General features: G+C 64.4%; 194 protein-coding genes, 11 tRNA genes and 1 riboswitch (2 of these 206 cut by a window edge). Of the genes, 109 read left to right on the top strand and 96 right to left on the bottom strand.

Annotated elements, in window-relative coordinates; translation table 11 throughout:
• Positions 1–51: the 3' end of a PepSY domain-containing protein gene (locus tag AC1AXT_RS00315; RefSeq protein WP_476539663.1), read on the top strand. It extends 411 nt beyond the left edge of the window; the window shows 51 of its 462 coding nt (coding positions 412–462); its start codon lies beyond the left edge, outside the window; the stop codon is at positions 49–51.
• 157 nt (positions 52–208) lie between these two features.
• Positions 209–1,051 carry a DUF4037 domain-containing protein gene (locus tag AC1AXT_RS00320; protein WP_476539665.1) on the top strand — a complete coding sequence of 281 codons (843 nt, stop codon included), beginning with the start codon at positions 209–211 and terminating at the stop codon, positions 1,049–1,051.
• A gap of 248 nt (positions 1,052–1,299) precedes the next feature.
• On the opposite strand, the gene AC1AXT_RS00325 is transcribed toward AC1AXT_RS00320, so the two are convergent.
• The gene (locus AC1AXT_RS00325) at positions 1,300–2,034 is read right to left on the bottom strand and encodes a nucleoside triphosphate pyrophosphohydrolase (RefSeq protein ID WP_476539667.1); all 735 of its coding nucleotides are present in this window, start codon (positions 2,032–2,034) and stop codon (positions 1,300–1,302) included.
• Between the two features lie 30 nt (positions 2,035–2,064).
• Entirely contained in the window at positions 2,065–2,658 is a 594-nt protein-coding gene (locus AC1AXT_RS00330) for a uracil-DNA glycosylase family protein (protein WP_476539668.1), read from the bottom strand.
• A gap of 165 nt (positions 2,659–2,823) precedes the next feature.
• On the opposite strand from AC1AXT_RS00330, the gene AC1AXT_RS00335 reads away from it, so the two are divergent.
• Positions 2,824–5,082 carry an RNA ligase gene (locus AC1AXT_RS00335; RefSeq protein ID WP_476539670.1) on the top strand — a complete coding sequence of 753 codons (2,259 nt, stop codon included), beginning with the start codon at positions 2,824–2,826 and terminating at the stop codon, positions 5,080–5,082.
• 123 nt (positions 5,083–5,205) lie between these two features.
• Here AC1AXT_RS00335 and AC1AXT_RS00340 read toward each other — a convergent pair whose 3' ends face one another.
• A complete protein-coding gene (locus tag AC1AXT_RS00340) occupies positions 5,206–6,177 on the bottom strand; it encodes a 3-hydroxyacyl-CoA dehydrogenase family protein (protein WP_476562522.1) in 972 nt (323 codons plus the stop codon).
• Between the two features lie 305 nt (positions 6,178–6,482).
• Between AC1AXT_RS00340 and AC1AXT_RS00345 the strand changes: the two genes are divergently transcribed.
• From AC1AXT_RS00345 to AC1AXT_RS00370, 6 genes are all read left to right on the top strand, one after another.
• Positions 6,483–7,121: an isochorismatase family protein gene (locus AC1AXT_RS00345; protein WP_476562523.1), complete on the top strand. Its 639-nt coding sequence runs from the start codon at positions 6,483–6,485 to the stop codon at positions 7,119–7,121.
• 88 nt (positions 7,122–7,209) lie between these two features.
• On the top strand, positions 7,210–8,343 hold the full coding sequence (gene hemW / locus AC1AXT_RS00350) for a radical SAM family heme chaperone HemW (protein WP_476562559.1): 1,134 nt from the start codon (positions 7,210–7,212) through the stop codon (positions 8,341–8,343).
• Between the two features lie 67 nt (positions 8,344–8,410).
• Complete coding sequence (locus tag AC1AXT_RS00355; protein WP_476539676.1) at positions 8,411–11,764, top strand: ABC transporter permease; 3,354 nt, start codon at positions 8,411–8,413, stop codon at positions 11,762–11,764.
• Positions 11,765–12,049: 285 nt separating this feature from the next.
• Entirely contained in the window at positions 12,050–16,618 is a 4,569-nt protein-coding gene (gltB, locus tag AC1AXT_RS00360; protein ID WP_476539678.1) for a glutamate synthase large subunit, read from the top strand.
• Position 16,619: 1 nt separating this feature from the next.
• Positions 16,620–18,155, top strand: coding sequence for a glutamate synthase subunit beta (locus AC1AXT_RS00365; protein ID WP_476539680.1), 1,536 nt, complete (start codon positions 16,620–16,622; stop codon positions 18,153–18,155).
• Positions 18,156–18,316: 161 nt separating this feature from the next.
• Positions 18,317–18,781: a tripartite tricarboxylate transporter TctB family protein gene (locus AC1AXT_RS00370; protein ID WP_476539682.1), complete on the top strand. Its 465-nt coding sequence runs from the start codon at positions 18,317–18,319 to the stop codon at positions 18,779–18,781.
• A 212-nt stretch (positions 18,782–18,993) separates the two neighbouring features.
• On the opposite strand, the gene AC1AXT_RS00375 is transcribed toward AC1AXT_RS00370, so the two are convergent.
• Positions 18,994–19,518: a peroxiredoxin gene (locus AC1AXT_RS00375; RefSeq protein WP_476539684.1), complete on the bottom strand. Its 525-nt coding sequence runs from the start codon at positions 19,516–19,518 to the stop codon at positions 18,994–18,996.
• A 170-nt stretch (positions 19,519–19,688) separates the two neighbouring features.
• Between AC1AXT_RS00375 and glgA the strand changes: the two genes are divergently transcribed.
• The 8 genes from glgA to AC1AXT_RS00415 all read left to right on the top strand — a co-directional run bounded on the left by glgA (position 19,689) and on the right by AC1AXT_RS00415 (position 31,196).
• Positions 19,689–20,969: a glycogen synthase gene (glgA, locus tag AC1AXT_RS00380; RefSeq protein WP_476540487.1), complete on the top strand. Its 1,281-nt coding sequence runs from the start codon at positions 19,689–19,691 to the stop codon at positions 20,967–20,969.
• On the top strand, positions 20,956–21,801 hold the full coding sequence (locus tag AC1AXT_RS00385) for an ABC transporter ATP-binding protein (RefSeq protein WP_476539686.1): 846 nt from the start codon (positions 20,956–20,958) through the stop codon (positions 21,799–21,801). Before glgA ends, AC1AXT_RS00385 begins: the two co-directional genes overlap by 14 nt.
• Before the next feature lie 89 nt (positions 21,802–21,890).
• On the top strand, positions 21,891–22,976 hold the full coding sequence (locus AC1AXT_RS00390) for a tRNA (adenine-N1)-methyltransferase (protein WP_476539688.1): 1,086 nt from the start codon (positions 21,891–21,893) through the stop codon (positions 22,974–22,976).
• A gap of 181 nt (positions 22,977–23,157) precedes the next feature.
• Positions 23,158–23,706: a SixA phosphatase family protein gene (locus AC1AXT_RS00395; RefSeq protein ID WP_476539690.1), complete on the top strand. Its 549-nt coding sequence runs from the start codon at positions 23,158–23,160 to the stop codon at positions 23,704–23,706.
• Between the two features lie 130 nt (positions 23,707–23,836).
• Positions 23,837–26,146, top strand: coding sequence for a 5-methyltetrahydropteroyltriglutamate--homocysteine S-methyltransferase (gene metE / locus AC1AXT_RS00400; RefSeq protein WP_476539692.1), 2,310 nt, complete (start codon positions 23,837–23,839; stop codon positions 26,144–26,146).
• A 205-nt stretch (positions 26,147–26,351) separates the two neighbouring features.
• Positions 26,352–27,194 carry a methylenetetrahydrofolate reductase [NAD(P)H] gene (gene metF, locus AC1AXT_RS00405; protein WP_476539694.1) on the top strand — a complete coding sequence of 281 codons (843 nt, stop codon included), beginning with the start codon at positions 26,352–26,354 and terminating at the stop codon, positions 27,192–27,194.
• Between the two features lie 83 nt (positions 27,195–27,277).
• Positions 27,278–30,415: a bifunctional [glutamine synthetase] adenylyltransferase/[glutamine synthetase]-adenylyl-L-tyrosine phosphorylase gene (locus AC1AXT_RS00410; protein WP_476539696.1), complete on the top strand. Its 3,138-nt coding sequence runs from the start codon at positions 27,278–27,280 to the stop codon at positions 30,413–30,415.
• A gap of 94 nt (positions 30,416–30,509) precedes the next feature.
• Positions 30,510–31,196, top strand: a complete 687-nt coding sequence (locus tag AC1AXT_RS00415) for a hypothetical protein (protein WP_476539697.1) — start codon at positions 30,510–30,512, stop codon at positions 31,194–31,196.
• Between the two features lie 54 nt (positions 31,197–31,250).
• Here the strand turns inward: AC1AXT_RS00415 and AC1AXT_RS00420 are convergent, their stop codons facing one another.
• The gene (locus AC1AXT_RS00420) at positions 31,251–31,472 is read right to left on the bottom strand and encodes a hypothetical protein (RefSeq protein ID WP_476539698.1); all 222 of its coding nucleotides are present in this window, start codon (positions 31,470–31,472) and stop codon (positions 31,251–31,253) included.
• A 145-nt stretch (positions 31,473–31,617) separates the two neighbouring features.
• Here AC1AXT_RS00420 and AC1AXT_RS00425 point away from each other — a divergent pair, with 145 nt between their 5' ends.
• From AC1AXT_RS00425 to pyrE, 12 genes are all read left to right on the top strand, one after another.
• Positions 31,618–32,595, top strand: a complete 978-nt coding sequence (locus AC1AXT_RS00425; RefSeq protein WP_476539700.1) for a hypothetical protein — start codon at positions 31,618–31,620, stop codon at positions 32,593–32,595.
• Between the two features lie 48 nt (positions 32,596–32,643).
• Positions 32,644–33,948: an AAA family ATPase gene (locus AC1AXT_RS00430; protein ID WP_476539702.1), complete on the top strand. Its 1,305-nt coding sequence runs from the start codon at positions 32,644–32,646 to the stop codon at positions 33,946–33,948.
• 142 nt (positions 33,949–34,090) lie between these two features.
• Positions 34,091–35,461, top strand: coding sequence for a DUF2201 family putative metallopeptidase (locus AC1AXT_RS00435; protein ID WP_476562525.1), 1,371 nt, complete (start codon positions 34,091–34,093; stop codon positions 35,459–35,461).
• A 70-nt stretch (positions 35,462–35,531) separates the two neighbouring features.
• Complete coding sequence (locus AC1AXT_RS00440) at positions 35,532–36,923, top strand: DUF2201 family putative metallopeptidase (RefSeq protein ID WP_476539706.1); 1,392 nt, start codon at positions 35,532–35,534, stop codon at positions 36,921–36,923.
• A 55-nt stretch (positions 36,924–36,978) separates the two neighbouring features.
• Positions 36,979–37,812, top strand: coding sequence for a hypothetical protein (locus AC1AXT_RS00445; protein ID WP_476562526.1), 834 nt, complete (start codon positions 36,979–36,981; stop codon positions 37,810–37,812).
• 296 nt (positions 37,813–38,108) lie between these two features.
• Positions 38,109–39,086 carry an aspartate carbamoyltransferase gene (gene pyrB / locus AC1AXT_RS00450; protein WP_476540489.1) on the top strand — a complete coding sequence of 326 codons (978 nt, stop codon included), beginning with the start codon at positions 38,109–38,111 and terminating at the stop codon, positions 39,084–39,086.
• Positions 39,086–39,505 carry an aspartate carbamoyltransferase regulatory subunit gene (locus AC1AXT_RS00455; RefSeq protein ID WP_476539709.1) on the top strand — a complete coding sequence of 140 codons (420 nt, stop codon included), beginning with the start codon at positions 39,086–39,088 and terminating at the stop codon, positions 39,503–39,505. The genes pyrB and AC1AXT_RS00455 overlap by 1 nt, the downstream gene beginning before the upstream one ends.
• Complete coding sequence (locus AC1AXT_RS00460; protein ID WP_476562528.1) at positions 39,505–40,932, top strand: dihydroorotase; 1,428 nt, start codon at positions 39,505–39,507, stop codon at positions 40,930–40,932. The genes AC1AXT_RS00455 and AC1AXT_RS00460 overlap by 1 nt, the downstream gene beginning before the upstream one ends.
• 49 nt (positions 40,933–40,981) lie before the next feature.
• On the top strand, positions 40,982–41,959 hold the full coding sequence (pyrF, locus tag AC1AXT_RS00465) for an orotidine-5'-phosphate decarboxylase (RefSeq protein ID WP_476539712.1): 978 nt from the start codon (positions 40,982–40,984) through the stop codon (positions 41,957–41,959).
• Between the two features lie 70 nt (positions 41,960–42,029).
• Positions 42,030–42,839, top strand: coding sequence for a dihydroorotate dehydrogenase electron transfer subunit (locus AC1AXT_RS00470; RefSeq protein WP_476539713.1), 810 nt, complete (start codon positions 42,030–42,032; stop codon positions 42,837–42,839).
• Positions 42,840–42,870: 31 nt separating this feature from the next.
• Positions 42,871–43,860 carry a dihydroorotate dehydrogenase gene (locus tag AC1AXT_RS00475; protein WP_476539715.1) on the top strand — a complete coding sequence of 330 codons (990 nt, stop codon included), beginning with the start codon at positions 42,871–42,873 and terminating at the stop codon, positions 43,858–43,860.
• Between the two features lie 93 nt (positions 43,861–43,953).
• Complete coding sequence (pyrE, locus tag AC1AXT_RS00480; protein WP_476539716.1) at positions 43,954–44,652, top strand: orotate phosphoribosyltransferase; 699 nt, start codon at positions 43,954–43,956, stop codon at positions 44,650–44,652.
• An 89-nt stretch (positions 44,653–44,741) separates the two neighbouring features.
• Here the strand turns inward: pyrE and AC1AXT_RS00485 are convergent, their stop codons facing one another.
• Together AC1AXT_RS00485 and AC1AXT_RS00490 are read right to left on the bottom strand one after the other, a co-directional pair.
• Entirely contained in the window at positions 44,742–45,665 is a 924-nt protein-coding gene (locus tag AC1AXT_RS00485) for a LysR family transcriptional regulator (protein ID WP_476539718.1), read from the bottom strand.
• A 118-nt stretch (positions 45,666–45,783) separates the two neighbouring features.
• Positions 45,784–46,416, bottom strand: a complete 633-nt coding sequence (locus tag AC1AXT_RS00490) for an HAD family hydrolase (RefSeq protein ID WP_476539720.1) — start codon at positions 46,414–46,416, stop codon at positions 45,784–45,786.
• 466 nt (positions 46,417–46,882) lie between these two features.
• Here AC1AXT_RS00490 and AC1AXT_RS00495 point away from each other — a divergent pair, with 466 nt between their 5' ends.
• Positions 46,883–47,407 (top strand): GNAT family N-acetyltransferase, encoded by a 525-nt coding sequence (locus tag AC1AXT_RS00495; RefSeq protein WP_476539722.1) that lies wholly within the window; start codon positions 46,883–46,885, stop codon positions 47,405–47,407.
• 185 nt (positions 47,408–47,592) lie between these two features.
• Here the strand turns inward: AC1AXT_RS00495 and AC1AXT_RS00500 are convergent, their stop codons facing one another.
• The 3 genes from AC1AXT_RS00500 to AC1AXT_RS00510 form a co-directional block, all read right to left on the bottom strand.
• Entirely contained in the window at positions 47,593–49,371 is a 1,779-nt protein-coding gene (locus AC1AXT_RS00500; RefSeq protein ID WP_476562529.1) for an FAD-dependent oxidoreductase, read from the bottom strand.
• 20 nt (positions 49,372–49,391) lie between these two features.
• A complete protein-coding gene (locus AC1AXT_RS00505) occupies positions 49,392–49,955 on the bottom strand; it encodes a redoxin domain-containing protein (RefSeq protein ID WP_476539724.1) in 564 nt (187 codons plus the stop codon).
• A gap of 134 nt (positions 49,956–50,089) precedes the next feature.
• Positions 50,090–52,318, bottom strand: coding sequence for a DUF2207 family protein (locus AC1AXT_RS00510; RefSeq protein ID WP_476539726.1), 2,229 nt, complete (start codon positions 52,316–52,318; stop codon positions 50,090–50,092).
• Positions 52,319–52,585: 267 nt separating this feature from the next.
• Here AC1AXT_RS00510 and AC1AXT_RS00515 point away from each other — a divergent pair, with 267 nt between their 5' ends.
• From AC1AXT_RS00515 to AC1AXT_RS00540, 6 genes are all read left to right on the top strand, one after another.
• Positions 52,586–54,385: a hypothetical protein gene (locus tag AC1AXT_RS00515; RefSeq protein ID WP_476539728.1), complete on the top strand. Its 1,800-nt coding sequence runs from the start codon at positions 52,586–52,588 to the stop codon at positions 54,383–54,385.
• Positions 54,378–55,883, top strand: coding sequence for an ATP-binding protein (locus tag AC1AXT_RS00520; protein WP_476539730.1), 1,506 nt, complete (start codon positions 54,378–54,380; stop codon positions 55,881–55,883). Before AC1AXT_RS00515 ends, AC1AXT_RS00520 begins: the two co-directional genes overlap by 8 nt.
• Positions 55,871–56,491, top strand: coding sequence for a response regulator transcription factor (locus AC1AXT_RS00525; protein WP_476539732.1), 621 nt, complete (start codon positions 55,871–55,873; stop codon positions 56,489–56,491). The genes AC1AXT_RS00520 and AC1AXT_RS00525 overlap by 13 nt, the downstream gene beginning before the upstream one ends.
• A gap of 202 nt (positions 56,492–56,693) precedes the next feature.
• Positions 56,694–57,131, top strand: a complete 438-nt coding sequence (locus AC1AXT_RS00530) for a hypothetical protein (protein ID WP_476539734.1) — start codon at positions 56,694–56,696, stop codon at positions 57,129–57,131.
• Positions 57,132–57,166: 35 nt separating this feature from the next.
• Positions 57,167–58,468: a TFIIB-type zinc ribbon-containing protein gene (locus AC1AXT_RS00535; RefSeq protein WP_476539735.1), complete on the top strand. Its 1,302-nt coding sequence runs from the start codon at positions 57,167–57,169 to the stop codon at positions 58,466–58,468.
• A 40-nt stretch (positions 58,469–58,508) separates the two neighbouring features.
• On the top strand, positions 58,509–59,861 hold the full coding sequence (locus tag AC1AXT_RS00540; protein ID WP_476539737.1) for an SPFH domain-containing protein: 1,353 nt from the start codon (positions 58,509–58,511) through the stop codon (positions 59,859–59,861).
• A 70-nt stretch (positions 59,862–59,931) separates the two neighbouring features.
• Here AC1AXT_RS00540 and AC1AXT_RS00545 read toward each other — a convergent pair whose 3' ends face one another.
• Entirely contained in the window at positions 59,932–60,849 is a 918-nt protein-coding gene (locus AC1AXT_RS00545; protein WP_476562916.1) for a chitosanase, read from the bottom strand.
• Positions 60,850–60,995: 146 nt separating this feature from the next.
• On the opposite strand from AC1AXT_RS00545, the gene AC1AXT_RS00550 reads away from it, so the two are divergent.
• Positions 60,996–61,631, top strand: coding sequence for a hypothetical protein (locus AC1AXT_RS00550; RefSeq protein WP_476539741.1), 636 nt, complete (start codon positions 60,996–60,998; stop codon positions 61,629–61,631).
• 17 nt (positions 61,632–61,648) lie between these two features.
• On the opposite strand, the gene AC1AXT_RS00555 is transcribed toward AC1AXT_RS00550, so the two are convergent.
• Positions 61,649–63,499 (bottom strand): bifunctional ADP-dependent NAD(P)H-hydrate dehydratase/NAD(P)H-hydrate epimerase, encoded by a 1,851-nt coding sequence (locus AC1AXT_RS00555; RefSeq protein ID WP_476539742.1) that lies wholly within the window; start codon positions 63,497–63,499, stop codon positions 61,649–61,651.
• Between the two features lie 212 nt (positions 63,500–63,711).
• On the opposite strand from AC1AXT_RS00555, the gene bsh reads away from it, so the two are divergent.
• Together bsh and AC1AXT_RS00565 are read left to right on the top strand one after the other, a co-directional pair.
• Positions 63,712–64,656: a choloylglycine hydrolase gene (bsh, locus tag AC1AXT_RS00560; RefSeq protein WP_476539744.1), complete on the top strand. Its 945-nt coding sequence runs from the start codon at positions 63,712–63,714 to the stop codon at positions 64,654–64,656.
• 64 nt (positions 64,657–64,720) lie between these two features.
• Positions 64,721–65,488, top strand: coding sequence for a carboxymuconolactone decarboxylase family protein (locus AC1AXT_RS00565; protein ID WP_476539746.1), 768 nt, complete (start codon positions 64,721–64,723; stop codon positions 65,486–65,488).
• Positions 65,489–65,524: 36 nt separating this feature from the next.
• On the opposite strand, the gene AC1AXT_RS00570 is transcribed toward AC1AXT_RS00565, so the two are convergent.
• Together AC1AXT_RS00570 and AC1AXT_RS00575 are read right to left on the bottom strand one after the other, a co-directional pair.
• Complete coding sequence (locus AC1AXT_RS00570; RefSeq protein ID WP_476539748.1) at positions 65,525–67,126, bottom strand: ABC-F family ATP-binding cassette domain-containing protein; 1,602 nt, start codon at positions 67,124–67,126, stop codon at positions 65,525–65,527.
• Between the two features lie 62 nt (positions 67,127–67,188).
• A complete protein-coding gene (locus AC1AXT_RS00575) occupies positions 67,189–68,166 on the bottom strand; it encodes a hypothetical protein (protein ID WP_476539750.1) in 978 nt (325 codons plus the stop codon).
• A gap of 329 nt (positions 68,167–68,495) precedes the next feature.
• Between AC1AXT_RS00575 and uvrA the strand changes: the two genes are divergently transcribed.
• From uvrA to AC1AXT_RS00645, 14 genes are all read left to right on the top strand, one after another.
• Positions 68,496–71,438: an excinuclease ABC subunit UvrA gene (uvrA, locus tag AC1AXT_RS00580; RefSeq protein WP_476540490.1), complete on the top strand. Its 2,943-nt coding sequence runs from the start codon at positions 68,496–68,498 to the stop codon at positions 71,436–71,438.
• Positions 71,439–71,440: 2 nt separating this feature from the next.
• Positions 71,441–73,807 carry an excinuclease ABC subunit UvrC gene (uvrC, locus tag AC1AXT_RS00585; protein WP_476539752.1) on the top strand — a complete coding sequence of 789 codons (2,367 nt, stop codon included), beginning with the start codon at positions 71,441–71,443 and terminating at the stop codon, positions 73,805–73,807.
• Positions 73,804–74,694, top strand: coding sequence for a shikimate dehydrogenase family protein (locus tag AC1AXT_RS00590; protein WP_476539754.1), 891 nt, complete (start codon positions 73,804–73,806; stop codon positions 74,692–74,694). The genes uvrC and AC1AXT_RS00590 overlap by 4 nt, the downstream gene beginning before the upstream one ends.
• A 47-nt stretch (positions 74,695–74,741) precedes the next feature.
• Entirely contained in the window at positions 74,742–75,668 is a 927-nt protein-coding gene (gene rapZ / locus AC1AXT_RS00595; RefSeq protein WP_476540492.1) for an RNase adapter RapZ, read from the top strand.
• 163 nt (positions 75,669–75,831) lie between these two features.
• A complete protein-coding gene (gene whiA / locus AC1AXT_RS00600; protein ID WP_476539756.1) occupies positions 75,832–76,800 on the top strand; it encodes a DNA-binding protein WhiA in 969 nt (322 codons plus the stop codon).
• A gap of 124 nt (positions 76,801–76,924) precedes the next feature.
• Entirely contained in the window at positions 76,925–78,130 is a 1,206-nt protein-coding gene (locus AC1AXT_RS00605; protein WP_476539758.1) for a phosphoglycerate kinase, read from the top strand.
• A gap of 121 nt (positions 78,131–78,251) precedes the next feature.
• A complete protein-coding gene (tpiA, locus tag AC1AXT_RS00610) occupies positions 78,252–79,076 on the top strand; it encodes a triose-phosphate isomerase (protein ID WP_476539760.1) in 825 nt (274 codons plus the stop codon).
• Positions 79,077–79,146: 70 nt separating this feature from the next.
• Positions 79,147–79,395: a preprotein translocase subunit SecG gene (gene secG / locus AC1AXT_RS00615; RefSeq protein ID WP_476540494.1), complete on the top strand. Its 249-nt coding sequence runs from the start codon at positions 79,147–79,149 to the stop codon at positions 79,393–79,395.
• A gap of 288 nt (positions 79,396–79,683) precedes the next feature.
• Positions 79,684–80,745: a helix-turn-helix transcriptional regulator gene (locus AC1AXT_RS00620; RefSeq protein WP_476539762.1), complete on the top strand. Its 1,062-nt coding sequence runs from the start codon at positions 79,684–79,686 to the stop codon at positions 80,743–80,745.
• Between the two features lie 197 nt (positions 80,746–80,942).
• Positions 80,943–82,190, top strand: a complete 1,248-nt coding sequence (locus AC1AXT_RS00625) for an ATP-binding protein (RefSeq protein ID WP_476539764.1) — start codon at positions 80,943–80,945, stop codon at positions 82,188–82,190.
• 147 nt (positions 82,191–82,337) lie between these two features.
• Positions 82,338–82,790, top strand: a complete 453-nt coding sequence (locus tag AC1AXT_RS00630) for a GNAT family N-acetyltransferase (RefSeq protein WP_476539766.1) — start codon at positions 82,338–82,340, stop codon at positions 82,788–82,790.
• A 93-nt stretch (positions 82,791–82,883) separates the two neighbouring features.
• A complete protein-coding gene (locus AC1AXT_RS00635) occupies positions 82,884–83,126 on the top strand; it encodes a hypothetical protein (protein ID WP_476539768.1) in 243 nt (80 codons plus the stop codon).
• 230 nt (positions 83,127–83,356) lie between these two features.
• On the top strand, positions 83,357–84,211 hold the full coding sequence (locus AC1AXT_RS00640) for an HAD family hydrolase (protein ID WP_476539770.1): 855 nt from the start codon (positions 83,357–83,359) through the stop codon (positions 84,209–84,211).
• Positions 84,212–84,379: 168 nt separating this feature from the next.
• Positions 84,380–86,041 carry an aminotransferase class I/II-fold pyridoxal phosphate-dependent enzyme gene (locus AC1AXT_RS00645; RefSeq protein ID WP_476539773.1) on the top strand — a complete coding sequence of 554 codons (1,662 nt, stop codon included), beginning with the start codon at positions 84,380–84,382 and terminating at the stop codon, positions 86,039–86,041.
• Between the two features lie 184 nt (positions 86,042–86,225).
• Here the strand turns inward: AC1AXT_RS00645 and tal are convergent, their stop codons facing one another.
• Both tal and tkt read right to left on the bottom strand, forming a co-directional pair.
• Complete coding sequence (gene tal, locus AC1AXT_RS00650; RefSeq protein WP_476539775.1) at positions 86,226–87,332, bottom strand: transaldolase; 1,107 nt, start codon at positions 87,330–87,332, stop codon at positions 86,226–86,228.
• A 126-nt stretch (positions 87,333–87,458) separates the two neighbouring features.
• Entirely contained in the window at positions 87,459–89,555 is a 2,097-nt protein-coding gene (tkt, locus tag AC1AXT_RS00655; RefSeq protein WP_476539777.1) for a transketolase, read from the bottom strand.
• Positions 89,556–89,800: 245 nt separating this feature from the next.
• Here tkt and hrcA point away from each other — a divergent pair, with 245 nt between their 5' ends.
• Positions 89,801–90,898 carry a heat-inducible transcriptional repressor HrcA gene (hrcA, locus tag AC1AXT_RS00660; protein ID WP_476539779.1) on the top strand — a complete coding sequence of 366 codons (1,098 nt, stop codon included), beginning with the start codon at positions 89,801–89,803 and terminating at the stop codon, positions 90,896–90,898.
• Positions 90,895–92,034 carry a molecular chaperone DnaJ gene (gene dnaJ / locus AC1AXT_RS00665; RefSeq protein WP_476539781.1) on the top strand — a complete coding sequence of 380 codons (1,140 nt, stop codon included), beginning with the start codon at positions 90,895–90,897 and terminating at the stop codon, positions 92,032–92,034. The genes hrcA and dnaJ overlap by 4 nt, the downstream gene beginning before the upstream one ends.
• 24 nt (positions 92,035–92,058) lie before the next feature.
• On the opposite strand, the gene AC1AXT_RS00670 is transcribed toward dnaJ, so the two are convergent.
• Positions 92,059–92,850 carry a fructosamine kinase family protein gene (locus AC1AXT_RS00670; protein WP_476539783.1) on the bottom strand — a complete coding sequence of 264 codons (792 nt, stop codon included), beginning with the start codon at positions 92,848–92,850 and terminating at the stop codon, positions 92,059–92,061.
• Positions 92,851–92,978: 128 nt separating this feature from the next.
• Between AC1AXT_RS00670 and AC1AXT_RS00675 the strand changes: the two genes are divergently transcribed.
• Positions 92,979–93,866 (top strand): undecaprenyl-diphosphate phosphatase, encoded by an 888-nt coding sequence (locus tag AC1AXT_RS00675; RefSeq protein WP_476539785.1) that lies wholly within the window; start codon positions 92,979–92,981, stop codon positions 93,864–93,866.
• Positions 93,867–93,960: 94 nt separating this feature from the next.
• Here AC1AXT_RS00675 and AC1AXT_RS00680 read toward each other — a convergent pair whose 3' ends face one another.
• Positions 93,961–94,800: a PAC2 family protein gene (locus tag AC1AXT_RS00680; protein ID WP_476539787.1), complete on the bottom strand. Its 840-nt coding sequence runs from the start codon at positions 94,798–94,800 to the stop codon at positions 93,961–93,963.
• A gap of 299 nt (positions 94,801–95,099) precedes the next feature.
• Here AC1AXT_RS00680 and AC1AXT_RS00685 point away from each other — a divergent pair.
• The 20 genes from AC1AXT_RS00685 to AC1AXT_RS00780 all read left to right on the top strand — a co-directional run bounded on the left by AC1AXT_RS00685 (position 95,100) and on the right by AC1AXT_RS00780 (position 110,746).
• A tRNA-Gly gene (locus tag AC1AXT_RS00685) sits at positions 95,100–95,172 on the top strand.
• A 29-nt stretch (positions 95,173–95,201) separates the two neighbouring features.
• A tRNA-Cys gene (locus tag AC1AXT_RS00690) sits at positions 95,202–95,272 on the top strand.
• A 32-nt stretch (positions 95,273–95,304) separates the two neighbouring features.
• Positions 95,305–95,376: transfer RNA gene (locus tag AC1AXT_RS00695), tRNA-Val, on the top strand.
• A gap of 25 nt (positions 95,377–95,401) precedes the next feature.
• A tRNA-Val gene (locus AC1AXT_RS00700) sits at positions 95,402–95,474 on the top strand.
• 15 nt (positions 95,475–95,489) lie between these two features.
• Positions 95,490–95,562, top strand: a tRNA-Gly gene (locus AC1AXT_RS00705).
• Between the two features lie 145 nt (positions 95,563–95,707).
• Positions 95,708–97,741, top strand: a complete 2,034-nt coding sequence (gene thrS, locus AC1AXT_RS00710) for a threonine--tRNA ligase (protein WP_476539789.1) — start codon at positions 95,708–95,710, stop codon at positions 97,739–97,741.
• A 52-nt stretch (positions 97,742–97,793) separates the two neighbouring features.
• A complete protein-coding gene (pgsA, locus tag AC1AXT_RS00715; RefSeq protein WP_476539791.1) occupies positions 97,794–98,531 on the top strand; it encodes a phosphatidylinositol phosphate synthase in 738 nt (245 codons plus the stop codon).
• A 6-nt stretch (positions 98,532–98,537) separates the two neighbouring features.
• The gene (locus tag AC1AXT_RS00720) at positions 98,538–99,548 is read left to right on the top strand and encodes a phosphatidylinositol mannoside acyltransferase (RefSeq protein WP_476539793.1); all 1,011 of its coding nucleotides are present in this window, start codon (positions 98,538–98,540) and stop codon (positions 99,546–99,548) included.
• 23 nt (positions 99,549–99,571) lie between these two features.
• Complete coding sequence (locus AC1AXT_RS00725; protein WP_476539795.1) at positions 99,572–100,777, top strand: glycosyltransferase family 4 protein; 1,206 nt, start codon at positions 99,572–99,574, stop codon at positions 100,775–100,777.
• Between the two features lie 57 nt (positions 100,778–100,834).
• On the top strand, positions 100,835–101,590 hold the full coding sequence (locus AC1AXT_RS00730; protein ID WP_476539797.1) for a YebC/PmpR family DNA-binding transcriptional regulator: 756 nt from the start codon (positions 100,835–100,837) through the stop codon (positions 101,588–101,590).
• An 8-nt stretch (positions 101,591–101,598) separates the two neighbouring features.
• The gene (gene ruvC / locus AC1AXT_RS00735) at positions 101,599–102,180 is read left to right on the top strand and encodes a crossover junction endodeoxyribonuclease RuvC (protein WP_476539799.1); all 582 of its coding nucleotides are present in this window, start codon (positions 101,599–101,601) and stop codon (positions 102,178–102,180) included.
• 42 nt (positions 102,181–102,222) lie between these two features.
• Positions 102,223–102,849: a Holliday junction branch migration protein RuvA gene (ruvA, locus tag AC1AXT_RS00740; protein ID WP_476539801.1), complete on the top strand. Its 627-nt coding sequence runs from the start codon at positions 102,223–102,225 to the stop codon at positions 102,847–102,849.
• 89 nt (positions 102,850–102,938) lie between these two features.
• Positions 102,939–103,955: a Holliday junction branch migration DNA helicase RuvB gene (ruvB, locus tag AC1AXT_RS00745; protein WP_476540495.1), complete on the top strand. Its 1,017-nt coding sequence runs from the start codon at positions 102,939–102,941 to the stop codon at positions 103,953–103,955.
• Between the two features lie 98 nt (positions 103,956–104,053).
• Complete coding sequence (locus AC1AXT_RS00750; RefSeq protein WP_476540497.1) at positions 104,054–104,506, top strand: preprotein translocase subunit YajC; 453 nt, start codon at positions 104,054–104,056, stop codon at positions 104,504–104,506.
• A 96-nt stretch (positions 104,507–104,602) separates the two neighbouring features.
• Positions 104,603–105,184, top strand: a complete 582-nt coding sequence (locus tag AC1AXT_RS00755; RefSeq protein ID WP_476539803.1) for an adenine phosphoribosyltransferase — start codon at positions 104,603–104,605, stop codon at positions 105,182–105,184.
• A gap of 61 nt (positions 105,185–105,245) precedes the next feature.
• On the top strand, positions 105,246–106,445 hold the full coding sequence (gene sucC / locus AC1AXT_RS00760) for an ADP-forming succinate--CoA ligase subunit beta (RefSeq protein ID WP_476539805.1): 1,200 nt from the start codon (positions 105,246–105,248) through the stop codon (positions 106,443–106,445).
• Positions 106,442–107,350, top strand: coding sequence for a succinate--CoA ligase subunit alpha (gene sucD / locus AC1AXT_RS00765; RefSeq protein WP_476539807.1), 909 nt, complete (start codon positions 106,442–106,444; stop codon positions 107,348–107,350). Before sucC ends, sucD begins: the two co-directional genes overlap by 4 nt.
• Before the next feature lie 5 nt (positions 107,351–107,355).
• Positions 107,356–108,855 (top strand): cell division protein PerM, encoded by a 1,500-nt coding sequence (locus tag AC1AXT_RS00770; RefSeq protein ID WP_476539809.1) that lies wholly within the window; start codon positions 107,356–107,358, stop codon positions 108,853–108,855.
• Positions 108,794–110,404 (top strand): bifunctional phosphoribosylaminoimidazolecarboxamide formyltransferase/IMP cyclohydrolase, encoded by a 1,611-nt coding sequence (purH, locus tag AC1AXT_RS00775; protein ID WP_476539811.1) that lies wholly within the window; start codon positions 108,794–108,796, stop codon positions 110,402–110,404. Before AC1AXT_RS00770 ends, purH begins: the two co-directional genes overlap by 62 nt.
• A gap of 48 nt (positions 110,405–110,452) precedes the next feature.
• A complete protein-coding gene (locus AC1AXT_RS00780) occupies positions 110,453–110,746 on the top strand; it encodes a DUF3017 domain-containing protein (protein WP_476539813.1) in 294 nt (97 codons plus the stop codon).
• On the opposite strand, the gene AC1AXT_RS00785 is transcribed toward AC1AXT_RS00780, so the two are convergent.
• Complete coding sequence (locus tag AC1AXT_RS00785) at positions 110,705–111,697, bottom strand: MIP/aquaporin family protein (RefSeq protein WP_476539815.1); 993 nt, start codon at positions 111,695–111,697, stop codon at positions 110,705–110,707. The genes AC1AXT_RS00780 and AC1AXT_RS00785 overlap by 42 nt on opposite strands.
• A 186-nt stretch (positions 111,698–111,883) precedes the next feature.
• Between AC1AXT_RS00785 and AC1AXT_RS00790 the strand changes: the two genes are divergently transcribed.
• From AC1AXT_RS00790 to AC1AXT_RS00800, 3 genes are all read left to right on the top strand, one after another.
• Positions 111,884–112,657 carry a pseudouridine synthase gene (locus tag AC1AXT_RS00790; protein ID WP_476539817.1) on the top strand — a complete coding sequence of 258 codons (774 nt, stop codon included), beginning with the start codon at positions 111,884–111,886 and terminating at the stop codon, positions 112,655–112,657.
• Positions 112,654–114,786: a bifunctional cytidylate kinase/GTPase Der gene (gene der, locus AC1AXT_RS00795; RefSeq protein ID WP_476539819.1), complete on the top strand. Its 2,133-nt coding sequence runs from the start codon at positions 112,654–112,656 to the stop codon at positions 114,784–114,786. Before AC1AXT_RS00790 ends, der begins: the two co-directional genes overlap by 4 nt.
• Before the next feature lie 123 nt (positions 114,787–114,909).
• Positions 114,910–114,986, top strand: a tRNA-Pro gene (locus tag AC1AXT_RS00800).
• Positions 114,987–115,076: 90 nt separating this feature from the next.
• Here AC1AXT_RS00800 and AC1AXT_RS00805 read toward each other — a convergent pair.
• Positions 115,077–115,970 (bottom strand): hypothetical protein, encoded by an 894-nt coding sequence (locus AC1AXT_RS00805; protein ID WP_476539820.1) that lies wholly within the window; start codon positions 115,968–115,970, stop codon positions 115,077–115,079.
• 237 nt (positions 115,971–116,207) lie between these two features.
• Here AC1AXT_RS00805 and AC1AXT_RS00810 point away from each other — a divergent pair, with 237 nt between their 5' ends.
• From AC1AXT_RS00810 to AC1AXT_RS00840, 7 genes are all read left to right on the top strand, one after another.
• Positions 116,208–116,384: a hypothetical protein gene (locus AC1AXT_RS00810; protein ID WP_476539822.1), complete on the top strand. Its 177-nt coding sequence runs from the start codon at positions 116,208–116,210 to the stop codon at positions 116,382–116,384.
• A gap of 305 nt (positions 116,385–116,689) precedes the next feature.
• Positions 116,690–118,138, top strand: a complete 1,449-nt coding sequence (locus AC1AXT_RS00815; RefSeq protein WP_476539823.1) for a UTP--glucose-1-phosphate uridylyltransferase — start codon at positions 116,690–116,692, stop codon at positions 118,136–118,138.
• 122 nt (positions 118,139–118,260) lie between these two features.
• Positions 118,261–120,186: a helix-turn-helix transcriptional regulator gene (locus AC1AXT_RS00820; protein WP_476539825.1), complete on the top strand. Its 1,926-nt coding sequence runs from the start codon at positions 118,261–118,263 to the stop codon at positions 120,184–120,186.
• A 17-nt stretch (positions 120,187–120,203) separates the two neighbouring features.
• On the top strand, positions 120,204–120,521 hold the full coding sequence (locus tag AC1AXT_RS00825; RefSeq protein WP_476539826.1) for a hypothetical protein: 318 nt from the start codon (positions 120,204–120,206) through the stop codon (positions 120,519–120,521).
• A gap of 18 nt (positions 120,522–120,539) precedes the next feature.
• Complete coding sequence (locus AC1AXT_RS00830) at positions 120,540–123,137, top strand: DEAD/DEAH box helicase (RefSeq protein ID WP_476539828.1); 2,598 nt, start codon at positions 120,540–120,542, stop codon at positions 123,135–123,137.
• Positions 123,138–123,240: 103 nt separating this feature from the next.
• Positions 123,241–123,588 carry an RNA polymerase-binding protein RbpA gene (locus tag AC1AXT_RS00835; protein WP_476539830.1) on the top strand — a complete coding sequence of 116 codons (348 nt, stop codon included), beginning with the start codon at positions 123,241–123,243 and terminating at the stop codon, positions 123,586–123,588.
• A gap of 12 nt (positions 123,589–123,600) precedes the next feature.
• Positions 123,601–124,326, top strand: a complete 726-nt coding sequence (locus AC1AXT_RS00840; RefSeq protein WP_476539832.1) for an HAD hydrolase-like protein — start codon at positions 123,601–123,603, stop codon at positions 124,324–124,326.
• 188 nt (positions 124,327–124,514) lie between these two features.
• On the opposite strand, the gene AC1AXT_RS00845 is transcribed toward AC1AXT_RS00840, so the two are convergent.
• The 14 genes from AC1AXT_RS00845 to AC1AXT_RS00910 form a co-directional block, all read right to left on the bottom strand.
• Complete coding sequence (locus AC1AXT_RS00845) at positions 124,515–124,892, bottom strand: hypothetical protein (protein WP_476539834.1); 378 nt, start codon at positions 124,890–124,892, stop codon at positions 124,515–124,517.
• A 73-nt stretch (positions 124,893–124,965) separates the two neighbouring features.
• Positions 124,966–125,625: a MerR family transcriptional regulator gene (locus AC1AXT_RS00850; protein WP_476539836.1), complete on the bottom strand. Its 660-nt coding sequence runs from the start codon at positions 125,623–125,625 to the stop codon at positions 124,966–124,968.
• A 39-nt stretch (positions 125,626–125,664) separates the two neighbouring features.
• Positions 125,665–126,102 carry an FHA domain-containing protein gene (locus AC1AXT_RS00855; RefSeq protein ID WP_476539838.1) on the bottom strand — a complete coding sequence of 146 codons (438 nt, stop codon included), beginning with the start codon at positions 126,100–126,102 and terminating at the stop codon, positions 125,665–125,667.
• A 5-nt stretch (positions 126,103–126,107) separates the two neighbouring features.
• Positions 126,108–126,965, bottom strand: a complete 858-nt coding sequence (locus tag AC1AXT_RS00860; protein ID WP_476539840.1) for a DUF881 domain-containing protein — start codon at positions 126,963–126,965, stop codon at positions 126,108–126,110.
• A 6-nt stretch (positions 126,966–126,971) separates the two neighbouring features.
• The gene (locus AC1AXT_RS00865) at positions 126,972–127,304 is read right to left on the bottom strand and encodes a small basic family protein (protein WP_476540499.1); all 333 of its coding nucleotides are present in this window, start codon (positions 127,302–127,304) and stop codon (positions 126,972–126,974) included.
• Positions 127,304–128,242: a DUF881 domain-containing protein gene (locus AC1AXT_RS00870; RefSeq protein ID WP_476539842.1), complete on the bottom strand. Its 939-nt coding sequence runs from the start codon at positions 128,240–128,242 to the stop codon at positions 127,304–127,306. Before AC1AXT_RS00870 ends, AC1AXT_RS00865 begins: the two co-directional genes overlap by 1 nt.
• 4 nt (positions 128,243–128,246) lie before the next feature.
• Entirely contained in the window at positions 128,247–128,852 is a 606-nt protein-coding gene (locus tag AC1AXT_RS00875) for a CDP-alcohol phosphatidyltransferase family protein (RefSeq protein ID WP_476539844.1), read from the bottom strand.
• 5 nt (positions 128,853–128,857) lie between these two features.
• A complete protein-coding gene (gene hisG / locus AC1AXT_RS00880) occupies positions 128,858–129,709 on the bottom strand; it encodes an ATP phosphoribosyltransferase (protein ID WP_476539846.1) in 852 nt (283 codons plus the stop codon).
• 61 nt (positions 129,710–129,770) lie between these two features.
• Positions 129,771–130,034, bottom strand: a complete 264-nt coding sequence (locus tag AC1AXT_RS00885) for a phosphoribosyl-ATP diphosphatase (RefSeq protein WP_476539848.1) — start codon at positions 130,032–130,034, stop codon at positions 129,771–129,773.
• An 89-nt stretch (positions 130,035–130,123) separates the two neighbouring features.
• Positions 130,124–130,789, bottom strand: a complete 666-nt coding sequence (gene rpe / locus AC1AXT_RS00890; protein ID WP_476539850.1) for a ribulose-phosphate 3-epimerase — start codon at positions 130,787–130,789, stop codon at positions 130,124–130,126.
• Between the two features lie 64 nt (positions 130,790–130,853).
• Positions 130,854–131,783 carry a prolipoprotein diacylglyceryl transferase gene (lgt, locus tag AC1AXT_RS00895; RefSeq protein ID WP_476539852.1) on the bottom strand — a complete coding sequence of 310 codons (930 nt, stop codon included), beginning with the start codon at positions 131,781–131,783 and terminating at the stop codon, positions 130,854–130,856.
• A 47-nt stretch (positions 131,784–131,830) separates the two neighbouring features.
• Positions 131,831–133,186, bottom strand: a complete 1,356-nt coding sequence (locus AC1AXT_RS00900) for an ABC transporter substrate-binding protein (RefSeq protein WP_476539854.1) — start codon at positions 133,184–133,186, stop codon at positions 131,831–131,833.
• A 333-nt stretch (positions 133,187–133,519) separates the two neighbouring features.
• Positions 133,520–134,395 carry a tryptophan synthase subunit alpha gene (gene trpA, locus AC1AXT_RS00905; RefSeq protein ID WP_476539855.1) on the bottom strand — a complete coding sequence of 292 codons (876 nt, stop codon included), beginning with the start codon at positions 134,393–134,395 and terminating at the stop codon, positions 133,520–133,522.
• 106 nt (positions 134,396–134,501) lie between these two features.
• Positions 134,502–136,589 carry a bifunctional indole-3-glycerol phosphate synthase/tryptophan synthase subunit beta gene (locus tag AC1AXT_RS00910; protein WP_476539857.1) on the bottom strand — a complete coding sequence of 696 codons (2,088 nt, stop codon included), beginning with the start codon at positions 136,587–136,589 and terminating at the stop codon, positions 134,502–134,504.
• A gap of 285 nt (positions 136,590–136,874) precedes the next feature.
• On the opposite strand from AC1AXT_RS00910, the gene AC1AXT_RS00915 reads away from it, so the two are divergent.
• Together AC1AXT_RS00915 and AC1AXT_RS00920 are read left to right on the top strand one after the other, a co-directional pair.
• On the top strand, positions 136,875–137,180 hold the full coding sequence (locus AC1AXT_RS00915) for a hypothetical protein (protein ID WP_476539859.1): 306 nt from the start codon (positions 136,875–136,877) through the stop codon (positions 137,178–137,180).
• Positions 137,181–137,297: 117 nt separating this feature from the next.
• Positions 137,298–138,323, top strand: coding sequence for an adenosine deaminase (locus AC1AXT_RS00920; RefSeq protein WP_476539861.1), 1,026 nt, complete (start codon positions 137,298–137,300; stop codon positions 138,321–138,323).
• Positions 138,324–138,433: 110 nt separating this feature from the next.
• Here the strand turns inward: AC1AXT_RS00920 and trpE are convergent, their stop codons facing one another.
• The 13 genes from trpE to AC1AXT_RS00985 form a co-directional block, all read right to left on the bottom strand.
• Positions 138,434–140,005 carry an anthranilate synthase component I gene (gene trpE / locus AC1AXT_RS00925; protein WP_476539863.1) on the bottom strand — a complete coding sequence of 524 codons (1,572 nt, stop codon included), beginning with the start codon at positions 140,003–140,005 and terminating at the stop codon, positions 138,434–138,436.
• The gene (hisI, locus tag AC1AXT_RS00930; RefSeq protein WP_476539865.1) at positions 140,002–140,475 is read right to left on the bottom strand and encodes a phosphoribosyl-AMP cyclohydrolase; all 474 of its coding nucleotides are present in this window, start codon (positions 140,473–140,475) and stop codon (positions 140,002–140,004) included. Before hisI ends, trpE begins: the two co-directional genes overlap by 4 nt.
• Before the next feature lie 4 nt (positions 140,476–140,479).
• Positions 140,480–141,250: an imidazole glycerol phosphate synthase subunit HisF gene (gene hisF / locus AC1AXT_RS00935; RefSeq protein WP_476539866.1), complete on the bottom strand. Its 771-nt coding sequence runs from the start codon at positions 141,248–141,250 to the stop codon at positions 140,480–140,482.
• 116 nt (positions 141,251–141,366) lie between these two features.
• Positions 141,367–142,542, bottom strand: a complete 1,176-nt coding sequence (gene rlmN, locus AC1AXT_RS00940; protein ID WP_476539868.1) for a dual-specificity RNA methyltransferase RlmN — start codon at positions 142,540–142,542, stop codon at positions 141,367–141,369.
• A 22-nt stretch (positions 142,543–142,564) separates the two neighbouring features.
• A complete protein-coding gene (locus AC1AXT_RS00945) occupies positions 142,565–143,530 on the bottom strand; it encodes a phosphatidate cytidylyltransferase (RefSeq protein ID WP_476539870.1) in 966 nt (321 codons plus the stop codon).
• A gap of 95 nt (positions 143,531–143,625) precedes the next feature.
• Positions 143,626–144,180: a ribosome recycling factor gene (gene frr, locus AC1AXT_RS00950; RefSeq protein WP_476539871.1), complete on the bottom strand. Its 555-nt coding sequence runs from the start codon at positions 144,178–144,180 to the stop codon at positions 143,626–143,628.
• A gap of 50 nt (positions 144,181–144,230) precedes the next feature.
• Positions 144,231–144,977 carry a UMP kinase gene (pyrH, locus tag AC1AXT_RS00955; protein ID WP_476539873.1) on the bottom strand — a complete coding sequence of 249 codons (747 nt, stop codon included), beginning with the start codon at positions 144,975–144,977 and terminating at the stop codon, positions 144,231–144,233.
• Between the two features lie 180 nt (positions 144,978–145,157).
• Positions 145,158–146,009, bottom strand: a complete 852-nt coding sequence (gene tsf / locus AC1AXT_RS00960; RefSeq protein WP_476539875.1) for a translation elongation factor Ts — start codon at positions 146,007–146,009, stop codon at positions 145,158–145,160.
• Between the two features lie 75 nt (positions 146,010–146,084).
• Positions 146,085–146,924, bottom strand: a complete 840-nt coding sequence (gene rpsB, locus AC1AXT_RS00965; RefSeq protein ID WP_476539877.1) for a 30S ribosomal protein S2 — start codon at positions 146,922–146,924, stop codon at positions 146,085–146,087.
• A 215-nt stretch (positions 146,925–147,139) separates the two neighbouring features.
• Positions 147,140–147,625, bottom strand: a complete 486-nt coding sequence (def, locus tag AC1AXT_RS00970) for a peptide deformylase (protein ID WP_476539879.1) — start codon at positions 147,623–147,625, stop codon at positions 147,140–147,142.
• 5 nt (positions 147,626–147,630) lie between these two features.
• Entirely contained in the window at positions 147,631–149,634 is a 2,004-nt protein-coding gene (locus AC1AXT_RS00975) for an AMP-dependent synthetase/ligase (protein ID WP_476539881.1), read from the bottom strand.
• A gap of 34 nt (positions 149,635–149,668) precedes the next feature.
• Positions 149,669–150,007 (bottom strand): Rv3235 family protein, encoded by a 339-nt coding sequence (locus AC1AXT_RS00980; protein WP_476552809.1) that lies wholly within the window; start codon positions 150,005–150,007, stop codon positions 149,669–149,671.
• A gap of 328 nt (positions 150,008–150,335) precedes the next feature.
• Positions 150,336–151,460 carry a GuaB3 family IMP dehydrogenase-related protein gene (locus AC1AXT_RS00985; RefSeq protein ID WP_476539884.1) on the bottom strand — a complete coding sequence of 375 codons (1,125 nt, stop codon included), beginning with the start codon at positions 151,458–151,460 and terminating at the stop codon, positions 150,336–150,338.
• Positions 151,461–151,614: 154 nt separating this feature from the next.
• Between AC1AXT_RS00985 and AC1AXT_RS00990 the strand changes: the two genes are divergently transcribed.
• Together AC1AXT_RS00990 and AC1AXT_RS00995 are read left to right on the top strand one after the other, a co-directional pair.
• A complete protein-coding gene (locus AC1AXT_RS00990; protein ID WP_476539886.1) occupies positions 151,615–152,838 on the top strand; it encodes an NADP-dependent isocitrate dehydrogenase in 1,224 nt (407 codons plus the stop codon).
• A 166-nt stretch (positions 152,839–153,004) separates the two neighbouring features.
• Positions 153,005–154,468, top strand: a complete 1,464-nt coding sequence (locus tag AC1AXT_RS00995) for a hypothetical protein (protein WP_476540544.1) — start codon at positions 153,005–153,007, stop codon at positions 154,466–154,468.
• A 6-nt stretch (positions 154,469–154,474) separates the two neighbouring features.
• Here AC1AXT_RS00995 and AC1AXT_RS01000 read toward each other — a convergent pair whose 3' ends face one another.
• From AC1AXT_RS01000 to AC1AXT_RS01045, 10 genes are all read right to left on the bottom strand, one after another.
• Positions 154,475–155,068 carry a M23 family metallopeptidase gene (locus AC1AXT_RS01000; RefSeq protein WP_476539887.1) on the bottom strand — a complete coding sequence of 198 codons (594 nt, stop codon included), beginning with the start codon at positions 155,066–155,068 and terminating at the stop codon, positions 154,475–154,477.
• A gap of 117 nt (positions 155,069–155,185) precedes the next feature.
• Positions 155,186–155,569 carry a transcriptional regulator gene (locus AC1AXT_RS01005; RefSeq protein WP_476540500.1) on the bottom strand — a complete coding sequence of 128 codons (384 nt, stop codon included), beginning with the start codon at positions 155,567–155,569 and terminating at the stop codon, positions 155,186–155,188.
• Positions 155,562–155,930 (bottom strand): helix-turn-helix domain-containing protein, encoded by a 369-nt coding sequence (locus AC1AXT_RS01010; protein ID WP_476539889.1) that lies wholly within the window; start codon positions 155,928–155,930, stop codon positions 155,562–155,564. The genes AC1AXT_RS01005 and AC1AXT_RS01010 overlap by 8 nt, the downstream gene beginning before the upstream one ends.
• A 203-nt stretch (positions 155,931–156,133) precedes the next feature.
• Positions 156,134–156,206: transfer RNA gene (locus AC1AXT_RS01015), tRNA-Asn, on the bottom strand.
• Between the two features lie 54 nt (positions 156,207–156,260).
• Positions 156,261–156,333, bottom strand: a tRNA-Asn gene (locus AC1AXT_RS01020).
• Positions 156,334–156,421: 88 nt separating this feature from the next.
• Complete coding sequence (tsaD, locus tag AC1AXT_RS01025; RefSeq protein WP_476539891.1) at positions 156,422–157,465, bottom strand: tRNA (adenosine(37)-N6)-threonylcarbamoyltransferase complex transferase subunit TsaD; 1,044 nt, start codon at positions 157,463–157,465, stop codon at positions 156,422–156,424.
• A 34-nt stretch (positions 157,466–157,499) separates the two neighbouring features.
• On the bottom strand, positions 157,500–157,958 hold the full coding sequence (rimI, locus tag AC1AXT_RS01030; protein WP_476540502.1) for a ribosomal protein S18-alanine N-acetyltransferase: 459 nt from the start codon (positions 157,956–157,958) through the stop codon (positions 157,500–157,502).
• Between the two features lie 50 nt (positions 157,959–158,008).
• Positions 158,009–158,827, bottom strand: coding sequence for a tRNA (adenosine(37)-N6)-threonylcarbamoyltransferase complex dimerization subunit type 1 TsaB (gene tsaB / locus AC1AXT_RS01035; protein WP_476539893.1), 819 nt, complete (start codon positions 158,825–158,827; stop codon positions 158,009–158,011).
• 100 nt (positions 158,828–158,927) lie between these two features.
• Positions 158,928–159,569, bottom strand: a complete 642-nt coding sequence (locus AC1AXT_RS01040; protein ID WP_476539895.1) for a putative ABC transporter permease — start codon at positions 159,567–159,569, stop codon at positions 158,928–158,930.
• Between the two features lie 236 nt (positions 159,570–159,805).
• Entirely contained in the window at positions 159,806–162,286 is a 2,481-nt protein-coding gene (locus AC1AXT_RS01045; protein WP_476539897.1) for a phosphoketolase, read from the bottom strand.
• A gap of 517 nt (positions 162,287–162,803) precedes the next feature.
• Here AC1AXT_RS01045 and guaA point away from each other — a divergent pair.
• Positions 162,804–164,363 (top strand): glutamine-hydrolyzing GMP synthase, encoded by a 1,560-nt coding sequence (guaA, locus tag AC1AXT_RS01050; RefSeq protein ID WP_476539899.1) that lies wholly within the window; start codon positions 162,804–162,806, stop codon positions 164,361–164,363.
• A gap of 116 nt (positions 164,364–164,479) precedes the next feature.
• On the opposite strand, the gene AC1AXT_RS01055 is transcribed toward guaA, so the two are convergent.
• Positions 164,480–165,907, bottom strand: a complete 1,428-nt coding sequence (locus tag AC1AXT_RS01055; protein ID WP_476539901.1) for a cellulase family glycosylhydrolase — start codon at positions 165,905–165,907, stop codon at positions 164,480–164,482.
• Between the two features lie 669 nt (positions 165,908–166,576).
• Between AC1AXT_RS01055 and frc the strand changes: the two genes are divergently transcribed.
• On the top strand, positions 166,577–167,908 hold the full coding sequence (frc, locus tag AC1AXT_RS01060) for a formyl-CoA transferase (protein WP_476539903.1): 1,332 nt from the start codon (positions 166,577–166,579) through the stop codon (positions 167,906–167,908).
• 190 nt (positions 167,909–168,098) lie between these two features.
• Here the strand turns inward: frc and AC1AXT_RS01065 are convergent, their stop codons facing one another.
• The 3 genes from AC1AXT_RS01065 to AC1AXT_RS01075 form a co-directional block, all read right to left on the bottom strand.
• Complete coding sequence (locus AC1AXT_RS01065) at positions 168,099–169,211, bottom strand: AEC family transporter (RefSeq protein ID WP_476539905.1); 1,113 nt, start codon at positions 169,209–169,211, stop codon at positions 168,099–168,101.
• 31 nt (positions 169,212–169,242) lie between these two features.
• The gene (gene oxc, locus AC1AXT_RS01070) at positions 169,243–171,030 is read right to left on the bottom strand and encodes an oxalyl-CoA decarboxylase (RefSeq protein ID WP_476539907.1); all 1,788 of its coding nucleotides are present in this window, start codon (positions 171,028–171,030) and stop codon (positions 169,243–169,245) included.
• Positions 171,031–171,123: 93 nt separating this feature from the next.
• On the bottom strand, positions 171,124–172,644 hold the full coding sequence (locus AC1AXT_RS01075; protein WP_476539909.1) for a chloride channel protein: 1,521 nt from the start codon (positions 172,642–172,644) through the stop codon (positions 171,124–171,126).
• Positions 172,645–173,004: 360 nt separating this feature from the next.
• Between AC1AXT_RS01075 and pta the strand changes: the two genes are divergently transcribed.
• Entirely contained in the window at positions 173,005–174,678 is a 1,674-nt protein-coding gene (gene pta, locus AC1AXT_RS01080) for a phosphate acetyltransferase (protein ID WP_476539911.1), read from the top strand.
• Between the two features lie 139 nt (positions 174,679–174,817).
• Complete coding sequence (locus AC1AXT_RS01085; protein ID WP_476539913.1) at positions 174,818–176,047, top strand: acetate/propionate family kinase; 1,230 nt, start codon at positions 174,818–174,820, stop codon at positions 176,045–176,047.
• Positions 176,048–176,345: 298 nt separating this feature from the next.
• Here the strand turns inward: AC1AXT_RS01085 and aroA are convergent, their stop codons facing one another.
• The 4 genes from aroA to AC1AXT_RS01105 form a co-directional block, all read right to left on the bottom strand.
• Positions 176,346–177,755 carry a 3-phosphoshikimate 1-carboxyvinyltransferase gene (gene aroA, locus AC1AXT_RS01090; protein ID WP_476539915.1) on the bottom strand — a complete coding sequence of 470 codons (1,410 nt, stop codon included), beginning with the start codon at positions 177,753–177,755 and terminating at the stop codon, positions 176,346–176,348.
• Positions 177,756–177,811: 56 nt separating this feature from the next.
• Entirely contained in the window at positions 177,812–178,294 is a 483-nt protein-coding gene (locus AC1AXT_RS01095) for an ASCH domain-containing protein (protein WP_476539916.1), read from the bottom strand.
• Positions 178,295–178,338: 44 nt separating this feature from the next.
• Positions 178,339–178,707 carry a DUF488 domain-containing protein gene (locus AC1AXT_RS01100; RefSeq protein ID WP_476539918.1) on the bottom strand — a complete coding sequence of 123 codons (369 nt, stop codon included), beginning with the start codon at positions 178,705–178,707 and terminating at the stop codon, positions 178,339–178,341.
• A gap of 143 nt (positions 178,708–178,850) precedes the next feature.
• Positions 178,851–178,927: transfer RNA gene (locus tag AC1AXT_RS01105), tRNA-Pro, on the bottom strand.
• 118 nt (positions 178,928–179,045) lie between these two features.
• Between AC1AXT_RS01105 and AC1AXT_RS01110 the strand changes: the two genes are divergently transcribed.
• Entirely contained in the window at positions 179,046–180,278 is a 1,233-nt protein-coding gene (locus AC1AXT_RS01110; RefSeq protein ID WP_476539920.1) for an ABC transporter permease, read from the top strand.
• Positions 180,279–180,363: 85 nt separating this feature from the next.
• On the opposite strand, the gene glgX is transcribed toward AC1AXT_RS01110, so the two are convergent.
• The 16 genes from glgX to AC1AXT_RS01190 all read right to left on the bottom strand — a co-directional run bounded on the left by glgX (position 180,364) and on the right by AC1AXT_RS01190 (position 199,810).
• The gene (glgX, locus tag AC1AXT_RS01115) at positions 180,364–182,505 is read right to left on the bottom strand and encodes a glycogen debranching protein GlgX (protein ID WP_476539922.1); all 2,142 of its coding nucleotides are present in this window, start codon (positions 182,503–182,505) and stop codon (positions 180,364–180,366) included.
• Between the two features lie 49 nt (positions 182,506–182,554).
• Positions 182,555–183,445, bottom strand: coding sequence for a Nif3-like dinuclear metal center hexameric protein (locus AC1AXT_RS01120; protein ID WP_476539923.1), 891 nt, complete (start codon positions 183,443–183,445; stop codon positions 182,555–182,557).
• A 42-nt stretch (positions 183,446–183,487) separates the two neighbouring features.
• Positions 183,488–186,307, bottom strand: a complete 2,820-nt coding sequence (gene polA, locus AC1AXT_RS01125; RefSeq protein ID WP_476539924.1) for a DNA polymerase I — start codon at positions 186,305–186,307, stop codon at positions 183,488–183,490.
• Positions 186,308–186,358: 51 nt separating this feature from the next.
• Positions 186,359–187,108 (bottom strand): ANTAR domain-containing response regulator, encoded by a 750-nt coding sequence (locus AC1AXT_RS01130; RefSeq protein WP_476539926.1) that lies wholly within the window; start codon positions 187,106–187,108, stop codon positions 186,359–186,361.
• A gap of 163 nt (positions 187,109–187,271) precedes the next feature.
• Positions 187,272–187,886, bottom strand: coding sequence for an NUDIX domain-containing protein (locus AC1AXT_RS01135; protein ID WP_476539928.1), 615 nt, complete (start codon positions 187,884–187,886; stop codon positions 187,272–187,274).
• 90 nt (positions 187,887–187,976) lie between these two features.
• A tRNA-Leu gene (locus AC1AXT_RS01140) sits at positions 187,977–188,050 on the bottom strand.
• A 65-nt stretch (positions 188,051–188,115) separates the two neighbouring features.
• The gene (gene pyk, locus AC1AXT_RS01145) at positions 188,116–189,558 is read right to left on the bottom strand and encodes a pyruvate kinase (RefSeq protein WP_476539930.1); all 1,443 of its coding nucleotides are present in this window, start codon (positions 189,556–189,558) and stop codon (positions 188,116–188,118) included.
• 159 nt (positions 189,559–189,717) lie between these two features.
• Entirely contained in the window at positions 189,718–190,704 is a 987-nt protein-coding gene (locus AC1AXT_RS01150; protein ID WP_476539932.1) for a TerC family protein, read from the bottom strand.
• Positions 190,705–190,749: 45 nt separating this feature from the next.
• A complete protein-coding gene (gene uvrB, locus AC1AXT_RS01155) occupies positions 190,750–192,861 on the bottom strand; it encodes an excinuclease ABC subunit UvrB (protein WP_476539934.1) in 2,112 nt (703 codons plus the stop codon).
• Positions 192,861–193,535 (bottom strand): dephospho-CoA kinase, encoded by a 675-nt coding sequence (gene coaE / locus AC1AXT_RS01160; RefSeq protein WP_476539936.1) that lies wholly within the window; start codon positions 193,533–193,535, stop codon positions 192,861–192,863. Before coaE ends, uvrB begins: the two co-directional genes overlap by 1 nt.
• 116 nt (positions 193,536–193,651) lie before the next feature.
• Complete coding sequence (locus AC1AXT_RS01165; RefSeq protein ID WP_476539938.1) at positions 193,652–194,488, bottom strand: hypothetical protein; 837 nt, start codon at positions 194,486–194,488, stop codon at positions 193,652–193,654.
• A 44-nt stretch (positions 194,489–194,532) separates the two neighbouring features.
• Positions 194,533–195,231, bottom strand: a complete 699-nt coding sequence (locus AC1AXT_RS01170; protein ID WP_476539940.1) for a hypothetical protein — start codon at positions 195,229–195,231, stop codon at positions 194,533–194,535.
• A 56-nt stretch (positions 195,232–195,287) separates the two neighbouring features.
• Positions 195,288–196,070 (bottom strand): hypothetical protein, encoded by a 783-nt coding sequence (locus AC1AXT_RS01175; RefSeq protein WP_476539942.1) that lies wholly within the window; start codon positions 196,068–196,070, stop codon positions 195,288–195,290.
• A gap of 30 nt (positions 196,071–196,100) precedes the next feature.
• Positions 196,101–196,934, bottom strand: a complete 834-nt coding sequence (locus tag AC1AXT_RS01180; RefSeq protein ID WP_476539944.1) for a GIY-YIG nuclease family protein — start codon at positions 196,932–196,934, stop codon at positions 196,101–196,103.
• 375 nt (positions 196,935–197,309) lie between these two features.
• Positions 197,310–198,791: a 30S ribosomal protein S1 gene (gene rpsA, locus AC1AXT_RS01185; RefSeq protein WP_476539946.1), complete on the bottom strand. Its 1,482-nt coding sequence runs from the start codon at positions 198,789–198,791 to the stop codon at positions 197,310–197,312.
• Positions 198,792–198,931: 140 nt separating this feature from the next.
• Positions 198,932–199,810: a bifunctional methylenetetrahydrofolate dehydrogenase/methenyltetrahydrofolate cyclohydrolase gene (locus AC1AXT_RS01190; protein ID WP_476539948.1), complete on the bottom strand. Its 879-nt coding sequence runs from the start codon at positions 199,808–199,810 to the stop codon at positions 198,932–198,934.
• 145 nt (positions 199,811–199,955) lie between these two features.
• On the opposite strand from AC1AXT_RS01190, the gene AC1AXT_RS01195 reads away from it, so the two are divergent.
• The 3 genes from AC1AXT_RS01195 to AC1AXT_RS01205 all read left to right on the top strand — a co-directional run bounded on the left by AC1AXT_RS01195 (position 199,956) and on the right by AC1AXT_RS01205 (position 202,772).
• On the top strand, positions 199,956–200,963 hold the full coding sequence (locus AC1AXT_RS01195; protein ID WP_476539950.1) for a metal ABC transporter solute-binding protein, Zn/Mn family: 1,008 nt from the start codon (positions 199,956–199,958) through the stop codon (positions 200,961–200,963).
• A gap of 84 nt (positions 200,964–201,047) precedes the next feature.
• Positions 201,048–201,935, top strand: coding sequence for an ABC transporter ATP-binding protein (locus AC1AXT_RS01200; protein WP_476539952.1), 888 nt, complete (start codon positions 201,048–201,050; stop codon positions 201,933–201,935).
• A gap of 3 nt (positions 201,936–201,938) precedes the next feature.
• On the top strand, positions 201,939–202,772 hold the full coding sequence (locus tag AC1AXT_RS01205; RefSeq protein ID WP_476539954.1) for a metal ABC transporter permease: 834 nt from the start codon (positions 201,939–201,941) through the stop codon (positions 202,770–202,772).
• 53 nt (positions 202,773–202,825) lie between these two features.
• On the opposite strand, the gene ispF is transcribed toward AC1AXT_RS01205, so the two are convergent.
• Both ispF and AC1AXT_RS01215 read right to left on the bottom strand, forming a co-directional pair.
• Positions 202,826–203,365: a 2-C-methyl-D-erythritol 2,4-cyclodiphosphate synthase gene (gene ispF / locus AC1AXT_RS01210; RefSeq protein ID WP_476539956.1), complete on the bottom strand. Its 540-nt coding sequence runs from the start codon at positions 203,363–203,365 to the stop codon at positions 202,826–202,828.
• Complete coding sequence (locus AC1AXT_RS01215) at positions 203,362–203,964, bottom strand: CarD family transcriptional regulator (protein WP_476539958.1); 603 nt, start codon at positions 203,962–203,964, stop codon at positions 203,362–203,364. Before AC1AXT_RS01215 ends, ispF begins: the two co-directional genes overlap by 4 nt.
• 146 nt (positions 203,965–204,110) lie before the next feature.
• Between AC1AXT_RS01215 and glgB the strand changes: the two genes are divergently transcribed.
• Genes glgB through AC1AXT_RS01230 form a run of 3 tightly spaced genes read left to right on the top strand, consistent with a single transcriptional unit; the run spans position 204,111 to position 208,211 of the window.
• On the top strand, positions 204,111–206,381 hold the full coding sequence (gene glgB, locus AC1AXT_RS01220; RefSeq protein ID WP_476539959.1) for a 1,4-alpha-glucan branching protein GlgB: 2,271 nt from the start codon (positions 204,111–204,113) through the stop codon (positions 206,379–206,381).
• A 20-nt stretch (positions 206,382–206,401) separates the two neighbouring features.
• A complete protein-coding gene (locus tag AC1AXT_RS01225; protein ID WP_476539961.1) occupies positions 206,402–207,121 on the top strand; it encodes a response regulator transcription factor in 720 nt (239 codons plus the stop codon).
• Positions 207,122–207,131: 10 nt separating this feature from the next.
• A complete protein-coding gene (locus AC1AXT_RS01230; protein ID WP_476539962.1) occupies positions 207,132–208,211 on the top strand; it encodes a sensor histidine kinase in 1,080 nt (359 codons plus the stop codon).
• Positions 208,212–208,215: 4 nt separating this feature from the next.
• On the opposite strand, the gene AC1AXT_RS01235 is transcribed toward AC1AXT_RS01230, so the two are convergent.
• Entirely contained in the window at positions 208,216–208,974 is a 759-nt protein-coding gene (locus AC1AXT_RS01235) for a ComF family protein (RefSeq protein ID WP_476539964.1), read from the bottom strand.
• Between the two features lie 24 nt (positions 208,975–208,998).
• Positions 208,999–209,823, bottom strand: coding sequence for an HAD-IIB family hydrolase (locus tag AC1AXT_RS01240; protein WP_476539966.1), 825 nt, complete (start codon positions 209,821–209,823; stop codon positions 208,999–209,001).
• Between the two features lie 97 nt (positions 209,824–209,920).
• On the opposite strand from AC1AXT_RS01240, the gene AC1AXT_RS01245 reads away from it, so the two are divergent.
• Positions 209,921–210,349 carry a metallopeptidase family protein gene (locus tag AC1AXT_RS01245; protein ID WP_476539969.1) on the top strand — a complete coding sequence of 143 codons (429 nt, stop codon included), beginning with the start codon at positions 209,921–209,923 and terminating at the stop codon, positions 210,347–210,349.
• Positions 210,350–210,362: 13 nt separating this feature from the next.
• Here AC1AXT_RS01245 and AC1AXT_RS01250 read toward each other — a convergent pair whose 3' ends face one another.
• Together AC1AXT_RS01250 and AC1AXT_RS01255 are read right to left on the bottom strand one after the other, a co-directional pair.
• Positions 210,363–211,907 (bottom strand): DUF5719 family protein, encoded by a 1,545-nt coding sequence (locus AC1AXT_RS01250; protein ID WP_476539971.1) that lies wholly within the window; start codon positions 211,905–211,907, stop codon positions 210,363–210,365.
• Positions 211,904–214,969, bottom strand: a complete 3,066-nt coding sequence (locus tag AC1AXT_RS01255; RefSeq protein WP_476539973.1) for a glycosyltransferase family 2 protein — start codon at positions 214,967–214,969, stop codon at positions 211,904–211,906. The genes AC1AXT_RS01250 and AC1AXT_RS01255 overlap by 4 nt, the downstream gene beginning before the upstream one ends.
• A 201-nt stretch (positions 214,970–215,170) precedes the next feature.
• On the opposite strand from AC1AXT_RS01255, the gene AC1AXT_RS01260 reads away from it, so the two are divergent.
• The 4 genes from AC1AXT_RS01260 (at position 215,171) to AC1AXT_RS01275 (ending at position 220,181) form a co-directional block, all read left to right on the top strand.
• Positions 215,171–216,598 (top strand): LCP family protein, encoded by a 1,428-nt coding sequence (locus AC1AXT_RS01260; RefSeq protein ID WP_476539975.1) that lies wholly within the window; start codon positions 215,171–215,173, stop codon positions 216,596–216,598.
• A 72-nt stretch (positions 216,599–216,670) separates the two neighbouring features.
• Positions 216,671–217,966 carry an LCP family protein gene (locus AC1AXT_RS01265; RefSeq protein WP_476539977.1) on the top strand — a complete coding sequence of 432 codons (1,296 nt, stop codon included), beginning with the start codon at positions 216,671–216,673 and terminating at the stop codon, positions 217,964–217,966.
• An 81-nt stretch (positions 217,967–218,047) separates the two neighbouring features.
• On the top strand, positions 218,048–219,778 hold the full coding sequence (locus AC1AXT_RS01270; RefSeq protein ID WP_476539979.1) for an FtsK/SpoIIIE domain-containing protein: 1,731 nt from the start codon (positions 218,048–218,050) through the stop codon (positions 219,776–219,778).
• Between the two features lie 124 nt (positions 219,779–219,902).
• Entirely contained in the window at positions 219,903–220,181 is a 279-nt protein-coding gene (locus tag AC1AXT_RS01275; protein ID WP_476539981.1) for a WhiB family transcriptional regulator, read from the top strand.
• 144 nt (positions 220,182–220,325) lie between these two features.
• Here the strand turns inward: AC1AXT_RS01275 and AC1AXT_RS01280 are convergent, their stop codons facing one another.
• Positions 220,326–221,807, bottom strand: a complete 1,482-nt coding sequence (locus AC1AXT_RS01280; protein WP_476539983.1) for a sensor histidine kinase — start codon at positions 221,805–221,807, stop codon at positions 220,326–220,328.
• Between the two features lie 260 nt (positions 221,808–222,067).
• Here AC1AXT_RS01280 and trhA point away from each other — a divergent pair, with 260 nt between their 5' ends.
• Positions 222,068–222,988 (top strand): PAQR family membrane homeostasis protein TrhA, encoded by a 921-nt coding sequence (gene trhA / locus AC1AXT_RS01285; RefSeq protein WP_476539985.1) that lies wholly within the window; start codon positions 222,068–222,070, stop codon positions 222,986–222,988.
• Positions 222,989–223,210: 222 nt separating this feature from the next.
• Here trhA and AC1AXT_RS01290 read toward each other — a convergent pair whose 3' ends face one another.
• From AC1AXT_RS01290 to eno, 8 genes are all read right to left on the bottom strand, one after another.
• Positions 223,211–223,693, bottom strand: a complete 483-nt coding sequence (locus tag AC1AXT_RS01290; protein WP_476539987.1) for a GreA/GreB family elongation factor — start codon at positions 223,691–223,693, stop codon at positions 223,211–223,213.
• An 83-nt stretch (positions 223,694–223,776) separates the two neighbouring features.
• Positions 223,777–224,184, bottom strand: coding sequence for an FKBP-type peptidyl-prolyl cis-trans isomerase (locus tag AC1AXT_RS01295; RefSeq protein ID WP_476539989.1), 408 nt, complete (start codon positions 224,182–224,184; stop codon positions 223,777–223,779).
• A gap of 101 nt (positions 224,185–224,285) precedes the next feature.
• Entirely contained in the window at positions 224,286–224,855 is a 570-nt protein-coding gene (locus tag AC1AXT_RS01300; RefSeq protein ID WP_476539990.1) for a cadmium transporter, read from the bottom strand.
• Positions 224,856–224,952: 97 nt separating this feature from the next.
• Positions 224,953–225,031: transfer RNA gene (locus AC1AXT_RS01305), tRNA-Leu, on the bottom strand.
• Between the two features lie 47 nt (positions 225,032–225,078).
• Positions 225,079–226,086 (bottom strand): Ppx/GppA phosphatase family protein, encoded by a 1,008-nt coding sequence (locus tag AC1AXT_RS01310; protein WP_476539992.1) that lies wholly within the window; start codon positions 226,084–226,086, stop codon positions 225,079–225,081.
• An 11-nt stretch (positions 226,087–226,097) separates the two neighbouring features.
• On the bottom strand, positions 226,098–226,610 hold the full coding sequence (locus AC1AXT_RS01315; RefSeq protein WP_476540504.1) for a DUF501 domain-containing protein: 513 nt from the start codon (positions 226,608–226,610) through the stop codon (positions 226,098–226,100).
• Positions 226,611–226,712: 102 nt separating this feature from the next.
• Positions 226,713–227,249 (bottom strand): FtsB family cell division protein, encoded by a 537-nt coding sequence (locus AC1AXT_RS01320; RefSeq protein WP_476539994.1) that lies wholly within the window; start codon positions 227,247–227,249, stop codon positions 226,713–226,715.
• 100 nt (positions 227,250–227,349) lie between these two features.
• Positions 227,350–228,642 (bottom strand): phosphopyruvate hydratase, encoded by a 1,293-nt coding sequence (eno, locus tag AC1AXT_RS01325; protein WP_476539996.1) that lies wholly within the window; start codon positions 228,640–228,642, stop codon positions 227,350–227,352.
• Positions 228,643–228,813: 171 nt separating this feature from the next.
• A riboswitch (TPP riboswitch) is annotated at positions 228,814–228,961 on the top strand.
• Here eno and AC1AXT_RS01330 point away from each other — a divergent pair.
• Both AC1AXT_RS01330 and AC1AXT_RS01335 read left to right on the top strand, forming a co-directional pair.
• Positions 228,949–229,782, top strand: coding sequence for an ABC transporter permease (locus AC1AXT_RS01330; protein ID WP_476539998.1), 834 nt, complete (start codon positions 228,949–228,951; stop codon positions 229,780–229,782). It overlaps the preceding riboswitch by 13 nt.
• A gap of 108 nt (positions 229,783–229,890) precedes the next feature.
• Positions 229,891–230,686, top strand: the 5' portion of a protein-coding gene (locus tag AC1AXT_RS01335; protein ID WP_476540000.1) for an ABC transporter substrate-binding protein. 200 nt of this gene lie beyond the right edge of the window; the window shows 796 of its 996 coding nt (coding positions 1–796); the start codon lies at positions 229,891–229,893; its stop codon lies beyond the right edge, outside the window.

Here is a 230,686-nt window from a genome sequence, read left to right on the forward strand (position 1 = left end):
CAGATCAACGCCACCACCGGCGCAATCCTGGAGTTCGAAGCCGACCGGTAACCGGAGTTCGGCGCTGCCGTTGCGGGCTCGCATGGTATGTGCTAGCGTTTGTCCTTATGGAGAATGGCGCGGCCTGCGCCTGTCGATGACGATGGGCGCAGGCCGCGCGTCAAAAACCAAGAAAACGCGAAGACCCTCAGTCCGGAGGATGGACCCTATGACGAACCGTACTGCCGAACCCGTGGACGTCGATGAGCTGTTTGAACGCATCGCCCAGTGGCCCGAAGTGGAGGCCATCGCGCTGGGCGGTTCGCGGGCCAGCGGCAACGACGACGCGAAATCGGATTACGACGTGTACCTGTATACCACCGCGCCAATTGATGAAGCGCGCCGGAGCGGACTGCTCGGCGAGTACTGCGCGGTCATGGAAATCGGCAACCACTACTGGGAGATGGAAGACAACTGCACGCTCAACGACGGCATCGACATCGACATCCTCTATCGCGACCTCGATTCGTTCATGGAGGAGGTCGCCGACGTCGTTGAACGCCATCAGCCGTCAAACGGCTATACGACATGCATGTGGCACAACGTAGTCACCAGCCGCATCGTGTTCGACCGCAACGGACGGCTAGCGGAAACGCAGGAACGTTTCCGCGTGGATTATCCGGAGGAGCTGCGCCGCAATATCGTCGAGCGCAACATGAACCTGCTGTCGGGGACGCTGCCGGCGTACGACCATCAGATCGCAAAGGCCGCAGGCCGCCGCGATACCGTCAACGTCATCAACCGCGTGGCCGCGTTCCTGGACTCGTATTTCGACGTGGTCTTCGCGCTCAACCGCGTCACCCATCCGGGAGAGAAGCGCATGCGTCAGCTGGCGCTGCGCGACTGCAGCGCATTGCCGGCGGATTTCGAAAAGAACCTGGACGCGCTGCCGCAAGCCATCACGCAGGATGCCGCCACGCTCAACGCCCTCATCCACGCCATGGTGACCGCGCTCCAGCAGCTGGCAGCGCAGGAGCACCTTCCAGCATTTTCTTCAGAAGCTGAAATCTAGGACATGGACATCTCGGCAGAATCGGCGGTACCGTGCGGTTTTCTGCCCCGACGGATTGTCCTACATTCCGTGTTGCTGAAAAATTGTTGGACGCTCCGGACCGGGGGCGTCCAACAATTTTTTCGGCTCGCAAATCCTAGGACAAGCTCATCGGCCAGAATCGGCGAAATGGCAAGGTTCCTCCCGCTCGAGCGCGGTTGACATTTCACGGTCGCGAAAAAATGTGAACCTGAGGTAGTGAGACGAACTCATTCGGACTGCTCGAGCTGCTGAATGCCAGTCTCGACCTGGCGCAGGCGGTTGCGCAGGGCGGTTTCCAGGTCGACTCCAGCGGCGTCGGCCTGGCGTACCGCTTGCAGTACCATGTCGGCATAGCGTTCGGCATTCGAAGCCGGCGTCGGCAATGAGAACGCAGGCTGCAGCTTCTGCGCATCCGCCGACTTGCGCACGCGCGACGCCACCTTTGAGGCGCGAGGGAGCGCGCCCTGCGCGTTCGAAATGCCGTCGAGCACGCTGTCGCGCCGCTTTTCCTTCTGCTTCATCGTTTCCCACAGCGCCAGCGTGTCCTCGCTGTTGAGCGCGGAGTCACTGGCGTTCTCGGCAAAAATATGCGGATGCCGCGTAATGAGCTTGTCGACCAGCCGGTTGCACACTTCGTCCAGCGTGAACGGATCGTCGGGATCCTCGGAACACACCTGCGCCTGGAAAACGGACTGCAGCAGCATGTCGCCGAGCTCTTCGCGCATGTTCTCCCGGTCGCCGGTTTCCAGCGCGTCAATGTATTCGTAGGTTTCCTCCAGCAGCGGCTTGATGAGGGACCGGTTCGTCTGCTCGCCATCCCACGGGCAACCGCCCGGCTCATGCAGGATCCTGACTATTTCCCGCACGCGTTCCAGCGCCGTGGGAGCGTCTTCCACCGCTTGAAGCTTGGGGGAATGGAACCCCTCGGGCAGTTCGTAATCGTCATGTGCAGCTTGCGTCATGCTGCCGATTCTTCCACCGCAGCCTGACCGTTATCGCCCGCGGACGGCGCGCAGGTCTTCCGGAGCGATGCGGGAGCGGAACATCTCGGTGATTTCCTCCAGCGTCTTCGCGGCGTAGGCGGGGCTCGTGGACGGCAGCGGCGTCGCCGGCACGTCGCCAAGGCCCTCTTCCTCAAGTTTCGGCAAGCAATAACGCTGGAAAAGCTGCGCCGACTTCGCGCCAGTCGGATAGATATGCCGGATGCGCGAGCCTTTGATCATCGGGCCGAGATCGGCTGGGACGACGTTGCGTATGCTCGCGTCCGAAGCGCCGAGGATGTCGCAGGATTCCACCGTATCCCACAGCGCGATGCCATGCCGCAGCGCGAACCGCCGCCGCTCGTCCCGGGTGGTTCCGACGCGGTCGGAAGGGTCGTCGGGATCGGCGAACAGCGCTTCCATGACCGGCCAGAAACGGTTGCGCGGATGCATGTAGAAGAATCCGGCTTCCCGCGACTTCGGACTTGCCATCGTGCCGAGGAACAGCACGCGGGAATCTTCGTTCCACAGCGGTCCGAAGCCGTGCTCTACGTGCTGCCATTGCTGTTGCGACGCCTGCTGCCGCGCCGATCGTTTCGCTGCCATGGTGCCTATCGTAGGAAGCGTCGCCGCTGCCGGCAAGGAAGATTCGCCGCAGCCTGCGCGAATTTGGCCGTTCCGCGACGTTCCGTCTATATTGGGAACGGTTTTCGATGACGAAACCGGCGCAATGATCCAAGATTCAGGATCGAGGGGAGAGGAGAGGAAACAGTGAAGTACTTTACCAGCGACCTGCATTTTCATCATCCGTTCGTAGCGGCGTTGCGCGGGTATGCGCGGCCCGGATTTGAGACAGTGGGAGCCGAAGCGCTGCGCGAGCTGCGCCGCGCCGGCGTCTATTCGTGGGAAGAGATGGTGGATTGGCAGCGCCATGACGACGATATCGTCGCCGGCATCAACGCCACCGTCGGCGAAGGCGACGACCTGTACGTGCTGGGCGACATCGGCCCCGGCGGAACCCGTGCCCTCAATGTCGCGCTGGAACGTTTGAGGACGGTAAACGTGCCGCGCGAACGGCTGCATCTGGTGCTGGGCAACCATGAGCAGCTGGAACCGGGCGACGACTATATGAACCTGCTGCTCACCGTTTTCAACGACGTTGCCGTTCGTGGCCGCACGACGATTGACGGATTGGGGGAGGTGGAGCTGTCCCATTTCCAGTTCGCCGCGCATTTCAACGATGGCGAGACAGAGGGAATGAGCCAGAACGCGAAGCAGGCGAAGTACCGTCAGTACGCGTTCGAGGACGACGGGAGCACATACCTGCTGCACGGCCATACGCACGCGCGCACGCCATATGAATTCGACAACCCGCGCGAACTCAACATCGGCGTGGATGCGTGGGGCATGAAGCCGGTAGCCGAAACGCGCATCGTCGAAGCGTTCCATGACTTCCATGGAGCCGTGCCGAAGGAAGCGGCGGACGACGGGCACCCGACGCTGACGATTCTGCGCGGGTTCCCGGCCAGCGGCAAGAGCACGTGGGCTCGGCAGCAAGCCGGACCGGCCACCGTCATCGTCAACCTCGACTCGATGAGGGAAATGATGATGGCCCACCGCTCCACCTGGCATAAGCACGCCACCGACGCGCAGCGCGAGCTGCTGATGGACTCGTCGCGCCATCTGATGCGCGAAGCGCTGGGCCGCGGCCTGAACGTCATCAGCGATGCCATGCACGTCAACCCCGCATACGTGAGCGAGGAAATCGAACTGGCGCGGCAATGCGGCGCGCATGTTCAGTTCCGCGACTTCCTCGACGTGCCGCTGGACGAGCTGCTGCGGCGCAACGCCGAACGCGACCGCGAGGAACGCGTCCCTCCCGATTTCCTCAAGCGTACGTATAAGAAGGGCATGAAGATGCGTGGGAACGTCGCGTCATCCGCGAGCAGCGGCAGCGCACAAGCTGCGGTAGCAGGCGGCGGAGCGCATGCCGGCGATGCGACGGTAGCCGGAAACGATATCGATGTCACGGCGGTGCCCGACGACGGCAACCTGCTGCACCAGATGGAACGCAACGAATACGTACGGGTCAAGCCGGTAGCCGGCGACGACGGCGTGTACGCATGCAACTTTACGCGGGACGCCTTCTTCAACCATGTCTGGAACCAATACACGAGTACGGCACGCGGGCTGTTCCTCGACGAAGACGGCAACGTCGTCATGCGCGGTTTCGAGAAGTTCTTCAATCTTGAAGAAAACAGGGAAACATCGCTGCCTAAAGTGCTGGAGTCCATCGAATATCCGGTGCGGGTGGAGCGCAAGGAGAACGGCTTTCTCGGGCTCGTCGGGCTCAACGCTTCCGGCGACGGGCTGCGCTTCTATTCGAAGAGCGGAGTGACGGATTATTCCGCGCTCATTGCGCAGCAGGTCATGGCCGCGCTCGGACGTGTCGAAGGATCATACGAGCGTCTGCTCGCAATCCTGCGCGCCCATGGCGTCACGCTGGCGTTCGAAATCATCGACAACGAATCGGACCGCCATATCATCCGCTACGAGCATTCGCAGGCCGTGTTCCTGCATGCCATCCGCAACGAGAAGACGTTCAGCATCGACTACGGGGCGGAACGCGACGTCGACGCACTCGGCGTTTTTGCGCGCCCGGAAACGGTAGCCATCGCGCAGAACGAGTACGCACTGCTCGAGCAGATCGACGAGGCGCGCCACAGCGACCGCGAAGGCGTGGTGCTGTACGGGGCGAACGGCTACATGGTCAAGATCAAGAGCGACCTGTACTTGAAGTCGAAGAGCGTACGGCGCATTCTCGAACAGGTGCTGCTGAGCGGCAAGCCGCGCCGTACGGACCGTTCGGAGCGCACGCGGCTGGCCAACGAGATTCTGGACAATCTCAGCCGTGAGCAACTGGTCTACACCAGCGCGCTGAAAGGGGAGGAGAAGATCGACATGATTCCCGTTACCGCCTACCTGACGGAACATGGCACGGAGGGCGAGGATTCCGGTTCCGAGAGTTGACGGGCGGCTGGTTTATGGAAAATTGACGAGCGCCTGCCACGGGTATGGAACGGGACATTCGGAAACATTCCGTACCCATGGCCGGCGCTTTGGACAGGTCCTGACGATACTTGCGTACCGCTATCACTCGTCGGGTGAGCGATGGGCGTCCTGTTCGGCTTTCATCGCCTCCATCAGCTTGCGGTCGCGGCGTGCGATTTTCTCGCGTCCTTCGTCGCCGGTCCAGTCATAGAAGCCGTGGCCGGTTTTCTGGCCGAGATTGCCTTCGGCAACGAGTTTCGCCAGCATCGGGTCCTCGCCTGTATTCGACGAGATGTCGGCGTTCAGGTATTTCGACACGTTGAAGAAGGTGTCCAGTCCGCCCAGATCGGCGCTGGCAAGCGGCCCGAGAATGCTCCAGCGCAGGCCGAGGCTGTTTTCCATGACCGTATCGACCGTCTGGGCGTCCGCGATGCCTTCGTTGACGATGTTCGTCGCTTCGCGCAGCAATGCGCACTGCAAGCGGTTGCCGACGAACCCGAACGCTTCGCGGCTTAGTTTCGCCGGTTTCTTGCCGATGCGCGCCATCAGCTGCGCCGTGGTTTCGGCGACCTCCGGGGAGGTCTGCACTCCGGGCACCACCTCGACGAGAGGCATCAGCTGCGCGGGATTCCAGAAATGCGCGACGACAAGCCGTTCTGGATGCTCCAACGCTTCCTGCAACGCCGTTGGCGACAGTCCCGACGTGTTCGTGGCGAAGATGGCGTCGGCCGGCGCGCTGCGTTCGATCTCGCTCCATACCTGCTTCTTGACATCGAGATTCTCGACGATCGATTCGATGATGAAGTCGGCATCGGCAACGCCTTCGGCGATGTCGGTTATGGTGGAGATCCGCTCCATCACGGCGTCGACGTCGCCGCCGGGCAGCATGCCATTGTCGGCCAGTTCCTGCGCTTCGGCGCGGATTTTCGCCAGTACGGCATCGAGGTCGAGGTTGCCGGCCTCGACGATCGTGACCGGGTAGCCGTGCATCGCGAACTGCAGGGCGGTGGCATGCCCCATCGTTCCGGCGCCGATGTTGGCGATGGCCTTGATATCTTCGAGTTGCTTCGCCATGGTCTTGCTCCTTTGCAATCGGTAAGCGAACAATACCAGCATTCTACGCCGCCGTTCCCATGCCGCCAGCCATCATCGGCGCATCGCTCTGCATCAAATGGCATTTTCAGGCATTAAACCGCATTTTTTAGCATTCAATGGCATTCTTTGGTATACACAGCATTTTCAGACATCAAATGTCTGTCTGCCATCGATGGCGGTGCGTGGAGCATTGCAAAAACTAGCCAAATTGCGGAAAGCCATTGGCTGGCTGCGCTATGGCCCGCTAACGTGGTTGGCAACCAACGCCGTTGAAGGGACACCATATGACACGCGCACTTATCATCGTCGACGTCCAGCCTACGTTCTGCGAAGGCGGCGAACTGGCCGTGGACGGCGGCAACGCCGTCGCGCAGGCCATCGCGGGGTTCGTCGATGAACACGCCACCGACTACGGCTATGTGGCCACCACGCAGGACTGGCACGTCGAACCCGGTTCGCACTGGTCCGCCACCCCGGATTTCGTCGACACATGGCCGGTGCATGGCGCCGCCGGCACGCCGAACGCGGCCATTCATGCCGCCGTCGCAGCAGCGCTCGACGCGGCCGGCATCGCCGTTCACCACTTCAAGAAAGGCCAGTATTCCGCCGCCTACTCCGGATTCGAAGGCGTCGAAGACAACCGCGAGGATGCGGTTCCGACGCGCGAGGAAGTGGCCGCGGCACAGGCAGCCGGGCTGACGCTGGAGCAGGACCTGCGGGCAGCCGGCGTGACGTCGGTGGATGTCGTGGGGCTCGCGCAGTCGCATTGCGTCAAGGATACGGCGCTGGACGCGGCGCGGCTTGGCTTCCCGACGCGCGTATTGAGCGACCTCACCGCGCCGGTCAGCCCCGAACTGGGGGAAATCGCCAGCCGCCAGCTGGCCGAAGCCGGCGTAGCGGAAATCCCCTCAGCGCAAATCTAGAGTCCTTCCGCGCCGGGAGGCGAACGCCGCGGGCGTGCATTACAGTGGGGGCGTGGCTTTCGAAGTGTACGTTCACGTGCCGTTCTGCATGAGGCGGTGCGGCTATTGCGATTTCAATACCTACACGGCGCGCGACCTCGGTTCGGGGGCGTCGCGCGAGAACTACGCGCAGCTGGCGATCCGCGAAATGCAGCTCGTGCGCCGCTGGCAGCTCGGCCGCGGCATCGTCGAGCCGCCGGTTTCCAGCGTGTTCTTCGGCGGCGGGACGCCGACGATCCTGCCGGCGGAAGACCTCGTGCTGATGCTGGACGCCATCTGCGACATCTGGGGAGTGGAGCCGGATGCGGAGATCACCGCCGAAGCCAACCCCGACACCGTCGACGAACGCTACATTGCCACGCTGGCCGAAGGCGGCTTCAACCGCATTTCGTTCGGCATGCAGTCCGCGGTGCCGTGCGTGCTGGAAACGCTGGACCGCACCCATACGCCGGCGAACGTCGAAGCCGGCGTCGAAGCGGCGCGCAAGGCCGGCATCCGTTCCAGCGTCGACCTGATCTACGGCACGCCGGGGGAGAGCGTCGCCGACTGGGAGACGTCGGTGCGCGTGGCCATCGACCTGGGCGTCGACCACGTCTCCGCATACGCGCTCACCGTCGAGCCGACGACGAAAATGGGGCGCCGCATCGCCGCCGGGACGTTGCCGAAGCCGGACGACGACGACGAAGCCGCGAAATACGAGATTGCCGACCGGCTGCTGTCCGAAGCCGGCTTGCAGTGGTACGAAGTGAGCAACTGGGCGCGCCCCGGCTTCGAAAGCCGGCACAATCTCGGGTACTGGCGCAACGTCGACTGGAGCGGCATCGGCCCCGGCGCGCACAGCCACTATGCGCTCGGTGCCGGCGGTTGTGAAGACGCCGTCGGCCTGCGCGCCTGGGATACCGCGCATCCGCGGCTGTGGGCGCGCCAGATTGCCGCCGAAGACGTGCCGTGGAGCGGTTCCGAGCGCATTTCGGCGCGGGAAAACGCCGAGGAAGAACTGATGCTGGGCCTGCGCATCCGCGAAGGATTCGAGATTTCCTTGCTGCCGCAGATCCCTTCCAGCGCATGGCGGCGCTTCGCCGACGACGGCTTGCTGACGCTTGCCGGCGGCCGCGCCGTGCCGACGTTGCGCGGGCGGCTGCTCAACGACCAGATCATCACGTCGCTGATGCAATACCTGTAGCCGATTCGTATAATCGTGAGGAAGGGATGCAGCCAACGGGGCGGCCGCGCACGCAAAGGAGCGGGAGATGGGACGCAACGCCAGGCATGGAACGGACGCCGCACGCGGCTCGCCGCGCCGTCGCGGCCGTCGGTCGGCGCTGCGCCGCGACCGCACGGCCACGCTGAAGGGATCCAAGGGGCGATTCGCGTCAATCGCCGCGCTCATGGCGCTGGGATCGTTCGCATTGGTTGGCCTGTTCGTCACGGCGCCCGACATGCAGGCCACCGGCTCGTCCTATTACGGCAGCCATAACCTCGCCGACGCCACGGTCGTCAGCGAATACGGCCTGACCGAAGACGACCAGGAGGCCGTCCGGAAGACGGAAGGAGTGGCGCAGGCGGAATTCAGCTGGTTCAAGGACGTGACGATCGCCAACAGCTCGCATGCGGTGCGCATCTTCTCGATGCCGCAGTCGATCTCCACCGTCGAAATCATCGAGGGGCGGCTTCCAGACGACCCTGCGGAAATCGCGTTGAGTTCCAGCGAACGCGGCATCTACGCGGTCGGCAGCACGTTCCGCATCGACGAGCCGGCCGACATCGCCGGCGATACCGTGCTGGCATCCGACAGCTTCCGCGTCGTCGGCTTCGTCAACGCCAGCGACATCGTGTCGCACGCCGGCATGGGGTCGTCCACTGCCGGCACCGGCGACCTGGCCGGCTATGGATTCGTCGCCGACAGCGCCTTCGATTCGCCGGTCGCCATGCTGGGCCGCGTTACGTTCACGTCGACGCAGGGGCTGGAATACTGGGAAGACGGCTATGCCGAGGCCGTGCAGGAGGGCATCGCGGCGCTGGATGGAGCGCTGGCCGGCCAGCCCGCGTTGCGCGAGGAGAGCCTCAAGGAAGAACGCCGCGCGCAGATCGCCGAAGCGCGCAAGCAGCTCGACGAATCCAGGCAGCAGCTTCAGGATGCGCAAACGCAGCTGGACGACGCCAAATCGCAGATCGACGCCGCCAAGGACGCCATCGCGCAAGGCAAGGCGGATGCGGTGCAGGAAGGGGCGGACCTGGCATCGCAGCTTGCGCAGGCCGGGGGAACGCTTACGGCAGCCGACTCCAAGATTGCCGGCGCGCAGGCGCAGCTGGCGTCGGCGGACCGGCAGATCGCCTCCGGCGAAGCGCAGCTGGCGAACGGATGGACATCGCTGACGCAGGCGCAGGCGGCGCTGGAGGACGCCGAATCCCGGATCCAGTCCGCCGGAACGCAGCTGGACGCCATCGGGGGCGCGCTGAACGTATGGCGGCTGACCGGCGTCACCGGCAGCGTCTACGAGCGGCTCGTCTCCACGTACAACCAGGCCGTGGCATCCTATGAGTCATCGGTAGGCCAGTACAATGCGGCGCTGGATGGCTACGATTCCTCGCTGGGCGCATGGCGCGACGCTGCGGGGACGCTGGAGGAAGGCAGCGCGGACTACCAGGCCAACGCCGGAGCCCTCGCGCAGGCCGCGCAGGAAGCCGCCTCGGGCAAGCAGCGCCTGTCGGCAAGCGTCGCGTCGATCGCCCAGCAGGCCGCCGACGATGCCGGCGAGCTCATCACGGGGCAGCGTGCGCTGGAGCAGGCCGAGGAAGAATACGAGGCGAAGCTGGCGGAATTCAACGAAGCCAAGCCGCAGGCCGAAGCCGACATCGCCGAGGCCCAGGCGCGCATCGACGCGGCCGCGCAGAAGGTCGACGGGCTGTCGGTTCCCGCGTATACGGTGGCGAGCCGCAGCGAGGGGCTGACGGGCAAGGGCTATGCGGTCTACGAAACGATTTCGCGGATCGTGACGAAGCTGGCGGCCATCTTCCCTCCGTTCCTCTATATGGTGGCGGCGCTCGTGACGTTTTCGACGATGGGACGCATGGTGGACGAGGAGCGGGGCAATGCCGGCACGCTCAAGGCGCTGGGCTATTCCAATGCGTCGGTGATGGCGAAATACACGCTCTACGGGTTCGCCGCCTCGACCATCGGCACCGCCGTGGGCGTCGCGCTCGGCCATACGCTGCTGCCGCTGATCGTCTATTCGGCGTACGGCAAGCATTTCATCCTGCCGCGCATCGAACTGCATTGGTATCCCGCTATCGCGGCACTGGCGTTCGTGTTCGGCTGGCTGGCCGCCATCGCGCCGACATGGCTCGTCGCCCTGCGCGATGCACGGGAACAGCCGGCGTCGCTGCTGCGGCCCAAGCCGCCGGCGAAAGGCTCGCGGATCCTCCTCGAACGCGTCAAGCCGGTATGGAACCGGCTGAATTTCACCGGCAAGGTGACCGCGCGCAACATCTTCCGCTACAAAGGGCGCATGTTCATGACGATATTCGGCGTCTGCGGCGCCGTGGCGATGCTGGCCGCGGGATTGGGGGTGCAGGCGTCGATCCGCCATGTCGCCGACCGGCAGTTCGACGAACTGGTGACGTACGACCTGATCGTGGCCGAACGCTCCGACAACAGCGACGCCGAAAGCCAGGCGGCGGCGGACAGCGTGGCCGGCGACGAGCAGGTCTGCCGGTCCACGCCGATCCGCTACGAGGAGATGTCGCTGAACGGCGACGCTACGCAGGGACGCCAGTCCATCACGATGATCGCCACCGACGACGCCTATGCGCTGGCATCGTTCATCACGCTCGGCTCCAGGGACGGCACCAGCGTGGCGCTGACCGACCGCGGCGCCGTCGTCAGCGAGTCGCTGGCATCGATGCTGGGGGCGGCGGAAGGCGACGTCATCAGCGTGGAGGATGCCACCGGAACGCAGCGCTCGTTCCGCGTCGCCGGCATTACGGAAATGTACATCGGGCATTTCCTGTTCCTGTCGGCCGACGGCTATGGCAACGCGTTCGGCACGGCATATGCGCCGAACGCGCATATGGTTTCCCTCGCCGACGCCGACGCGGAGGCGGTCGAGCGGCAGGCCGCGGCCTTCGTCGCCGTCGACGGCGTCAAGTCCGTCGTGCAGAACACGGCGATGCGCGCCATGGTCGACCGCATCGTCACCGCGCTCGACATCATCATGACGGTGCTGGTCGTCGTCGCCACGCTGCTGGCCATGGTCATCCTCTACAACCTGACGAACCTCAACGTGTCCGAACGCATGCGCGAACTGTCGACGCTCAAGGTGCTGGGCTTCACGGACCGGGAGGTGACCATGTACATCTACCGCGAAACGGTGCTGCTGTCGGCGCTCGGCATCCTCGCCGGGTTCGCGTTCGGCGAGTGGCTGCGCCGCTTCATCATCGCCGAGGTGCCCCCGCCGGACGTCATGTTCGACCCGGCGCCGCAGGCTGTGGAATTCGTGGTGCCGGTGGCGCTGGTCGTGGCCGTGCTGGCCCTGCTGGGGATCCTGGTCCATCGCCGGCTGCGCGACGTGGACATGCTGGAAGCGCTCAAATCCGTCGAATGACGGCGCCCCGTGCCTGGAGGGCATTCATGGCCCATTGCCGCATGGCGGCGCCGGACCCCTCATGGCCGGCCCGGCAGGCAGCGCCATGGGCGATTGCCCCATGGCGCCGGCCCTGGGAAGCATGGGCGGCTGCCTTATGTGAAGACGGCGTGTCGGGGGAACCGGAATGTGGACGCCGAAACATGGCTGAGAAGTGTGTCCAGTAATCTGTGAAGGCAATTTGCTGTTTTGGCGCTTTTGTGCCGCCTTGGCAGCCGAGTCCGTCGACAAGAAGAGGTGATAGAGGTGACATTTGGAGCCCCGCTAGATTTGACGATTCATCGTCCTGATGGTCTCTATGATCCAGCCGCCGAGCATGACGCCTGCGGCGTCGGCATGGTCACCACGCTCCATCGCGAGCCGGAACGCAAGATCGTCGATGACGCAATCGAGGTGCTCGTCAACCTCAACCACCGCGGCGCCGTGGGCGCCGAGGAGAACACCGGCGACGGCGCCGGCATCCTGATGAGCATGCCGGATGAATTCATGCGCGCGACCATCGACGCGCAGCTTCCCGAAGCGGGCCATTATGCCGCCGGCATCGCCTTCCTCGACCGCGACATCGCCGTCTCCTCGCAGCAGGAGCAGGCCATTGCCGCCATCGCGCGCGACGAGGGGCTCGAAGTGCTCGCCTGGCGCGTCGTGCCGACCAACCCCGACGGACTGGGGCTGCAGGCCCTCGCCTCGATGCCCGCGTTCAAGACGCTCGTACTGGCCGACCCGGACGGCAAGCTCGCCGGCATCGACCTCGACCGCAAGACCTACCGCGTGCGCAAGCGCGTCGAGCATGAAGTCGGCGTCTACTTCGCGTCGCTCTCCAGCCGCACGATCACCTACAAGGGCATGCTCACCACGATGCAGCTCAAGCCCTTCTTCCCGGACCTGTCCGACGGGCGCATGAAGGCCACGATCGCCATCGTCCATTCGCGCTTCTCGACGAACACGTTCCCCAGCTGGCCGCTGGCCCAGCCGTTCCGCCTGCTCGCGCACAACGGCGAGATCAACACGATCCAGGGCAACCGCAACTGGCTGACGGCGCGCGAAGGCAACCTCAAGTCGCCGCTGCTCGGCGACATCCAGCAGCTGCTGCCGATCCTCACCCCGGGCGACTCCGATTCGGGCAGCTTCGATGAATGCCTCGAGCTGCTGCACCTGGCCGGCCGCTCGCTGCCGCACGCCATCCTGATGATGGTGCCGCCGGCATGGGAGAAGGACCCGGACCTCGACCCGGACGTGCGCGCCTTCTACGAATACAACAACACGCTCATCGAGCCGTGGGACGGGCCGGCCGACATCATCTTCACCGACGGCACGCTCGTCGGCGCCGTGCTCGACCGCAACGGCTTCCGCCCGGGCCGCTGGCAGGTCACGAAGGACGGCTACGTCGTCCTCGCCTCCGAAGCCGGCGTCCTCCCGGATACCCCGGAAGGCGACATCGTGGCCAAGGGGCGCCTCGAGCCTGGCAAGATGTTCCTAGTCGACACCGCCGAAGGCCGCATCGTGCCGGACGAGGAGATCAAGCAGCAGCTTGCGCACCAGCATCCGTACCGCGAATGGCTCGAAGGCAACACCGTCGAGATGAAGGAGCTGCCCAAGCGCGAGCACATCAACTACAACGACCATTCGGTCACGCGCCGCCAGCGCGCCTTCGGGTACACCGAAGAGGACCTGAAGATCGTGCTCACGCCGATGGCGAACACCGGCAAGGAGCCGCTCGGGTCCATGGGCAACGACGCGCCGCTCGCGCCGCTGTCGTCGCGCTCACGCATGCTGTTCGACTACTTCACGCAGAAGTTCGCGCAGGTCACCAACCCGCCGCTCGACTGGGAGCGCGAGAAGATCGTCACGTCCATCGAATCGGCCATCGGCCCCGAGCCGAACCTGCTCGAGGACAGCGCGCTGCACGCCAAGAAGATCCTCATCCCGCTGCCGGTGCTCGATTCGGTCGAGATGAGCCAGCTCAAGCGCCTCGACCGCGCCAAGGAGCTGCACGACCACTACCGTCCGTACGTCGTCAAGGGCCTGTACCAGGTCGCCGGCGGCGGCGACGCGCTGCGCGCCCGCATCGCGGAAATCTACGACGAAATCGACGCGGCCATCGCCGACGGCAAGAACTTCCTGATCCTCTCCGACCGCGATTCGAACCATACGTGGGGCCCGATCCCGTCGTTGCTGCTGACGAGCGCCGTCCAGCATCACCTGGTGAAGAACCACAACCGCACGCAGATCTCGATGGTCGTCGAGACCGGCGACGTGCGCGAAATCCACCACGTCGCGCTGCTGATCGCGTACGGCGCGGCCGCCGTCAACCCCTACCTCGCGTTCGATTCGGTCGAGGCGCTCTCGCGCGCCGGCTACGTCACCGTCGATCCGCAGACGGCCGTCGCCAACCTCAAGAAGGCGCTGTCGACCGGCGTGCTCAAGATCATGAGCAAGATGGGCGTCTCGACGATCATGAGCTACCGCGGCGCCCAGCTGTTCGAGGCCGTCGGCCTCGACGAGGAGGTCATCAACGACTACTTCGGCGGCACCGTCTCGCGCGTCGGAGGCTGCGGGCTCGACGAAATCGCCGAGGAGGTGGCGATCCGCCACCGCGTGGCCTATCCGAACCAGTGGACGGCCACGCCGCACCGCAACCTGCGCACCGGCGGCGACTACAAGTGGCGCCGTACCGGCGAAGACCACCTCAACGACCCCGAGGCGATCTTCCTGCTGCAGCAGTCGACCCAGCGCGGCGACTACGGCATGTTCAAGAAGTATTCGGCGCATATCAACGACACGTCGAACCGCCTGATGACGCTGCGCGGCCTGATGAAGTTCAAGCACGACCGCAAGCCCATCGACATCTGCGAAGTGGAGCCGGCGACCGAAATCGTCAAGCGCTTCTCGACCGGCGCGATGAGCTACGGCTCGATTTCGAAGGAAGCCCACGAAACGCTGGCGATCGCGATGAACACGATCGGCGCGCGCTCCAACTCCGGCGAGGGCGGCGAATCGCCCGACCGCCTCGAGGACCCGCTGCGCTGCTCGAAGATCAAGCAGATCGCCTCGGCGCGCTTCGGCGTGACGTCCAACTACCTCGTGCACGCCACCGACCTGCAGATCAAGCTCGCCCAGGGCGCCAAGCCGGGCGAGGGCGGCCACCTGCCCGGCGCGAAGGTGCCGCCGTGGATCGCCGAGGTGCGCCATGCGACGCCGGGCGTCGAGCTGATCTCCCCGCCGCCGCACCACGACATCTACTCGATCGAGGACCTCAAGCAGCTGATCAACGACGCGAAGATGAGCAACCCCAACGCCCGCGTCCACGTCAAGCTCGTCTCCGAGTTCGGCGTCGGCACGATCGCGGCCGGCGTGGCCAAGTGCCATGCCGACGTCGTGCTGATCTCCGGCTACGACGGCGGCACCGGCGCGGCCCCGCTCAACGCCATCAAGCACGCCGGCACCCCGTGGGAGATCGGCCTGTCCGAAACGCAGCAGACGCTGATCATGAACGGCCTGCGTTCGCGCATCACCGTCCAGTGCGACGGCGAGCTCAAGACCGGCCGCGACGTCGTCATCGCCGCGCTGCTGGGCGCCGAGGAATTCGGCTTCGCCACGGCGGCGCTGATCGTCGAGGGCTGCGTGATGATGCGCGCATGCCAGAAGAACACGTGCCCGCAGGGCGTCGCCACGCAGGACCCGGAGCTGCGCGCGCGCTTCACCGGCAAGCCGGAACACGTCATCAACTTCTTCATGTTCATCGCCGAGGAAGTGCGCGAGATCCTGGCCGAGCTGGGCTTCCGCACGCTTGAGGAAGCGGTGGGCCACGTCGAATGCCTCGACCAGAACGAGGCGATCCGCCGCTGGAAGGCCGACGGCATCGACCTGTCGAACGTGCTCAAGCAGCCCGGCCCGGTTCCCGGCACGATCCTGCACAAGACGGAGGACCAGAACCACGAGCTCGACAAGGCGCTCGACAACAAGCTGATCGCGCTGGCGCAGCCGGCCCTCGAGCATGGCGAGAAGGTGTCGATCGACATGCCGATCCGCAACGTGAACCGCACGCTCGGCACGATGGTCGGCTACGAGATCACCAAGCGCTACGGCGAGGACGGCCTGCCCGACGACACGATCGACATGACGCTGCACGGCTCCGGAGGCCAGTCGATCGGCGCGTTCATCCCGCGCGGCGAAACGCTGCGCATCCATGGCGAAGTCAACGACTACGCCGGCAAGGGCCTGTCGGGCGGCCGCATCGTCATCCGCCCCGAAGAGGGCATCGCGTTCGATGCGCACGACAACGTCATCGCCGGCAACGTGCTCGGCTTCGGCGCCACCAGCGGCCAGATGTTCGTGGCCGGCCGCGCCGGCGAACGCTTCGGCGTGCGCAACGGCGGCGCCACGTTCGTCGTCGAGGGCGTGGGCGACCACGGCTGCGAATACATGACCGGCGGCAACGTCGTCATCCTCGGGCCCACCGGCCGCAACTTCGGCGCCGGCTTCTCGGGCGGCAACTGCTACGTGCTCGATCTGGACATGGACAAGGTCAACCCGGACGCCAGGAACGGCGCGCTGTCGTTCGAGCCGCTCGACGAGCAGGCCGACCTGTTCGTGCACGCGCTCGTCAAGCAGCATGCCGAGGAGACCGGCTCGGCGTTCGCCGCCGCGCTGCTTGAGGACTGGCCGGCTTCCCGCCAGCGCTTCACCCACGTCGTGCCGAAGACGTTCGTCGCGATGCAGCGCGCGATGCGCGAAGCCGAAGCGGCCCACGTCGATTTCAACGAACCCGGAGTCTGGGACAAGACCTACGAAGACGTCATGGAAGGAGCTCGCTGACATGGGAGACCCAAGAGGATTCCTGAAGGTACGGACCCGCCACGAACTCGCCGAACGGCCGGTGGAGGAACGCATCAAGGACTGGCAGGACGTCCACGCCGAGGAGGGGCTGCAGCCCTGGACGCAGGAGCAGGCCGCCCGGTGCATGGATTGCGGCACGCCGTTCTGCATGACCGGCTGCCCGCTGGGCAACCTGATCCCCGAATGGAACGACCTGGTGCGCACCGGCCAGTGGGAGGACGCCTACAACCGGCTGTCGATGACCAACAACTTCCCCGAGGTGACGGGCCGTATCTGCCCGGCGCTGTGCGAATCGGCGTGCGTGCTGGGCATCCACCAGCCGCCGACGATGATCAAGAACGACGAATGCACGATCATCGACCAGGCATGGGAGCTCGACTACGTCAAGCCGATGCTGCCGCAGCGCCTGTCCGACCAGACCGTCGCCGTCGTCGGCTCGGGCCCCGCGGGCCTGGCCTGCGCCCAGCAGCTGACGCGCGCCGGCCACACCGTCGTCGTCTACGAACGCGACGACGCCATCGGCGGCCTGATGCGCTACGGCATCCCGAACTTCAAGCTCGACAAGCGCATCATCGACCGCCGCGTCGAGCAGATGAAGGCCGAAGGCACCGAATTCCGCACCGGCGTCGAGATCGGCAAGGACATTTCCTGGGACGACCTGCGCGCCCGCTACGACGCCGTCGTCGTCGCCATCGGCTCGACGGTGCCGCGCGACATGAACATCCCCGGCCGCCAGCTCGACGGCATCCACTTCGCGATGGAGTTCCTGCCCGACGCCACGCGCCGCGTCTACGGCGTGCAGCCGGTGCACGACATCACCGCCAAGGACAAGCACGTCGTCATCATCGGCGGCGGCGACACCGGCTCCGACTGCCTGGGCACGTCGATCCGCCAGGGCGCCAAGGACGTCACAGTCCTGCAGATCATGCCGCAGGAGCCTTCCATCCGCCCGGACAACCAGCCGTGGCCGACGTTCGCGCGCCTCTACCAGAAGACCTCGTCGATGGAGGAAGGCGGCGAATACGTCTACAACACCGATTCGGTGAACTTCGTCGGCACGCCCCAGGAAGAGGAGAAGGTCACCATCGAGGCGAACGCGATGACCGAAGGCTTCGTCGCCGACGAAGCCGGCCACGTCACCGGCCTGAAGGTCGTGACGGTCGCCCCGGGCGAGGACGGCCCGTTCACGCGCCAGAAGGGCACCGAACGCATCATTCCGGCCGACCTCGTGCTCATTTCGGTCGGCTTCCTGCACCCGGACACCGCCACGCTCGAGGAGCAGCTGCCGGTCGACCTCGACGGGCGCGGCAACGTCGCGCGCGACGACGCGTTCCAGACGTCGCAGGACGGCGTCTTCGCCTGCGGCGACGCCGGCCGCGGCCAGAGCCTGGTCGTCTGGGCGATCGCCGAGGGACGTTCCTGCGCGGCCGCCGTCGACAACTACCTGATGGGATCCACGGAACTGCCGGCGCCGATCGTCGCCAGCGAACGCAGCATGGCGCTGCCGCGCTGCTGAACCCGCGGATTTCCCCTTACAGGAAGATTCCCCGGCAACCGCCTTGCACGCGGCCGGGGAATCTTTTTTTCAAGACGGGCCGCGCAAACAGCGGCCGGTAGGGTAGGATGGGGAGCCGAAGCAAACGTTTCCAGCCGAAACAACACCAAGGAGGGGCATCGATGCCAAACCGCGCAGAACGCCGCGCAGCCAGCAAGAAGAACAAGGGCGTGCCGCAGCAGTACGACGCAACGAAGGGACGCGGACGTTCCGGCATGGTGGACGAATCCGCGCTGCAGGACAAGTCCGTGCGCATCAAGGACAAGCAGAGCGGCCCCTGGAAGCCGACGAGCAGCGAGCTCAAGGCCGAGGAAGTCGATGCGATGAACACCGATCCGTCCGACTACGATCCGCAGAAGGTCCTCAAGGCGCCGCACTCGGCGCGGCAGGTATGCCGCATCATCACCTGGTGCGTCATCGTGCTGTCCGCCATCATGTTCTTCGTCGTCATGTGGCTGCCGAACCATCCGACGTGGTCGATCATCACGGTGTCGGCGGTCTTCGCGGCCGGCGTCATCAGCCTGTTCTTCGACGCGGGTGACTGGCATAACAACCCGAACCTGGACCAGAACGGCACCGCCGTCTGAGCGCCTTCATGGCGCGGCGCAGGCATCGATGCCGCCGCCGCGCCGTTCTAGCCATCGGGATCGCCGGCAGGGGCCTGCGGACTGCCTGCAAGGGAAGATTCCCGATGGCCTCTTGCGGGGGATTCCCGCAGGCGCGTCGCCAGGCATGCAAAAGGGCCGCCCCTGTGGGGGAGCGGCCCTTTTCGCTTAGCCTATGCTGCGCCGATGGCGGCTCAGTGCTCGACCTGCTCGATCTTATGCACGAGCTGCTCGACGTAGTCGTCCTCGACCTTCACGTCGTAGTCGGCGAGGAGGATCTTGTCTTCCTTGCTGATGGCGAAGGTGGAGCGCACCGTGTGCATTTCCTTCTTGCCCAGCTCGAAGGTCTCCTTGACGGTGCCGTAGAGCTTGTGCACCTCGTAGGTGGGGTCGGACAGCAGCGTGAAGTTCAGGTCGTACTTCTCGCGGAACTCCTGCAGCTTGTCGACGCCGTCGCCGGACACGCCGATGACGGTGTAGCCCAGCGCCTCGAGCTTCTCCATGTTGTCGCGGAAGCCCTTCGCCTCGATCGTGCAGCCGCTGCTGAGCGCCTGCGGGTAGAAGAACAGCACGACGTTCTGGTGCTTGAAGTCGGCCAGCGCATAGTGCTTGTATTCGTCGGATTCCAGCACGAAGTTGGGTGCCTTCTCGCCGACGGTCAGATGGACGGGATGTTCAAAGGACGGCTTGGCGCCGTCAGCCGTTTCGTTTTTGCTCATGCTCACATCGTAGGGTTTGCGCGGGCTCGCGGCGGCGCCGTTTTGCGTTGCGCTGAGAACCGGTTTGTAGCCGGGCGATTTTATATTGGTGCCTCGTGGCTCGTCCAGCTCGCCGAGCGACTAGAGTGGTTAGCCAAGGAGACATGATGCCTAACAAGAAAGGACCGGCTATGCAAGTCGACATCCTGACCAGGGAATATCCCCCGGATATCTACGGCGGGGCGGGCGTGCACGCCGAAGAGCTTTCCAAGGTCCTTGCCGAGCGCATCGACGTGACGGTCCGCGCATTCGACGGCCCGCGCCTGGCGGTCGACATCCCCCAGATTCCGTGCGAGCACCCCGAAGGCAGCCTGCGCGTCGTCGGCTACGACGTGCCGGAAGAGCTGGCCGACGACAATCCGGCCCTCAAGACCTTCGGCGTCGACCTGCAGATGGCCAACGACGTCGAATCGGAACTCGTCCATGTCCACACCTGGTACACCTGCCTCGCCGGCAGGCTCGCCCAGCAGCTGCACGACATCCCGATGGTCATCACCGCCCATTCCCTCGAGCCGTTCCGGCCGTGGAAGCGCGAGCAGCTGGGCGGCGGCTACGAGCTGAGCACCTGGGCCGAGCGCGACGCCTACGAGCATGCCGACCGCATCATCGCCGTGTCGGAAGGCATGAAGGCCGACATCCTCGCCGCCTACCCGAACGTCGACCCGGCGAAGGTCGCCGTCGTCCACAACGGCATCACGCTGTCCGACTTCGCCACGCCCGACGACGACGATCCGGGCTGGGAGGTCTTCGAACGCTACGGCATCGACCGCAACCTGCCGACGCTGCTGTTCGTCGGCCGCATCACGCGCCAGAAGGGCCTGCCGTACCTGCTCAAGGCGCTCCACCACGTCGATCCGGGCATCCAGGTCGTCCTATGCGCAGGCGCGCCGGACACCCCGCAGATCGCCCAGGAAGTCAAGGACGGGGTCGCCGAGCTGCAGCGCACGCGCGGCAACGTCGTGTGGATCGAGGAAATGCTGCCGAAGGACGAGCTCAACGCCCTCGAGCACGGCTGCGACGCCTTCGTATGCCCCAGCATCTACGAGCCGCTCGGCATCGTCAACCTCGAGGCCATGGCCTGCGGGCTGCCCGTCGTCGCCTCGACGACCGGCGGCATTCCCGAAGTCGTCGTCGACGGCGTCACCGGCTACCTCGTGCCGATCGAGCAGCTGCATGACGGCACCGGCACGCCGACCGACCCGGAGCGTTTCGTGCGCGACATGGCCGACGCGATCAACCGCATCATGGAGAACCCCGAGCGCGCCGAGGCGATGGGCATCGCCGGCTACGAGCGCGCACGCGACCACTTCAGCTGGGAAACGATTGCCGACCAGACGATCCGCATCTACGAAGAGGCCATCGCCGCCCACCGCGCCGGCGACGAACGGCGAGCCGCCGATGGCGACGAGTGAGTTCGCGCTGCGCCTTGACGGCGTGGAATTCCGCCGCCAGGGCCGCCGGATCCTCTCCGGCGTGAATCTTGCCGTCCGGCCGGGGGAGAAGTGGGTGCTGTTCGGTCCCAACGGCGTCGGCAAGTCGACGCTCGTGCAGATGATGGCGACCCGCGCGTTCCCGTCCGCCGGCAGCGTGGAGATCCTCGGCAACCGGCTGGGCAAGGTCAACGTCTTCTCCTACCGCAACCGCATCGGGCTGGCCAGCGCGGAGCTGCTGCGCACGTTCCCGTCCGGTGAGGACCCGCTCGACGTCGTCCTGACGTCGCTGACCGCCTCGATCGGCCGCTGGCGCGAAACGTTCAGCGACGAGCAGGTCGCGCGGGCGCGCGCCCTGATGGAGCGCTTCGGCATCGGCTACCTCGAAGGCAAGGAGATGTGGCGGCTGAGCGAGGGGGAGCGCACCCGCGTGCTCATCTGCCGCGCGCTGATGGCCGATCCCGACCTGCTGCTGCTCGACGAGCCGACGACGGGACTGGACCTGGGCGGCCGCGAAGAGGTGCTGGCGACGCTGGGCGACATCGGCGCCGAGAAGTCGGGCCGCGCCGTGGTGCTGGTTACGCATCGCCTGGAGGAGATTCCCGCCGGCTTCGACCACGTCGCGATCATGGGGCGGCTGTCTGACGGCCGGGAATCCGCCGAAGGCGGCGCCGATCCGGCGGCCGGAACGATCCTGTATGCCGGCAACGCCGCGGAAGGGCTGACGTCCAGCCGGCTGAGCGGCCTGTTCGGCATGCCGCTGGAAGTGACGCGTTCGGGCGGACGCTGGAACGCATTCGCGGCAAGCCGCTGAGCGGCGCCGCTGCCCGCGCAGCCCGCGCGGGCTTTTCCGATTGCGCACGATCCGCGCTCTGACGTTTTTGAATCCATAAGGGGGCATCCATGCGGCGAGGGCCGTTGCAAGCAGGCGAGAAGGTGCAGTTCACCGACCGCAAGTCCAACAAGATCACCGACCAGCTGGTGCCGGGCGGCTCGACGCAGACGGCGCACGGGCTGATCCTGCACGACGACGTCATCGGCGCGTCCGAAGGCAGCGTCGTGACGACGGTGACGGCCAAGCGCGAGGCCCAGGTCAACGCCGAGCACCCCGAACGCGACGCGAACAAGCCATGGAAGGCGGCGCGCGCCATCGGCGGCTGGCAGTTCGCCGTCATGAGGCCGCGGATGGCCGACTACGTGCTGTCGATGCCGCGCGGCGCGCAGATCATGTATCCGAAGGACATCGCCGAAACGATCCAGCTCGGCGACATCCGCACCGGCATGCGCGTGCTGGAATCGGGCGCCGGCAGCGGGGCGATGAGCCTCAACCTGCTCGACGCGGTGAATGGGCCGGCCGATCCGAACGATCCGGACTGCCCCGAACGCGGCGAGCTGACGACGATCGAGCTGCGCCCCGAATTCGCGAAGATCGCGATGGCGAACGCGACGCTGTACTACGGCGCGCGGCCCGGCTGGTGGACGCTGCTGACCGGCGATTTCGATTCGGTGGCGGCCACGCTGCCGGAACACTACTACGACCGCATCGTGCTCGACATGCTCGATCCGTGGAACCGCCTCGATGCCGCATGGCGGGTCATCGCCCCGGGCGGCGTGCTCGTGTGCTACGTGACGACGGCGACGCAGCTGTCGCGCCTGGCCGAGGGGCTGCGCGAAGCCGGCTGCTGGACCGAGCCTGCAGTGCAGGAAACGCTGGAACGCAACTGGAAGGTGCAGGGCCTGGCCGTGCGTCCTGACCACCAGATGATCGGCCATACCGGCTTCCTCGTCGTCTCGCGCGCGATGGCGCCCGGCTTCGAGGCGCTGCGCAAGCGCGAGCGGGCCGCCAAGGACACCGTCACCGACGTCGACTCGCTCAGCGCCGAGGAACGCGCCGAAGCGTGGGAGGACCTCGAGCTGCGCGACATTTCCGACCGCAAGCTCAACAAGGTGCTGCGCGACCTGGACCTGCAGGCAAGCCGCCTGCAGTAGTTCATCCGGTTCCCCCGAGTTCTCTCCGGAGCCCCGCATCCCAAGGCATCGCCTTCCCTTTGCATTCGGGCCGGGGCGCGGAGATTGTGCGCCTGGATGACGCGATGCTGCGCCGCGCCCTTGAGCCCGGGGCGAAGCGGCAAGCCGACAGCAAGGGGGCATACCTATTACACTGGGCAGCATGAACGTCAAGAAAGTCGCGAAGGCGGCCCGGCAGTATCCGTACATCCTCATCATCATGAGGCACGCCAAGACGGAGCCGTTCGCTCCGGGCGGCGACTTCAAGCGCGAGCTGACCGACAAGGGGCTCAAGCAGGCGAAGGCGGTGGCCAAGGGCCTGAAGGACATGGGCCTGGTGCCCGACCAGATCGACGTTTCCAGCGCCACGCGCGCCCAGCAGACCTGCAACCGCATGCTCAAGGTCTTCGGCGACAAGCCGAAGGTGACGATGCGCAAGAGCCTGTACGAGGACGGCATGCAGGCCGTGTTCGACGCGTTGGGGGAGTGCAAGCCCAAGCGCCATGTGCTGATGGTCATCGGCCATGAGCCCACCGTGTCGATGGCCTGCCAATGGCTGGCCAACCCCGCCTCCGACCCGCAGCTGCTCGACCTGCTCAACCTCGGCATGAGCCCGGCCACCGTCGCGGTCTTCGGCTCGTCGATGCCGTTCAATTCATGGAGCATCCACCAGGCGGCGCTGCTGGGCGTCATCGGGGCGAAGGACTTCTAGCCAATATGTGAGATGCGGGGTATAGGCGCTTTTTATAACGACATGCCCGTGAGAATTATGAGCGTCAAACGGCCGTTTTTTGCTACATTGGGGCGCGTTGCTTGTTGAACGCCACTGGAAGGAAACAAACATGGCCGTGCTCACATCCGTTTCTGGCTTCCCGCGCATCGGGGCCAACCGCGAGCTCAAGAAAGCCATCGAGGGCTTTTGGAAGGGGAACGTCTCGCTGGAATCCATGCGCGAAACCGCACGGAGCCTGCGCGTCAAGCACTGGGAACTCGAACAGGCCGCCGGCATCGACCTGATCCCCAGCAACGACTTCTCCTACTACGACCAGATGCTCGACACCTCCATCCTGCTCGGCGTGGTGCCGCAGCGCTACCGCGACCTGGGCTTTGCAGAGCCCGAGGAGACGCTGTTCGCGATGGCCCGCGGATACCAGGGCGACCGCGGCGACGTGACGGCGCTGCCGATGAAGAAGTGGTTCACGACGAACTACCACTACCTGGTGCCGGAACTGGAGCCGGGCTGCGAGATCAAGCTGTCGGGCACGAAGCCGTTCGACTACTACCTCGAAGCCAAGTCGCTGGGCATCGAAACGAAGCCCGTGCTCATCGGCCCGTACACGTTCCTCAAGCTGGCCCGCACGCCCCAGGCCGGCGAAATCGAAGTCACCGAAGCGCTCATCGAGCAGATTTCGGCCGCCTACGGCGAAATCCTCAAGAAGTTCGCGAAGCTCGGCGCCCAGTGGGTGCAGCTCGACGAGCCGTACCTGGTGCTCGACAAGGAGCCGGGCGACATCGCGCTGTTCGAATCGCTGTACAACCGCATCCTGCCCTCGCGCGACGGCACCGGCCTCAAGGTGCTGCTCAACACCTACTTCGGCAACGTCGCCGACGTCTATACGTCGCTGACCGCCCTCGGCTTCGACGGCCTGGGCCTCGACCTGATCGAAGGCCGCGAGGAGAACCTCGCCGCCGTGTCCGAATTCGGCGCCCCGGAAGGCCTGACGCTGTTCGCCGGCGTCGTCAACGGCCGCAACATCTGGCGCAACGACTACGCCGAGTCGATCGGCCTGGTCGAGGCGCTGCAGCAGGTCAACGGCAACGTCGCCGTCGCGACGGCCAGCTCGCTGCTGCACGTGCCGTTCAGTACGCAGGGCGAGGACGGACTGGAGCCCGACGTGCTCAAGCACTTCGCCTTCGCCGTCGAGAAGCTCGCCGAGGTGCGCGAGATCGCCGACCTCGTCGAGCTGGACGACGACGAAAAGGCCGCCTCCGCCGTGCTCGCCGCCAACCAGGCGCTGTTCGACGGCACGCGCGTGGCCGCCGACGAGGCGGTCGCCTCGCGCGTCGCGGCGCTGAAGGACGACGACTTCACGCGCCAGCCGGCGCGCGCGGAACGCCAGCGGCTCCAGAAGGACGCGCTTGGCCTGCCGGTGCTGCCGACGACGACGATCGGCTCGTTCCCGCAGACGAAGGAAGTGCGCGCCGAACGCGCGAAGCTGCGCAAGGGGGAGATCTCCCAGGCCGACTACGACGAATTCATCAAGCGCCAGATCGACGACGTCGTGAAGAAGCAGGAGGACATCGGCCTCGACGTCCTCGTCCACGGCGAATTCGAGCGCAACGACATGGTCGAGTATTTCGGCCAGAACCTCAACGGCTTCCTGTTCACGAAGAACGCATGGGTGCAGTCCTACGGCACCCGCTGCGTCAAGCCCCCGATTGTGTGGGGCGACGTGTCGCGCGCCAATCCGATCACCGTGGACTGGTCGTCGTATGCGCAGTCGCGCACCGACCATGTCATGAAGGGCATGCTGACGGGCCCGGTGACGATCCTCAACTGGTCGTGGCCGCGCGAGGACATCACGCACGAAGAGCAGACCAAGCAGCTTGCCCTGGCCATCCGCGACGAGGTGCTCGACCTCGAGGCCGCCGGCATCAAGGTCATCCAGATCGACGAGGCGGCGCTGCGCGAGAAGCTCCCGCTGCGCCGTTCCGACTGGCACAAGAAGTACCTTGACTGGGCGATTCCGGCGTTCCGCCTCGTGCATTCGGGCGTGAAGCCGACCACGCAGATCCATACGCACATGTGCTATTCGGAGTTTAACGACATCATCCGCGACATCGACGCGATGGACGCCGACGTCATCTCGTTCGAGGCGTCGCGCGGCGACCTCGTCGTCCTCGACGCCATCCACGACGCCGATTTCGAAACGGAAGCCGGCCCGGGCGTCTACGACATCCATTCCCCGCGCGTGCCCTCCCAGCAGGAAATCGAGGAGCGCATCGGCGAGATCCTGGAGAAGATGGACGTCGAGAAGGTGTGGATCAACCCGGACTGCGGCCTGAAGACCCGCGGCAACGAGGAAACGTGGGCATCGCTGGAGAATCTCGTCGCCGCTACCAAGGCAGTCCGGGCGAAACTGGCGGAGTGACGGTTCCGCAGTGATTGCAGAACATAGGTAATCCGAAACCAGATGGTGGGTTGGCGGCGTCGGCCGGCTCCGCCAACCCACCCCAAGTCACCTCTGGTTCCCCTCGCCTCCCTTCGGAAGGCGGGGGCGAGGGGAACGACGGTTCCGGAACGCTACTGATGCTGGAGTTCCCGCCAGGAAGAGGGAACAAGGAGGAGAAGAGACGATGACGTCCCCGATGTTTTCACTCGAAGTGTTTCCGCCGCGGCGCAACGCGTCGATCGGCACGATCTACGACACGCTCGACGGCCTGCAGGGGCTGGAGCCGACGTTCATTTCGGTGACGTACGGCACCGGCAAGAAGACGGACAAGACGGCGACGGCGCGGATCGCCCACACCATCCGCACCGAATACGGCATCGACGCCGTCGCACACCTGACCGCCGTCTATCTGTCGAAGGCGGACGTGGACGAAGCGCTGGCGCTGTTCGACGAGGCGAAGGTGTCCGGCATCCTCGCCCTGCGCGGCGACCGCGATCTGGAGCGGCCGCCCGTCGGCGATTTCACGCACGCGACCGATCTGGTCCGCTACATCCGCGAACAGCGGCCGGAAATGAAGATTTACGGCGCCTGCTATCCGGAAAAGCATCCGGAAGTCGAGACGATGGCGGAAGACGTCCGGCATCTCAAGGAGAAGGTCGACGCCGGCTGCTCGCACCTGGTTTCGCAGCTGTTCTACGACAACGACGATTTCTACCGGTTCCTGGAAATGACGCAGGCGGCCGGCATCGACGTGCCGATCGAGGCCGGCGTCATGCCGGTCATGAACCCCAAGTCCGTCGTCAACATGTCGTCGAAGTGCGGCAGCAAGCTGCCCGCCCGCGTCGCCAGGATCGTCGAGAAGTGGGGCGACGACCGCGAATCGCTGCGTGCGGCCGGCGTAGCGTATGCGTCCGAACAGATCGCTGATCTCATCGCCAACGGCGTGGACGGCGTGCACCTCTATACGATGAACCATCCATCCGTCACCAGGCGCATCTGGAGCAACGTCAAGCCGCTGTTCAGCTGAATCGGCATGCGCGGGGGCTCCGCACCGTCCGGCGGGAGCCCCCGACACGTTTCCAAAGACGGTGGAATTGGTAGGGTAGTGGCATGCAAGACATTCAAGTGAGCACGATGGATCTCATCAAGGCCGGTTTGCAGGAACTCGATGCGGCGAAGGCGCTGATCGGCGAGCTGGCGGCGAATGCCGGCTACGGTTCCGAGCGCGTGCGGGCGCTGCTCGACGCGCTCACCCGTTGCGACGATCCCGACACCGCATTGCGCAACTACGTCGATATCGGCCGCGACCTGAAGAACCAGGGCATCGAGTTCGACGACATCGTGCCGGACGACGAGGCCATCGGGCGCATCATCCGCGTGCTCGGCGCCTCGGACGCGATGGGCAAGCTGATGCGGTTCCGCGCGCCGCTCGTGCGGGCGGCGGCCACCGACGACGATGGCTCCGAGCTGTTCAGCCGCGACCAGCGCAAGGCTGCCATCCTGAACTCGGTTGGCGTTCAGGATGCCGGATCGTCCCTCCATGCGCCGTCGGACGCGGCAGCCGCTCCGGTCGCCACGCTGCCATTGGCGGATGCCGCGACGAATCTGCGCCAGGAGTACCGCCGCCAGCTGGCGGCCATCATGGCGCAGGACGTGTGCGCTGACGATCCCATCGCCATCCAGCCGCGGATTTCGCTGGAACTGTCCGATCTGGCGGATGCGGCGCTCGAAGGCGCGCTGGCTATCGCCCGCCATGAAACCGGCGGCTCCGAACGCGTTCGGTTCACGATCATCGGCATGGGCAAGCTCGGCGCCCGCGAACTCAACTACGTCTCCGACGTCGACCTGATCTACGTCGTCGAGCCGGTTCTCAACGCGGATGGCGAGCCGGGCATCGGCAACGCCGAGCTGACGCGCATCGGCACGAAGATGGCGACGATGCTGCAGCGCGTATGCCAGTCGGTGATCATGGGAGTTGCCGAACCGGTCCTGTGGCAGATCGACGGGGCCCTGCGGCCCGAAGGCAAGGACGGCCCGCTGGTGCGCCGTCTCGAATCGCACGAGGCCTACTACGAACAGTGGGCGGAAAACTGGGAATTCCAGGCGCTGCTCAAGGCGCGGCCGGTCGCCGGCGACGCCGCGCTCGGCGACGCCTACATGGCGATGACGCAGCCGATGGTGTGGAGCGCGTCCAAGCGCGACAATTTCGTCAACGACTGCCAGAAGATGCGCGAACGCGTCGAAGAGCTCATTTCCCCGCCGCTGCGCGACCGGGAGATCAAGCTGGGGCGCGGGGGGCTGCGCGACGTCGAGTTCACCGTGCAGATGCTGCAGCTCGTGCACGGCCGCAGCGACGAAACGCTGCGCCGTCCCGCCACGCTCGACGCGCTGCAGGCGCTGTCCGACGGCGGCTACGTGTCGCGCGCGCAGGCCAAGCGGCTGGCCGCCGACTACCGCTTCGAGCGCGTCATGGAGCACCGCCAGCAGATGTGGGCGCTCAAGCGCACGCACCTGTTCCCCGACCTGGGCGCCGCCAACGCAGGCGGCCTCGAGAAGCCGCGCACCGTCGAGGCCGGGCAGTTCGGGCGCAACGAGGAGCTGCGCCGCCTGGCGCGCGCCTTCCGCATGCACCCCGACGAGCTGGTGGAACGCTACGACGAAACGCGCCGGGAGGTGCGGCGGCTGCACAACGACATCTACTACCGGCCGATGCTGCCGATTTCCGCCGCCACCGACGATGATGAGGTCATGCTCACCGAACAGGCGGCCCTCGACCGCTATGAGGCGATCGGGTTCGCCGACCCCCATGCCGCCATCCGGCACGTCGAGGCGCTGACGGCCGGCATCTCGCGCGCCGCCAAGATCAACCGCATCCTGCTGCCGGCCGTGCTGCGCTGGATCGGGGAGGGACAGAACCCCGACATGGGCTTGCTCTACTGGCGCAAGCTCGAGGAGCATTTCGGCAGCAAGCATGAGTACCTGGGCTTCCTGCGCGATTCGCCGTCCGCGGCGCAGCGGCTGTGCCATGTGCTCGCCAATTCGCGGTCGCTGGGCGACGCGCTCGACAAGTCGCTTGAATCGATTACCTGGCTGGGCGATGACGCGCTGCTGCGGCCGCGCGGCAAGGACAGCCTCGACACGCAGTGCGGCGCCATCATCGCCCGGTACGCCGACGCGCCCCGCGAATGCGCGACGGCGCTGCGCGCGCTGCGGCGGCATGAAAGCGAACGGATCGCGCTGGGCTGGATGAACGGCGTCGTCGGCGAGGCCGATGCACTGGCCGGCATGACCGACGTCTACGACGCGATCCTCGAAGCGGGGCTGGCGTGGGCCATCGATATCGAACGGCGCGAATCGGGGCTGGAGCAGCCTGCCGCCACGATCGCCGTCATCGCGATGGGGCGCTACGGCGGCAGGGAAGTGAACTTCAGCTCGGACGCCGACATCATCATGATCTACCAGCCGGCAGGCAATGCGAACGAGGCGGACGCCAACGCGTTCGCGCGCAAGGTCACCGAACGCTTCCGCGCGCTGCTGCAGGGGCCGATGTCGCTCGAACCGAAGATCGACCTCGACTTCGACCTGCGTCCCGAAGGCAAGAACGGTCCGCTGATCCGCTCGCTGGCGTCGTGCGAGGAATACTACCGTTCGTGGAGCAGCACATGGGAAAGCCAGGCGCTGCTGCGTGCGCGCTACGCCGCCGGCGACGAAACGCTGGCGTCCTCCTTCCTCGACGGCATCGCCGGGCCGATGCGCTACCCGGTCATGGACCTGACGGACGGACAGCTGGGGGAGATCCGCAAGCTCAAGGCGCGCATGGAGGCCGAACGGCTGCCGCGCGGCGTGCGGCGCGAACGGCACCTCAAGCTCGGCAAGGGCGGCCTGTCGGACGTCGAATGGACGGTGCAGCTGCTGCAGCTGCAGCATGCGGGCAACATCAAGGCGCTGCGCGTCAACTCGACGATGGCCGCGCTCGACGTGCTCGAGGAATACAAGGTCGTCTCCAAGGGAGACGCGGTGGCGTTGCGCGCCGCATGGCACATGTGCACGGCCGCCCGCAACGGCAACTACCTGTGGACCGGGCGCGCCAACCAGGCCGACATCCTGCCGCAGGACGTCTACTCGCTGGGCGGCATCGCCGTGTACCTAGGCTACGACGCGAACCACGGCCAGCAGTTCGAGAACGACATCATGGCCGTCATGCGCCGTGCGCGCGACGTGGCCGAACGGCTGTTCTACGGCAACTGAGCGCGAACGTCGCGGCCGTTTGCAATGGGCGCAACCGGCCGCGGCGGAGCACAATCTTGTCGTAGAAGAACGTTATGCGACAAGGAGGGCGACGATGGGCCATTTCTCGCAGCGGCGCGAACGGCGCGACCTCAATACGGAACATGCCGACCAGGAGCGCGAATCGTATACGCTGCCCGAAGCCGCCGAGCGCGACCGCAACGTACCGGCGGACTGGTGCAACGTCTATCTGCTGTTCAATCTCGAGGCAGCCGTCATGGAGGGGCACACGGTGCTGGCGCTGGCGCCGCGGCTGGACGGGCCGATGGAAACCTACTCGTTCTACCGGCAGGGCAACGCGCTGCGGGCGCCCGGGCTGATGGCGTGCCTGCGCGAGCCGGAAACGCTGGCGCAGCTGGAACAGGCGAGCGGCTGGCTCGTGCATGGCCAGCCCGGCAACTGGTGGAACGAGCATATGAACGCGGCGCTGGCGCTGGCCGTGCCGCCGCAGCGGTTCGCGCCGATCCAGGAATACGCGCGCAACGCAAAGGCGGCCCCTCCCGAATACGACCTCGTATCGTTCAACTGCCTGACGTTCGCCGTCGAGGCGCTCAAGGCCGGCGGCGTACAGCTGACGACGCATTCGGGGCGCGACCTGCACACCATCATCCCGCGCGACGCGTTCGAGGACGTCGAAGGCGCCGTCGGCGCGCAGACCTACGGACGCTGGAAATACTGGTTCCCCAATACCGTCGCGCCGGACAACGGCCTCAAGACGATTCCGGACCTGCCAAATAGATAAGTGGTGGGTAGAGATTTTCGGAAAGGACCGGAACTGCCGACCAGTCTAGCTGCCTTATTTGAGCGCGACGAGACAGACGTTGACGACGCCACTGTCGTGGAATCCCAGCCCCCAGATGATGCGCGGAGCATCGCCATGCTGGTCTGCAGCGGCTTTCTGCACTATGTCGACCTCCGAGAAGGCGTCAGCCATGGAGTATTCGCGGGGAGCGGTGACAAAGATCAGCAATCCATGACTGGAGGAAAAATCGCGCCATGTCGCAACGGAACCGTGCATGATCCATCGTGAATCCCTCCTATCGGTGAAGTTGTATGCTCAATGTAGGGTCGATCTGCGCAGGCGAACCATATCTACCTCTTTCGCCAACCTCCGTTTAAGGTATTCTCATCGGTTTACCGGCAGCGGCAGAAGAGAGGATCCGATGATGGAATGGGAAGACTGGCTGTCGACGTTTGACCATTTGCTGGACGGCGACGAAGGCTACATCGGGCAGATTGCGACGATGTACGGCGAATCCATGGGGCTTGATCTTGAATATCCGGTGAACGGCGCTTGGTGGACCACTGACGAGAGGGAACGCGTCACCATCGTCGTAGGGGAAGCGAATGAGAAAAGCAGCGGATATCGGTCATGGCGCCTCGGCATGGAACATGCCCTCCATATGACGTTGGCCTGTTTGGGGCTGGTTCCTCAGGATCGCTACATGCTGCTCATTGTGCCAGCCGTCAACGAGCGTGACTATTCCATGATCCGGCAGATGAGCAAAGCGACGGGAATCCCAGTGCTGTATGACCAGACCGGTCACCTCGACGAAGCCGAAATCTCGACTGATCTTCTGTCCTATGATCACGAGGACGGTTTCACCTATCATGGGCGCCTCCGCGACGATCTTGTTGAATCATATAGATACTCGTTGCTGTTGGATGAGCTGATGGATCTGGACGAGTGGGGGAGGAGCCATTGGTCGCTTTTGGATCCGGAGACGTTCCGTGAGATGAATTCGCTGTATGACAGCCGGGATAAGAAGCGCATGCTCGGGCTATGCGGAATGCCGGTGCCAAGTACGAGAAGCAATGAAGTGGCGAAAGAGATGCCGTGCAAAGGGCTGCATGTAGAAATCGGGCAATGGAGGTTCCTTCGATTCGGAACCGATGATTTTGAAAACCATTGGCCGCATGTGAGCACGATCCTTCAGCCTGCAGAACCGAACAGCATGGTTCTCCGCCTACGTGCCGAACGCATCGTATGGGAGCGAATTCAAAGGCTGATCGGTTTTCTCCCGTGTGACGCGGGTCAAAGCGATAAGCAGATTCAAGCAATGCGGCGTCTGCTCAACATCGAACGCATGGTTCATCTCGTCGAATGCGGCGTACCAGTCGAAGAGGTGGTTGTCGCATAGCCAACGCAACCGTTCAGATACCGTAGCGCAAGAGAAAGGAACACTACGATGGTCCATCGGGAACATGGCGCCGGCAGCGCCGAGGATGTGCTGACCCTGCTGTCAGTATGCGAAGCGACCCGGCAGGTGCCTATCATCGTGGGGTCGCCTGGGGTGGGCAAGACTTCATTGATCCGTCAGTGGAGCTACGATCATGGCTATGGCGAGCCGATCTGCGTGGTCGGCGGCGACCTCGACCCCACCGACGTCACCGGCATCCCCTATCCGCAGTCGGGGAATCTGACGCTGCTGCGTCCCGTTTTCCAGCAACGGGCGTTGGATGGCGAGCGGCACGTACTCTTTTTCGACGAATTCTCGAATACTCCGCGTGCCGTACAGGCCAGTCTCTTGAAAATACTGGGGGAGAGGGTATTCGCAGACGGGACCCCCATCCCGGACAATGTCATGGTAATCGGGGCGATGAATGCGGATGACTCAGCCGTGGACTACACGCCAATCAGTTTGCCCATGATCAACAGGCTGGTCTTCATGTCTTACTGGCCCGGCGACGCGTTCGTCGTCCAAGGCATCGCAAGCGGCTGGGGACGGTATTCGCCGTCACCCATCGAGGACGATCATGGCCGCCTTGACTGCGAAGGTAATATCGCCCGCTACGGCGAGCAATGGCACAGGCTGATCGGTCGCTTCCTGCGGGCCAACTCCGCGCAAATGCTCCGCTATCCGGACATGATCGAGCGAAGCCGTGCCGGGCAAACGGAAGCCGTCTATCAAGTCGACAGCGAACATGACGCCAATGAATTGTGGATTATGGCTAACTGCTGGGCGTCGCCACGATCGTGGACGAATGCGGCAAATATGATGGCCGCGCTGGGGCCAGCCGGAGAGCTGGGCGCAATCCATTTGCGCATCCTGCGTGGCACCGTCGGCCTTCAGGGCGCCACGCTCTTCGCCGACTTCATTTGTAAAGGAGACGTGGTCAAACCCGAAGACCTCATTCGGAACCCTGCTCTCATCGACTGGGTTTCAGATTCGCTCAACAAGATTACCGAAGCGGAGAACCACGTAGTCGCCTATCTGGCACAGTGTGACGGCAAGGATGGACGTCCGGATATGCATGACGTCATCGCCTACTTCAGCGCCGCAGCCGGTACCGGCAACTGGACTGGCCGCCAGGTGCCAGGCATGAGCAGATACGTCGCCAAGGACATCAGCGCCAAGACCGACTCGTACCGCACGATGGCTTCCATGGCTGCAAAGCAGGGCCTGCGTTCGGAATTCGACGATGCCAGAATGGAGTGGCTGGAAGCGTTTTCCGTCGTCGACGGGACCATGGAAAACATGCAACGGCAATGAGAAGAAAGAGATGAGGGAAATGGGGAGTACTGGAAATACAGATCGATTCGACTCTGAAAGGGTAATCGTTAAGGTAAGGGTTCACCGACTCCGTGCACTTACGGAACATGAGGGCAACAGGCTGGCTCAGGCGTTTAATTTGATGGTGCGTGAGGAGGGGGCCAACTTCCATGGTGTCCCCGTATTGCGCACCGCCCTAGCCGCTCTCGTCGTATTCGTCGATGAAGGATGCGAAACAGCCTATACTGATTGCCATTACCGCGTAGGCCTCAGCCCGGAATTGCTCGACGAAGGCAAGACGCCATTGGCAACCTTGGCGTTCACGCTCATGCACGAGACCATGCACAATACCCAACGCCATAATGACCGCCTCGATGAGAAGGGATACTCGCCCGACTTATCCAACATGGCGGCCGATTTGGAAATCAATGCCATGATTGCAGAGGGCTGCATGGGTATCGATTTGGGCAGCCCTATATCCAGCCAGATTGATAAATGGCGTCTCACTCCTTATGCGCTGGCCGATGGGACTCCGGGTATCCCGTTCCCGACCATCGGCGATTTCAGGGATTACCCCAGATGCGGCACGGCCGAACAATATGCCATGCTGCTGAAGAACGACCCTATCATGGAACGTTGCTGCCGTCGCTCCATTCGCATTACGGTAGCAGCAGTTCCCAATGGCGGATGGATCGGACCAATGGAGGACCTTGATGACGAAACCCAGCGCGCCCGGTTTGCCGAGGCCGACCGGCTGGGCTTCCACCCCCTGACGCCAGCGGAAGAGGCCCGCATTCGGGAACAGGTTCTCCACGACCTCGAAAACCTGTTAATGGATCGCAGATATGGGGACCAAGCCATGCGTCAGCTGTTGCAACTCATGGCTGATGGACTCAAGCCTCCGGTCATCGATTGGAAAATCATCCTTGCCCGCATGGTTGCGACTAGCATGCAGGCCGTGACCAGAGGCCGCGCCGAGTATTCCTACAGGTTGCCTAACATACGACGAACCGCCATATCCAATGCCATCTTTCCTGGCCTTGTCAAGTATGACCCAAAGCTTATGATCGCGCTCGATACGTCGGCATCCATGCACCAAAACGAATACATGGATGCCCTGGCTGAAATCGAAGGCGTATGCCGAACGGTCGCTGACCCATCGTTTTTCTGCATCGATGTTGAAGCCAAGGGTGCTCCTCGTTTATTCCATTCAGCCCGCGAGCTTTTGAGCCAGCTTCAAGGAGGAGGCGGAACCGACATGGCAGCAGCCGTCGACGCCGCGACCGCCATGCCGCCCCAGTCAAGGCCAGACGTACTCGTTATCGCTACCGATGGCGATTTCGACTGGAATGCCTTGCATGATTCGCTCGCAAAGCGAGAGGCTCGCCGCATGGCCGTAATCATCGTGATCGTCAAGCGGCATTTCGACAGCCAGAAGAGCCTACTCGCCAAAGAAGATCGCCTGCGCTGCGTTCACCCGCACACCACGATCATCCAGACACAATTCACCTAGGACAGTGCCGATTCAGAAGAAAAATCAAGGTTCTGGATTGACGCCAACAGATCAGAGGAGGAGACAATTCATGGGAGAGCAGAACGGCAGCAGTGCCATGAACGCAATGGCGATTCTGGAAAATCCAGCGTTGTTTGACTGGGAGCACGAGTCGACAAACACCATCGTCGACGTGATGGAATCGATAGAGAAGTGCATGGCGCAATGTGACGGTGGTTTCGGTCACCCAGATGTCACGACCGTCATCTCCTTCTTCGATGCCGCGGCGGGAACCGGTAACTGGAGGGGACGGAAAGTCCCCGGCTTGGATCGATATGTCGCGATGGACCTCCCCAAAGAAACATGCGTCTGTGAAGCCATGGTGAAACTGGCGAAAAGCCAAGGCAAGCAGCAGGCCCTCAATGACGCTCGGCTACGATGGATGGCTGCGTTTCTGGATGACGGCGTGATTGGAGGCGATTGGCTGCTGGACGTTCCAAGCGAGCGCTCAATGCATGCCGTCCCCGCACGAGCGAACCAATCCGGAACGCAATCGTTGGAGATGAGCGACGAGCAGCACCCTTTGATTCGTCCCCTGCGTAGGAGAGAGCAGGAACGCTTGGCTCAAGCGCGGTATTTGATGGTCCAATATCGCTACTTGGATGATTTTCCCAGCCGACCCTACTTTCATGGGATTCCTACGATGCTGTCTGCGTTCCGTGCGCTTACCGTCTTCGTGGATGAACGTTGTCCTCTCGCCTATACCGACTGCCATTTTCGCATTGGCATCAATCCCAACCTGCTTGATGCCTGCAAGACCCCCTTGCGGACATTGGCTTTCCTCCTCACGCACATGGCGATGCACACCATGCTGCAACACAGACACCGGTTCAATACCACTGATTACCCATCCGCTGTGCGCAATGTCGCTGCGGATATGGAAATCAATTGGTGGTTGTTGCAGCGGATGGGCATGAAGCCTCCCGTTGCGTCGCAAAAAGCAAATCCGGACAATAAAAATAGCTATGCCGATTTCTGGACCCTATGGTATCTATTGCCGACTCGGGGGCCAAACGCCATGATTCGTTTCCCCGTTCCTGAAAAAGGATTGCACGATTCCCCTCGTTTCGGCAATCGCCCATATCTTGCGGAAGAGTACGCAGAGCAGATAGAACGGGAATTTACGCGCAATGGCCAGTGGAATCTGTTGTCATCGGCGCTTTTCGACGACTTCAATCTGGAACGATCGAATCGTCGGTTTCAGGAAGCCGACAAACTGGGGTTTGTACGGATTGAGCCGGAGCTGGAACAACGTATCAGGGAACAAGTAGTCCGGGAAAGCGCAGAGCACGCCCGCAAGATACGGAACAGCGGAAAACCCGTGCAACTGCACCCCTATCCCGATGATGATTTCTTTGACCCAGATTGCAATCCGGCTTTCGCTTATTTAGCTGGCTTTACCCAAACGAAAAACGCTCGGTGATATTGATTTGACAGACATTGGAATTGGCGTAGAGGAAAACTTGAATATTTCCGCGATGGCCCAAGCATCCTGGGGAGAGCATGGTGAAGACCAATGGCAGGATGGTCAATCCCTGTTGGAGCACTATGAGAATCTGATAGAGGAGTGCCATCGGCATCGTTGCACGCCGACGGAACTCGTCAACAACTATCGCGCCGCCTCCATCGCGGCGATTGTTCAATTGACCATCAACCGGAATTGCCCAGCGCAGATAGCCGAAGCAGCCCGAACGCTGCTGCTGTTCTGGTTGGCCGGGGACCGGAGCATAGCGGTCAGAACCATGCTCAACTATATTCTATGCCCGCTTGAATTTGTTGAAAACGCTTTGCATATGGGTGGTTCTGAAGTGCAAAGTGACGATTTTCTTGGCCTACATCACGGAAAAGACGGATCGGATTCCCTTACTATGCTGATTATATTCAGGGTGCTCACTGGCGAAAAATGCTTGGGAGAGCATGCATTAGAGTGTGCGGCACTGCATGCACTCTCAATGTGCGGAAAATGGCAACCACTCAACGGGGCGTCCCTGAATTTTTCGGGCGCCCTAGCGGATCTCCAGCTCATTTGCACCTTGGGACGAATCATAGACTCCCGTTGCTCACGGGGCATGCAGTGCGAGGGAGTGGATGCGGCAACCGGGCAGCTGCATTGCATCGAAAGAGCGCCGAGGGATTATTGGGACGGGAACGATTCGCATCCTGCGACGCTTTTCGGCGAGACGGTGAGTCTAGAGGATCTGATGGAACCGTTGCGCAATGTGAAGCAATGCTATCCCAATGACCGGCTCTTCCGATGTTTGGATCTATGGTTGCGTGGCATTCCGACAAAGGAACTATGGGAGGTAAAATAGCCTCCTTGAAAGTTTCGCGGATCGTGTTCTCCTTGCAGGACATTGCAGGCTTCGCCTGCTACAGGTCGGCACCTTCGGACGGCCGCACGAAAAGTCCGGCGGAAGGTGAAATCAAGACGAATATAGAGAAAATGTGGACACGGGTTGACGAAAATCGATGACCGGGTTCTATAGTTGGTGAGGTCACGAAAGTGTCCACCTGAAAAGCTTCACGCGCGAAAGGTGAGTCATTGAAGCCGTCTTCTTACCAAGCCGCCATCCCCGGCGCCGGCGAGTCCCAGGCCGATGCCGCGTCGATGGAAGGCACCAGCGTTATCACCCTCGACGACCTGAGCGTCGGGCAAATCACCGAATTGATGCGCAAGGCACGCTATATCGACGCGCATCGCAAGCAAGTGGCGCGCACCTGCGAAGGCAGGGTGCTCGCCACTTTGTTTTACGAGCCCAGCACGCGTACGCGCCTGAGCTTCGAAACCGCCATGCTGCGGCTGGGAGGCAAGGTCATCGGGTTCGCGGGGGCGCAGCTCGCCTCCGTGTCGAAGGGCGAATCGATTGCCGACACGATCAAGACCGTCTCCACCTACGTCGACGCCATCGCCATCCGGCACCCCAAGGAAGGCGCGGCGCTGGTAGCGGCGCGCGCCGCGAAGAACGCCGGCGTGCCGGTCATCAACGCCGGCGACGGCGGCCACATGCACCCGACGCAGACGCTTGCCGACCTGGCGACGATCCAGAGCCGCTTCGGGCGCGTGACGGGCCTGACCGTCGGCCTGTGCGGCGACCTGACGTTCGGCCGCACCGTCCATTCATTGATCGAAACGCTGTGCCGGTTCGGCGATATCCATTTCGTGCTGATCTCGCCGGACGAGCTCAAGACCCCGCGCTACGTCATCGACCGCATCGAGGCGACCGACGGCTGCACCTACGAGGAGGTCAGCGACCTGGCCGGAGCCATCGGCTCGCTCGACGTGCTCTACATGACCCGCGTGCAGAAGGAACGCTTCTTCAACGAGGACGACTACCTGCGCCTGCGCGACACGTACATCCTGGACGAGGCGAAGCTGGCCGGCGCCAAGAGCACGATGGCGGTGCTGCACCCGCTGCCGCGCGTCAACGAAATCGCCGTCGAGGTCGACGACGACCCGCGCGCCGCCTACTTCGAGCAGGTGAAGAACGGCATGCTGATGCGCATGGCGCTGGAAAGCTCGGTGCTCGGCGACGAGCTGCCCGGCTACCAGGCCTGGCGCGACGAAACGGAAGGAGTGGCCGCCTGATGGAAGTGACGAGCATCCGCAACGGCATCATCATCGACCACGTGCCGGCGGGCACGGCGCTCAAGGTCCTCGACTACCTCGATATCGACCCGTCGTCCACGCGCCTGGCGCTCATCATGAACGCCGATTCGAAGACGTACGGCACCAAGGACATCATCAAGATCGAAGGCAGCGGCCACGTCGACCTCGACGTGCTCGGGCTGATTGCGCGGCAGGCGACCGTCGACATCGTGCGCGGCGGCGAAATCGTCGACAAGCAGCGGCCGCACCTGCCCGAGCATGTCGTCAACGTCATCCGCTGCGCGAACCCGCGCTGCGTGACGACGACCGAGCGCGGGCTGGACCAGATGTTCCACCTGATGCATACCGAACGCGGCGAATACCGCTGCGACTACTGCGACGAGGAGGCCAAGTTCTGATGACGACGACGCTGCACGACATCGCCGTATGGGATACCGGCGAACGGATCGACCTGATTGTCCCCGACGCCGGGGAACCGGCGACGGGCGCCGCGCAGGACGCGCCGATGCGCCATGTGGACGCATCGGCGCTGACCGTCGCGCCGGGTCTGCAGGACCCGCACGTCCATTTCCGCGACCCTGGCCAGACCTACAAGGAAACGATGGCCACCGGGTGCGCGGCGGCCGCTGCCGGCGGCTACACGAACGTGCTCATCATGCCCAACACCGTGCCGGCGATGGACGGCGAAACGGTCCGGCCCGGCGAGCCCGGGGCGTCCGAAGTGCTCGACGCAGGCTACGACAACGTCATCGGCTACCTGCAGCATTACGGGCAGATCCACGGCGTCGAGCTGCCGGTACGCTACGAGCTGTGCGTGGCGGCGACGAAGGGCCGCGCGGGACAGCAGGCGAGCGACCCGGCCAAGTGGGGCTTCTACGTGCGCGGCGTCGACGACGCGGCCAAGGACGAGTGCGAGCTGGCGCATCCGGTGACGTCGGTCACCGACGACGGCTCCGCGGTGCCGGAAGCGGTGCTGCGCGACGTGCTCGCCAACGTCAAGGAGACGGGCCTGTACCTCATCGAGCATTGCGAGCACCACGACGTGGGCGCCGTCAACGCGGGACCGGTCGCCGAGCGGCTCGGCGTGCCGGGCATCCCCGAGGACACGGAGCTGGCCGTCGTCGCCCGAGACATCGACATGGCGCGGGCGACCGGCGTGCACATCCATTTCCAGCACGTCTCCACGGCGATTGCGCTCGACGCCATCCGCCAGGCGAAGGCCGAAGGGCTGCCGGTGACCTGCGAAACGGCGCCGCACTACATCGCGCTGTGCGACGAAGATTTGCTTACCTACGGCACGCTGGCGAAAATGAACCCGCCGCTGCGCACGAAGCGCGACCGGCAGGCGGTGCTGGCCGCCATATCCGACGGCACGATCGACATGATCGCCACCGACCATGCGCCGCATACGCTCGACGAAAAGGGCAAGGGCTTCCTTGAGGCGCCCAACGGCATCATCGGCCTCGAATGCGCCTTCGCCGTGTGCCGCAAGGCGCTCGTCGAGGCTGGCTACATCACCGACCAGCGGCTCATCGAGCTCATGGCGCTGGCGCCCGGCAACCTGATGGGCGTGCATGCGACGAACGTCGCCGCGCTGCTCAACGACAGCGCCGCGTGCGCGATCAAGCGCACGCTCGACCTGCGCGCCGTAAGCGACCCCTCGTCCGTCGACCTGGCGATCTTCAATCTGGGGGAACGCTGGACGATCGAGCCGGAACGCTTCGCGTCGAAGGCGCGCAACACGCCGTTCGGCGGCTGGGACGTGACCGGCCGCGCCAAGGCGACGATCGTCGCCGGCGCGTGGGCGTACGGGAATCTGGAGTAACGGGACGCGCGCGGCCAACGCAGCGCAACATTGAACGAGAAAGGGACTGATGGACAGGCTCATCGAGGCCATCGAGGCCAAGCAGAACCCCAGCGTCGTCGGGCTCGACCCCACCGAGGCGCTCATTCCTGCGCAGGTGCTGGACGCCTACGCGGCCGAAGCGGCCGACGAAGTGGACGATCCGGCCGATGCCGGCGTCGCGGGCATCGCGGCGGCCTATTTCGAAACCAACCGGGCGATCATCGACGCCATCGCCGACATCGTGCCCGCGGTCAAGCCGCAGATCGCGATGTACGAGGCGCTCGGGCCGGCCGGCATCGACGCGTACGCCATGACCTGCGAATACGCGCAGTCGTGCGGCCTGTACGTCATCGGCGACGCCAAGCGCGGCGACATCGGCTCGACGGCGGCCGCCTACGCCACGCATCTGTCGGGCCTGCAGGGCCGCGCGGGACAGGCCGCGGGTGACGGTGCCGACGCATGGCATGAGGACGCGCTGACCGTGAATCCGTACCTGGGTTCCGACGGCATCGACCCGTTCCTCGACGCGGCGGCGGAGGCCGACAAGGACGCGTTCATCCTCGTGCGCACCTCGAATCCGTCCAGCGCGCAGATCCAGGAGCTTGAGCTGGCCGGCGGCGAGCCGCTCTACCGGCATGTCGGCGCGCTCGTGGAGGAATGGGGCGCCGGCAGCGTCGGGCGCTTCGGCTACAGCCGCGCCGGCGCCGTCGTCGGCGCGACGCATCCGCAAGAAGGCGCCGAGCTGCGCGCCGCGATGCCGCATACGTTCTTCCTGGTCCCCGGCTACGGGGCGCAGGGCGGCACGGCGGCCAGCGTCGCCGGCATGTTCGACCGCAACGGCTCCGGCGCCATCGTCAACTCGTCGCGCGGCATCACCGGCGCCTGGAGGAACGGCGGACGCTACAGTGAGTCGATGGATGCGGCCGCCGCGCTCGGCCTGGTCGCCGACGCCGCGCGCGGCGCGGCGATCGCGATGCGCGACGACCTGCGCGCGGTGATGCCGTAGCGCGACGGCAGCCGAATCTTATCCAGCAACGAAACGATTACCCACCCAAGGTACGAAAGCAGAGGAATCCATGACAGCAACGTTCACGCCAACGGTTGCCGAAGCGTGTGCAGCGGGGTTCGTCCCCGGGCGCCGCAGCGTCGAAATCGTCGACAACCGGCAGCTCGCCGACGCCGTGTGGCGCCTGACGTTCCGCGACGCCTACACGGCCAGCCATGCCCGGCCGGCGCAATTCGTGAACCTCTATTCGCCCGATCCGCTCAGGATGAGCCCGCGCCCGTTCGGCGTCGCCGCGACGGACGGCGACCTCGTCAGCGTCATCTTCGCCGTCGTCGGCAGCGGCACCGAAGCGTTCAGCGCGCTGCGGGCAGGCGACCATGTCGACATGCTCGGGCCCCTCGGCAAGCCGTTCAATCTCAAGGAATCCGGCGACTACCTGCTCGTTGGCGGCGGCCTGGGCATCCCGCCGCTGCTCAAGGCGGCGCAGGCGCTGCACGAACGCGACGACGCCACCGCCACCGCCGTCTTCGGCTACCGCGACCGGCATTTCGCCGATGGATTCGCCGAGCCGCTGTGCGAGGCCGTCCACTCGATCGACGAGTCGGAAGGCAACGTGCTGACGATCCTCGAGCAGGAAGGGTTCGCCGCCGGACGCGACGGACGGCCGGTGACGGTGCTGTCGTGCGGGCCGCTGCCGATGATGAAGGCGGTGGCCGCGTGGGCCGGCAAGCGCGGCCTGGCATGCCAGCTGAGCATGGAGCAGCGGATGGGCTGCGGCTACGGCACCTGCGTCGTATGCACGATCGACACGGCAAGCGGGCGGCAGAAGGTGTGCGTCGACGGGCCGGTGTTCACCGCGCAGCAGCTTGGATGGAACTGACGGCGGCAAGGAAAGGGATCTGGAAAAGGCAATGAACAACGCATACAACGCAACGGTCGGTCAGGAAGACGAGGCGCGCGCGGCCGCCGGAGCCGGGCTGTACGGGCCGTACGAATGGCACCATCCCACCGTCGTCGCCGGCGTGCCGTGGAAGAATCCTGTCGGCACCGCCTCCGGCACGTTCCAGCTGGCCGCATGCCGCTGGTTCTACGACGTCTCCGCACTCGGCGCCGTGTCGACGAAGGGCGTCTCCCCGGTGCCGTGGGAAGGCAATCCGGGCGTGCGCACCGCCGAATCGCCGGCCGGAACCGTCAACGCCGTCGGCCTGCAGAACCCCGGCGTCGACCATTACCTCGTCGACGAACTGCCCAAGCTCAAGGAGCTGGGCGCGACCGTCGTCACGAACGTCGCGGGCCATAGCGACGACGACTATGCCGAAGTGGTCGCCAAGCTCGCCGATTCGCCGGCCGACATGCTGGAAATCAACGTCAGCTGCCCGAACGTATCCGCCGGCGGCCTGTCGGTCGGCTCCGACCCGGTGGCGCTGTCGCGGCTGATCACGCGCCTGCGCAAGCTCACCGATAAGCCGATGGTCGTCAAGCTCACGCCGAACGTCACCGACATCGCCGCCATCGCGCGCGCGGCCGCCGAATCCGGCGCCGACGCGCTGAGCCTGATCAATACGCTGGTCGGCATGCGCATCGATATCCGCACCGGCGAGCCGATCATCGGCAACGTCACCGGCGGCGTGTCCGGCCCGGCCGTGTTCCCGGTCGGCCTGGCGTGCGTATGGAAGGTGCGCACCGCGCTGCCGGACATTCCGATCATCGGCATCGGCGGCATCGATTCGGGCGAGAAGGCGCTCGAATACCTGTATGCCGGCGCGAATGCCGTCGAGGTCGGCGGCGCCACGCTGACCGACCCGACCGCCCCGATCCGGGTGGCGCTCGAGCTGGAATCGCTGCTCGACGAACGGCCCGAGCTGGCCGAGAAGCTGGCGAAGGGCGACACCTGGCGCTGACGGCCCGGACGGTGCCGTTGGCGCGGGCGCCTCTGGCGGCGCGACGGTACCGGGCCCTGTTACGCTTGGAATTTGAGTAGAGAGGACGACCCCATGACCCGCAACCACGACCTTGACCGCCGCTTCACGAAGTTCCTGCTGGAATCCGGCGCGCTGAAATTCGGCGACTTCACGCTGAAATCCGGCCGCCGTTCGCCGTACTTCATCAACGCCGGCGCGTTCAACGACGGCACGAAGATCGCCACGCTGGGACGGTTCTACGCCGAAAAGATCGCGGCGGAGACGGAAGCCGGGAACCTTCCCGAAACGATCGGCACCGTGTTCGGCCCGGCATACAAGGGCATTCCGCTGGCGGTGGCCACGTCGGCGGCGATGGCCGCGGCAGGGCGCAACGTCGGCTATACGTTCGACCGCAAGGAGCGCAAGGACCACGGCGACGGCGGCATGATGGTCGGCACGCCGCTCGAGGACGGCATGAACGTGCTGCTCGTCGACGACGTGATGACGGCCGGCACCGCCGTGCGCGAAGTCGTGCCCAAGCTCAAGGCCGAGGCCGACGTCAACATCGTCGGGCTCGTGCTGTCGGTCGACCGCATGGAGAAGACGGCGGACAGCGACAAGTCGGCCATCGCCGCGGTGGAGGAGGAGTTCGGGTTCCCCGTCTTCGCCATCGCCAACGTGCTGGAGATCTTCGCCGCCGGACGCCTGCTGATGACGCCGTCGTGCGAGCCGTACGTGTCCGACGAAATCGCCGACGCCGCCGAAGAATACCTCGAGCAGTACGGCGCATAGGCGCGAAACGGAGCCGGTCCGGAAGCGGGGTGCCTAGCGACGCGCGCCCGGACCGCCGTTGTTCGCGGCCGCTGCCGACGGCCGGGCCGTTACGAAATGATGCTATAGCCGTGTCCGGCCACGACGTCGCGGAGCCGTTCGATATAGGTCTGCGCCGCCTTCGAAAGCTTCGTGCGTTCGCTGGTGATCCAGCCGACCAGCATCGTCTCGTCGGTGTCGAGCGGCACCGTCACGATCTTCTCGTTGTTCAGGTCGCCGTTGTCGATGCCGGTGCACACCGTATAGCCGTCGAGGCCGATGATGAAGTTCAGTATCGTCGCGCGGTCGGTGACGTTGATCTGCTTGGGGGAGTAGTCCGGCCACACGGCTTCCTCGGCGAAGAAGAAGCTGCCTTCCTCGCCCTGCTCGTACTGGATGAACGGGTAGGGCTTGAGGTCTTCCATCGTCACCTTGCGCTTCGCGGCGAGCGGGTTCGTGCGCGACAGGAACACGTGCAGCGGCGCGCGGAACAGCGGATGGAACTCGAGGTGCTTTTCGCGCAGCATCTTGTTGATGACGTCCTTGTTGAAGCGGGACGTATAGATGATGCCGACGTCGCTGCGCATGTTCGCCACCGAATTGATGATGTCCTTCGTGCGCGTCTCGCGGATCGTGAACTCGTATTCGTCGGACTTGATCGAGTTGATCATGTCGACGAACGCCTCGACGGCGAACATGTAGTGCTGCGTGGAGACGGTGCACAGCTGCTTGCGCGGCTTCGCGTTCTTGTAGCGTTCCTCGAGCAGCGCCGCCTGGTCGAGCACCTGGCGTGCGTAGGTGAGGAATTCAGCGCCGTCGACGGTCAGCGCGATGCCCTGCGAACTGCGCTTGAAGATCTCGATGCCCAGCTCGTTCTCCAGTTCCTTGACGGAGGAGCTCAGCGCCGGCTGGGAGACGTACAGTTCGTGCGACGCTTCGTTCATCGAACCGCACTCGACGATCTTGACGATATATTTCAGCTGAAGGAGCGTCATAAATCTTCCTTATACCTAGCGTTTGTTTTCCAAAGATTGGTTATAACCAAGATACAGCGCGCCCGGCAGCGCCGCGAAACGCGCTGTTTACAATGCGGGCAACGGGAAAACAGCGCCGCTAGAGCGCGACGCCGAACTGTGCGAGCTGTTCGCGGGCGTGCTGCGGCGTCGTGAAGCGCGCGGCGTTCCAGCCGACGGCGCGCGCGCCCTCGACGTTCTTCGCGGTGTCGTCGAAGAACAGCGTCGAGGCCGGCTCGAGCGAGAAGCGGCGCTGCGCGAGTTCATAGATGTCGGCGTTCGGCTTGCGCAGCTTCTCGACGCCGGACACGACGGTGCCGCCAAGGTAGCGTTCCAGCTGAGGGAAACGCTCGAAGGCGAAATGGAACGTTTCGCCCGACCAGTTCGTCAGGCCCCACAGGCGCAGTCCGGCGGCCTCGAGGTCGCGCAGCAGCTCCTCGGCGCCGGGAACGAGCCGGGGGAGCGCGTCGCCGTAGCGCTCGATGTAGTCTCGGAACACGTCGGCAATGTCCGGACCCTGCTCGCGCGCGACGATGGGCAGCACGTCGGCGAGGAGCATGCCGCCGTCCATCCAGTCCTCGTAGCGGAAGAAGCCGAGGGGGTCGTCGTCGGCGCAGATCCGGTCGACGAGCTCGTCCGGGTACCTTCCTTCCAGCGCGGCGCGGCATTGCCAGTCGACCAGCACTCCGCAGAAGTCGAAGACGATATCGGTGATCGGCGCGGTAGGTGCCATGCGGGTGCCCTTTCTCATCCGGTGCCGGCGCCCAGTCGTTGACGGCCGCCGCTGCTGGTTGCATTGCCGCGGATTCCAGCGTTGCTGGTCTTCTCGCACGGCATTGCCCAGTCTACCGGCAGCCTTCCCGAGGAACCGGCTTCCCGCAATCCCGCTTTTCCCTGGCTCCGGTTCCCCAACACGCCGTGACGGGAGGAACCGGACCTTGCAATCCCGGCCTTTCCTTGGCGCCGGTTCCTCAACACGCCGGCAGGGGAGGAACCGGACCCAGGAATCTTGAAAACCGACGGGTCGGGTTCCCCGACACGCCGCGCGCGGAGGAACCGGACAAGGCAGTCGCATCCCGTTGCGAAAACGCTGGCCTTGGCACGCCGCGGTGTGGTAGCTTGGCTGTTCAGAACGTGTGGCGCCGCGCACGGCCGCAACGGCCTGCGCCGAGCCGCCACGGTAAGGGGAGCGCAATCCAATGAACATCTACGAAGGGGTGCCGGCAGCCCAGACCGCCGACTTCACGATCCGCCTGGTGCGCCGCGCCGACGCCGCCGACCTTGCGGAAACGTACGGCGACACCGCCGCGGTGGCGCTGATGAACGACGACAACTGCGATTTCGGCTTCTACATGCCCGGCGTCGAGCAGATGGAGCAGACCATCGACTACTGGCTCGACCATTACCGCCAGCGCAATTTCGTGCGTTTCGCCGTCGTTTCGAAGTCGGCCGGCAAGACGGTGGGGACATTGGAAGGATTCGGCGGCGATACCGGCGTGCTGCGCATCGACATCAACGGCGCCTACGAAAACGCCGCGTCGATCCGCCAGCTGCTCGACTTCGCCACGTCGACGTTCCGCGACTATTTCGGCAACGCGCGCCTCGTGACGAAGGCCGCTCCCGGCGCCGCGGAACGCCGCATGGCGCTGCGCGATGCCGGCTGGCAGTCCATCGATTCATACCGCGGCTACCCGCATTACTACGCGATTTCGGTAAGCCGTTAACGCCCATCCGCACACCGCGCCACCGCACGGTTCCGGAAACGGGAAGGCGCCCGCGCTGGAAGAAGATTCCAGGCGCGGGCGCTTTTTTGCCGTTCCTTCCCCGCCAATTTTCGGACATCCGCAATCCGCAGGCTGGCACGGAAGAGCAGGGGAGGGAAGCAGCCGTGAACGACGGCCCGGCTGGGTCAGCTGCTTTCGCCAGCCGCCCGGTCGATGGCGTCCAGCATCTGCGAAACGCCCTTGCGGCCGAATTCGATGAGCTGGTTGCCGTTGCGGTTGATGACGATCATCGGCACGCTCGTCACTTCGTACTGCTCCTTCAGCGCCGGGAAATGCGCGACGTCATAGGCTTCCGCACGCACGTTGCCGTTCAGCGCGGCGATGCGTTGCGCCGCCCGCACGCTTTCGGGGCACATCGTGCACGTCAGCGACACGAGCAGCATGACGTCCACCGGATCGGCGATGGCGCCGATGCGGGCTGCCTCCTCGTCGGAAATCGGCTGCCCGGGGCCGGCCGCGTTGTACATGCCGAGCACGAACGAGTTGAACTCGTGGCCCGACGGCACGCCATGGAACGCCAGTCCCGAGGGCTTGAGCTCGCCCATGTCGTCGAGCGTCATGATCCGCACCATCGGCGTAGCCTGCGGCAGCGGCTCGGCCGGATCGTAGGCGCCGCGTCCCTGCGCATCGAGGTCATGGCCACGCTTCGTGCGTACCGCGACCTTGCCGCCGGAGACCGAGGCGAGTTCGTCCATGAACGTTTCCAGCTGCACCGACAGCGGCGAATCGTCGAGCGTCAGTTCAAGCGTCACCGGCTGCGCCATGCGCCCGAACACCATGTCCAGCTGCTGGCGCACCGCGTCGTCGAAGCGGAACGCCTGCTCGGTGTCGCCGGCGCGGGCAGGCGCCGGGGCGGCCGTGGTATTCGCCGGCGCCGAGTTGCGCTCGATCGCTTCGCGGTTCTGGTAGTTGGTTCCGGTCGGCCGCTCGGGCACGATGCCGGTGCGCTTCGAAGCGCTGGCCGCGTAGCGTTCCAGCTCGGTGGCGGCGAGCGCGCCGTCCGCCGTCGCCGTCACGACCTGGCGCAAGGGCTTCTCGCGCAAATCGCCGGCGGCATAGATTCCCGGCACGTTCGTTTCCAGCGTCGGCGACGTAACGACGTAGCCATTGCCGTCCAGTTCGACAAGATTTTTCACCAGCCCCGTCTGCGGCGCATAGCCGGCGAAGACGAACACGCCGAACGTCGCGCCGTCAGCCGGCTTCCATTCGTAAGTCTCGCCGGTCTTGTCGTCGCGGATCAGCGCGCTGGACAGGCCAGCGTTGCCGGCCGTCACCTTGAGCAGCTCGGTGTTGTAGCGGATGTCGATCTTAGGGTCGTCCTTGGCTTTCTGGGCGACGTTGGCCGCGCAGGTGAAGTCCGGCTCGCGCACCAGCATCGTCACCTTCGAGGCGAACCGGGTGAGGAACACGGCTTCCTCGGCCGCCGCGTAGCCGCCGCCGATGACGAGCACTTCGCGGCCGGTGTAGAATTCGCCGTCGCAGGTCGCGCAGTAGGCCACGCCGCGCCCGGCGTATTCACTTTCGCCTTCGAAGCCGACGTGGCGGGGAGCGGCGCCCATGGCGAGCACGATGCCGAAGGCCCTGAAGTCGCCGGCCGACGTATGCACCGTCTTGACGGCGCCGTCGTCATCCGGGGAAACCTCGATGCCGGTGGCGTCCGCCACCTTGAGTTCGGCGCCGAAGTCGATGGCCTGCTGGCGCATCGTGCCGGTCAGCTTCGCCCCGTCGGTGTTGAGCACGCCGGGGTAGTTGACGACTTCCGCGGTGATGGTGATCGCGCCGCCGAAATCGCCCTTCTCCAGCACGAGCACGCGGTAGCGGGCGCGCGCCAGGTACATGCCGGCGGTCAGGCCCGCAGGGCCGCCGCCGATGACGATGACGTCGTACATATTGTCTGCGCTCATATCAGCCATCCGCTTCCGAATCAGAGCTGGCCGACGAGGTCGAGGCTCGGCTCCAGCGTTTCGTCGCCCGGCTGCCACTTGGCCGGGCAGACCTGGTCGGAATGCTCGCGCACGAACTGGCTGGCCTTGACGCGGCGCAGGATTTCGGCGGCGTCGCGCCCGACGTTGCTGGACAGCACTTCGTAGGCGACGACCTTGCCGTCCGGGTCGATGATGAAGTCGCCGCGTTCGGCGTCGCCGGTCTCCTCGTTGTACGTTTCGAGGTCGCGCGCCAGCTTGGCGGTGCGGTCGGCGAGCATCGGGTACTGGATCTTGCCGATTTTCTCGTTCGCGTCATGCCACGCCTTGTGCACCCACTGCGAGTCGGTCGACACCGAGTAGATGTTGCAGCCGGCCTTCTGGAACTCGTCGTAGTGATCCGCGAGGTCCTCGAGCTCGGTGGGGCATACGAAGCTGAAATCGGCAGGGTAGAAGAACAGCACCGACCAGTGGCCCAGCAGGTCCTCCTTGCTGACGGTATCGAGCTTGCCGTTGTCGTAGGCAGGCACGGTGAAGTCGGTGAGTTCGTGGTTGAGCAGGTTCATGATGCGCTCCTTCGTGACGGGGAACCTTCCGCCACCCACCCTAGACGACGTTTCGCGGTGCGCGCACGCTTTTGCGCGCAATGGGGAACGTTTTGTGAACAATCCCACAGCGCGCTAGTGATACGCGTCACAGCCTACCGGCCGCCAAAGGAACCGCCTCCACCGCCGCCGCTGGAACCGCCATAGCCTCCGCTGGAACTCGAGAAGGACCCCGATGAGCCCGACGAAGAAGACGAAGATGGCTCGCGCACGGAAGCGATATAGGTAGCGTGCAGGTTCTTCCCCAGGCTGGCAAGCGAACCGTCGAATGCGCTGGCGCCTACGGGAGCGCCTGCGCCGACGCGCGCCGCGGAGCGGTACCCGGAACGCATGCGATGCCTGTCGTCGGGATCGCGCTTCCACAGGAGCTCTTCACGCATGGACCAGTAGACCAGCGATTCCTCCTGCGCATGCGCGTCGAGCCATTGCGCATCGGCCATCTGCGGATATGCGCGCGCGAGCTGCCGCATGGCTTCGCCCGAGATGCCCAATGCCGTCGCATACACCAGGTATTCGCCCCATCTGGCAAGGTCGAGAGGCCCACGGTCGCTAAAGTCGCTGAAATCCTCAAGGTAGTTCTTCAGCCCCTGCAGCTGGCGCGAGCAGGCGTCGCCTGCTTCCGAGAGCACTGTATCAGGGGTGAGCATCACGGCAAACACGCTGCAGAACATCATCGGCAATGCCGTTACGGCCGCCAGCCACAGGTTCTGGATGACGAGGGCGTAGACGAACGACGCGATTGCCACCAGCACCTCGACGGTGGCCCAGCCATTGTATCCATAGCTCTTCGTGGCATGCAGCTCCTTGAATGCCTCTTCGGACTCGTTGTAGAACTTGTTGAGCTTAGGGACCAGAGGGCCTTTCCAGCCGCCTTTGGCGGCACTCTGGTTGAGCATCTCCAGATCGAAGACGGGGCAGCCGAACGACTGCGAAGCCGCCTTCAGGAAATCAAGCGCGGCGCAAGCCGGTCCGTCGAGCCCCTCATGACAGCCGGCGTCAAAGGCCCCGGGCAACACGACGATCGTGCTGGTTGCCTGAACGGTGTCCTTGTTGGCGCTGTCGGCGCCGATCATGCGGGCAAGCGACGCGGCATCCGGGTGTGCCAGATTGAAGCCGGCATACAGGCGCGCCGGTCCCGGATAGATGGCGATGAGCCTGCAATTGGCCAGATACATGAGCGTCGCCGATAGCTGGCGGCTGTGCACGTCGCCTTGGTCCGCGCCGTCGGTGAAGCCGTTCAGCGCCGCGGCCGCCGCAGGGCTGAAATCCGGAGCCGAACGCCAGTACCCCGAGTCTTTGGGGGCGCGCTGCAAACGCAAGCCCTTCCAGGCACGGCGGATGGCAAGGACGGACAGCAGCACCGCCACCAGCGTCATCGTGATCCAGATAAGGACGTTGCGCACGACGGCATCGCGCTGCTGTCTGCGCCACTGGGATTCCGCCTCGTTTTCTTCGTCAAGAGTCGCCTGCTTGGTCGCCGTGCTGGCCTGCCGGGCCGTATCAGGCGCCATGGTCTTGTCGAACATGACGAGCAGGTCCACATAATCTCCGCTTTTCACGTCATCCGCAGTGAATTCCAGTTCCCCTTCGGGCCCCCTATGCGTTTGCGAAACGCCTTCGTAGTGCAGGAATCCCCACGAATCGTCGTCATCAGCCGCCTGGGGGAAGCGCACGGTTCCGGTCAGCATTCCTACCGGAATGCGATTCGCTTTCGCGACAGGTTCCCACATGAATTTCGCAACATCGGCATAGTCGGTGACGAGATTCTCGAATACCATCGTCACTGCGAACCGCCTGCTCTCCGCACTGGTGGTCGCCGGGATGTTCCAGCCTACCTCCACCTGCTTCGTGGCAGCCCGCTCTCCGGGAACCGTGACCGGTAGCCCATCCGTTTGGGGATCGAAGGGGAGCGGATCGTCGTCGCCTTCGCTGACGTCGGCGATATACCAATGCCCCGCATAGTCATCATCCCACTCTTCATAGGAAATGCCGCTAGGCGATTGAGGCGCGATCTGCGTATACTCTTCGCCGCTGTCAAGATCGGTGACGCTGATGCCTGAAATATTCGTCACCTGCGCCGAATCCAGCGTGTACTGCTGGTACAGCTGGCGCCACCGCTCATCGTTGCCGCGTGCGTTGAGCTTCATATCGATGGTCTGCGTAATCGCCACGTCGCCATCGCCCTGAATGGCGACGTCATAATCCAGCGTCCGGTAGAACAGTTCGGGTTCATCGGCACCGCATGTCAGCGCAATGGCTATGACGGCGACAATGACCACGGCCCCGACGCCATACGACGCTGCCGTGCGGATTCGCCTGTCCATAACGGCTCCTTACCTTGCCAACCATGTTCGCTCTTAGAGGATATTGTGGCACGGCGCAGGGGGCTTTGGAGGGCCATAGGCGCCGGAAAACGTCGCCCGTTGCGCATTTGGGCCTCATGTCCCTTTCTGCGTCATGCGGATAGACCTGCGGGCCAAAAACCCTCCGCGTTCCCTAGCCTGCGTGAGCATGGACCGTTAGGATTAGGGGAGGATGACGACAATCAGCCACCACGCGCTGGACATTATCGCCACGGAAGGGGGTACTTCGTGACAGGAGCATCTGCGTCTACGCGCCGGGGGCCTTTCCTTAGGCAAAAGTACACGGCATGCATCATTGGCGTCCTGGCCGCGCTGCTGGTGCTTGCCGTCCTTGCCCTATGCCTGACGACGGGCAGCGAACCGAACGAGGCCAGGTCGTTCATGCCTGGCAGTCCCAGCGCAGGCACCTTCTGGCTCATTGCCCAGGCCCCCGTCCTTGCCATCTGGGGTATCGTGCTCATGGGGCGGTGCCCCGATAGATTCGTGCGGGGCGTCATCATAGGCGTCACTATCCTGCTGCTCTTCTGGTTCCTGGCCGTACTCATCAAATACCCTGCGCATCATGATGGCTTGACGCGGCTTCTGTGGTATTGCTACTACATCCCCATGCTGTTCCTTCCATGGCTCTGCTTTCTCGCCGCGGTGGAGGTGACGTTTCCCCTGCCATCGCCGGCACGCACCGCAACGATGTGGACGACGGGGATGTGCACGGCAGCGCTCTGTGCCCTCGTGCTGTCGAACAGTTCGCATATGCTCGCCTTTTCGTTCTCCCTGGCCGATCCGCATTGGAACGGCGAATACGCATATGGACCCGTATACTACCTGGTCGCCATATGGTCGGGAATGCTGTATCTGGCGTTCTTCGGACTGCTGTTCGCGCTTTCCCGCCAGCATAGGAACCTCGTCTTCATTCCGCTGCTGGCGCTTACCCTCGGCGGAGCCATATACGGTGCCCTCTACGCAATGCGCATTGGAGGGATATTCTCCACGAATTTTTCCCTTGTCTATGCGACGGTGTTCATGGCCGCTTTCGAACTCTGCTTTGACAGCGGCCTGCTTCCCGGCTTCCGCCGTTATCGTGACACGTTCCGCTTGCTGCCCGTCGACCTGAAGATCGTCGATGCGTGCGGACGTCTTACGCTGCTCAGCGACGGGAGCGGCCCGCTGCAGCCAGATGAACGCGCTGCATTGCTTGGCGTTGCCGACGGCGGCGACCGGCCCGTTCGCTTCAACGTGGCCAGCCAGCCTGGCAATGCATACTGGGCATGGAAGGTCCCAGGCGGCCAGGCCCTTCTTACAGAGGACATCAGCCGCTTGCTCAGGCGGCAGCAGGAGGCTTTCTCGCTGGCCGATCAAGTCCGCGAGCGCAACGCCGTGCTGCAGCGATCCATTGCCGTGGATGAGAAGATCTTCCGGCAAATCCAGGAAGCGTCGGCATTGGAGCGCGTAGAGGAGGGGCTTGCAGCGGCGGCCGACTCCATCCGCACGCTTATTGCGGACCTCGATGAACGCGCGTCGCTGCAGGACAGGCGCGATGCGCTGTGCACCGTCAGGCTGCTTGCCGGGTACGCCAAGCGCAAAGGGGCGCTGCTTGTCGATGAATCGGCCAAAACGCCATATGATGCCGCAACGCTGCAGCTGGTCTTTGCCGAAATGGCCGCAGATGCCCGCAGCCTTGGCATAGCGGCCGCGGCTACGGTATCGACGAAACGCAAGCTTCCCGTCCCCTCCGTCAGCATATTGTTTGATTGCGCCTATCGATTGGCGATGATGGCGGCCCGCCATGGCGGCGGCGCCTTGCTGATCGCCATCAGGGATGGCGACGGGAACGCCCTCAAAATGTCGGCCGTGCTGCAATGCGAGACGCCGCCCTTCGACGGCGCTCCTGAAGTAGAGGAGTTCCGGCAATGGATGGACCGCTCCGAAGCCGCCTATTCCATTACCCCGCGCCATGATACGTTGAAACTGGAAGTGCTCGTGCGCGCAACCGCCGGCTGTGGAACCCGGAAGGCAGCCGACCATGGGTAGCCTGTTCCACGCCGACCATGATGCGCTGATTCTGGGAATCGCCGTCTTCTTCCTGCTCAGCGTGATGCAGGCGCTGCACCTTGTCGCGCTGTTCTACCGAACCGTACGGCACAACAGCATATGGCCCTATGCCAAGACGATGGCGCTGATAGTCCATCTCGTCCTCATGGGATGGTGCTGCAATGCGGCGGCCCATGGATGGAAAACGATGCTGGCAATGGATTCCCCTCTGGCAATGGCGCTATGGCTCGACGTCCCCGCCGCCGCCATCTTCATTGCCGATTCGCTGATAGGACGCAGGCCCTTTCCGGCAGCTCTGGGCGTATGGCTTTTCCTGTTCACCCCGTTGGCGTTGGCCTCAATCGGCAGTGCGGCAGCCGCCCTGGTCGCCGCAGACGCATTGCTGTTTTCCTTTCTCAGTGCGTTCCAGCTTGCAGACGATGCACGGCGGCGGACAGCGGGGCCATCGCGGCTCGCCTTCCTGCCCGCGTTGAAGCGCATGCCCGCCGGACTGGCCATCGCGGACGGCACGGGGCGAATCATCATGGTCAACGATGCGTTGCGCATCACCCTGGGGCTGCTGACAACGCAGGCCCATGCGCTCGGCACCATCGGCCAGCTCGAGCAGGTCCTGCATGAGCATTCCGGATGTTCTTCGCCAGAAGCCACCCGCGATGACCTGCACCATGGAGGCCTGATCATCGGCCATGACGATGAACAGGGAAACCGCCGCTTTTCCATGTTCCGATGCTGCCTGCTGGGCGACGTAGAGCATATGACGGCGGTCATGGCATTCGACGTTACCGAAGAGGAACAGGCCCGGCTGCGCATCCAGTCATCCCTCGATGCGCTGCAACGCAGCGAACGGCAGCTGCAGGACGCGCTGCAGTCCGTTCATCAGGCCGCCCGGCAACAGGCGGCGCTTGCCGCCAAAGCGCGCGTGCACGATGTCATCGGCCAGCGGCTGTCGCTGATTACGCGCATTCTCGAGGACGACAGGCTTGACGACGACACCATCGGACGGCTTCTGCCGCTTCTTGAGGGCATCGGCAAGGATCTCCATTGCGCGCATGCGCCGTGGCGCAGCGAGCTTGAGTCCATCGTCGAATCGTTCGCGCTGGTCGGCGTCGCCATCGACCTTCATCTGGAGGTCGAGCCTGACGACGACATAGGCAATGCCATCGCCGTCATCGCACGGGAGAGCACAACCAACGCCATCCGCCACGGCGGCGCGTCACGGGTCGAGGTGACGCTCAGGACCGACGGCGATCTTCTCGTCCTGCACGTAGAGGACGACGGCACCAGGCCGCCATCGGACCGCTACCGGGAAGGGACCGGCATTGCAAGCATGCGTCGGGCAGTGCAGCAAGCCGGTGGCGTATTCGTCGTCGATACGGCGCCCTCATTCGCCCTCAAGGCCATGTTCAGGCCCCGGAGCGCCCATGCAGTACAATCAGCGACGGAACCGGACCAAGGAGAACGGCAATGCGCATCATGATCGTCGAAGACCAGACCATGCTCCGGGACTCGCTCAAGCAGGCCATCAACGCACAGGACGACATGGAGGTGGTCTGCGCGATATCGGACGCTTCGCAGGTACCTGGCAAGGCAAAGCTCACGCAGCCCGACATCGTGCTCATGGATGTATGCACCGAACATGACGCCAACGGCATTGCCGCTACGCGGCTGCTGAAGGAAGCCGGCGAAACGCCTCGCGTAGTCATCATGACCGGCATGCCTGAAATCACCTTCGTAGAGCAGGCCCGGCAAGCCGGTGCGGACAGCTTCATCTACAAGAACGTCAATACCGGCGAACTGCTCGCCACGCTGCGTTCGACGATGGAAGGATACGCCATCTGGCCTGCAGACCCACGCAAGCATGCCAGAAGCGCCGGGCTTGACATGCTCACTGACGAGGAAATCGCCATCATGCGGCTCGTATGCGAAACGAAGGACCGCAGGGAAATCGCCGCGGAACTCTATATGAGCGAGGGGACCGTCAAAAGGCACATTTCCAGCATCCTCGCCAAAACCGGATACGACAGCATCCTCAAGCTGGCCATCCACTATGTATCCGAAGGCTACATCGTGCCGGGGCTGCAGTAATCCATTCCGGATGCCGCCATCGCTGCCCACCATGTCCTTCCCCTAGATTCTTCGCCCAGCAAGACTGGGACCGCGGGCCCGTTTTCCGTAGGCGATTCGGGACAGCGGGCATGCCAAAACACAGATGCTTCTCCCTAAACTGAAAACGGGACGGACACAATGATGCGTTTCGTCCAAGAGAAACTAGTGGAGAGGAACGATCATGAAGATCATCAACAAAGCGCGTGGACCATTGAGCGCCCTGTGCGCATTCGCCCTGCTCTTCTCAGTAGCGGCATGCAGTTCGAGCAACGCGGACATCGATACCACGCAAATCGTCGGCTACTGGGAACTGACTTCCGTTGACGATGCCAACGGAGACAGCATCACGGAGGACGACATTGCATCGCTCAAGGCCATGGGCATCCAGATCAGCATGGAGCTCAAATCCGACAAAACGGTGTATTGGGACCTGTTCGACGAGGAAGCCACCGGCACGTGGAAGGCGACCAGCGCTACGGCGGGAACAATGGAAGTCGATGAGGAGACGCTGGAATTCACCATCGACAACGGCTCGATGACGCTGCAGTCCAAGAGCGACGGCAGTGAGGGCACCATGCATCTGAAGAAGACAGAGAAGACCGGAACCTCCGAATCGTAAGGGATTACGACTTCTTCTCGGAAAGGAAGGCGATCATGGGCGCTCAATCCGTGAACTATACTTGTCCAGCCTGCAATGGCGCGGTACGTTTCGCGTCGGAGCTTGGCAGCGTAGCCTGCGACTTTTGCGGCAGCGTGTTCAGCGTGGAGGAAATCGAGCGGCTTCATGCAGCCAAGCAGGAAAAAGCCGATAACGACGTCCTGGCCGGTTCGGCAGCGTGGGGAGCCGAACAGCAGGGGCAACCTCTCGACTACACCGCATATTCATGTTCCAGCTGCGGCGCCGAACTGGTATGCGAGCCCACCACCGCCATCAGCGAATGCCCCTATTGCGGCAATCAGGCAGTGGCCCCCGGGCGCGTCGACGGCGAATTCCGCCCCGACTGCCTCATTCCCTTCGCCAAGGACAAGAACCACGCCACGAGCGCCCTTGCCGAATTCTACAAGCACAAGATGCTGCTGCCGCGAAGCTTTACCGAGCATAACCGGCTGGAAAAGATACAGGGCGTATACGTCCCCTTCTGGCTCTACGACGTGTCGTCCGACGGCGAAGGCACGTACAAGGCCGAGAACAAGCGGACGTACCGGCGCGGCGACGAGGAAATCACCGAAACGGACAGGTATGCATGCACGCGCTCAGGCAGCGCACGGTTCGAACGCATCCCGGTAGACGCTTCGACATCGATGCCGGACGGCCATATGGATGCCATCGAGCCATACGACTATGGCGCGCTTACCGATTTCTCCGTCGCCTATCTTCCCGGCTTCGCGGCAGACCGCTACGACCAGTCCAGCGACGAATGCAGTGAACGGGCCACGCAGCGTGCCGAGAATTCCCTGGAAAGCGAGCTTCGCGGCACGGTGAAAGGCTATGACAGCGTCAGCAAGGAGACGTTCCATGCGCAAAGCACGGTGGACAATGCCTCCTATGCCATGCTGCCGGTGTGGCTGCTCAATACCGTATGGAATGACAAATCGTTCCTGTTCGCCATGAATGGGCAGACCGGCAAACTGGTAGGCGACCTGCCCGTTTCCAAGGTCAAGGGCCTGCTGTGGTTCCTCGGCGTCTTCGTGGTGTCCGCAGCGGCCCTGTTGGGATGCGCTTTCGGACTGGGGTGGTTCCCCGACGACCAGACCATGCGCATCGTCGTTCCCGTCGCCGGGGCGCTCGTCATCGCCGCCCTGGTCCTGCTCATTCTTGTGGGCCAGATGAAGACGGCGCATACCCAGTCGGCGGCGCGCCAATACCTTCAGGATGGATCGTTTGAACTGACACGGAGCGCCGACCAGTTCCTGGGCACCACGACGACCAGGAAACACATCGAAAAGAACAGCTGATCGCAACAGGCATCAGCCACTCAAGAAAGGAAGCAGGACCATGGGATTGTTGAAGGCGGGAATCGGCGCCGCGGCAGGCGTGCTCTCCGACAGCTGGCGCGACTACTTCTACTGCGAAGCGCTCGATGCGGACACGCTGGTTGCCAAAGGAGCCAAGCGCGTCAATTCGAAAGGACGCAGCTCCAATACCAAGGGTGATGACAACATCATTTCCAACGGCTCGATCATCGCCGTGGCCGACGGCCAGTGCATGATCATCGTGGAGCAGGGCGCCATCGTGGAATTCTGCTCGGATCCGGGCGAATTCGTCTGGGACAGCTCCACGCAGCCCTCCGTGTTCTATGGGGGCTTCGGCGAGGGCATCAAGAAGAGCTTCGCGGAGTTCTCCAAGCGCGTCGGCTTCGGCGGAGACACCGGCACCGACCAGCGCATCTACTATTTCAATACGAAGGAAATCGTCGGCAACAAATACGGAACGTCCACGCCCGTGCCGTTCCGCGTGGTCGATGCCAACATCGGCCTCGACATCGACACGGCCGTGCGCATGAACGGCGTATATTCGTACCGTCTTGCGGATCCGATCCTGTTCTACAAGAACGTGTGCGGCAACGTCGAATCGACCTATACGCGCGACCAGATCGATCCGCAGATGAAAAGCGAGATCCTCACGTCGCTGCAGCCGGCGCTGGCGCAGATTTCCGGCATGGGCATCCGCTACTCCGCCGTCCCAGCCCACACCAAGGAACTTGCGGATGCGCTCAACGAGGAGATGAGCAAGGATTGGAGGGACCTGCGCGGCACGGAAATCGTGTCGTTCGGCGTCAATTCCATCGCCATCAGCCCCGAAGATGAGGAAATGATCAAGCAGCTGCAGCGTACGGCGGTGATGCGCGACCCGTCCATGAGCGCTGCGAATCTCTCGGCCGCGCAGGCGGAGGCGATGAAGGCCGCAGCTTCCAACGAAGCCGGCGCCATGACGGGATTCATGGGCCTTGGCATGGCCGGGATGACCGGTACCGGGATGGCGGCGTCCATGCCGATGCCGAGCACGCCGAACCCTCCGCAGAGCGTCTATGGCGCTTCTCCCACCGGTGGTTTTGGCGCTCCGCAGGGCACTCCGTCCCAGGCTCCCGCTGCAGGCAGCCCAGCAGGAACCCAGGCCACTGGATGGACCTGCCAGTGCGGGACCGCCAACACCGGCAAGTTCTGCAGCAACTGCGGGCAGCCGCAACCGCAGCCCCAAGGCGAATGGGTTTGCCAATGCGGCACCCCCAACACCGGCAGATTCTGCGGAAACTGCGGGCAGCCGCAGCCGCAAGGACCGTGGACCTGCCAGTGCGGCACAGCCAATGAAGGCAAGTTCTGCAGCAACTGCGGCCAGGGACGGCCATAGTCATGCCGCTTGGCGTGCCTGGTCGTCCCGGGCAACGGCCCCAGTCCATGCGTTGAATGCCATCCGCTGCCTATGCGTCGGCGGATGGCATCGCGTCGACGTCCTGCTGCGTCAGCGTGTAGGAGTCGCCGTACATCGTCCACTTCAGCGGCAATGCAAGGTTCCAGTTCTTCGCGGCGATGAACTTGCGCTGCGCCTCGATGCGCGACAGGTCGCGGTGCGCCTCTTCCTGCTCCATCACTTCGGTACGCGCGTCGAGGAACGCGTCCAGGTACTCCGCTTCGTCGCCGCCCTGCGCCGGCGTCTTCGCCGCCTTGCGGATGCCGCCGAAGCTCGAGGCGTCGTCGCCGTCGCCATGCACGACGATCGCGTCATAGTAGACGTACTGTCCCAGCGCGGACAGCCCGTCGTCCGAAGCGGCCTTGAGCGCCGGCTTCATGTACTGCGCGTCGACGATGCGGTTCTGCGCCTGCATCATCCGCTCGTCGGAACCGTCCGCCTTCCATGCCTCGACGAACGCATCGCCCAGCCCGTCGGTCGAATCGGAGCCGACGACCTTGCGCAGCGCGGGAATGAAATCGACGAGATTGTTCTTGGCGTCGAGCTTCGTGTACTCGTTGACGACGTCCAGCAGGTCGCCCGTCTTCGTCGTGAAGCCGATGATGCCGGCCGTCAGGCCGCGCCCGTCGCCGATATCCTCGATATACCCGTATTCGTCCCAGTAGTCGAGCGTCGAGTTTTCGGCGCTGCTGACCAGCGCATACGCCGTCTTGCGCAGGTCGCCGCTGCCGATGGACAACGACATGTCCGCCTGGGAAGAGGAGGGGGTGGGGGACTGCGACGGGGAATCTTCCACAGAAGAAGCGGAGGAAGAAGAAGATTGGGGCGCCGATGGCGACGCCTGCGTTCCGGTTTCGCCTCCCGCGCCGCATCCCGCCGCCATCGCCACCGCCAGCAGCGCCGCAACAACACCCAACCGCCTGCTCATCATCGCCTCTTTATTGCCTCCGTCACGCCTTCCAGACCGGCTTTGCCGGCCAATCGTTCCATTTTCCCCGGCCGCCGCGACAGCCGCCTTTCGTCGTCCCTTCGGTTAAGATTGGCAGCGACTTGAAGAACGGAAGGGTTCCCGCGATGGTAGTGAGCGAGACGTATGAGGGGCTGCACGGCCTTACCTGCACGCATTCGTATTCGAAGATCAACGAATTCCCGTACGTCAACCGCTGGGAATACATCTGCGGCGAGCGCAGCGTCGTGCTCAACGTTTCCGACATGGGCCAGACGGCCTCGTGCTGGAACCAGGAGGCGCCGGCGACGTTCACGAGCCGTACGCGCGGCGAAGTGACCGACCGCCCGCGCAAGTTCACGTCGCTGTGCGAGGCGCAGCGCCGCGCCATCCAGTTCTGCCACCGCACCGACAGCGAGACCGCCGCGGACCTGGAAATCGCGAATCTCGGCTTCGCCAAGCAGCTCGCCTATACGCAGCGGCTGCATGACGCGATGGGGGAGCGGGCCGTCGACCAGGCGACGATGGCGCGGCTGATCGCGCAGGCCACTGGCGTGGATATCGATGATCCGGACACCGAGGAAACGTCGCTCCCCATCGTCCGCGCCTACGTGTCCAGCATGCTTGTAGAGGAGCTGCAGCAGCTGCTGTGGCAGCGCGACGCTACGCCGGACGGCGGCGAGGCGCGCGCGGCGCTGGAGGCGCATATCGCGTCCGTCGAATCCCAGGTCGTCGAGGAGCTGCGTTCCAACGGGCGCCGCTAGCGGCAAGCGCGGCGCGGCTACGCGAGTTCGTCGAACACGAACGGAATCGCGTCGGCGACGTCGGCCGCCAGAATCGGGTGGCCGACCGATTCGACTTCCAGCGGCTGGCCTTCCTCGAGGCCATACAGCTTCGGGCGGCTCCAGCCGCGCTGGCGCGAACCGGAGGCCACCGCCGCGGCCCGGCCGTGGATGTAGGCGGCGCTGGCCGCGATTTCCGCAACGCACGCCGGATCGTCCTGTACCTGCGTGGCCTGCTGGGCCAGCAGCGCCGCGGCGACGCCGGTCAATACGTCGCCGGCGCCGGCCGTCGCCAGGCATGCCGGCGCGCGGCCGGAAGCCAGCACGCGCATCGAGCCGCCGGACTGGCCGGCGATGATCGTGATGGCGCCCTTGAGCAGCACCGTAGCGCCGGTTTCGCGGGCTGCGAGCGCCGCGCATTCCAGCGGATTCGCCTTGACGTACGCGGCGTTGACGGCATGCCCCAGCCGCGTGAGCAGCCGCGCCAGCTCGCCGGCATGCGGCGTCAGCAGCACCTGCGGGGCGACGTGCTGCGGCAGCAGCTCCAGCGCCCCCGCGTCGACGACGACCGGCGGCATCGCCATCGCCTGCCGGTCGTGATCGCCGGCGACGTCGGCCGCCGCGCCCTGCTGCCCGTACTGTTCGGGGGAACGGCCGTGGGCCGACGAATCCTCTTCCAGCGCATCCTGCGCTTCCGATAGTGCGTAGTGGCGCAGCAGCGCGGCGATCGTCGCCTGCTGCAGCCCCGGCTGTTCGCCGCGCTCCTGCACGCCGACGCCCGAGCCGACGCCCCAGGCTTCAACGCGCCCCTTGCCGATGACGGCTTCCGGCAGCGCCTGCAGCACGAGGTCCTGCGCCCGGCGCGGCCCCATGTAGCGCACCATGCCGATGTTGGTGCGCGCGGCTGCGCTCGAGGTGAGCACCGCGGCGCCTGGATATTCGTCGGAACCGGTGACGAGCCCGACGACGCCGCGCGAATACTTCGAGTCCTCCACCTGGCACGGCCGGATCGCCTCGGAGGCGAAATCGCCGTTGACCATCTCGACGGCCGGCGACGCGCCCTCCAGGTCGAACCCGAAGTCGACGAGCGTGAGCTTGCCGCATGCGTAGGCGGCCGGCGGCAGCATCGCGCACGGCTTCATCGCGCCGAACGTCACCGTATAGTCGGCGGGGATGTACGGCCCCGGCAGCGTGCCGTCGTCGACGCCGACGCCGCTGGGCGCGTCGACGGCCACGACGATCGGCAGCGTGGGCCGCTGCTGCGAGGAGGGCAGCGCGAGCACTTCCGGCGGCTCGCCGTCCAGCCCCAGCGACGAGGCGAGCGCCGCCGGGATGCCGTGGAGCGCCCCATCGACGCCGATGCCGGCCATCGCGTCGATGAGCAGATGGGATTCGCGGGCGAACCCGATGGCCGCTTCAAGCCGCTTGCCTGCTTCGCCCGCGGAGAAGCCGGCGGCCACGCCGGGGATGCGCGCGGCGGGGTCGAGGCAGAAGAGCCGGCCGCCGGCTTCCAGGAACGCTTCGAGCCCCTGGGCATGCAGCGTGCGCCCGGTGGCGATGGCGGTCACCGACAGGCCCTGCGATGCGAGGAACGCGCCGGCGAACAGCCCGTCGCCGCCATTGTCGCCGCCGCCGGCGAGCAGGCACACCTGGATGTCGCCGGAATCGCGCGCGGCCAGCGGCGTGGCCGACAGCGCCTGCAGCGCCGTCTTCGCCACGGCGGAGGCCGCCATGCGCATCAGCGGCTTGCCGGCGGCCAGCAGCGGCCGCTCCATCGCCCTCACCTGCCGCGCCGCGTAGGAGTTGTACAGCAGTGCCTGCATCCGTTCAGTTTCGTCATGCGACGCCATATGCGCCCTTCCCTTCCGTCGGGTCCCGCGCCCGCGCCCCGCCGGGGCCGCCGCGCCTTTTCCCTCCACTGTAGTACCGCGGGACGCGCCGGGGCGCCCCGGAAGCTTCTTCCACAAGAGAAACCGCCGCCCCCTTTCTACAATCGAAGGAAAAGGCGGCCGCGCCCGCTGGCCGCCATCGTCCCGGAAAACCGCTGGGGGAGGACAAGATTATGTGCACTGGAGTTCGTTTCGCGACCGCGGAAGGCGACCTGTATTTCGGCCGCAACCTCGACTGGTCGTTCTCGTATGGCGAGAAGATCCTCGCCACGCCGCGCGGCTACGACTACCGCACCGCGTTCGGCGCGCCGGCCGGTTCGTATGCCGTTTTCGGCGTCGGCATCGTCTCGGAGGGGCTGCCGCTGTACTTCGACTGCGCGAACGAGAAGAAGCTGGCCATCGCCGGCCTGAACTTCCCCGGCTACGCGGCCTATGAGGAGCATGAGATTGCCGGCAAGACGAACGTCGCCGCCTACGAGTTCCCGTTCTGGGTCGTGCGCAACTTCGCGACGGTGGACGAGGTCGAGGCGGCGATGAAGGACGTCGCCATCGTTGGCAAGCAGATCAACGCGCAGTACCCGGTGTCGTACCTGCACTGGCTCGTCGCCGACGGCACGCGCAGCATCGTCATCGAGTACATGGCCGACGGCGTGCACGTCTACGACGACCCGGTGGACGTGCTGACGAACCAGCCGACGTTCGCCTACCATATCGAGAACATCCGCAACTACGTCAACGACGTGCCGGAATACCCGGCTCCGGCGACGTGGGACAAGGCGACGCTGACGCCGTGGGGGTCCGGCACGAGCATGCACGGGCTACCCGGCGACTACAGCTCCCCGTCGCGCTTCGTGCGCGCGGCCTACGCGAATGCGCACTACCCGGAGCAGGCCGACGAGCAGCACAACGTCACGCGCCTGTTCAAGACGCTGCAGGCTGCCGCGATGGTCGACGGCGGCGCGAAGATGGAGGACGGCCAGTTCGAGAAGACCGTCTACACGTCCGGATTCTCGGGCAAGACGATGACGTACTACAAGAACGAATACGACGACTTCGCGATCAAGAGCTACCGCTTCGCCGATTTCGACATGGACGGCAAGGACATCCAGCAGGCCTGATTGTTCCGTCGCGCCGAGTAAGCTCCCTTGGCAACAGGGGAGCTTTTTCATGCCAGGAGGGCACATGTTCGAAGAGATCACCCGCAAGATGAACCAGTTCTGGAACGACGACAAGACGTTCGCGCAGACCGACCCCGAATACATCGACATGTTCTCCGCCTTCGCGTTCGACGAGGTCGTCCACGATCCGGGCGCGCAGGACGAGGCGCTCGACGACCGGCGCCGCTCGATCGCCATCGCCGCCGCGCTGATCGGCGCAAACGGGCTCAAGGCGTTCACGTCGATGATGCCCGCATGGTTCAATGCGGGCCTGAGCGCCCGCGAGCTCAAGGAAATCGTCTACCAGGCCACCGCCTACGTCGGCTTCGGGCAGGCGGTGCCGTTCCTCGAGAAGGCCAACGACTACCTCAAGGCCGTCAACGTCAGGCTGCCGCTGCCGTCCGGCCGCGCCACCGACGGCACGCTTGGGGACCGCTTGGCCAAGGGGGAGCGGGCGCAGATGGAGGCGTTCGGCGACGCGATGGCCGGCTACGCCGACGCCGGCGACGGCGAGACGGGCCATATCAACCGCTGGCTGGTCGCCAACTGCTTCGGCGACTACTACACGCGCGACGGGCTGGGCATCGAGGACCGCGAGCTGGCGACGTTCTGCATGCTGGCGGGGCTTGGCTGCGCCGACCCGCAGCTCAAGGCGCACGTGGGCGCCAACGTCCATGTCGGCAACGGGCGGCATTTCCTCATCGCCGCGGCCAGCCAGATCATGCCGTACATCGGCTATCCGAAGACGCTCAACGCCATCAGCGCCATCAAGGAGGCGGCGCCGCAGGAGTAGCGCACCAGGCCCACGTCGCCGCGCAAACCCGGCAGGCTATTCCTCGGCGACGAGCTCCAGGTAGCTGTCGTTCCACAGGTCCTCGTCGCCGTCCGGCATCAGCAGCACGCGTTCGGGGTTGAGGGCCTCGACGGCGCCTTCGTCGTGCGTGACCAGCACGATGGCGCCTTCGTATTTGGCGATGGCCTTGAGGATTTCGTCGCGCGAGGCGGGGTCGAGGTTGTTCGTCGGCTCGTCGAGCAGCAGCACGTTCGCGCGCGACGTGACGAGCGTGGCGAGCGCCAGGCGCGTCTTCTCGCCGCCCGACAGCACGCGCGCCGGTTTGAACGCGTCGTCGCCGGAGAACAGGAACGAGCCCAGGATCGAGCGCGCCTGCGTATCGGTCAGCTCCGGCGCGACGGCCTGCAGGTTCTCGAGGACGGTGGCGTCGAGGTCGAGCGTGTCGTGCTCCTGCGCGAAGTAGCCGATCTTGCAGCCGTGGCCGTAGTCCACGCTGCCGGTGTCCGGATCCTCGAGGTGGGCGAGCAGCCGCAGCGTCGTCGTCTTGCCGGCGCCGTTGTAGCCGAGGATGACGACGCGCGAGCCCTTGTCGATGGCCAGGTTGACGCCGGCGAACACGAGGTTGTCGCCGTATTCCTTCGAAATGTCCTTCGCTTCGATCGGCGTGCGCCCGCACGGGGCCGGCTCGGGGAAGCGGATGTCGGCGACCTTCTCCTTCTTCTGCGCCTCGCTCGTTTCGCTCAGCAGCTTTTCGGCGCGGCGCATCATGTTCTGGGCGGCCACGGCCTTCGTCGCCTTGGCGTGCAGGCGGATGCCCTGCTGCATGAGGCGCGCGGCCTTCTTCTCGGCGACCTCGCGTTCGCGCGCGCGGCGCGCCTCGTCGAGCTCGACCTGCTTGAGGTAGGACTTGTAGTCGAGCGAGTACATGTCGATTTCGCCGCGCTGCGCGTCCAGGCGCCACACCTTGTTGACCACTTCGTCGAGCAGCTCGACCGAGTGGGAGATGACAAGGAAGCCGCCTTCGTAGCGCTTGAGGTACCCGCGCAGCCATTCGATCGAATCGGCGTCGAGGTGGTTGGTCGGCTCGTCGAGGATCAGCGTGTCCGCGTCCGAGAACAGGATGCGCGCCAGCTCGATGCGCCGGCGCTGGCCGCCCGAAAGCGTGCCCAGCGGCCGCTCCATCACGTCGTCGGGAAGCCCCAGGCTGGCGGCCATCGCCTTCGCCTCGGACTGCGCGGCATAGCCGCCGGCCTTCTCGAAGTCCTGCAGCGCCTTGTCGTAGCGGTTCATCGCCTTCGTCATGACGTCCGGATCGAGGTCGGTCATCTCCTTCTCCGCCTTGCGCAGGCGCTGGATGATGGCGGCGATGTCGCGCGCGCTCATCATGCGGTCAAGCGCCGTCTGCTCCGGGTCGGCGGCGTGGGTGTCCTGCGGCAGGTAGCCGAGCTTGCCGGAAACGCGCACGGAACCGGCGGTCGGCAGCGCCTCGCCGGTGATGACGCGCGTCAGCGTCGTCTTGCCGGCGCCGTTGCGGCCCACCAGGCCGATCTTGTCGCCCTTGGCGACATGGAAGGTGGTGGGATGCAGCAGGGTGCGCGCCCCGATCTGGATCTCGAGTCCCTGCGCTTCGATTGCCATGCGTCACCGTCTTTCCTCTAGCGTCGAGCCGGGGCCTGGGCGCCCCGGAAGCCAACGGGACACTATACCCGTTCCCGCACCCAGCGCCACGGCACGTACATTACGATGGCGGCGACGGTGGCCAGCGCGATGACGACGATCGCCGTCGCCTTCGACACGTCCATCAGGCGCCACGCGACGCCGACGATGCCCCACAGCGCCGCCAGCCCGAACGTCCAGTCCCCGAGCCTGAGCCGCGCGGCGCAGGCGGCGCCCAGCAGCAGCACGGCGAACACGACGGTCGCGGCCGCCTGCGTGCCGCCGGAGACCGGGCCGTCCTTGGACAGGTAGTAGGCGCCGGTGGCGCACGCGTCGCGCGCCGTTTCGAACAGCATCCACGAACTGAACAGCGAGAACGGCGCCACGCCCCACGCGCTTGGGTCGTGCCGGCGCGAGAAGAACAGCGTGGCGAAGCCGGCAAGCGTGGCCAGCAGCGCCAGCAGCGTGCCCCACGCATAGCCCCCGAACGTCCACGCGAACGTCCATCCGGCCGTCAGCAGCATCGTCGCGATGAACAGCAGCCCCAGCAGCGTCAGCTTCGTGCCGCCGACCTTGCGCGCCTTGCGCCGCGTGTTCTTCAGGCGGATCAACCATATCGCCAGCAGCGCCCAGATGACCGGCCATACCAGCCCGACGTAGCGTTCCGGCGTGAACCAGCTGGCCGCCGTCGCCTGCTCGCCAGGCTGCTTGGCGACCGCCAGGATGCCGAACTGCGCGAGCGCGACGCATACGGCCATCGCCGCGAACGACGCCCATGCCACGATCATCTCGAGGTCGCGCTGCGCCTTCGCCTTCGCCGTTCCGTTCGCCGTTCCCTTCGCCTTTGCGCCGCCGGCCCTGGCGGTCGCCGCCTTGCCGTCCTTCGCTCTGCCGCGGGCCTCCTGGCCGCCCGCGGTCCCGCGGCCCTTTGCGCTGCCCGCTGCATTCGCGGCGCCGGGCGCCCCCTCGCTTCCGGCTTCCCCGTGCCGCGTTCCATCCGCTTCGTGTGGCGTGCGTTCCATTTGCCGTCCCCTTCCATTGGCCTTTCATTGCTTCCGATTATCCGCTTCCAGAGGCGCCGCGCACCTCCGCGCGTGGCGTTTTCCTCCCTCGAAGGAACCGGATTTGCGCGCATCCGGTGAAGGGGAGGTAGGGTAGGGAAGATTCCCCGGCCGCTTCCGGTTGGCTTCAAGAGGGGCGCGCAACGCTCGAACAGCTGTTCGAATATTGTGCGCGGAACATGTATGCTTGGGAGATACCGCAAGGGCCGCAAGGCGATGCCGGGTCAAGAGGGAGGCGCGAATTGGCGCATATGGAATCGAACGCAGGGAACGTGGCCGTCGAACGGGTCATGACGAGCGACACGTTCCTGAGCAAGGAGCTGGCGAAGGCGCCGCTGCAGGAACGGGACGGCGCGCTGGTCGCCGACCTCGGGCACCTGCCCAACGACCTGAAGATCGTCGTGCAGGGCGCGCGGGAGCACAACCTCAAGAACGCCGACCTCGAGTTCCCGCGCAACCGCATGGTCGTGTTCACCGGCCTGTCGGGCTCGGGCAAGTCGTCGATGGCGTTCGACACGCTGTTCGCGGAGGGGCAGCGCCGCTACGTCGAGTCGCTGTCCGCCTACGCGCGCCAGTTCCTCGGCCAGATGGACAAGCCGGACGTCGACTTCATCGAGGGCCTGTCGCCGGCGGTGTCGATCGACCAGAAGACGACGAACCGCAACCCGCGTTCGACGGTCGGCACGATCACCGAGGTCTACGACTACCTGCGCCTGCTGTTCGCGCGCACCGGCGTGCCGCACTGCCCGAAGTGCGGCGCACTGGTCAGCGCGCAGACGCCGCAGCAGATCGTCGACCGGCTGCTGTCGTACCCGGAGCGCACGCGCTTCCAGATCCTGGCGCCGGTCGTCACCGGACGCAAGGGCGAATTCGTCGAGACGCTCGAGCTGCTGCGCGGCGACGGCTACGCCCGCGCGCTCATCGACGGCGACATGCGCCAGCTGTCCGACGACATCAAGCTCGCCAAGACCCGCAAGCACACCATCGAGGTCGTCGTCGACCGCCTCGTCGTCAAGGACGGCATCCGCCAGCGCCTGACCGACTCGGTCGAGACGGCGCTGCGGCTGTCCCCGAACGGCGTCGTCGTCGCCGACTTCGTCGACCTCGACGAGAAGGACCCGGCGCGGCGCGTGCCGTTCTCCGAACGCCGCGCCTGCCCCAACGGCCACCAGCTGGAGCTCGACGAGATCGAGCCGCGCACGTTCTCGTTCAACGCGCCCTACGGCGCCTGCCCGGAATGCACCGGCATCGGCTACAGCCTGGAAATCGACCCCGAGCTCGTCGTGCCCGACGGCTCCAAGTCGCTCAACGAAGGCGCCATCGAGCCATGGAACCTGCAGAAAAGCTCCGGGGACTGGTACCGGCACGTCCTCGACGGCCTGGCCAAGCAGATGGGGTTCAGCCTCGATACGCCGTGGGACGAGCTGGATGAAGAGGTGCGCCATGCCATCCTGCACGGCCGCGACTTCAAGGTCGAGGTGTCGTACCGCAACCGCTGGGGCCGCATGCGCGAGTACACGACCGGCTTCGAGGGCGTCGTGCGCTGGCTGACGCGCCGCCATGCGGAGACGGATTCGGACCAGATGAAGGCCTACTACGAATCGTATATGCGCGAAGTGCCCTGCTCGGCCTGCAACGGCAAGCGCCTCAAGCCCGAGGTGCTCGCCGTCACCGTCGGCGGCGAATCGATCGCCGACGTGTGCGACATGCCGGCGTCGAAGAGCCTCGAATGGATCAACGGGCTGCAGCTGGAGGGCGCCGCCGGCGAAATCGCCGCCGAAGTCGTCAAGGAGATCCGCGCGCGCCTGGGCTTCCTCAACGACGTCGGCCTCAACTACCTGACGCTTTCGCGTGCCGCCAAGACGCTTTCGGGCGGCGAGGCGCAGCGCATCCGCCTCGCCACGCAGATCGGCTCGGGGCTCGTCGGCGTCATGTACGTGCTCGACGAGCCGTCGATCGGGCTGCACCAGCGCGACAACGCGCGCCTGATCGACACGCTGCACCACCTGCGCGACCTGGGCAACACGCTCGTCGTCGTCGAGCATGACGAGGACACGATCCGCTCGGCCGACTGGGTCGTCGACATCGGCCCCGGCGCCGGCGAACAGGGCGGCGAGGTCGTCTATTCGGGCCCGGCGGCCCACCTGGCCGAGGCGCCCCGCTCGATCACCGGCGACTACATCGCCGGGCGCCGGGCCATCGAGGCTCCCAAGACGCGCCGCAAGACGGCCAAATCGCGCCAGCTGAAGGTCGTGGGCGCCCGCGAGAACAACCTCAAGGACCTGGACGTCCCCTTCCCGCTGGGCGTCATGACGTGCGTGACGGGCGTATCCGGCTCCGGCAAGTCGACGCTGGTCAACCAGATCCTCTACCCGGTGCTGGCCGACCGGCTCAACGGGGCGCGCATCGTGCCGGGCAAGCACACGCGCGTCGAGGGCGTCGACCAGGTCGACAAGGTCATCCACGTCGACCAGAACCCGATCGGCCGCACGCCGCGCTCGAATCCGGCGACCTATACCGGCGTATGGGACAAGATCCGCCAGCTGTTCGCGAAGACCCCGGAAGCGCAGGTGCGCGGGTACGGACCGGGCCGCTTCTCGTTCAACGTCAAGGGCGGCCGCTGCGAGGCATGCCATGGCGACGGCACGCTGAAGATCGAGATGAACTTCCTGCCCGACGTCTACGTCGAATGCGAGGAATGCCACGGCAAGCGCTACAACCGCGAAACGCTCGAGGTGAAGTACAACGGCAAGACGGTGGCCGACATCCTCGACATGCCGATCAGCGAGGCCGCCGACTTCTTCCGCGCGTACACCGGCATCTCGCGCTACCTCGACACGCTCGTCGAGGTAGGCCTGGGCTACATCCGACTCGGCCAGCCGGCCACCACGCTCTCGGGCGGCGAGTCGCAGCGCGTCAAGCTCGCCACCGAGCTGCAGCGCCGCTCCACCGGCAAGACCGTCTACATCCTCGACGAGCCCACTACCGGCCTGCACTTCGAGGACGTCAGCAAGCTGCTCAAGGTGCTGCAGGGGCTCGTCGACAAGGGCAACACCGTCATCGTCATCGAGCACAACCTCGACGTCGTCAAGTGCGCCGACTGGATCATCGACCTCGGCCCCGAAGGCGGCGACGGCGGCGGCACCGTCGTCGCGCAGGGCACCCCCGAGCAGGTCGCGGCATGCCCGGACAGCTGGACCGGCCGCTTCCTCAAGCCGCTGCTGGAGCGCTAGCGATGGACATGTTCGAACGCCACGCGCCGGGGACCTGGCGCCGCACGGCAAGCGCGATGGCCGCCGAAACGGCCGGCGCGCCGACGGACGGCGTCAACGCCAACGGCGCGCCGCTGCTGGGCGATTCGCGCGACCTGTTCCGCCCGAAGGCCTCGGACATCCCCGCCGAGCCGGGCGTCTACAAGTGGCGCGACGGCGAGGGGCGCGTCATCTACGTCGGCAAGGCCAAGAACCTGCGCAACCGCCTGTCGAACTACTTCCAGCCGCTGGCGCAGCTGCACCCGCGCACGCAGACGATGGTGCTGACGGCGCGCAGCCTCGAATGGACCGTCGTCGGCACCGAGCTGGAGGCGCTGACGCTCGAATACACGTGGATCAAGGAGTTCGACCCGCGGTTCAACGTCGTCTTCCGCGATGACAAGACGTATCCCTACCTCGCCGTCTCGGTGGGCGAGGAGGTGCCGCGCGTGTGGATCACGCGCAACCGCAAGCGCCGCGATACCCGCTATTACGGGCCCTACGCGAAGGTGTGGGACCTGAGGAAGTCGCTGGACAAGCTACTGCGCACCTTCCCGGTGCGCACCTGCTCGCCGGCCGTGTTCAAGAAGGCCCAGCTGACCGGGCGCCCATGCCTGCTCGCGTCCATCGGCAAATGCTCGGCGCCATGCGTCGGGCGCATCTCGGTGAAGGACCACCGGCGGCTGTGCGAGCAGCTGGTGGGCGTGCTGACCGGACGCGTCGGCAAGGCGTACATCGCGCAGCTCACCAAGGAGATGAAGGAGGCGAGCGCCGCGCTCGAATTCGAGAAGGCCGCCCGCCTGCGCGACGACATCGAGATGTTCCGCAAGGTCAGCGAGCAGAACGCCGTCGTCCTCGACCAGGACGTCGACGCGGACGTGTTCGGCATGGAATCCGACGAGCTCGAGGCCTCGGTCCACGCGTTCTTCGTGCGCGACGGCTCGATCCGCGGCGAGCGCAACTGGTCGGTGGAGCGCGTCGAGGACATCCCCGACGGCGAGCTGCTCGCCGACCTCATCGTGCAGGTCTATTCCGACCTTGCCGGCGAGCGCGTCGCGCAGCTGGCCGCCGAGCCCGGAACGCCCGATGGCGACGCGCAGGGCAACGTCATCCGCGAGCAGCGCAACGCCATCGGCTCCACGCAGCGGCTGACGGCGGCGGACGCCTCCGAACGCGCGAAGGCGACGCGCACGCGCAACGAACGGCTCGAGCAGACCGGCCGCGCCGACCTGCTGGCCCCCGTCTCGCCGGTGCCGCGCGAAGTGCTCGTGCCGGCCGAGCCTGCGCGCCGCGAGGAGCTCGAGGCGTGGCTGGGCGGACTGCGCGGCGGCAAGGTCTCCATCCGGGTGCCCGAGCGAGGCTCCAAGAAGCAGCTGCAGGAGCGCGCGTGGGAGAACGCGAAGCAGGCGCTGCAGCGCAGCAAGATGAGCAGGATCTCCGACATCGGCGCCCGTACGGACGCCATGAACGAAGTGGCCGACGCGCTCGGCCTCGAGCAGGCGCCGCTGCGCATCGAATGCTACGACGTCTCGAACGCGTCGGGAGGCGGCTACCAGGTCGCCTCGATGGTGGTGTTCGAGGATGCGGTGGCCAAGAAGAGCGAATACCGGCGCTTCGCCATCCGCGGCGCCGACGGCAACGGCGCGGTCGACGACCTTTCGGCGCTGTACGAAACGCTGACGCGCCGTTTCCGCCATGGCAACATCGCCGGCGAAAGCGGCGAGACGATGGAAAGCGAGCGCAAGGCGCGCGCCGCCGGCGCGCAGGAAGGCGGCGAAGCCGTGCAGCAGAACGCCGAACGGCGCCATTTCGCCTACAAGCCCAATCTCGTCGTCGTCGACGGCGGCAAGCCGCAGGTGATGGCCGCGGCCAAGGCGCTGGCGGACTGCGGCGTCGACGACGTCGCCGTGTGCGGGCTGGCCAAGCGCCTCGAGGAGGTCTGGGTGCCGGACGACGACTATCCGGTCATTCTCAAGCGCAGCTCGGAAGGCATGTACCTGCTGCAGCGCGTGCGCGACGAATCGCACCGCTTCGCCATCGACTACCACCGCGCGCGGCGGCGCAAGGGCTCGATGCGTTCGGCCCTCGACGGCATCCCCGGCGTCGGCCCGGCGCTGCAGAAGCGGCTGCTCGCCCATTTCGGGTCGGTACGGGCCATGCGCGGCGCGACGCCCGAACAGCTCGCCGAGGTCAAGGGCCTCGGGAAGGCCAAGGCCGAGGCCGTCTGGAAGGCGCTGCATCCCGACGGCGCCCAAGGCGGCCCGGAAGGCGGCGAAGCGCGCGACAGCGCAGCCCATTCCGTGCATCCGGGTACGCTGGACGACGAATCCGAAGCGAGGGAGGAAGCATGACGCAACGGCAGTGCGCCGTACTGGGCAAGCCAATCGCGCATTCGCTGTCGCCGGTGCTGCACCAGGCCGCCTACGGGGCGCTCGGCATGCAGGGCTGGACGTACGGCAGGCAGGAGGTGGGCGAGGAGGACCTCGACGGCTTCCTGGCCGGGCTCGACGAACGCTGGGCCGGTCTGAGCCTGACGATGCCGCTCAAGAAGGCCATCATGCCCCATGGCGAGGCCGCCAACCGCTGGGCGCGCGAGCTCGGCGTCGCCAACACGGCGGTCTTCGACTGGCGGCAGGGCGAGGCTGCCATGCGCCTGTACAATACCGACGTCTACGGCATCGCCCGCGCCTTCGCGCACGCCGGGGCCGCCCCCGGTGCGGCAGGCTCGTGCGCCATCGTGCTGGGCAACGGCAACACGGCCGCGTCGGCCATCGCCGCCTGCACGATGCTGGGGATGTCCAACGTGGCCGTCGCCGCGCGCCATCCGGACAAGAACCCGTCGCTGCGCGCCCTGGCGAAGCGCCTTGGCGTTGCGTCGTTCGGCGTCTTCCCGCTGGCCCAGGCCCCCGTGCTGCTCGCCGGGGCCGACATCGCCATCTCGACGATTCCCGGGCTGGGCGCCGACCCGGTGGCCCAGGGGCTGCTGCACGCCGGCGGACGGCTGCGCGGCGCCCTGCTCGACGTCGTCTACGATCCGCGCCCCACGAAGCTGATGAAGGCGTGGACGCGGCTGGGCGGCCATGCCATCGGCGGCCAGGAGATGCTGCTGTACCAGGCCGTGGCCCAGGCGTTGCTGATGACCGGCGCGATGCCGTCGTTCGATCCCGACGATGCGCATGCCGAAGGTGGCGCTACACTGGAACAGGCCATGAGGAAAGCATTGGAGGAGGCGCTGTGAGGAAGGCTGGGCAAGCAGAAGAGAACATCGGCCCCGAAACGAGGGAGATCCGCCTCGTGGAAAGCCAGCCGGCGCCCGAAAGCCTCGCCGTGTCCCCGGCGCCGAAGGAGGGCTTCGAGGTCCTGCTCATCACCGGCATGAGCGGCGCGGGGCGCTCCCATGCCGCCCATAGCATCGAGGACATGGGCTGGTACGTCGTCGACAACATGCCTCCCAAGCTGCTCGTCCCGCTCGTCGACATGATGACCGCGTCACAGTCGGCGGTCCATAAGCTCGCCGCCGTCGTGGACGTGCGTTCGCGCTCGTATTTCACGGACCTGTCGGCGGTGCTGACGCACCTGGAGGACCTCGGCGTCAAGACGCGCATCATCTTCCTGGACGCCTCCGACGAGGTGCTTATCAAGCGCTTCGAATCGGTGCGCCGGCCGCATCCGCTGCAGCACGGCAACCGGCTCATCGACGGCATCGCCGCCGAACGCGAGCTGCTCGACAACCTCAAGGAGCGCGCCGACATCGTCATCGATACCTCGTCGCTGAGCATCCACCAGCTGTCCACCAAGCTCTACGAGGCGATGGTGGGGGAGGGCTCGACGTCGGTATCGGTGCACATCTTCAGCTTCGGCTTCAAGTACGGCATCCCGATCGACGCCGACTTCGTGGCGGACGTGCGCTTCCTGCCCAACCCGTTCTGGGTGGCCGAGCTGCGAGAAATGACGGGCCGGGACCGGCCGGTGGCCGACTACGTGCTGTCGAGCCCCGGCGCCGTCGAGTTCCTCGACGCCTACGAGAAGGCGCTGGAGCTCGCCATCGAAGGCTACGCGAAGGAGGACAAGCACTACGTCACGATCGCCATCGGATGCACCGGGGGCCAGCACCGCTCGGTGGCGATGAGCGAAGCGCTGGCTGACCGCCTGCGCCGCCATGGCCTGACCGTCACCGTTTCGGCCCGCGAACTGGACCGGCGCAACGGCTGAAAGCGCCCGTCCGTTGCAGGCTTCACCGCGTTCCGCGCAGGCGCACGACACGCCGTAGGTTGTCCAACGGCTTCGGTATCACGGAAAGTCGGTGTTGTTAGCGACACGCGGTGAAAGAGCATACACTTACACAAGAGAGTACCTACGACCACCGGGAGGTTCTTTGGCACTTCTGGACGATGTCAAGAAAGAGCTGTCGGCCATCGACGGCGAGCCGCCGGCAGCGAAGCAGGCGCAGGCGACGGCGATGATCCGCTTCGGCGGCGGCCTGCGCCTTAGCCAGCGCCGCCAGATCGTCGTGCAGGCCCAATTCGATTCCCAGGAAGCCGCCCTGTGGCTGCAAAGCGCCATCAAGACGCTGTATGGCCATGAGGCCGCGCTGACGCAGGTCGAACGGCCCACGCCGAACGGCACGCTGAGGCGCTACGTCGTGCACGTCGAACGCGGCGGCGGCGCCCTGGCCCTGCAGACCGGCCTGCTGGACCGGCGCAAGCATCTGGTGCTGGGGCTGCCCATGGAAATCATCGGCGGCAACATAGCGCAGGTGAAGGCCGCGTGGCGCGGCGCGTTCCTCGCGCACGGCAGCCTGTCCGACCCTGGCAAGGCCAGCTACCTCGAAATCGTGTGCCCGACGCAGGAAGCAGCCATGTCGCTGACGTCGGCGGCGCGCCGCCTCGGCATCAGCGTCAAGCCGCGCCAGCTGCGCAGCTCGGAGCGCGTCACCCTCAAGGATCCGGATGCCATCGAGCGCATGCTGATCCTGATGGGCGCCACGCAGTCGGCGCGCGAGTGGACCGGCAAGCGTTCCGACGGGGAGGCGCGCGGCAAGGCGAACCGCCTCGCCAACTTCGACGACGCGAACATGCGCCGTTCCGCCAAGGCGGCCGCCGAATCCGGCAAGAAGGTGCGCCATGCCTTCGAGGTTCTCGGCGACGAAATCCCCGAGAACCTGCGTGCGGCGGGCCAGCTCAGGCTCGACCATCCGGACGCGAGCCTCGAGCAGCTTGGCCGGCTCGCCGACCCTCCGATTACGAAGGACGCCGTCGCGGGGCGCATCCGCCGTCTGCTGCAGCTTGCCGACAAGACGGAAAAGGCCAATGGCGCTGCCGCTCAGGAAGGCGCGGAAAGCTGATTGTTGGGACAAGGCACCGCTTCGTCGACTGGCGAATGCGGTGTCTTTCGCGTTCTGGCTGTATGATGCTGAATTGGCAACCCAGCCTTTCCCGCGCACCGCGCGGGGCTAGGAAAGGAACAATATGAAGACATTGAAGGACCTCGGGGACCTCAAGGGCAAGCGCGTGCTTGTCCGCGCCGATTTCAACGTGCCGCTCGACGGCACCGTCATCACCGACGATGGCCGCATCAAGGCCGCGCTGCCGACCATCGAGGCGCTGCGCGATGCCGGCGCCAAGGTCATCCTGATGGCGCACCTCGGCCGCCCGAAGGGCAAGGTCGTTCCCGAGCTGTCGCTGGCGCCCGTGGCCGCCCGCCTGAGCGAGCTGCTCGGCGTTCCGGTCGAGCTGGCCGCCGACACCTATGGCGAGGACGCCAAGGCCAAGGTCGACGCCATGAAGGACGGCGACGTCGTGCTGCTCGAGAACGTGCGCTTCAACCCGGAGGAGACCAGCAAGGACGAGGCCGAGCGCAGCGCCTACGCCCAGAAGATCGCCGCCCTCGGCGACGTGTTCGTGTCCGACGGCTTCGGCGTCGTGCACCGCGCCCAGGGCTCCAACTACGACGTGGCCAAGGACCTGCCCGCCGCCGCCGGCAAGCTCGTCGAGAAGGAAGTGGCCGCTCTGTCGAAGGCCACCGAGGATCCGGAGCGCCCGTTCACCGTCGTGCTCGGCGGCTCGAAGGTCTCCGACAAGCTCGGCGTCATCGAGAACCTGCTGACGAAGGCCGACCGCCTGGTCATCGGCGGCGGCATGGTGTTCACCTTCCTCAAGGCCGAAGGCTACGAGGTGGGCACGTCGCTGCTCGAAGAGGACCAGATCGACAAGGTCAAGGGCTACATCGAAACCGCCAAGAACAACGGCGTCGAACTGGTGCTTCCGGTCGACATCGTCGTCAACAAGGGCTTCCCGGCTGGCGATACCCCGGTCGACCCGCAGGTCGTGCCGGCCGACCAGATTCCGTCCGACATGATGGGCCTCGACATCGGCCCGCGCTCGTGCGACCTGTTCCACGACGCGATCGTCAACTCGAAGACGGTGGTGTGGAACGGCCCGATGGGCGTGTTCGAAATCCCCGAATTCGCCGAAGGCACCCGCGCCGTGGCGCAGGCGCTCGTCGACGCGACGAAGAACGGCGCGTTCACGATCGTCGGCGGCGGCGACTCCGCTTCGGCCGTGCGCAACCTCGGCTTCCCGGAGGACGGCTTCTCGCACATCTCCACCGGCGGCGGCGCCTCCCTCGAATTCCTCGAGGGCAAGCAGCTGCCCGGCCTGACGGTGCTCGACTGACGTCCGGCGCCTGCAAGGCATAATGCTCCACCGTCCGGCAAGCGCGGCGCTGCCTGCGCTTGCCGGACGCGCGCTTTTGCGGCGCCAAGGCGCCGGGGCGCAGCATGGAAGGAAGTGAACGATGGCCAATCCCTCGCGGCGCACCCCGATGGTCGCCGGCAACTGGAAAATGAACTTCGACCATATCGAGGCGACGGCGTTCGTCCAGAAATTCGCATGGAATCTCAAGGACTGCCGTTTCGACTTCAAGCGGTGCGAAGTGGCGCTGTTCCCGTCCTTCACGTCGCTGCGTTCGGTGCAGGTTCTGGTACAGGCCGACCGGCTGAAAATCCGCTACGGCGCGCAGGCCGTATCGGTCACCTCCCAGGGGGCGTTCACCGGCGACGTATCCGCCGACATGCTGGCGGCGCTTGGCTGCAGCTACGTCATCGTCGGGCATTCCGAACGGCGCAAGTACCATCCGGAAGACGACGCGAACATCGTCGACCAGGTGCGCGCCGTGCTCGCCGACGGCATGCAGCCGATCCTGTGCGTCGGGGAAAGCTTCGAGGAGCGCCGCCAGGGCATCGAGCTCGACTTCGCCGTCGGGCAGGTGCATGACGTCACGCGCGACCTGTCCGACGAAGAGGCGTCCCGGCTGATCGTGGCGTACGAACCGGTATGGGCCATCGGCACCGGCATGGTGGCCACCCCGCAATCCGCGCAGGACGCGGCGCACGCCATCCGCGCCGACCTCGCCGCCACGTTCGGCGACGGCGTCGCGCAGCAGGTGCGCATCCTCTACGGCGGTTCGGTGACGTCGAAGAATGCGGTGGAGCTCATCGGGGAGCCCGACGTCGACGGCTTCCTGATCGGGGGAGCGGCGCTGGACGTCGGCGAGCTGACGACGATCTGCCGCGAGACGCTCGCCACCACATCTTCACAACGAAAAATGGAAGAAAGGTAGCCTTTTTCCATGGGGCTACGGTATATTGTGTTGCAGGCATAACAAAACTGGAGGTTACCCTGTGAGCGCTATTGCAGTCGTAAAGCTGATTCTGCAGATTCTCGTCGTCATCCTCAGCCTCTTGCTCACGCTGCTCATCCTGATGCACAAGGGCAAGGGCGGCGGCCTGTCCGACATGTTCGGCGGCGGCTTGACGCAGAATGCGGGATCTTCGGGCGTGGCAGAGAAGAACCTGAACCGCTGGACGGTGATCATCGCGCTCCTCTGGGTCGCAATCGTCATCGCCCTGGGCCTGTTCACGAAGTACAATCTCGCCTGACCGAAGCCAAGAAAACAGCTTGCAAACCCTGGAACCAACGACGGATTCCAGGGTTTTTCCATATCCGGCAGCATTCTGCCAAGCAGCCCCGTTCCCGGAAGAGACGCTTTTGTCCAAGAGAGCAATATCCTCAACTGGCTGCTTGGCTGCCCCAGGTGTGGAACTCTTGCCAAAGATCGTCTGGTGAAGAATCAGCAGAATTCGGCTACGCGCTTCGCCGCTGCAAACCATATCTCCCTTTTCCAATACGATAGGAACGGCAACTACGGGTTCAGTGGGGAGCGGGAGATGACGGAGAACGTCGTTCAGAACATCGCGTCGGGAGCACCGACTACATGCGAAATCGTCGTGGCCATCCTCGAATACCTGAGCGCCCACACGGATACCGAACACGGCGCGAGCGCCTCTGAAATCGCCGATGCGATCGGCGTGACCGCCAAAACGGTGCGCGCCCATCTCAACACATTGCGCCAGACCGGCGCCTTCTGCCGCACTGTCGGCAAGCTCACGCGCAGCGGTCTTCAGGATGACGGCGTGATGGATGGACGTCCCGGCTGGTACCTCGAGCCCATTCTGGACGTCGCCCAGATGCGCCTGCTCGCCGATGCGGCCGTCATGGCCCACGCCGATGCGCAGACCCGCGCGGAGCTTCAGGACATCATCTACCGATGCGCCGGACGTGCCCGGCCGTCGGCCGATATGCCGGAAATCCACTCGCCGCGCCACTACAACACGGAATTCATGGTCACCGTGGAAACGCTCAATGACGCCATCCATGATCGGCGCCAGATTGCCTTCCAGTACTGCACATACGACTTGGACGGCAATCTCGTGCCGCGAACAGATGCAGACGGCCAGCCGCTGGCGTTCACTGCCGATCCGTATGCGCTGGCGTACAAGAAGGACATCTACTATCTGCTCGCCCATGTCATCGGCGAGGACCGCCTCGAATTCTTCCATGTCGATCACATCCGCAATCTTCAGGCAGTCTCAGAACCCGGTACGCTTGAACGCGACGTCGACAGCTTCAGCGAGCAGCCGGGACAGCCCTTCAATCTGCTCGCCTATCTTGACGAGCGTCCCTATCCGAAATCCGGACCGGCTGCCGACATCCACCTGATCATGCGGCGCACGCTCGAACCGCTCTACAGCTGGTTCGACAGTCCAAGCGTCGAGCGGCTGCCGGATGGCGCCTATGACATCCATCTGCGGGCATCGGAAACGTCGTTCCTCTGGTGGGCGCTGCAATACGCCGACGAACAGGACATGATCGAAGTGCTGTCCCCGCCATCGCTGCGCCGCAAACTCTGCGCCACCGGCGAATGGCTCAGCACGGCCTACGCCGAATAGAAAGCCCCCGTCATGATTCCCGGTAGGAGTCATCGATTGGATAACAGCCAGAACATTGCCAACGAAGCCGCTTGAAGTATACTTCAAACCAGGTAGGTGAAGAGCGTCTGGTTTGAAGTATACTTCAAACCAGAGTGGTTTGAGACGCGTGATTTGAAATATACTTCAAATCACAACAGCTCTGGAGGTGATTACTGATGCTGATTGACAGGCCCGATTATCTTGACCGCCTTGAAGCGCTGCTGGTGAACGAACAGGTCAAGGTGCTGACCGGCGTGCGGCGCTGCGGCAAGAGCACCGTGCTGGACATGTTTGCCGACAGGCTGCGTGCCAAAGGCGTGCCCGAGACCAACATCGTTCGCCGTCGATTTGATGGATTCTCCATGCCGCTAGGGTATACCGGCGAACAGTTGCGTCAGGATCTGGCAACCGCCTTTGATCAGGCGCAGCCCGGTACGGTCTACGTCTTCCTCGACGAGATTCAGGATGTGCCGGACTGGGAACTCGTCGTTCGTCGCCTTCACACGCGCCCTGAAACGGACGTGTACATCACCGGATCAAATGCCGGCCTGCTGTCCGGCGAATTGGCCACCTATCTTGCCGGCCGCTATATCGAAATCGAAGTCTACCCACTGGCGTACGCCGAATACTGCGAGTTCCGTCATCAGCTGGCAGCCGCGGACAATGAACCGATTCCGAACAACGACGAACTCTTCCTCGACTATATGCACAATGGCGGCATGCCTGGTCTCTATCGGCATGGGCTGCCAAGCAGCGACGAGTGGAGAGGGGACCTCAATGGCATCTACGATAGCGTCGTCGTCGGCGACGTGGCTACGCGCCGAAAAATCCGAGATTTAGAGACCCTCAGGGAATTGGCGCAGTACATGTTCTCGGTTGCCGGTAGCTATGTGAATGCCAGTTCCATTGCCGGAGAACTCAGGCAAAAAGGCATCGATATCAGCTCGCGCACCATCAGCGAATGGCTGAAGGCCCTGCAAACCGCCTTCATCCTCTATCCTGTCCGCACGCAGAATCTGCGTGGCCGCCAACTGTTGTCGCCGGAGATCAAATGGTATCCGGTCGACAATGCCTTCCGCAATCTGGTACTGGGCGACGTGGACTCCGATCGGGGACATCAGCTGGAATCCATCGTATACATCGAGCTGTTGCGCCGGGGATATCAGGTGGAGATAGGAAGGATCAACGGCAAGGAAATCGATTTCGTCGCCCGGAAGGGGCATGGACCGGAATACATTCAGGTGACGTGGGAAATGTCTTCCGAACGGGTCCGGGAACGCGAGCTCGCTCCACTGCAACTGCTCGACAGCGCCTTCCCCCGCACCGTCATCACGATGAACTGGAGCGACACCATCGAACGGCTGACCCCCGAGGGCATCCGCATTGTGCACGCCACCGACTGGCTGCTGAACAAGACGGAGTGAGGCAATACTGCACGGAAGCGCTTTCATGCGATTAATTTAACGTAGCGTTGCCGCTTAAAATCAGGAATGCGAAATCCTTGAGAGCATGCCTTCCAGAGTCAGCAAGAACGAAATCATAAATCAAGATTGAACGGATGACAAAGCAATATGAATAATTACGAATACATAACATTAAGAGAGCGACCGGATTTAAAAGACCGAGCAGCAATGTGGTTCAACAGCAAATGGGGCATTCCCGCAGAGACATATCTCGAGTGCATGGACCCATATTTGAACCGCGAAACGGAATATGGCTGGTATCTATGCCTTGATGGAGAGAAAATCATAGCGGGAATGGGCGTCATCGAAAATGATTTCCACAACAGAAAAGATTTAGCCCCTAATGTATGCGCAGTATATACAGAGGAAAAGTACCGTCACAGAGGGATTGCCGCAAATCTCTTGAACATGGTCGTCGAAGATTTAAGAAATCATGGGATTTCACCCATTTATCTCATTACGAATCATACGGGTCTTTACGAGAGATACGGCTGGGAGTTTCTTTGCATGGTTCAGGAAGACGACGAACCCGAAATGACACGCATGTATATTCACCGGTAACTTTCAATTCGAGTCCCGTGCCGGGAGGAAGAACCATCTATTATGATAGGTCTGGTACGCCCGGCAGCGTTGCGGTATCGGAAAGAGAACATCATGGCAAACGACAAGAGCAGAGCAACCGTCTATCATACCGGCGTCGTCATCGCCGGCACCGAGTTTACCGTCCGGCAGACTACGGCAATCCGACGCGCAATGGGGCAGCTGATGGGTGCGGTTGGGGCACGGCAGAGGCTGCTCGACCAGTATTCCCCGAACATGCGCCGCGAATCCATGGTGTCAGAACCGGAAATGGTCGTCGACTGCGCCTATGACGCGGAGGGAGACGGAAGGGACTGATTGAGCCGGTCTCAGCCAGAAAGCCCCTTCGCTATCGTCTGGCTGAAAACGGCATGAGCCGCTACTACAATTCACCGCTGGATTATGCCTAGATACTCCCGCTGAACAACAGTCGACAGTCCCATAGCACCAACAGAGAAGATCAAAGGTCTTCTCTACGATGAGAGACGTGACTGGTTGCCGCCGGCCATGTCTCTCTACATCGCCGATTCTTGCCTAAGGATGCCATCATGACTCTTGCCGCTGGCTCGCCGCTCGTGCTTGCCGATCTCGATGGAACGCTCCTGCATGGGGCTGAAGTGTTCGAGGACCGGTTCCTTTCCGACCGTTCGTTGCAGGCGGTGAACCGCCTGCATAAGCGCCGGATTCCGTTCGCCATCGCAACGGCACGGCCGGTGAGCACCGGGCTTCAGCTCGCCCGCAAGCTGCGTGCCGACGCCGTCATCTATCTCAATGGCGCGCTGATCGACTGGGATCCGAAGCATTCGACGTTCGCATCGCTGACAACGAAGAAGCGGGGCAACGATGTCGGCGAGCTAGCGACGACGACGATCGGGTTCTCGTCGAAGCGCGCCTGCGAGCTGTGCCTGGACATCCTTGCCGCCATTCCCGACATCCATCTGGCAATCGTCATGGACGACGTGCGGTATGCCAACTTCGATATCAGCACGATCTGGGCGACGCAGACGTGGCGGCCATCGAACTTCCATGACGTGCCCGACGGCATCGCCGACAAAGTGACGATTTTCCCGACGCCGGAACAGGCGGCGCAGCTGGGCGCGCTGATTCCGCCTGATCTCGACGTACACATATCGGAAGGCTGGATGTGGATGGTGATGAATCCCCTGGCCAACAAGGAGCACGCCACGCAGCTGCTGTGCGAGCGGTGGGGGATGGATGTGGCGAATGCCGTTTCCTTCGGCGATGACCTCATCGACATCAACATGCTCAAGCTGACGGGTACCGGAGTGGCGGTAGCGAACGCCAACCCTGAAGTGCTGAAGATCGCGGACGAGGTCTGCCCCTCCAATGACGAGGACGGCGTCGCCCGCTGGCTGGAGCGCAATTTCGAACTCAGCGACTGAACTAGTTTCTGAACCGCACCGTTTTCGTTGAGAACTGAACTGCAGCATCGCGACTGCGGTTCAGTTTTGTTTTAGACTATAAATTAGATTGCTGAATCGCTTAATTCATAGAGTTCAGTATTCTGAAGTTCAGAAGCCGTGGTAGACTGAACCGAAGTTCAACATTCAATGAACGGAGGTTCAGCGATGGCGACATTCGCGCAACGGCTCAACGAAGCGATGCAGCAACGCGGGTTCAAGCAGGTAGACGTATTGCAGCTGGCCGCGCAACGGGGCATCAAGCTCGGCAAAAGCCAGCTCTCGCAATATCTCAGCGGCAAATTCGCGCCACGCCGTTCCATGGTCCGCCAGCTGGCTTCGCTGCTGGACGTCGAGGAACTGTGGCTGTGGGGGAGCGAGGATGCAGCATCCCCCGTATCCGCGTCGATGCAAGAGCTCCCTGCAAACTCGAATCTGAACTTCCAGCACACAGAAGAACCGTCCGTTGAACTGAATGCTGAGTTCCTGGAAGTTCAGGGGAGGACTACTGAATCTGAACCCATTGAACAATCTGAACTCACTGATAATCTGAACCCTGAACCGAATGCGGACAGCACTGCGTCGAAAGGAAACGCCATGCGCCAATTCACCAAATCCCACAAGCTTGACAACGTCCTGTACGATGTGCGTGGCCCGGTGGTTCAGGAAGCGGCCCGCATGGAGCGTGAGGGCACGCATATCCTCAAACTGAACATCGGCAATCCGGCGCCGTTCGGGTTCAGGACCCCCGACGAAGTCGTCTACGACATGGCCGCCGCGCTGCCCCATACCGAGGGCTATTCGGAATCGAAGGGATTGTTCTCGGCGCGCAAGGCCATCATGCAGTATGCGCAGCTTAAGCATCTGCCCAACGTCACGATCGACGACATCTATACCGGCAACGGCGTGTCGGAACTGATCAACCTGTCGATGTCGGCGCTGCTGGACAACGGCGACGAAGTGCTGCTGCCGAGCCCGGACTACCCGCTGTGGACCGCATGCGTGACGCTGGCCGGCGGCACGCCGGTGCACTACGTCTGCGATGAGCAAAGCGACTGGTATCCGGATATTGACGACATGCGTTCGAAGATCACCGACCGGACGAAGGCCATCGTCATCATCAACCCGAACAACCCCACCGGCGCGCTGTACCCGAAGGAAGTGCTCCAGCAGATCGTCGACCTTGCCCGCGAGCACCAGCTGATGATCTTCTCCGACGAAATCTACGACCGGCTCGTCATGGACGGACTGGAGCATACGTCGATCGCCTCGATGGCACCCGACCTGTTCTGCGTGACGTTCTCTGGCCTGTCCAAGTCGCATATGATCGCCGGCTACCGCATCGGCTGGATGATCCTGTCGGGCAACAAGCGCATCGCCGCCGACTACATCGAGGGGCTGAACATGCTGACCAACATGCGCATCTGCTCGAACGTGCCGGCCCAGTCGATCGTGCAGACGGCGCTGGGCGGCCATCAGAGCGTCAACGACTACCTGGTTCCCGGCGGCCGCATCTACGAACAGCGCGAATACATCTATGAAGCGCTCAATGCCATCCCCGGCATTACCGCCGTCAAGCCGAAGGCCGCCTTCTACATTTTCCCGAAGATCGACGTCAAGCGGTTCCACATCAAGAACGATGAGCAGTTCGCCCTTGACCTGCTCAATAACGAGAAGCTGCTGATCGTGCAGGGCAGCGGCTTCAACTGGCACGAGCCCGACCACTTCCGCGTCGTCTACCTGCCGCGCGTCGAGGTGCTCAAGGACGCCGTCGGCAAGCTCGAGAACTTCTTCAGCTACTACCGCCAGTAGCGGTTGCTGCCCGGAGAGCCGATGCCGCTACGCGGCATCCCCTGTTCTCCGGGCATCATAGGCAATACGATGAGGCCCCGCCGGAATATCCGGCGGGGCCTCATGCGAATCGTCACAGGCTACGGGCCGTGCCGCTCACCGATAGGGGAGCAGCGCGGAGATTCGTAGCGTATCGGCGCTGTGCTCAGGCGTTCACGCGGTCAATCGCAGCCTGGACATCGGCGATGACGGTGTCCCAGGACTTGATGAAGGCGGCGACGCCGTCGGCTTCGAGCGTGTCGGTGACTTCCTTGAAGTTGATGCCCATGTTGGCGAGCACGTCCATCACGTCGTGGGCTTCGGCGAAGGAGCCTTCGGTGATCGTGGTTTCGCCGTTGCCGTGATCGGCGAGGGCCATCAGCGTCTTCTCCGGCATGGTGTTGACGACGTTCTCGGCGACGAGTTCGTCGACGTACTTGGTGTCGGAGTAGTTCGGGTTCTTCGTGCCGGTGGAGGCCCACAGCGGACGCTGGACCTTGGCGCCCTTGGCGGCCAGCTTCTGCCAGCGCTCGTCGTTGGCGAACTTGTTGAGGAAGAGCTCGTAGGCGAGGCGGGCATTGGCGACGGCGGCCTTGCCTTCCATTTCCTTGGCTTCCGGGGTGCCGATGGCTTCGAGGAGCTTGTCGACGGCGGTGTCCACGCGGGAAACGAAGAAGGAGGCGACCGAAGCCATCTTGGACAGGTCGTGGCCGTTGGCGTCAGCCTGGACCATGCCCTCGATGAAGGCGTCGATGACCTGCTCGTAGCGCTCGAGCGAGAAAATCAGCGTGACGTTGACGGAGATGCCCTTGGCCAGGGTGGCGGTGATGGCCGGCAGGCCTTCGAGGGTCGCCGGGATCTTGATCATCGCGTTCGGGCGGTTGACCTTCTCCCACAGTTCGACGGCCTGCTTCTCGGTGGCCTCGGTTTCGTGGGCCAGGCGCGGATCCACTTCGATGGACACGCGGCCGTTGACGTAGTCGGACTCTTCCGCAACCTTGGCGAAGATGTCGGTGGCGTTGCGCACGTCGGTGGTGGTGAGCTCGCGGATGGCGGTCTCGACGTCGACCTTGCCGAGTTCCTTGAGCTGCGCGTCGTACGGGCCGACCTGGCTCAGGGCCTTCTGGAAGATGGACGGGTTGGTGGTCACGCCGACGACGTTATCGTTGGCGATGAGCTCCTGGAGGTTGCCCGACTCGATGCGGGTGCGGGACAGGTCGTCCAGCCAGATGGACACGCCATTGTCGGAAATGCGCTGGGTTGCTTCAGTCATGTGTTTGTTCTCCTTGTATCCGATGGGGATATCAAAAATCGGGTTTATCGAATGCGGTAGACGTCCGCCGGCCGCGTCCCTGGTCGGGCTGACCGCGGCCGGCGGGCATCATGCCGGCAGGTTTGTTCAGCGGGTCGCTTCAATCGAGGCCTTGGCGGCTTCGACAACGTGCTCGGCGGTGATGCCGAGGTCGACCATGTTGTCGCCACCGTCGCCCTGCAGGCCGAACTGCTCGATCGACACGGCCTTGCCATAGGTGCCCAGGTACTTGTACCACGGCATCGCCAGGCCGGCCTCGACGGAGACGCGGGCCTTGATGTGGGCCGGCAGGATGGCTTCCTTGTAGTCCTCGTCCTGCTCCTCGAACCATTCCATGGAGACCATGGAGATGACGCGGGCCTTGACGCCTTCCTCGGCGAGCTGCTTGGCGGCGGCGATCGCCCACTGCACTTCGGAGCCGGAAGCCATGATGATGACATCCGGATCGCCCTCGGTGTCGACGAGCACGTAGGCGCCCTTCTTCACGCCGTCCTTGGCCTTCTCGGCGGTTTCGGCGAGGGTCGGCACGCCCTGGCGGGTGAGGATCATGGCCGTCGGCAGCGTGTTGTCCTTCTCGAAGAAGTAGCGGTAGGCTTCGGCGGTCTCCCACTGGTCGGCCGGGCGGACGACTTCGAGCTGCGGGATGCCGCGGAACGAAGCGAGGTGCTCGATCGGCTGGTGGGTCGGGCCGTCTTCGCCCAGGGCCACGGAGTCGTGCGTCCAGATGTAGAGGTTCGGGATCTCCATCAGGGCCGACAGGCGCACGGCGGCGCGCATGTAGTCGGCGAACTGGAAGAAGGTGCCGGAGAACGGGCGGGTGTCGGAGCCCAGCAGGATGCCGTTGGTGATGCAGCCGGCGGCGAACTCGCGCACGCCGAAGTGCAGCTGGCGGCCATACGGGGAGACTTCCGGCCACTGGGTGGTGGCGTACTTCGCCGGAGCGAAGGACTTGGCGCCCTTGATGTTGGTGTTGTTGGAACCGCCGAGGTCGGCCGAGCCGCCCCACAGTTCCGGCATGACGGCGGCGATGGCGTTGATCGCGGCGCCCGAAGCCTTGCGGGTGGCGACCTTGGCGCCGACTTCGAAGGAGCCTTCGAGCTCGTCGATGGCCTTGTCGAAGTCCTCAGGCAGCTTGCCGGCCTTGATGCGCTCGTACAGGGCGGCCTTGTCCGGGTTGGCGGCAGCCCACTTGGCGAAGGCCTCGTCCCATTCGGCATGGGCCTTCAGGCCACGGTCGGCAACCTTGCGGGCATGGGCCAGTGCCTCTTCGTCGAGCTGGAAGGTGGCTTCCGGGTCGAGGCCCAGTTCCTTCTTCAGGCCGGCGACGGCCTCGTCACCCAGGGCGGAGCCGTGGGAGGACGGGTCGTTGGTCTTGCCCGGGGTCGGCCATGCGATCAGCGTGTCGACCTTGATGAAGTGCGGCTTGTCAGTGACCTTCTCGGCCTTCTCGATGGCCGCGGACAGCGCCTCGACGTCCTCCTTGTAGGAGCCGTCGGGCTGGATGAAGGAGACTTCGTCGGTGTACCAGCCGTAGGCCTGGTAGCGCTCGAGGACATCCTCGGCGAACGCGATCTTCGTGTCGCCTTCGATCTGGATGTGGTTGGCGTCGAAGATGACGAACAGGTTGCCGAGCTCCTGGTTGCCGGCGAGCGAAGAGGCTTCGCCGGAAACGCCCTCTTCCACGTCGCCTTCGCCGCAGATGACCCACACCTTGTGGTCGAACGGGGAGGTGCCGGCAGGCGCATCCGGATCAAGCAGGCCACGCTCGAAGCGCTGGCCGTAGGCGAAGCCGACGGCCGAGGCGACGCCCTGGCCCAGCGGGCCGGTCGTCATTTCGATTCCCGGAGTCAGGCCGACTTCCGGATGGCCCGGGGTACGGGTGTCCTTGCCGCCGCGGAAGTACTTGAGGTCGTCCAGCGTCAGGCCATAGCCGGAGAAGTAAAGCTGCACGTACTGCGTGAGCGACGCATGGCCGCCGGAAAGGATGAAGCGGTCGCGGCCGGCCCAGTTCGGATCAGCCGGATCGTGCTTGATGAAGCGCTGGTAGAGCGTGTAGGCGATCGGGGCCAGCGAAATCGGGGAGCCCGGATGGCCGTGGCCGGCGTTCTGCACGGCATCGGCGGACAGCGCCTTGGCCATCTTGATGGCGCGCTCGTCCAATTCAGACCAGGTGTTATCGGTCATATGTGTTTACTTTCCTTCCAATACTTCGGGCAGCGGCGTCTGCGGCTTTATGCCGCAGTCAACGGATGCCCTCACATTGCAATTCCACATAGTATCGTCGGTAAACGACGAAGCCGCGCCAAAACGGCCACGCCGTGGCGCGCGGGCGTCCCGTACGGCGCACCGCAATTAGCACTCTCGACGTTCGAGTGCTAAAACTGTATAAGCCGCCTTTTCCGGCGGACAGGAATCATTCAGGAGGCCCGATGAAGCAATCACGGCGCATGCTGGTCTTGCGGGCGGTGGTTGAGGATTACATCCGGACGCGCGAACCCATCGGTTCCACCGCCGTGGCCCGCAGCCACGACATCGGTGTGTCTTCCGCCACGATCCGCAACGACATGGCGGTGCTGGAGGACGAGGGATACCTGATCCAGCCCCATACGTCAGCCGGCCGCATCCCCACCGAAAAGGGGTACCGCTTCTTCGTCGACCGTCTCGCCACCATCGTGCCGCTGTCGGATGCGCAGCGCAGGGGCATCCGCGCCTTCCTCGCCGGCTCCGTCAACATGCAGGACACGCTGCAGCGCGCCGCGCGGCTGCTCTCCTCCATTACCGGCCAGGTCGCCGTCGTGGCCTCGCCGTCGCTGACCCGCTCGCGCATACGGCATATCGAGCTGCTCGCCGTCGGCTCCTATACGGCCATGGCGATCGTCATCACCGATACCGGCCGCGTGGCCCAGCACCTGCTCGTGCTGCAGCACCCATGCGACGACGCGGCGCTCTCGCGCGCCGCGCGCATCGCCACGCAGGCGTGCCGCGGGCAGGCCCTGCGCCATGCCGCGTCGACGCTGTCCGCGCTGCCGTCCAGCGGAGAGGAGGGCGTCGACGAGGCCTTCGCCTCGCTGTCTCCGGCGCTGGAGACGATGGCCGACGAGGAACACGCCAGCGACCTCTATATGTCCGGCGTATCGCGCCTCGCCCAGCAGAACGCCTCCGATGACCTGGCGCCGCTGTTTGACGCCCTCGAGGAGCAGGTGGTGCTGATGCGGCTGATGACGACGCTGAGCGAGGCCGAAGGCCCTTGCGGCGTCGGCGTGGCCATCGGTTCGGAAACGCATACGCCCGGGCTGATGCATGCATCCGTCATTTCCACCGGCTACGGGCAGGCCGGCGCGGACGAACCGCGCAAGGACCAGGCTCCTGTAGCCTTCGTGGGGTCGATCGGCCCTACCCATATGGACTATGCCGCGACGATGGCAGCCGTCGGCGCCGTGGCGACCTATCTAACCGAATACCTTGATCCGGCATATGCCGGAGAACGGGACGAGACGCCCACCAACAAGAGAAAGAACGGCAAGTGACCGATTATTACGAAGTCCTGGGAGTCGAGCGCTCCGCCAGCGAAGAGGATATCAAGAAGGCCTATCGCAAGATGAGCCGCAAATACCACCCCGACATCGCCGGACCGGAATTCGAAGAGAAGTTCAAGGAGGTCAACACCGCCTACGAGGTGCTTTCCGACCCCGAAAAGCGCTCGATGTACGACCGCGGCGTGGACCCCAACGACCCTCGCGGCGGTTCCTATGCCGGCGGATTCGGCGACATGGGCGACATCTTCAGCCAGTTCTTCGGCAGCGCCTTCGGCGCGGGCTCCTCCCAGGGTCCGGTGCCGCGCATGCAGCCGGGCCGCGATTCGCTGGCCTCGGCCACGATCGACCTGCGCACCGCCGTATTCGGCGGCACCGAGAACGTCCGCATCGACACGTTCGGCGTATGCCAGGCGTGCACGGGCTCAGGCTCGGCGAACGGCGAGCAGCCTTCGCAGTGCCCGGACTGCCATGGACAGGGATACGTGCAGAAGGTCGTGCGCACGATGCTTGGCCAGATGATGACTTCCGCGCCCTGCGAACGCTGCGAGGGCCACGGCACGATCATCGAGCATCCGTGCCCCTCGTGCCACGGCCATGGCCGCGTCCGCACCACCCGCGACCTTGGCGTCAACATTCCCGCCGGCATCGAGGACAACACGCGCCTGCGCCTGGCGCACCAAGGCGACGTGGGGGAGTGCGGCGGGCCGGCCGGCGACCTCTATGTCGACGTGCATATCCGCCGCGACGAGCAGTTCTCGCGCGAGGGCGACGACCTGCATTGCTGGATCCGCGTGCCGATGAGCTGGGCGGTGCTCGGCCATCAAATGGACATCGAGACGTTCGACGGCCCGGAACCGCTGGACATCCCCGCCGGCTGCCAGCCGGAGCAGACGGTCGCCATCAAGGGGCTGGGCGTCACCAGGCTGCGCAACCCCGAGGAACGCGGCGACCTGATCGCCCACATCAACGTAGAGATCCCGACCAGGCTCAGCGACGAGGAACGCAGCCTGATCGAGCAGTACGGCGAGCTGCACGACGCGGACGCCGGGGCGATGGCCCAGACGTCGCGTCCGGCGCCCGCGCAGAAGAAGGGGTTCTTCAGCAAGCTCAAGGACGCCTTCAACTAGGTTCCCGCGCAGGCGCCACGGCGGCTATGCCAGCAGGGAACGGCACATGCGCCGGTACTGGCTGACGTAGCCGCCCCCGAAGAACACGCAATGGCCCGCAATGGGGTAGAGCTGCCACAGCGTCTGGCGGTCGCGCCATCCGGACTTGAGCGGATGGACCGACAGGTATCCCGTCACGATGTCCTCGAGATAGGACATGCCGAACAGGTTCAGCATCGCAAGGTCCTCTTCCCGGTGGCCGCCGTGGGCCGCCGGGTCGATGAGGACGGCCTGCACTTCGCCGGTATCGGCCGTCCACATCACGTTGCCGCTCCACAGGTCGCCATGCACGCGTGCCGGCACGTCGTCGGCCGCCTTCCCGAGAATCGCGGGCAGCGCCGCGATCACCTCTTCCGTCAACTCCATGTCCTCGTCGCGCAGCGTCCCGCGGGCTATGCCCATCTGGACCATTGGCCGCAGGCGCCCATCGGCGTAATAGGACTGCACGTCCGTCCACGACCCCGTATCCATCGGTACCGGATCCTGCAGCGGCCCGAAATAGCACGGGCCGTCATAGCCTGCGGGAGGCGCTCCGAAATAGTCGGCGCCAGCGTCGTGCATGCGGGCCAGCTGCGCACCGAAATCCCTGGCTGCCTGCGGGGTGGGGGAGCATGGCGTCACGCGCTCGATGTCGAGATAGGACGGCCCCCATCCATCGACCCTGACGACGCGGGGCCCTCCCTGCTTGCGGGCGGCTGCCAGCCACTGCAGCCCCATCGCCTCGCAGGCAAAGAACCCTTCCGGCGCATGCGCCCTGCTCTTGCGGTATTCCGCCATATGAATCCTCCATGCTTCACCGGCCGTTTTTCGGCCGTCCATTATCCAAAGATACGCCCTCGGGGCTAGGGTTGTGGCCGAAGCAGTTGACAACGACCAACCATATGTAAAAGACCAATCGGGGAACCATGAACTTTTTCCAGGCTATTTTCCTCGGATTCGTGCAGGCGTTGACCGAATACCTGCCCGTCTCCTCCAGCGCCCATATCCGCCTCGTCGGCGATCTCATGCTCGGCAGCGACCCCGGCGCCGCGTTCACTGCCATCATCCAGCTGGGCACCGAGCTGGCCGTCATCCTGTATTTCCGCCATGACATCTGGAACATCCTGTGCGGATGGTTCGGCTGCCTCTTCGGACATGAAGGCAAGGACTGGAAGCACCGCCTCGGCTCCTCCAACAAGGATGCGCGGCTCGGCTGGTACATCATCATCGGCACGATCCCGATCCTCATCGCCGGCGTGCTGTTCCAGGATGCGATCGAAACGACGCTGCGCAATCTGTGGATCACCGTGACGGTGCTGCTGGTATTCGGCATCATCCTGTGGATCGTCGACGCCCGATCGCGCCAGATCAAGACCATCGACGACCTTACCGTCAAGGACTCGGTGTGGTTCGGCATCGGCCAGATGCTCGCGCTGATCCCCGGCGTCTCGCGTTCGGGCGGCACGATCACCTTCGGCCGCGCGATGGGGTATACCCGTGAGGCCGCCGTGCGCGTCAGCTTCCTGATGGCCATCCCCGCCGTGCTGGGCTCCGGGCTGCTCGAAGCCGTCAAGGCCATCAAGAACGCGCAGACCGAGGCGCTGTTCCCGGGATGGGGCGCAACGATCGCCGCTACCATCGTCGCGTTCCTTGTAGGCTACATCGTCATCATCGGCTTCCTGAAGTTCGTGTCCACGTTCTCCTACAAGGCCTTCGCGATCTACCGCATCGCGCTGGCCATCATCGTGGCGCTGCTGCTGGTCTGCGGCGTGCTCACGCCGATGGAGGGCATCCCGGTCAGCGGCAACGCCTGACGGGTACGCGGAAAGGAAGAAGGCCCCGGAAAGCCATCACGGCTTCCGGGGCCTTCTTCGATATGTCCTGAAGTCCTTGCGCGGCGAAGCGCCTTCAGTCGGCTTCGGGCAGATCACGCAGGAACGCCTCGGCCTCGCTCACCAGCTGCTGGACGGCGGGGGAGCCGGAAGAAGCCATCGCCCTGGCCTTTACCTTCATGTCGTGCTCGTGCTCCAGCTGCTCGACGTAGCTGGCCAAATCCGGATTGTTGCGGATCATCACCGAAGCGCGCGACTGCCACTGCTCAGCCTTGCGCGTCAGCTCATCGGCCTTCAGGTCGACGCCCAGCAGCCCGGACAGCTCGTCGACGAGCTGCAGCGTACCCTGCGGGCATGGATCGTTGCCGAGGTACTTGGGGACGGACACCCATAGGGCGCTCGTCGGATAGCCCTCCTCGACGGCGGCCGCATCGAGGACATGCGGGATGCCGATCGGGCCGTTGTACTCGCATTCGATGTCGGCGTCCTCGCCTTCGATCGTCAGGTCGAGGGGCAGCGGGCGCGTATGGGGGCAATCGGCGAACATGGAACCCAGCGTGTAGACGTGGCTGACCTCGAACTCCTGCGCGATCCGCAGGCTCTCGCGGCAATAGTCCATCCATCCGTAATTGGGTTCCGGGCCGAGCTCGGCCAATATATGCAGCTTGTCGCTGACCGCGATGTCGTAGAAGGTGGTCTGCGGCCACAGGATGCGCTTGTACCCCTGCACGCAGCACTGGATGGGCCTGGAAACCTGATAGTCGTAATAGCCATCCCTGTTGATGTGGCCGACTTCCTGCGAGGGGAAACGCGACGCAAGATGGTGGATCACATCGGTCGCGCACTGGCATGCGTCGTTCCACCCGTCAAACGCAGCGACCATGACGACTTCGTGTTTGGAGGCCTGTTCATACATAAACAACACTGTAAACCCACCTATAGCGGCAACATGCTGCGATTTGCCCGGAGTGAAGGGCAATTCTTTCGCCTTGCGGCTCAAAACCGCGCGGACTTTGGGCATGGAATACTGATTGCGTCTAAATAATATACAAACTTTACTTGAAAAGACCGCCATTCCGGCGCCTGCTAGACAAGCAGGGAGCGCAAGCGTGGACATTGCCGCACGCCTGCGACACGCCGGTATTTGCAAATTACAACGATGGCGTTATAGTAGTGACTCGTGCTCGGGCAGCGGAAACGCCGCCGGAAAGCATCGCGGACATAGCTTAGTTGGTAAAGCGCGACCTTGCCAAGGTCGAGACCGCGGGTTCGAGTCCCGTTGTCCGCTCTAAGGTCCGACGAGTTGACAGACCTTACGGTGGGTTAGCCAAGCGGTTAGGCAGCGGCCTGCAAAGCCGTATAGACGAGTTCGACTCTCGTACCCACCTCGAGGACGGCGCCAAGGCGTCGTTCGGCAACCGGGCGGTTGGCGCAGTGGTAGCGCACTTCCCTGACACGGAAGGGGTCACAAGTTCGAATCTTGTATCGCCCACGGCCTTTGCGGCATAACTGAATACGGGTGTTTGGCGCAGCGGCTAGCGCACTTCCTTCACACGGAAGGGGTCATAGGTTCGATTCCTATAACACCCACGCATTCCATGCATTGCGGATATAGCTTAGTTGGTAAAGCGCGACCTTGCCAAGGTCGAGACCGCGGGTTCGAGTCCCGTTGTCCGCTCGATTGGCCCCTGCTCGCAGGGGCCTTTTTCTTTTTCCATGCCGTTCCCCAATGTCGGAACGCTCTTTTATGTTGTTGCTGTTGACACGACCAACGTCCAGGCCTGCACCTTAGTAACGCGGGCACCGATAGCAAAGGACTGACCATGGCTGAAAAGACCATCTCCATAACACTCAATGGCGAACCGAAGGAGGTGGAAGCAACCAGCACGGGCGTCCAGCTCTTCGCCGACGACAAGAACATCATCGCGGTACGGCTTAACGGCGAACCGCGCGACCTCTACACGCCGCTGTCGGACGGCGACGCCGTCGAGCCCATCGCGCTCGATTCCGAAGACGGCATCGCCATCATGCGCCATTCGGCCACGCACGTCATGGCCCAGGCCGTGCAGGAGCTCAAGCCCGAAGCCAAGCTTGGCGTAGGCCCGGTCATCGAGAACGGCTTCTACTACGACTTCGACGTCGACGAGCCGTTCACGCCCGAAGACCTCAAGGATATCGAAAAGCGCATGCAGCGCATCATCAAGTCCTCCCAGTCCTTCCGCCGCCGCGTCGTCACGCAGCAGGAAGCCCAGCTGGAAGAGGCGGAGCAGCCCTACAAGCTCGAGCTGATCGTCGACAAGGAAGCCGCGATGGACGACGGCGTGCACGACGACGTCAGCCACCGCGAACTGAGCTTCTACGACAACGTCGACCGCGACGGCAACGTCGTGTGGACCGACCTGTGCCGCGGGCCGCACCTGCCCAACACGCGCTACATCAAGGCGTTCAAGCTGGAGCGCGCAGCAGCCGCCTACTGGAAGGGCTCGGCTGCCAACCCGATGCTGCAGCGCATCTACGGCGTCGCCTTCCCGACCAAGGACGAGCTCAAGGCCTACCAGCAGCGCATGGAGGAGGCCGCCAAGCGCGACCACCGCAAGCTTGGCCAGGAAATGGACCTGTTCTCCTTCCCGGACGAAATCGGCCCGGGCCTGGCGGTGTTCCATCCCAAGGGAGCGGCCGTCATCAACGCGATGGAGGACTACTCGCGCGAAATGCACCGCAAGCACCACTACAGCTTCGTGCAGACCCCGCACATCACCAAGGGCGGCCTGTACGAGACCTCGGGCCATCTGCAGTGGTACAAGGACGGCATGTACCCGCCGATGCACCTCGACGAGGAGAAGGACGAGGACGGCAACATCGTCAAGCAGGGCTTCGACTACTACCTCAAGCCGATGAACTGCCCGATGCACAACCTGATCTTCAAGTCGCGCCAGCGTTCCTACCGCGAGCTGCCGCTGCGCCTGTTCGAGTTCGGCACCGTCTACCGCTACGAGAAGAGCGGCGTCGTCCATGGCCTGACGCGCGTGCGCGGCCTGACGCAGGACGATTCGCACATCTACTGCACCCGCGAACAGATGAAGGACGAGCTGAAGAACCTGCTCGGCTTCGTCCTGGGGCTGCTCAAGGACTTCGGCCTGGAGGACTTCTACCTCGAGCTGTCCACGAAGGACGAGGACAAGTTCGTCGGTTCGGACGAGATCTGGGAGGAGGCGACCACCACGCTCGCCGAAGTGGCGAAGGAATCCGGCCTCGAGCTCGTCGACGATCCGGGCGGCGCCGCCTTCTACGGCCCGAAGATCTCGGTGCAGGCGCGCGACGCCATCGGGCGCACCTGGCAGGTCTCGACGATCCAGCTCGACTTCAATCTTCCGGAACGCTTCGATCTTGAGTACGTGGCCGCCGACGGCACGCACCAGCGCCCCGTCATGATCCACCGCGCGCTGTTCGGCTCGATCGAACGCTTCTTCGCCATCCTGCTGGAGCACTACGCCGGCGCGTTCCCGGCGTGGCTGGCGCCGGTGCAGGTGCTCGGCGTGCCGGTGGCCGACGAGTTCGCGCCGCACCTGCAGTCGTTCATCGACGGCCTGCAGGAGGACATGGTCCGCTGCGAAATCGACCTGTCCGACGACCGGTTCGGCAAGAAGATCCGCAACGCCTCGAAGTCGAAGGTGCCGTTCATCCTCATCGTCGGCGAAGAGGACATGAACAACAACGCCATCAGCTTCCGCTTCCGCGATGGAAGCCAGCTCAATGGCGTGCCGGTCGAGGACGCGCGCAAGTGGATCCTCGAGGCCATCTCCCAGCGGGCACAGATCAACAGCGCCGACGATTTCAAGGCCGTCGCCGGCTGCTGACGCCCATGCGGCCCAGACCTTACGTACAGGACGAGGACAGGAACGGAAAACAATGCTGGAGAAGCTGAGGCCCGCGTTCAAGCGCGCCATCGAGCCCATCGCCAAGGCCCTGGTGCGCATGGGCCTGACGGCCGACATGATCACGATCATCGGCGCCATCGGAACGACGCTCGTCGGCATCGCCACGGGCATCACCGGATGGCTGTTCTGGGGCGCCGTGGCGCTGACCGTGCTGGTGATGTTCGACTCGCTCGACGGGTCCGTTGCGCAGCTGACGACGGGCGGCACCAAATACGGCGCGTTCCTCGACTCGTCCCTGGACCGCATTGCGGACTGGGGCGTGCTGATGGGCGTGGCGATCTATTTCGGGCGCGAGTTCCTCAGCGCGTCGCGCCCGCATCCGGCCACCACGACCGATACGGTGCTGATCATCGGCCTGGCGTGCACGCTGTACGCGATGATGACGTCGTTCGTCACGCCCTACGTGCGTGCCAGGGCCGAGTCGGTCGGCTATGAGGCGAAGGGCGGCATCGCCACGCGCTCGGACCGCCTCACCATCATCATCATCGGCCTGGCTATCACCGGCCTGGCCAACCTGCCGCTGGTGCTGGTCATCGACATGGCGCTGCTGTGCGTGTTCGGCACGATCACCGTGTTCCAGCGCCTCTTCGAGGTCAAGGCGGCCATGCAGCGCGACGAAGCCATCTACGGCATCGAATACACGCGCCTCGGCCGCGATGGCAGCCTGGCGGCCGCCGCCCACGACGCCGACGAACCGGACAGGCGCTGACGGGCGATGCTCGACCAGGTCATGAGCGCCGTAGCGCGGCATGCGCGCGGCATTCCGGAAGGGGCCGTGCGCGCCGCGTTCGCCGCGGCGGCCGACGCGGCATGGGCCGTGCGCCCCGGTTCGGTACGCCAGCTGGAACGCAATCTGGAGCATGTGCTCGCATGGCGCGACGGCCATGTCGATCGCCGTACGCTGCGGCGCCTGTCGCGCCAGGGCATGCAGTCGTATTTCGCCTATTTCGCCGAGGCCATGACGGTGGCCGGGCGCAGCGAGGAGCAGCTGCGGGCGCGCATCCGGGGCGCCGGCAGCGGCCTGGGGCCAATCACCGAGCAGGCGCACGCGGACCGGCAGTCCGATTCCGCGGCGATAGCGATGGGCCACCAGGGCAACTGGGACTATGCGGGGTTCTGGGCGAAGTTCGACGTGGCCCCCGTGGTGACCGTCGCCGAGCGCCTGGCCAACGAGGAGATGCTGAAGACCTTCGTCGGCATCCGCGAATCGCTGGGCATGCGCATCCTGCTGACGGGCACCCCGCATCTGACGGCCACGCTCGAGCGGGAGCTTGGGCAACCCAACGTCCTCATTCCGCTGCTGGCGGACCGCGACCTGGGACGCAACGGGGAGTTCGTCCGCGCCTTCGGCTCGATCATCCGCGTGGCGCGCGGTCCGGCAACGCTTGCCTACGACACCGGCAAGCCGCTGTACGTCGTGAACATGTGGCGCGAGCCGCTGCACGGGGAGCGCAAGCGCAAGGCGCATGCATCGCAGGGGTACGTCTGCAACGTTTCCGGACCCGTCGACGTCTCCGGACTGGAAGGCATGGACCGCGAGGAGGCGATTGCGGCCATCACCCAGCGCTGGGTCGACGTATGGGCCGAGGGCATCGCCGCGCATCCGGAAAGCTGGCACATGCTGCAGCCGCTGTTCATCGATGACCTGGATCTTTCCCGGATGCACAACGTCCCCCCGTACGTGCTGGAAAGCCTCAAGGCAAGTCAAGGCGGTACGCAACAATAGCGGACGTGTCATCTACTGTTTCCATGAGAAGGAAAATCCGTTCCTCGAAGGGGGAGGGGAACGAAGGCGGCCCGCGCAGGTGCGACCCGTCGCAGCCGCTGCGGGTCGGCATCATCTGCCCCTATTCGTTCGAAACGCCAGGGGGCGTGCAGAACCATATCCGCGATTTCGCGGCCGAACTGATCGCACGCGGGCACAGCGTCTCCGTCTATGCCCCGGGGCGGCGCACGAAGGACATGCCGCTATGGGTGCAGACGAACGGGTCCTCGTTCGCCATTCCCTACAACGGTTCCTGGGCGCATCTGAGCTTTTTCCTGACGGCGGGCGTTTCGGTCAGGCGCTGGGTGGAGCAGGGCCATTTCGACATCCTGCATCTGCACGAGCCCGAGGCGCCGTCGCTGGCCCACAAGCCGCTCGCGATGCGCAACGCGCCCCCGATGGTGGCGACGTTCCACACCTCGTTCGATCCCTATCCGCGCGCGCTCAAGCTGTGCCAGGGGTACCTGGAGAACCGGCTCAAGCCGCTCAAGTCGGCCATTTTCGTGTCTGCGGCTTCCGGAAGGACGGCGGACCACTACCTGCCTGCGGACATGCCGCGCGACACGATTCCCAACGGCGTGGACCGCCAGTTCTTCGCCTCGGCCCAGCCCGATCCACGCTGGACGCCAACGCCGGACGCACCGACCATCGGCTTCCTGGGGCGCATGGGGGAGGAGCGCAAGGGATTCGCCGTCTTCGCCCGCGCCGCCCAGGCACTGGCCGACGCATATCCGGGCGCCCGGTTCCTCGCCGCGGGCGACGGGGAGGAGGACGGCCGGCGCATGCTCGGGAAAATCGACCCTTCCGGCGCGCTGGAAGAGCGTTTTGAATTCCTAGGGCGTATCAGCGAGGACGAGAAGGCTTCCTTCTACCGCTCGCTGACGATGTACGTCGCCCCGCAGACCGGCGGCGAAAGCTTCGGCATCGTGCTCGCCGAGGCGATGGCGGCCGGCTGCCCGGTCGTCGCCTCCGACCTGCCGGCATTCGTCGACGTCACCGAAGAAGGCGCCGACGCTGCGCTGTTTTCCAACGGGGACGCCGAAGACCTTGCCGATACGATGCGGCGGCTGCTGGCCGACCCGGCGCTGCGCGCCCGGCTGGCCACGGCCGGCCAGGAACGGTCCCGCGACTTCGACTGGGGGCGCGTCGTAGACCGGGTCCTCGAGGTCTACGAACGGGCCTTGTCGTAGAAGCGCCATAGAATCTACACGTTTGCAACTATCCGTATAACCTCCCGTAGGAGCATTATGTCAGGTCATTCCAAGTGGGCGACTACCAAGCACAAGAAGGCTGCCATCGACGCCAAGCGCGGCAAGCTGTTCGCCAAGCTCATCAAGAACATTGAAATCGCGGCCCGCCAGGGCGGCGGGGACCCTGACGGCAACCCGGCGCTCTACGACGCCATCTACAAGGCCAAGAAGGCCTCGATGCCCGCCGACAACATCAAGCGCGCCGTCAAGCGCGGTTCCGGCGAAGAAGAGGGCGGCGCCAACTACGAGGACATCGTCTACGAAGGCTACGCGCCTGCCGGCGTCGGCCTGATCATCGAATGCCTTACCGACAACCGCAACCGCGCCGCCGCCGAAGTGCGCTCCACGCTGACGAAGGGCAACGGCTCGCTGGCCACCAGCGGCTCCGTGTCGTTCAATTTCGAGCGCAAGGGCGACATCGAGGTGCCGAGCGAAGGCGTCGACTTCGACGACCTGTTCGAGAAGGCGGCCGAAGCGGGCGCCGAGGACGTCGTCGACAACGGCGAGTTCTTCTCCGTCATCACCGGGCCGTCCGACCTGATCGACGTGCGCAAGGCCCTGCAGGACGCCGGAGTCGACTATGAATCCGCCGACCTGGTCATGATGCCGAAGAACGAAGTCGAGCTCACGCTCGAGGATGCCCAGAAGGTCTCGCGCCTGATCGACAACCTCGACGACCTCGACGACGTGCAGAACATCTACAGCAACTGGACCGCATCCGAAGAGGTCATGGCCCAGCTGGACGAGGAGTAGGGCTCCACGTGATCATCCTTGGCGTTGATCCCGGACTGACGCGGTGCGGGGTCGGCGTAATCGAAGCCGGCGCACACCGCCGGCTTTCGTTTATCCACGTCGACGTCGTGCGCTCGGACCCCAAGGATCCGCAGGACCTGCGCCTGCTGAAAATCTACGACGGCATCGCCGCCAAGCTCGACGAATTCGCTCCCGATACCGTGTCCATCGAGCGCGTGTTCGCGCAGGAGAACCGCGGCACGGTGCTCGGCACCGCGCAGGCGGCCGGCGTGGCGATGCTGGCGGCCGCGCAGCGCGGCATCCCGGTAGCGCTCCATACCCCCAGCGAATCGAAGCTGGCCATCACCGGCAACGGGAAGGCCGAGAAGATCCAGATGGAGCGCATGGTCGCCCGCATCCTCAATCTCAATACGCTGCCCAAGCCGGCGGACGCCGCCGATGCGCTGGCCATCGCCATATGCCATGCGCTGCGGCCGGCCGGCGCCATCCAGGGCGGCGAACGCGAACAGCACCTGACACCAGCACAGCGGCAGTGGGCGAAGGCCGCCCAGAAGGCCGCCAATGGACGCGGCGTCCAGCGCGGCATGTAGCATATAGAACAAATGTTCGAATAATGTTGGGAAGGGGCCGCCATGATCGGCATGCTTGCCGGACGCGTCGTATCGGTCGATGCGGTGTCGGCGCTGATCGACGTCCACGGCATAGGGTTCGTCGTGCGCATGCCGGCGGCCGACTTGGGCGCATTGCACGCCGGAACCGAAACGACGGTATACACGTCGATGTCGGTGTCGCAAGATGCCATCACGCTGTTCGGGTTCCTAGAGGCGTCGGGCCGCACGATGTTCCTGCAACTGCAGAAGGCCAGCGGCATCGGCCCGAAGGTGGCGCTCAGCATCCTCTCGACGCTTTCGGGCGCGCAGATCGCCAAGGCCATTGCCGATGGCGACGCGGCTGCCCTTGCCAAGGCCCCGGGCCTGGGCAAGAAGGGCGCGCAGAAGATCATCCTCGAGCTCAAGGGAACGGTCGCCCTCGATGAGGCCGCGCAGGCCAGCGCGCCCGGCGCACCGGCCCGGCAGCCCGAAGACGCGGGCATCCTGCAGGTCGTCGAGGCGCTGCTCTCCCTGGGCTGGCGCCAGCAGGACGCCCGCGAGGCCGTCGACCACGTCGTCGCGCAGGGGACGTGGCCGCTGCCGCTTTCCCACGAGGACGTGCCCGAGGCGCTGCGGGCCGCGCTGACGTTCCTCGATAAGGGCCGCTAAAGGAGGCATTGTTGACAGCATTCACCCCGTATAGCGAGGAGCCCTACGGCAACGGCTTCAACGAAGGCGCCCAGGAAGAGTCGCTGAGGATGGTTTCGGCCGCCCCGCAGGGTAACGAACCGGTCAGCGACGAGGAACTGCGCCCCCATGTCCTCGACGGATTCATCGGGCAGCCTACGCTCAAGGCGCAGCTGCAGCTGTTTCTCGACGCGGCCCGCAAACGCGACGTCCCTCCGGACCACATCCTGCTGGCAGGCCCTCCCGGCCTGGGCAAGACCACGTTGGCGATGATCGTCGCCAACGAGCTTGGCGTCCCCATCCGCGTCACGTCCGGACCCGCCATCCAGCACGCCGGCGACCTGGCGTCCATCCTCAGTTCGCTGGATGCCGGGGAAGTGCTCTTCATCGACGAGATCCACCGCCTGCCGCGCGCCGCCGAAGAGCTGCTGTACATCGCGATGGAGGATTTCCGCGTCGACGTCATGGTTGGCAAGGGCCCGGGCGCCTCCTCCATTCCGCTGACGCTGCCCCGGTTCACCGTCATCGGAGCCACGACGCGCGAGGGCATGCTGCCGTCGCCGCTGCGTGCCCGGTTTGGCTTCACGGCCCATCTCGACTTCTACCCGCATGACGAGCTGGAGAAGCTGATCTGCCGATCCGCCGGGGTGCTGGGGCTCCAGCTTGCCGATGGCGCCGCGTACCAGCTTGCCATGCGCTCGCGCGGCACGCCGCGCATCGCGAACCGCCTGCTGCGGCGCGTGCGCGACTGGGGCATCGTCCATGAGCTCGACGTCATCGGGCCTAGGGACGTCGAAGAGGCCCTCGCGCTGTACCAGATCGACACCGAGGGGCTCGACCGGCTCGACATCGCCGTCCTCAACGCCATCGTCCGCAATTTCGGCGGAGGTCCGGTGGGGCTGAACAACCTGTCCGCGATGGTCGGCGAGGAAGCGGAAACGGTGGAGACCGTCTGCGAGCCGTACCTGGTGCGCGAAGGGTTCATGATGCGCACGCCGAAAGGCCGCGTCGCCACGGTCAAGGCTTGGCAGCATCTGGGGCTTGCGGCGCCAGACAATACGCCCGGAGATGTCAGCCAGCTATTCTAAGGTGGTGTTCCGGCGGCTGTGCATCCAGAACCCATACACCCCGACATGCAAGGAGTCCCGTCTTGGATTACGTATTTCTCATCATTCTGCTCGTTTTCATGATCGCCATGCTGGTATTCCAGTCCCGCAAGGCGAAGAAGCAGACGCAGGAACTCCAGGACTTCCGCGCGGGCCTGCAGCCGGGTACGGAGGTCATCACCATCGGCGGCGTCATCGGCAAGGTCGTCTCCGTCGACGAGGAATTCGAGGAAATCGTCATCGATTCCGAAGGCTCCCACATCCGGTTCGCCTTCAAGGCCATCAGCAAGGAATACGTGCGCCCGGCGTACGTCCACGACGACGAAGTGGACGAAAACGGCAACCCCCTCGCCTCCGAGCCCGAGCAGATCGAGGGCGCCGACGCGGACAATGCCTCCAAGGCTGCCGCCGAACCGGCCGAGGCTACCGCCGAAACGACTGAAGCGCCTGCCGAGCCGGCTCAGGCCGAGGAAACCATTGAGGCAGAGGAAACCGTCGAAGCCGACGTCGAGGATGCGCCCGCATCCAAATAGCATCCTTCCGCTCATGAAGCTTCGCTGCGCCCGGGCCACCGGGCGCACTTTATTTGTCCACCCGACGCCGATTGCCTCCGGGCAGTAAGGAAATCCATGGCATACAACGACATCGTCCTTGCCGATATCAGCAAGGTCGGCCCCAGCGATGCGCAATATCTCGTTTCGAAAATCCGCACGGTACCGGGTTTCCCGGCCGACGGCATCCTCTTCAGGGACTTCATGCCGGTCTTCGCCGACGCGAAGGCGCTGGCGATCCTGCTCAATGCGCTTCAAGCGGCGCTGCCCGTCGCTGTGGACGACTTCGACCTGATCGCAGGCCTCGAGGCGCGCGGGTTCCTGTTCGGGCCGGCGCTGGCGGCGCGGCTGGGCAAGGGCTTCGTGGCGGTGCGCAAGGCCGGCAAGCTGCCGCCGGAAACGGTAGCCAAAAGCTACTCGCTGGAGTATGGACAGGCCACCGTCGAAGTGGAGCGCAATGCCTTCGAACCCGGTTCACGCGTGCTGATCGTCGACGACCTGATCGCTACCGGCGGATCGGCGCAGGCCGCCCGCGATTTGGTCGAATCCTGCGGCGCGAACGTCGCCGGGTTTAGCTTTGTGATGGAACTCGACGGCCTCGGCGGCGTGAAGTCGCTCGGCGACCATCCCACCAGCTCGCTGCTGCGTATGCCGGCGTAGCCGCGCTACGGGACATGCCGCTTTATATATTTGTTGTAAAAGTCCATTTGGAGAGGACAAGATGGATCTGTACGAATACCAGGCGCGCGAACTGCTCGAAGAGCAGGGCATCCCGACGCCGAAGGGCATCTACGCCCAGAATTCCCACGAAGTCGCCGAGGCGGCCGACAGCCTTGGCTTCCCCGTCGTCGTCAAGGCGCAGGTCAAGACGGGCCACCGCGGGCAGGCCGGCGGCGTGAAGCTCGCGCACGACCGGGAAGAGGCGACGCTGGCTGCCGAGGACATCCTTCCGCGCACCATCAACGGGCACAAGGTCAACGGGGTCCTCGTCGCCGAGGGCAAGAACATCCTGCACGAATACTACGTCTCCATTTCCGTCGACCGTTCTTCGCGCGATTTCGACGTGCTTGCGACGGCCAACGGCGGCACCGAGGTCGAGGAAATCGCCCGCGAGCATCCCGAATCGGTCAAGCGGCTGCATATCGGCGCGCTCGAGGACTTCGACATGGACGCCGCGCGCCGCATGGCCGAAAGCATCGGGTTCTACCATGCCGATACCGAGCAGGCCGCCGACATCCTGCTGCGGATGTGGCGCTGCTTCAAGGACAACGACGCCACGCTCGTGGAAATCAACCCGCTGGCGAAGATCGGCGACCCCGACGACGAATCCAGCAAGTCGCTGTGCGCGCTCGACGCCAAGATCTCGCTCGATGACAACGCGGCGTTCCGCCACGATGGCTGGCAGCGCTTCGCCGATCCGGTCATCGTCGACCCGTTCGAGCAGAAGGCCCGCGAGCATGGGCTGCACTACGTGCATCTCGACGGCGAAGTCGGCGTCATCGGCAATGGCGCAGGGCTCGTCATGAGCTCGCTGGACGCCGTCTCCTACGCCGGCGAGGAACAGGGGACCGGCATCCGCCCTGCGAACTTCCTCGACATCGGCGGCGGCGCTTCGGCGGAAACGATGTGCCGCAGCCTGGAAATCGTCCTGTCGGACCCGAAGGTCGAATCGGTGCTGATCAACGTCTACGGCGGCCTTACGTCGTGCGAGCTGGTGGCCCAGGGCATCCTCGAAGCCATCGACCAGCTCGGCGTCATCAAGCCGCTGGTCGTGCGCTTTGACGGCAACGCCGCCTCGCAGGGCCTGCAGACTCTGAAGGAATCCGCAAACCGCAACATCCATGTTGCGCAGACCATGGAGGAAGCCGCCGCCACGGCGGCGCGCCTCGCCGCGCATGGCAAGGAGGGGAAGGCACAGTGAGCGCTTTCATCGAGGACAACGCGCCGGTCATCGTCCAGGGCATGACCGGCCATCAAGGCATGACCCATACGGCACGCATGCTCAAGGCGGGAACCAACATCGTAGGCGGCGTCAATCCGCGCAAGGCCGGCACGACGGTGCGTTTCGAAGGGCGCAACGGCGAAGACGTCGACGTGCCGGTGTTCGCCACCGTCGAGGAAGCCCGGGACGCCACCGGCGCGCAGGCCAGCGTCGTATTCGTGCCGCCGCGCTTCGCGCGCGACGCGGTCGTCGAGGCGGTCAATGCGCATATCGGCACCGTCGTCGTCATCACCGAAGGCATTCCGGTAGCCGACAGCGCGTACTTCGTGCAGCTGGCGCAGCGCGAAGGCGTGCGCATCGTGGGACCGAACTGCCCGGGCCTCATGACCTTCGGCACCCCCCAGGAGCCCGGCATCAATCTCGGCATCATCCCCGACGGCATCGCGCCGCGCGGCCCCCTGGGGCTGGTCTCCAAGTCGGGCACGCTGACCTATCAGATGCTGGCGGAGCTCAGCGACATCGGCTTCACGGCCTGCCTGGGCGCCGGCGGCGACCCGATTGTCGGCACGACGCTGCAGGAGGCGCTGGCCGAGTTCGAAGCGGACCCCGACACGAAGGCCGTCGTCATGATCGGCGAAATCGGGGGCAGCGCGGAGCAGGAAGCGGCCCAGTGGGCCAGCGAGCATATGACCAAGCCGCTCGTCGCCTACATCGCCGGGTTCACCGCTCCCGAAGGCAAGCAGATGGGCCACGCAGGCGCCATCGTTTCGGGGGGCAAGGGCACCGCCCAGGACAAGAAGGACGCCCTGGAAGCGGCCGGCATTCCGGTCGGCAAGACCCCGCGCCAGGCAGCCGAGCTGATGCGTTCCCTGCTCGCATCCTGACTTCCATGATGATGGATCGGCTCAAGCCCTATGTCCGCGGCGTCATGCTCGCCGCATGCGCCATGGTGATCTACGCGGTGTCGCTGGGGTTCTTCCTGGCGCTTGCGCTGCTCGTCATCGCCATGGAGGAGGGCGGTAATTCGCTGGCTTCCTACACGGTGCCGCTGACGCAGGCCGTCGTGCTGCTCTCGCAGGGGACCGGCTTCCATGCCGGCGGCATCACCGTCGGCATCACGCCGCTGCTGCTCAGCCTCGCCCTGATCATGCTGATCCGGGCGCTGGCAAGGCATTTCTCCACCGATATACGCGCCTGGGCTTGCGGAGCCATCGTCTGGGGCGCCGTCAACGCGCTGTTCACCCATGGACTCGACGTCGCCCTCAATGATTCGGCGGCCGTGGCCGTCCTGAAAAGCGTGCTGGTGTTCAGCATCGGCTTCGCGTGGGCGGCGGTGCCCCGTTCGCGCATGATGCTCAGGTCCAGGACCTATTGCCGGGCCCATATTTCCCAGCCCGTACGCCACGCCGTCTGCGTGGGCACCATGCTGGCCCTCGTGTTGCTCGGCTGCTACGTCGTCATCGGGGTGGGCACCGTCGTCGCCTGGATCATCCTCGACCACGGCGCGATGGCGAGCCTGTTCTCGATGCTCGGCATGCAGAACGGTTCGCGGATCTTCATGTGCCTGATGGCGCTGGCATGGCTTCCCAACGTCGCGCTCTGGGCGCTGTCATGGCTGTTCGGAGGCGCCTTCCATATCGGCTCGATCGCGACGTTCTCGCTGTGGTCTGGCAGCGCCTCCGATCTGCCGTCCCTGCCGGTCTTCGCGTTGTTCCCGGCCGCCGTCGACAACGCGACCGTACGTACCGTGGTCATGGTGATCCCGGTTGCGGTCAGCCTGCTCGCCGCCCTGGTATGCTTCCTGGTGCCCAAGGGCTTCCCGCTCTTTGCCAAGCCCTCCGGCGAACACCGCAGCGACGCCCGGCAGGTGCTGGTGGGGTTCGCCTATCCTGCGGGCGCGTTCTGCATTGCGGCGGTGCTCGTATCGCTGGGGTCCAGCCTGCTGTTCCTGCTGTCCAATGGTTCGCTGGGCAGCGACCGCCTCAAGAGCATCGGCGTCGACGTTGCGCAATCCACCCAATGCGTTGCGCGCCCGACGGCCATGGGCCTGTTCGGCGCATGGCTCGTCGCGGTCATTGCGTTCGCCGCCGTCTTCACCGTGCGCTGGCTATTCCAGCGCCGTCGTTCCACCAAGATTTCCGCCTCCGCTCCAGCGCCGGCGGCAGCTTCCAGCCAGCCAAAGCGCAGGCCCCAGGGCCCGCGCTCGGCGCGTTCGGACCGTGCACTGCGCACGGACCGGGCGAAAGGGGGCGCAACCACCCAACAACCCACAGGAACGAAGGCGCCGCGGCGCGTGAATTCCACTGTACCCACGAAGGAGAGCAAGGGTGACCACCAACCGACCGTTACGACGGGCATTAGTGTCGATCTACCACAAGGAAGGGATTGAGGTACTCGCTAAGGCGTTCATCGAAGCGGGCACCGAAGTCGTGTCCACCGGTTCCACCGCCAAGCGCCTCGCTGAGCTTGGCGTCAACGTCACCGAAGTCAGCGAAGTCACCGGCTTCCCCGAGTGCCTGGATGGCCGCGTCAAGACGCTCGACCCCCATATCCATGCCGGCATCCTGGCCGACATGACCAACCCCGACCACGCCGCCCAGCTGGAGGAGTTCGGCATCAAGCCGTTCGACCTCGTCGTCGTCAATCTCTATCCGTTCGCCGACACCGTCCGTTCAGGCGCCGGCGAAGCCGACGTCATCGAGAAGATCGACATCGGCGGACCTTCGATGGTACGCGGCGCAGCCAAGAACAGCGCGACCGTCGCCATCGTCACCGATCCGGCCGACTATGCGCTCGTGGCCCAGCGCGTCGCCAATGGCGAAGGCTTCTCCCTCGAGGAACGCCGCTGGCTGGCAGGCAAGGCCTTCGCCCACACGGCCGCCTACGACGCGACGATTGGCGAATGGACGTCGAAGCACTGGCCCAAGCCCGCCACCGTGCAGGACGGCGCCGAAGAGGGCGACCCGGCATTCCCGGACGCCTTCACCGGTACCTGGGATCTGCAGCATACGCTGCGCTACGGCGAGAACCCGCACCAGCAGGCCGCGCTGTACGCCGACCCGCTGGACGTGCACAGCTTCGCGCATGCCGAGCAGCTTGGCGGCAAGCCGATGAGCTACAACAACTACGTGGACGCCGATGCCGCCTGGCGCGCCGTGTGGGATTTCGCGCCTGAAATCGCCGTCGCCGTCGTCAAGCACAACAACCCCTGCGGCCTCGCGGTGGGCAGGACGGCTGCCGAAGCCCATCGCCGCGCCCATGCCTGCGACCCGATGAGCGCCTACGGCGGCGTTATCGCCGTCAACTCCACGGTGACGCTGGAAATGGCCGAAAGCGTGCGCCCGATCTTCACCGAAGTCATCGTGGCCCCGGACTACGACGCCGACGCGCTGGAGCTGCTGCAGACCAAGAAGAAGAACCTGCGCATCCTCAAGGTCGCCGAGCGCCCCCATACCACCCGGCAGTTCCGCCAGATCGACGGCGGCCTGCTCGTGCAGTCGATGGACCTGATCGACGCGGCCGGCGACGATCCGGCCAACTGGACGCTGGTGGCCGGCGAAGCAGCGGACGACAAGACGCTCAAGGACCTCGAGTTCGCGTGGCGCGCCGTGCGCTGCGTCAAGTCGAACGCCATCCTCATCGCTCGCGACGAGGCGACTGTCGGCATCGGCATGGGGCAGGTCAACCGCGTGGATTCCGCCAACCTCGCCGTCGAACGCGCCAATACGCTCGACGATGGCAGGAACCGCACCGAGGGGGCCGTGGCCGCTTCCGATGCGTTCTTCCCGTTCGCCGACGGCGCCGAGATTCTCATCGCCGCCGGCGTCAAGGCCATCGTGCAGCCCGGCGGCTCGATCCGCGACGAAGAGGTCATCGAGGCGGCCCGCAAGGCAGGCATTACGATGTACACGACGGGTACCCGTCACTTCTTCCACTGACCGGCTGCCGGCGTGAGGCCGGCGGCCACCATGAGAAAGGCGGCTAGCATGACAGCCCCCAAGCATCCCTACGTACCGGAAGACCATGAAGGCAAGCCATGGTGTGAATGGACGGTAGCGATACTGGTGGCGGCTTCATGCCTGCTGGCCGCCTTCGGACATGAAACGGCCGCCACCGCGGTGCTCGCGGCGACGGCCATTGCTACCGGGGTCCTCCGTCTCGCGTTGCGCGAGAAAAGCCCCTGGAAAGTGCGCTCGGTCGCGTTCGATGCGACCATCGGCATCGGGGCCGGAGTCGCCTTACTGGTCCTGTTCATCTCCATTCGGCTGATCGGCCTGTGAGATTTCCTCGCTTACCTCGGCGTTCTCCTCGATGACCGGGACGTACCCGGCAACGTCGGCCTGATCGCCGTTCTCAACGGCGGCGGCTTCGTCCTGTTCCTCCATCGCCGCGGCGGCAGGATCGGTCTCGACGAGGACGTCGCTGGCCGAACGCGCCGACAGCAGCTGGGCGACGATGATGACCAGCGCCACGATGGCGGCGGCCAGGATCGCGCAGACCCAGAACACCCACAGCTGCTTGACCGGCTCGACGGCCAGGCCCTTCTTCGTGGCGAAGATCGCGACGCCGGTAGCGCGGATCGGGTTCACCGAAGCGCCGGTCACCGGGAAGGAAAGCGCCACGGCTGCGGCGTAGGCCAGGCCCATGCCCAGTGTGTGCTCCCTGGTCGGCGCGCCGTCCTGCTTCATCGTGCGCATGGCGGCGGCCACGACGATGATCGAAGCGGCCAGCTCGACGATGATGGCGACGGTCGCGTTGAACGTCAGGCCCAGCGAATTCATCGAGGAATACAGCACGGAACCCTCATCGAAGCCGTTCACCGCCATGTTGTACCACTGGCTCGCGGTAATCGAATCGGAAGTCGGCAGGATGAGGGCGAACAGCGCGCCGGCGCCGATGCAGCCGACCAGCTGCGCGATGATGTACAGCACGCCGTCCAGCACCTTCGTCTTCGACGTCAGCATCGCCGCGACGGTGATGGCGGGATTGAACTGCGCTCCGGAAATCTTGCCGAAAATCAGCGTCATCGCCGCATAGACCACGCCGGTTCCCAGAGCCATGTAGGCCATGTTCACGCTGTAGAACGCCGAGCCGAACGTGCACATCAGGTAGATGGCGAGGCAGATGAGCAGGCTGCCTGCGAATTCAGCCAGCACGCGGGCCCATATCGAATGCTTCTGCAGCGCCCCCTCGTTGGCGGGTGCAGCCGCAACACTATCAACAGCAGTCATATCTTTCCTTTAATCTTGTATACGTTGTGCGGGAAAAACCGCACGGGGGAGACGGCATTCCGCCCCCTCCGCTGTACAATACTAGACAATGCCGCAGCGCTTTCCTTGAAAAATTCAGGGAATGGGCACCGCGGCGAGCACTGTCCATGCCGCCGCGGGCGGCCAACAGGCCACGTTGGGAGAACGATGCCACACGCATATAGCCAGGCCAAGAAGGCCCATGCAGACAACAATGAAGGAATCCGGCTCCAGAAGTTCCTGGCGCAGGCAGGATTCGGATCGCGCCGCAAATGCGAGGAAATGATTACCGATGGCCGCGTCGAAGTCGATGGCGAGCTCGTCACGACGCTCGGCAGCCGCGTCGACCCGTCGCGCCAGCAGGTGCGCGTCGACGGATCGCGCGTGCGCGTCAACCCGAACCACGTCACCCTCGCGCTGAACAAGCCCAAGCGCGTGCTGAGCGCCATGGATGACCCGAAGGGGCGCTACACGCTGCGCGACATCGTCGGCGACAAGTACGACCGTATTTTCCATATGGGGCGCCTCGACTACGATTCCGAGGGCCTCATCCTCATGACGAACGACGGCGAGCTCTCGCAGCACGTCATGCACCCGAAATACGAAGTGGAGAAGACCTACATCGCCACGCTCGAAGGGCATATGAGCGGCACCGTCGCCCACCGCCTGGTCAAGACCGGCGTCCAGCTCGACGATGGCTGGATCAAGCTCGACAAGTGCACGATCCTCGATTCCAACCGCGAAACGACTATGGTCAAGGTCGTCCTGCATTCCGGCAAGAACCGCATCGTCAGGCGCATCTTCGGCTCGATCGGCTTCCCGGTGCGCCGGCTGGTGCGCACGCAGATCGGCCCGATCAAGCTCGGCGACCTTAAGCCCGGCTCCTACCGCGTGCTTTCGCAGACGGAAGTGCGTTCGCTGTCCAAGGAGGTCGGCCTGTGATCCGCGTAGCCATCGACGGCCCCGCAGGGGTCGGCAAATCGTCCACCGCCAAGGCCCTGGCGCGCTATTTCGGCTTCGCGTACCTCGATACCGGGGCCATGTACCGCGCTGCCGCGTGGTGGGTCATGGATCAGGGCATCGACCTCGACGCTGACTCGCTTGATGAGCGCGAGATCACCGAAACGGTCGGAAGGCTCTTCGCGGACGGCCATATCGACATCTCCGTCGACCCCGACCATCAGGCCATCACCGTGGACGGCGTCGACATCAGCGAGCAGATCCGCAGCAGCGAGGTCTCCTCCCATGTGTCGAAGGTTTCGAACATCATTCCGGTGCGTCACCTGCTCATTGCGGCGCAGCGCGCCTACATCGCCGCCGAGGGGCCCGAGGAATCGTTCTCCGAAGGCCGCGGCATCGTGGCCGAGGGCCGCGACATCACCACCGTCGTAGCCCCCGACGCCGAGGTGCGCGTGCTGCTGACGGCCCGCGAGGACGTGCGGCAGGCACGCCGCAACGGCCAGGCCTCGGCCGGCTCCGCGGGCGCCGAAGACGTCGCCGCCCGCGACCGCCAGGATTCGAAGGTGACGAACTTCACCGAGGCCAGCGGGGGAGTGGCGACCGTCGACAACTCGGACCTGACGTTCGAGGAGACGTTCGACGTCATCTCGGGGCTGGTGGAAGACGCCATCGAAACGCAGGAATACGAGCGCTACGCCGCCAATCTCGAAGGCTACGAACTCGACGAGGGCGACGAGGGGCTCATCGACGGCTCGGTGTTCGACGCCGGAACGGAGCGCGCCAAGGCGAAGCCCGTAGGCGTCCTTGCCGTCGTCGGACGGCCCAACGTCGGCAAGTCGACGCTGGTCAACCGCATCCTCGGGCGCCGCGCCGCCGTCGTGGAGGACACCCCGGGCGTTACGCGCGACCGCGTCAGCTACGATGCCGAGTGGGCCGGCACCGATTTCAAGCTCGTCGACACCGGCGGCTGGGAGGCGGACGTCGAGGGCATCGATTCAGCCATCGCCAGCCAGGCGCAGATCGCCGTCGAGCTGGCCGACGCCGTCATCCTCGTCGTTGACGGCCAGGTAGGACTGACCGATACCGACGAGCGGATCGTCAAGATGCTGCGCCAGGCCGGCAAGCCGGTTACGCTGGCCGTCAACAAGGCCGACGACCGCAATGCCGACATGATGGCCTCCGAATTCTGGAGGCTTGGGCTGGGGGAGCCGTACCCGATTTCCGCCATGCACGGCCGCGGCATCGGCGAGATGCTCGACGAGGCGATTGGCCAGCTGAAGAAGGCCGAACGCACCTCCGGGTTCCTCACGCCGAGCGGGCTGCGCCGCGTGGCGCTCGTCGGGCGCCCGAACGTCGGCAAGTCGTCGCTGCTCAACCAGCTGGCGCATTCCGAACGTTCCGTGGTCAACGACCTGGCCGGCACGACGCGCGACCCGGTGGATGAAATCGTCGACGTGGACGGCGAGGACTACCTGTTCATCGACACTGCGGGCATCAAGCGACGCCAGCATAAGCTATCGGGGGCGGAATACTATTCGTCGCTGCGCACGCAGGCCGCCATCGAGCGCTCCGAGCTGGCCCTCGTGCTGTTCGACGCCTCGCAGCCCATTTCCGACCAGGATCTCAAGGTCATGAGCTCGGCAGTCGACGCCGGCCGCGCCGTCGTGCTGGTGTTCAACAAGTGGGACCTGATGGACGACTTCGACCGCCAGCGCATGGAACGGCTCTGGAAGACCGAATTCGAACGCGTCACGTGGGCGCAGCGCGTCAACCTGTCCGCCAAGACGGGCTGGCACACCAACCGCCTTGGCCGCGCCATGCGCCAGGCCCTGGAATCGTGGGACCAGCGCGTTCCTACCGGCAAGCTCAACGCGTTCCTCGGCAAGATCCAGGCCGCGCACCCCCATCCGCTGCGCGGCGGCAAGCAGCCGCGCATCCTGTTCGCCACGCAGGCTTCCGCGCGGCCTCCGCGTTTCGTCATCTTCGCCAGCGGCTTCCTCGAGCACGGCTACCGCCGCTTCCTTGAGCGCAAGCTGCGCGAAGAATTCGGCTTCGAAGGCTCCCCGATCCAGATTTCGGTGAACGTGCGCGAAAAGAAGAAGCGCAAGTAGCAATCGCTCATGCCAATGGATGCCGGCGCGTCGCGGCGCGCCGGCATTTTGCTTTCGCCGCGAACCGTGGTATGTTTTCAACTCGGTGCTTCGCGCGGAACAATCCGGGCAAACGGCGCCGTTCGGACCATAGCGCAGTTTGGTAGCGCACTTGACTGGGGGTCAAGGGGTCGCGGGTTCAAATCCCGCTGGTCCGACCAGAAACGTTGAAAACCCGCCATTCTTGGCGGGTTCTCGCGTTCACGGATCCGGTTTTCTGTCACAAATTGGCACAACGTCCGCACGCTGAATCATCCCGCTTCCTCAGGGGCGGCGACCGTTTCTTCATCTGGCTCCGCCGATATCGACACCACCGATACGGCTTCGCTGCGTTCTTCAACCTGAGCGGAGCGCTCTTCTCGTTGAAGACGTTCCTTGAACTCCGGGGTGAGCTCGAGGTCGTCTTCATCGGTCAATTCTCCCTTGGCACGGCGAACGAGCATGTCGGCGAAACGCCTGCCCATCGGCTTGAACGTAGCATAGGTGATGGCGCCGGATACGAAGCCGCCGATGACAGGGACTGCATGGGTCACCGCAGACTGGACGGTCTGCTTGGTGACCTTGACTCCGATGAGGGCAGCGACCTTCTTCATGGGAAGATACCAGAAGGTTTTTGTCAGGGCCATGCCGGCGACTTTCTTGCCCACGTTTTCGCTGGCTTTTTTGGAAACCGCCAGAATCAGCGCGGCGGAACCGCTCACGCCAAGCATGGCGCCCAGATAAGCGACAATGCGGGCCTGGGTCTCCTCGGATAATTCATCGAGATCGTCCCGGAACAGTTCATCGTCCCCGAACAGATATGCCAGTTTCTGGGCCATATTCAGAGCGAAACCGAAATATTGCGCTACATCACCGCCTCCAGCGGCAACCATGAGGGCTGGATTGCTGGGGAGCCCGGCGACGAACGAGGTCAACGACGTGCTGTTTGTGCTGGCCGCAATGACCTTATCAGCCCTTTTCCGCAGAGAGTCGGGGGTATATACGCTTTGAGGGCCATTCTCAAGTATCTGATCGATATAAGGGGATTTCTCGAATTGCTTGCGCAGAAAAGCCTCCCGGTCAACGCGGACCACGGGAAGCTTGGCGAGAGCGGTTACGGTATCCATCGCCTTTTTCGTCATTTCGTCAGTATCCAGCTTCGCCACGGCAACCCTTTCGTCATATATTCCCATTGAAAGTATAAAAGGATTTCCGGTTCATGAAGATACATGCAGATGTTTATCCAGAAATCGCCGTCCGACGTTGCCGGACTGCGCACTGCAATGGTTTGAGGCGCCGGCGTTCAATGCGTATTCTCCACCGTATTTCTTCGGGGCATCCTGCGCAAAATGCGTCCACACGCAGCGGCGCGCCCTGAGCATTGGCGCGCTAGAGTTGCCGTTATGGCAAGGAAATGGTTCATCATCATCGCCGTCGCGCTCGTCGCCATCGCCCTGGCGCTCAAGATCGCGGGCTTCTCGCCGTGGGTATGCGCGCCACTGGTGCTTGCGGCCGCCATTGTCGGCGTCATCGGCATCTTCAAGGACGACCCCGATGACCAGGACGCGCCGCACGCCTAGGGGATCGTCCGGCTGGACGCAGCGGCGCGCCAGTTGTTCCAGGAATGCGCCGCACGCCTAGGGGATCGGCGCTTCTTTCCGCCGACGCCATGGATGTCTAGACTAAGCCAAATTGCACCATCGGCGATGTTCGATTACACTGACGGTATCCAATATTCGGCGCTTTCGCCGGATATTCTTTTTTTGCGTGCGGCGCGTTCCGCCACGCAGGCCGCAAAAGAGGGGACTACAGTAGACTCGGGAATTCAACGGAATTCGGCTGGTTAAGCGATTTCGTTCCAACCGCGACGAAAGGGTTAAACGGCATGGCCGACGTGTTTGAACCGTCCGCAGCCAAAATGCGCGACAACGGCATGAGCGAAATGGCGATTTCGCAGTTCCATAGGCTCTACGACGTATGGGAGAGCGGCGAGGACACCGCCTGGATCCGCGAAGAAGACGTCGATCCGCTGACGCGCATCCCGAGCTTCCACGACGTGTACGAAACCATCAACCACGACAAGGCCATCGACGCGTTCGCCAAGACGGCGTTCCTCAAGCTCAATGGCGGCCTGGGCACCTCGATGGGCCTCGACTGCGCCAAATCGCTGCTCCCGGTACGCCGCCACAAGGCCAGGCCGATGCGCTTCATCGACATCATTCTCGGGCAGGTCGTCACGGCGCGCCAGCGCCTGGGCATCGAGCTGCCGCTGACGCTGATGAACTCGTTCCGCACTTCGAAGGACACGATGAAGGTACTGGAAAAGCACCCGTTCTTCACTCAGGAAGGGGTTCCCGTCGAAATCATCCAGCACCAGGAACCCAAGATTGACGCGTCCACCGGACGCCCGGTGGACTATCCGCAGAACCGCGAGCTTGAATGGTGCCCGCCCGGTCACGGCGACCTGTTCGCCACCGTCTGGGAATCCGGCCTGCTGGACATCCTCGAGGAACGGGGCTTCCAGTACCTGTTCATTTCCAATTCGGACAACCTGGGCGCGCGCCCTTCGCGCACGCTCGCCCAGCATTTCGAGAATACCGGCGCGCCGATCATGATCGAGGTTGCCCGGCGCACCAGCGCCGACCGCAAGGGCGGCCATATCGTGCGCGACAAGGCCACCGGACGCCTCATGCTGCGCGAGATGACGCAGGTGCATCCGGACGACAAGCATGATGCGATGGACATCCACAAGCATCCGTTCTTCAACACCAACAGCATCTGGGTGCGCATCGACGCGCTCAAGGAGCTGCTGGCCAAATACGACGGCGTGCTGCCGCTGCCCGTCATCCGCAACATGAAGACCGTCGATCCGACGGATCCGGATTCCGCTGAGGTCGTCCAGCTGGAGACCGCCATGGGTTCCGCCGTCAGCCTATTCGACGGCGCCATCTGCGTGGAGGTCGACCGCATGCGCTTCCTGCCGGTCAAGACCACCGACGACCTGTTCATCATGCGTTCCGACCGGTTCCATCTCACCGATTCCTACGAAATGGAAGACGGCAACTACCTGTTCCCGGACATCAAGCTCGACCCGAGGTACTACAAGAACATCCATGACTTCGACGAACGCTTCCCCTATTCGGTGCCGTCGCTGGCGGCGGCCAATTCGGTGACGATAGAAGGGGACTGGACCTTCGGGCGCAACGTCAGCTTCTACGGCGACGCCGTGCTGGAGGATTCGGGACGGCCGAACTACGTGCCCAACGGCGAATACGTCGGGCCTCAGGGCGTGGAGCCGGACGAATGGCTGTTCCATCACATGCCGGAAAAATAAAAACAGGGCATTTTCAACATTTTGGTCATCGTGTACTGAAAAAGCATCTATCATAGATAACCAGAGCATGGTGCAAACCGTGCGCACACTTACAGCACACCATAACGATACGGTAGGACTTAATGGTAGAAGGCAGTAACGGAAGGCGCCGCTTCTCGGACAAGTGGGGCAAGCACGAACTCGACGTACTCGCAGTATTGTCATCGGCTTTCCCGCAATGGCTCACTTCCCGCCAGATTGCACAGCGTGTGAAGGCATACGCCGATTCGTACGGAGAACTCGCCGATCAGGCCGCCAAGGCGGCTTTCGCCAAGCAATTCCAGCGCGACCGCGCCAAGCTCGCCGCCATGGGCATCGCCATCGAGTCCCGCCAGCCGGAATACTCGTCGAAGTCGGAGGGGCAGGACTTCGCGTCCTATCGCCTGCAGCTCGGCGACGAACCGCGCATCAGGCTGCGCTTCATGCCCGAGGACATGCCCGTCCTTGCGGCCGCCAATTACCTGGCGCGCTCGATGTCCATTTCCTCCGCCCCCGATCCGGCGCAGCAACAGCAGCACGCCTCGCGCACCGCGCCACGGGTGCCGCAGACCCCGATGCCGGGGCTTGGCCTGGACTCCATCGCGCCCGGGCTCGGCACGCAGCACATTCCCGAAAACCTCGTCAAGGAAGTCGATTCGCGCCGTTTCGCGGCCACCATCGACGTTGACGGGGAGCATATCAACGTCGCCTACAGCGATTCGGACGACCTGGCGATGTTCGTGCTCGAGCATCCCGGCGCCGTCATCGTCAGCCCGCGCGAAGCCGTCGAGGCCTACCACCGCAGGCTTGAAGCCGCCACCCAGTTCCAGCTTGCCGACGCTTCCGCCGACACTCCGGGCGCGACGGTCATGGCGAAGTCGATTTCCCCTGCGGGACAGGACGACGAGGACGACGACGAGGAGCCGTCCAAGGGCCACGGCAAGAAGGGCTCGTTCCAGACCGGCAGCGAAGTGGACCGCCGCCTGCGCCTGATGCTGTTCCTTTCGGCGCATCTGGGGGAGGAGTACTCGCTCGATGAGCTCGCCGTGAGGTTCATCGGCCGCCCGAAGAACGACGAGGAACTCAAGAAGTTCGTCGCCACCATCCACAAGGACATCAACACGCTGACGACGGTTTCCGACGACGGCGAAATGGCCGGCAGCCAGTTCTTCGATATCGACTGGTCGCTGCTGGATTCCGAGGGCATCGTGTCGGCGACCAATTCGCTGGGCCTTGAGCGTCTCGCGGGCATTTCCCCGCAGTACATGAGCATGCTCACCGCGTCGGTGAACTATCTCGCCCATTCCCGCCTGCTGCCCGTCGACCAGCGCGACCAGGCGCGTTCGCTGCATGAGCGGCTGCGCAAGCACGTCACGCCCGGGGCGACGCCGTGGGTGAGCCTGACTGGCTACGAGGTGGAGCCCCACAGCTTCTCGACCGTGCAGTCGGCGATCAACAACCACAAGCTGCTCGATATGGAGTTCACCGACGGTTCCGGGCGCCTGCACCGCAAGATCGTCGCCCCGTCGAAGATCTTCGCCGACGAGGGGCTGTACTACGTGGCCGTCTGGACCGACGTCGAGGCCGCCACCCCGGAGAGCAAGAAACTGCTCGTTGCCAAGGACGAAACGATCAACAAGGCCACCGGCAAGCCGCGCATCTGGCAGATTCTGCGCATCGCCCGCATCGAGCATGCCGAAATCGTCGACCCCGTCGCCCAGCTCAACGTGCCGGACGTGCCCGTCAGCGACCTGCGCAAGTGGAGCGTCGACAACGGCACGCCGGCGGTATTCATCACCGACCAGCCGCACCTGAACTTCATCCGCACGCTGTCCGATGCACATGTCGAGCCGTGCGGCGAGGGGGAGAAGGTGCACCTTACCATCCAGTCGGACTCCTGGTTCGTGGCGTTCTGCATTGCTCACGCTCGGCATATTATCGCCGTCGCGCCCGAAACGCTCCGTACAATGATTATTGCGCGCGCACAGCGCGAACTGAGCGTTGGAGAGCGGGACTCCAAGTCCCGCTGACCTAGGGAGGAGGCAACATGCCTGGTTGGATCTGGCTCGTCCTCGTCGTGTTCATGCTTGCGATGCTGGCGACCGGCGTCCTGTACGTCGTCGTCCATGCCGTGCGCGCGGTCAAGAAAGCGTCCGCCGTCGGCGACGCGGTATCCTCGACGCTCGGCAAAATGAGCGTTGACGCCGATGCCGTCGCCCCTGGCGAACCGGCCATATTCACGCAGCCTCTGAGCACTGCGGCCGACCGCTACTCGCAAGCCCACGCGCAGGTCATCCGGCGCCAGGAGGCTCGCCGTAACCGTTACGCCGGCATCTGGAGCAAGTGGCTGCATTTCAACGATTAATGCGGAGCGTAAGAATCCATGACACGTCATCGTCATCATAAGAGCAACCGCGCCGATGCCGAGGACATCGCCGAACCGACCCCTGCGCAGCGCTACGCCGCCTTTCAGGAGACCAAGCGCCGTCGCGCGTCGGTAACGCAGCAGTTCGCCGACAAGATGCCCTTCGATCTGGACGAGTTCCAGATGGAGGCGAACCAGGCGCTGGAGGACGGCTCGAACGTGCTGGTCGCGGCGCCTACAGGCGCCGGCAAGACCGTCGTCGCCGATTTCGCCGTCTTCCTGGCGCAGCAGCAGAACGCGAAGGCGTTCTATACGACGCCGATCAAGGCGCTGAGCAACCAGAAATACCATGACCTCGTCGCCGTCTACGGCCCGGACAAGGTCGGCCTGCTCACTGGCGACACGTCGATCAATTCGGAAGCCGATATCGTCGTCATGACGACCGAAGTGCTGCGCAACATGCTCTACGAACGCTCGAACACGTTGCAGGCGCTGCGCTACGTCGTACTCGACGAGGTCCATTACCTCGCCGACAAATTCCGCGGGCCGGTGTGGGAGGAAGTGATCATCCACCTTCCCCAGACCGTCAAGATCGTCGGACTGTCCGCAACCGTCTCGAACGTCGAGGACTTCGCGAAGTGGATCACCTCGGTGCGCGGCGACACGAAGCTCGTCGTATCCGAGCACCGTCCGGTGCCGCTTGACCAGTACGTGCTCGTGCAGAAGGATGCACGCACCGAGCCCGAACTCTTCGACCTCTATCGCCGCGGCGAGGACGGCGAGCAGACCGTCAAGCTCAACGGCAGGCTCACCAGCCGGCTCGACGAGTTCGACCATCTCGCCGAACGCCGGCGCGGCGCGCAGAAGGAACGCGGCCGGCGAGGCTACGGCAAGGGCGGCAAGCGCCAGCCCCGCATGAAGGCGGAGACCCGCTATATGCCCCGGCGCTGGGCCGTCGTCGACGAGCTGCATTTCCTGCACATGCTGCCGGCAATCTACTTCATCTTCTCGCGCAACGGCTGCGACGAGGCGGTAGAGCAATGCCTCAACGCCGGGCTCGAGCTGACCACCGACGAAGAGGTGGCGCGCATCCGGCAGATCGTCGACGAGATGGTGCAGGGCCAGCTGACGCGCGAAGACCTCAAGACGCTGGAATTCAACAAGTTCCGCTACGCGCTCGAGGAGGGGTTCGCCGCGCACCATGCCGGCATGATCGCGCTGTTCCGGCAGATCGTCGAGCGTCTGTTCGAAGAGGGCCTGATCAAGGTCGTGTTCGCGACCGAGACGCTGGCGCTCGGCATCAACATGCCGGCACGCAGCGTCGTCGTCGAAAGCCTGCAGAAATACGATGGCACGGGCATCGTCGGCCTGACGCCGGGGGAGTTCACCCAGCTGACCGGACGCGCAGGGCGCCGCGGCATCGACACGATCGGCAACGCCATCGTCATCGACCACCGCGATTTCAAGCCGGCGACGGCGGCTGCGCTGTCCAGCAAGCGAGTCTATCCGCTGCATTCGAGCTTCAAGCCGACGTTCAACATGGCCGTCAACCTGCTCAATTCCAGCGACTACGAAACGGCCCGCACCACGCTGGACCATTCCTTCGCGCAGTGGGAGGCCAACGAATCCGCATGGAAGCTGGAAGCCAATATCGAGGCGCTGAAGCGTTCCCTTGACGGCTACGAGAAGGCGTTCGCCTGCGAGGAAGGCGATTTCAGGGATTTCATGGAGATCCGCATGGCCCTGAGCGATTTGCAGAAGAACGAACGCCGGCGCCTCAAGCACACGCAGTTCGCCAACGCCAAGGCGCGTACGCGGGCCTTCCAGGACCTGGACCGGCGCATCGCCGAGCTGAAGGAAGAGGAAGCGAACCATCCGTGCCGCCAGTGCCCGGACCTGCAGCAGCATCTCAAGTGGGGTCACCGCTGGGCACGCGAAATGCGCGAATTGGAGCGCATGGAGGACCGCTATGAATCCCGTACCGGTTCGGTTGCGCGCCAGTTCGACCGCATCTGCACGATCCTCGCTTCACTGGGATACCTGGAACGCGCCGACCGCGACGGCCATGTCGACTACCGGCTGACGGAACGCGGCCAGCTGCTTCGGCGCCTGTACAGCGAGCGGGACCTGACGCTGGCGCAGGCGATTACGGACGGCACGTTCGACGGGCTGAACGCCGCCGAGCTCGCGTCGGTGCTCTCGTCGCTCATCTACGAGGCGCGCCGCGGCATGAGCAGCGAGCCGAAGTACTATCCGGGGGGAGCGGATGGCCATGTCGCCAAGGCCGCGGCTGCCCTGGAGGACGTCGACGAGCGCATCATGGTGCTGTGCGAGGATGCCGGCATGGACGAGGATCTCTTCCAGCCCATCGACTTCGGCATCGCCGACATCGTCTATGAATGGGCGGACGGCGATTCGCTGGCCGAAGTGCTGGACGGCACCGAGCTGACCGGCGGCGATTTCGTGCGCAATGCCAAGCGGCTTGCCGACATGCTCCAGCAGATCGCCGTCGCCGAACCGTACCTCGGCCCCGATGGCGCCGCGCTGGCCGATGCCGCACGGCTTGCCTTCGACCGGGTCAACCGCGGCATCGTCGCCTACACCGGCGTCGACTGATCCGCAATCCGCGACGCAGCCAGCGGGGACGGGGGAGAGGAATAAACCCCTCGTCCCCGCTGTTTTGTAGCGTGGTCGTATATTGTTTTCAGGAAGGAAAACCATGGCAGAACGTAGCTTGCGAGGCATGAGCATCGGCGCGAAGTCCCTGGAATCGGACGACAACGTCGATTTCGCCGCCCGCAGCGAGGTCGCCTACGTATGCCCGAAGGGCCACCGCACGATCCTTCCCTTCGCCGAAGGCGCCGAAGCGCCGGCCGAATGGGAATGCCGCTGCGGCGCAGTAGCGCATCGCGAAGATGAAGACGAGAGCGAAGCGAACGAAATCACGAAGCCCACGCGTACGCACTGGGACATGCTCCTTGAGCGCCGTACCGAAGAGGAACTCGCCGATTTGCTGGAGAAGCGGCTGCAGATGCACCGCGACGGCTGGTTCCCGGACTACGAGTAAGGAAACGATTCATTGGCCAGCCATCCTCAACATGTCGTCCTGCTCGATCTGGACGGCACGCTTACCAAGTCCGACCCAGGCATCATCGGCTGCGTCATCAAGGCCTTCCAGGCCGTCGGGGAGCCCGTTCCCGACGATGACGAACTGCAGCGCTTCATCGGCCCGGCGATCATCGAATCGCTGCGCCGCAACCACGTGCCCGAATCCAAGCTCGACCGGACCATCGCGACGTACCGCCATTACTATGGCGACGAGCCTACGTTCGACGATCCGGCCAATCCGGGCCAGAAGGTGCCCGGCTGCCTGTACAACGCGCTGTACGACGGCATCGAGGAACAGCTGGGACAGCTGCGCGACGACGGGTTCTACCTGGCCATCGCCACCTGCAAGCCCGAATACCAGGCCGTGCCGATCTGCCGGCATTTCGGCCTCGACCGCATGGTCGACGGCATTTTCGGCGCCAGCACCGACAACAGCCGGCTGGACAAGGACCAGGTCATCCGCTATGCGTTCGACCGCATCGGCTTCGACGCACAAGGCGGCGATCGTGCGCTGATGGTCGGCGACCGCTGGACGGATGTCGACGGCGCCAAGGCATGCGGCCTGGATTGCCTAGGCTGTGGCTGGGGCTACGCCGAACCCGGAGAGCTCAGCGAACACGGCGCGTACCGCGTCATCGGCCAGGTCGGCGAACTGTCCGGCGCCGTACGCGAATATTTCGCGCAGCCGGAACGCTGACCGTTCAATCTCAGATTTTTCGCAAACGGGAAACGCTGCCAACGTACGAACGTATATGGCAGCGTTTTCCATATTCCTGTAATAAAAATCCCGTATCCGAAAATATCCGATAAGGTACGTTATGTCAGATTAGATATCCGGAACATCTCCCCGCGCGCCCCGGAAACGTTCCTTGCATGCTTGCATCGTTATTGCTCATCGTGCAGCGCATTGGCTGCACGCAGCGTCTTCTCGACTTCGCTTTTCATGGCGCGGCGTGCCTGCAGATACATCAGCGCCAGTTCGGCGCCGACCAGCACGACCGCGACGACGGCGCTGGGAATGCCGAGCCGCTGGTACAGATGCAGCGTATGCTCCTTCAGCGATCCCTCGATGGACAGGAAAATCGGATACGGCATCGCCAGCAGGATCAGCGATACGAAATGCATGCCGACAACGCTCCAGCTCACCGGGCGCACCGGCGCGCCGGTATCGGTGAAGTAATGGCTGCGCAACACGCATACGACGATGACCAGCAACGCGCACGCGGCGCCGATCATCCAAAGCATGGCAGGCAAAGCGCTCATGACGGCTCCCTTCATAGGTCTAATCTGACATAACGTTTTACCGGGAAAATAGGAACGCCCCTTCGTGTCCCGATTAGTCGATCAGCGTATGGGACGGCACCGATTCCGGCGGTTCCTGCGGCATTTCATTGCCGGCGGCAGCACGGGCCATGCGGCGATGCTCGAGCTTGCGGCGCATGCGGCTTGCGGCGAGCTCGTCGATGGGACGTACCGACACCTGCGCATGCGTCTTGCCCGCGCCGGCGTCGTCAAGAACGGTGTACTCCTCCCCCTCCAGCGCTTCAGCGGTGCGATGCCAGATCGACCCCACCGAAATGCCGAATACCGCATGCCCGCTGCCCAGCAGCCGCGCGATGTCGTCAGGCTGGCGGCATTCATGGACGGCCGTTCCGTCGCACAGGATCGTCGTGTGCTCAAGGGCCGCCGTCTCCTTGCTCATCAGGTACTCTATCGCCGACGTCACGTTCTGCAGGTTGACGCCGACGTCCAGCAGCTGCTTGGAGACGGCAAGGATGACGATGTCCTTGAACGAATACAGGCGCCGCGAACCGGAGCCGTGCGAAGGCGTGATGGATGGCTCCACAATCTGCTTGCGGGCCCAATAGTCCAGCTGCCGGTAGGTGATGCCGGCGACCTTCGAAGCGACGGTCCCCCGGTAGCCGCGGCCATCCTCGGCGTCGCCGGCAACGTCGAACAGCTCTCCCTGCACAAGCTCGCGCGCGGCACCATCCATCGCACCCACTCCCCTTTCGACGGGCATGCAGCCTTCCGGCTACCCCTTGAACGATGCGTTCGTGAAGAACACGAGGCGGAACTTGCCGATCATGATCTCGTCGCCGTCATGCAGCACCGCCTGGTCTACGCGCTGGCGGTTGACGTAGGTGCCATTGAGGCTGCCGGCATCGATGACGGCATAGGTCCCCGCCGTACGGCGGAACACCGCGTGGGCGCGCGATACCGTCGAATCGTCCAGCAGGATGTCGGCGCGCGGATCGCGCCCTACGGTCACCTCGTCTTCGTCAAGCAGGTAGCGCGATCCCGAAACGGCGCCGCGCGTGGAAATGAGCAGCGCGGTGTTGTCGGAAAGCCTCGAGATGGTATCGAGGTCCTCCTGCGTCAACGGACGGTCTCCGGTCGCCGTGACCGGAATGTGGATTGCGGGCAGGCCGATGATGGTGGTCTCGCCCGCGGTAGGAATCGGATCAGTCATAAGAGTCATTCTACAATCTTCGCGTACTTATAGTCGGACACGCTCTGAACTTCCGTGATTTCAACGTCGTCGGACAGCTCGATCGTGACCGTCGCCCCGAACTTGACCTGCAGCTGCGAACCTACGCCGCCAGCCATGTTGATGGCGTTCTGCAGGTTGGCCTTGTCCCCGATGGCCTTGATGGTATACGGCGACGACAGCATTTTCCCGTCGCATTGCAGCCCTGCCGTCGTTTCCGCGACGTACGTGGACGTCACGACGCGCACGTCGTTGATGGCGATGACCTCCGCGCCGGCGTTGCGCAGTTCCTCGATGACGTTGAACATCGTCGAGGCGTCGATGTCCTTCTTGGTGCCCTGCGTAATCCGGACGATAATCCCCTCCCCCTTGGCGGGCAGCCGCCCGGAAAGGATGCCGCTGGTCGCTTCGTTTTCCTGCGCGATCTTTTCAGCCTGCGCCTCCTTGTCGGCTGCCTCCTGCAGGCTCGTCAGCTGACTGGTCAGCTCGTTCTTGCGCTCCTCGAGGCTCTGCGCCTGAGAGCTGGTCTCGCTTAGCAGGCGCGTCAGCTCGGTTTCGCTCATCGTTTCGTAGGACAGGTCGGTGTTGTTCAGCTGGATGACGTACGCGTAGGCGAGCATGGCGCACAGCGCAGCCACCAGCAGGCTGGAGACGAGCTTGGCGCGCAGCGAACGGCTGCGTTCGGACAGCTCCTTGCGCTTCGCGTTCTTGCGCACGACGGGAAACGCGCCGGTCGCGGTGTTGTCGTTCTTGCGGTCCCGGGCACGCTGCCGGCTGATGTTCTGCGACGGCACCGCGGGGATGTCGTCGCGGGTGGAATCGCCCTGGTCATGCCGTTCAGCCATGGTCGCTCAGCCCTTGAAGATGAAGCGCCGGATCGTCGAGACATTCGAGAAGATCCGTATGCCAAGCACGACGATGACGGCGGTGGACAGCTGCGAGCCCACGCCCAGCTGGTTGCCCAGCAGGACCAGCAGCGTGGCGGTGATGACGTTCGAGAAGAACGAGATGACGAAGACCTTGTCGGAGAAGCTGCGCTCGAAGTAGGCGCGCGCGGCGCCCAGCAGCGCATCCAGCGCGGCCACGACCATGATCGGAAGGTACGGCTGGAGCACCACCGGAATATCGGGACGCACGAACACGCCGATGACCACGCCGATAATCAGACCTAGGACCGCTGCCATCATTCACCCTTCTGCGCATAGACCGGCGTCGTCGAGCTGGCTCCGGAAAGCTTCATCGAATTCGACTTCGTAATGGTAGGATACACGCCCATCTGTTCATATGACGAATAGAGGCTCGGCAGGTTCTTCTCGCCGAGGAAATCGGCCATGCCGTTCTTGTCCCCTATCGCCTGGATCTTGAACGGGGTCTCTATCGGCGTCGTGCCGACGAGGATCTGCGAACCCGCGGTACGGATCGAGGTCTGCGTGCCGATGCGCACGCCATTGACGGCGACCGCTTCAGCGCCTGCCTGCCACGCAAGGTTGACCCATTGCTGCAGGTCGGTATCGGTGACGACCCTCTTGACGGCGCCCGACGCATCGACCGGCTCCTCGAGCGTAAGCGCAATGCCCGGCCCCTCGACGGCGAGCAGCCCCGCAGCCATGTCGTCGGCGCGCACCGACGCGATTGCCGAGTCGTCGGTCTTCTTGTCCTTTTCGGCCTTGACCTGCGATTCCAGCCTGGAGACCTGTCCCTCCAGGTCCTTGACCTTCGCGTTGTTCTCCGACAGCTGCGAGGCGAGCGTCTGCCGCACTTCCTTGCGCGGATCGGACTGCAGCAGCCTGACGAACGCCGCCGAGCTGATGCCGACGGCGATGCAGATGAGGAACACGACGATGCGCGTCGCCCAGTAGGCCAGCGGGGAATCCGGCTTCCTGGCCAGCCTCGAATCCGAATACAGCACATCCAGCGGCCGGTTGGTCAGATCGTCGATCAGCTGCATCGAGTCGTCTCCGCCCCGGCGCCGGCGCGCCTTGACGCGCCCGATTTCGTCCGGCGACTGCGCATGATGCGATTCGAGGCCGAATACGTCGCGGGAAAAGACGGCGCGCCTGCGTGCTGGCTTGTCCTGTTCGGACACCGGGAACACAGGCGCGCTGGCATCGCGGATGGACATTGCCCTACCTGTCCTTGCGCAGCAGCGCGATGCCCTGCTGCAGGTAGATGGCGCCCGCCAGCCAGTACAGGGCGATGCCCCAGATCGCCGCTGCCAGCGCGGCCAGATGGAGCAGCTGGAACGCGGGCAACGAAACGTCGATATCGGCTATCATCAGCCCGACGATGGCGATCATCAGCACGGCCGTTCCCGCCTTGCCGACGAAATGGACCGGCAGCGGCCCGTAGTCGTGCTGGGCGAGGATGAGGATCTCGACGCCCATCGTGATGTCGCGCAGCGCGACGAACGCCAGCATCCACCATGGGATGATGCCGCCGATGCTCAATGCAAGCACGCTGCAGAAAATCAGCAGCCGGTCCGCGATGGGGTCGAGGATCTGGCCGATTTTGCTGACCTGGTTGAACTTGCGCGCGATAAGGCCGTCAAGGCCGTCGGAAGCTGCCGAAACCACCAGGAGCACCAGCGACGCGATCATCATATGCTGCGTCACCAGATACGCGATTACCGGAATCGATACGATCCTGAACGCGCTGATCAGGTTGGGCACAGTGAAGATGACGTCCCTGGCGTCGGGACTGTATTTTTTCTGCGCGGCCATGGTGTCCGTCATCGCGCCTAGATGCGGGAGGCCTGGATGGCGGTGACGATGATGCCGCGGGCCCCGACTTCGTACAGGCGGTCCATCAGCTGGTTCACCTGGGCCTTGGGCACCATCACGCGCACGGCGGACCAGTTGCGGTCGTGCAGCGGCGAAATGGTCGGGCTTTCGAATCCGGGCGTGATGTCCACCGCCTCGGAAATGCGGTTGACCGGGATGTCGAAGTCCATCAGCACATAGCGCTTGGCCGTCAGGACGCCGCGCAGGCGCCGGCTCAGGCGCGTCAGGCGCTCGTCTTCGGGATCGAGCCTGGGCGAGCGGATCAGCACCGCCTCCGAATGGACGATCGGCTCGCCGAAAATGCGCAGGCCGGCATTGCGCAGCGTCGTGCCGGTGGACACGACGTCGGCGATCAGGTCTGCGACGCCCAGCTGCACGGATGATTCGACGGCGCCGTCGAGATGGATCGTCTCGGCGTTGATGCCCTTCGATACGAGGTAGTCGTGCACGAGCTTGTCGAAGGACGTGGCGACGCGCTTGCCGTCGATGTCCTGCAGCGTCGTGATGGACGAATCCTGCGGGGCGGCGAAGCGGAACGTCGAAGCGCCGAAGCCCAGTTCGAGGTGCTCGTGGGCGTCCGTGCCGGAATTGAGCAGCAGGTCATGGCCGGTGATGCCGACGTCGATGGTGCCGCGTCCGACGTACACGGCGATGTCGAGGGGGCGCAGATAGAAGAGCTCGACGTCGTTGACGTCGTCCTGCACGACCAGCTGGCGGGGGTTGCTGCGGAGCTTGTAACCAGCCTCTTCGAGCATGTTCCAGGCCGGTTCGGAAAGCATCCCCTTGTTGGGGACGGCGATGCGTAGCATGCGGTATTCCTTCCTTGGGAAAGGGAAAGCGGCCGCTCAGGGCCTTGGTTCCTGTGGAAAATCAGAGGTAGCGGTAGACGTCTTCGAGCGTCAGGCCATGCTTGATCATCATGACCTGCACATGGTAGAGCAGCTGGCTCATTTCCTCCGCCATCCGGTCGGCGCCTTCATATTCGGCGGCGATCCAGGTTTCGCTGGCCTCCTCGACGATTTTCTTGCCGATGAAATGCGTGCCCTTGTCAAGCTCCTCGACGGTCAGCGACCCTTCCGGACGCTGCTGGGCCTTCTCGTTCAGTTCGGCGAACAGGGATTCGAATGTCTTCATAGGTTGATGCTTCTCCACGCTTCAGCGGGCATGGGTGTCCATGCCCTCGCCCATCCCGGGCTTGTCGGTCTCTTGTCTTGCCGGTGCGGTTACGCCCGGAACGCGGCTGCGGCCGCATCGCGGATTTCGTCGATGGCCTTCGCCGGGTCTTCCGCGCCGTACACGGCGGAACCCGCCACGAGCACATTGGCGCCCGCTGCAGCCACGATAGGGGCCGTGGACGGGCTGACGCCGCCGTCGACCTGGATGTCGGTCGTCAGGCCACGGCGCGTGATTTCGTCGCGCAGGCGGCGCACCTTGCTCATCTGGTCGCCGAGGAACTTCTGGCCGCCGAAGCCGGGTTCCACCGTCATGATGAGGATCATGTCGAATTCCTCGAGGATGTCGAAAATCGGCTCCACCGGTTCGGCGGGACGCACGGCGAAGCATGCCTTGACGCCCATGTCGTGCAGCTGGCGCGCCAGTCGGATCGGCGCATGGGTAGCGCCCATATGGAACGTCACGGAATCGGCGCCCAGCTCTCCGAAACCTGGAGCCCAGCGGTCCGGATCGTCGATCATCAGGTGCACGTCGACAGGCAGGTCGGTGACTTCGCAGATGCGCTTGACCACCGGTTCGCCCAGCGTAAGGTTCGGCACGAAATGATGGTCCATCACGTCCACATGGACGAGATCCGCATTCTCGATTTTCTTGAGATCGCGTTCGAGATTGCAGAAATCAGCGGACAGGATGCTAGGTGCGATTTGAATCTTCATAAGCGACATTCTATGGATGGCAAGCGACGAGCGCCGCTGCGCCCGTGCCGCTTGCCGCCTTGCGCTAGGCACCCTGCTTGCGCTGGCGTTCCTTCTGCTCCGCTTCGCGCTCTTCCAGTTCGGTGACGGCCTTGAGCTTTTCGGAAAGCACCTGCGTGGTCGGGCAAGCCTTCTGGATGATGACGAACGCGACTGCGCCTAGGATGAATACGCAAATCGACACCCATTCGTTGACGCGCAGCCCCAGTATTTCATGGGAGAAGTCGATGCGCAGCGCCTCGATCCAGGTGCGTCCGGCCGTGTACCACATGACGTACAGCGCGAACAGCGATCCGGCCTTGAGCCGGTTGACGGCCTTGCGGCCGATCCACACCAGCAACGCCGCGCCGATCAAGTTCCAGATCATTTCGTAGAGAAAGGTCGGGTGGAACAGCGTGCCCGTCGGGCAGCTCGCGCCGTCATAGCAGGTTTCGCTGGAACCGATGGCGCTACCCGCCGAGTTGAGCTTCAGCCCCCACGGCAGCGTCGTCGGCTTACCGTAGAGCTCCTGGTTGAACCAGTTGCCCAGCCTGCCGATGGCCTGGGCGACCAACAGCCCCGGAGCGATCGCATCGGCCAGCAGCGCCATCGGATAGTGGCGGTGGCGGCACCAGGACCAGGCTCCCAGCGCCCCGAACAGGATCGCGCCCCAGATGCCCAGGCCTCCGTTCCATATGCGGAAGATCTCCACCCAGTCGCCGTTGGGCCCGAAGAAGCGTTCGGGAGTGGTGACGACATGGTAGAGCCGCGCCCCGATGATGCCGCAGGGCACCGCCACCAGCGTCGTGTCGAGCACCTGGTCGAACGTGCCCCCGACCCTCTTCCATCGCCGCTGCAGTATCCACACGCACACGACGATGCCCAGCAGCATCGTCAGCGCGTAGATGTGGATGGTGAAGGGGCCCAGATGGAATTCGGACACCGTGGGCGACGGGATATAGGCAAGGGTTGTCATGGTTTCCGATGGTAGCGGATTGAAGCGATATGCCCCCGCCCCGCGTTTCAGTCGAAAGGCCGCGCTTCGGGCATTACCTGCAGGACGTCCTTGTTGACCTCCCACTCGCGGCTCCAGCCATCGACATAGGCGCTCTGGACCTGCGCCCAGTCGCCGGTGCCCTGGGCATATTCGGTCAGGGCGTTCGTCAGGTCGTCCTGCCATTGCTGGTCCGGAAGGGTGAAGCTGCGCAATTCCGCGACGCCGCGCTGGCTGTATGCAGTAGCCAGCAGGATGAGCGGGTTGTCGGGCTGCATGTCGTCGCCGAACGTGGTGAACGGCGCGGAGAAGCCCATGTCCTTGGCAATCATCTTCTTGGCTTCGGGATCGGTGATGAGCCAGTCGATGAAGTCAAGCGTAGCCTTGCGGTCTTTCTCGGAGGCGTTCTTGTTGAGCGCCCATGCAGCGTCGTAGATGCCTGCCGGGCCATATTGCCCTTCGCCGTCGATGCCCATGTAGTAGGGCAGCATCATCAGGTCGTCGTCCTTGACCTGGTTGCCCTTGATCTGGGTGTAGGCCCAGTTGCCGTTGGGGTAGAACACGGCCTTGCCCTGGGAGAATTCGCCGGTGACCTGCTCGTAGTTCCTGGTCGGCGCCATGCTGGCGGGCACGGCGCTATGGGCGAGCTCGAGGTCGAAGAGGTCCTTGTAGTTGGCCAGGTACGTGCCGCTGATGGTATCGCTGAAGGTGGTGTCCCGGTCGCGGTATTCATAGAACAGCGGGATGCGCGACATGTGCGACGTGAACCGGTAGGTGTCCGACGATTCGAGGCCTGGAGTCGTGAACACGCCGTCGATGCCGAGATCGGCCTTGTGCTGTTCCATCGATTCGACGACGCGCTTGAGCGTGCCATAGTCCTTGATGTCGTCGGGGCTGCCGATGACGGCGTAGTCTTCGTCCGCGTACCGTTGCAGGATGGCGCGGTTGGCGATGATCCCGTAGTATTCGGCCGCGAACGGGATCGTGTAGGCGTTGTCGCCGATGCGGTAGGAATTCTGCTTGCCTACATCGGTGAGCTTGCCGTACGCTTCAGTGTCCTGGATGGGTTCGAGGTAGTCGTAGAAGGCGCCGAACGTGTCGTATCCGGGAAGGTTGAACATGGTGGGCGCATTGCGCTTGCCCAGCTCGGAACGCAGCGTGGTGCTGTAGTTGCCCGACGTGGCCGTCAGGATGTCGACCTTGACGCCCGTCTTCTGGGTGTAGAGCCTGGCGATCTGGTCGAGCTGCTCGACGACTTCGGGCTTGCTATTGAGGTAGTAGACATGTCCCTGCGCATCGCCGGCGCCGCAGCCGGCAAGCGTGAAGGGGGCGACGGCGAAGGCAAGCAGCGCGGCAAGCGGCCGGGTAAAGGGAGAACGGCTCATGGTAGGTCCTTTCAACGGCGTTCCAGGAAAGCACCCCCACAGACAGTCATCATTGGCTGGACCGTTTGCCCGTACCAGACATGATAACGCTTGCGTTTTGCGCTGTAAAACCTTTGAGGCAGCGTGCCGGCGCCTGCGCAGGCTTGCTGGATGGCCGCAGAACCGGCATCGACGTGAAGGGATACGCGACGGGCCCGCACGGACTTGTCGCCGTGCGGGCTCCAACGAAATGCGGCAAAGCGTTCCCGGGCGGGCTGAATACGCTGTCCGGGCGTCTCCCAGCCGCGCCACGCCTTTTCCCGGCAGGACGGCCGCTGAATCTTGCTTAATGGCCTACTTCCGGGCGTTGTGGATGCCGTCGGCCAGGGCCGCCGTACGCTCGGCGAGGAGCGCCAAGCCCGCAGCGTGGTCAGCCAGTTCGCGGCCGTTGGCGTCCAGCATGGTGTGGACGAGCGCGGAACCGACGATGACGCCGTCCGCATACTGCCCGACCGTGCGCCCCTGTTCCGGCGTGGAGACGCCGATGCCCACGCACACGTTCTCGGCGCCGGCGGCGCGGGTGCGGGCGACGAGCTGCTCCGGGGAGCTGCTCAGCGTGTCCTGTTCGCCGGTGACGCCCATGCGGGAAGCGGCATAGACGAAGCCGCGCGTATTCTCGGCGACGGTCTTCAGGCGTTCGTCGGAGGAATCCGGCGAGACGAGGAAGATGCGGTCGAGGCCATGGCGGTCGGACGCTTCGATCCACTCCCCCGCCTCGTCCGGAATGAGGTCCGGCGTGATGAGGCCCGCGCCGCCGGCGTTCGCGAAGTCCGCGGCGAACCGCTGGACGCCGTAATGGTAGATGAGGTTCCAGTAGCTCATGATGAGCGGTACGCCGCCAGCATTGGCGACCGTTTCCACGGCCTTGAACACGCCGGCGATCTTCTCGCCGTTGTCCAGCGCGATCTGCGAGGCGGCCTGGATGACCGGCCCGTCCATGACGGGGTCGGAGTACGGCAGGCCTATCTCGACGATGTCCACGCCGTTGTCGACAAGCGTCTTGAATGCCGTGAGCGAGACTTGCGGGTTCGGGAAGCCGTACGGCAGGTAGCCGACGAATGCCGGCTTGTTCTGCGCCTTGAATTCGGCGAAGAGCTGGCGGCACGGACTGGGCTTGCAGGAGATGCCGAGCGGCTGGCCGGACGGCGTGGTTGCGGTTTCATTGGTCATGTCAAACACCCTGTTTCTTCTTGGTGCGCGTTTGCGGCAACGGCATGCAGCGGGCGTTGCCGCAAACGCGCGTTCATCGATTATGCAGCGAATGGGAACGATGCGTTCACGCCGTTGCGGATCCGGCGGCGCCGTTGGCTTCAAGCGCCTTGGCCTGGTCGTCGGTCAGGTAGCCGAACCACTTGCCGGCGGTGTTCATGTCCTTGTCGCCACGCCCGGAGATGTTGACGATCATGACCGGATGCTCGTAGCCCCTTGCCTTCAGATCGCGGGCCGCCTTATAGGCGCCGGCAACGGCATGAGAGCTTTCGATTGCGGGGATGATGCCTTCGGTCTCGCACAGGTCCTTGAACCCCTCCATGGCCTCTTCGTCGGTCGCCCATGAATAGTCGACGCGGCCGATGTCCTTGAGCCACGCATGCTCGGGGCCCACCGAGGCGTAGTCAAGGCCCGCCGAAATCGAGTAGGTGTCGAGCGTCTGGCCTTCCTCGTTTTCCAGCAGATAGCTCTTGGCGCCCTGGAACATGCCGAGTTCGCCGGTGCCGGGAGCGAAGCGGATGGCGTGGCGCCCCGATTCCGGGCCGTTGCCGCCAGCCTCGAACCCATACAGGCGCACGCGGTCGTCGTCGAGGAACGCGTTCATGATGCCGATGGCATTGGAGCCGCCTCCGACGCAGGCGCAGACGGCATCGGGGTGGTCGATGCCGTACCAGTCCTGCAGCTGTTCCTTGGCTTCCTCGCCGATGATCTTCTGGAAGTCGCGCACCATGGACGGGAACGGATGGGGCCCGGCCACGGTACCCAGCAGATAGTGAGTGTCCTCGACGTTGGTCACCCAGTCGCGCAGCGCTTCGTTGATGGCGTCCTTGAGGATGCGGTCGCCCAGCGTCACCTCGACGACTTCGGCGCCCAGCATGCGCATGCGGGCGACGTTGAGCGCCTGGCGCCGGGCGTCGACCTGGCCCATGTAGATGCGGCACTTGAGCCCGAGCATCGCGCAGACGGTGGCCGTGGCCACGCCGTGCTGGCCGGCCCCCGTTTCGGCGATGACGCGCGTCTTGCCCATGCGCTTGACCAGCAGCGCCTGCCCGAGCGCGTTGTTGATCTTATGGGCGCCGGTATGGTTGAGGTCCTCGCGCTTGAGGAAGACCCGCGCATCCAGTCCGGTCTTCTCCTTGAGGCGTTCGGCGAAGCGCGGCGCCTCCGTCAGCGGGGACGGACGTCCGACATACTGCTGGTTGAGCCGCTTGAGCTCGGCCTGGAACGCCGGATCTACCTTGGCTTCGTTATAGACGCGTTCGAGCTCGTCAAGCGCCGTAATGAGCGCTTCCGGCACGTATCGGCCGCCGAATTCGCCGAAATACGGCCCTTCATGTTCGCTTAACGGAGTACGTTCCGATTCCTTCACTTTCGCTCCTGCCTGTGCAATCCGCTGTACGGCGAGACGGTGGTCCGGCGCGGTGGCGACGCCTTCGCCGACGAGAACGGCGTCGGCGCCCGCGCGGGCGTACCGTTCGGTTTCCACGCTGCCGAAGATTCCCGATTCGGCCACCTTGATGACGCCTTCGGGAAGCCGCTGCGCCAATTGCGCATAGGTTTCCACGTCCACGCGCAGGTCCTTCAGGTTACGCGCATTGATGCCGATGACGCCTGCGCCCGCCGCCACGGCCCTGTCGATTTCCTCGCTGGTATGGGCTTCGACGATGGCGGTCATGCCGAGTTCATGGACGAGGCCGAGCAGCCGCTTGAGCTCGCCATCGTCGAGCGCCGCCACGATCAGCAGCACGAGATCGGCTCCATGGGCCCTCGCTTCCCACACCTGGTAGTCGGTGACGATGAAGTCCTTGCGCAGCACCGGGATATCGACCGCGGCGCGCACCGCATCGAGGTCGTCCAGGGATCCGAGGAAACGGCGCCCTTCGGTAAGCACCGAAATGGCGCTGGCGCCTCCCTCGGCATATTCCTTCGCCAACGCGGCCGGATCGTCGATGTCGCCGAGAAAGCCCTTCGAGGGGGATGCGCGCTTGATTTCCGCGATGACGGGCACTGAATCGGAACGCTTAAGCCATCGCCTGGCATCCAGCGCAGCAGGAGCATGGGAAGCCATCTCCTTGAGCTGTTCCAGGCTGGTTTCGCGCTCGCGGGACTGCGCGTCTTCACGCGCCCCCGCCACCAATTCATCCAATACCGTCACCGGTTCCTCCTTCTGGGGTAGGACGCGCCGCACACTGGCGCGCCGCATGCTGCCCGGACGGGCTGCAAACACCATCACTGTACCTGAACCACCGTGCGTTGCGACGTGCGCTTCCCTCATAGTGGTCAATCCTGCCGTCATTCCCCCTAGCCACATTCACCTGAAAAATCCCTGAATATACCCCCTACGGAAAAACGGCGGCGAACAGGCGTCCGGCGTGCTGGAATGGAACCAACGCCACGGAGGAAGGGCAACGGCCCGATTCCATTCACGAAAGGACATGACATGGCTGGACTGGAAGAACACATCGACGATCTCGAAGCGCGCCATCAGGCTCATAAGGAAGAGCGCGCCGAAGACCGTGCGGAACACCGCGAAGAGCGCCTCGCCAAGGAAATGGGCAAGGAGGCCGCCGACTTCGCCAAGGCCGGTACCGCCACCCATACGACGGGCGAATACCACGACGAGGACAAGGGCTTCCGCGAGGAACGCCGCGAAGACCGCGAGGCCGCCCGCATTGCCGAGGATGAGGACAAGGCCGACGAAGCGGCGAACCGCTGCGCGGAAAAGGGCGGCTGCGGCTGCAACTGACACTGCGCTATGGCATTCATGGCCTTGCCGCTTTGGGGAGCGGCAAGGCCTTTTTCGTTGCGGCGGTAGACTCGGAAGAAGACGAACATGCCACCGTCATGGGGAAAGGAACCAAGCATGGACAACAAGGCAACCATCGAGTCGATCCGTTCGATGCCGAAAACGGAACTGCACGTGCACATCGAGGGGACGCTGGAACCCGAGCTGGCGCTCGAGCTTGCACGCCGCAATGGCGTCGAGCTGCCCTGGACGACGCTGGAGGAGCTGCGCGAGCAGTATCGTTTCCAGGACCTGCAGTCCTTCCTGGATCTGTACTACCAGCTGATGGGCGTGCTGAAAACGGCGCAGGACTTCCATGACCTCATGCTCGCCTATCTCAAGCGCGCCCATGAGGACGGCGTGCGCCACGCCGAACCGTTCTTCGACCCGCAGGTCCACATGGGCAACGGCATTGCGTTTTCCACGGTGCTCGAGGGGCTGCTCTCCGGCGCCAGGGAAGGCCATGAACGCTATGGCATCACGACGCGGCTGATCATGTCCATTCTGCGCGACCTGCCCGTCGCGCAGGCCAACGAGCTGGTCGAGCAGGCGGCCCCCTATGCCGGCGACATCCTCGCCCTCGGGCTTGATTCAGCCGAGGTCGGCAATCCCCCCTCGCTGTTCGCCGATGCCTTCGCGCGTGCCGGGGAGCTGGGGTGGCACCGCGTGGCGCATGCCGGCGAAGAGGGGCCGGCTTCCTACGTCGTCGAAGCCGTGGAAACGCTTCATGCCGAACGCATCGACCATGGCATCCACGCCGCCGACGACCCCGCAGTCATCGAGATGCTGGCAGCCCAGGGCATTGCGCTCACCTGCTGCCCGCTGTCGAACCTGAAACTGCATGTCGTCGAAGACGTCGCCGACCTGCCGATTCCCGATTTCATCGCCAACAGGCTGGTCGTCACCGTCAACTCGGACGACCCGGCGTATTTCGGCGGCTATATCGCGAAGAACTACGAGGCGCTCGCCGACCGCTGCGGGCTGTCGCTGGAGGACCTGGCGCAGCTCGCCGGCAATTCGATAGCGGCATCGTTCGTCGACGATGATGAACGCGAAAAGCTGTTCAGTGAGCTCGACCGCTGGAAGCAGAGCAATCTGCGTTAAGGAAGCCAGCGGACGATACGCCCTATGCGAAGCACCTAATCCACGATGGCCCTTGTTCCGTACCTGCGCAGGTACGGAACAAGGGCCATCGTGTTGCGGAGTGGATGCGGCTACCGCGCGTTGCGCAGCTGGGATGCGATCTGTATGGCTTCCACGCTGGCTTCGGCCTTGTTGCGCGTTTCCTGCCATTCCGTCGCGGGCACCGAATCGAGGACGAGTCCGGCGCCGGCCTGCACGCTCGCCTCATGGTCGCGGATGAACGCCGTGCGAATGGCGATGGCCATGTCCATGTTGCCCGAGAAGTCGAAATAGCCGACGGTGCCGCCGTAGATGCCGCGGTCGGCCGGTTCGAGCTCGTCGATGATCTCGACGGCGCGCGGCTTGGGCGCCCCCGACAGCGTGCCGGCCGGGAACGCCGACGTGAAGACGTCGAACGTGGTCAGTTCCGGATCGATGCGGCCGGTGACCGTCGAGCAGATATGCATGATATGGCTGAACCGCTTGATGTCCTTGAAGGACACGACCTCGACGGATTCGGGCACGCATACGCGCGACAGGTCGTTGCGCGACAGGTCGACCAGCATGACGTGTTCGCTGTTCTCCTTGGGGTCCGCCAGCAGTTCGGCGGCCAGCGCCTCGTCCTCCTCGACGGTGGCGCCCCTTGGGCGCGAGCCGGCGATGGGGAACGTCATCGCATGGCCGTTGTCCACCTTGATGAGCGTTTCCGGGGAAGAGCCGATGACGTTGAAATCGCGCCCTTCGGCGTCCGTCAGCGCCATGAAGTACATGTACGGGCTCGGATTGAGCGTGCGCAGCACCCGGTAGACGTCGAAAGGCTCGGCAGGCGAGTCGATGTCGAGCCGCTGCGAGATGACGACCTGGAACACGTCGCCGTCGATGATATGCCGGCGCGACTGTTCCACCGCCTCCTCGTATACGGCTTTCGCGGTACGGAACCGCAGCTCGGGCTGGGCGACGGAGCGGTCGAGCACGTTGACCCGCGCCTCCCCTTCGACGGGGGTGGCGGCGCGCCGCTGCATGTCATCCAGGCGCCTGATGGCGTCTTCGTAGGCGAAATCCTCGCGCGTCGGCTTGTCGTCGACGTTGACGGCGTTGGCAATGAGCCACACGGAGCCGGAAACGTGGTCGACGACGGCGATATCGGTAGCCAGCGCCAGAGCCAGCTCCGGCTGGCCCGTCTCGTCGGGGGCGCTCGCCCGCAAGGTCGGCTCCCAGTGGCGGATGGCGTCCCATCCGATGGATCCGACCAGGCCGGAAGTCATGTTCGGCAGCCCGTCGACGTGTGGCGCCTTGAGCACGTTCAGCGTTTCGCGGGCGACGTCGATGACGTCGCCGCTAGTCGGCACGCCGGCCGGTACGTCGCCCATCCAGTCAGCCTGGCCGTTCTTTGCGCGCAGCTGGGCCATCGAATCGACGCCGATGAAGCTATAGCGGCTCCACGAGCCGCCGTATTCCGCCGATTCGAGGATGAAGGTGCCGGAACGGCCGCCAGCAAGGCGCTCATAGAAACCGACCGGCGTCAGCGAATCGGCAAGCAGGCGACGCACCGTCGGGATGACGCGGTATCCCTGCTCGGCCAGCTCATGGAATTCCTCGCGGCTCGGCCAGGTGCCCCCCCAGTCCAGATGCTCGACGCTGCAATTGGTCGTGGCGCTGCTCATTGCGCTTGCACTCCTTCCCCGGCATCGCCGGCAATGTCCAGATGGTCCGTCACGCCTTCGGGCCGATTGCCCACCACGACCGGCAAACGCCCTCCTTCCTCGAAGCACGAGCGCTTGCCTGTATGGCATGCGGCGCCCACCTGGTCCACTTCGACCAGGATGGCATCCCCGTCGCAGTCGAGGGAGAACGACTTGACGAACTGGGCATGCCCGGACGTGTCTCCCTTGCGCCAGTACTCCTGACGGGACCGGGACCAGAACGTCACGCGTCCGGTGGTCAGCGTGCGCCTGACCGCTTCATCGTCCATATAGCCCACCATCAACACTTCGCGGGTGTCGTATTGCTGGATGACGGCGGCTACCAGCCCCTTGCCGTCGTGCTTGAGCCGCGCGGCTATCCGCGGATCGAGCCGGGTCGAATTGTCATAGCCGGGCGTGCCGGCAGCTTCCTGTTCATTGGTATCGGACATCGCTTCACCGCACTTCGTAGCCGGCCGCCCGGATGGCGTCCTTGACTTCGCCTATGGTGACCTTCCCGTAATGGAAGATCGACGCCGCGAGGACTGCGTCCGCCCCGGCCGCGATGGCGGGAGGGAAATCCTCGGCCTTGCCAGCGCCGCCGGAAGCGATGATGGGAATGGAGACTTCGTTGCGCACCGCTTCGATCATCTCCAGATCGAACCCTTCCTGCGTGCCGTCGGCGTCCATCGAATTGAGCAGGATCTCCCCCGCTCCCAAATCCTCGGCTCGCTTGACCCACCACAGGGCGTCGATGCCGGTCGACTTGCGGCCGCCCATCGTCGTGACCTCGAAGCCAGACTGGGTGTGCCGCTCCCCACGCTCGCGGCGCGCATCCACCGACAGCACGAGCACCTGGCTGCCGAAACGCTCGGCAATGCGCGAAATCAGCGTCGGGTCATTGATGGCCGCCGTATTGACGCCCACCTTGTCGGCCCCGCAGCGCAGCAGCGAGTCGACGTCTTCCGGCGTGCGCACTCCCCCGCCAACGGTCAGCGGAATGAAGATCTGCTCGGCGGTGCGGCGCACGACGTCGATCATCGTCTGGCGGTGCGAACTGGAAGCGGTGACGTCGAGGAACGTCAGCTCATCGGCGCCCTGCCGATAGTATTCAGCGGCGAGTTCGACGGGATCGCCGGCATCGCGCAGGTTCTCGAAATGGACTCCCTTGACTACGCGGCCTGCGTCCACGTCCAGGCAGGGGATGACTCGTACGGCGAGCGACATCGGTTCTCCTCTTTCTTTAGGTACGGGGTGCCTTCAATAGCATCGTAGCGTCCGGAGGGTGCAAAGCGGCGCAATGCGCCCCTGCAGCGCCTCTTGAAAGGCGCAGCCCGGCCCTCCTACTGCTGCTGCTTGCGCTGGGCGCGGGTCTTCGCGGCCAGCTGCCCGCATGCGCCATCAATATCCTGCCCGCGGGTATCGCGCAGCGTGGCGGTAATGCCGGCGCCATGGAGAATCTCCAGGAAGCGCTGCTCGTCCTCGGGCTTCGATGCGGTCCAGCGCGACCCCTCGATCGGGTTGAGCGGAATGGGGTTGACATGGGCCCAGTTATCCCCGTAGTGGTTGATCCGCTTGGCCAGCAGCCTTGCATGTTCCGCCTGGTCGTTGATGCCGCGCATCAAGGCGTATTCGATGGAGACGCGGCGTTTGGATGCAAGGAAGTAGTCGTGGGCGGCGTCCAGCACCTGGGTCGTGTCGAACCGACGGTTCATCGGCACCAGTTCGTTGCGCAGCTCGTCGCTGGGCGCATGCAGCGAAACGGCGAGCCGTACCGGCAACCCTTCGGCTGCCAGTTTGCGGATGCCCGGCACGACGCCGACGGTCGAAACGGTGATGTTCCTGGCGGAAATGCCGAAGCCGTCCGGCGGCATCGAGGAAATCTGGCGGATGGAGCGCAGGACGGCATTGTAGTTGCCCATCGGCTCGCCCATGCCCATGAACACGATATTGCTCAGCCGTCCGGGGCCTCCGGCGACTTCGCCATCGCGCATCATGCGCGCCGCCACCCGCACCTGTTCGACGATTTCGCCGGCCGACATGTTGCGGGTCAGCCCCAGCTGGCCGGTAGCGCAGAACGGACATCCCATGCCGCATCCCACCTGGCTGGAGATGCACAGCGTCGTACGGTTCGGATAGCGCATCAGCACCGACTCGATCTTCGAGCCGTCGAAGAGGTTCCAGAGCGTTTTGACCGTTGTTCCGCCGTCCGCCACCTGCCGGGCCTCCTGCATGATCAGCGTCGGGAAGAACGCTTCGGCCGCGGCGGCACGGGCATCGGCCGGCATATCGGTGAAGTTCTGGACGTCGGTATCGAAATGGCCATAATAATGCCTGGCCAGCTGGTTGACCCTGAATTTGGCCAGCCCCAGGCCAGATGCGCGTTCGATGCGCTCCTCCGGCGTCATGTCGGCGAAATGCGCCGGCGGCTTGCCGCGACGCGCATGGTCCTTGGAAAGCACGTCGCGGAACGCGCCCTGCGTACCGCCTTCGGTAATGCCGGTTTCCGGTTCTCGCATGCCTGTTGCAGCCCCTTCCATGTCACATGCCCGTCATCCACAGCAACGCGCACACGAAGGGGGCGCACATCAGGATCGAATCGATGCGGTCGAGCACCCCGCCATGGCCCTTGAGCAGATGGCCCATGTCCTTGATGCCGATATCGCGCTTGAGCATCGAGGCGCACAGGTCGCCGAACGTGCCAACGATGCCGATCAGGATGCCTTCGATGACGGGCACCCACCACCGGGTCGCCCACAGGGATGCCTCGTAGGTGCAGGCGAACACGATGAACGCGCCCGCCATGGCGAACAGGATCGAGCCGAGGAGCCCCTCGACGGACTTCTTCGGGGAGATGCGCGGGCTGAGCTTGTGCTTGCCGCACCATGCGCCGAATACCAGGCCCCCCGTGTCGCTCAGCGCCGGCAGGAACACGACGACGATGGCATGCGACACGTAATGGTCGTTGAAGGTCAGCGACACCAGGATTGCCGAACCGAGCACGGCGATGTAGAGCACCGTGAACATCGCCACGGCGACTTGCGTCATGGCAGGCCGCACCGGACGCTCCACGTCGGCCGCCCGCTGGCCGTTCTGCAGCGTCTTGCGGTCCGCGGCCCTCTCGGCGCCCCCGTTGAACCGCATCTGCAACGTGGCGGCGCATGCGACGAGCACCAGGGAGCCGATGGCGCAGGCACCCATCGCCGCCATGTGGTCGGGGCAATAGAAGGACGCCGCCAGCGTCACCGCCGAGCATGCCCAGAGCGTGGCCACGGGAATCCTGAAACCGATGACGGCAAGGTCTACGCGCAGTTCCCATATGGCAAGCACCATGAAGATGATGACAAGGACGGCGAAGGCGTCCTTGCTGATAAGCAGGCACGCCAGGATAATGGCGATCAGCAGCGCTGCCGTGCCGATTGCCTGCGGCATGTTGCGGCCGGTCTTGCGGTTGATTTCGTTAAGCTTCGCTTCGTTGGCCTGTTTGCGCTGTTGGCTCGGCATCATAGTTCCTTGTACGTAGGTTGGCGATGGTACGGGACGCATGGAGGCCCCGGATTCCGGCGGCGCTTGGCGCGCGGGCATCCGGGGCCTCCAGGCCGTCAGACCTCCATGATCTCCTTCTGCTTTGCCTCGAGCATCGCATCCAGTTCATCGGTCGTGGCCTTGGTGGCCTTGTCCAGGTCCTTGAGCAGGCGTTCGCCTTCGTCTTCGCCCATTTCGCCGGCCTTGACGGCCTTGTCGATGGCTTCCTTCGCCTTGCGGCGGATATTGCGCACGGCGACCTTGCCGTCCTCCGCCTTGCCCTTGGCGAGCTTGACGTATTCCTTGCGGCGTTCCTCGGTCAGTTCCGGCATCGTCAGGTGGATGACGTTGCCGTCACGGCGCGGGGACGCGCCCAGGTCGGAATCCCTCAGCGCCTTTTCCACGGCATTGGCCTGCGACGGGTCGAACGGGGTGATCGACAGCGTGCGCGGTTCGGGAACGCCGATGGTGGCCACCGCCTTCAGCGGGGTCGGGGCGCCGTAATATTCAACGGTGATGCCGTTGAGCAGCGCAGGGTTGGCACGGCCCGTGCGGATGCCCGCGAAGTTTTCCTTCGTCGACTCGACCGACTTGGCCATCTGTTCCTTGGCGTTGTCTACCGGATTTGCCATATTCTACTCCTTGATTCAAATGGCGGGGTGAAGCTAGCTGGCGCCTGCGCCTAGGCCAGCTCGGATTCCCCGTTGGATACCAGTGTACCGATGCCTTCGCCGAGCAGCGCACGCGTAACGTTGCCCTCCCCTTCCAGGCCGAAGACGCGGATGGACTGGTCATTGTCGCGTGCCATCGCCATGGCGGACGCATCCATGACGGCGAGGTTGTCGACCAGCGCGCGGTCGTAGGCAAGCGTCGCGAAACGCTTGGCCTGCGGATCCTTGCGCGGATCGGAAGTGTAGACGCCATCGACGCCGTTCTTACCCATCAGCACTTCGTCGCAATGGATTTCCAGCGAACGCTGGATGGAAACGGTATCGGTGGAGAAATAGGGCATGCCGGCGCCGGCGCCGAAAATCACCACGCGGCCCTTTTCCAGGTGTCGGATGGCCTTGAGCGGAATGTACGGTTCGGCGACCTGGCCCATCGTGATGGCCGTCTGCACGCGGGTGGCCTGGCCGGCCTGCTCGAGAAAATCCTGCAGGGCAAGGCAGTTCATGACGGTGCCGAGCATGCCCATGTAGTCGCCACGGGAGCGGTCGATGCCGGCCTGCTGAAGCTCGGCGCCGCGGAAGAAGTTGCCGCCGCCGGTCACGATGGCGACCTGCACGCCCTGCTCCACCGCCGGCACGATTTCGCCGGCAATGCGGCGCACCACCTGCGGATCGACGCCGACCGCGCCCCCTCCGAACGCTTCTCCGGAAAGCTTGAGCAGCACCCTGCGCGGCTTGTCAATCGTCTGTTCGCTGGTCATGTCCCGCCTTTCTGGCCTTGCAATCGCCGTAAGGTAACGATTAATCTGGAACAACCGTAGCCGTTTGTTTCGACAGGGCGCGCAACGCCGGCGGCCGCCTCCCTGCACGATGTGAAGGAAAGGCGGCCGCCGGCGTTGTTGCAATCTTGGTTCGCGCCTATCGGCGCAAAAGGGTCGGGATCACTCCTCGCCCTTGCCCACTTCGACGCGGGCGAAGGCGATGGCGTTGCCGCCGGCGTCCTTGAACAGGTCGCCGATCGTCTTGGACGGATCCTTCACGTAGGCCTGCTCGAGCAGCACGTTCTCCTTGTAGAACGCGTTGAGGCGGCCTTCGACGATCTTCGGGACGATCTTTTCCGGCTTGCCTTCGGCCAGCGACTTCTCGGTGGCCACGCGGCGCTCGGATTCGACGATCTCTTCCGGAACGTCCTCGCGGGTAAGCCACTTGGCGCCCATCGCGGAAATCTGCAGGGCGGCCTCGTGGGCCACGGCGGCGCCGGCTTCGTCGGTGGCGATCATCGCCACGATGCTCGGCGGCATCTCAGCGGACTTCTTGTGGGCATAGATTTCGACGTGCGGGCCGGAAATCTTGGCGTACTGGCCGACCTTGACATGCTCGCCGAACAGGGCGGCGGCTTCCTCGACCTCTTCCTTGACGCTCTCGCCGTTGGCGGCGGCAGCGGCCAGGACTTCGTCGACGGTGTTGGCTTCGGCCTTGACGGCGTCGGCGAGGACCGTATCGGCGAATTCGACGAACTTCGGGGTCTTGGCGACGAAGTCGGTCTCGGAATTGAGCTCCACGGCGTAGCCGGTGGCGTTGCCGCCGTCGGAGACGACGGTGGAGGCGATGGTGCCTTCCTGGGCCTTGCGGCCTTCGCGCTTGCCAGCGGCCTGGATGCCCTTGGCGCGGATGATTTCCTTGGCGCGTGCGACGTCGCCGTCGGCCTCGGTGAGCGCCTTCTTGACGTCCATCATGCCGGCGCCGGTCTCCTCGCGCACCTGCTTGATCAAAGCTGCGGTAATTGCTGCCATTGATATCTCCTCAGAAAAAGAAAAGGAATGGTTGGGTCGTCGGCGTCCCGCACAGGCGCGGGACGCCATACGGCATCAGGCCTCTTCGGCGGCCACTTCGGCTTCGGCCTGAGCGACTTCCGCTTCGGTCTGGGCCACGGCGGCTTCGGCTTCGGCGCCTTCCGTCAGCAGTTCCTTCTCCCAGGCGGCCATCGGCTGTTCGCCGTCGGCCTTGGCGCCCTTGCCCGAGCGCTCGAGCAGGCCGTCGGCAACGGCGTCGGCCATCAGGCTGGTGAGCAGCTCGATGCCGCGGATGGCGTCATCGTTGGCAGGGATCGGGTATTCCACGGATTCCGGATCGGTGTTGGTGTCGACCAGGGCCACGACCGGGATGCCGAGCTTGTGGGCTTCGGAAACGGCCAGGGCTTCCTTGTTGATGTCGACGACGAACATCGCGGAGGGCGTGCGGCTCATGTTGCGGATGCCGCCAAGCTGGCGCTCCAGCTTGTCCTTCTCGCGCTCGAGGAGCAGCAGCTCCTTCTTGGTCAGGCCGCTGCCGTGCACGTCGGTGAAGTCCATTTCCTCAAGTTCCTTGAGGCGGTTGACGCGCTTGGAAACGGTGCCGAAGTTGGTCAGCATGCCACCGAGCCAGCGTTCGGAAACATACGGCATGTTCACGCGGGTGGCCTGGGTGGCGATCGCTTCCTGGGCCTGCTTCTTGGTGCCGACGAACAGGACGGTGCCGTTGTGAGCCACGGTCGTCTTGATGAAGTCGTAGGCGGTGTCGATCATGTCCAGCGTCTTGAACAGGTCGATGATGTGGATGCCGTTGCGCTGGGTGAGGATGTACTGCTTCATCTTCGGGTTCCAGCGGCGGGTCTGGTGGCCGAAGTGCAGGCCTGCCTTCAGCATGTCGCTCATGGTGATCTGAGCCATGGTATGACTACCTTTCATTGTCGGTTATTGCCTGGCCATGCGTTCCTGCGTGCAACTGCTGGGCAGCCGACCGACACAGGGCGTCGCGGACATGGCGCGAATTGGTTGCGTGCCGGTTGACGATAATGGGTTGGCGCCGGATGCTGCGACTGCACCCGTTGCCTGATGGCACACAAAGCGACATGATACCACGACGCCGATACGCAGGCAACGGGTCAGCGCGAATGCTCGCGCATGTATTTCATGGCCGCGCGGCGCTCTTCCTTTTCCAGGCGGTCGAGGTACACATGGCCGTCAAGATGGTCCGTTTCATGCTGCAGCATGCGGCCCATGACGCCCCGGCCCTCGACGACGACCTCGTTGCCGTCGAGGTCGATGCCCCGGACGCGGGCATAGTCGGCCCGGCGTGTCTTGTACCACAGGCCAGGCACGGACAGGCAGCCTTCTTCGCCGTACTGTTCGCCGTCGGTTTCCTCAAGCACCGGATTGATGACATAGCCAAGCTTGCCGTCCACGTTATAGGAGAATACGCGCAGATTGACTCCGATCTGGTTGGCCGACAGCCCCGCACGGCCAGGGTCGTCCACCGTTTCGAGCAGGTCCTGCACGAGCCGGCGTACGGCCGGCGTGATTTCGCGAACGGGTTCGCAGGGGGTGCGCAGCACCGGATCGGGGACGAAACGAATATCTCGGATGGCCACTTTGGCTATTCCTCCTTGGCTTCCTGTGGGTCTTGCTGGTTTCCAGCACCAGATTCTACGCCGTCCCCGACATCCTCATGGCGCTTCATGCGCTCCTGCACGCTCTCCAGCGCATGGCTCATGCTTTCGGAAGCCTGCTTGACCGATTCGGCCGTCTTGTCGAGGATCTGCACGCTGACCGGCACCGGCTTGTTGCTGGGCTTGGGCGCGTAGATCTCCCCTTCGATCAGCTCGGCGTAGCGTTCAAGCACCTTCGGCCGCACGACCTTCATCGATGCGGTCAGCGTTCCCTCGTCAAGGCTGAAATCGTGCGGCAGTATGACGAACTTGCGCACCGATTCGGCGCGGGAGACGTCGCTGTTGGCCTTGTCGACGTATTGCTGGACCAGGGCGTGCGCGCCGTCGGAATTGGCGATGTCCTCCATCGACAGTTCCGGATCGAGCCCTTGCTGGGCCATCCAGGAGCGCGTCATCTCCTCGTCGAGCGTCACCAGCGCGCCGATGAACGGCTTGTTGTCGCCTACGACGACGGCATGAGCCACGATCGGGCAGCTGCCGATGACGCCCTCGAGCGGCGCCGGGGTGACGTTCTTGCCGCCCGCCGTGATGATGAGGTCCTTCTTGCGTCCGGTGATGTACAGGAAGCCTTCATTGTCGATGGTCCCGAGGTCGCCGGTATGCAGCCACCCGCTCGGCTCCAGCACTTCGGCCGTCAGCTGCGGGTTCTTGAAATACCCCAGGAAGACATTCGGGCCCTTGACCAGGATCTCCCCGTCCTCGGCGGTGCTGACGCTCATCCCCGGCCCCGGCCGGCCTACCGACCCTGCGCGGTTGGCGTCCTGCCAGTTGACGACCATCGGGGCCGCCGTTTCGGTCATGCCGTAGCCCTGGATGAAGACCAGGCCATCCTGTCCATTGAAGAAATGCACGAGGTCGGGGTTGATCGGCGCCCCGCCGCATGCCAGGTACTTGAGGTTCGGGCCCAGCGCCGAGCGGAACGAAGCGCCGACGGTGCCCATGTAGAAGGAATGCTTCATCCGCTGGGCGCGCGTCGGCTTCTCGTTGCGGTTCTCCATCAGCGACCAGTCGACGAAATGCTGGAACGCATTGGCGAACACGCGCCCCTTCATGCCGGCGCCGGCCTTCTGGGAGGCGGCATTGTACACCTTCTCGAACACGCGCGGCACGCCCAGCAGATAGGTGGGCTTGAAGCTGCGCAGGTCGGCAAGCAGGTGCTGCGCCCCCGGCACGTAGCCCACTACGCCATGGCCGCCGATGGCGACGTACTGGATGTAGCGGGCAAAGCAGTGGGCCAGCGGCAGGAACAGCAGCAGCCGGTTGGGCTCGTAGAGCATTTCCGGCAGCACCTCGTAGCCGTTGAGCACGATGTGGGTGAAGTTGCGGTTCGACAGCATCGCGCCTTTCGGACGCCCCGTGGATCCGGAGGTGTAGACGATGGTAAGCAGATCGTCGGCCTTCACCCTCGCAATCGCCTCGTCGAGGGCGTCGTCATCGACCGATTCGCCGAAATTGATCAGGGCTTCCAGTGCGCCGTTGCGGAAATTGAACACGTAGCGGAACTCGTCGTCCTGCTGCGCGATGCGTTCAAGCACCTGAACATGCTCTTCGTCGCCGCCGAAGGCGATGACCGGGTTCACCTCCCGGATGATCGCCCCGGCCTGCCGTTCCGAATCCGTTTCATAGATCGGCACCGATACGGCCCCGATGGCGGCGCATGCGAAGTCGATGACCCCCCACTCATAGCACGTTGCGGAATAGATGACAACCATGCTTCCCTGCTTCGCGCCAAGGGCCATCAGGCCTTTCGCGACGCTGCGCACCTCGGCGAGCATCTCTCCCGCGGTCACGTCGTTCCACATGCGCAGGTCGTCCTGATACTGCGCAATCAGGTCCCCCGGATCATCCAGGGCGCGGCGCGACAACAGGGAATACACGGTGTCGTCATCGGTGGTCGAATAAATGGGCTGTAAACCGTATTCGCGAAGCATACGACCAACTATATAGCTTCGCCAGCCCGCTGGCTTACCCGATGTCCGCCAGCGTACAGATCCATTTCGAATGGACTCTCGTGAACACCAGGCTTACCCATCGTTCCAGCGCGCCGGTGCATACATGGATGGCCATGTCCACCTTGGTCGAGGTCAGCACCATTCCGTTGACCAGCCGGGGCGAGACCGGGGCATAGATCCGGCTGGCGGCCATGAGGCCCAGCGTCGTATTCGGATTGTCGACGCACAGCTCGGCCATCGCGGCGAGGCGTTCCAGGCATTCCTGGGTGGCGAGCCCCTCCAGCCTCGACAGATCGCGCCTGCGCCGGATGACGTCCAGCGCGAGGACGACGAAGCGGCATCCTCCCAGCACGGCCTCTTCGGCCTGCCTTCTGGTGGGAAGGTCATCGGAACATGCCTGCAGGTGGTACCTGACATCGGGAAGCCCATTGGCCGTCCGGATGATGCCATCCTGGGATGGCAGGATCCTCCTGATTCCCCCTCCGAATCCTTCCGGTAGATCTGGGTGCCGAGTCATCATCGCTCTCCTTTCAGCTTCATGGCGCGGGAACCATGTCCCGACTGTTGATGATGCCCAGCAAACCACAAAAATGCCCCACTGTCAGGAGGGGGCACAAAACCTGTGGATAATTGTGGAAAACTCGCGAAATCTATGCGGTTTTCGTGAAGCTGCAAGGGAATTAGCGGCGTCGTTCAGGCGTGACGACCACCCCGCACCTTTGAAAGCTCTTCACATCCACGTATCCCGTGGACGCCATGGCACGGCGCAGGGCGCCGATGAAGTTCACCGTCCCGTCGGCGCGGTGGCTCGGCCCGTAGAGGATTTCACGCAGCGTGCCGACGGTGCCGACCTGGCTGCGGCGCCCGCGCGGCAGCGTGGCATGGCGCGCTTCGGCGCCCCAGTGCATGCCCCGGCCCGGCGCCTCCTCGGCGCGCGCCAGCGGCGTTCCCAGCATCGCGGCATCCGCCCCCATGGCGAGGGCCTTGACGAAGTCGCCCGAGTAGCCGGTCCCGCCATCCGCAATGACCTGCACGTAGCGGCCACCCGATTCATCCATATAGTCGCGCCGGGCTTCCGCAACGTCCGAAATGGCCGTCGCAAGGGGCATGTCCACGCCGATGGTGCTGCGGTTGGCGGAAACGGCGCCGCCCCCGAAGCCGACGAGAACGCCGGCGGCGCCTGCCCGCATCAAATGCAGCGCGGCCGTATAGTTGGTGGCTCCCCCGACGATGACCGGCACGTCGAGATCGTAGATCAGCTGCTTGAGGTTGAGGGGCTCGTGGCCCTGGGAAACGTGTTCGGCGGAAACGGCGGTACCGCGGATGACGAACAGGTCGACGCCAGCTTCAAGTACGGCGGGAAGGAATTCCTCGGTGCATTGCGGGGACAACGCGCCGGCAACCGTCACGCCGGCTTCGCGGATCTGGCCGAGGCGTTCCTTGATCAGCGTCGCCTTGATCGGCTCGGCATACGCCTCCTGCAGGAAGGAAATCGCCTGCGAGCCGTCGCGTTCGGCGGCCTGCCGCAGAATCGGCTCGGGATCGTCGTACCGCGTCCACAGGCCCTCGAGGTCCAGCACCCCCACGGAGCCAAGCTTGCCGAGTTCGATTGCCGTTTGCGGGCTGACGACGGAATCCATGGGCGCCGCGATGATCGGCACGTCGAATTCATACGCATCCACCCGCCACGCAGTGGAGACGTCCTCCGGATCACGCGTCCTTCGGGACGGGACGATGGAGATATCGTCCAAGCCGTATGCCATCCGGCCTTTCTTGCCAAGGCCGATTTCAATTTCCTGAGCCATGCCTTTACCGTATCGGCCCCGGATGACACGGACGCAGGCGGCAACACGGCCGTTTTCCTATGTGGACTTCGCGCGCGGCGCGAAACATCGATGCGCTAAAACCTTGAACCTGTAACACAATTCCCCCGGGACACAGCCACGAGGAGGGCACCGCATGGGCAAAATCAAGGTTGAGGGAACCGTCGTGGAACTCGACGGCGACGAAATGACCCGCGTGATATGGAAGGACATCAAGGACCGCCTGATCCTCCCCTATCTCGACGTCAATCTCGACTACTACGACCTTGGCATCGAGAACCGCGACGCTACCGACGACCAGGTCACGATCGACGCGGCGCAGGCCATCAAGCGCGAGCATGTCGGCGTCAAGTGCGCGACAATCACCCCCGATGAGGCCCGCGTCGAGGAATTCGGCCTGAAGAAGATGTGGAAGTCGCCCAACGGCACCATCCGCAACATCCTCGGCGGCACGATTTTCCGCGAGCCGATCGTCATTTCCAACATCCCGCGCCTGGTGCCCGGATGGACGCAGCCAATCGTCGTGGCCCGCCACGCATTCGGAGACCAGTACAAGGCGACCGACTTCAAGGTGCCGGGCGCCGGCCAGCTGACCGTCACCTTCACGCCGGCCGATGGCTCGGAGCCCATCGAACACGTCGTGTTCGACTATCCCGGTTCCGGCGTGGCGCAGGTGCAGTACAACCTCGACGAATCGATTCGCGGCTTCGCCCGGGCCTGCTTCAATTACGGCCTGCTGCGCGGCTACCCGGTATACCTGTCCACGAAGAACACCATCCTCAAGGCGTACGACGGCCAGTTCAAGGACATCTTCGCCGAGGTTTTCGAAACCGAATACAAGGATCGGTTCGAGCAGGAAGGCCTGACCTACGAGCACCGGCTGATCGACGACATGGTGGCAAGTTCGCTCAAATGGCATGGCGGCTACGTATGGGCCTGCAAGAACTACGACGGCGACGTCCAGTCCGATACCGTCGCCCAGGGCTTCGGATCGCTTGGCCTGATGACCTCGGTGCTGATGACGCCCGACGGGCAGACCGTCGAAGCGGAAGCGGCCCATGGCACCGTCACGCGGCATTACCGCCGCTGGCAGGCCGGGGAAAAGACGAGCACGAACCCGATTGCCTCGATCTATGCGTGGACAGGGGGCCTGAAGCATCGCGCCAAGCTGGACGGCACGCCCGAGCTGGGCCGTTTCGCCACGACGCTCGAAGACGTCATCGTCTCCACCGTTGAGTCAGGCCGCATGACCAAGGACCTGGCGATGCTGGTCGGCCCGCAGCAGGAGTGGCTGGATACCGAAGGGTTCATGGATGCCCTCGATGACGGCCTGGCCAAGGCGCTGGCAAGCCGGTCCTGACGCATCGGCTTTCCTGGCTTCATCCCGGCGCAGCGAAGCGCGGACGCAAGGCGAAACGCCCTCGCGCGCGGATGGGGCCGATCAGGCGGACCCGGAACATTGTTTCCGGGTCCGCTTATACAATGGAACAGCCGTTGCCGTCATGAATGAAGAAAGCGCAGATTCCATGAAATCCCCTCGCCGCATCCTGCACCGCCTAGCCGCCGCCGCGGCGGCTGTCGCCATAGCCGGATCGCTGGCGGCGTGCTCGCAATCAGGGCAGTCGTCGGCCGTCTCCACCCAGACGCCGTCAACGGGATCGGTCGCCATCTTCACGCCGTCCGACGGCATTTCACTGTCCAGCGACGTGCCGCTCAACCGCTGGAATGACTGGACGCCGGCGCTTGAGCAGGCCCTCGAAGACGCCGGCGTCGCCAAGGACGACATCACCTCCACGTCAAGCTCCAGCCTGGAGAAGCAAAGCCAGGATATCCAGGACTACGTCGTGGAGCATGTCAACGACGCCAAGGACGAGCAATACGCGGACGCCTCCACGGAAGCGTCCGCCATTACGCTGGTCGTCGCCCCGGCCTGCGCAGACGGCAGCATCGCGAAATACTATGGCGACTATGTCACGCAGCCTACCAGCTCGCTGAACGGCGACGACAAGTCATCGCTGGAACGCCTCGCATCCTCGCTGACGCTGGCGCAGAATGCAGGCATGCATGTGGTCCTCGTCTCCGGCACGTTCGAAGGCTTCGAGCCCGATGCGGTCATCCAGATGTCGACCGGCCGCCGGATCGGCGCGCTCCAGGCGACGCAGATGGTCAAGAAGCTCGCGCTGGACAAGGCATCGTCCAGCAACCCGCGCCATATCGAAATCGTGCTTCCCTATGACTCCTCCTCGGATGACGGCGCGGAATTCGCGGCCGAAGCCTTCGCGGGGGCGTGGGGCGTGCTGCAGCCCTATTTCCAGGATGGCAAGGCCATAAGCCCGTCGGGCACCCTCACGGCATCCACCACGTCTTCGCAGTGGCACGAGGTGGCCTGCGACGGTGCCAAGAAGGAAAGCATCGAGGCGGAAGTCAAGGAACGCCTTTCGCCGGATGGCTCCAAAACGCCCCAGGCAATCGACGGCATCATCGCGATGAACGACTTCGGCGCCTCCGCGGTGGTTTCCGAACTGGACAAGCTCGGCTATACCGGCTCGGCAGCCGATATCAACCCCTCCATCACCATTTCCGGCATCATCGATTCGTTCGCCGGCAAGAAGGACCTGGACAAGCAGTCCGTCCCTGCCCCGCAAGGCGCCGGGCACTCCGGTTCCCTGGCCCAGGGCGCCCAGAGCGATGCATGGCCTCTGGTGACCGGCTACGGCGCTTATGTCGGCAACATGCCCGACATCGTCGACGCCAAGCAGTGGATGACGGGGCTTGAGGATCGCGATGCCATCGCGCAGGGCACCGCGCGCATATGCATCGCGCTCAATCAGCAGCAAACGCTCGAGGGCATCGAGTCGGTGGAGGAAACCGCCGTCAACGGCACCAAGACCAAGACCCTTGAAGTGCCGCTGCTCGCGGTCAACGCCTCGAACCTGAGGGAAACGCTGATCGACCCCGGCTACATCACGCTTGCCGACGCGGGCCTGTGAGCGCCGCTACCCCTCCAGGGGCAACAGCACGATGCGTTGCGCGCCAAGCAGCGTAGAGGGATCGACATAGCCGGCATCGTCCTTGATGCCCCAATGCACGCAGGTATCGGCGCAATGGTCCGATACGCCCTGGGCAATGGCGAACGCTTCGCCGCGCGCTACCTGCGTTCCGTGCTGCAGCGTCGTCTGCGCCGGCTCGAACGTCAGCGTCAGCGAGCCATGCCGCAGGCTCACCACGGATTTCGACGCCACCTTCCCCGCAAACGACACCACGCCGTCAGCAGGCGCAATCAGTTCGCGTGAAGCATCCAACGCGACGTCGATGCCGCGATGCCCGCTGCTCCACTGGTACTCGGGCCGTTCGAACACGCTGGCGATGCGCCCGGCCCGTACCGGCAGCACCATGAGCTCCGCGCATTCTTCCGACGCCTGCGCGGCATGGCGCCCGGTATCGGCGCATGCCCACGCCGCCGTCGCCAGCGCCGCCAGGGCGACGCACAGGGTCGCCATGAGCCGGCGTGCCAGCGCCTGCCGCAGCCCGCGCCTATAGGCCCTTCTGCGCCGTTCATCGTTGTCGCCGTTCCATGCATAGCCATCCATAACCGCCCCCTTGTCCGAAAGCCTTGGTCCAAGTCTGGGCTTGCAGGACGAAGGATTCAACGCATGGGAAAGGATGTGGATGGCAACCCATGTCGTCCACGGCAATCCACATTGCGACTATGAAGACAAGTCGTCCAGAACCTCGTCGATGAGCAGGCGGCGCGAGACATCCGCCCCCGGCGCAAGCCGCGGGAAACGCCGGGATGCATTGGCGGGCGCGCTGCCGGCCGCACGGGCGACGTTCGATTTGCTCGCCCCGCGCGCAACGGCCTTTTCAGCCAGCCGGTCGACCAGCGAATCGGCGACTTCGCGCAGCTGCTCGGCCACCCAGATCTGAGCCGCCTCCGGCGACATGCCGTAATCTTCGGCCAGTTCGGCCGACGCTTCCTGAACGGCCGCCCACAGCACCATGAATGGCTTGCGGAAGTAGACGGCGCGCTCTTCGAAGGGCTCCTGCGCAAGTTCCCGCAGTGCCTTGCGGTCCTTCGCGTTGTCAGGCATCGTCATCCACGGAACGCTGCGGCGCCTCCTCGTCTTCATAGACGATCTGGGCTCCGGTCAGCTCGCGTACGCGTTCGGCCACCGCGCGTTCATAGGAGGCGGGAAAGGCATCGGCCGGCCGGCCGGCATCCTGGCGTGGCACGCGCAGGACGTTGCGGCCCGCAGCCGCAGCCGTCCACACCGTCCTGTCGAACTGCGCTTTCAGCTCCAGCATGTCCCGGGCATACCGTTCGGAAACGGAACGCTTCGATTCCCAGCGCTGCACGCTGTATTCGGCGACTCCCCAACGGCGTGAAAGCCATTTGGTCGTCAATCCCATCGATTCCCTCAATGCTTTGAATTCCGCAGAACTCAACGTCATGAGCCAATCCTCCCAGTGGATTACCGTTATGCTTTCCCCCAGTGCCGAGAAGGGTTGCAAACTTCCCACGCCTAATGGCATCAAGGATTCCTCTACGATGATAGGGCGCGCCCACGAACGAACGGGGACACAGGCCCCGTGCTGGACAGGCAGTCCAGTACGCGAAAAGCCGCCGGCGACACGCCGACGGCTTTCGTTATCCGCTCCTGCGGCTGGGCTTGAACCAGCGACCGTCCGATTAACAGTCGGATGCTCTGCCAACTGAGCTACGCAGGAATGCTGCTTCTCCACTGCTTGCGCAATGGCCAAGACGCGCAACCGTCTTGTTCGCTCCTGCGGCTGGGCTTGAACCAGCGACCGTCCGATTAACAGTCGGATGCTCTGCCAACTGAGCTACGCAGGAATGCTGCTTGCTGAATCACTTCAGCGCACAAGTCATATAGTTTACAAATCGATTGCGATAATGCAAATCGACGGCGTGTCGTCTAGATTCACAAGGAAATGCGGTCAAGCGGCATGGCGGAATCAATGGGGAAATCCACCGGCGACGGCGCAACGGACGCGGCAACGAGATTCGATCCCAGCATCGCCACCATCGCCCCGTTGTCGGTGCACAGCCCGATATCGGGAATCCTTACGTCGATGCCATGTTCCGCGCCGGTATGCGCAAGCTTCTCCCGCAACTGGGAATTGGCCGAGAACCCGCCGCCCACCAGCAATGTCGTCGCGTCGTACCGCAGGCACGCGTCGACGGCCTTCCTCGAAAGCACCGAGGCCACCGCATCCGCCAGCGACGCGCACACGTCGTCGACGGGGATTTCATGGCCTTGGTCACGCTCCCCTTCAACCCACCGGGCCACGGCGGTCTTCACGCCGGAGAAGGAGAAATCATAGGGATGCTGCCTGCCAGCCCGTCCCTGCGTAAGGCCCTGCGGCACCGCAATCGCATTCGGATCGCCATGCGTGGCATGCCTATCGATGTGTGGGCCGCCCGGATACGGGAAGCCCAGCAGCCGCGCCACCTTGTCGAAGCACTCCCCCGCCGCATCGTCCAGCGTGGTGCCCACGACGTCGACCTTGCGCGCGATGTCCTCGACATGCAGCAGCGACGTATGGCCTCCGGAAACGATCAGCGCGAGGCTATTGGCAGGTACCGTGCCGAACTGCAATTGCGTTACGGCAATATGGCCGATGACGTGGTTGATGCCATAGAGGGGCTTGCCAGACGCCCACGCCAGGGCCTTGGCGCCGGAAACGCCCACGGCAAGGCAACCGGCAAGACCCGGGCCTGCCGACACGGCGATCGCGTCGACGTCGGAAAGCTCGAGCGACGCGTCCTGCAATGCCTTGGCGACTACGGGCACGAAGGATTCGGCATGCGCGCGCGATGCGATTTCCGGAATCACGCCGCCATAGCGGGCATGTTCATCCATCGACGACGCCACGACGTTGCTGAGCAGCGCATTGCCTTGCACGACGGCGGCCGCCGTTTCGTCGCAGGTCGATTCCAGTCCCAAAACAATCGGTTCGCTCAACGCGGCCGCCTTCCTTCGCTATGATGGGCCGCGGCTATGCCTGGAACGCTTTCGATGCGAAACCGGCAATGCGCGGCGACAGTTCCAGACTCATCGTATACGCATCGATGCCCTCAGGCTGGTAGTAGCGCTTGCGCAGCCCCATGCGCGTGAAGCCGAAGCGCTCGTAGAGCGCAATCGCCGGAGCATTGTCGACGCGCACTTCCAGAAGCATGCGCCGCGCGCCCTGGGCCGCCGCCCGCGCAATGAGGTCCTCCATCAGCGCTGCCGCCAGGCCGCGGCGTTGCGCATGCGGGGCCACCCCGATCGTCATCAGCTCGGCGTCGTCGCCGTCGAACCAGAACCCTGCGTAGGCAAGCAGTTCCGGGGTGCCCTGCGCGTCGCCGTCCGAGGCAATGAACCGGTATGTGCGGGCAGGCGCATCCAGCTCCTGCCGGATGCTGCGCTCGCTCCACGCGCCCTTGCCGAACAGCTCGCGCTCCAATGCGGCCATCTGCGCGGCCAAGGCATCGCCGAACGCTTCCGCCCCGACGGTAGCAACGGTCACTGGGGCTGCCCTTCGTGGGTGACGGGCTTGAGCGGCTGAGGCACGGATACGTCAGGGCGCCGCAGATAAAGCGGCTCCAGCGAATCGGGCTGCTTGTGGGCGTCTTCATCGCGTTCGGCCATCTGGGCGAACATGGCGAGGCCGGCCTTCCCGCAATCCAGCAGCGAATGGTCGATGACGCAGCCAAGGCCGTCTATGGCCTCCCACGCCTGGGCATACCGCGCAGCGCCGTGGCCTGCGACATCCACGCGGACATGGGCCTGCGGATGCGCCTGCCGATAGGAAGCGGCGGCGTCATTCACGCGGGCGGCGATGGACTGGGCGCCATCGATGTCCATGTCGATGAGGGCGCCGTCATTGCCTTCGCCGTCGTATGGATCGGCAAGCAGCGTGAAATACAGCTGCTTGCGCCTGGCGTCGTTGACGGCGAGGGTCAGGTAGACGTCCCCGTCCTTGCGCGCCGGCACGTCCTTGAGGAACGCGACGTCCGCCAGGCGCGGATCGGAACAATGCGCATAGTGCATCATGGCGGCTTGAGGGGTAAGGTCATCCAGCCCCAGTATCTCCGCGCCAGTGGCCTGCGCAATCGCCTTGGCGGCCACGATGCCGGCCCGCAGCCCGGTAAACGGGGCCGGCCCGATGCCCACCACCACGCGCATGATGTCGGCGGGGGCTATGCCCGCGGCACGGGCGGCACGGTCGATGTTCGGCTGGAGCTTTTCGACATGGGTCCGCGAATCCTCCTCGACGACCGGGTCGCATCCGACGAATCCGACCGTAGAGCCGTAGGACGTGTCTATGACGAGCGTGTGCATGGTGTATTGCCGCCTTTGCTTTGAACAACTGACAGGGATGGTTCCGCATCCCATTGTGTAGCGTAATCACGCACGTGGTCATCGGTTCACGCTAGCAGCGTCATGCAGCGGCCAGCCCGGGCACATACGAAAAGACGCAGGCGGCGGCGAACAGCAGGCACAGTACGGCGAACGTCCAGTTGGCGGCTACTGGCTTCAATGCCGCGAACAGGCGGCATATCAGCGGGTAGAACACCCACACGTAGACTACCGCCAGCAGCCCGATGAAGAAGTCGTTGACCAGCCATCCCTGGCCCAGTATGTTGCCAGGCAGACTGGAATTGTCCCAGAACGGGTACTGGCCCAGCTCGTTGGGCTGGTTGATCAGCAGCCCTATGCCCGTCTCCAGCAACGCGCTCAGAGCGAACGCCAGCACGAACGTTTCCAGCAACGCGCCCCACAGGGTCTTGCGCCGCGACACGATGATTTCCTTGAGGGGCTCTATCGCCAGCGTCATGACGACGGCCCCTATGCCATAGACCCAATACGGCACATACCATGGGTCATGCCATACCGCATAGTCGTCCGCGACGATGCCGAACAGATGGTCCATCAGCCGGCAATAGGGCATTTCGCACCAGTGGCCGACGATGCTGAACAGCATGAGGCTGACGAGCAGCGAACGCCAGAACGCCCAGGTCCGCGGCTGGAAATACCCCAGTTCGTCGGCTTTCACCGCATCATGCAATGCAACGCGTTTCATGGTCCCCTCCCCGCCTAGGCCGCTACGGCATACGATGTCCCCGACTCGAAGGGTACCTCCCCGAATGGCGGTACGCCATGAGAAAAGGCGCAGCGACGGCGGTGCCGCACTTCCCCCGGCCGCGAACGGAGGCTGTACGGCTTGCGCTTTCCACGCGAAGAACGCGAGGGGCTGCCTGGAACAATCCAGACAGCCCCTCGCGGCGCTATGCGATTACCGGCTTCGGCCGGCGGTCATCACTCGTTGTCGCCAGCGGTGGCGGCGGTGGCGGTGACGGCGCCCGGCTTGTCGGTCTTGACGCCCGGCCACACCCAGTCGGTGTAGTCCGGAATGTCGTAGCCGTTGTCGACGGCGAACTCGTAGGCTTCCTTGCGGAAGGCTTCGAGCTTGTCGATCTCGTCGGCGTACTTCTCGGCGTCGATCGTGCGCAGGGCCGTAGCGGTCAGCTCGTAGCGGTCGATGTCGTTGACGCGGACCATGTCGTACGGCGTGGTGGTGGAGCCCTGCTCCTTGTAGCCGACCACGTTGAAGTTGTCGTGGTTCGGGCGGTCGAAGATCAGGCCACGCACGTCGTGCGCATAGGAGTGGTAGGCGAAGAGCACCGGCTTGTCCTCGGTGAAGAGCTCGGCGAACTCTTCGTCGGACAGGGCTTCGTCGTTCTCCTTGGCGGACTGCAGCTTCAGGAGGTCAACCACGTTGACGACCTTGAACTTGACGCCGAGCTGGTTCAGCTTGTCGGCGGCAGCCATGAGCTCCTGGGTCGGAACGTCGCCAGCGGCGGCGAGGACGATCTCGGCTTCGTCGTTGGACTTCACGTTGGAAGCCCACTTCCACTCGCCGGCGCCCTTCTCGACGAGCTCGCGGGCTTCGTCGAGGGTGACCCACGTAGCGGCCGGCTGCTTGCCGGCGACGATCGCGTTGATCTGGTTCGTCGACTTGTAGACCTTCTCGCCGAGGGCCAGCAGGACGTTGGAGTCGGTGGCGAAGTAGATGTTCACGACGTGGTCGTTGTTGAACGTCTTGTTCAGCAGCACGGAGGTGACGCCCGGGTCCTGGTGCGAGAAGCCGTTGTGGTCCTGGCGCCAGACGTGCGAGGAGACCAGCAGGTTCATCGAGGAGATCGGCTTGCGCCACGGGATTTCGCGGACGGTAGCCTCAAGCCACTTGGCGTGCTGGTTCAGCATCGAGTCGATGACGTGGACGAAGGACTCGTAGGAGCTCCAGATGCCGTGGCGGCCGGTGAGCAGGTAGGCCTCGAGGAAGCCTTCGCACTGGTGCTCCGAGAGCTGCTCGGTGACCTGGCCGGTGACGGCCATGTGCTCGTCGACGAGGTCGCGGGACAGGTAGCCGTTGTCCCACTGCTTGTTGGTCACTTCGTAGGCGGCCTGCAGACGGTTCGAAGCCGTCTCATCCGGTCCGAAGATGCGGAAGGAATCCGGGTTGTTGCGGATGACGTCGCGGGTGTAGGCGCCCAGGCGGCGGGTCGCTTCCAGCTGGCCCCAGCCGTGGCCGAATTCCTTGACTTCCTTGACCTCGTAGTCCTCGAGGTTCGGCAGCTTAAGGTCTTCGCGGATGACGCCGCCGTTGGCGTTCGGGTTGGCGCCGATGCGCAGCTCGCCCTTCGGCATGAACGCGGTGACGTCGTCCTTCACGGAGCCGTCGGCGTTGAAGAGCTCTTCCGGCTTGTAGGAAGCCATCCAGTTCTTCAGGATGTTGAAGTGGTCGATGGTGTCGCGGGCCGAAGCCAGCGGGACCTGGTGCGCGCGCCAGGAGCCTTCGGTCTTCTTGCCGTCGATGTACTTCGGGCAGGTCCAGCCCTTCGGAGTGCGGAAGATCAGCATCGGGTAGATCGGACGCGTGGTGTCGTCGGTCTCGGCAGCGGCCTTGATATCGCAGATCTCGTCGAAGATCGTCTCGAACAGGTCGGCGAAGCGGCGGTGGATGGACAGGTGGTCCTCGTCGTCGAAGCCGGCCACGAACTCGTACGGGTGGTAGCCCAGTCCGCGGAAGAAGTCATGCAGCTCCTCGTCGGAAACGCGGGCGAGGATGGTCGGGTTGGCGATCTTGTAGCCGTTGAGGTGCAGGATCGGCAGCACGATGCCGTCGGTGCGCGGGTTGACGAGCTTGTTGGACTGCCAGCCGGTGGCCAGCGGGCCGGTCTCGGCTTCGCCGTCGCCGACGATGGCCGGAACGAACAGGCTCGGGTTGTTCATCACGGCGCCGTAGGCGTGGCTCAGGGCGTAGCCCAGCTCGCCGCCTTCGTGGATCGAGCCCGGGGTTTCCGGAGCGAAGTGGGACGGGATGCCGCCCGGGTAGGAGAACTGGCGGAAGAACTTCTGCAGGCCAGCTTCGTCCTTGGTGATGTTCGGGTAGTACTCGGTGTAGGTGCCATCCAGGTAGGACTGGGCGGTACCAGCCGGGCCGCCGTGGCCCGGGCCCATGATGAAGACCGTGTTCTGCTGGTGATCGGCGATCAGGCGGTTGATGTGGGCAAGAAGGAAGTTCAGGCCCGGGGTGGTGCCCCAGTGACCGACAAGGCGGTGCTTCACGTCGTCGCGGGTGAAGGGCTCCTTCATCAGCGGGTTGCTGCGCAGATAAATCTGGCCAATGGACATGTAGTTGGACGCACGCCAGTACTTGTCCATTCCCTCAATAGCTTCCTCGGAAACCGGGCGGTTAAGCTTCTTCCAAGGGGTGCCAATAACAGGACTTGTCATGTGTACTCCTGTACTCCTGCACTTTGAAGTGCATATTGTTTATTTCCAGTCGGTCACGCAGCCCGCTTCAACTGTGCATCGGCCGCGGCCGCGCTCCCAATCGCTTGTTTATATTACGGGAGCTGGGTGACTTTTGAACCCTTTTTGGAATTGTATGAGCGCAAATGTTAGGTTTTCTACCGTTTTTGTAGCTTTCGGCCTTCGATTTGTGAAGATGAAAAACCAAAAGCGGCTGCCCGAAAACCCCTGAAAATCAAGGGAATCCCTGTCCTTGCAACGGTTCGCCGCGTTAAGTTCCTAAAGATTATAACGGCGTGTTGAAAACCAACCGCCCAAGGCGCTCAGCGGGCCGCGCCACGCCAACGGCAACCAAACGAACACAAGGCAACGCCTTGGGCTCCGCGCAATGTCGGCTTGGGCCGACACAATGGATTCGTCGCGGGACGCGACTTGCGTCCGGCCCTTGAAGAAGGCCGGGCATACCCACAGCAACCATATATCGTAAGGGGTCGCACCTATGGCTACCAGGCCTGTTCTCGTCATTGATTTCGGGGCGCAGTACGCCCAGCTCATCGCGCGCCGCGTGCGCGAGGCGGGGGCCTACTCCGAACTGGTCCCCCATTCCATGCCCGTCGAGCAGATGCTCGCCAAGGACCCCCAGGCCATCATCTTCTCCGGCGGCCCGGCCTCCGTGTTCGAACCGGGCGCGCCGTCGATCGACCCCGCCATCTTCGAAGCCGGCGTTCCGGTGCTGGGCATTTGCTATGGCTTCCAGCTCATGGCGCACGAGCTTGGCGGCGACGTCGACAAGGCGGCACTCGGCGAATACGGCAAGACCGAAGCGCGCATCGACTCGGCCACCGGGCTGCTGGCCGGCTCCCCCGCCGGCCAGGACGTATGGATGAGCCACGGGGTCGCCGTCAAGGAGCCGCCCGCAGGCTTCGAGGTCATCGCGCACACCGAAGGTGCCCCGGTGGCGGCCATGCAGGACGAATCCCGCAAGCTCTACGGCGTGCAGTGGCACCCGGAGGTCAAGCACACGCCGCTTGGCCAGGACCTCATCGAAGCATTCCTCGACCGGGCCGGCGTGACGCGCGACTGGAACGCGCAGGGCATCATCGAGGAGCAGGTGGCCGCCATCCGCGAACAGGTAGGCGACGCGCAGGTCATCTGCGGCCTGTCCGGCGGCGTGGATTCCGCCGTCGCGGCGGCGCTCGTGCACAAGGCGATCGGCGACCAGCTCACCTGCGTCTTCGTCGACCATGGCCTGCTGCGCAAGGGCGAGGCCGAACAGGTGAAGCACGACTTCGTCGAGGCGACCGGCATCAAGCTGCTGCCGGTAGACGCTTCCGAGGACTTCCTGACCGCCCTGGCGGGCGTGAAGGAGCCTGAGCGCAAGCGCAAGATCATCGGCGAGAAGTTCATCCGCACCTTCGAGAAGGCGCAGCGCCAGGTCATCGAAGACGCCGGCGCGGAAGGCAAGGAAGTCAAGTTCCTCGTGCAGGGCACCCTGTACCCCGATGTCGTCGAATCCGGCGGCGGCGACGGCGCGTCCAACATCAAGAGCCATCACAATGTCGGCGGCCTGCCGGATGACCTCAAGTTCGAGCTGATCGAGCCGCTGCGCACGCTGTTCAAGGACGAGGTGCGCGCCATCGGCACCGAGCTCGGGCTGCCCGACGAAATCGTATGGCGCCAGCCGTTCCCGGGGCCGGGCCTGGGCATCCGCATCATCGGCGAAATCACGAAGGAACGCCTTGACGTGCTGCGCGAAGCCGACGCCATCGCCCGGGAGGAGCTGTCCGCAGCGGGCCTGGACCGCGACATCTGGCAGTGCCCGGTCGTGCTGCTGGCCGACGTGCATTCGGTGGGCGTCCAGGGCGACGAGCGCACCTACGGCATGCCGATCGTGCTGCGGCCGGTCTCCAGCGAGGACGCAATGACGGCCGACTGGAGCCGCATCCCCTACGACGTGCTGGCGAAGATCTCCACGCGCATCACCAACGAATGCCGCCAGATCAACCGCGTCGTGCTCGACTGCACGAGCAAGCCGCCGGCAACGATCGAATGGGAGTGATGCCCTGAGGCCATAGCGGCCAACGGCAGAGAGGGCCCTTCGCGACAGTGGTTCGCGAAGGGCCCTCTTGCGTTCATTCGCCGGAAGCCCGTGCGGGCGCCGGCTACCCTAATCCGTTACCGCACGACGCAGGACTGGTTGTTCTCCCAGCCCCAGCCATCGCCATCCGGATCAACGGCAGCCGACGAGCAGTACGGATAGCCGTTCGGCGCCGTCCCGCTATCGGAGGACGTATCGGAGGAAGAAGAGCTCGAGGAGGAAGAGTCCGACGACTTCACGACGCAGGACTGGTTGTTCTCCCAGCCCCAGCCATCGCCATCAGGGTCGACGGAGGCCGACGAGCAGTAGGGGTATCCGTTCGGCGCCGTCCCCGTATCGGACGAGGAGGAGGCCGAAGAGGAAGCATCCGACGAGGAGGTATCCGACGACTTCACGATGCACGACTGGTTGTTCTCCCAGCCCCAGCCATCGCCATCGGGATCGACCGCCGACGACGAGCAGTACGGGTATCCGCTATCCGAAGAGCCGCCCGTCGAGCCGCTCGAGGAACCGCTGGAAGAGCCGGAATATACGGCCGCCTTCTGCACGCCGCGGTTCTTCAGGCCATTGGATCCGTTGATGAACAGATTGCCCCAACTGGACAGCGAGCTGGCATTCCAGTCGTTGACCAGGTCGAGGTATTCGACGCCGCCGCTATTGCCGCACCAGGACCAGGCCAGCAGGCCGACGCCCTTCTGGCGCGTATAGCTCATGATCGTCGCGGCATCGGGCGTGCCGTCCGAATGGTTGTTGCCAAATTCGCCGACCATCAGCGGCAGCCCCTTGTCCACGAACGAATCGATGTAGGACGTCACTTTGTCCGCCGTGCTGTAGACGCCGTACATGTGCACATCGAAGACGACGTTCGAATCCTGCTGGTAGACGGTGGAGGCATTGTCGCGCATGACGCCTTCCCAGTCCTGGCCCCAGTTCGGCGCCGTCAGCACCAGCGTGTTCGAGAAGCCGGCGTCGCGCATCTGCTTCACGGCTGCGATCGTTTCGCTGGTCCACTGCGACGACGTGGAGTTGCCGAACGGTTCGTTGCCGATGTTGATCATGACGTACTGTTCCTGGCCCTTGATGGCATCGGCGACCGACTTCCAGAAGCTGACGGTATCGGTGAGCTTCACCGCGCCGTCGGCGCCGTCGTCGCCGTAGCCGGTGGTGTCGTGGTCTTCGAGGATGCAGACAAGCCCGTTCTGCTTGCACTGGCTGACGATGGAGCTCACTTCGCTGACGGTGGTCGTGCCGTAGCGGCCGCCCGACAGCACGACGCGCACCGTATTGGCGCCGGCTGCGGCGATGTCCGCAATGGCTTCGGTATGGTCCGGATACCACTGGTAGGCGTCGTTGATGCCTTGCGGAATGAACTCCTGGCCGGCGGAATACAGCTTGCCGGACTGCACCGTCAGGCCGCTGTCGGCGGCCTGCGCGGCGGTGGCCGGCACCAGCGCGGCCATGGCGGCGACGCCGACTGCGGCGCACAGCATCTTCTTGAGTCGCATGGATGGAATCTCGCTTTCTCGTTGCTTCTTTGCTTGAGCGGTTGCGACACAACCGTTGCCGCCGTTCCGCGCATCGTTGCGGGGCGACGACACTTCGGGAAGCTACCAACTGAAGCTGGCTTGAGCAAACCGCTCCGGAGGCCTGCAGCGTCCCGTGAACCGTTGCAAACCTTTTCATCCCCAAGATTGCGCCCTCCCGTCCGTCGCCCCGCATTCCCCCGCCTTTGCCCTCGGCGCGTCGCAACCCGCAATCCGCTGAATTCCTTCAGTTCCCCGCTGCCAGCGCGATCTTCCTCCCGGCGCCCAAGAGGCGCTGACGAGCGCCACTTGCGCCGCTTTGCCACCGTCTGGGCAACGCAGCGCGACCACTGAACGCCAGCTTTATGAAAACGTTTCCAATCGTGAAACCATTCGTTTTTTCAGCTATTTTCAGTAGGTTCCGAATCCGGTTTTCATGGATTTTGCAGCCGTTGGGAGCCCACGGCACCCCTCAGCGGCAGCTGCCCCATTCGCCTTATTCCAACCGCGAGGGCACTACGGCGCCGGTCCGGCCAGCAGCCCCTTCCTGCGCCCTCGCCCTCCCCCGTTGTCCCTGTAGCGCAAAAGAAGGAAGCCGCAAGGACAGCCGGCTTATATTAAAGGCACCTGAATCCAACCCAAGGAGGTCCCATGACCGAAACGAACAGCACGGCGCCGCTTGCCGGAATCAAGGTTATCGACTGGACGCAGGTGCAGTCGGGTCCCTCGTGCACGCAGATGCTCGCATGGCTCGGCGCCGACGTCATCAAGCTGGAGAAGGTCCACGGAGGCGACCCCACCCGCAGCGAAATGAATGACGTCGACGGCTCCTACTCCCTGTATTTCCTGCAGCTCAACGCCAACAAGAAGTCGATCACGCTGGATATGAAGACGCCGGAAGGCGCGAAGATCCTCACCGACCTGCTCAAGGACGCCGACATCTTCGTCGAGAACATCGGCCCCGGCGACGTCGAGAAGCTGGGATTCGGATGGGAACAGGTGCATGCGATCAACCCGAAGTGCATCATGGCCTCGTTGAAGGGCTTCAACCAAGGCAGCCGCTTCGAACATGTCAAGGCCTTCGAGCCGGTCGCCCAATGCGCGGGCGGCTCGGCCAGCGCCACCGGATGGAATGAAGGCGACCATACCGCCCCCACCCAGTCGGCCGCCGCCCTGGGCGATTCGAATTCCGGCATGCATCTGCTCATCGGCATCCTCGCTGCGCTGCTGCAGCGCGGCAAGACCGGCGAAGGCTGCTACGTCTACCAGTCGATGCAGAACGCCGTGCTCAACCTGTGCCGCATCAAGCTGCGCGACCAGCTCATTCTCGACCGTCTCCACCAGCTCTCGTATTATGCGTGCTACCCGGGCTATAAGTTCGGCAAGGCCATCCCGCGCGCCGAAAACGCCGAAGGCGGCCTCGTGCTCGGCTGGTGCTACCGCGCCAAGGGCTGGGAAACCGACCCGAACGCCTACGTCTACATCGTCATCCAGCAGTCCGAGAAGGGCTTCAGGAACTTCTGCGAAGCCATGGGATTCGAAGACTGGCTCACCGATCCGGATTTCGCGATGCCGAACGCCCGCGACGAGCACAAGGCCGAGGTCTACAAGCGCGTCGAGGCCTACACGATGCAGTACGACAAGTACACGCTGACCAAGGAACTGGGCGCCAAAGGCGTCCCGGTCGGCCCGGTGCTTGACTGGTACGAACTGGAGAACGATCCGGACCTGAACTCTGACGGCACGATTGTCACCATCGACCAGGAAGACGCCCGCGGCGATTTCAAGACCATCGGCGTGCCGTTCACGATGAGCGGCTTCACTCCCGAGTACAGGCGCGCGCCGAAGCTGGGCGAAAACAACGTGGAGATCCTCACGGCCCTCGGCTATACGGCCGAACAGATCGGGCAGCTCAAGGCCGAGGGCGTCATCGGCAGCAACGACGGCGTTCTCGCCGACCTGAAGCCCGTGGCCAACGCCTGACGCACAAGCCAGCGCCTGACGAGCCAATCCCGCCTTCAGCGCCCGCGCCCGGCACATTCCACATTCCATGGGTGCTGCAAAAGAAAAACCCCTCTCCGGCCATGCATTCCGGAGAGGGGCTTTTTGCTGCCATGTCAGCGGCGCCCTGCGTGCCCAGCGCCTGCGCCGGGCACGCAATCAGGACGTACGGTCAGAACTTCGGCACCAGCCATATCCACAGCAGGCACGTCGCGGCGAAGCACACGGTAGCGACCGCGGTGGTGGATGCGCCTTCCTTGACGTAGATGTTGTAGCGGCTGGAAATGATGATGCCGGAGAAGGCCGGCGGCAACGCGACGGACATGACGAGCATGGCCAGCTTCGTGATGTCGTGTCCCATGCCGCACAGCAGCCCTACGCCAAGGAACGCGGCAGGGGTGATGAGCAGGCGGTATGCGGTGTTCCAGATCGTTTCCCACCCTAGCGAGAACTTCACGGTGGACAGCGCCAGACCGGCCGCCAGGACCGCCACGCCCGAGTTGGCCTTGGCGATCAGGTCGAAGGTGGGCGCGACCTGGTCGGGGATGCGCACGCCCAGCAGCACCAGCACGATGGCGAGGATAGGCGCCCAGCACACCGGCTGTTCGAGCGCGTTGACGAGCGCCGCCACGTTCGGGTTCTTGATGCGGTGCACGTGCCTGCAATGCCGGGACTGGTGGCCGACCATGATCTCGGCCTTCTTGTCCTTCGACGCATCCTTGCCGGCATCGACAGCGACGTCGGCATTGGCAGGCAGCCCCTTCGCCTTGTTCGTATTCACGTTGTTGGCGGCAGCGAGCGCGGCCTCGCGGTTCGACCTGGACTGCCCGAGGTTGATCAGGTACATGCCGATGGGGATCGTCACCGCATTGACGACGATTGAGATGATGGCGATGACCAGGTTGGTGCTCACCGTGTTGCCGTAGATTGGGTCCAGCACGGCGAAGCCCAGGAAGCCGATGGTCGGTGAGCCGGCGATCAGCGCGCACACGGCCGCTTCCTGGATGTTGTGCTTGAACAGCAGGCGGCATAGGAAGAAGCTGAGCATGAACATCACGATGATGCCGATGAAGCCGATGGCCGTCAGCACCGCGTCGGAGGCCAGCATGCTGCGCGACGCCTTCACGATGGAGATGAACAGGGCGGCGGGCAGCGCGATGTCGAGCACGACCTTGTTCAGGCCTTGGCGCTGGTCGTCGTCGAAATAGTGGATTTTGCCGCATACGTACCCGAGCGCCATGATGACGATGATCGGGACGATGTCTTCTACGATGATCTTTTCCATGATGGATCTTTCCTATGATGCGCCGGCCGGCTCACATATGCGCGCCGACGTCGTAGGGATGGGCCGTGCATTCGGACGTCGCCAGCGGCCCGACGACGGGCTTGGGGTTGAGGTTGCCGATATGCCCGGATTCCTTGCCTGCATAGTCGGCAAGCTGCACGTGCACGAACGACGGCTTGCCGGATGCCACGGCCTGTTGCACCATCTGCTCCGTTTCCTGCGGCGTCGTGGCGTAGTATCCCGTGCCGCCGAAGGCCTCGATCATGCGTTCGTAATGGGCTTCGTAGGTCAGCGTCAGAGGCGAAGGGTCGCCATTGGATCCGAGATTCTCGAAATCGCCGCGGTAGATGCCGCCGTTGTTGAGCACGACGAAGGTGATGGGAAGCCCGTAGCGGCATGCCGTCTCCACCTCCATGCCGTCGAAGCCGAAGGCCGAATCGCCCCCGATGTAGAGCACCGGCTTGCCGGTGGTCACGGCGGTGCCGATGGCGTAGCCGGTGCCGCAGCCCATCACGCCCCAGGTGCCGCAGTCCAGCCGGTGGCGCGGCTCGTAGATGTCGATGACATTGCGGCAGTCGTCCAGCGTATTCGCGCCTTCGTTGACCAGGTAGAGGTCCGGATTCCTGTCGTAGACCTTCTTGATCGCCCCCAGCGCATCGTAATGGCCCATCGGCACGGTGCCGGACTGCACTTTGGCGGCGAATTTCGCATCGTTCTTCGCGGCGTCGGCATGGATGGCGTCGAGCCATGCCTGCGGCGCGTGGATGGGCGTTTCGGCGAGTGCGGCGTTCAGCATCGCCATGGCGGACCTGATATCGCCGACTACCGGAACGTCGATCTTCCGGGCGTTTTCGATTTCCTGCGGGTCGATGTCGATCTGGATGAACTTGGCGTCGGGATTCCATTCCTTGCCTTCACCGAAGCCGAGCATCCAGTTGAGCCGCGCGCCGACCAGCAGCACGACGTCCGCCGAACGCAGCGCCAGGCCGCGGGCCGATTGCGTGCAGTGGGGGTCGGTGTCGGGCAGCAGCCCCTTGGCCATGCTCATGGGCTGGTATGGAATGTCCGTCTTGCCGATGAATTCCGCCACTTCATGCTCGGCCTGCGCCAGCGCGGCGCCCTTGCCCAGCACGATGAGCGGCTTGCTGGCCGATGCCAGCAGCTTGGCGGCTGCCTGGATGGACGCGGCGGCCGGGGGCATCGCCGGGGCCGGCTCGGTGGCTGTCCATAGGTTCGCTTCGGCTTGCTGCGCGTCGAGCGTCTGGCCGACCGTGCCGTCGGGGAAGTCCAGGTAGACGGCGCCGGGGCGCCCCGAGCAGGCCGCATGCATGGCGCGGGCCACGGCCAGCGGAATGTCCTCGATGCGGTCCATGCGGTAGGACGCCTTCGTGAACGGCCGGGCGTAGTTCATCTGGTCGAGGCCTTCGTATTCGCCTTCATGCAGGTCGACGACGTGCCTCGTGGACGAGCCGCCGATCATGATGACGGGGAAGCCGTTGGTCGTCGCTTCCAGCAGCGGCGCCAGGCCGTTGAGGAAGCCGGGCGCCGAAACGGTCAGCGCCACGCCGGGGCGCCCGGTCAGGAACCCTTCGGCGGCCGCCGCGTTGATGGCGTCTTCCTCATGGCGCATGCCGATATAGCGGATGCCCATGGCCTGGGCGATGCGCGCGAAGTCGGTGACGGGAATGCCTACGACGCCGTACATATGGGTAATGCCGTTCTCCAGCAGCGTCCGGGCCAGATAATGGGGCCCATCGGTGAGCCGCTCCGTCTGCGGAGCCTGCGAAGCCTGGGTGCCGCCGTTTACATTGGTTGCCATGTCATGCCTCCTGTCGGCTGGGTTGCTTCAACCTTAGGGAAGATTGCTGCGGTAAGCACCGGCCGAAGCCCCTTTTCCTTCGCACGGCGAAAATCACGGCCGGCTTCCCGTTGCCTTTCCTCCCCCCGCGCCCGGAGCGCCGGAGGGGTCGCCCGCGGCAGGCTGGGAACCATCTGCTGCCGCCGCCGTTCCAGGGATTGCGCCGGCAGCGGCGTCGTCCAGTTCCCTGCGCTTCTTCCGGGCGGCTTTCGTGACCTGCGCTACGCGGTTGACGGAGACAGTGACGTCGAACGGCCCGCGGTCGCCGACGTTTTCGTCGGCGTCGACCCGATTCGCGAGGAATTCCTTGAAATCGTTCCACTCCCCCAGCGCGAACATGTTGACGCCGGCGCCGTAGATGCCGATGGGGTAGCTGAACATGAAGGCGACGACGACGGCGATGACCAGGAACGGCGCCATATGCAGCCCGAAAATCTCGGTTCCCATCACCATTGCCGTCAGCGGCACGCGTTCGGCGGCGGCGAAGAAGCAGAACGCGCCCAGCGCCGCCCCCGCAAGCGGGTCGCCGCCGGTCATGACCGAGCAGGCCGAACCCAGCAGCGCGCCGATGGACAGCGAGACCATGATCTCGCCGCCCTTGAACCAGAACCCGAGGCTGAGGACGGCCAGCAGCATGCGGATCAGGAAGTCCCAGGAAATGTCGGGGTGCGCGAGGGCCGCGTTGAACAGGTCGCCGCCGGTTCCCGTCAGCGGCTGCCAATGGAAAACGGTGACGAGGACGGCCGTCGCCGTCCCTCCCAGGGCCGTCCACAGCGCCGTCCGGTTCGAAATGCGCTGCGTGAGGGACTGGACGAGCCGCGTGGCCGACGAGAAGAGGCTGCCGCCCAGCGCGCAGGCGACGCCCAGCACGATGCATGCCCCGACGGCCCTCCATCCGAAGGAGGGCGCCGCGACGGAGGCGATGGCGTCGCCGATGCCGGCGGATTTCGACAGGCAGGACGCCACCAGCGCCGCGATCAGCATCGTGCCCACGTGGCGCGCCTGCATGAAGCCGGTCAGTTCCAGCACGAGCATGCAGGCGCCCAGCGGGGCGAAGAACAGCGCGCCGAATTCGGCGGCCATGCCGGTGCAGGCGACATAGCGGTTCACGGCCTTGCGGTTGTCGTCCTGGACGTCATACGGCACCAGCGGGTCATGCAGATGGAACGGGCGGCTTACGATGGTGCCCAGGCTGGCGCCCATATGCAGCGCGCCGGCTTCCTTGCCCACCGTGCCGCCGCCAAGAATGGACATGCAGGTCCCTAGGAGGATGCCCGGGGCCAGCCATGGGGAGATGCACTTGCCGTCGCGGATCATGGCGAGCACCTTGCGCGTGTTGAGCGTGGCGGGCAGATGCCATGCCCGGTACAGCAGAACCTGCAGGATGCCCAGCACCGGCAGCGTCCAGATCAGCCAGGGAGCCGCTTCGAACGCGCGGCGCGACCACGCCACGCCTACGCACAGGACGATGGAGCCGACGCCGCATACGACGCCGCAGCATGCGGCGAACGCGACATGCTTGAGCGCTTCGATGCCACGGGTCGGATTGCGATGCCCTTGCGTTTCCTGCGCCACCGGCCACCCCTTTCCCTCGCCATGCGTCAACAACGGCATCCGCGCGCGCACGCGTCCGTCCTGGCTATACCTAGGACGGTTGGTCGTGGAAAGACGGCATCCGCGCGCGCACGCGTCCGTCATCCGTACCAGCCTAGGCGCCTTGAACATGCCCCGGCACCTTCCTCGCTCAGGGAGGACAGCGGCGAAGCGGCGCCAAATGTGGCGCATTTCACATCCCGTCGCCACAACACGGCCCAGCGCGCGCGGACAACCACGGCCGCCTCGCGCTACGATGAGACAGGTGCCACAAAGCGGTAGGCACCGTCAGCCCATCGTCGGGCGACAAGCCCTTGGGGCAATGTAGGAATAGGAGACAACGTGAGTCGTATCAATGTGAGCATCATCAGCCCCGAAGGCGGCAACGGGCGCAATGCCGTGGCCCTTGGCCTGGTCCATGCGCTTTCCCGCGGACACCGCACCGGCGTGTTCCGCCCGGCGGTCGCGGCGGATGAGGGCTTCACCCCCGTGCTGCTGGAGGCCGCCTCCGCCGACGAGACCAGGGAGCAGGCGACCGGCGTGGCCCCGCATGAAGCGCGCATGGATCCCGACGAAGCCCGCACGCAGATCGTGGCGAAGTTCACCGAAACGGAAGCCGCCATCAAGCCCGAGGCGATGGTCATCGTCGGCTCGGACCGCTCGAACGTCGGCGACCCCGAACGCTTCGCCTTCAACGCCGACGTCTCGGCGGACCTGCAGTCCCCCGCCTTCCTCGCCGTGTGCACGATCGGCCGCACGCCCCAGGAGGTGCAGGAAACGATTGAATCGTGCGCAAGCGTCATCGCCAAGGCGGGCACGAAGGTGCTGGGCGTGTTCGTCACGGGCTGCAAGGACGGCCAGGCCGAACGCCTGGCCGAGCATTTCCGGGACTATGAGCTTCCCGTATGGATGATGCCGTTCGTCGACTTCTCCGAAGAAGGCGCCGCCGACGAAGCGAAGCGCCTGTTCGCGCAGAACGTCCCCGACGACGAGCTGATGGACGCCCTGGCCGAGCCGTTCGTCAAGCCGACCACGCCGTTCGCGTTCCAGTACTCTCTGCTGGAGAAGGCCAAGGGCGACCGCAAGACGATCGTGCTGCCGGAAAGCAGCGACGAACGCATCCTCGCCTCCGCGGACTACCTGCTCAAGCGCAATATCGTCGACATCGTGCTGGTCGGCGAACGCGACGACATCCTCGCCCACGGCAAGCGCCTTGGCCTGGATTCGCTGGACCGCGCGCGCTTCCAGTCGATGGACGACGAAAGCGTGCTCGGCCCGATGGTCGACAAGCTGTGCGAATTGCGCGCCAAGAAGGGCATGACGCCCGAGCAGGCACGCGAAACGCTCAAGGACATGAGCTACTTCGGCACGATGCTCGTCGTCATGGGGCAGGCCGACGGCCTGGTGTCCGGCGCGATCAATTCCACGGCCAACACGGTGCGCCCGGCCCTCCAGGTCATCAAGACGAAGCCCGGCGTCTCGTCGGTGTCCGGCGCGTTCCTCATGTGCTTCAAGTCGCATGTCGCCGTCTTCGCCGACTGCGCCATCAACACGAATCCGGACGCGCAGCTGCTGGCCGACATCGCCATCGAATCGGCGAAGACCGCGCAGTCCTTCGGCATCGACCCGAAGGTGGGGCTGCTGTCCTATTCGACGCTGGGCTCCGGCAAGGGCCCCGATGTCGACCTGGTCGAGGAGGCCGCGGCCATCCTCAAGGACAAGGCGCCCGAACTGCCATCCGTCGGGCCCATCCAGTTCGACGCGGCATGGTCCCCTACCGTCGCCGCCATCAAGGCGCCGGGCAACGAGGTCGCCGGCCACGTCAACGTCTTCGTATTCCCCGACCTGACCGCCGGCAACATCTGCTACAAGGCCGTCCAGCGCACGTCCGGCGCGCTCGCCATCGGCCCGATCCTGCAGGGGCTCAACAAGCCCGTCAACGACCTGTCGCGCGGCGCGCTCGTGCAGGACATCATCAACACCATCGCGCTGACCGCCATCGAGGCGCAGCAATAAGCAGGCATGGCCGGCAGCCGGGCGCCGTCCCGCCTGCCGGCCTTCCGACATGTCGTTGTAGCGTTGCGCGAGTATTCTGAGCAGTTGTCAAATGCCGACGATCCGCGGCATGCAAGCAAACTAATGGAGGATGCTCCCAATGGCGAAAACCGTCCTTGTTATCAATTCCGGCTCCAGCTCGATCAAGTACCAGCTGGTCGACCTTGAAACCGGCGAAGGCATCGCTTCGGGCCTCGTCGAGAAGATCGGCGAACCCGTCGACGGCCACTACAAGTACGAATACAACGGCGAAAAGCACGAGCTGACCGAAAAGGTCGAGAACCACGAGCAGGGCCTCAAGCGCGTCCTGCAGTTCTTCGAGGAATACGGCCCCAAGCTCGACGAATCCGGCATCGTCGCCGTCGGCCACCGCGTCGTCCAGGGCGGCCACATCTTCCCGAAGCCGGCACTCGTCACCGACGAAACGATCAAGCAGGTCGAAGAGCTCGCCGTGCTCGCCCCGCTGCACAACGGTCCGGAGGCCAAGGGCGCCGAAGTCATGCGCGAGCTGCTGCCGGACGTCCCCCAGGTCTTCGTCTTCGATTCCTCCTTCTTCTTCCAGCTGCCGGCCGAGTCCAGCACCTACGCGCTGAACAAGGAAGTGGCCGACAAGTACCAGATCCGCCGCTACGGCGCCCACGGCACCTCCCACGAATACGTCTCCTCCGTCGTCCCGGGCTTCCTCGGCAAGGATCCGGAAGGCTTCAAGCAGATCGTGCTGCACATCGGCAACGGCGCTTCGGCCTCCGCCGAGCTCTCCGGCCGCCCGATTGAAACGTCGATGGGCCTGACCCCGCTCGAGGGCCTCGTCATGGGCTCGCGTACCGGCGACATCGACCCGGCCGTCGTCTTCCACCTCATCCGCAACGCCAACATGGACGTCGACGAGCTCGACGACCTGTTCAACAAGAAGTCCGGCATGATGGGCATGACCGGCTTCGGCGACATGCGCGAAGTGCACCGCCTCATCGCCGAAGGCGACGAGAACGCCAAGCTCGCGCTCGACGTCTACATCCACCGCATCGTCAGCTACATCGGCGCCTACGCCGCCCAGCTCGGCGGCCTGGATGCCATCACGTTCACCGCCGGCGTCGGCGAGAACGACGAGATCGTACGCCGCATGGTGTGCGAGAAGCTGGCTCCGTTCGGCGTCAAGCTCGACCTCGAGGAGAACGACAAGCGCTCGAAGGAGCCGCGCGTCATCTCCGCTCCGGACTCCTCCGTTGTCGTCGCCATCGTCCCGACGAACGAAGAGCTGGCCATCGCCCGCAAGTCCGCCGCCATCGCCGAAACCGGCGAAGACAGCTACGGCAACAAGTTCCAGCGCTGAGCATCTGGATCCAAACGGAAAGTCCCCGGCATCAGCCATTGATGCCGGGGACTTCCCGTTTACGCTCCCGGCCTTTGGCTACAAGGCAACCGTCTCGCCGGCCGGAAAAGGAAGCCGCCGGGGAAGCGGGAAACTTGAAAACCGTTTCCCCGGCGGACCTGTTGTCAAGGAGAAAGCCAAGCTCATCCCCCGAACCTGGCTTTTGGTTCCCCTTCGCCTCCCACTGTAGCGGGAACGCAGCCGGCTGCATATGGGCGCCAGCCGGCTTGAACCAAATCTTTGCAAATAGCGGTCCAGGCTACGCTTTCTGCGCGAGCATCGCCGCCCACAGGCCCGGGAAATCCGGAATCGTCTTGCGCGTCGTGGCGATATCCTCCACCTCGATGCCGGGGACTTTCAGCCCGACCATCGCCGCGAACGTCGCCATCCGGTGGTCGGCGTAGCTCTTCATGACGGCTCCGTGCAGCCGCCCGGCACCGACGGCCTCGATTGCCAGTCCGTCCGGGGTTTCGCGGGCCACGCCGCCGATACGCGCGATTTCCGTCGCCAGCGCCTTCAGGCGGTCCGTTTCATGACCGCGCAGATGGCCGATGCCTTCAAGGTCCGAATCGCCGTCGGCAAGCACGGCCAGCGCGGCGACGCTCGGCGCGATTTCGCCCGCCGCCGACATGTCGTAGGCTCCCAGGCCGTCGATTGCGCCGCTGCCGCGCACCGTCAGCGTGCCGCTATGCCGTGGCGGGAACAAGGCGGCGTCTTCAGGCGACGCAAACGGCTTGCCGTCCAGCGTCACGTCGGCGCCCATGGCGGCGAGGATGCCGGGAAGGAGCGCTCCAGGCTGCGTAGTGGCGGCAGGCCAATGGGGCACGCTGACGGAACCGCCGGCGATGAGCGCCGCCCCGAGGAACGGCGCCGCGTTCGACAGGTCGGGTTCGACGACAAGATTGAACGGCAGCGCCAGCGCCGCCGGCTGCACCGTCCACTGCCCCGGCACCGGCATCGCGACGTCGCCGCCGGCAAGCCGGATGTCCTCCATGGTCATTTCGATATGCGGCATGCTCGGCAGCTTGGCGCCGCAATGCTTCAGTTCCAGCCCGCGCGGCAGCTTCGAGCCGATGAGCAGCAATCCGGAAACGAACTGCGACGACGCCGACGAATCTATCGCCACATGCTTCGGGCCGGCGCCTGCGGCCAGTGTGCCGCGCTCCGGCGGCGTGATGGTGAACGGCAGGTGCCCTGGCTCGCCTTCGTAGTCGATGGCGGCGCCAAGCTGCTCAAGGCCGTCGAGCAGCGGCTTCATCGGGCGCGCATAGGCCTGCTCATCGCCGTCGAAGCGCACCGGGCCGTCGGCGAACAACGCGAGCGGCGGCACGAAGCGCATGACGGTGCCGGCCAGGCCGCAATACACGTCGACGTCGCCGCGGAACACGCCGTCGTCCGGCGGCACGACACGCACCGTCGTGGGGTCGAGATCGTTGCTCAGGCAGGAAACGCCGAGCGCTTCGAGCGCGGCCATCATCAGTTCGGTGTCGCGCGAACGCAGCATCCCTTCCAGCACGACGGGACGCGTCGAAAGCGCTCCGAGCACCAGGTAGCGGTTCGACAGGGACTTGGAGCCGGGAATCGTCACGGTGGCGTCCAGCGGCCCATCGGCCAGCGGCGCCCTCCACAACGCATCGGCGTTGGAATCATGTTCAACAGACTGTGCCATGCTTCCCTATCGTACCGGCAACGCCCTTCCCCCGCTCCCCGATTCCGCCGACGTTCTTAAAGGCGCTCCACAACCCGGAAACGTTCCAGCACTACAGCGGTATCGTCGGAAAGGGAGAACGACGAGTCAGTGAAGGACGCGCGGTATTCGTTGGAATTCCAGAAAGCCTCGTGATTGCGCCTCCATTGCTGAACCGTCGCATCCCCTTCGCCTTCGTCCCGCACATCGCGTTCGGAAACCTCCCCGAGACGGCAGATGGCGACATCTGTGGTCTCCAGCAGAGCGACGGCTTTCCCAGCGCTATCGACCAGTATGGAGCGATTCCCCTTCGCCGGTAACGCCTCGCCGCTTTCGGTGTAGTCAATCAGCAGCGCAGTCGTTAATGTCTTCGTGCCATCAAGAATGAGCTTGACCAGCCGGTCCCGTTGCGTCCCCGGAAACGCGAGCTCCGCCTTCGGCAGCTTTCCGTACTCCGTTGCCAGTACAGCAGACTCGGTTCGGGACGCCTGAAGATCCCTGCCATGACTTTCATCGCGCATGGCTTCTACCGTACATAATCCAAGGGGCTACAGGCAGATCCACTTCACGCAGCGGATTGACCGGCAAGATGGTCCATGTAGTCGCGCAGGACGACGACGTGGTTGATGGCGGGATCCTTGGCGGCATAGACCAGCGTGACCTTGTCGTGGGACCGCATGATATTCAGGAGCTCATCGACAGCTTCCGTATCGTTATCCAGCTCCTGGCGGTAACGCTCGGAGAATTCCTTGAACCGCTCCGGATCGTGCCCGAACCATTTGCGCAGTTCAGGCGAAGGCGCGATGCCCTTCATCCACAAGTCAAGATCAGCCTGTTCTTTCTTCACGCCGCGCGGCCATAGGCGGTCCACCAGAATCCGGTAGCCATCGTCAGGGGACGGCTCTTCATACACGCGTTTCATCACAAGACTCATAACCCCATGATTGGTCCGAGGAGTTTCATTGTCAACAGACGTACTCCATGAGGATGACGAATGCGGCCGTTGTGCCAATGTGTGCCGAAAACCGAATGAGAAGGAAAGGGAAGCCACCAAGACTGGTGGTTTCCCAACGTTTTTGGTCGGGCTGACAGGATTTGAACCTGCGACATTCTGCTCCCAAAGCAGACGCGCTACCAAGCTGCGCTACAGCCCGTTCGTGCCGGGAACGCATCGTTCGCTCCGCGGCACAAGTTAGAAGTATACCAGACTTGGCGACAACCCGGCGTTAGAATTGGTTCGGACTACCGGCAAGAAGAAAGGGGTGCCTCGGCATGGGTCGACATCAGCGCGCGGAGGCGGCCGGACTGCTTTCGTTTCTGTTCTGCGCCATCGCGGGCGGCATCGGCATGCTGGCGTACCTCGAATACGCGTCGGCGTTCTGGCAGCTGAGCCAGCGGCGGTTCATGGCCAGTTCGGCGCTCGTTGCGATCTGCGGCGTCATCAGCTTCATCGTCGGCTATGTCCACCGCATCCGTTCGGTGTCGCTCAAGGGCAGCTGGTTCATCTCCTTCCGGCGCGCCGTGGAAATCCTCGCCCTGTCGACTGTCTACGCCTCAACGCTGTTCCTGACGTCGTTCATGCTGCTGAGCCTGATCAACAGCCTGATGGGCTCTGCCACCTTCACCACCTACATCCCCTCGCTGACGGCCGCCCTTGCCGGCGTCGGCGGCTATGTCACGTTCATCCAGGCCGAACTCATGGACGCGAAGACGTTGGCGTCGCTGCTGCCTTTCTTCGTGATTTCCGGCGTCGGCACCGCCAGCACGACCACCACCGACCCCTACTGGTTCAACAACAACTTCTCGCAGCTTGGCGACCGCACGACGTTCGCGGCGCGCATGTTCAACTCCACGCTGATTCTCGGCGGAACCTGCATCATCATCATCAGCTACTTCGCCATTTCGGAGCTGGTCGCCACCTACCGCGTCTACAATCCCAAGGACGGCCGCCCAGACATCCGCCGGCTGCATCTGTCCTACCACGTACCCGCGTTCAAGGTGCGCATCGCGCTGCTGTCGACGCTGCTGACGCTCAGCGGCGTCGCGTTCATCGGCATCGGCGTCTTCCGCTATACGCCGCACCCGATCCTGCACAACGTCTTCGCCCGCGGCATGCCGTGCGTCATGTTCGTGATGCTCATCGCGCTCCCGTGGCTGGCGCCCCAGCTTTCGAAGTCCCTCTACGTCATTTCCGATCTGGCGATCGCCGTCTGCGCCGGCGCGGGGGTGCTGTGGCTACAGGGCAAGACGACGCTGACCAACGTCGAGGCGCTGGCATGCATGCTGTTCCTCGGCTGGTTCATCGTGTTCTCGCGCCAGATTGCCTCGATTGAGGACGACCGCATCCAGACCCAGCTGCTCAAGGCGCAGACGATGGCGCCCGGCAAGCTTGAATCGGCCATCCGGGACGAAGAGCAGATCGAGCTCGACGCCATCATGAACATGGGAGGCCAGGAAAGCCTGCAGGCGAACCTGTCGGACCTGACGAACAAGAAGCTGTCGTGAGACGCTTGTTTCGAATCTGAAAACAAAACCAATCGAATCGGGGAGCGGTTCCGCGCCGCAACGCGCTGGAACAGCTCCCGTTCTTCTACAGTACCGGCGACTGATCCGGCTTGTCGTCGCTGATCAGCATCAGGAAGCTGCGCGACTGGGCCGTAATGGAGAAGCCGGCCTCGTAGTTGAGTTCCGGGCCCTTCGGGTTGTGCGTATCGACGATGAGCCGCCATTTCTTGCCATAGCGTTCATCGGGCAACGTGAACATGATCGGCTCGTAGTGGGCGTTGAAGATCAGGATGAAATCGTTGTCCACCATCGTGTTGCCGTACCAGTCGCATTCAGGGATGTCGGACCCGTTGAGGTAGATCATGATCGAGAACGCGTGGGTGTTGCCCCATGCCTCAAGGTCCATGATCGTGCCGGTATGGTCGAACCATTCCACCTGCGGCAGGTCAGAGGGGCCGTCCCCTTCTTCGCGTCCGGTGAAGAAGCGGCGCCGGTGCAGCACGGGGTGCTCAAGCCGCAAATGGGTGAGCTTGCTGACGAACCGGCACATGTCCTTCTGCGCCTCGTTGAAATCCCAGTGGGTCCACGACAGTTCATTGTCCTGGCAGTAGGCGTTGTTGTTGCCCAGCTGAGTGCGGCACACCTCGTCGCCGCCGCAGATCATCGGGATGCCCTGGCTGAACAGCAGCGTGGCGAACATGTTGCGCATCTGGCGCTGGCGCAGCTCGACGACGTCGCGGATCTTCGTAGGCCCTTCGACGCCGCAGTTCCACGAACGGTTGTTGCTTTCGCCGTCGCGGTTGTCCTCGCCGTTCGCCTGGTTGTGCTTCTCGTTGTAGCTGACCAGGTCGTTCATCGTGAAGCCGTCGTGGGCGGTCACGAAGTTCACCGACGCCACCGGGCGGCGTCCGTTGGCCTGGTAGAGGTCGGAGCTGCCCATGAACCTGCTGGTGAATTCGGGAAGCGTCGACGGCTGGGAACGCCAGAAATCGCGCACGCAGTCGCGGTAGCGGCCGTTCCACTCGGACCAGTTCGGCGGGAAGCCGCCGACCTGGTAGCCGCCGGAACCCAGATCCCACGGTTCGGCAATCAGCTTGACGCGGGAGATGACCGGATCCTGCTGGACGATGTCGAAGAACGCCGACAGCTTGTCGACCTCCTGGAACTGGCGCGCCAGCGTCGCGGCCAGGTCGAAGCGGAAGCCGTCGACATGCATTTCGCTCACCCAGTACCGCAGCGAATCGGTGATGAGCTGCAGCGCATGCGGGGAACGCATAAGCAGGGAGTTGCCGGTGCCGGTCGTGTCGAAGTAGTGCGCCTCGTCGCCGTCCACCAGGCGGTAGTACGAATGGTTGTCGATGCCCTTGAGCGACAGCGTGGGCCCCATATGGTTGCCTTCGGCCGTGTGGTTGTACACGACGTCGAGGATGACCTCCATGCCGGCTTCGTGGTAGGCCTTGACCATCGACTTGAATTCGTTGACCTGCTCGCCGCGCTGCCCCGTGCTCGAATAGGCGTTGTGGGGCGCGAAGAAGCCGATCGTGTTGTAGCCCCAGTAGTTCGACAGACCCTTCTGCTGGAGGAACGAGTCATTGATGAACTGGTGGATGGGCATCAGCTCGATGGCAGTGACGCCCAGCTTCTTCAGGTACTCGATGACGGCCGGATACGCCAGTCCCGCATACGTGCCGCGGATTTCGGCGGGGACGCGCTGGTTGAGGTTCGTCATGCCCCTCACGTGCGCTTCGTAGATGATCGAATCGTGGTAGGAGATGTCGGGATGGCGGTCGGCTCCCCAGTCGAAGTAGGGGTTGATGACGGCCGCCTTCATCGTATGCGGCGCCGAATCGAGGTCGTTCATGTCGGACAGGTTGTCCGGGTCGTTGAACCAGTAGGAATACAGGCTTTCATCGCCGTCGATGTTGCCTTCGATGGCCTTGGCGTACGGGTCGAGCAGCAGCTTGTTGGGATTGCACCGGTGACCGCTGGCAGGGTCGTACGGGCCGTAGACGCGGTAGCCATACCGCTGGCCCGGCTGGATGCCGGGCACGTAGATATGCCATACGAAGGAGTTCTGTTCGGTGACTTCGATGCGGGTTTCGTTGTCCTGCTCATCGAACAGGCATAGCTCCACTTTCTGCGCGACGCGCGAGAACAGCGCGAAGTTCACGCCGGCGCCGTCGAACGTCGCGCCAAGCGGGTACATGGATCCAGGACGTGTTTGCATACCCTCCAGTATCGCACACTCGGTTTCGCTTGCGGTGACCCGTCCCGTCCTACCGGATGACCAGATCCCATGGATCGGTGCGCCGCGAATCCCACCGCACCGCCGGGCGCTCGCCGTACGCCGCTTCGATGGTGTCGGGAACGTCGTGCAGCGCATAGCGGAACCACAGCGATTCGATGGCGCTGTGCGGGGTGTTGACCAGCGCCGGTTTGACGCCTTCGCCACGCGCCGGGCCAGGTGCGATGCCACGCGAGCGCATCGAGGCTTCGTAATAGGCCTGCTGCATTTCATCGGTGGCGGGATGGTGCCGCAAATCGCTGGTGACATAGACGTCGACGCCGAGGCCGTTGACCTCGCCGAACATCGAATCGCCCGAGCCAGGCAGGACAGCTACCGTCTGGACCGGCTCGTTCAGCGGGCCCGACACCTGCACGCCATACGGCGTCGGCGGCAGTTCTGATGCCACGCGCGCGGCGAATTCGCGCAGCGTCATGGGCTCGGGAAGCGTGCCGACGCGCCCCTCCCCCACCGGCGTGGGGGATGTCGCGTCCTCGATGGGCACCATGGGGGTCTGCCCTTCGAGCCCGAACGCGTCGGCCGCCGCCTGCGCGACGCCGCGGTAGGCGGCATCGGCATTCGTATGGCCCACCCACAGCGCGCAATGGCTGCGGTAGAGCCTGGCGACGATATCGCCGCGAAAGCCGTTGCCCGATACCTCATGGACGGCCCGGAAAAACAGCGGATGATGGGTGACCAGCAGGTTCGCGCCGCCGGCGATGGCGTTCTCGACGACCTCCATCGTCGGATCCGCGGCGAAGACGATATCCGTCACCGGGTCGGCCAGATCGCCGACGATAAGGCCCGGATGATCCCACGATTCCGCGTACCGCAACGGGTACAGCGTTTCCAAGGCCTCCACGGCCTGGCTGAGCGTAAGCATGCTGATGCCTTCCTTTCCCTCCGCCGCTGCCAGCGGCCTCGATCAATGCGCCGCGAGCTGCCAGTCCGGCCCGATGCCCGTCGACACGTCCAGCGGCACCGCCAGATGCACGGCATTCTCCATTGCGTCCTTGACCAGCGCCGTCGCCTCCTGCTCTTCGCCGGGGGCGAGCTCGACGACGAGTTCGTCATGGATCTGCAGCACGATCCGGCTGTGCAGCCGGTTCGCATCCAGCGCCCGCTGGGCGCGGATCATCGCGATCTTCATGATGTCGGCCGCCGACCCCTGGATCGGCGCGTTGAGCGCAGCACGCTCGGCGGCATCCCGGGCCACGCGGTTCGTCGACTGCAGCGCGGGGAAATAGCGGCGCCTTCCGAACATCGTTTCGGTATAGCCGCGCTTGCGTGCCGTGCTGACCAGCGATTCAAGGTAGTCATGGACCTTGCCGAACACGCTGAAATACTGCTGCTTCAACGCATCCGCCTCTTTCGGCGTGATGTCGAGCTGCTGGGCGAGCCCGTAGGTCGACAGTCCGTAGGCGAGGCCATAGCTCATCGCCTTCACGTGGCTGCGCTGGTCGCCGGTGATCTGCTCTGCCGGCACCCCGTAGACGAGGCTGGCAACGTACTTGTGGAAGTCGGTGCCGGACTTGAACGCGTCGATCAGCGCCTGGTCGCCGGACAGGTCGGCCATCAGCCGCAGCTCCACCTGCGAATAGTCCGCCGACAGCAATGATGCGTACCCTTCGCCGGCAACGAAGGCGGAACGGATCTCCCGGCCCTGCGCATTGCGGTTGGGGATGTTCTGCAGATTGGGGTCGACGGAACTCAGGCGCCCGGTCGCCGCCACCGTCTGCTCGAACGTCGTATGGATCCGCCCGTCATGCAGGTTGACGGCCTCGATGAGCGACTCGACGATCTGCTTGAGCTTGTTGACTTCCCTGAAGCGCAGCACGGCGCCGAGGAATTCGTTGGCCTTCGGGTTGTCTTCGGTCGTTTCGTAGAGCTTGAGCAGCGCGGCGGCGTTCGTCGTGTACGATCCCTTTTTCGTGCGCTTGGTCGGCGTCAGCCCCATTTCCTCGAACAGCACGATGCCCAGCTGCTTGGGGCTTTGCAGCTTGACTTCCCTGCCCGCGGCGTCCCACGCGATGCGTTCGGCCTGGCCGGCATCGGCGGTGAAGCTTTCCAGCATCGCCGAGAAACGGGATTCGTCGACGGCGACGCCTGCGCACTCCATGCGGAACAGCACCTGCGCTACCGGCATTTCAATGGCCTTGAGCAACGCGTACTGCTGGCGTTCCTGCAGCCGCGGCGCCAGCACGCGGGCGACGGCGGCCACCAGCGCCGCTTCGCGTACGCCGGCCTGCGGTTCGTCGGCGGCATCCAGCCCGTCCAGTTCCAGCGTGCCCTGCGCCTCGTCGCGGGCGGTTTCTTCATCAAGATTCAGGAAGCGTTTGGCATAGTCCTGGATGGAAGCGCCCTGGAAATCCGGTTCCGCCAGGTATCCGCCGAGCTTCGTGTCGAACAGCGGCATCGGCAGTTCGATGCCTGCGCTGGCCAGCATGTGCAGATGGTCCTTATAGCCATGCACGGCCAGCGACGCCGCCCTTTGGGAGACGATGCGCTGGAACGCATCCTTCATCGAGGCATCATGGGGGTCGACGGCGACGGCATGGGCACCGCCCAGCAGCACCACGGTGGACACGCTGGACGATCCCGGCTTGGGGCTACCCTGCGCATACAGCGTCCAGGAAGCGTCGACGGCGGAGACGCAGTCGTTGGACTGCTCCTTGAGCTGCGCGGCCACGTCCATGGCGAGCGACGTCTCGTCAGGCTGGGGCGCCGGCAGGAAACTGGCCGCCCATGCCTCCAGAGCCGCCCCGTCGCCGACGACGTCGATGGCCGGATCGATGACGGCGGGATCGCTGCATTCCTCGACGGCCCCGGCGCCGGATGCATCGGGGGCCGTGAAGGCCGCAAGGAACTTCTGCCGGCTTTTCGCGCCGAAATCCAGCTGGCTGAACAGCGCATTGGCCGCCTCGGCGTCGATGTCGCCGAAGGTGAGCTGGTCGATGCCCACGCCAAGGTCGATGTCTCGCACCAGCGCATTGACCTTCCGGTTGAGCTTGACCTGCTCGATGTTCTCGCGCAGCGCATCGCCCTTCTTGCCCTTGATGTCGCCAGCGTGCTCGAGGATGCCTTCGAGGCCGCCGTATTCGTTGATCCACTTCGCCGCGAAGCCGTCGCCAACGCCCGGCACGCCGGGGATGTTGTCGGCCCCTTCCCCGCGCAGCGCGGCCAGATCGGGATACTGGCTGGGCGTCACATGGTACTTTTCCTCGATGGCGGCCGGGGTCATGTGCTTGAGGTCCTTGAAATGGTAGCCCGGGTACAGCACGGTGGTGTCCTCGTCGATCAGCTGGAAGGCATCGCGGTCGCCGGACAGCACCAGCGTGCGGTAGCCGGCCTGCTCGCCCATCGTCGCGAGCGTGGCGATGACGTCGTCGCCTTCGTATCCGGGCTTCTCGATGTAGGTGACGCCCAGGGCGGTGAGCGCCTGCTGGATCAGGGGGAACTGGCTGAGCAGCTCTTCCGGAGCCGCTTCGCGCGTTCCTTTGTACTGGCCCAGCAATTCGTTGCGGAAAGTCCCGCCGGCCACGTCGAAGGCGATGGCGAGGCGGTCCGGCCGCTCGGCGGCCACGACGTCGCCAAGCATGCTCAGGAATCCCCAGATGGCGTTGGTCGCCTGTCCGCCGGCGCTGGAGAAGTTCTCGACGGGCAATGCGAAAAACGCACGGAACGCAATCGAGTGGCCATCGACCACCAGCAGCGTTCCGCGCGTTCCGTTCTGTGTTTCAGTCATACTAACAGGAATACACCACGACCTTGGCTTTTGCCAGCCGCGGCGCCTTCCCTACTCTTCGCCCTTGTCGTCGGAATACTTCTCGATGATGGCCTGCGCCAGGCGCTTTTTCGGGATGCGCTGGTCCATCGACGTCTTCTGGATCCAGCGGAAAGCGCCCTGTTCGGTGAAGTTGGCCTTGTCCATCAGCAGCCCCTTGGCGCGGTCGACCAGCTTGCGCTCCTCCAGCGTGTCCTCCGCCTTGGCGAGCTTTTCCTCGGTCGCCTTGAGCTGTTCGCGCGTGGCTTCCAGTTCCTTCTCGTCGCGGTCGACGCTGTCCAGCAGGTCGTTGATCTCGGCAAAGCGGCCCATGGCCACCTCAATGGCGGGCAGCAGCTTCGATTCCTCGTAGGGCTTGGTCACGTACGCCATCGCGCCCGCGCCGATGGCTTGGCGCACCAGGTCGGTCTGCGAGAACGCGGTGAGCATGACGACCGGGGCGATGTTCTCGTCGCAGATGATGCCGGCCGCCGCGATGCCATCCATGCGGGGCATCTTGACGTCCATGCACACCACGTCCGGGCGCTTTTCGCGCGTCAGTTCGACTGCCTCCTCGCCGTTGGCCGCTTCGCCGACCACCTCGTAGCCGTTGTCCTCCAGCATCGCCACCAAATCCATGCGGTTGACCGATTCGTCCTCGGCCACCACCACCGTGCGCTTCGCCGGCTTGGCCGGCTCCTCGGCGGCGGCCTGCGCCAGTTCGTCGGCGCTCAGCACCTCGCGTTCGGTGTCGTCCGCAATCTGCTCGTTCTGATCTGCCATGCCCGTATCCTTTTTCATTCGTCATCGTCGCGCCATTCGCGGCATCCATTGCTTGCGGATCCTTAAGGCGCCCCACGCCCTGCCGCCATGCGGGCAGGTTGTCCGGTTCTTTTCCAAGCCAACATCTTACACTGCCGACGAACAAGGCGCGGCAGGGCGCCTTTCAGTTGTTTTCAGACGTTTCGTCGGGCACCCGGAAATGTGGGGAATGGTAGAGCCGCTGGATGGCGATGACGGACTTCGCGTCGAGGATCGTGCCGTTGAGCACCATGTCGTACGCTTCCTTGGGCGTATAGAAGCGCACGTAGGAACGGCTGGCGTCGGTCATGCCGCCATCGCCCACTTCCTTAAGCCCGTATGCGAAGAACAGGGACGTGTACTGGTTGGAGAAGCTCGGCGTATTGATGAAGCGGCAGAACTGCGTGAACTGCTCGGCTTCATACCCCACTTCCTCGCGCAGCTTGCGCTGGGCGACTTCCAGAGGGCTCTCCGACTTGCGCGTGGCGTGCCCTGCGGGGATTTCGAGCGTCCAGCGATGCACCGGAATGCGGTACTGCTCGACGAGCGGGATCTTGCCCTCGGGCGTCAGGCCGATGACGCCGACTGAATCGCCATTGTTCTTATGCAGCAGGAACCGTTCGAAATGGCCTACTTCATTGGAATTGAAAGCTACATGGTCGATATTGAAATAGTGGCTGTTGACGACGGACTCGCGGGTCTCTTCCTTGATCGGCGTCGGACGCCACGGGTCGAAACGGCGATAGGTCTCCTTGGTCATTGCATTCCCCCTTCATCGGCGAGAAGTTTTCGTTTTCAATGATAAGCAGATTAACCGCCCAACCGGCACCGGTATTCCCAGATTCCAAGGTGCCCCCGGTGGGACTCGAACCCACACTGCGCAGATTTTGAGGCTGCTTCCTCTACCAATTGGGATACAGGGGCATGGCCGTTGACGGCCGTATGCGAATATACCACACCGGCCGTCAACGGACAAACGCGCGTGGCGTTCAGTCGCAGGCGCCGACCGTGTGCACGTAGATCGAGTCGGTGCGGCCCGGCTTGTGCTCGCCCTGGGCGGAGCTCAGCACGACGATCTTATCGCCGTTGGAGACCTTGCCGGCCTCGCGCAGCACCTTGTCGGTGAAGACCATCAGGTCCTTGCGGGACATGTCGTGGTAGTCGTCGTCCAGCAGCACGCCTTCGGTGCCCCAGCTCAGGGCCAGCCAGTGGTAGGTATGCTCGTTGGTCGTCAGGCCGTAGATCGGCGTGGCCGGGCGTTCGCGGGACACGCGGTGCACGGTGGAGCCGGTCTGGGTGTAGGCGACGATGGCCTTGGCGTTGAGCTTGTCGGCAAGGTCGACGGCGGCCGAGGACACGGCGCCGGTGCTCGACATGTCGAGGTTCTTCAGCTTCGGGATGCGGTCGAAGCCATGCTCGGTGGCATAGCCGGAGATGCGGCTCATCGTCAGCACCGTTTCGGTCGGATAGTCACCGACGGCCGTTTCGTTGGAGGTCATCGTGGCGTCGGTGCCGTCGAGCACGGCGTTGGCGCAGTCGGACGCCTCTGCACGGCTCGGGACCGGGGAATGCACCATCGAGCCGAGGACCTCGGTGGCGACGATGACCGGCTTGGCGTACTGGCGGGCCAGTTCGATGCAGCGCTTGGTGACGAGCGGAACCTCTTCGAACGGCATCTCGACGGCCATGTCGCCACGGGCGACCATGATGCCGTCGAACGTCTTGACGATATCCTCGAGGTTCTCGACGGCCTGCGGCTTCTCGATCTTCGCGACGATCGGGATGCGGCGGCCTTCCTCGTCCATGATTTCATGGGCGCGGTCGATGTCGGAGGCGAAGCGCACGAACGACATGGCGATGATGTCGGCGCCGGTGCGGATGGCCCAGCGCAGGTCGTCCTCGTCCTTTTCGGTCAACGCCGGCAGCGAGACGGCGACGCCCGGCAGGTTGATGCCCTTGTGGCTGGACACGGGGCCGGCCACGACGACCTTGGTCACCACGTTGTTGCCCTCGACCTTGACGACCTCGAGGCGCACCTTGCCGTCGTCGATGAGGATCGGGTCGCCCGGGTGGCAGTCGCCCGGCAGCCCCTTGAACGTGCAGGACGTGATGTGCTCGTCGCCTTCGATGTCGTCGGTGGTGATGATGAACTCCTGGCCGGCCTTGAGCTGGACCTTGTCCTCGCCGTCGGCGTTCTTCTTGAACCAGCCGCAGCGGATCTTCGGGCCCTGAAGGTCGACGAGGACCGCGACGTTGCGGCCGGTCGTCTTGGAGGCTTCGCGCACGTTGTTGTAGACGCGGAGATGGTCATCCGGAGTGCCATGCGAACGGTTCAGGCGGGCGACGTCCATGCCCGCCTCGACCAGCTTGGTGAGGTTCTCGAGCGATTCGGTGGCGGGACCGATGGTGTCCACAATCTTGGCTTTGCGCATGAATATTATCCCTTTTCACTATGAAACCGGGCCTGGGGCCCGCTTGTCGCTCACCAGTGTAGCGCGGCGCCCCGAAAGAATCACCTGAAGGACGCCGTTTTTCCGTTATCGGTAACAGGCATTGCCGCGCATGGGTTTGGCTACACGCAAAAGGCCCATTCAGTCCTTGCGCGAGGATGCGAGCGAGCGGTCTTTGAGGATGCTGGCCACGGCCGCCCCGCCAATCGAGACGATGATGACGGCCAGAGAAAGCCATGTCGGGATTTCCGGCACCCACGACACGGGCTGGCCCGAATTGATGAACGGCAGCGTATTGCCGTGCAGCGCCTCCATGATCAGCTTGACGCCGATGAAGCCAAGCACGATCGACAGGCCGACGGGCAGGTAGACGAGCTTGTCGAGCATGGCGCCCAGCAGGAAGTACAGCTGCTGCAGGCCCAGCAACGCGAAGACGTTCGCCGTGAACACGATGAACGGGTCCTTGGTCAGGCCGAAGATCGCCGGAATCGAATCGCATGCGAACATGACGTCGGTCGTGCCGATCGTCAGGAACACGATGAGCATCGGCGTGAAGTACTTGACGCCGTCGTGCGTGACGCGCAGCTTCTTGCCATCGTAGTCGTTGGTCATGTGCGTGACCTTGCGCAGCAGGCGGATGACGCCGTTCTCATGGAACTCCTCGTCGTCGTCCTCGCCGCGCGCGACCTTGACGGCGGTGTAGATCAGGAAGGCGCCGAACAGGAAGAACACCCAGGTGAACCGCTCGATCAGCGCAGCGCCGACAAGGATGAACAGGCCGCGCAGGACCAGCGCGATCGTGATGCCGACTGACAGGACGTATTTCTGCAGGTTCTTGGGCACTGAGAAGTTCGACATGATGATGACGAACACGAAGAGGTTGTCGATGCTGAGCGAATACTCGGTGAGCCAGCCCGAATAGAACTCGATGGCCGGCTTCGAGCCGGCCACGAGCCACATCAGCGCGCCGAACACGATGGCTGCGCCGACGAAGAACGCGATATGCCGTACGCATTCGCCCGTCGAGGGCACATGGGGCTTGCGGCCGATGATGAACAGGTCCACGATGAAGAACACGCCGAGCACGACGTAGGTCGCGATCATAAACGCAAGAGGGGTTTCAGCCATAAGCCAACAGCATACGTTCGCAGGGTGACGCAGCCACCCCTCTCGCTATTTTGCCGCTTCGGTCATGCCGCGCAGCTCCTTCTTCAAATCGCGGATTTCGTCGCGCAGGCGCGCGGCGAGCTCGAACTGCAGCTGCTCGGCGGCCGTATGCATCTGTTCGGACAGCTGGCGGATGAGGTCGGCGAGGTCCTGGGCCGGCAGCCCGGCCTTGAGGATCTCCTCGTGGCGCCGATCGCTTTCCTCCGGGCTGGCGGCCGGCACGCCCAGATGCGAATTGCCGGCCTTGTTGGCGTTGCGGTAGCCGCCTTCCAGCAGCTCCTGCGTGTCGACGTCCTCCTTGGCGAGCATGTCGTTGACGTCCGAGATCTTCTTGATCAGGGGCTTCGGATCGATGCCATGCTCCTTGTTGTAGGCGATCTGGATGTCGCGGCGCCGGTTCGTTTCGCTGATTGCCTTGTCCATCGCGTCGGTGACGTCGTCCGCGTACATGATGACGGTGCCGTCGACGTTGCGCGCCGCGCGCCCGATCGTCTGGATCAGCGAGCGGTACGAGCGCAGGAAGCCTTCCTTGTCGGCATCGAGAATCGCCACCAGCGACACTTCGGGCAGATCGAGGCCCTCGCGCAGCAGGTTGATGCCGACGATGACGTCGATCTTCCCCTCGCGCAGCTGCCGCAGCAATTCGACGCGGCGCAGCGTGTCGACGTCCGAATGCAGGTATTCGACCTTGATCCCCCGCTCCAGCAGGTAGTCGGTCAGGTCCTCCGCCATCTTCTTCGTCAGCGTCGTGACCAGCGTGCGCTCGTTCTTCGCAACGCGGTCCTTGATTTCGGCAAGCAGATCGTCGATCTGCCCGTCGACCGGGCGCACGTCGATCTTCGGGTCGACCAGGCCGGTCGGACGGATGATCTGCTCGACGACGCCGTCGGAAAGCCCCAGCTCATAGTCGCCGGGCGTTGCGGACAGGTACACGGTCTGCCCGACGCGATCGAGGAATTCAGGCCACTTGAGCGGCCGGTTGTCCATCGCACTCGGCAGCCGGAACCCGTGCTCGACCAGCGTGCGCTTGCGGGAGGCGTCGCCTTCGTACATCGCGCCGATCTGCGGCACGGTGACGTGGCTTTCGTCGATGACCAGCAGGAAGTCGTCGGGGAAGAAGTCGAGCAGCGTATGCGGCGGCGTGCCGGGGGCGCGGCCGTCGAAATGCCGCGAATAGTTCTCCACACCGGAGCACACGCCGACCTGCGAAAGCATCTCCAGATCGTAGGCGGTGCGCATCTGCAGGCGTTGCGCCTCCAGTTCCTTGCCCTGCTTGCGCAGCTCGGCGAGCCGTTCGTCGAGCTCCTTCTGGATGGACGTCAGCGCCCGTTCCATGCGCTGGGGTCCGGCGACGTAATGGGATGCCGGGAAGATGTGCACCGATTCCTCCTGGCGGATGACGTCGCCGGTGAGCGGATGCAGCATGGATATCCGGTCGATTTCGTCGCCGAAGAACTCGATGCGCACCGCGAGCTCTTCATAGACCGGAATGATCTCGACGGTGTCGCCGCGCACGCGGAACGTGCCGCGGGTGAATGCGATGTCGTTGCGCTTGTACTGCATGTCGACGAACGTGCGCAGCAGGGCGTCGCGCTCGATCTGCTGCCCCTCCTTCAGGAACAGCATGCGGCCGGCGTATTCCTCCGGCGTGCCCAGGCCGTAGATGCAGCTGACGGTGGCGATGACGACGCAGTCGCGGCGCGTCAGCAGGTTGGCGGTCGCCGCATGGCGCAGCCGCTCGACGTCGTCGTTGATATTGGAATCCTTTTCGATGTACGTATCCGTCTGCGGGATGTAGGCTTCCGGCTGGTAGTAGTCGTAATAGCTGACGAAATAGCTGACGGCGTTGTCCGGCATCAGCTCGCGGAATTCGGCGCACAGCTGCGCGGCTAGCGTCTTGTTCGGCTCGATGATCAGCGTGGGCCGCTGCAGCCGCTCAATCAGCCATGCCGTCGTCGCCGTCTTGCCGGTGCCGGTGGCTCCCATCAGCACGACGTCGTTCTCGCCGCCCTCGATGCGTTCGGCGAGTTCGTCGATGGCCTGCGGCTGGTCGCCGCTCGGCTGGTACGGCGACTTGACGACGAAGGGCTTGTCGGCACGTTCGATATTCGTTCCCATTACGCTGCCTCCCGCTTGAACTGCGCATAGAGCCTGTCCGCTTCCTCCAGCATACGCGGCAGCGGCTCGGTTGTGTCGATGACGATATCGGCGATGGCGCGGCGCTGCGCTTCCGTAGGCTGCGAGCGGATGCGGCCGGCCGCCTGCCGTGCGCTCATGCCGCGCGTGGCGACCATCCGCTCGATGCGCAGCGTTTCAGGGGCCTCGACCGTCACGACATGGTCGAAGGAGAACGGCAATGTATCGACGACTTCCGCCAGCAACGGGATGTCGTGGACGACAACGCCGCCGGATACGCCCCGTTCCGCTTCCTGCGCAAGGGAGAAGATCGCCGGGTATTCGATGGCCATAAGCCGTTCGCGCGGCGTCAGGTTGATGCTTTCCCAAGATTCACCAGCGGCGTTGGTTTGTTCGGTATCGCTTTCCTCGGCTCCCCCGAATACGTATTGCGCCATCCAGCCGCGGTCAAGCGTGCCGTCGGCGCTGATCGCTTGCGGGCCGAACTGCGCGGCAATCTCCTGAAGCACCGACGAGCCGGGCTCCACGACGCGACGCGCGAGCACGTCGTAGTCGATGACATAGGCGCCCAGCTCCCCCAAACGGCGCGAAACGGTGGATTTGCCTGCGGCGATGCCGCCCGTGAGGCCAATGCGGACAATCTTCACAGCGCCCATCATACAAGCCTTAAGCCCGGCACTGGAAAATAGGCGCCCCGCTCGGCGCAAACCGAACGGGGGCCATCAAACAGCATCAAGCGAATAGGCCGAAAGAAACCTACTGGCGCCCACGTTCATTCACCCACACGGCAGACTTCAGGCGGACAGCTATAGAAGACGTCGTCACTGGAAAGGGGCGCAAGCTCCTCCCCATACCGCTGGATGACGACGCACAACGTGCCGCCGGGAGGATTCTGCGCATCCACCTGGAACCCATATTCCATAGGATCGGTACCTGCTGCAAGCGCCGTAACGGTCAAAGGCTCCTCTACCATCTGAATGGCTGCTGGAGGAGATCCAGACCCTTCATAGATTGCCTCGCAGTCGGCCGCAGGGTTGATATCGCAATCGACCCGATAGGTATACCGTGTAATGAGCCGCAGCCCACGCTCAAGCTGTTCCTTGGAGGGCTTCTCCTGGTAGTCCATCGACATCGCTATCTGCGTCTGTCCGGAGGGCAGCGGATTGTCGTCTCCCAAGCCGCTCAGATCCAGCAGGAACGCATCCTCGTCCTCCGGGCTTTCGGACTGCTGGCTGATTTCTATGCAGCCACCGTTTGGCTTGCAGAATCTTCCCCATATGCGAACCATCCATAAATCATCCCAGGAAATCGCCTCCCTAGTGGCATAGGTCTCTTCGTAGGATGGTTCAGCATCATCTGCAGCAGCTGCGGAAGTCGACGTCTTCGGCGATGACGACGGGGAAGCCGCGCTCCCGGTCGTTTCGCTATTCACGGCCGGTGACTTCCTATCCGTAGCTGCATTTGCCGTCTCGCTATGGGCACTGGAGCGCTCCTCGTCCTGAGCCGCGGACGTCGTCCGCACGGAAGGCAGCATGAGGCTTCCTGCCAGCAGCGCAATGCTGCCGACAATGCCCACGATATCGGCGATCATGATCGGCTTGTCAGCCATGTTTTTCCCCTTCCCCCATCTGATCGATGCACTGCCTGGCAGCCCTAGCGGGCGTACTGCGACATGCGCAGCCGGTCATTTTCCCGTTCCAGCTCTTCCTGCTGATCCTTAAGCTCCCTGATTTGGCACTCAAGCTGCTGTATTTGCGCGCATTTGAGCGCATAGTTCTCCTGGGCGGCATCGGCGGCTTGCGTGCATCTGGCAAGTTCGCGCTGCTCCTGCGCAATCTGCTCACGTCGCTGACCATATACTTCCTGCCATTCGCGGGCCTCCTGCACGGAATCGGCCTGCCCGCAGGCAAGCGCATGGTGCAGATCCTGCGCACCGGCATCGGTGCGGAATCCCTGCGGCAACGCCTGCAGCAATTCCCGGCGCTTTTTGTTGGCGTTTTCCCCAGATGCTTTCGATGCGCGCTCAAGCTGCCTCAGCCCTTGGGCATTCGGCGCTATTTTCTTGAGAAGGATAAAAGCCGTCAACCCATAGGCGAAGCATGCCAACGCTATGACGGCCGGCAATGAAGCATATGCGGTACCCGCCAGCACCATGCATACGGCAATCACGAATACCAAGGCGCCGATTCCCGTCGCGCATTCCACATGTTTGTCCAGCATGGCAATGATTCCCAGCCGCTCGCGAACGGCTTCGCTCCTGTCCGCCTCGTCATTGCCGCGAACCAAAAGCGACTGGTATTGGCCGAGCACCTGCATGACTTGATGAAGTCCGTTATCGGTTCCCATTGTCATCACCCTTCCTTATGCCTGAAAGCTAGAGGGGGCTACCCCTCGTTTTCGCAATCGATTCAGCTGATTTCGCCAGCCAGCACACGTTCGGGATCAACGCCGTGTGCTGCGATGGTGCCACGCAGGGAGCGGTTTTCCTGCTGGACCTGGGAATACAGCGTGTTCTGCGCGGAAAACAGCCGTTGGACTTCCACTAGATCGACCAGTTCCAAAGTGCGGGACTTTTGAAGGTATTCCGCTTCCCGGTCACGCTGCTGCTCCTGTTGGGACTGCAATCCGCTGATTGCCGCTGCATGGCATGCGCTGTCATAGTCGATGCTCGCCTGGCGAAGGTGGAATCCTTCCCCCTGTGGCAGCCGTGCACGCAGCTCGCGCAACACGGAAGGGTCCCGATACCATTGCGGAATGAGCCGAAGGATTCCCCGCTGCTGCTCTTCCAGCTTGCGCAGAGCCGTACGCGCCTCTTCTCCGTGTTGCGCGTCGTCGCCCAGAGGCGACACTTCACTTGAAAGTCCCTGCAGCTTGGCCAAAGCAGTGATAAGAGCTGCAACGGCAAGGATGCCGAACAGCCATGCGCACGGCTGAATGCCCTCCATCTGCTCGGCAACGGCAATGATGATCGCCATGCCGCCGCTTGCCGTGGCGACGATCAGCCATGCCATGGCATTGAGCAAACGCTGCTGCGTTCTCTCAGGTGAATGCGCCCGGTCATCCGCTATCCGTTGCTCCAGTTTCTCCCGGCGATCCAAGGCAGACGAAACATCCAGAAGCGTCTTGCGAACCTGGTCGTCATTAAGTTCGCAAAGACGGTCAACCTGCTTCACTGGTACAGCACTGCTCATGGCTCCCCCTTCTCTCCCCCCTGTGTGTGCTCAGTTGGCGTTATATCCGTTTATCCGCGTTGCCAGCGCCTGCTTCCACCATGCTTCACGCTCGAGAACGCGGTGAGGATCCACTCGCATGTTGTAATTTTCAAGCAGCACGAACTGGAAATGTTTGCGCGCGTAGTCGATGCCCTGCGCATTGATGAGATCGGTCAGCATGACGTTGCCGCCATGGCCTGTTTCGATATACTGTGCCCATCGGCCCAGTATTCCACCATTGAGTGAGGTCGCGGACCCGATATACAGCGCACCCGTCGACCGATCGACAATGGCGTATACGCCTTGCTGATGTTCCAAAGGCATCATCCATTCACTCCGGTGCTGCCGGATGATGCGTTCCAATTCAACGAAGCCTAGGCAGATATTGTCATAGCCAGGAAAAGCTTTCCCGCCATATGGTTCCGGAAGGATCTCAAGCACCGTCATCTCGTCAATAAGGCCGGTCGCCCATCTTGCGGGCTGCTGAGTGTCCTTATGGTATCCAACGATCACCCGTCCGAACAGCGGCCGGAATCGCTCTTCGTATTCGCCGCGATATTTGTTGGCTGGAGTTTCGTCCTCACTGGCACAAACCTTGAGGATGCCGGCAAGAAGCCATTGATCGCCATCAAGATGAACCAGCGACAACACGCGATACCCTATGCGCAATGTTTCGTATCGTCCTCGGTTCAGTGTCCATTCCGCATCGAACGCAGCAGGATCGTCAAGGTATACGTCCAGAGCGTTGACTTCGGCTGTTCCCCGATTGAAACGGACCTTGGTTTCGGACAATTCCCGGCTGTCCAGTCCAAGAATCTGATTGAGCTTTATGGCAGCGGTCATAATGCACCTCCGTCAGCTGGATTGCCTGCGGCTTCCTTGCCGCATAGCCCATAAGCCTACCCCCCCCCCCGCTGTTTTTTGTCAACTTTTGCCGGGATGGAATGGCAGCTGTCAATCACCGTTTTTCAAATCACAGCGGCATATATCGGGAATGGAATCGAAGTATTTTACATGGACACAGAGCAACCTTTTCCTTATCCGCAAACGGTCTTTTAGACTTGAATTCGGAGACTAGGCAAAAGAAAATGCACGCTGAGCCTCGCAACGTGAGGTTATGTTGAAATGCCGCAAACCCATAAACGTAAAAAGGGATTCCAGCCAAAACAGCTGGAACCCCTTTCCTATCCTCGCTAGAGGAACCTAGCTTCTAGAAGCTCACTTCTTCTCGCTCAGCAGCTGCTCGCGCAGGGCGGCCAGCTGGTCGGAGTCGGCGAGGGTGCCGTTGGAAGTGGATTCGGAGGAGTAATTGGAGACTTCCTCGACCTTCTCTTCCTTCGGGGCGGCCTGGCCGTCCTCGGCAGCGGAAGCCTCGGCGTTCTCGAGCTCCTTGGCGACGAACTCCTTGTGCTCTTCCCACAGGTCGTGGGCGGCAGCGTACTGGTTCTCCCACTCTTCACGCTGCTGCTCGTAGCCGGCGATCCACTCGTTGGTGTTCGGGTCGAAGCCTTCGGGGTACTTGTAGTTGCCCTGCTCGTCGTATTCGGCCGGCATGCCGTACAGCGCCGGATCGAAGTCCTCGGAAGCCGGGTCGACGGAGTCGTTGGCCTGCTTGAGGGACAGCGAGATGCGGCGACGGTCGAGATCGACGTCGATGACCTTGACGAAGACCTCTTCGCCCGGCTTGACGACGGTCTCCGGGTTCTCGACATGGCGGTTGGCGAGCTCGGAGATGTGCACCAGGCCCTCGATGCCGTCCTCGACGGAGATGAACACGCCGAACTGGACGATCTTGGTGACCTTGCCGCGCACGATCTGGCCCGGCACGTGGGTGCGGGCGAAGCGCTGCCACGGATCTTCCTGCGTAGCCTTGAGCGACAGGGAGATGCGTTCGCGGTCGAGATCGACGTCGAGCACCTCGACGGTGACCTTGTCGCCGACCTTGACGACCTCGGACGGGTGGTCGATGTGCTTCCAGGACAGCTCGGAGACGTGGATCAGGCCGTCAACGCCACCGAGATCGACGAATGCGCCGAAGTTGACGATGGAGGACACGACGCCTTCGCGGATCTGGCCCTTCTTGAGCTGCGAGAGGAAGGTCTCGCGCACTTCGGACTGGGTCTCCTCGAGGTACTGGCGACGGGACAGCACCACGTTGTTGCGGTTCTTGTCGAGCTCGAGGATCTTCGCCTTGATGGCCTGACCGATGTACGGCGACAGGTCGCGCACGCGGCGCATTTCAACGAGCGAAGCCGGCAGGAAGCCACGCAGGCCGATGTCGACGATGAGGCCGCCCTTGACCGCTTCGATGACGGTGCCTTCGACGACGCCATCGGCTTCCTTGATCTTCTCGATATCGCCCCAGGCGCGCTCGTACTGCGCGCGCTTCTTGGACAGGATCAGACGGCCTTCCTTGTCTTCCTTGGTGACAACGAGGGCCTCGACGGTATCGCCGACTTCGACGACGTCGTCGGGATCGACGTCCTTCTTGATGGAAAGTTCGCGGGAGGGAATGACGCCCTCGGTCTTGTAGCCGATGTCGAGAAGGACCTCGTCGTGATCGACCTTGACGACGGTGCCTTCGACCAGATCGCCATCATCGAAGTTCTTGATGGTGGAATCGACTGCCTTGATGAAGTCGTCCACGCTGCCGATGTCGTTGAGCGCGACCTTGGTGACTTCGTTATTGTTCTCTGCCATGTAATGTGGTTTCTTACGAATTGAGTAGGTGGATAATATCGGTATTCAATTATGCCGAACGCGTTGCTGGCGCATTCGGTTTTCCACTGTACCCGAAGCCGTGGTCGTTTCACAGAGGAAAAATTCGGGCGTGTCGCGCCCTACAGGTACAGGCGTTCCGCCATTTCCACGACGTTCTCCAGCAGCATCGCCCGCGTCATCGGACCCACCCCGCCCGGGTTGGGCGTGTAGGCGCTTGCCTTGCCATAGCAGTCCGGATCGACGTCCCCCTTGATGCGGTATTTCCCGGCGACCGCGTCATACCAGCGCGATACGCCGACGTCGACGAGCACGGCGCCGTCCTTGACCATGTCGGGGGTGACGAATCCGGCGGAGCCGACGGCGGCGATGACGACGTCCGCCCGCGAAACGTGCTCCGCGACGTCGCGCGTGCCGGTATGGCACAGCGTGACGGTGGCGTTGACGGCCTTGCGCGTCAGCATCAGGCCGATGGTGCGCCCGATGGTGATGCCGCGCCCCAGCACGCACACCTCCTTGCCCGCCAGATCGATGCCGTAGGCCCCCAGCAGCTCGAGGATGCCCCTAGGCGTGCACGGCAACGGGGTCTCAAGCCCCGAACCCACGTGCAGCACCAGTTCCCCGAGATTGTACGGGTGCATGCCATCGGCGTCCTTGGCCGGATCGATGGCGTCGATGACGGCGTTGCCGTCGATGCTATCCGGCAGCGGCAGCTGCACGATGTAGCCGGTGCATGCGGGGTCGGCGTTGAGGTTCTCGCAGGCGTCCAGCACGTCGCGCTGCGTGGCCTGCGCCGGCAGCTCCACCTTGATGGAGCGGATGCCCACCTCGGCGCAGTCGGAATGCTTGCCGGCGACGTATTTGACGGAACCGGGGTCCTCGCCTACCAGCACCGTCGCCAGGCCCGGGACATGGCCTGCTTCGGCAAGCCTGTTCACGCGCTGCGCGAGCTGGGCTTTCTTTGCGGCGGAAACCTTTTTGCCGTCGAGTATGATTGCCATCGGAAACCCTTTCGTTGGTCGGTTGCGGCATGTGCCGGCACCCGCACCACCTTAGCGCGTGAGGACAGCTCCGGCGCGGGCGGTCTTGACAGGCGGCTGGCGGAAGGAAGAGACGATGGACGACCATAGGCGGTGAAGGAACCCGATGAAGCGACCCGCAAGGACAATCTGGAAGATCGCGGCCGCGGCGGCCGCATGCTGCATGGCGCTGGGCGCCGCCGGATGCGGCTGGGCCTCGGTGGACGACTCGTCGTCGCCCAGCGCAAGCACGTCCGCCGACGCCGGCCCCATCACCGTCGTCGCGTCGCTGAACCAATGGGGCTCCGTGGCCGAGCAGATCGGCGGCGACGACGTGTCCGTCACGTCCATCCTCGGCTCGGCATCCGTCGACGCCCATGATTTCGAGCCCACCACCGCCGACGTCGCCAAGCTGGAGAAGGCGGACGTCGTGCTGGTCAACGGAGCCGGCTACGACTCCTGGGCCGACAAGGCGCTGGGCTCGGGCGCCACGCGCATCTCGGTCGCCGAAACGGTCGGCGCCATGGAAGGCGACAATCCGCACCTGTGGTTCTCGAAGGACGCGCGCAACGCTGTCGCCAAGGAGCTGTGCGATACGTTCAGCAAGCTGCGCAGCGACAGGAAGGATGCGTTCGAAGCCAACTACGCCTCCTGGTCGAAAGGCGAAAGCGCCCTCGAGGAGACGATGAAGGAATTCAGCGCCGCGCACCCCGGGCTGCGCTATGCGGCGACCGAAAGCCTCGCCTACTACCTGATGAGCGACCTGGGGTTCGAGGACGCCACGCCGAAGGGCTTCGCCCAGGCGATGGCCAACGGCAGCGAGCCCGCGGCCTCCGATATCAAGGAATTCCAGGAACTGATCGACGGCAGCGGCGTGTCGCTGCTGGTCAACAACGCGCAGGAAAGCAACGACACGACGAAGGAACTCGTCAAGCTGGCGCAGTCGAAGGGCATCCCCGTACTCGACGTCACCGAACAGATGCCGCAGGACGAGCAGACGCTGACCGACTGGATCTCCTCGCTGGTCGAGCAGGTGTCCTCGGACCTCCAGCAAGAGGACGAGGCATCCGGCGAGCCGTCGGCGCAGGCTACGCCCAGCGGTTCCGCCGACGCTTCCTCCAGTGCCGCGCAGTGACCGGCTGCGAACCTTATTGAGAATGATTGTCAATAGCGGGTGCCAAGGTGGCCACAACCGCCAATCCTGTGGAATCGAGGGAGCATGACGTCAAGCGAAAACGCGCCGGCCATTGCATGCCGCGGCGTCGCGATCAAGCGCGGCGGAAACCTCATCTGGAGCCAGGGCACGTTTTCCATTTCCTCCGGCTCCGTCACCGCCATCGTCGGCACGAACGGCGCCGGCAAGACGACGCTGATGAAGGCGGAGCTCGGCCTCATCCCGATTGCCGAGGGGACGCTGGACGTGCTCGGCAAGCCGGCCGGCACGATGAACCAGCAGATAGGCTACGTCCCGCAGGCGTACGTGTCGCAGATCGACTCGTCGCTGACCGCCGAGCAGTCGGTGCTGCTGGGGCTGACCGGCACCCGGTTCGGCTTCCATCCGGTTACGCGCGCGCAGAAGGCGAAGGCGATGGAGGCGATGGAATTCACCGGCATCGCGGACAAGGCGAAGATGCGCCTGTCCGAACTGTCGGGAGGGCTGCGCCAGCGCGTCGCCATTTCCCAGGCGCTCGTTTCGGACCCGCGCCTGCTGATGCTCGACGAGCCGCTGGCCAACCTGGACCTGTCGAGCCAGCGCTCGACGGTGCGCATCCTGGCCAAGCTCAACCGGGAGCTCGGCATGACGATCCAGGTCGTCGCCCACGACCTCAACATGCTGCTGCCGATCCTCGACGGCGCCGTCTACCTGCTCGATGGCCACCCCCACTACGCCAGCCTCAACAAGGTCCTCGACTCGAAGCTGCTCACCCACCTGTACGGCACCAACGTCCAGGTCGTCACCACGCCGCAGGGCGACATGTTCGTCACGCCCACTTCCGACCGGCCCGGGCAGGGCGAGCGGGACATGCACCAGGCATCCGAACTGGCCGGATACCACCACCATCATGACCATGAGGACGACGCGCCACGCGCCGCACGGAAGGACTAGCACATGGGCGCTTCATTGTCGTACGACCCCCAGTGGATGGACACGCTCGGCACGTCCTTCATGACGCGGGCCTTCATCGCCGGGCTGTGCATCGCCGTAGCGGCCGGCATCGTCGGATACTTCACGATTGCGCGCCAATCGACGTTCGCGGCGCACGCGCTGGCCCATATCGGCCTGCCGGGGGCTACCGGAGCGGTGCTGCTCGGACTGCCGGTATCGCTGGGCATGGGCGCATTCGCCCTTGGCGGGGCGCTGGTCATCGCGGCGCTGGGCAAGAAGGCGTCGCAACGCGAAATCGCCACGGGCACCGTGCTGGCATTCGCCACCGGCCTGGGCCTGTATTTCGCGCGCATGTCCAGTTCCGCTTCCCAGCAGTTCCAGTCGATCCTGTTCGGATCGATCCTGACGATCACCCATGACCAGATCATTGGCTTCATCATCTTCGACGTCGTGCTGCTGGCGGTGTTCGCCGTCGTCTACCGCCCGATGCTGTTCAGCTCGCTCGACGAGCAGGTGGCCCAGGCCAAAGGCGTGCCGGTAACGCTGATGAACGTGCTGTACATGGCCATCCTCGCCGGCGTCATCACGATTGCGGTCCCTGCCGTGGGCACGCTGCTGATCTTCGCACTGGTGGTCACGCCGGCCGCCACGGCGAACATCGCGACCGCCTCCCCGTTCAAGGCGATGGCAATGGCCACCGGCCTGTGCCTGCTGGCGATCTGGGGCGGCCTGGTGCTGTCCGCGATGTTCCCCGCTCCGCCGAGCTTCGCGATCGTCACGCTCTCGACGCTCTTCTGGGGCATCGCCAAGGGCGTGGAGGCGCTGCGCAAGCGCTAGAAAATCAAGCTCCTGACGAGTAGCTGGGCAGCTTCTTGTTCTGGGGGGCAGAGCTATTCAGCCCGCGCTTCATCTGCACGGCGCAGCAGCGCCGTGGCCATCGCCGCGATGCCTTCGCCGCGGCCGGTGAAGCCCATGCCGTCGCTTGTCGTCGCGCACACCGACACCGGGCATCCCATCGCGCCGGACAGCGCTTCCTGCGCTTCGCCACGGCGCCTGCCGATTTTCGGACGGTTGCCGATGACGGTGACGGCGGCGTTGACGGGAACCCAGCGTGCTGCGCGCAATGCCGCAGCGACTTCTTCCAGCATGGCGATGCCGTCCATGCCGGCGCCGCGCGAATCGGGGCCGACGCCGAAAAACGAGCCGATATCCCCCGCTCCTGCAGCCGAAAGCGCCGCGTCGATCAGCGCGTGGACGGCGACGTCGCCGTCGGAATCGCCGTCGATGCCGCTGCCCTCGCCTTCCCATGCCAGCCCGCACACCTTCAGCGGATGAGCGGGATCCGGCTCCGTTAGGAAACGGTGGGCATCAACGCCAAGGCCGGTCCTCAGGGACTCCCCGGGGACCGGCCCAATGGCTTGTACGGTCATTTCTTCTTCTTCGCCGTCTTCTTGGATTCGGCTTCGATGCGCGCCAGCGTATCGGCGGCCGCTTCCTGCGGAGCGAACGTATGGTGGCCATCGTCGCCCGGCTGCGGCTCGGCATAGCCAAGATTGACGTCCAGCAAACGCTGCGCCTCCGACTCCTCGAGCTTTTCCGACAGCGCGATTTCAGAGGTCAGGATGCTGCGGGCCTTGGTAAGCATGCGCTTCTCGCCGGCGGACAGGCCGTGCTCGTCGACGTCGCGCTGGGCGAGGTCGCGGACCACTTCGGCGATCTTGTTCACGTCGCCGGTCGCGATCTTCTCGACGTTGAGCTTGTAGCGGCGCGACCAGTTCATTTCCTTTTCGATGATCGGCGTACGCAGGATCTCGAAGACCTTGGCGACTTCCTGTGCGTCGACGATGTCGCGCACCCCTACCTTCTTGGCGTTCTCGACCGGCACGTTGATGACCAGGCCATCGGAAGACAGCACCGAAAGCTGCAGGTATTCCCTCGTGATGCCCTTCACCGTACGTTCGGTAATGGCCTCAACCTTCGCCGCACCGTGGCGTGGATAAACGACCATATCGCCGACTTTGTACCCCATGAACCCTCCGTTTTGGCAGACGTAAACATCTTTATTGTGCCAGCGGCGGTGGACGATGCGCCGCCTTCAGCCAAAAAGTAAGAGAATTGTCTGGGAATGTGAGTGAAAGGCCCCCGAATCTTCACATTCATGCTTATGCTTTTGCCATGACAACAAAAACAACATCAAAGAAAGGCGCCGCCGCACTGGCAGCGCCGGTCGCGGTGAACGCCGACCAGCTCAACGCAGTGAGCAACGGCCAGTTCTACAACCCGCACCAGATTCTCGGCGCCCACCTCGGGGAGGGCAAGGACGCCGCATCCACGACGGTACGCGTGCTCAAGCCGCTCGCCAAGTCCGTGACGATCGTCACGCCGGACGGCGAGACCCCGGCGACGCACGAACATAACGGCGTGTTCGTCGCCGTCGTGCCCTCGGTACGTTCCAAGGGCGGCCAGTACGGCGTCCCGGACTACCGCATCCGCACCGAATACGAGAACGGCGACGTGACCGTCTGCGACGATCCCTACCGCTACCTGCCCACCATCGGCGACACCGACCTCTACCTGTTCGGCGAGGGGCGCCACGAGCGCCTCTGGGAGGTCATGGGCGCGCACGTCAAGTCGTACGACGACCCGATGGGCTCCGCCGACGGCACGAAGGGCCAGCCGGTCGAAGGCACCGCGTTCACCGTGTGGGCGCCCAACGCGCATGCCGTGCGCGTCGTCGGCGACTTCAACGGCTGGGACGGCCGCGCGTTCGCCATGCGCGAACTGGGTTGCTCGGGCGTCTGGGAGCTGTTCGTGCCGGGCGTGGGCGAAGGCGAGATCTACAAGTTCGAGATCCTCAACGCCTACGACAACTGGGAGATGAAGGCCGACCCGATGGAGCGCTCGCACGAGATCCCGCCGCGCACCGGCTCGATCGTCGTCAAGTCGCACCACGAGTGGGCCGACCAGGACTGGATGGAGGCCCGCGCCGCCACCGATCCGCACCAGGGGCCGGTCAGCATCTACGAAGTGCATGCCAACAGCTGGCGCAAGGACGTCCACAATTACCGCGAGCTGGCCGACAAGCTCGTTCCCTACGTGCAGAAGCTGGGCTTCACGCACGTCGAGTTCATGCCGCTGGCCGAGCACCCGTTCGGCGGCTCCTGGGGCTACCAGGTTACCGGCTACTACGGCATCGACTCGCGCCTGGGCTCCCCCGACGACTTCAAGTACCTCGTCGAGAAGCTCCACGAGGCCGGCATCGGCGTCATCATGGACTGGGTGCCCGCCCATTTCCCGAAGGACTCCTTCGCGTTGGGGCGCTTCGACGGCACGCCGCTGTACGAGGATCCGGACCCGCTGCGCGGCGAACATCCCGACTGGGGCACCTACATCTTCAACTTCGGCCGCCGCGAGGTGCGCAACTTCCTGGTGGCGAACGCCGGCTACTGGCTGGCCGAATACCACATCGACGGCCTGCGCGTCGACGCCGTCTCCTCGATGCTCTACCTGGACTACAGCCGCGAGAACGGCCAGTGGCGCCCGAACCGGTTCGGCGGCCGCGAGAACCTCGAGGCCATCGAGTTCATCCAGGAAGCCAACGCCACGGCGTACAAGAACAACCCGGGCATCATGATGATCGCCGAGGAATCGACCGCCTACCCGGGCGTCACGGCGCCTACCGACGCCGGCGGCCTGGGCTACGGCCTCAAGTGGAACATGGGCTGGATGCACGATACGCTGCAGTACCTGCACGAGGAGCCGATCAACCGCAAGTGGCACCACGACGAGATCACGTTCTCGATGGTGTACGCCTATTCGGAGAAGTACGTGCTGCCCATTTCCCATGACGAGGTGGTGTACGGCAAGGGGTCGCTGTACGGCAAGATGCCGGGCGATGACTGGCAGAAGTACGCCGGCGTGCGCATGCTGTTCGCCTACCAGTGGGCGCATCCGGGCAAGAACCTGTCGTTCATGGGCAACGAGCTTGCCCAGTACGGCGAATGGGACTGCAACGGCCAGCTCGACTGGGACTGCCTCAACTGGCCCGACCACCGCGGCGTGCAGGAGCTGGTGGGCGACCTCAACGCGCTGTACAAGAGCCGCCCGGCGCTGTGGAGCCAGGACTTCACGCCCGACGGCTTCCAGTGGCTGACCAGCGACGATGCCGACCACAACGTGCTGTCGTTCATGCGCATCGGCAAGAACGGCGAGACGATGGTCGTCGTCGTCAACTTCTCGGGCAGCGCATGGCAGGACTACCAGGTGCCCCTTCCCAGCGGAGGCCGCTGGAAGGAAGTCCTGACGACCGACGACGAGAAGTACGGCGGCTCCGGCATCCATAACGCCAATATCGAAGCAGTGAACGAGCCCTACCATTCGCGCGACTGGTCCACGAAGATCACCGTCCCGGCACTCGGCGCGGTGTTCCTGGAACCCCAGGACTAGTGAGGAAAGCGAAGGGAATCATGATCAATACGTCAGCGCAAAAGGCTACGCCGCGCACCGTGCTCATCGTCGAAGACGAGCCCACGCTCGCCACGGCGATTGCCCAGCGCCTTTCCGCAGAAGGCTGGAGCGCACGCGTGGTGGCCGACGGCGCAAGCGCCGTGCAGGCGTCGATGCAGCTCAAGCCGGATCTGGTCATCATGGACGTGATGCTTCCGGTGATGGACGGTCTGGAGGCCACCAAACGCATCGTCGCCGAACGTCCCGTTCCCGTGCTCATGCTGACCGCCCGCGACGACGAAGCCGACAAGATCATCGGCCTCGGCGCCGGCGCTGACGACTACATGACCAAGCCGTTCTCGATGCGCGAGCTGATCGCCCGCTGCAAGGCGCTGCTGCGCAGGGTCGATCGCGCGAAGGTGATCGCGAAGAATTCCGAAACCGAGAAGATCCTCGACTTCGGCTCGCTGGTCATCGACCCGGCGCAGCGGCTCGTCACCCTCAACGGCGAGCCCGTGCACCTGACCCCCACCGAATTCGACCTGCTGGCGACGCTGGCACGCAAGCCCAAGAGCGTGCTCACGCGCGAAAAGCTCCTCGAAGAGGTGTGGGACTGGGTGGACGCCTCCGGCACGCGCACCGTCGATTCGCATGTCAAGGCGCTGCGCCACAAGCTCGGGCCGTCGATGATCCGCACCGTGCACGGCGTCGGGTATGCGTTCGAGCCTCCGGAGAGGTAAGCCGGACGCAATGACTGCTTCGCACCAGGAGAAGGGGCATTCGACTCATGGCCATGCCTTGAAGGTCGAACGCCCCTTCGGCTTGTTTACCTCATTGAAAGTGGAGCTGAGCCTGCTCATCGTCGTGTCGACGGTGATGGCCTTCCTCATCGCGTGGTTCCTGTCGAAGGCGGGCATCAACGGATGGTTTTCCATGCCCATCGCCATCGTCGTCACGCTGGTCTTCACCTACTATTTCGCCCGGGGGCTGACGGCCCCGCTGCGCCAGATGCGCAAGGCGGCCGAGGCGATGGCCGAAGGCGACTATTCGGTGCGCATGGCCGTGGACACCCACAGCAACGACGAGATCACGCAGCTGGCGCTGACGTTCAACGAGATGGCCGAGGAGCTGCAGCACGCCGACCAGATGCGCCGCGATATGGTGGCCAACGTCAGCCATGAGCTGCGCACCCCCGTCTCCGCGCTGCAGGCGATGGTCGAGAACATGGCGGACGGCGTCGTCGAGCCGACCGAAGCGAACCTGGAAAGCATCCTGCAGCAGACGCACCGCCTGTCGGACCTGATCGCCTTCCTGCTCGACATGTCCCGCATGGAAGCCGGCGCCGCATCGCTGAACGTGCAGGAATTCAGCTTCGCCAACTTCATCGACGAAACGGTCGGCCCCCTGGAAATCGCCGACGCGCGCAGCCATACGATCGAGCTGCACGTCCCCGACGACATCGTGATGGAAGGGGACGAGAACCGACTGCGCCAGCTGTTCACGAACATCATCGGCAACGCGCTGAAGCATTCGCAGGAAGGCGCCACGATCCTCGTCGAGGCCCGGGAGGACCTGGAGAACGAAACGATCGTCACCAACGTCGTCAATTTCGGCTCGCAGATCCCCAAGGAAGACCGCAACACCATCTTCCGGCGGTTCGTGAGGGGCCGGTCGGGACCGGGCACCGAATCGGGAGGCACCGGCCTAGGCCTGTCGATCGCCCGGTGGGCGGCGCAGCTGCACGGCGGCACCGTGCAGGTCGTCGACGACGACCGCGGCGTCGATTTCGAAATAGTCCTCCCCCGCTACCACGACGGGATGGCCGACTGAGGGCCTATTGCCTGGGCGTGGCCGCAAGGCACAGCGCGCTGATCGCCGGCAGCCCTTCGCCGGCCAGCGCCTGGGCGCATGCCCCCATCGTCGCGCCGGTGGTGACGATGTCGTCGACGATGACGGCGGCTGCCGTGGCGCCCTCCCCCACTTCGGCGAGGAAGCCGCGCGCCGGCTGCGCCGTGACGGCGTGCGCGATGCGGCCGGCGCGCTGGCGCACCGAGGCCTCTTCCACCGATTTGCCTGCAACGGCCCGGCGCCGGGGCTGCTCGTGGCGCAGCAATGCCACGGCCTGCGCTCGGATGCCCCTGGATTGCAGTGCTGCGGCTACGCTGCGCGCCAGCGGGACGACATGGCGCCTGCCGCGAGCCCGCTCGCTGGAAGGAGACGACGGGGCCGGCACCACGGCGACGACGTCGAACCGCCTGCACATGCTGGCCAGGGGCGCTGGCGGCTGGCACGGCACCGTTCCCGCCGCCAGCGACGACAGGGCGTCGCCGAACGGCCCGTCGCATTCCTCGTCGCCATGGTCCTTCCATCCGAGGATCGCCTCGCGGATGCGCCCCTCATAGCGGGCCGCAGCGAAGCCGGCCCCCAGCAGCGCCGAAGGCAATGGAAACGATGCAGGCCGCTGCAGCAGTGCACGGCACCGGCCGCACAGCGTTTCGTCGGGCATGCCGCAGCCGGCGCAGCCACGCGGGAACAGCACGTCGCGCAACGCTGCGCCCCATTGACGTGCGGCGGCGCCTTCCAGCCTCGTCATCGCAGGCAATCCATCCAGGACGGTTCAGCGTCCGCGTGAGGACAGAATCTCGTTCATCGACGCAACGACCCGCAGCGTATCCTCGGGGCCGGCGACCCGCAGCGCCTGCGTTCCGGCGCGGGCCGCCGGATAGTCGTTGCCGTCGGGATCCATCCGGTCGCCGATGAACGCGATGTCCGCCACGGCGATGCCGAGATTGGACGCCAGCTCGCCCACCGCATAGGCCTTGTCGACGCCGCGCAGCGATACGTCGACGCTCGTCGAGCCACCCGAACGCACCTCGAGATGCGGCACGTCGGCCTGCACGGCTTCCTTGAGCATGTTCTTCTTGACGTTCGTCGGGTCCCACGCTTCCTTGGCTTCCAGCGGGGCCTGCTGGCCCAGCGCCGAAAACGTGATCTGGCTGCCGCGGTCCTCGATCCGCTCGCCCCAGGCCCGCTCTTCCCACAGCCCCAGGCGCCGCGCGTTGCGTTCCAGCGAAGCGGCGACGCGGCGGCGGTCCTCGTCGCTGAGGTCATGGCGGTACTGCAGCGCCCACTGCGTGCCGTCCCAGCGGTAATAGCGCGTGCCGCTGGTCGGCATGAGATGGAGATTGGCCCGGCAGGCGCTGTCGGTAAGCATGTCGGTGACCTGGCTGGTCACCAGCGCCATCGTGCCGCCCGATACGATGGCGACCGGAAGATGGGAAGTCAGCTCGGAAAAGGCCTGCGCCATCGGCAGCTTCATCGGCTTCTTCGAGCGGGCCAGCGTGCCGTCAAGGTCGAACGCCACCAGCCTCACGCCGGCACAGAGGGCGTCGATATCGACGTCATGCCAGTCGGGTACCTGCACGTGGCCGTCTGCGTTCATGGGCGTTCCTTCCTTGTTCCGGATTGCGCGGGCACTCGCCCGGCGGCTAGCGCACCATCATAGCGCATGCTTTAGGGTTTGCCCTATGGTGGACACCATGTATACACCTCCATGGGAAGCCAAAGTCTACCGCAACCGGCACGGACGGGGCATCCGCACGCCGACGTTCGGGCGGCGGCTGCCGCGCTACCGCACGCGCAGCGGCTATTTCGACGACTGCGTGGCGTCGCAGCTGCGCCGCTTGGCGGCCGCATGGCCCGAGCTGGTCCAGCCGGTGCAGTTCGCAGTCGAGGACGTGCCGCCTTCCGCCCCGGCCCCATGGGAAGCCGAACCCAACCTCTCGTCGCAGGCGTTCGCCGCCACGCACGGCTCCCCGGCCCGCGTCGTGCTCTACCGCATGCCGTTGCAGACCCATGCGCAGGACCGGCAGGACCTGCAGTTCCTCATCCGCGACGAACTCGTATACCGCCTGGCCGAGCTCTATGGGCGCCGCCCCGAGGAAATCGATCCGGACTGGGGCATGTAGCGGCAGCACGCCCCTAGCGCACGATGCCCTGGTCGGCGCGCGCGAAGACGGTTTCCTGGTTGACCTTGAGCTCGTTCGCATGCAGGAAGCCGACGCCGGCCAGCCCAGCCTTGTCCACCTCGGCGTTCGTGGCCCACACCCCCCATGCCAGCGCCTCCTGCGGCGCCGACACGCGGATGGCCGCCACGTCGTCCCCGAGGTCGCCCAGGGGCAGCCGGATGCCGTGGCCGGCGTCCAGGCCCTGCTCCTTGGTCTGCTTGACGGAGCCGTCCGCGCCGATGGCCTCGACGGTCACGTCCACGGAGGACTGCGACGCATTGGCGAGCACGACGGCGCCGGAAGCATGCTCCGGCAACGCCACGGCGGAATCGGACAGGCCGGCCACGCCGTTCGCCAGCGCGAAATCCCGCTGCCCTCCGTCGCCGTCATAGGCGGCATACGCCTGCGCATTCACCGCATGGTCCGCTTGCACGAGCACGCCGCGCACCCCTTCGGGCGCATCCCCGAGCTCCTTGACGGCCACCTGGCCGCCCTTGAGCTGCACGTCGCCGGCTTCCTTGAGGCCGTCCTGCGTAATCCAGGACACCGAGGCGTCCGCGCCGTCCTCGGCGAACAGGCGCAGCGTCACCGACGCGCTGCCCTCGTCGAGCGCCATCGCCTGCGTCGTGGCCGCTTCCTGCAGCGGCACCGCGAAATCGGAGCCGTGCGGCGTCAGGCCGTCCATCGCAATCGACCGCACGACGGCCGCTACCGGCGTCGTGTCGCTGGACACCTCGACGTACAGGCCGTTTTCATTGGCGGCGGCGGCCCCTAGATCGACCGTCTTGGAAGAGGAAGCTCCCAGCGCGATGGTGCCGCTGGTGGCGATGGCGACCTTGCCGGACGTGCCCCAGACGTTGATCTGCACCGACGTGGCCTGGTCCGACGGATTGGCGATGACCAGCTGCTCGGTATTGCCGTTGCCGGTAGCGGGCACCAGCAGCCGCTGGTTCAGGCCCACCGCAACGCACGAGGCGGCCGATACGCCTTCGATATCCCCCTGCGTCGCCCACGAGAACAGCGCTCCCGCGGCCCCGGTGCCGTCCTCGGCGCTCAGGATGCGCGTGTCGAATACGGTGCCGCCCTCCTGCGCCGTGCCGTTCGACAGCACGACATCGGCGTCGTCATCGGCGGCATCCAGTACGGACGCGTCGTCTCCATCCGAGTCGCCCAGCGCCTCCGTCTGCGCATGGAACACCGAGCCGAACGCCGCATAGCGCGTCGACGACGCGATGTCGCCCACCGACGCCTGGAATTCGGAATCGCCGTAGGACCCCGTGTCGGCGAGGTTCATCTGCGCGGGGCAATACTGCTCGATCTGCTTGGGGCTCACCTGCTGGCTGATGGCATCGCTGGACACCGACGCCTGCGTTGCGGGCACGGACGCCGGCTCCAGCACGGTCAGCGACGCGGCCACCAATGCGGCCACGATGGCGCCTACGGTCCCGATGGCGGCATGGGCGGCCTTGGCCCCGCGCGATGCCGGTTCGTTGCCGCCGTTGCCAATCTGCTTGCTCATGCTTCCTCCCTGATGGTGCGATGGCGCCGTGGCAGCGCGGCGACGAGATACAGCGCGACGATGATGCCAAGGCACCACAGCCATGCGACGCGCCATGGGCTGGACTGCGTGGCCATCTGCCAGGACGTATCGATGCGGGCGTCCGCGCCGTCATCGCTGGATACGCGGAAGTATTCGCCCGAATCGTTGCTCACCACCGATTTGGCGCCGGACGAGGACGTGATGTTGGAAATCAGCTGGTCGCTCGCCTTGGCGCTGGCTGCAGAGCCTTCCACGACATAGATTCCGCCGAACCCCAGCGACGCCAGCTCGTCGATGGCGTCGGAGTCGGCGTTTGCCAGCAGCCGGCCGCCCAGCAGCGCGATGCGGTCGTTCTCCGGATTCGTTTCGGCGTCGAATGCGAAACGGACGCGTTCGGCCGGCGACACGTCGATGAGGTCGCCGCGGGACGTGCGCATGACCGCGTATTCCACCGTATTGGAGCTGGATGCGCACAGCGCGAGCACCCTGCGGTCGGGGTCCTGGGACAGGTATTCCTGCGCGACCATCGGCAGCCCGGTGCCGGTAATGGCCACCGACCCGCCGTCCTGGCGGGCATATCCAGCCCACCCGCCCAGGGTGGCCATGGCCGCCAGCGCCAGCGCTACCAGCAGGCTGGCGGTACGGTTCAGCGAACGCGTGCCGTTGGCGGCGTTCAGCTCGGCGAAGCGCTTGACGGCCGGGCCGGCCATCATGCACATGCAGATGAATACGCCCATGAGCGCCATGACGAAGCCCGGCATGGCGCTGCCGCCTGCGTCGCCCCATGAGGCGACGCCGATGGTCACCGCGCCCGAGGCGATGGCGAGCAGCATGCCGCATGCGATGGCGATCCATGCGATATGGCTGGCGCGGAACAGCGACGGCCTGGCCAGCGCGAAGACGGCGACGATGAGGAACGCCGCCAGCAATGCGAGGATCAGGATGGCGCGCACATCCTCCGGATCGCTCCATGCGGAGGCAGAGAACAGGTCGATGCCGCCGGTGATGCCGAGCGCATCGGAAGCGATGGACAGCAGGTTGCGTACCGCCGGCGTGCCGTTGGCAGAGCGCGACGGCGTCATGACATCGCCGAACAGCTGGCGCCACATCTGCGGGTATTTCACGCAGTTTACGATGGTCGGCGCCAGCGCGAACGCCGCCGGCAACGGGATGAGCAGCAGCTTGAGCCGGTGGGACCGCACCAGCACGACGAAAGCCAGGAAGACGACGACCAGCGCCAGCAGCAGCTGGGGCTCGGCCGCCACGACGGGGATGTAGAGCAGGGCCGACACGGCGGCGGCCTGCACGGAGGCGCGCGGATTGACGGGCTGCTCGGTGCGGTACATGCCCACGGCCTTGCAGGAGAAGGCGAAGGCCGCCGGCAGGAAGACCATGACGCACAGCATCGGCAGGTTCGCGTCGGCGTAGAAGCCCAGCGCCATCGCCATCGCGAACCATGCCAGCGCCGCGATGACGCGCACGGCGTCCGAACGGGTCACGACTCCGGCCAGGGCCCAGAAGGACAGCACCATGGCCGGCGCCGACAGGAAGAAGATGAGCGACAGCGACGCGGCGACATTGCCGCCGGTGCACAGCGACGCGACCAGCACCACCAGCAGGAAGGGCGTCGGCGGCGCCGGCGTGCCGGTGCCGGTGCCGAATGCCCAGGGCGTCGTGGCCGCCGCGGCCAGCTGGCCGAAGGATGCGCCGGTAGGCAGCAGCGTGTCCGAATACAGCGATGCGTCGGAAAAGGCATAGCGCAGGATGGTCCAGTACATCGCCGCGACGACGCCGAACGCCAGCAGCGCCGCGATGGCGGCCAGCGACCACCGCCTGATCCGGCGCGCCCGCAGATGCGCCAGGGCGAGGGGGTTGAGGACGTCACGCTCCTCGTCGTCATGGAATTCCCGCGTGGCGGCCTTCCACTGGCGGATCTGGCCGCGGTCGGCCTTCACCATCGCAAGGTCGGCGCGGCTTACGGCCCCGGCCGACTGGATGCGGCTGCGGGCGCCCAGCGCCCCGGGGATGCCGGCCAGCGCGATCCACGGCATGCACAGCCTGCACCAGGCGCGGTAGGGATACTTCGCGAACAGCTGCCGTACCGCCGAGCGTACGGCGACGATGATGCCCCATAGCCACGCGAGAGGCCACCAAGGCGCCTTCATGTCGGTATACCGGTATTTCTGGATGGCCGACAGCCGGGCCATCGTCGTGTCCTGCGGCTGCTGCGGGTCGAGGGGGCGGCCATCATGCGTGCGCACGCCGTCATAGCGCGCGCGCCGGTGCGCGATGCGGGCCTGCGGCACGACGACCACGCGCTTGCCGGCGAGGCACAGGCGCCGGCAGAAGTCCTGCGATTCGGCGAACGTCGTGAACCATGGGTTGATGCCGCGCGCGTCCGCCAGCGTATGGTCGGGCACCAGCGCGCCGGCCAGCGACACGGCGAATACGTCCTGGCGCCCGTCGTACTGCTCCTGGTCGGGTTCGCCGTCGACGACCAGCGAGCAGACGCGGTGGTGGCCTTCATAGGCGCCGACCGAATGCAGCCTGCGCCCTTGCCAGTCCAGCTGCTTGGCGCCGAGGATGGCCGCCGTCGGCGTATTGCTCCATGCCTCGAGCAGCCGTTCCAGGCATCGGCTGTCGGCTGGGCGCGAATCGTCATGCAGCAGCCACAGCGTGCGGCTTGCGGTATCGATGCTGGCGTTGCGCACGGCCTTGGCGACGGCGTCGCCAAACGACTTCGCCTGCGCGACCTTGACGATCTGGATGGCAATGCTGGAGGTGCCCTGGGCGCATGCCACGTCGGCCATGGCCTGCACGGACTGGAGCGTCTGGCCGGAGCAGTCGGCGATGACGATGGTGGCAGGGACCACGCTCTGGCCAAGCACCGCATGCAGCGTGGAAGGCAGGAACCGCATGTCGCTCTCCACGGTGATGACGGCCGTCACCCGCTCCTCGATCCGGACGGCATTGGCGCACGGCTGGCCTTCCAGCGTCCCGGCGACCAGGCGCTGTATTTCGGTGGTCCCTGTTAATTGCATAGTCTCCAGTGTACGCAAACGCCCCTAGCGGGGGTGCGCTTGGTAAATCTTCGGTGCCCGATCCGTGCGTTTTTACCGCTTTTTCAGGCTGGCGTCTTATAATCGCTTCTCGTTTGGAGCGTAGTGTTCCGCTGACCATTCCGTCAGGAGACCAGACCGTGCTCCCGCATGGCTTTTTCCGCGAAAACGAAAGGCAAGATTTTGGCCTCTCATAGGTACCAAGGCGACGCGAATCCCAATATCGGAGGTTCCCATCGCACGCCTCCCCGGCACTCCGTCGGCTACCAGGTACGCCATAAGGGCCGCATGATCCTGTGCTGCCTGATTGCCGGCATCCTGGTGTTCATCGGCACCGCGGCAGCAGCCGTCTGGATCAATATCGATTCTGCCGTGCAGAACACGAAAGTGGAATTCATTTCGCAGAACGGCGAAAGCGAGGAAACGCTTGACCCGAATGCCGGCAAGCCCATCACTTTCCTGATCCTGGGACAGGACACGCGCGACGGCGACTCCGGGTCCATCACCGGCGATGCCGATGAGAATTCCGGACTGCATAACGCCGACACGACGATGGTCGCCCAGATCGCGGCCGACCGTTCGTGGATCAACCTCGTGTCGATTCCGCGCGACTCCATCGTCACGGTCCCCAGCTGCAAGACCAGCAACGGCACCGTGCCGGCGCAGTACGACGTCATGTTCAATTCGATTTTCGCGACCTCCTACAGCGTCGGCGGCAACCTGGCTTCGGCCGCCACCTGCACCGCCGAAGCCGTCAATTCGCTGACGGGCCTGGACATCAAGAACTTCGTCGTCGTGGATTTCCAGGGTCTCTACGACATGATCGACGCCCTCGGCGGCGTCGACATCTGCCTGCCTACCGACATCCAGGACTCGTATACCGACCTCGACCTCAAGAAGGGCCTGAACCATTTCGACGGCCTGACCGCCACCCAGTACGCGCGCATGCGCCACGGCACCAATACCGACGGCTCCGACATCATGCGCACCACGCGCCAGCAATACCTCATCAAGGCGATCCTGCGCGAGGCGATTTCGAAGAACCTGTTCACCCAGTCGAACCAGCTCTACCAGCTCGCGCTGGCCGCCATCCGCTCGCTGAACATCTCCAGCGGCATGGCGAACACCAGCGCGCTCGTCGGCCTGGCGATGAGCCTGGCCAACCTCGACACGTCGCATATCTATGCGCAGACGGTGCCGGTGACGCCGTGGGCCTACAACCAGAACCACGTCGTATGGGCCGACAGCGCCGACGAGGTCTGGGCCAAGCTCAAGGATGCCGAACCGCTGTATTCCAGCGACGATTCCTCCTCCGCGTCGCCCACGGACGACGCCTCCTCCGCCGATGCCTCCGCATCCGCCTCCCCCAGCGCGACCGACGCCGAAACCGCCGGCACCGGCAGCGGCACGCAAGCCGAAGGCAAGGACGAGGGCACCTACAATGCCGATACCGGCCTGATCGAGGAGGCGGACGGCACGCTGATCGACCCCAATACCGGCGGCACCGTCGATCCGGAAACCGGAAGCATCCTCGACCCCGACACCAACCAGTACATCGGCATCGCCGACAAGTACATCAACTTCACGGTCTGCGGCATCAAGACCGACTGACCTCCCCGATAAGGCCGGTGGCGGCCGCTGCAGCCTGCGGCCGCCACCGGCGTGTAAGGAAACGCATCCCCCATGACGCAGCCCGATGGCACCCCCCAGTCCCCCGCACCGCCCAGCTTCGCGCCAGCGTCCCGCGCCGGCGCGGCAAAGGCGCACAGCCGTACGGCGTCATCCAGTTCCCAGCCGCAATCGTTTGCCCCGGCGCAGCCACTGAAGCCGGCGCGCTCCCGTGGAAGCGCCGGGACCGGCAACGGCGACCGCGGGGCGACTGCGGCTCCGCCCAGTTTCGAGCCGGCTCGGGGGCATGCGCCCGCAACGCGTTCCACGCAGGGCTCGACAAGCCATGCCGCCCCCGCTCCAGCTCGTCCGGGCCCTCCGGCCAGGAAAGCGAACGCCGCTGCGCAGCCTCCGTCGCCGCGCAAGCCGCGCAGGAAGCGGCACCGCCTGCTCAAGGCGCTGGCCGTCATCCTGGCCGTCATCGTCGTGGCGCTGGCGGCGCTGGTCGGATGGGTGAACGCCAACCTCAACAAGGAGCCGTGGCTGACCAGCACCGCCGACAATTCATCCGCGCAAAGCTGGCTGATCCTCGGTTCGGATGAACGCGACGGCACGACCGGCCAGGACGGCACGACCGGCGCGCGCACCGATACGATCCTCGTCCTCACGAAGCCCAAAAGCGGCCCGAGCTCGCTGATTTCCATTCCTCGCGACTCGCTGGTGTCCGTCGACGGCGCCTACATGAAGATCAACGCCGTCATGTCCCTCTACGGCCGCTCCGCGCTGGTCGGGGAAGTCGAGGACATCACCGGGTACAAGATCGACCATGTCGCGGAACTGTCCTTCGGGGGGCTCAAGGACGTCGTGGACGCCCTCGGCGGCGTGACGCTGTGCTATGACAGCGACGTGAACGACGAGAAATCCGACCTGACGTGGACGGCGGGCTGCCATACCGCCGACGGCACGACGGCCCTGGCTTTCTCGCGCATGCGCTATTCCGATCCGAATGGCGATTTCGGCCGCGCCGAGCGGCAGCGGCAGGTCATCGGGGCCATCGTCAAGAAAGCGTTCTCGCCTTCCACGCTGTTCAATTTCCCCAAGATCAAGAAGGTGGCGGACGCGACGCTCGATTCGCTCTACGTCGATGAGAAGACGAATGCGTTCACGCTGATGCAGATGGCGCTCGCCTTCCAGTCCGCTTCGGGTTCGGGCGGCATTACCGGCAGCCTGTACTGGACCGATCCGGGCTACTACGTGGACGGGGTCGGCTCCTGCGTCCTCCTCGACGACGCGCAGAACACGCAGCTCTTCAAGGAGCTCAACGAAGGCACGCACGAAGCCGGAACGGTGGGCACGCTCGCCGAATCCTAGGCGGCGGTGGACGACACACCCGTCCATCCACTTTCGCCCGGAGCGCTGGCAAGCACGCTGCGCGGCTTCGAGACTGGATGCATGTTCGGTTCACGAAAACGCCGCAAGGCGCGGCGTCCAGCGCGTCGGGGCGGCATGCTGCGCGCGGTGGCGGCAGCTGCCCCGATGGCGGCCCAGGCAGTGCTGCTGGCGGCGTTGCTGGCGCAGCGGCAATGGCTGTTCGCCCTCATGGTCGGCGCAGGGTGCATCGGCAGCGTCGCGGCGCTTGCCGTGCGCCATGGCGGCCAGGATGCGCACGCGTCCCGTGCCGTGGACCGCCAGCCTGCAGCGAGGGCGCCTGTAGGCGCAGCCTTGGCCAAAGGCGCGGCCGAAGAGGCCGCGCCGGGATGCCCCGACCTTGAGCATCTGCTTGGACTGCATGGCGACGATGCCTCATGGCGGACCATCAGCCGTGGATGGCTGCAGCCGCCGCCATCGCTGTGCGTGCCCATAGGCGTCCAGGCCGCGTCCCCACGCCCCTTCACGCTCGACCTGGCGGCGGATGGCCCGCATGCCATCGTCGCGGGCACGACGGGGTCAGGCAAATCGGTGCTGCTGCAAAGCTGGTGCATCGCCATGGCGGCCCTGCAGCCTCCATGGCGCCTGCAGTTCCTGTTCCTCGACTTCAAGGGCGGCTCGGCCCTCGACATGCTCTCCAGGCTGCCCCATGTGCGCGGCTGCGTCAGCGACCTCGATCTCGGCCACGCGGTACGCGCGCTGGCGGCCGCAGAACGCGAGCTCAAGGCCCGCGAAGCCCTGGCGGCGGCCTGCCATGCGTCCTCCATCGACGCCATGCCGTCGCCGCCGCCGCGCCTTGTCATCGTCGTCGACGAATTCCACGCGCTGTCGGATCAGCTGCCTGACTACATGGACCGCCTGGTCCGGGTCGCCTCGCTCGGACGCTCGCTCGGCATGCATCTGGTGGCGTGCACCCAGAACCCGATGGGCCAGATCAGCGGCGCAATGAAGGCGAACATGGCGCTGCGCGTATGCCTGCGCGTCAAGGACGCCATGCAGTCGCAGGAAATGATCGGCACGTCGCAAGCGGCCTGTTTGGATGGCAGCCGGCCCGGATCGGCGCTGGCAGCCGTCGACGGGTCTTGCCGCCGGTTCCAATGCGCCGCAAGCGGCTGCATCGGCGGCCTGCTGCGCAACATCGACGCGGCGGCCATGATGCACCGCTACGAGCGCGAGCCCCCGCTCTTCTCCACGCCGCTGCCCGCCACGCTGAGCGAGGCCGAACTGCAGGCATGGCTCGAACGGGAAAGGGCGCCGCTGGCCATGGCATTGCCGATAGGGCTCGAAGACGACGGCGTTGCGCTCCATGTCGCGTGGCTCCCGCTGGATGCCGGCAATATCGCCATCATCGGGCCGCAGGGGCACGGCAAGACCAATACGCTGCGCTGGCTAAGGCGCCAGCCGGTTCCCTACGGCCTCGAGCTGGACGTCATCGACGACGCGGACCGCCTGCTCGATCCGCTCAACGGCTCACAGGAGGCGCAGGAGCTGCGGCGCAAGCTGGCGGATGCCCGCATCGTCGTGGCGATGGGGCTGACATCAAGCCGCCATCTGCGCATACCGGAACACTGCACGGTACGGCTCGTGTTTCCCACCGGCGAGCGGGCCGTGGACCTTGCCGACGGCATTCCGGCAACGATTGCCGGAATGGACGGCGCCCGGCGGCGCCAGCCGGCAGGGCGCGCCGTGCTCATTGCGCCGCAAGGCACGCGTGCCGTCCAATGCGTGCATTGCGTAGACCAACGGCATCGTTAGCAGAAGGAAACGCGCGTCGCCTTTTTTCAACAAAGTTTTTACAAACCCTTGAAATTTGCCCACCGAGAACTTAGCATGGAATCTCGTCAGCCTTTAGAGTCCCCCAGCAGAAGAAGGATATCCCATGAGCAGTGCATTCGATTGGCGAGCCAAGGCCGCTTGCCGCGACAAGGATCCGGAACTGTTCTTTCCGGTCGGCAACACCGGCGCCGCCTATCAGCAGATCGAAGAGGCGAAAGCCGTTTGCCGCACCTGCAAGGTCATCGACGCCTGCCTGAAATGCGCGATGGAAACCAATCAGGACTACGGCGTGTGGGGTGGTCTGTCGGAGGACGAGCGCCGCGCCCTGAAGCGCCGCGCCATGCGTGCGCGCCGTTCGCAGTCGATGCAGATGCAGATGTAGGGTCTGCCATGGCAGAACAAGGGCCCCGTTCTGGCCGTCAGGACGGGGCCCTTTCGCATGCCGGCGCCCGCACGCACCGGGGCATTCCCGAAAAAACAGGGGGCGCCGGTCCCGGCGCCCCGCATCCGGATACCCCGGATGCATTCAGGAGGCTGCGCGCAGCTTCATGTCGAGCACGACCCGGGTGCCGCCCTCCCGGCGGGGCTCCCAGCGGACGGTGCCGCCGAAATCGTTCTTCACGAACGTGTTGATGATCTGCGTGCCAAGCCCGGAGCCCGACGAGCGCGCCATGCCGTCGTGCTCTTCATGCTCGATGCCGTTGCCGTCATCCTCCACCACCACGTTCAGGCTCGTGCCGGAACGGCCGACGGACACGGTGATATGCCCTTCGGAACGCCCTTCGTAGCCATGCTCGACGCAATTGGTGATCAGCTCGGTCAGCACCAGCGACAGCGGCGTCGCGTCCTGCGCCGGCATCATGCCGAACTTGCCGACATAGGAGATGGAGATATGCTGGTCGCGCATCGAGGCAAGGTCGATGCTCATGCGCAGCAGATTGGCGATGACCTTGTCGAAATCGACGATTTCGTCGGCGGTCTGGCTCAGGCCCTCATGCACCATGGCGATGGTCTGCACGCGGCGCTGGGCTTCCGCCAGCTCTTTCTTGACCTCCTCGGAGCTGGTCTTGCGCGCCTGCAGCCGCAGCAGCGCCGAAACGGCCTGGAGGTTGTTCTTCACGCGGTGGTGGATTTCGGAAATCGTCGCGTCCTTCGTCTGCAGCTCCACTTCGCGGCGGCGCAGCTCCGTGACGTCGCGGCACAGCACGATGGCGCCGACCCGCCCTGCCTCGTCCTTCAGCGGCAGGGAACGCATCGATATGGCGGACCGGTTCGTGCTGATCTCCGAGTCGACGGCGGCCTTGCCGGCAAGCACCAGCGGGAGGGTTTCGGGAACCGGGTCCTTCTCATGCAGCAGCGACGTGCCGATTTCGCTCAGGTAGCGCCCCTCCATCGTCCCGTTCATCCCCAGCCTCCTGAAGCAGCTGATGGCGTTGGGGGACGCGTATTCGACGATGCCGTCGTTGGTCAGGATGATGAAGCCGTCGGCTACGCGCGCGTTGTGGCGCTGGTTCATCACCGAATCGGAATACGGGAACTGCCCGCGTGTGATCATGTCGTAGAGCCGCTTGCCCGCGTTGATGCTCTCGAGCTCGTAGCGTCCGTTCGATTCCCGGGTCGCCATGTTCGTCTCGCGCACGACGAGCCCCAGCGTCTTGCCGCGATGGCGGATCGGCGCATAGACGTTGCAGACCATCGATTTGTCGACCGGCCGCAGCGTCGTCGAACGGAAGATCGACTGGCTCTTCATCGCTTCATCGAGTTCCTCCGCATACGAGGGCGGCACGACGGACCCCACGACGTCGTCGGGACGCAGGCTCATGACAGTGGACGGCCGGCATTGCTCCGCGATGACGTAGGAACCGTCGCCGTTCTGCAGGATCAGCATGAGGTCGGCGAAGCTCAGGTCGGCGATGACCTGCCAGTCGGCAACGAGATGATGCAGCCATTCGCGGTCCGAATCGTCGAAATCCGGACGCGTGGCCAATACTTCGGAAAAATCTGCCATGCCGCCATTCTATCGGCCCCGCTGCCAGCGCCGCCCCCGTGCGCCCAGGAACGCAGATGTCCCCCGGCGCAAAGCAGTCGCCGACCCGTCCCTCCCCCTTGCGCTCAGGAACGCAGGGATTTGACTTATCGCTAAGTTACGCTAACGTAGCTTCCAGTGGTTACGGAAACGTAGCTTACGGTTGCGTAGGTACGTTCCGCCTTCTTTCGGCAAACGAGGTGACTACAGTGGCAAACGCTACCAACATGATGGAGGTCCCCATGGCGTCACGCACGGCGAAACCTTCGGCCCCCCAGCGCAGCGACGCGCAAATCGCCGCCAAACGGCAGGCGGTGATCCAGGCGCGCGAACAGGCGTTGCAAGCGAAAGCCGACCGCGTGCGGCTCAAGGCGCGCACGAAGGCCGAGAACATCCGTTCGAAGGCCGACGCGAAGGCCAAGCTCGCCATCGCCAAGGGCGAGGCGCATGCTGCGAAGATCGAGGGCATCGCCCCCAAGGAAGTGGAACGCAAGATCCGCCTCGACGTACACGGCCGGGAAAAGCCGCTGATGCGCGGCTGGCTGCACGCCATCACGGCGCCGCTGGCGCTGGCCGCCGGCATCGTACTCATCTGCATCGCACATGGCACCGGCCTCAAATGGGCATGCGCCGTGTTCATGACGGCCTCGCTGATCCTGTTCACCAATTCGGCCGCCTACCATATCGGCGACTGGAGCCCGCGCGTCACCGACGTACTGCGGCGCATCGACCATGTCAACATCTTCCTGCTCATCGCGGGCACCTATACGCCGGTGTCGTTCGCGCTCGACGATTTCTGGCGCCGGGTCATCATCATCGGCATGTGGACCTGCACCGCCATCGCGATGACGATCCATGTGTGCTGGATCAACGCCCCGCGCTGGCTCTACACGGCCGTCTACATCGTCTTCGGCGTTTCCGGCATCATGTTCATGGGCCTGTTCTGGACCTCGCCGGCCGCCGGTCCCGCCGTCGTCATCCTGATCCTGGCCGGCGGCCTGTGCTACATCGCCGGCGCGATCGTGTACGGCCTGCGCCGTCCCGACCCGTGGCCGAAAGTATTCGGCTTCCATGAAATCTTCCATCTGGGCACCGTCGCCGGCTACGCCTGCCATGTCGTGGCGATCTACCTGGTCATCATCCGCCTCGCCCACATGGGCTAGGTGGCCGCCGCATCGGCGGCCACGCGTTGTCAGGCGCCCCGCAGGCCGTGTGGATTCAGGTTCGCCTCCGTCTTTTGTGCCCTCTAGGTTCCCCGCGGCCCCATGATGGGTTGGCACCACGGACGCAGGGCCCCTACGCGAAAAGGGGAAGACATCGGTATCGATGCCCTCCCCTTTTCGTTTTCTGCGTGTACGGGATGGAACCAGGCCGCCCGCACGCCCTTACTGCAGCGGCTTGGCTTCCTTGATCAGCACGTCCATCATGCGCCCGTTGGGCGTGGCGTACTGGACCGTATCGCCTTCCTTGGCGCCCATGATGGCGGCGCCGACCGGCGATTCAGGGGAAATGACGTCGTAGTCGGTGGCTACGGCGATGTCGCGCGAACCGACGACATACACCATTTCATTGCCGGCAAGGTCGAGCGTGACCACCGAGCCGTTGCCGACGACGCCGGCCTGCGGCTTCTCGAGGATCTTCGCGTTGCGCAGCTTGACGATCAGCTCGTTGACGCGCCCCTCGTTCTTGCCCTGCTCCTCGCGGGCAGCCTGGTAGCCGCCGTTTTCCGACAGGTCGCCCTCGGCGCGGGCCGCCGCGATGCGTTCGGTGATCTCGTCGCGGTATTCGCCCTGCCGCCAGTTGAGCTCCTCCTGGAGCTTGTCGTACGCTTCCTGCGTCAGCAGGACGGTCTTCTCTTCTTCTGCCATGGATATGAGCCTCCTCTATGGTGAAACAAGGCACCGGCGCTGCAGATGCGCCGGTGCCGATACAGCCTTGACGGGACCCGCTGTCAGCGGGTCGAGATGATGTCGATGACGAACACGATCGTGTCGTCGCCGCCGATGCCGGCCTGCGGCGCCCCCGCCGAGCCGTAGCCGTACTGCGGCGGAATGGATACCAGCAGCCGCGAACCGACGTTGTGCCCCGGCACCGTCTGGTCCCACCCCTTGATGACCTGTCCGACGCCGATGCCGAACGTGGCCGGCTGGTGGCGCGCGAAGCTGGAATCGAACGGCTCCGTATGCCCCCAGACCACGCCTTCGTAGTTGACGGTAACCTGGTCGCCGCGGCGCACCATCGGGCCATCGCCTTCCACGAGCTCCACGACCTTCAAGCCCTTGGGGGCCTCTTCGGACGGGAACTCGAATACGGGCGCGGCACCGAATTCACCGGGTACTACGGGCATCTGTGCGGACATGGCATCCTCCTAACGCTGATACGCAACGAAACACTAGCCTAGCACTTTCCGTGCGGGAGCCCGACCACTTGCGCCGCATTCCAAGGCTTTTCCAAGAATCCCTAGCCAATCGCCCCCGCCATGCACGCCAATACGTAGGCTCCCGCGACGGCCAGCACGACCGTGGCGACGCCGATGGCGATGACGGCTGCGCGATGGCGGCTGAAGCGCTCCCCCAGCGTCGACGCGGCGAAAAACGCCGCCAAGCCCAATACGGCGCCATTGACGGTGGCGAGGGTGACGCTTCCCGATTCCATCGCCCCGACGCCTACCGACGCGCAGATCTGGTCCATGATGGACACGATGACGAACCGCGTCCAGACGCCGAAAGCGATGGCGCCGATGACCGCATACGCCAGCGGCTGCACCTTCGGCTTCATGCGGTAGGCGAACGATTCGCAGCACCAGAGCGCCGCGAAGCCGACGACATAGCTGAACGCGACGGCGAACAGGCAGGCAACGAGCGCCCATGGCAGGACGGGAAAGACCGCTTCGCGGGTCAGGCTGACGTATACCGGCGAGCACAGCGCCTCCCCCAGGCACAGCGCTAGCGCCGCCACCACTGCCTGGGCAAGCATGACGGGTACGCCGGAAACCTTGTTTTTCGTAATGTTGAAGCTGCTGGACGACATTGCGCTCCCCTGGTTGGCCGATGGGTTGGTTGATGCTCCAGTGTAGACGGTGCCGCGCTACGGCCGCGTTACCATTGCGCAACATCGTCGAAACAGGTGCCCCCGGTGGGACTCGAACCCACACGCCTAGGCGGCTGATTTTAAGTCAGCTGCGTCTACCATTCCGCCACAGGGGCCAGCGTTGCGGGACGACGCCCGCACACGTTTCGGTATTATGCCACACCTACCGGCCCGACAGCAATCGGGCGCCGAGGTCGAGCACGATGCCGTCGAGCAGGCCGTGCTCGCTGGCGATGTAGGAGTCTAGCTGCTGGCCATGGTCCTCGTAGGCCGCCTGGCCGAGGCGGTCGAGCACGCGGCTGAGCACGACCGCGCCGCCGCCCACCACGTCGATGCGGCCCGGATGGATCGTTTTGTAGGAGCGGCGCTCTTCGCGCGTCATGTGCAGGAACCGGTCGTCGACGGCGAAGGCGCGCTCGAACGGCATGCGCACGCCGTCCACCTTGCCGTGGTCGTATTCCCTGAGCCCCATCGCCAGCGCCGTCATCGTCGTCACCGATCCCGACACGCCGATGATCGTATGGGCTTCTCCAGCGTCGACATGGCGCAGCGCCTCGTCGATATGGGCGTCGACGTCCCGGCATGCCTCGCCGATCTCCTCTTCGGTGGGCGGATCATGATGCAGATGGCGTTCGGTCATGCGCACGGAGCCGACGTCCATCGAGAACGCCTGGCGCACTTCGGTGGCCGGGCTGGATACGCCGTCGCCGCCAAGCACGAGCTCGGTGGACCCTCCCCCGAGGTCGACGACGATGTAGGGCGCCTCGGCGTGCGACCCCTCGAGGTTCGACGTGGCGGCCAGGAAGCTCAGCGCCGCCTCTTCGGTGCCGGGGATGACTTCCGGGCGCACGCCGAGCAGCGCTTCGACGGCGTCCTCGAATTCCTCGCGGTTGGAGGCGTCCCGGGTGGCGCTGGTAGCCACGAAGCGCAGGGCCTGCACCGGATGATCCTTGAGAATGTCCGCGAATTCACGGACGGCCGCGTAGGTGCGCTCCAGCGCATCGGGGGCGAACCGGTGGGTCTTGTCCACGTCCTGGCCGAGGCGCACGACGCGCAGGACGCGCGGGACGATGTCCTCCATCGTCCCGTCCTCGTATACGCGGGCCACTTTCAGGCGGATGGAGTTGGTGCCGCAATCGATGCCGGCGACGACGGCTGAGCGCGAAGCCATGGGAATCCTTTCTACAGCGAGCAGCGGCACACGGCCGGATCGAATTCGTCCTTGACGAGGTCGAGCACCTCATCGCCTACCGGATTGACGCCCCGTCCCATCACCAGCGTCTGGGCCAGCAGCGCATGCAGGCATTTGACGCGCTCCGGCAGCCCGCCGGCGCTGATGCCCTCGATATGCTCCTCGCTGTCGCCGGTGCGTGCGGCGAGCTCATGGCGGAACTCAAGGTACATGCGGTGGGCCTGTGCATAGGCATCCCGCAGGCCCTCATCGTCGGCGAGGCGCTGGTTGAACGCCTTCATCGCGCCGTCGGCCTCAAGGCGCGAGACGGCCTTGACCGCTTCAGGGCTCGTCAGATAGCAACTGGTAGGGAACGGCGTGCCGTCTTCAAGCTGCGGGCGCGTGACGACGGCCAGCGGCCGGCCGCACGCGCAGCGGGCGCCGACCGCGACCATGCCGCGCGGATAACGCCCCAGCTGCCGTTCGACCTGTTCGATGTCGGCCGGCGTCGCCGGCTGTGCCATGATGCGGTCCAGCAGGGCCGCGGCGTTGAATGAAGCAACCACGAAATCATTCCAATCTTGTATAGAAAAAAAAAGGGGACGCACGCCGCTTGCAGCGGTGCCTTACTCGCCGGAGTCCGCAGACGGATCGGACGAGCCGGACGGGCTGGCGGACGCGCCGGAAGACGCCTGCCCCGCTTCGCCCTGCGAGCTTTCGGCGCTCTTGTGCGTATCGGCTTCCCTCAGCGAATAGGCAAGCTCGCTGTACCAGGGCAGCGTCGATTCGGAATCCGAAGCGCCCTGCTCCTGCGCATCGGCAGACGTCTCGCCGGTGACCGCTTCGGGATGCTCGACCTTGATCGGCGTCTCGCCGGAAAACACGAAGCCGAGGCGTTCCCTGGCCTGCGCGATGACATACGCATCGTCGTCCCAGCGTTCGATGTTGTTTTCCAGTTCCTGCTTTTGCGCTATCAGGGACGCTTCCTGCTTCTTCAGCGCATTGAGCTCGGCTAGATTCAGCGCGTAGGTATGGAACGTCGAAATCAGCTGTATGGCGCCCAGCGCGATGATGAACAGCGCCACGAAGAAGGCGACGGGACCGCCGCCGCCCTTGGCTTTCTTCACCGGGGCTTGCTGCTTCGGACGTGGGCGAGATGTCATAGCACAAAAAATACCCGCCGCTTTCGACTTGCGGAAGCGGCGGGAGAAGCTAGTGGCTCACGCGCGGCGCTGCAGCGATGCTACGGCCGCGCGATGTCTATCACATGTACTTCTTGCAGGCCTTGAAGGCGTTGTAGCCGGCGTACTCGGCGGTCGAGCCAAGCTCTTCCTCGATCTCGAGCAGGCGGTTGTACTTGGCGATGCGCTCGCCGCGGGCCGGGGCGCCGGTCTTGATCTGGCCGGTGTTCTTGGCGACGGCGAGGTCGGAGATCGTCGTGTCCGGGGTTTCGCCGGAACGGTGGGACACCATGGAGGTGAAGCCGTTCTTCGTGGCCAGCTCGATGGCGTCGAGCGTTTCGGAAACGGTGCCGATCTGGTTGAGCTTGACGAGCAGCGAGTTGCCGGCGCCCATGTCGATGCCCTTCTTCAGGCGCACCGGGTTGGTGACGAACAGGTCGTCGCCGACGAACTGCAGGCGGTCGCCGAGGGCCTTGGTGATCTTGGCCCAGTCTTCCCAGCCTTCTTCCTGGAACGGATCCTCGATGGAGACGATCGGGAACTCGTCGACGAGCTTCTCGTAGAAGTCGAGCATGTATTCGGCGTCGCGGTCTTCGCCGTCGAAGCGGTACTTGCCGGTCTCCTTGTTGTAGAACTCGGAGGAAGCGACGTCAAGGGCGATGCCGATCTGCTTGCCCGGCTCGTAGCCGGCGGCGGAGATGGCGTCCATGATGTACTTGAGCGAGTCCTCGTTGGTCTTCATCTTCGGCGCGAAGCCGCCCTCGTCGCCCAGCCCGGTGGCCAGGCCTTCCTTCTTCAGGACGTTCTTCAGCGTGTGGTAGACCTCGACGCCGGCCTGCAGGGCCTCGGAGTAGGTGTCGAAGCCGTACGGGGAGATCATGTACTCCTGGATATCGGTGGCGAAGTCGGCGTGGGCGCCGCCGTTCATGATGTTCATGTTCGGAACCGGCAGGATGTGGCCGTTGGTGCCGCCGATGTAGCGGTACAGCGGCAGCTCGGCGGACTGGGCGGCGGCATAGAGCGCGGCCAGCGAGACGCCGAGGATGGCGTTCGCGCCCAGACGGTCCTTGTTCGGGGTGCCGTCGAGCTCGATCATCAGGTCGTCGAGGGCGCGCTGGTCAGTGGCGTCCATGCCAATGATCTTCGGCGCGATCTCTTCGTTGACGGCCTTGACGGCGTTCAGGACGCCCTTGCCGAGGTAGACGGACTTGTCGCCATCGCGACGCTCCCAGGCTTCCGCCTCGCCGGTCGAAGCACCGGACGGCACGAGGCCCAGGCCACGGGCGCCGTCTTCGCAGTCGAGAACGACCTCGACGGTCGGGTTGCCGCGGGAATCAAGAATCTGGCGTGCATACACGCTTTCAATTGCTGCCACAACTGCTCCTTTATGTGTAGGTTGTGATGACAAGGCCAAGCGTAGTGCGCTTATTGGACGATGACGCACCTGCAGGCGGCCGTTGCCGTGCGCGCTCACAAATGCCTCGGCGGCCTTTCCGCATTGCGGAATGCGCACCGTTGCCTGACGCCCCCATGCCCTACTGTGGCTGCTTGTGGCACGGGGTGCCTTCGATTTCCCCTTAAAAACGCTCGCGCATCCGTCGACTGGGCGCCGAAGCGGGGCCGGAAGGCTGAGATCATACCCGTCGAACCTGATATAGCCAGCACTATCGAAGGGAATGTCATGTCCGACGTTTCATTGCCGGCGCGCAGCACTGCGCATTCCGGCGATTCCGACGCGCCTGCGCAGCGGGCGCCATCCGCCAGACGCCGATGGAGCGTGGCTGCGCACGCCGCGCTGCCATGGTGCTCGATTGCGCTGCTTATCGCGCTGTGGGCGTGGGCCACCCGCAATGGCGGCTCGTTCCTGCCCTCCCCCGCGCAGGTCGTGGCCGCCGGCGCCGACCTCCAGGCCGAAGGCATCCTGCTGCCCTCGCTCGCCACCAGCCTTGCGCGCGTAGGGCTCGGCCTGGGCGCCGGGCTGGTGGCCGCCATCGCCCTGGCCGCGCTGACCTGCTCGTCGTCGCTGGGATACGCCATCGCCGACAAGCCGGTGCATATGCTGCGCTCCATTCCCTTCCCGGCGCTGACGCCGCTGCTGATCATCCTGCTCGGCATCGGCGAGACGATGAAGGTCACGCTGATCGCCATCGGCGCATTCGGCCTGATCTACGTCAACCTGCGCGACGCCATCCGCGGCATCGACCCGAAGCTGATGGAGCTGGCGCGCGCCTACGGCCTGACCCGCATGCAGACGCTGCGCAAGGTGCTCCTGCCGGGGGCGCTGCCCGGGCTGATGACCGGCCTGCGCTTCGCAACGGTCGTGGCGTGGATCGCGCTGGCCAGCTGCGAAACCGTCAATGCCTCTACGGGACTGGGCTACATCCTCTCGCGGGCCCAGCAATTCTCCCGCACCGACCAGATGGTGCTGTGCATCGCGGTCTACGCCGTGCTTGGGCTCCTTTCGGAAGCGCTGGTCAACCTGCTGTCCAAGGCGGCGATGCCCTGGCGCCGCTAGCGCGCCATAGGCCGCGCCGGCGTCAGGACGCCATCGGGGCCGGCGCAAGCATCCCCAATCAATCCAACCCCCATCAATCCAATGACCCATCGAACGCAAGGAACAACCATGACCATTGCCAGAACCACAGGGCTGCAGCGCGCGGCTGCCAAGGCCGTCGCGGCGGCCGCCGCCTGCCTCGCCATCGCGGCAAGCGCCGGATGCGGCGCAGCCAACGCGGACGGCTCCGGAGAACAGGCCACGATACGCGTAGCCTACCTGTCGACGGCCAACTACCTGACCACGCTCAAGGACGAGGATTTCGTCAAGGATACGATGGCGCCGTATGCCGCCGAATTCTCCGGGCCGTTCAACGTGCCCTCCGAAGCGCAGCAGGCCGTGCTGTCCGGCAACGCGGATACGACCAGCACCGGCACCGGCCACTTCATCAAGCTGGCGGCCGAGGAAGTGCCGTGGGTAGCCTACGCGATCGAATACTATACCGGCGATTCGCAGGGCATCGTGGCGGCACCGGGCACCGGCATCGAATCCGTGGCCGATCTGAAGGGCAAGCGCATCGGCATCGACAAGAAGGGCGCTACCGGCGACTATATCGTGCACGCCGCGCTGGAAGCGGCCGGCATGAGCGCCGACGACGTCGAGGAAGTCGAGCTGAGCCAGAACGATTTCTCGGCAGCCTTCCAGTCCGGCCAGATCGACGCGCTCGCCTCCTACGACCAGAACCTCGCGGCCGGCATCGCCACCGAAGGCTCCAGGCTGCTGGTGACCGGCGACCAGTACGGTTCGAAGAACGTGAGCATCCACATCGTCTCGAAGGCATTCGCCGACGAGCACCCCGAAGTGGTCGTCAAGATGTACGAATCGCTGAAGGCGGAGGCGGACAAGGCCGCCGAGGACCCGTCGC

The organism is Bifidobacterium sp. LH_450 (genome assembly GCF_056356715.1).

Bases quoted from the DNA above. Each gene is read 5' to 3' on its own strand.
- AC1AXT_RS00375 (WP_476539684.1), bottom strand. From the start codon at position 19,518: ATGAGCAAAAACGAAACGGCTGACGGCGCCAAGCCGTCCTTTGAACAT.
- AC1AXT_RS00355 (WP_476539676.1), top strand. From the start codon at position 8,411: ATGGGACGCAACGCCAGGCATGGAACGGACGCCGCACGCGGCTCGCCG.
- AC1AXT_RS00770 (WP_476539809.1), top strand. From the start codon at position 107,356: ATGATGATGGATCGGCTCAAGCCCTATGTCCGCGGCGTCATGCTCGCC.
- AC1AXT_RS00390 (WP_476539688.1), top strand. From the start codon at position 21,891: ATGCGGCGAGGGCCGTTGCAAGCAGGCGAGAAGGTGCAGTTCACCGAC.
- AC1AXT_RS00625 (WP_476539764.1), top strand. From the start codon at position 80,943: ATGCTGATTGACAGGCCCGATTATCTTGACCGCCTTGAAGCGCTGCTG.
- AC1AXT_RS00555 (WP_476539742.1), bottom strand. From the start codon at position 63,499: ATGGCGTCGCATGACGAAACTGAACGGATGCAGGCACTGCTGTACAAC.
- pyrE (WP_476539716.1), top strand. From the start codon at position 43,954: ATGACCCGCAACCACGACCTTGACCGCCGCTTCACGAAGTTCCTGCTG.
- rimI (WP_476540502.1), bottom strand. From the start codon at position 157,958: ATGGCCGCATTGGAGCGCGAGCTGTTCGGCAAGGGCGCGTGGAGCGAG.
- AC1AXT_RS01315 (WP_476540504.1), bottom strand. From the start codon at position 226,610: ATGGCACAGCCGGCGACGCCGGCCGACATCGAACAGGTCGAACGGCAG.
- AC1AXT_RS00790 (WP_476539817.1), top strand. From the start codon at position 111,884: ATGCCACACGCATATAGCCAGGCCAAGAAGGCCCATGCAGACAACAAT.
- AC1AXT_RS00845 (WP_476539834.1), bottom strand. From the start codon at position 124,892: ATGAGCGCTTTGCCTGCCATGCTTTGGATGATCGGCGCCGCGTGCGCG.
- hisI (WP_476539865.1), bottom strand. From the start codon at position 140,475: ATGTCCGATACCAATGAACAGGAAGCTGCCGGCACGCCCGGCTATGAC.
- AC1AXT_RS00540 (WP_476539737.1), top strand. From the start codon at position 58,509: ATGGGATTGTTGAAGGCGGGAATCGGCGCCGCGGCAGGCGTGCTCTCC.
- AC1AXT_RS01330 (WP_476539998.1), top strand. From the start codon at position 228,949: ATGTCCGACGTTTCATTGCCGGCGCGCAGCACTGCGCATTCCGGCGAT.
- AC1AXT_RS01240 (WP_476539966.1), bottom strand. From the start codon at position 209,823: ATGAACGCAGACGGCCACGTGCAGGTACCCGACTGGCATGACGTCGAT.
- glgB (WP_476539959.1), top strand. From the start codon at position 204,111: ATGACAACAAAAACAACATCAAAGAAAGGCGCCGCCGCACTGGCAGCG.
- AC1AXT_RS00545 (WP_476562916.1), bottom strand. From the start codon at position 60,849: ATGAGCAGGCGGTTGGGTGTTGTTGCGGCGCTGCTGGCGGTGGCGATG.
- AC1AXT_RS01235 (WP_476539964.1), bottom strand. From the start codon at position 208,974: ATGACGAGGCTGGAAGGCGCCGCCGCACGTCAATGGGGCGCAGCGTTG.
- AC1AXT_RS01120 (WP_476539923.1), bottom strand. From the start codon at position 183,445: ATGCTTACGCTCAGCCAGGCCGTGGAGGCCTTGGAAACGCTGTACCCG.
- AC1AXT_RS00860 (WP_476539840.1), bottom strand. From the start codon at position 126,965: ATGGCTGAACGGCATGACCAGGGCGATTCCACCCGCGACGACATCCCC.
- AC1AXT_RS00645 (WP_476539773.1), top strand. From the start codon at position 84,380: ATGAACGGAGGTTCAGCGATGGCGACATTCGCGCAACGGCTCAACGAA.
- AC1AXT_RS01005 (WP_476540500.1), bottom strand. From the start codon at position 155,569: ATGCCTGACAACGCGAAGGACCGCAAGGCACTGCGGGAACTTGCGCAG.
- pgsA (WP_476539791.1), top strand. From the start codon at position 97,794: ATGCTGGAGAAGCTGAGGCCCGCGTTCAAGCGCGCCATCGAGCCCATC.
- AC1AXT_RS00635 (WP_476539768.1), top strand. From the start codon at position 82,884: ATGGCAAACGACAAGAGCAGAGCAACCGTCTATCATACCGGCGTCGTC.
- bsh (WP_476539744.1), top strand. From the start codon at position 63,712: ATGTGCACTGGAGTTCGTTTCGCGACCGCGGAAGGCGACCTGTATTTC.
- AC1AXT_RS00505 (WP_476539724.1), bottom strand. From the start codon at position 49,955: ATGAACCTGCTCAACCACGAACTCACCGACTTCACCGTGCCTGCCTAC.
- lgt (WP_476539852.1), bottom strand. From the start codon at position 131,783: ATGACAACCCTTGCCTATATCCCGTCGCCCACGGTGTCCGAATTCCAT.
- AC1AXT_RS00455 (WP_476539709.1), top strand. From the start codon at position 39,086: ATGGAAGTGACGAGCATCCGCAACGGCATCATCATCGACCACGTGCCG.
- AC1AXT_RS00460 (WP_476562528.1), top strand. From the start codon at position 39,505: ATGACGACGACGCTGCACGACATCGCCGTATGGGATACCGGCGAACGG.
- AC1AXT_RS01100 (WP_476539918.1), bottom strand. From the start codon at position 178,707: ATGAGTCTTGTGATGAAACGCGTGTATGAAGAGCCGTCCCCTGACGAT.
- AC1AXT_RS01310 (WP_476539992.1), bottom strand. From the start codon at position 226,086: ATGGCTTCGCGCTCAGCCGTCGTCGCCGGCATCGATTGCGGCACCAAC.
- AC1AXT_RS00525 (WP_476539732.1), top strand. From the start codon at position 55,871: ATGCGCATCATGATCGTCGAAGACCAGACCATGCTCCGGGACTCGCTC.
- AC1AXT_RS00825 (WP_476539826.1), top strand. From the start codon at position 120,204: ATGCCTGGTTGGATCTGGCTCGTCCTCGTCGTGTTCATGCTTGCGATG.
- metF (WP_476539694.1), top strand. From the start codon at position 26,352: ATGACGTCCCCGATGTTTTCACTCGAAGTGTTTCCGCCGCGGCGCAAC.
- oxc (WP_476539907.1), bottom strand. From the start codon at position 171,030: ATGGCAACCAATGTAAACGGCGGCACCCAGGCTTCGCAGGCTCCGCAG.
- AC1AXT_RS00900 (WP_476539854.1), bottom strand. From the start codon at position 133,186: ATGAGCCGTTCTCCCTTTACCCGGCCGCTTGCCGCGCTGCTTGCCTTC.
- AC1AXT_RS01200 (WP_476539952.1), top strand. From the start codon at position 201,048: ATGACGTCAAGCGAAAACGCGCCGGCCATTGCATGCCGCGGCGTCGCG.
- tkt (WP_476539777.1), bottom strand. From the start codon at position 89,555: ATGACCGATAACACCTGGTCTGAATTGGACGAGCGCGCCATCAAGATG.
- AC1AXT_RS00550 (WP_476539741.1), top strand. From the start codon at position 60,996: ATGGTAGTGAGCGAGACGTATGAGGGGCTGCACGGCCTTACCTGCACG.
- AC1AXT_RS00835 (WP_476539830.1), top strand. From the start codon at position 123,241: ATGGCAGAACGTAGCTTGCGAGGCATGAGCATCGGCGCGAAGTCCCTG.
- AC1AXT_RS00850 (WP_476539836.1), bottom strand. From the start codon at position 125,625: ATGGATGGTGCCGCGCGCGAGCTTGTGCAGGGAGAGCTGTTCGACGTT.
- frc (WP_476539903.1), top strand. From the start codon at position 166,577: ATGACCGAAACGAACAGCACGGCGCCGCTTGCCGGAATCAAGGTTATC.
- AC1AXT_RS00430 (WP_476539702.1), top strand. From the start codon at position 32,644: ATGGTCCATCGGGAACATGGCGCCGGCAGCGCCGAGGATGTGCTGACC.
- AC1AXT_RS01170 (WP_476539940.1), bottom strand. From the start codon at position 195,231: ATGACAATGGGAACCGATAACGGACTTCATCAAGTCATGCAGGTGCTC.
- AC1AXT_RS00425 (WP_476539700.1), top strand. From the start codon at position 31,618: ATGATGGAATGGGAAGACTGGCTGTCGACGTTTGACCATTTGCTGGAC.
- AC1AXT_RS01000 (WP_476539887.1), bottom strand. From the start codon at position 155,068: ATGGATGGCTATGCATGGAACGGCGACAACGATGAACGGCGCAGAAGG.
- AC1AXT_RS01175 (WP_476539942.1), bottom strand. From the start codon at position 196,070: ATGAGCAGTGCTGTACCAGTGAAGCAGGTTGACCGTCTTTGCGAACTT.
- glgA (WP_476540487.1), top strand. From the start codon at position 19,689: ATGCAAGTCGACATCCTGACCAGGGAATATCCCCCGGATATCTACGGC.
- AC1AXT_RS01225 (WP_476539961.1), top strand. From the start codon at position 206,402: ATGATCAATACGTCAGCGCAAAAGGCTACGCCGCGCACCGTGCTCATC.
- rpe (WP_476539850.1), bottom strand. From the start codon at position 130,789: ATGAAGATTCAAATCGCACCTAGCATCCTGTCCGCTGATTTCTGCAAT.
- AC1AXT_RS00325 (WP_476539667.1), bottom strand. From the start codon at position 2,034: ATGACGCAAGCTGCACATGACGATTACGAACTGCCCGAGGGGTTCCAT.
- AC1AXT_RS01010 (WP_476539889.1), bottom strand. From the start codon at position 155,930: ATGACGTTGAGTTCTGCGGAATTCAAAGCATTGAGGGAATCGATGGGA.
- AC1AXT_RS00470 (WP_476539713.1), top strand. From the start codon at position 42,030: ATGACAGCAACGTTCACGCCAACGGTTGCCGAAGCGTGTGCAGCGGGG.
- AC1AXT_RS00410 (WP_476539696.1), top strand. From the start codon at position 27,278: ATGCAAGACATTCAAGTGAGCACGATGGATCTCATCAAGGCCGGTTTG.
- AC1AXT_RS01280 (WP_476539983.1), bottom strand. From the start codon at position 221,807: ATGGCAGATTTTTCCGAAGTATTGGCCACGCGTCCGGATTTCGACGAT.
- AC1AXT_RS00385 (WP_476539686.1), top strand. From the start codon at position 20,956: ATGGCGACGAGTGAGTTCGCGCTGCGCCTTGACGGCGTGGAATTCCGC.
- AC1AXT_RS00975 (WP_476539881.1), bottom strand. From the start codon at position 149,634: ATGCTTCGCGAATACGGTTTACAGCCCATTTATTCGACCACCGATGAC.
- ruvB (WP_476540495.1), top strand. From the start codon at position 102,939: ATGGTTTCGGCCGCCCCGCAGGGTAACGAACCGGTCAGCGACGAGGAA.
- AC1AXT_RS00990 (WP_476539886.1), top strand. From the start codon at position 151,615: ATGGGCAAAATCAAGGTTGAGGGAACCGTCGTGGAACTCGACGGCGAC.
- AC1AXT_RS00820 (WP_476539825.1), top strand. From the start codon at position 118,261: ATGGTAGAAGGCAGTAACGGAAGGCGCCGCTTCTCGGACAAGTGGGGC.
- pyk (WP_476539930.1), bottom strand. From the start codon at position 189,558: ATGCGCAAAGCCAAGATTGTGGACACCATCGGTCCCGCCACCGAATCG.
- tsf (WP_476539875.1), bottom strand. From the start codon at position 146,009: ATGGCAGCAATTACCGCAGCTTTGATCAAGCAGGTGCGCGAGGAGACC.
- AC1AXT_RS00640 (WP_476539770.1), top strand. From the start codon at position 83,357: ATGACTCTTGCCGCTGGCTCGCCGCTCGTGCTTGCCGATCTCGATGGA.
- AC1AXT_RS01255 (WP_476539973.1), bottom strand. From the start codon at position 214,969: ATGCAATTAACAGGGACCACCGAAATACAGCGCCTGGTCGCCGGGACG.
- AC1AXT_RS01045 (WP_476539897.1), bottom strand. From the start codon at position 162,286: ATGACAAGTCCTGTTATTGGCACCCCTTGGAAGAAGCTTAACCGCCCG.
- AC1AXT_RS00565 (WP_476539746.1), top strand. From the start codon at position 64,721: ATGTTCGAAGAGATCACCCGCAAGATGAACCAGTTCTGGAACGACGAC.
- AC1AXT_RS00365 (WP_476539680.1), top strand. From the start codon at position 16,620: ATGGGAGACCCAAGAGGATTCCTGAAGGTACGGACCCGCCACGAACTC.
- AC1AXT_RS00785 (WP_476539815.1), bottom strand. From the start codon at position 111,697: ATGACTGCTGTTGATAGTGTTGCGGCTGCACCCGCCAACGAGGGGGCG.
- sucC (WP_476539805.1), top strand. From the start codon at position 105,246: ATGGATCTGTACGAATACCAGGCGCGCGAACTGCTCGAAGAGCAGGGC.
- metE (WP_476539692.1), top strand. From the start codon at position 23,837: ATGGCCGTGCTCACATCCGTTTCTGGCTTCCCGCGCATCGGGGCCAAC.
- AC1AXT_RS00485 (WP_476539718.1), bottom strand. From the start codon at position 45,665: ATGACGCTCCTTCAGCTGAAATATATCGTCAAGATCGTCGAGTGCGGT.
- uvrB (WP_476539934.1), bottom strand. From the start codon at position 192,861: ATGGGAACGAATATCGAACGTGCCGACAAGCCCTTCGTCGTCAAGTCG.
- rpsB (WP_476539877.1), bottom strand. From the start codon at position 146,924: ATGGCTCAGATCACCATGAGCGACATGCTGAAGGCAGGCCTGCACTTC.
- AC1AXT_RS01270 (WP_476539979.1), top strand. From the start codon at position 218,048: ATGTTCGGTTCACGAAAACGCCGCAAGGCGCGGCGTCCAGCGCGTCGG.
- hisF (WP_476539866.1), bottom strand. From the start codon at position 141,250: ATGTCGCTCGCCGTACGAGTCATCCCCTGCCTGGACGTGGACGCAGGC.
- AC1AXT_RS00870 (WP_476539842.1), bottom strand. From the start codon at position 128,242: ATGTCCATCCGCGATGCCAGCGCGCCTGTGTTCCCGGTGTCCGAACAG.
- uvrA (WP_476540490.1), top strand. From the start codon at position 68,496: ATGACGAGCGACACGTTCCTGAGCAAGGAGCTGGCGAAGGCGCCGCTG.
- AC1AXT_RS01130 (WP_476539926.1), bottom strand. From the start codon at position 187,108: ATGGCAGATCAGAACGAGCAGATTGCGGACGACACCGAACGCGAGGTG.
- AC1AXT_RS00755 (WP_476539803.1), top strand. From the start codon at position 104,603: ATGGCATACAACGACATCGTCCTTGCCGATATCAGCAAGGTCGGCCCC.
- AC1AXT_RS01275 (WP_476539981.1), top strand. From the start codon at position 219,903: ATGAGCAGTGCATTCGATTGGCGAGCCAAGGCCGCTTGCCGCGACAAG.
- ruvA (WP_476539801.1), top strand. From the start codon at position 102,223: ATGATCGGCATGCTTGCCGGACGCGTCGTATCGGTCGATGCGGTGTCG.
- trpA (WP_476539855.1), bottom strand. From the start codon at position 134,395: ATGACCAATGAAACCGCAACCACGCCGTCCGGCCAGCCGCTCGGCATC.
- AC1AXT_RS00590 (WP_476539754.1), top strand. From the start codon at position 73,804: ATGACGCAACGGCAGTGCGCCGTACTGGGCAAGCCAATCGCGCATTCG.
- AC1AXT_RS01150 (WP_476539932.1), bottom strand. From the start codon at position 190,704: ATGGCTGAAACCCCTCTTGCGTTTATGATCGCGACCTACGTCGTGCTC.
- AC1AXT_RS00420 (WP_476539698.1), bottom strand. From the start codon at position 31,472: ATGCACGGTTCCGTTGCGACATGGCGCGATTTTTCCTCCAGTCATGGA.
- AC1AXT_RS01320 (WP_476539994.1), bottom strand. From the start codon at position 227,249: ATGACATCTCGCCCACGTCCGAAGCAGCAAGCCCCGGTGAAGAAAGCC.
- pyrH (WP_476539873.1), bottom strand. From the start codon at position 144,977: ATGACCAGCGAACAGACGATTGACAAGCCGCGCAGGGTGCTGCTCAAG.
- polA (WP_476539924.1), bottom strand. From the start codon at position 186,307: ATGACTGAAACACAGAACGGAACGCGCGGAACGCTGCTGGTGGTCGAT.
- AC1AXT_RS01245 (WP_476539969.1), top strand. From the start codon at position 209,921: ATGTATACACCTCCATGGGAAGCCAAAGTCTACCGCAACCGGCACGGA.
- tpiA (WP_476539760.1), top strand. From the start codon at position 78,252: ATGGCCAATCCCTCGCGGCGCACCCCGATGGTCGCCGGCAACTGGAAA.
- AC1AXT_RS00680 (WP_476539787.1), bottom strand. From the start codon at position 94,800: ATGTATGAACAGGCCTCCAAACACGAAGTCGTCATGGTCGCTGCGTTT.
- AC1AXT_RS00810 (WP_476539822.1), top strand. From the start codon at position 116,208: ATGGCAAGGAAATGGTTCATCATCATCGCCGTCGCGCTCGTCGCCATC.
- AC1AXT_RS00945 (WP_476539870.1), bottom strand. From the start codon at position 143,530: ATGATGCCGAGCCAACAGCGCAAACAGGCCAACGAAGCGAAGCTTAAC.
- AC1AXT_RS00730 (WP_476539797.1), top strand. From the start codon at position 100,835: ATGTCAGGTCATTCCAAGTGGGCGACTACCAAGCACAAGAAGGCTGCC.
- AC1AXT_RS00345 (WP_476562523.1), top strand. From the start codon at position 6,483: ATGACACGCGCACTTATCATCGTCGACGTCCAGCCTACGTTCTGCGAA.
- AC1AXT_RS00815 (WP_476539823.1), top strand. From the start codon at position 116,690: ATGGCCGACGTGTTTGAACCGTCCGCAGCCAAAATGCGCGACAACGGC.
- pyrF (WP_476539712.1), top strand. From the start codon at position 40,982: ATGGACAGGCTCATCGAGGCCATCGAGGCCAAGCAGAACCCCAGCGTC.
- glgX (WP_476539922.1), bottom strand. From the start codon at position 182,505: ATGCAAACACGTCCTGGATCCATGTACCCGCTTGGCGCGACGTTCGAC.
- AC1AXT_RS01055 (WP_476539901.1), bottom strand. From the start codon at position 165,907: ATGCGACTCAAGAAGATGCTGTGCGCCGCAGTCGGCGTCGCCGCCATG.
- AC1AXT_RS00920 (WP_476539861.1), top strand. From the start codon at position 137,298: ATGGACAACAAGGCAACCATCGAGTCGATCCGTTCGATGCCGAAAACG.
- AC1AXT_RS00330 (WP_476539668.1), bottom strand. From the start codon at position 2,658: ATGGCAGCGAAACGATCGGCGCGGCAGCAGGCGTCGCAACAGCAATGG.
- AC1AXT_RS01265 (WP_476539977.1), top strand. From the start codon at position 216,671: ATGACGCAGCCCGATGGCACCCCCCAGTCCCCCGCACCGCCCAGCTTC.
- hemW (WP_476562559.1), top strand. From the start codon at position 7,210: ATGAGGCGGTGCGGCTATTGCGATTTCAATACCTACACGGCGCGCGAC.
- AC1AXT_RS01085 (WP_476539913.1), top strand. From the start codon at position 174,818: ATGGCGAAAACCGTCCTTGTTATCAATTCCGGCTCCAGCTCGATCAAG.
- AC1AXT_RS01180 (WP_476539944.1), bottom strand. From the start codon at position 196,934: ATGACCGCTGCCATAAAGCTCAATCAGATTCTTGGACTGGACAGCCGG.
- AC1AXT_RS00395 (WP_476539690.1), top strand. From the start codon at position 23,158: ATGAACGTCAAGAAAGTCGCGAAGGCGGCCCGGCAGTATCCGTACATC.
- AC1AXT_RS00855 (WP_476539838.1), bottom strand. From the start codon at position 126,102: ATGACTGATCCGATTCCTACCGCGGGCGAGACCACCATCATCGGCCTG.
- AC1AXT_RS00500 (WP_476562529.1), bottom strand. From the start codon at position 49,371: ATGAGCGCAGACAATATGTACGACGTCATCGTCATCGGCGGCGGCCCT.
- AC1AXT_RS01250 (WP_476539971.1), bottom strand. From the start codon at position 211,907: ATGAGCAAGCAGATTGGCAACGGCGGCAACGAACCGGCATCGCGCGGG.
- hrcA (WP_476539779.1), top strand. From the start codon at position 89,801: ATGAAGCAATCACGGCGCATGCTGGTCTTGCGGGCGGTGGTTGAGGAT.
- AC1AXT_RS00750 (WP_476540497.1), top strand. From the start codon at position 104,054: ATGATCGCCATGCTGGTATTCCAGTCCCGCAAGGCGAAGAAGCAGACG.
- AC1AXT_RS00370 (WP_476539682.1), top strand. From the start codon at position 18,317: ATGCCAAACCGCGCAGAACGCCGCGCAGCCAGCAAGAAGAACAAGGGC.
- AC1AXT_RS01195 (WP_476539950.1), top strand. From the start codon at position 199,956: ATGAAGCGACCCGCAAGGACAATCTGGAAGATCGCGGCCGCGGCGGCC.
- AC1AXT_RS01300 (WP_476539990.1), bottom strand. From the start codon at position 224,855: ATGTCGTCCAGCAGCTTCAACATTACGAAAAACAAGGTTTCCGGCGTA.
- AC1AXT_RS01190 (WP_476539948.1), bottom strand. From the start codon at position 199,810: ATGGCAATCATACTCGACGGCAAAAAGGTTTCCGCCGCAAAGAAAGCC.
- ispF (WP_476539956.1), bottom strand. From the start codon at position 203,365: ATGACCGTACAAGCCATTGGGCCGGTCCCCGGGGAGTCCCTGAGGACC.
- AC1AXT_RS00720 (WP_476539793.1), top strand. From the start codon at position 98,538: ATGCTCGACCAGGTCATGAGCGCCGTAGCGCGGCATGCGCGCGGCATT.
- AC1AXT_RS00495 (WP_476539722.1), top strand. From the start codon at position 46,883: ATGAACATCTACGAAGGGGTGCCGGCAGCCCAGACCGCCGACTTCACG.
- AC1AXT_RS00985 (WP_476539884.1), bottom strand. From the start codon at position 151,460: ATGGCTCAGGAAATTGAAATCGGCCTTGGCAAGAAAGGCCGGATGGCA.
- rpsA (WP_476539946.1), bottom strand. From the start codon at position 198,791: ATGGCAGAGAACAATAACGAAGTCACCAAGGTCGCGCTCAACGACATC.
- AC1AXT_RS01290 (WP_476539987.1), bottom strand. From the start codon at position 223,693: ATGGCAGAAGAAGAGAAGACCGTCCTGCTGACGCAGGAAGCGTACGAC.
- AC1AXT_RS00415 (WP_476539697.1), top strand. From the start codon at position 30,510: ATGGGCCATTTCTCGCAGCGGCGCGAACGGCGCGACCTCAATACGGAA.
- AC1AXT_RS00475 (WP_476539715.1), top strand. From the start codon at position 42,871: ATGAACAACGCATACAACGCAACGGTCGGTCAGGAAGACGAGGCGCGC.
- AC1AXT_RS00995 (WP_476540544.1), top strand. From the start codon at position 153,005: ATGAAATCCCCTCGCCGCATCCTGCACCGCCTAGCCGCCGCCGCGGCG.
- AC1AXT_RS00885 (WP_476539848.1), bottom strand. From the start codon at position 130,034: ATGAAGACATTCGAATCCCTGTTCGCCGAACTGAACGAGAAGGCCCAG.
- rlmN (WP_476539868.1), bottom strand. From the start codon at position 142,542: ATGCGAGAACCGGAAACCGGCATTACCGAAGGCGGTACGCAGGGCGCG.
- AC1AXT_RS00830 (WP_476539828.1), top strand. From the start codon at position 120,540: ATGACACGTCATCGTCATCATAAGAGCAACCGCGCCGATGCCGAGGAC.
- AC1AXT_RS00875 (WP_476539844.1), bottom strand. From the start codon at position 128,852: ATGACGGACACCATGGCCGCGCAGAAAAAATACAGTCCCGACGCCAGG.
- AC1AXT_RS00865 (WP_476540499.1), bottom strand. From the start codon at position 127,304: ATGGCAGCGGTCCTAGGTCTGATTATCGGCGTGGTCATCGGCGTGTTC.
- AC1AXT_RS00915 (WP_476539859.1), top strand. From the start codon at position 136,875: ATGGCTGGACTGGAAGAACACATCGACGATCTCGAAGCGCGCCATCAG.
- AC1AXT_RS00530 (WP_476539734.1), top strand. From the start codon at position 56,694: ATGAAGATCATCAACAAAGCGCGTGGACCATTGAGCGCCCTGTGCGCA.
- AC1AXT_RS00520 (WP_476539730.1), top strand. From the start codon at position 54,378: ATGGGTAGCCTGTTCCACGCCGACCATGATGCGCTGATTCTGGGAATC.
- AC1AXT_RS01230 (WP_476539962.1), top strand. From the start codon at position 207,132: ATGACTGCTTCGCACCAGGAGAAGGGGCATTCGACTCATGGCCATGCC.
- AC1AXT_RS01065 (WP_476539905.1), bottom strand. From the start codon at position 169,211: ATGGAAAAGATCATCGTAGAAGACATCGTCCCGATCATCGTCATCATG.
- uvrC (WP_476539752.1), top strand. From the start codon at position 71,441: ATGGACATGTTCGAACGCCACGCGCCGGGGACCTGGCGCCGCACGGCA.
- trhA (WP_476539985.1), top strand. From the start codon at position 222,068: ATGGCGTCACGCACGGCGAAACCTTCGGCCCCCCAGCGCAGCGACGCG.
- AC1AXT_RS00670 (WP_476539783.1), bottom strand. From the start codon at position 92,850: ATGGCGGAATACCGCAAGAGCAGGGCGCATGCGCCGGAAGGGTTCTTT.
- AC1AXT_RS00510 (WP_476539726.1), bottom strand. From the start codon at position 52,318: ATGGACAGGCGAATCCGCACGGCAGCGTCGTATGGCGTCGGGGCCGTG.
- pyrB (WP_476540489.1), top strand. From the start codon at position 38,109: ATGGAAGGCACCAGCGTTATCACCCTCGACGACCTGAGCGTCGGGCAA.
- tal (WP_476539775.1), bottom strand. From the start codon at position 87,332: ATGACTGAAGCAACCCAGCGCATTTCCGACAATGGCGTGTCCATCTGG.
- AC1AXT_RS00340 (WP_476562522.1), bottom strand. From the start codon at position 6,177: ATGGCGAAGCAACTCGAAGATATCAAGGCCATCGCCAACATCGGCGCC.
- AC1AXT_RS00490 (WP_476539720.1), bottom strand. From the start codon at position 46,416: ATGGCACCTACCGCGCCGATCACCGATATCGTCTTCGACTTCTGCGGA.
- AC1AXT_RS01165 (WP_476539938.1), bottom strand. From the start codon at position 194,488: ATGGCTGACAAGCCGATCATGATCGCCGATATCGTGGGCATTGTCGGC.
- AC1AXT_RS01295 (WP_476539989.1), bottom strand. From the start codon at position 224,184: ATGTCCGCACAGATGCCCGTAGTACCCGGTGAATTCGGTGCCGCGCCC.
- AC1AXT_RS00435 (WP_476562525.1), top strand. From the start codon at position 34,091: ATGGTGCGTGAGGAGGGGGCCAACTTCCATGGTGTCCCCGTATTGCGC.
- AC1AXT_RS00445 (WP_476562526.1), top strand. From the start codon at position 36,979: ATGGCCCAAGCATCCTGGGGAGAGCATGGTGAAGACCAATGGCAGGAT.
- AC1AXT_RS00575 (WP_476539750.1), bottom strand. From the start codon at position 68,166: ATGGAACGCACGCCACACGAAGCGGATGGAACGCGGCACGGGGAAGCC.
- AC1AXT_RS00320 (WP_476539665.1), top strand. From the start codon at position 209: ATGACGAACCGTACTGCCGAACCCGTGGACGTCGATGAGCTGTTTGAA.
- AC1AXT_RS00620 (WP_476539762.1), top strand. From the start codon at position 79,684: ATGACGGAGAACGTCGTTCAGAACATCGCGTCGGGAGCACCGACTACA.
- AC1AXT_RS00675 (WP_476539785.1), top strand. From the start codon at position 92,979: ATGAACTTTTTCCAGGCTATTTTCCTCGGATTCGTGCAGGCGTTGACC.
- AC1AXT_RS01215 (WP_476539958.1), bottom strand. From the start codon at position 203,964: ATGGGGTACAAAGTCGGCGATATGGTCGTTTATCCACGCCACGGTGCG.
- AC1AXT_RS00440 (WP_476539706.1), top strand. From the start codon at position 35,532: ATGGGAGAGCAGAACGGCAGCAGTGCCATGAACGCAATGGCGATTCTG.
- AC1AXT_RS01040 (WP_476539895.1), bottom strand. From the start codon at position 159,569: ATGAAACGCGTTGCATTGCATGATGCGGTGAAAGCCGACGAACTGGGG.
- frr (WP_476539871.1), bottom strand. From the start codon at position 144,180: ATGGCAAATCCGGTAGACAACGCCAAGGAACAGATGGCCAAGTCGGTC.
- AC1AXT_RS00780 (WP_476539813.1), top strand. From the start codon at position 110,453: ATGACAGCCCCCAAGCATCCCTACGTACCGGAAGACCATGAAGGCAAG.
- hisG (WP_476539846.1), bottom strand. From the start codon at position 129,709: ATGCTACGCATCGCCGTCCCCAACAAGGGGATGCTTTCCGAACCGGCC.
- aroA (WP_476539915.1), bottom strand. From the start codon at position 177,755: ATGGCACAGTCTGTTGAACATGATTCCAACGCCGATGCGTTGTGGAGG.
- AC1AXT_RS00630 (WP_476539766.1), top strand. From the start codon at position 82,338: ATGAATAATTACGAATACATAACATTAAGAGAGCGACCGGATTTAAAA.
- AC1AXT_RS01135 (WP_476539928.1), bottom strand. From the start codon at position 187,886: ATGACCAAGGAGACCTATCGCCGTTTCGACCCGTGGCGTCCGACGCCG.
- guaA (WP_476539899.1), top strand. From the start codon at position 162,804: ATGGCTACCAGGCCTGTTCTCGTCATTGATTTCGGGGCGCAGTACGCC.
- AC1AXT_RS00535 (WP_476539735.1), top strand. From the start codon at position 57,167: ATGGGCGCTCAATCCGTGAACTATACTTGTCCAGCCTGCAATGGCGCG.
- AC1AXT_RS01110 (WP_476539920.1), top strand. From the start codon at position 179,046: ATGGGTCGACATCAGCGCGCGGAGGCGGCCGGACTGCTTTCGTTTCTG.
- AC1AXT_RS00605 (WP_476539758.1), top strand. From the start codon at position 76,925: ATGAAGACATTGAAGGACCTCGGGGACCTCAAGGGCAAGCGCGTGCTT.
- trpE (WP_476539863.1), bottom strand. From the start codon at position 140,005: ATGAGCAGCGCCACGACCAATTGCAGCGTCGAGCATCTGGACTGGGGG.
- tsaB (WP_476539893.1), bottom strand. From the start codon at position 158,827: ATGCACACGCTCGTCATAGACACGTCCTACGGCTCTACGGTCGGATTC.
- AC1AXT_RS00570 (WP_476539748.1), bottom strand. From the start codon at position 67,126: ATGGCAATCGAAGCGCAGGGACTCGAGATCCAGATCGGGGCGCGCACC.
- thrS (WP_476539789.1), top strand. From the start codon at position 95,708: ATGGCTGAAAAGACCATCTCCATAACACTCAATGGCGAACCGAAGGAG.
- coaE (WP_476539936.1), bottom strand. From the start codon at position 193,535: ATGGGCGCTGTGAAGATTGTCCGCATTGGCCTCACGGGCGGCATCGCC.
- AC1AXT_RS01205 (WP_476539954.1), top strand. From the start codon at position 201,939: ATGGGCGCTTCATTGTCGTACGACCCCCAGTGGATGGACACGCTCGGC.
- AC1AXT_RS01095 (WP_476539916.1), bottom strand. From the start codon at position 178,294: ATGCGCGATGAAAGTCATGGCAGGGATCTTCAGGCGTCCCGAACCGAG.
- AC1AXT_RS00725 (WP_476539795.1), top strand. From the start codon at position 99,572: ATGAGAAGGAAAATCCGTTCCTCGAAGGGGGAGGGGAACGAAGGCGGC.